The organism is Saccharopolyspora hirsuta (assembly GCF_008630535.1).
Classification (GTDB): Bacteria; Actinomycetota; Actinomycetes; order Mycobacteriales; family Pseudonocardiaceae; genus Saccharopolyspora; species Saccharopolyspora hirsuta.
On the sequence record NZ_VWPH01000003.1, the window covers coordinates 338,054 to 566,952 of the forward strand.

Consider the following 228,899-nt stretch of genomic DNA (forward strand, 5'->3'; position numbering starts at 1 on the left):
GGCGATCACCCTGCTGGTCGGCAACAGCGGCTCGAAGACGGAGCCGGTGCCGAACCTGGTGGGCATGATGAAGATCCGCGCGCAGGAGGAGGCGCAGAAGCTGGGCTGGCGGGTCAAGGTCAATCCGTGCCCCTCCAAACCGGAGGAGATCGACAAGATCGTCAGCCAGCGGCCCGAGTACCCGGCGCAGCTCAACAAGGAGACCTCCGAGATCGTGCTGTGCTCCGGCACCGGCCCGGAGAGCGTGCAGGTCCCGGACCTCGAGGGCCTGACGATGTCCCAGGCGCAGCAGAAGCTGGACTCGCTCGGCCTCAAGCTGGGCCTCTCGCCGGAGCGCCGGGAGACCTCCGACCCCAAGATGGTCCAGAAGATCATGGACTGGGACAGCCGGGGCAGCTCCGTCGCCAAGGGCACCACGATCAACGTCGTGATCGGCGTGGAGATCGAGACGGTCGAGGTCCGCGACGTCCGCGGCATGCCCTTCGACACGGCCAAGGCCTACCTGGAGGGCGCCGGGTTCTCCGTCAAGAAGCAGACCCGGGACTCCGACCAGCCGACGGACACGGTGATCGACCAGACCCCGTCGGGCGGCTCCAAGGTCCGCCCGAAGTCCGAGGTGGTGCTGGTGGTCTCCAACGGCCAGCAGATGACGGTACCGTCGCTGACCGGCATGTCCCCGAGCGAGGCCAGGGCGGCGCTGCAGGCCCAGGGCTGGACCGGTGAGATCAACGAGGTCAGCCAGGAGACCGCGGACAAGGACATGGACGGCAAGGTGGTCAGCTCCTCGCCGGGAGCGGGCCAGAAGATCAGCCGGAACCAGACGGTGACGATCTACGTCGGCGAGTACACCAGCTCACCGACCACCAGCCCGGGCAACGGCGGCGGCCTCTTCCCGCCGTTCGACTGACCCGAAGACCGCGAAGGGCCACCTCCCGCCGGGGAGGTGGCCCTTCGTCGTTCGCGGTCAGCGCTGGGCGGCTGCGGCGACTTCGCGCATGCCCCGCTCGAGGTCGGCGACCAGGTGCTCGTCCACCGGGTGGCCCGCGGTGGCCATCCAGTTCGCCAGCATGCGGTGGCCGCCGTCGGTGAGCACCGACTCGGGGTGGAACTGGACGCCCTCGACCGGCAGCTCGCGGTGGCGCATGCCCATCACGATGCCCGAGGCGGTGCGGGCGGTGATCTCGAAGTCGTCCGGGATGGTGTCCGCGCGGACGATCAGCGAGTGGTAGCGGGTCGCGATGAACGGCTCCGGCAGCCCGGCGAACACCCCGGCGCCGGAGTGGTGGATCTCGCTGACCTTGCCGTGCAGCAGCTCGGGCGCCCGCTCGACGACCCCGCCCCACACCGCGCCGATGGCCTGGTGCCCGAGGCACACGCCCAGCACCGGCTTGCGCTCCGCCGCGCAGCGCTGGATGAGCTCCATCGTGCGCCCGGCGCGGTCCGGCGTGCCCGGACCGGGGCTGAGCAGCACGCCGTCGGCGGTCGCCACGTCGTCGTCGGTGACGACGTCGTTGCGGCGCACGACGCAGTCCGCGCCCAGCTGCGCGAGGTACTGCACGAGGTTGTAGACGAAGCTGTCGTAGTTGTCGACGACGAGTACGCGCACGCCGCCAGCGTACGCGCGCCCGCCAGGTCCCGTCCTTCCGGTTTTGAACCTGTTCCTGTCCTTGTCTTTGAAGCGGCGAAGCCGCTTAGCCCACCTACGCAGCTTGCACCGCCGCGGGTTCTCAGCGTTCGCCTGGCGAGGACGGCCCAACTGCCGTGTATTCGCATACATAAAGTTGGGCACCCGGAGTCCAGGCGGGCGCTGAGGTTCCGCCACCCGCACCGCCACGCAAGACGAGTTCGCCAGAGTGCTTCTAGTGAGTGGTCACCTCGTTGAACGGGAGCAGCGGGTCCAGCCACGGGAACACCACGAACAGCAGCAGTGCGACGGCCAGCGCTACCAGCAGCACCGCCTGCACCGCCTTCGCGCCGGTGCCGCCGGGGAGGTGGCGCCAGATCCACCCGTACATCAGCGTTCCTCCAGCTCAGCGGGCCGCAGCTCCGGGTGCGCCGGGTCCTTCGGGTACTCCGTGGTGAGCACGCCGTGCACGATCAGCCGCTGCTCCGCGGAGAACTCCGGGTGGCAGGTGGTCAGCGTGATGAGCCTGGTCTGCGCGTCCGGGGGCAGCAGGTCGACCGGCTGGCCGGGCACCGGGTGGATCACCTCGCCCTGCGAGGGCAGCACGATGCGGCGGCCGTGCGCCTGCTCGTACGGCCCGCCGATCGGCGCCACGCCCGCGCAGCGCGGGTCCCCGCCGTGCCCGTCCCAACCGGCTACCTCGTCGGCCATCGGCAGCACGCGGTAGACGTACCAGCGCGTCCCGGTCTCCACGACCAGCGGGTCGCAGGAGTTCAGCTGGTCCAGGTCGTTGAACGGCGCACCCTTGCCGATCCGGTGCCCGGCCACCGCGAAGTTGCCGCGCTCACCGGGCCAGGCGGTGCCGGTGTAGTGGCCCGGGCCCGCGGACAGGGTCCTGCTGTCGGTGCCCTCCAGGACGGCGAACCGGAAGTCCGGCCCGAACTTCGGCAGGTACAGCTGCGCGAAGCCCTCCCCGGTGCTCGGCGGAGGTGGCGGCGCGGCCGGCGGCGGCTGCTGCCACCGGGTCAGCAGCTGGTCGGTGGCCGCGGCCTGCTCGCGCGCGGTGGACCAGTCCGTCACGTAGACCGCGTAGAACACGAACAGCAGCAGCACCAGGCCAGCGGTGATCAGCAGCTCGCCGAGCACCCGCAGCGCGGAGCGGACGCGTCGGCGTTCCGGCGGCGGGGCCTCGGGGTGCTCCACGGCATGTTCTCCGTCACAGCTCGGACCGGATCGTCTCCGGGCGAAATGACCACAGGCGGGCTCTAGATCAGCTCTGTGATTACGTTAACGTGGTACCTGGAACAACGAACCGATCCGCAGCTGGTTTCGCGGGTCGGCGACCGCCCGAGCACGCGGCACCCGCGGCCGCACCACCTGGCGAGGACACCATGCCGAAGTCCAAGGTCCGCAAGAAGGACTCACCCACCCCGGTGACTGATCGCCGCACGCCGGTGAAGGCGAAGGCGGTCGGTCCGTCGCACCCCATCTACGTCGCAGTGATGCTGGGGATGATGATCATCGGGCTGCTGTGGCTGGTGATCAACTACATCGCGGGCGAGAAGATCTCGTTCATGGCCGACCTCGGCGGCTGGAACTTCGCCGTCGGGTTCGCCTTCATGATCGTCGGCCTGCTGATGACGATGCGTTGGCGCTGACCGCACCGCAGCGATGCGTGGTCGAGGCCCGGAGGGCGCAATCCCTTCGGGCCTCACTCATCTCGTCGGGGGATTGACGCACGGTCAGCGAACAACACGGGTGTAAGTCATCCCCAGTGGGGATAACTCCTGTGGATAACTCATCGGTAGCGGGTGGATAACGGTGGACGAGCCCAACGGATCGCAGCAGTGGTCGACCCCGATCGGGTTGGTGGCCACCGGCTGGGTGCTGACCGCAGCAGCTGTCATCTGGTGGTTCGCCGCCGAGGCCGCGGTGGACCGGCTGTTCGTCGGGGTCCTGGTGCTCGCCTTCGCCGCCGCCTCGGCGCACGCCACCATCTGCCGCCCGCGGCTGAGCGCGAACCGCAGCGGGATCACCGTCCGCAGCTTGGGCGGCCGACGGCACTGGCCCTGGTCGGCGGTGTCGATCCGGGTCCTCCGCCAGCGCCGCTTCGGCCGCGAGGTGCATTCCCTGGAGCTCGACGCGGACGTCCTGGTCATCCTCACCCGCCTGGACCTCGGCGCGGACCCGCAGGACGTCGCCGACGCCCTGCGCAGCTGGCGGGGCTGAACCGCCTTACGAGCCGAGCACGCCGCAGCGCGTCTCGGCCCCGGAGCCGAAGCAGACCACGTTGCCGAACTGCGCGTCGCGCGTGATCACCACCGCGAGCAGCACCACCAGGAGCACGCCGAGCGCACCGGCCTGGATCAGCACCTGCCGGTTGCGGGGCGCGTAGACCAGGGCGCCGGTCGCGAGCACGCCGAGCACCAGGCCGCCGAGGTGACCGAGCAGCGAGATCCCCGGGATCACCACGCTGGCCACGATGTTCAGCCCGATGACCACCAGCACCGGCCGCAAGCTGACCTTCAGCCGCAGCGCGGCGATGGCGATCCCGCCCATCAGCCCGTACACGGCGCCGGACGCACCGGCCACCGGCCTCAGCTCGTCGCCGAACAGGAAGACCGCGGCGCTGCCGCCGAGCAGCGACAGGACGTACACCGCGGCGAACCGCACCCGGCCGAGCAGCAGCTCCAGGTCACGACCGATCACCCACAGGGCGATCATGTTCATCGCCAGGTGCAGCAACCCGATGTGCAGGAACCCGGCGCTGAGCAGCCGCCACCACTGACCACCGGCGACCAGGATCGGCCACAGCGCGAAGTCGTCGAACAGCGGCGCGGTGAAGTTCGAGCCGATGCTGCCCGCCTGGACCGCGGTGAGCGCGAAGACGATCACGTTCACGGCGATCAGCACCGGCACCAGGATCGGCTTGTCGGACAGCCGAGCCCCGGCGACCGTCACCGCCTGCCGGGTGCTGCGCGCGCCCTGCGCGACGCAGTCGACGCACTGCTGCCCGACGGAGGCGTCGCGCAGGCACTCCGGGCACGCCGGGCGCTCGCACCGGGTGCAGCGCAGCCCGGTCGGGCGGTCGGGGTGCCGGACGCAGGTAGGCAGCTGCGGCGGCGCCCCGTCCGCCCCCGGTTGAGATCCGGGCGGAACAGTCACGTGTCGGACCCTGCCCTTTGCTCGGGTTGGCGGTGGTCAGCCGCGTTCGATCGAGACCTTCTCGATGATGATGTCGTTCACCGGGCGGTCACCCGCGCCGGTCGCGGTCTGCGCGATCGAGTCGACGACGTTGCGGGACTCCTGGTCCGCGACCTCGCCGAAGATGGTGTGCTTGTAGTTCAGCCAGGTGGTCGCGGCCACCGTGATGAAGAACTGCGAGCCGTTGGTGTTCGGCCCGGCGTTGGCCATGGCCAGCAGGTACGGCTTGGTGAACTGCAGTTCCGGGTGGAACTCGTCGCCGAACTGGTAGCCCGGGCCGCCCCGGCCGGTGCCGGTCGGGTCGCCGGTCTGGATCATGAATCCGTCGATGACGCGGTGGAAGATCACCCCGTCGTAGAACGGGCCGGACTTCTCGCCCTTCGCGTTCGGGGCTGCGTAGTCCTTGGTGCCTTCGGCGAGACCCACGAAGTTCTTGACGGTCTTGGGCGCCTGGTCGGGGAACAGGTTGATCCGGATGTCCCCCTGCGAGGTGTGCAGGGTGGCGGTCACCGTCGTCCCAACGAGCGATCCGTTGTCTTCAGCCACCCGACCATCCTGCCATCGAACAGGCCGATCGCGGTCTCTGGGTGCAGTATGGGCCTCGACGCGGCCAGCACGTCGACCGGTGGACGCCGGGCTCGAGGGGGTTTCAGGGGTGGTTCGCACAGCGGTACCGCTAGCGCCCCGGGCTGCGGGATCCCTTCCCGACGCGCGTCCGACCGGCGTCGGGCTGTCCTCGCCGGACGAACGCCGAGAACCCGACGGTGCGAGCGGCGCGAGCCGCTCGATCGAACAGGGCCCCGAGGAGGCACAGGATGGATGAGGTGAAGGCGATGGCCCGAGCTGGCGAGAGCGTGGGCAAGGCGGTGGGGACCGGCATCAAGTCCGCCCGCCGCGGTGCGAAGCGCGCGAGCGAGGTCGGCGTGGCGTTCTCCAAGCACGCCGCCGCGCTGGCCGAGCAGGAACTCGCCAACCGGGGCATCTCGACCGACGAGCTGCAGGAGAAGATCGCGCAGCGCGCCACCGGGATGTCCCGCAAGGAACTCGCCAAGCGCAGCCGCAAGGCGCGCAAGCAGTGGGAGAAGAAGGCCGCGGAGTCCCGCAAGCAGCTGGCCAAGAACACCACGGCCGCCCGCAAGGAGCTGGCCGCGCGGATCAACCCGAGCAAGCCGAAGCGCCGCAAGTGGCCGTGGGTGCTGCTGGTGCTGGCCGGGTTGGCGGCGGCCGCCGCGGTGGCGTTCTCCCGCCGCCCGGAGGAGCTCCCGGTCGCTTCCGCGGACAACGACCTCACCCGGCGCGACACCCCGGCCCGCCACCGCGCGGACCGCCCCGAGGTCCCGGCCCAGACCGACGGCCAGCACCACCCCACCTCGGAACGCTCCCACTAGCGCCCGACCGGTGAAGGGCACCTCCGCCGGAGGTGCCCTTCACCGCGTGTCCTGGATCACAGATCGGGAGCGGGCGCGCGGGGCCAGGATGCAGGCATGGCGGAAACGACGAGTTTCGATCTGCACGCGACCGTCGAGGTGGCCGCGACCGCCGAGGCGGTGTACCGGGTGGCCAGCGACATCACGCGGATGGGCGAGTGGAGCCCGGAGTGCGTAGGCGGGGAGTGGACCTCCGGCGAGCCCGGCGCGGTCGGCGCCCGGTTCGAGGGGCACAACCGCTTCCGCGACCAGACCTGGACCACCGAGTGCGAGGTGGTCGCGGCCGAGCCCAGGCGCCGCTTCGCCTGGGCGGTGCTCAGCTACTCCCCGACCTCGGACAACTCGGTGTGGTCCTTCGAGATCGAGCCGACCAGCGGCGGCTGCGCGCTGACCCAGCGCTACCGGATGAAGTCCCCGCCGACCCGGCTGCTGGCGATCCGGGACAGCCTCCCGCCGGAGAAGGCGGCGACGTTCATCGAGTTCCGCCGCGGCCGCCTCCAGGAGGCCATGCAGCAGACGGTGGAGCGGATCAAGGCGGCCGCCGAGCGCTGATCGCGCGATCGCCGTCAGGCGTGCTGGGACGCCGTGCTCTCCTGCGCCTGCGGGACCTCGGGGCGCCGGACGAACGCGGCTCCGACAGCTCCCAGCGCGCCGACCGCGGCGAAGGCGTAGAAGCCCCACGGGTAGGCGATGCCCGCCGTGAGCATCGCACCGCCGAGCAGCGGGCCGCAGATCGCGCCGATGCGCCCGATCCCGGCCGACCAGCCGAGCCCGGTCGCCCGGTTCGCCGCCGGGTAGACGCGACCGATGTAGGCGTACACGAGCACCTGCGAGCTGAACACGAAGCAACCGGCGATCAGCACCGCGACGTACACGCCGATGCCGGGCAGCTTGATGCTCAACGCTGCCAGGAACACCGCCGACGCCGCGAACCAGCCGATGGTGGACAGCCGCGGCCCGACCCGGTCGGCCACCGCCCCGGCGACCAGCAGCCCGATCACCGCGCCGATGTTCAGCGTCAGCAGCAACCCCAGCGCCGCGCCGAGCGGGTAACCGGCGGACTTCATGATCTGCGGCAACCAGGTGTTGAGCCCGTAGACCAGCAGCAGCCCCATGAACGACGTGACCCAGAAGGCGATGGTGGCGCGGGCGAACCCGCCGCGGAACAGCGAGGCGACAGCCTCCGCCCCGCCGCTGATCCCGTGCTCCGGCTTGGCGCGCTGGAAGGACTCCGACTCGGGCAGGTGGCGCAGCATGAGCGGCACGAGCACCAGCGCCGGAGCCGCCCCGATGACGAACATCGCGCGCCACCCCAAGCTGGGCAGGACCGCGATCCCGAGCAGCGCGGTGAGCACCGCCCCGACGTGGTAGCCGGTCATGATCGTCGTGGTGGCGCTCCCGCTCTTGCCCGCGCGAGCGTGCTCGGTGACCAGGGCGATCGCGGTCGGCAGGCAACCGCCGAGGCCGAGCCCGGCGAGGAACCGCAGCAGGCCGAACACGAACACCGAGGGCGCGACCGCGCACAGCGCGGTGAGCAGCGAGAAGCTGGTCACCGCGAAGATCAGCGCCTTGCGCCGACCGATGACGTCGGTGACCGTCCCGATGGCGAGCGCACCGATGGTCATCCCGACCAACCCGGCGGTCGACACCACGGAAGCGCTGGCGGCGGTCAGCCCCCACTGCTGCGACTCCAGCAGCACCGGCAGCACGCTGCCGAGCACGACGAGGTCGAACCCGTCCAGCAGCACGGCGGTCCAGCACAGCGGCAGCACCCACCCGCTCCGCCCCGTGAAACTTCGCCCGGCCATCGCCCAACCTCCCTGCTGCGCTGCAGAAATCCCGGTGCAGGGATGTTGCACGCTCAACCACCCCGCTCGGCACACCGCCTTCCGCTAGCCGGAAGGGAAAGCCGCCCGATCTCCAGCCGCTTGCCGCCCGAAGAAGGTGAATGTACAGTCACTCACCATGAGCGGTTCGAGGTCGACGGCCGAGGAGCGCCGACGCGCGGTCATCCGGAGCGCGGTGACCGTGTTCGCGCGCTCCGGCTACACCACCAGCCCGGTCACCAAGGTGGCCGAGCACGCGGGGATCTCCTCCGCGTACGTCATGAAGCTCTTCCCGCGCAAGGTCGACCTCTTCGTGGCCGCCATCGAGGACTGCTACGACCGGATCACCGAAGCGCTGGAAGAAGCAGCGGACCAGGCCGGAGCAGCGGAGCCCGCTGAAACCCTCGGCCGCATGGGCGCCCGCTACGCCGAGCTGATCGCGGACCGCGACCTGCTCCTGGTCCAGGTCCAAGCCCTGGCCGCGACCCAGGTCCCGGAAATCGCGGCAGCAGTCCGCACCGGCTACGCCCGAATCACCGACCTGGCGATGTCCAGAGCCCGAGCGACGGCAGAGCAGGCCCAGGAGTTCATCGCCCGAGGCCAGCTCTGCCACCTGCTGACCGCGATCGACGCGTTCAGCACGGACGAGACCTGGGCGAAGACCCTCACCACGGGCATCCGCCACACCCCGACCCCCTGACCCCACCCCGCAGCGCGGAAACGCCTCGCGCTGCCTTCAAAAGTAAATGAACAGTCACTCACGATTGCGAGGAGAGATGACCTCAGATCTGCACGTGGTGCTCGGCGCTGGCCCAGCAGGCACAACAACGGTGGACGAACTGCTCACCCGCGGCCTCCGAGTCCGCCACGTGAACCGAAGCCCGATCAAGAACGCCCCGGCCGGAGTCGAGGTGGTCCAGGCAGACGTCGCCAACCCGGACCAAGCGATAGCGGCAACCGAAGGGGCCGCAACGATCTACCACGCGGTCAACGTCCCGTACCACCTGCAACTCGACCTGATGCCGGGCATAGCCAACAGCGTCCTGGCAGCTGCAACGCACCACGAAGCCCGCCTGGTCGTCCTCGACACCCTCTACCCCTACGGCGAAGCGGACGGAGAAGCGATCACGGAGAACACCCCCTGGGCGGCGACGAGCCGGAAGGGCCGAATGCGAGCGGCCCTGGACAAGACCTACCTGGAAGCCCACCGCGCAGGCGAAACCCAGGTGGTACTGGGCCGCTCAGCGGACTTCTACGGCCCCAGGGTCCTGCTCTCCACCCTGGGAGCCACCTTCTTCCCAGCAGCCCTCGCAGGAGAACCAGCGCTCGCCTTCGGCGACATCACCCTGCCCCACAGCTACACCTACCTGCCGGACGTAGCCCGAGCCCTGGTCGACCTCGGCACCGCAACCGAAGAAGCAACGGGCCGAGCATGGCACCTGCCAACGGTCCCAGCGACCAGCACGAAGCAGATCCACGAACTGGTCGAGCACCTAACGGGCAAGCCCCTGACCACGAAGGTCCTCCAAGGACCAACCCCAACAGGCCCGTTCGACGCCCAGTTCATGAACGAGTACGCAGAACTCTTCTACCAGCACGAAATCCCCCAGAACATGGTCTCGAAGAACTTCGAAACCCACTTCAACCGCCACCCAACCCCCCTAAAAGAAGGCCTCCAAACCACCCTCAACTGGTACAAAACCCACCTACGCAACCAGTGACCACCACGCCAGAACCGACTCTGAAGGCTGGAGGAGGGCTCAGGGACTGGAGGGCTGGAGACTGGAGGACTGGAGCGAAAGTCACAACCCCGCCCAAGCCCGAACGGCAGAGCGGTCCGGAGAGAGCTGGTCCATGAGCAGGCCGGGAACGCTGCTTAGGCAAGGAGCCGACGAGAAGCAACCCCCGCACCGTGGGGGTCTACGGGGGCTCGGCCCCCGTACAGAAATGAAGAAAAACGGGAAAGGGCCGACAAAGTCGGCCCTGAACAGGACATTCGGTGGAGACGAGGGGAATCGAACCCCTAACCCCCGCCTTGCAAAGGCGGTGCTCTGCCAATTGAGCTACGTCCCCTGGCCGTCGCCGCGCGACCGGATCGGTGGTGCTGGCGACGAGAACAGCCCGGCTCGGCGGACCGGACCGGGCTGGTTCAGGTGGTTCGCCGGGCGATCAGGCCTCGGCGGTGGCCTCGCGCCAGAGGTCGGCCTCGGCCTTGGCAGCGCGGTTGCGCCGGACGACGAACAGCACGACTCCAGCAACTGCGGCGAGTGCGAGCAGCTTCTTCACTTCCGGTCGCCTCCTTGCACGCGGCGCGCGGCCCGTGACGTCTCGGGATGTTGAAAGGGTTTGCAGTGGGCCTAGAAGGACTTGAACCTTCGACCTCTTCGTTATCAGCGAAGCGCTCTAACCGCCTGAGCTATAGGCCCTTGTTGTTGTGGTTCAAAGACTACATGACGCCTCGCGCCCCTTCGAACGGGGGGTCGCTTCGCGCCCGCCGGGGCGTGGCGATTCCGGCCCGGTGGACCGGAATCGCCACGTCAGCGGCTCATTCCCGCTCGGACAGGGTGATCTCGACGCCACCGGCGAAGTCGGCCGCCACGTTGTAGATGAACGCGGCCACCGTCGCCAGCGCGGTCACCAGCACGATGTTGATCGCGCCGATGATCGAGGCGACCCCGAACACCCGGGCGGCGCTGATCAGCGGCTCGGCCGCCGCGTCGTCCGGCTGGGTCAGCTCGCTGAAGGTGCCGTTGAGCTGGTCCCACACGCCCATGCCGTCGAGGACGCCGTAGAGCACCGCGACCGCGATCATCCAGACGAAGAACAGCGCCACGCTGAGCACCAGCGCGAGCTTCAGCACCGACCACGGGTCCACCCGCTTGACCTGCAGGCTGGCCCGCCGCGGCCCCCGGCTGGGGCGTCGCGCCGACGGCGTCGACGCGTTGCGCGCGGCCCCCGCGGCACCAGTGCCGGCCCCGGTGAAGGACACCGTGGTCCGGGCGGACTGCGGCACCTTGGTGCGCACGGTCTCCTGGTCCGCGAACTGCTTGGGGATGGTCTGCGTGTCGTCGACGTCCGGCGCCGAAGCCGCCTCCGGGGCGGCCTCGGTGGCGTCCGCCCCGGTCGACGACGCCGACGCGCGCTGCCACGGCGGCGGCGTTTCCGTGCCGTTCAGCTCCTCACCGCTGGCGCTGGCGGCCTCGGCGGCCGCCGAGTCGGACCCGGTGTCCGACCCGGCGGTGCTGTCGACTGTCTGCGTGCTGACCGAAGCCTGGTCCGCGTCCTGCTGCGGGCCCGAGGACTCCGGCTTCTCGGAAGATGTCACGAGCGATCCTTCGGTGATCGTCGGCGGTGTGCGGCGTGGTCTCCCACAGGTTTACTTCTGCTGCTCCGGCCCCGCAGCGTCCGGGTCGGCGGCCTCGTCGGCGTTGCGGGCGATGGCCACCAGCGTGGAACCTTCGTCGAGGTTCATCAGACGAACCCCCTTCGTCTGCCTGCCGGCCTTGCGGACCTCCTTGGCGGTGGTCCGGATGACCCCACCGCTCGAGGTGATCGCGTAGAGCTCGTCGTCGATCTCGACGATGAGCGCCCCCACAAGCCTGCCACGCTTGTTGTCGTGCTGGAGAGTCAGCACACCCTTTCCACCGCGACCCTGCACCGGGTAGTCGTCGATCGGAGTGCGCTTGGCGTAGCCGCCGTCGGTGGCGACCAGCACGTACCGGTCGGCGCGCACGACGCCCATGGCCAGCAGCTCGTCTCCGTCGTTGAACCGCATGCCCAGCACGCCCGAGGTGGCGCGCCCCATCGGCCGCAGCGCCTCGTCGGTGGCGTGGAACCGGATCGACTGGCCCTCGGCGGACACCAGCAGCAGGTCGTCCTCGGCGGAGCAGAGCACCGCGCCGACCAGCTCGTCGTCCTCCTTGAGGTTGACGCCGATAAGACCACCCGATCGGTTGGAATCGAAGTCGGTCAACCGGGACTTCTTGACCAACCCCTTCTTGGTGGCCAGCACCAGGTACGGGGCGGCGGTGTAGTCCTTGATCTGCATGACCTGGGCGATCTGCTCGTCCGGCTGGAACGCCAGCAGGTTCGCCACGTGCTGGCCGCGCGCGGTGCGGTTGGCCTCCGGCAGCTCGTAGGCCTTCGCGCGGTAGACCCGGCCCTTGTTGGTGAAGAACAGGATCCAGTCGTGGGTCGAGCAGACGAAGAAGTGCGACACGATGTCGTCCTGCTTCAGCTGCGCGCCCTGCACGCCCTTGCCGCCGCGCTTCTGCGCCCGGTACAGGTCGGTGCGGGTCCGCTTGGCGTAGCCGGTGCGGGTGATGGTGACGACGACGTCCTCTTCGGCGATGAGGTCCTCCATGGAGACCTCGCCCTCGAACGGGACGATCTTGGTGCGGCGGTCGTCGCCGTACTTGTCGACGATCTCCATCAGCTCGTCGCGGATGATCTGCCGCTGCCGCTCCGGCTTGGCGAGGATGTCCTTGAGGTCCTCGATCTCGCGCTCGATCTCGGCCAGCTGGTCGATGATCTTCTGCCGCTCCAGGGCGGCCAGGCGGCGCAGCTGCATCTCCAGGATCGCGTTGGCCTGGATCTCGTCCACGTCGAGCAGCTCGATCAGGCCGGTGCGCGCGTCGTCCACCGTGGGCGAGCGCCGGATCAGGGCGATGACCTCGTCCAGCATGTCCAGCGCCTTGACCAGGCCGCGCAGGATGTGGGCGCGCTCCTCGGCCTTCTTCAGCCGGAACTTGGTGCGCCGGACGATGACCTCGACCTGGTGCTTGACGTAGTACCGGATCACCTGGTCCAGCCGCAGCGTGCGCGGCACGCCGTCGACCAGGGCCAGCATGTTGACGCCGAAGGTGGTCTGCAGCTGGGTGTGCTTGTAGAGGTTGTTCAGCACGACCTTCGGGATCGCGTCGCGCTTGAGCGTGATGACGATCCGCATGCCGCGGCGGCTGTTGGACTCGTCGGCGATGTCCGAGATGCCGGTGATCTTGCCTTCCCGGTGCATCGAGGCGATGTTCTCGATGAGGTTGTCCGGGTTGACCTGGTAGGGCAGCTCGGTGACGACCAGCGTGGTGCGCCCCTTGCTGTCCTCCTCCACGTCCACGACGGCCCGCATCTTGATGGAGCCGCGGCCGGTGCGGTAGGCGTCGGCGATCGCGTTGGTGCCGAGGATCAGGCCGTGGGTCGGGAAGTCCGGGCCCTTGATCCGCTGCATCAGCGCTTCGAGCAGCTGCTCGTCGTCGGCGTCCGGGTTCTCCAGCGCCCAGACGACGCCGTCGGCGACCTCGCGCAGGTTGTGCGGCGGGATGTTGGTCGCCATCCCGACCGCGATGCCGCCACCACCGTTGACCAGCAGGTTCGGGAACCGCGACGGCAGCACGTCGGGTTCCTGGGTGCGCCCGTCGTAGTTGTCCGAGAAGTCGACGGTGTCCTCTTCGATGTCGGCGAGCATGTGCATCGCCAACGGGGCCAGCCGCGACTCGGTGTACCGCATGGCGGCGGCCGGGTCGTTGCCGGGCGAGCCGAAGTTGCCCTGGCCGTCGATCAGCGGGTGGCGCATCGACCACGGCTGGGCCAGGCGGACCAGGGTGTCGTAGATCGCCGAGTCGCCGTGCGGGTGGTAGTTGCCCATCACGTCGCCGACGACGCGGGAGCACTTCACGTAACCGCGGTCCGGGCGGAAGCCCGAGTCGTACATCGCGTACAGCACGCGCCGGTGCACCGGCTTGAGCCCGTCGCGCACGTCCGGCAGGGCGCGCGCGACGATGACGCTCATCGCGTAGTTGATGTAGGAGTTCTGCATCTCCTGCTGGAGTTCGACCGGTTCGATCCGGCCGTGTTCCGGCGGCAGGATTTCCGTCATGCTCGTCCCTTGCTATTCGAGGAGTTCGGTGGTGTGCCTGCGCGTCGGCGTCACACGTCGAGGAAGCCGGCGTCCTTGGCGTTGCGGGTGATGAACGAGCGCCGGGCCTCGACGTCCTCGCCCATGAGCACGCTGAACAGCTCGTCCGCGGTCGCCGCGTCGTCCAGCGAGACCTGCAGCAGCAGGCGGGTCTCCGGGTTCATCGTGGTGTCCCACAGCTCGTCGGCGTTCATCTCGCCGAGACCCTTGTAGCGCTGGATGCCGTCGTCCTTCGGCAGCTTGCGACCGGCGGCGGCGCCCGCCTCCAGCAGCGCGTCGCGCTCGCGGTCGCTGTAGGCGTACTCCGGCTCCGAGCGCGGCCACTTGATCTTGTACAGCGGCGGCTGCGCGAGGAACACGTGGCCGTTCTCGATCAGCGGGCGCATGAAGCGGAACAGCAGGGTGAGCAGCAGGGTGCGGATGTGCTGGCCGTCGACGTCGGCGTCGGCCATCAGCACGATCTTGTGGTACCGCAGCTTGGCCAGGTCGAACTCGTCGTGGATGCCGGTGCCCAGCGCGGTGATGATCGCCTGGACCTCGTTGTTCTTGAGGACCTTGTCGATCCGCGACTTCTCCACGTTGATGATCTTGCCGCGCAGCGGCAGGATCGCCTGGAACCGCGACTCGCGGCCCTCCTTGGCCGAGCCGCCCGCGGAGTCGCCCTCCACGATGTAGAGCTCGCACTCCTCCGGGTTGTTGGACTGGCAGTCCTTCAGCTTGCCCGGCAGGCCGCCGATGTCCATCGCGCTCTTGCGGCGCACCAGCTCCTTGGCCTTGCGCGCGGCCATCCGCGCCTGCGCCGAGGAGGCCGCCTTGTTGACGATCACCTTGGCCTCGGCCGGGTTGCGCTCGAACCAGTCGGTCAGCCACTCGAACGCGGTGGTCTGCACGAAGGACTTGACCTCGGTGTTGCCCAGCTTGGTCTTGGTCTGGCCCTCGAACTGCGGCTCGCGGACCTTCACCGACACGATCGCGGCCAGGCCCTCGCGGACGTCGTCACCGGTGAGGTTGCCGTCCTTCTCCTTGATGAGCTTCTTGTCCCGCGCGTAGGCGTTGACCACGCGGGTCAGCGCGGAGCGGAAGCCCTCCTCGTGGGTGCCGCCCTCGTGGGTGTTGATGGTGTTCGCGAAGGTGTAGACCGACTGGTTGTAGCCGGAGTTCCACTGCATCGCGATCTCCAGCTCCTGCCCGTCGCCGGACGCGCTGAAGGACACCACCTTCTTGTGGATGGGCTCCTTGGTGGCGTTGATGTGCCGGACGAAGTCCTCCAGACCGCCCGGGTAGTGGAAGACGCGCTCCTTGGCGCGGGCGGTGGTGCCGCTGGCGTCCTCGCCCGCCGCGTCCTCCTCCTCGACCCGCTCGTCGCGCAGGATCATGGTCAGGCCCTTGTTCAGGAAGGCCATCTCCTGCAGGCGGCGCGCGATCGTCTCGGCGTTGTACCGGGTGGTCTCGAAGATCGTCGGATCGGCCCAGAAGGTGATGCTGGTGCCGGTCTTGTCGGTCTTCTCGCCGCGCTCGACCTCGGCCACGGGCTTGGAGTCCTCGTAGCGCTGCCGCCACACGTAACCGCCGGTGTGGATCTCAGCCTCCAGCGCCGTGGACAGCGCGTTGACCACCGAGACGCCGACGCCGTGCAGACCACCTGAGACCGCGTACGCGTCGCTGTCGAACTTGCCGCCCGCGTGCAGGACGGTCAGCACGACCTCGAGGGTGGGCTTCTTCTCCACCGGGTGGATGTCCACCGGAATGCCGCGGCCGTCGTCGACCACGCGCACGCCGCCGTCGGGGAGCAGGGTCACCTCGACGGTCGTCGCGTACCCGGCCATCGCCTCGTCGACCGAGTTGTCCACGACCTCCTGCACCAAGTGGTGCAGACCGCGCTCACCGGTCGAACCGATGTACATGCCCGGACGCTTGCGGACGGCCTCAAGGCCCTCAAGAACGGTGATGGATGAAGCGTTGTAATCGCTCTTCTTCGGTGCCACGGGCCTCGATTTCTCCTTGAGCCGACTGTGCTGTCAGGGTGATCGGTCGATGCCGGTTCGAACGCGCCCCGTCCCGCACCGCTGACCACTTCGGGGCGACTCTCGTCTGCTGGCGCCGCTACCGGCCTGCTCGACCGGTGCCGCGCACCACGCCGATGCGCTTCCTGGCGTGCGCCTCGGCCACACCCGGTTTGATTCTACTGGTCTCCCCGGACAGAAGTGGGGCAAGGACACCCCTGACTTGCTCACAGAGCGAAGAACTCGAATCAACCCACCATCCGAGAGCCGCGAGAGACAGCCGGGGGATCTCGGCGGCGATCGGCCGCCCGCCCGGCTGCCCCGGCGCGGACGGCCTAACCGTAGGTGTCGCGCGGGCCGCGCCCCGAGATGTGCCGGGGGCCGTGCCGCCAGCTGGGCGCCGCCGGGCCCTGCACCTTGATGCGGCGGACCACGTCGCGGCCGACGCCGTCGCTGATCCGCTTGAGGATCTGCCGCTGCAGCAGGCGCAGCTGGGTGGCCCAGGCGGTGGACTGCGCCTGGACGGTGAGCTCGCCGTCCTTGAGCGTCACCGGCTTGGTGTGCTCGGCGACGTCGGCGCCGACCAGCGCGGGCCACTTGGCGAACACCTGGCCGCCGGAGAGGTGCTCGGTCCAGCCCCGCTCCGCCGCGATGCGGGCCGCCAGCCGACCCAGCGGCTGCGGGTCCCTGTCGTCCGGACCGGGCCCCGACCAGCCACGACGGCGGCGGGGGCGGATCTTGCCGCCCTTCTTCTTGGCGCCCTGGCGGCGAGCGGCGGACTGCTCGCGAGCCGCCTGCAGGGCGGCACGGGCCAGGTCCGGACCGCTCAGCGGGGCACCGTCGGCGCCGTTCGGTGGCGTCGAGTTATCCACACCATCCACAGAGTTATCCCCAGCTGTGGGTGGATCAGTGGACTGAGCGACCCCTTTCGTCACGCTCGGTGAAACGGACGGCTGCGTGCGGTCACTGGACACGTCGCACCTCGCCTTCGCGGACGTCGAATCGCGCACCGGTGAGCTCGGGCGGCACGTCCTCGGCCACCGCCGCGGTCACCAGCACCTGCTCGGCCCCGGCGACCAGGTCGGCCAGCCGGGCCCGCCGGCGCCGGTCCAGCTCGGCGAAGACGTCGTCCAGGATCAGCACCGGTTCCGCGCCATCTTCGGTGAGCAGGTGGTAGGAAGCCAGCCGCAACGCCAGCACGAAGGACCACGATTCGCCGTGGCTGGCGTAGCCCTTGGCGGGCAGCTCGCCGAGCAGCAGCTCCAGGTCGTCGCGGTGCGGCCCGACCAGCGACACGCCGCGCTCGATCTCCTGCGGTCGGACCCGCTCCAGCTCGGCGAGCAGCGCCGCTTCCAGCTCGCCGACGTCGGCGGCCTTGCCCATCGGCTCGCCACAGCCCTCGGGCAGCGAAGCGCCGAGGCTGCTGCGGTAGCGCACGTCGGCGACCCGGCCGGACGGCGCGCTGGCCTCGTCGGTGGCGGCGACATTGGCATAAGAGCTGGTCACGTGGGGTGCGATGGCGGCGACGAGATCGAGCCGACCGGCCAGCAGCTCCGCGCCGAAGCGGGCCAGGTGCCCGTCCCAGACCTCCAGCGTCCGCAGATCCGCCTTGCCCCCACCGCGCCGCGCGGCACCGGCGGACTTCAGCAGCGCGCTCCGCTGCTTGAGCACCCGCTCGTAGTCGGAGCGCACGCCCGCGTACCGGGGTGAGCGGGCGACCAGCAGCTCGTCGAGGAAGCGGCGGCGCTCGCCCGGATCGCCGCGGACGATCGCCAGGTCCTCGGGCGCGAACAGCACGGTGCGCAAGATGCCCAGCACGTCGCGGGGCTTGCCCGCCGCGCCGCGGTTGATCCGCGCCCGGTTGGCCTTGCCCGGGGTGATCTCCAGCTCGACCAGCAGCTCACGACCGCTGTTGACCACGGCGGCCCGCACCACCGCGCGCGGCGCACCGTCGCGGACCAGCGGCGCATCGCTGGCGACGCGGTGCGATCCGAGCGTGGCGACGTAGCCGATCGCCTCGACCAGGTTCGTCTTGCCCTGCCCGTTCGACCCGACGAGCACGGTGATCCCCGGCTCCAGCGCGAGGTCGGCGTGCGGCCAGGACCGGAAGTCGGTCACCTGCAAATGACGGACGTACACGACGATCCAACTTACTTCGCTGAAGCTCGGGAGATGTGCGTGGCGGTGCAAGTGGCGAGCGTGGGCTGTGCGCATGCGACCCTCACCGACCGGTGCCGGTCGCCCGTGGCGGTAGCTGTTTACCGCTGAAAGCGGCGTGCGCCGCTTGCCCGTCGTCGGCTTGTGGCCTACCGGGCGCTCCTTGGCGTTTTGTCGACAAGTTGCCTCGGTGCCGTCCGTCCGCGCAGGCCGGGTGGATTTGTCGACAAATCGACCCGGCCTGCGCAGGAGCGGTCAGCTCTCCGAGCCGTTCTTCTGGACCGCGTGGCCGCCGAACTGGTTGCGGAGGGCCGCAACCGCCTTCATGGCGGGCGAGTCCTCCTGGCGGGAGGCGAAGCGGGCGAACAGCGACGCGGTGATCACCGGGGTCGGCACCGCGTTGTTGATCGACTCCTCGACCGTCCAGCGGCCCTCGCCCGAGTCGTTGACGTAGCCGCGCAGCTCGGTCAGCTCCGGGTCCTCGTCCAGCGCCCGGACCAGCAGGTCCAGCAGCCAGGAGCGGACCACGGTGCCCCGGCTCCACGCCTTGATCGTCTCCGGCACGTTGGTGACCACGTCCGAGGCGGACAGCAGCTCGAAGCCCTCGGCGTAGGCCTGCATCAGGCCGTACTCGATGCCGTTGTGCACCATCTTCGCGTAGTGCCCGGCACCGACCGGACCGGCGTGCGCGAAGCCCTCCTCGCGCGGGCCCTCCGGGCGCAGCGCGTCGAAGATCGGCATGGCGCGCTCGATGTCCTCCGCGTCGCCACCGGCCATCAGGCCGTAGCCGTTCTTCGCGCCCCACACGCCGCCGGAGACGCCGACGTCGACGTACTTGATCCCGTTCTCGGCGAGCAGCGCGGCGTTGGCCTGGTCGTCGGTGAACTTCGAGTTGCCGCCCTCGATCACCAGGTCACCGGCGGACAGCAGCCCGGCCAGCTCCTCGACGGTCTGCCGGGTCGGGTCGCCGTGCGGCACCATGATCCACACGATCCGCGGGCCGGTCAGCTTCTGCACCAGCTCCGCGACCGAGGCGACGTCACTGACGTCCGGGTTGCGGTCGTAACCGACGACGTCGTGACCAGCGGCGCGCAGCCGCTCACGCATGTTGAAACCCATTCGGCCGAGACCGACAAGTCCGAGTTGCACCGGATCTCCTCTGCGAGCTGTGTTTCCACTGGGTTGGTCGGCGCGCGTGGGTGGACCGCACCAGCTGAATCGATCTGACCGGAGCCTAACCACCGCCGGTGGCGACCCCGGTCGGGCCGGGCACCGGATGTGACCCAGCCCCGGCTTCGATTCTGCTTTTCAAAGCCACCCACGCCACTTGCACCGCCGCGGGTTCTCAGACGTCGTCTGGCGAGGACAGCCCCAGCGCTGTGTATTGGTCGTGAGTCGGGGATCCCGGGGTCCAGACGGCGCCTGAGGTTCCGCTACCGGCACCGCTGCGCAAGCCGCGCAGCCGTTGAAATGGATCAGCCCGGCAGGCGGACCGGCATCAGCAGGTACAGGTAGCCCTCCGCCACGTTGCCATCCTCGTCGACCGGCTTGATGAGCGCCGGGCGGTTGGCGGTGGTGAACTGCAGCTGGGCGCGATCGGTCTTCATCGCACCGAGGCCGTCGAGCAGGTAGGCCGGGTTGAACGCGATGGTCAGCGGCTCGCCGGAGAGCTCGACCGCGAGCTCCTCCTCCGCGCTGCCCTCGTCGTCGCCACCGGCGGTCAGCCGCAGCACGCGGTCGGAGAACTCGAGGCGCACCTGGGTGCCGCGCTCGGCGACCAGCGACACGCGCTTGATCGCCTCGACCAGCGGGCCGACGTCGACGTTGGCCGTCACCGCGCTCTCCGCGGGCAGCAGCTGGCGGTACTTCGGGAACTCCGCGTCCAGCAGCCGGGTGGTGTTCCGGCGGGCGGTGCCGGACAGGCCGAGCAGGCCGTCGCCGGAGGCCAGCGAGATCTCCACCTTGCTCGCCCCGGCGCCGAGGGTCTTCGCCGAGTCGGCGAGCGTCTTGGCCGGGACCAGGACCGCGGTGTCGGCGATCGTGGTGCCCGGCTCCCAGGTGATCTCGCGCATCGCCAGCCGGAACCGGTCGGTGGCGACCATGGTCAGCTTGTCGGCGTTGATCTCCATCCGGATGCCGGTGAGCATCGGCAGCGTGTCGTCCTTGCCCGCCGCGACCGCGACCTGGCCGACGGCCTCGCTGAAGAGGTCGGTGGGCACCGAGCCGACGTGCTCGGGCATCGCGGGCAGCTCGGGGTAGTCCTCGACCGGCATGGTCGGCAGGCTGAACTTGGAGCTGCCGCAGGTGATGGTGACGCGCGAGCCGTCGACGGTGAGCTCCACCGGGCGCGCGGGCAGCGCCTTGGTGATATCGGCCAGCAGCCGCCCGGAGACCAGCGTCTTGCCGCTGGCGTCGATCGAGGCGTCGATGGTGACCTGTGCGGAGACCTCGTAGTCGAAGCCGGAGATGGTCAGCGCCTCTCCGGAACTCGCATCGAGCAGCACCCCGCCGAGCACCGGAACCGGTGGCCGCGACGGAAGGCTGCGCGCGACCCAAGCGACGGCGTCGGCGAGACCGTCACGTTCCACGCGGATCTTCATGGGTGTCCTTTCGGTTTCAGCCGTGAGCCGGCTGCCGAGAACTGCTTCCGAGCTCCAAGGCTCTTGCCGTGTCGTGGTGCTCCGGCCCCGCACGGGGTGGAGCGGTCCCCGCACGGACGCCCCGAGGCACCGACCGGCCCGAGCATCAGGACTGCGGCGCGAAGTTCGTCGGGGCTGCCTCCGCGGGAGTTCCACCGTAGAGCGTGCGCCGCGATCTCCGCATCCGGGTCCGAGCAGTTCGCCGGTCCGTCCCGGCCCGCTGAGCGGAGTTGTCCACTTATCCACCGGCCCTTACTTCTGTTCTCTTTTTTCTTTCAAGAGAAGAAATGACCGCAGTAGTAGTAAGGGCTGTGAGTTGTGGGGACAAGTGGTGTTTGGGCTGGTCGGGTGGCGTGGCCAGGTGTGGATGAGCACGGGATGTAACCGGGGACTGCGACAACCGGGTGGTGGACAACTTCGACCCTCCCCCGGACAGTCCACAGCTATCCCCAGTTGTCCACAGTCCCATCCACAGTTGGACCCCCTGGTTGTACCCAGCCCCTGTGGTTTTCGGCGGTTCCACCGGTCAGGTTGTGGGCAAACCTGTGAGAGGTCTGTGGTCAACCCCCGTCGAGGTTGTGGGCAGACCGCCACCACCTGTGCACAGCTTGTGGATGGATTGGGGAAAACTCCAGGTCAGCCCTGGGGATGCAGAAAATGTGGACAGCTCCCCCTCCGGCGGACTTTTCTGCTGCCGGGGTGAGGCGAAGGCCACCCCGCTTCCCAGAAAAGTTCGAGCCCGCAACGCCTTCCGCGTGCGCGCAGCGCGCTCGACCAACCCCGGAACGTGGTCGTCCACGCCTGGTACGACGCCCGAACCCCCTCGCCGGGTTGGCGCCGAGGCCCACGGAGCCGCCGTTCGGCGGCAGAACTTTTCTGCTGGAGGGGGTGTCTCGGGGCAGAGGGGGTCAGCAGAAAGATGTGCGCGGTCGCGGGGCGGACCTTCCCCCGCGGTCGGCGAAGCCCCGACCCACCCCCTGGGCCCGCCGCATCCGCGCGGAACCTTTCTGCTGGAGCAGGTGCGTCGCGCGGGGGTGGTCGGGCAGAAAAGATTCGCGTCGGCCCCGGGTGTCGTCGCACCGGCCGACCGGAGATCGCCCGGCAGCGGCCGACCGCCCGTCCGGACGCGTTCAACCGCCGCGCGTCGAATGCCGCGTTGAGCGAGGCAGGAGCCGCAGCGGTCGGAAATCGCTCAACGCGCGCCGTCAGGGGCGCGGCGGTGAGGAGAGGTGAACGATCTGCTCGCACCGGCATCGGCGGAGAGATCTGGGGTGCGCCGTCGCGAGCGCTCAGCTAGGCCCAGCGGCGCACCTCGGGAGAAGAGAACAGCGGACCGGCCACCGAGCAGCCAAGGACTACCGGGACTGCTGCTTGATCCTGGCCGTGAGCTCCTGGACGTGCTCGTAGACGCGGCGTCGCTCGGCCATCTCCTTGCGGATCTTCTTGTCCGCGTACATCACCGTGGTGTGGTCGCGGCCGCCGAAGTACTGGCCGATCTTGGGCAGCGAGGAGTCGGTCAGCTCGCGGCACAGGTACATCGCGATCTGCCGCGCCTGGGCCAGCGCCTTGGTCTTGCCCGGGCCGCAGAGGTCGTCGATGGTCACGCCGAAGTAGTCCGCGGTGACCGCCATGATCGTCGGCGGGGTGATCTCCGGGGTCTGCGAGTCCGGGATCAGGTCGCGCAGCACGATCTCGGCGAGCTGCAGGTCCACCGGCTGCCGGTTCAGCGACGCGAACGCGGTGACCCGGATCAGCGCGCCCTCCAGCTCGCGGATGTTGCGCTCGATGCGGGAGGCGATGAACTCCAGCACGTCGGCGGGCGCGTTCATCCGGTCCTGGGCGGCCTTCTTCCGCAGGATCGCGATCCGGGTCTCCAGCTCCGGCGGCTGGATGTCGGTGATCAACCCCCACTCGAAGCGGGTGCGCAGCCGGTCCTCCAGGGTGCGCAGGCCCTTCGGCGGCCGGTCGGAGGACACCACGATCTGCTTGTTCGAGTTGTGCAGCGTGTTGAAGGTGTGGAAGAACTCCTCCTGGGTCCCTTCCTTGCCCTCCAGGAACTGGATGTCGTCCACCAGCAGCACGTCGACGTCGCGGTACCGGCGCTGGAACGCGACCTGGCGGTCGTCGCGCAGCGAGTTGATGAAGTCGTTGGTGAACTCCTCGGTGGAGACGTAGCGCACCCGCATCCCGGGGAACAGGCGCTGCGTGTAGTGCCCCACCGCGTGCAGCAGGTGCGTCTTGCCGAGGCCGGACTCGCCCCAGATGAACAGCGGGTTGTACGCGCGGGCGGGCGCCTCTGCGGCGGCCACCGCGGCAGCGTGCGCGAACCGGTTCGACGAGCCGATGACGAAGGTGTCGAAGGTGTACTTCGCGTTCAGCCTGGTCTGCGAGGTGGGCGAGGGGTTCTTCGGCGCGGTGAACGGCTGGCCCGGCTGGGGCTCGGCCAGCGCCTGCCCGGCGCGGCCGAAGGTCGGCCAGTTCTCCCCGCTGCTGGCTTCCTCGGGCTCGGTCTCCTCGGTCTCCGGCTCGGGTTCCTCGGCCTCGCCGCCGGACTCCAGCGGCTGCGGGACCTCCCCGTTGGGCCACTTGAACTCGGCGGTCGGGAAGTCGATCTCCGGCTTCGGCTCGGGCGCGGCGTGCCGACCCTCCCCGCTGGGGATCGAGCCGGTGTGCGCGGTGTTCCCGAAGTTCTCCGGCGACCGGAAGCTCTCGGCGGCGCTGAAGTTCTCCGGTGCGCGCCCGAGACCGGTGGTGGTGAAGTAGGGCGTGGCGGGCTGCTCACCGGTGGGCACCCGGCCGGTCCACTGCTCGGTCGGCGCGGGCGCGGCGACGGGCCTGGTCGGTGCCGGGACCGCGGTGTCCACCTTCACCGCCAGCGACACGTCCCGGCCGAGGCGGCGGGACAGGGCGTCGGTGATGGGGTCGCGCAGCGCGCGCTCGATGGCTTCCTTGGCGAAGTCGCTCGGCGCGGCGAGCAGTGCAGTACCGTCCAGCAGTCCGATCGGACGGGTGACGCGCATCCAGGCGCGCTGCTGGGGTGAGAGCGTGCCGGAGGACAGCTCCTGCACCACCTCGCCCCAAACTCGAACGAGATCGGCCTGGTGGTCGGACACCGCCTTGCTCCCCTCCCCTCGCTCGCGCAGCCCCCGACCGCGGTCCCGAGGGCCTGGCTCCCACAGTGCTCGGGTGCGGCGGCGACGTCACGGGACGGTGGGGCCGAACTCCGGGGATCATCTGTTCGCCGAAGATCTCCACAGAGTTGTCCACAACTTGTGTATGAAGGTACGGCAGGCCGCCGAAGTGTCGCCCCCTGGGGCCGTCGTACCGCTGCGACCGAGGTCAGAGCTCCCCCAGCGACCGGTGCTCCCACCCACCAGCCGCGCATCGCAGAGGGGCACGCTAACAAGGTCGCGCGGCGCTCACAAGCAAGTCCCGCCGATGTCGGCAAGATCGGGATGTGGCAGCCTGGTCGGGCCGGTCCGGCCTTATCCCGACCCCGGTAGTGCGCCCTCCGAGGGCACTGCGTACCCTCGTACAGTCCCCCGCTTTCCTGAGCGGGCATGTCGCTGCGCCGTGATTCCGGCGTCGTGCGCCGCTCGGTACCGCCGATCTTCGCACGGGTTGGCGAGGCGCGGCTCGGGAAGGAACAGGGACACCTTGACCGAACCGTGGTTCACCGTGGCCATCGGTGCCTGTAGTAACCGGGAGATCCGACCGTGAGCAAGGGCAAGCGCACTTTCCAGCCGAACAACCGCCGTCGTGCCAGGAAGCACGGCTTCCGGCTGCGCATGCGCACTCGCGCCGGCCGGGCCATCGTGGCCTCGCGCCGTCGCCAGGGCCGCGCGCGCCTGACTGCCTGATCGCGTCCGGCCGTGCTTCCCGCGGCAGCCCGGCTGACCAGGAGCCAGGAGTTCCGCCTGGTGGTCCGTCGTGGTCGCCGGTCCGGGCGCTCCCGCCTGGTCGTGCACGCGTTGCGTCCGGACCAGGCGCCGGAGCCCGGGCGGTACCGCGGCGAGGCCTTACCGGAAGCCGAGGCGAATACGGCACCCACCCGGAAATCGACTGGATCGACCCGGGTGGGTTTTGTCGTGAGCAAGGCCGTGGGCACGGCGGTGATCCGGCACCGGGTCACGCGCCGCCTGCGGCACCTGATGCGTGACCGCCTGGCGGCGCTGCCCGCTGGCACACTGGTGGTGGTCCGAGCCCTACCAGCGGCGGCCGAGGCGTCCAGCCGCGAACTCGGCGCGGACCTGGACGCGGCTCTCCGGAAGCTCCGCGTCCTGTCCCCCGATGGTCCGGCGACAGGTTCCAGGTGATGGCTCAGGACCAGCAGCACGATGAACGGCTCCGCGCGCCCGCTCGGCGCCCGAGCCCGTTCGCCTGGGTGCTGCTCGGCCCGGTGCACGCCTACCGCAAGGTGATCTCCCCGCTGCTGCCGCCGATGTGCCGGTTCTACCCGAGCTGCAGCACGTACGCGGTCGAGGCGCTGACCGTGCACGGCCTGTTCCGCGGCGGTTGGCTCACCCTGCGCAGACTGCTGCGCTGCGGTCCCTGGCACCCTGGGGGGATCGACCCGGTGCCGCCACCTCGTGAGCGCGCCGCGGCGCGAACCCCTGCCCGAGCACCCGAGAAATCTGCCGAGGAGTAGCCCGCGTGCTGGACTTCATCTACTACCCGGTGTCGGCCATCCTGTGGTTCTGGCACAAGGTCTTCGGCTTCGTGCTCGACCCGGCCAGCGGTTACGCCTGGGCGCTGTCGGTCATCTTCCTCGTCTTCACGCTGCGCGCGCTGCTGTTCAAGCCGTTCGTGCACCAGGTGCGGTCGATGAAGAAGATGCAGGAGTTCGCCCCGCAGATCCGCGAGCTGCAGGCCAAGTACGGCGACGACCGGCAGAAGCTCGCGATGGAGATGCAGAAGCTGCAGTCCGAGCAGGGCTTCAACCCGCTCAGCGGCTGCCTGCCGATCCTGGTGCAGGTGCCGGTGTTCTTCGGCCTGTTCCACGTGCTCAACGGGTTCAAGCCGGGGGCGCCGTCGAACTACATCTTCGACGCCAACGACGTGGCGTCCTTCGTGGCCGCGGACTTCTTCGGCGCGAAGCTGTCCAACACCATCAGCCAGTCCCCCGAGGTGCTCGAGGCCTTCGGCACCGACCGCATCGAGATGATGCTGGTGGGCGTGCCGCTGATGATCGCCGCCGCGATCGCCACGCACTTCACCGCGCGCCACTCCGTGCAGCGCCAGACGGCGGACGCGGCGGCCCAGCCGCAGGCCGCGGTGATGAACCGGATGACGCTGTGGGTCTTCCCGATGTTCGCCCTCATCGGCGGCCCGTTCCTGCCGCTGGCGATCCTGATCTACTGGCTGGCCAACAACTTCTGGACGCTGGCCCAGCAGCGCGTGGTGTACAGCCGGATCGACCGCGAGGAGGCGGCGCAGGCCAGCGCGCCCGCGGTCGTCGAGTCCACCGCCGTGGACGTCACCCCCGCGCAGGATGCCGACACCGCCGCGGACGCGGCCAAGGACCAACCCGGTGAGATCCCCGGGGTGATCGAAGACCGTTCTCGCGACACGGACAAGCCGGGCGAGTCCCGGTGAGTGCGGCGCGAACCCTGGAGAGGAGACACCCAGTGTCCGAAACCGTGCAGGAGTCGAGCCCGGCAGCGACCGAGACCGAAGCCGCCGAGGCCCCCTCCAACACCGAAACCCTGCTGGTGCAGGAGGGCGACATCGCGGGTGACTACCTGGAGCGGCTGCTCGACCTGCTGGACTACGACGGGGACATCGACCTCGACGTGGAGGCCGGTCGGGCGGTGGTGAGCATCGACGGCGGCGACGACCTGGAGAAGCTCGTCGGTGGCCGCGGCCAGGTGCTGGAGGCGCTGCAGGAGCTCACCCGCCTCGCGGTGCAGCAGGAGACCGGCGTGCGCAGCCGACTGATGCTGGACGTGGCGGGCTGGCGCGCGGGTCGCCGCCAGGAGCTCAGCGAGCTCGGCCGCACCACCGCCGAGGAGGTCCTGGCGAGCGGCAAGGAGGCCCGCCTCCGCCCGATGACCCCGTTCGAGCGCAAGATCATCCACGACGCGGTCGCGGCGATCGACGGCGTCCACAGCGAGAGCGAGGGTGAAGAGCCCAACCGCAAGGTGGTCGTCTTCAAGAGCTAGTCAGAGTTCCAGTGGCTGGTTTGCGCGGCGGTGCCGGCTGCGAGGGTGCATGCGCCTGCGGCGCATGCACCCTTCTCGGTTGTTGGCCAGGTGAGCAGCGCGGCTGCGGTTGGTTCAAACGAAGATCGACGAGCAGGAAGCCCCCCGTTCAATGCCCCCGTCCTCGCCGGACGGGGGCATTGTTGTTTTCGCGTCCTGTTTCACGTGAAACGTCGCCGACGCACTAACGTCACCGTGACATTAGTCCTCGGTGTGACGGGTTGGGGCGATCTCACCGGATATGAAGCCCTCTCCCCTGCCGGTCGGTACGGGGGCGTGTGACGGCGTCGCTCGCGCCGGTGGAGAAGCGCCCTCGGACGCGCCGGAAGGGGTTGATGGTGATTGCGGAGTGCTATCCGGCAGGCTTGGTCGGAGAATCCTTGGTTCCACGTGAAACATCGGGGTGAATGCTTTGACCGAGCCTGCGGCGGCGCGGGTCGTGTTCGGTGATCGGCTGGACCTGGCCGAGCGGTTCCACGAGATGCTCCAGGAGCACGGGATCCGCCGCGGACTCATCGGTCCGCGCGAGTTGGACCGACTCTGGGAAAGACATCTGCTGAACTCTGCTGTGATTGCGGAGTTGCTGCCACCGAATTGCCGGGTGTTGGACGTAGGCTCTGGGGCAGGGTTGCCGGGCATCCCGCTGGCGATCGCCCGCCCGGATCTCAACCTGACCCTGTTGGAGCCGATGGCTCGACGGGTGGCGTGGTTGCAGGAAGTCATCACCGAGTTGGAGCTCACCGTCGAGGTGGTGCGCGGACGTGCCGAGGAGGGCCCGGTGCGCGAACGACTGGCCGATCAGGACGTCGTGACCGCGCGCGCCGTCGCCCCGATGGAACGGCTCGCGAAGTGGTGCCTCCCCCTGCTGCGGCAGGGCGGCCGCCTGCTCGCCATGAAGGGCGAGAGCGCGACGGAGGAGCTGGAGCGGGATGCGGCGGCGATCGCCGCGGCCGGTGGCGGTCGTGGCGAAGTGGTTTCGTGCGGCGTCGGTGCGCTCGAAGTGCCGACGACCGTCGTCGTGGTGGAACGGGTCGCGGCGACCCGAAAAGCGTCCGGTCGGCGTCGTGACGGTGTGCGTCGAACGAGAAAGGATCGTGGACGGTGAATCCGGAGTCAAACGGAGCGGGTCGTGTTTCACGTGAAACGAGGGGCCGTGCGGTCGGCGGCATGCGGTTCCCTTCCGGGCCGACGAGCGGGGATCCCGCGATGAGCTTCGGGAAGGACGACATCGGCTGGACTCCGATCATGGAGGAGGCCCAGCGGGCGACCCGGGTGCTGCACCCGGAGACGCTGGAACTCCCCCGCCCCACCCATCGGCGCATCATCACCGTCGCGAACCAGAAGGGCGGCGTCGGCAAGACGACGAGCACGGTGAACCTCGCGGCCGGTCTGGCGCTGCACGGCCTGAACGTGCTCGTGATCGACCTCGACCCGCAGGGCAACGCCAGCACCGCGCTCGGTGTCGAGCACCGCTCCGGCACCCCGTCGGTCTACGAGGTCCTGCTCGGCGAGATCAGCGTGGCCGACGCGGCGGCGCAGAGCACCCAGTCGAAGAACCTCTGGTGCGTCCCGGCGACCATCGACCTGGCCGGTTCGGAGATCGAACTGGTCACCATGGTGGCCCGGGAGGGGCGGCTGAAGGAGGCGCTGAACTCCGAGGCGGTCAACCAGCTCGCGCCCGACTACGTCTTCATCGACTGCCCGCCGTCGCTCGGCCTGCTCACGGTGAACGCGTTGGTGGCCGCGCACGAGGTGCTGATCCCGATCCAGTGCGAGTACTACGCGCTGGAGGGGCTCGGTCAGCTGCTGCGCAACATCGAGCTGGTGCAGTCGCACCTGAACCCCTCGCTGTGGGTGTCGACCATCCTGCTGACCATGTACGACGGGCGCACCAAGCTGGCCGACCAGGTCACCGCCGAGGTGCGCGGTCACTTCGGGGACCTGGCGCTGCGGACCGTGATCCCGCGCAGCGTGAAGATCTCCGAGGCGCCGGGCTTCGGCCAGACGGTGCTGACCTACGACCCGGGCTCGCGCGGCTCGATGAGCTACCTGGACGCGGCGCGGGAGATCGCTGAACGGGGTGTCGAGAGGACAACGGCATGAGCGAGCGCAGAGGCGGTCTGGGGCGCGGCATCGCCGCCCTGATTCCCAGCGGTCCCCCGGCGGGGGCGGACGGTGCCGCGCTGCGCGGCGCTCCGGTGCGCGGCGGACCGGCCTTCGAGCGGCCGGAGCCCCCCACCCCCGAGGTTTCACGTGAAACCAGCGGCGGCGAGGTCGCCGGTGCGGTCTACCGCGAGATCGCCATCTCCGCCATCACGCCGAACCCGAAGCAGCCGCGGCAGGTGTTCGACGAGGAGGCGCTGCACGAGCTCCAGCACTCCATCCGCGAGTTCGGCCTCATGCAGCCGATCGTGGTGCGGGAGCTGGAGGCCGACCGGTTCGAGCTCATCATGGGCGAGCGCCGGTGGCGGGCCTCCCAGCTGGCCGGGTTGGAGTTCATCCCGGCGATCGTCCGCAAGACGCAGGACGACGCGATGCTGCGGGACGCCCTGCTGGAGAACATCCACCGCGTCCAGCTCAATCCGCTGGAGGAGGCGGCGGCGTACCAGCAGCTGCTGGACGAGTTCGGCGTGACGCACGACGAGCTGGCGGACCGGATCGGCCGCAGCCGCCCGGTCATCACCAACACCATCCGGTTGCTGAAGCTGCCGCTGGAGGTCCAGCGGCGGGTGGCCGTCGGGGTGCTGTCGGCCGGGCACGCCCGCGCGCTGCTCAGCCTGGAGGACGTCGGGCAGCAGGAGGAGCTGGCGAAGCGGATCGTCGCGGAGGGACTCTCCGTCCGCGCGACCGAGGAGCAGGTGACGCTCGCCAAGCGGGAGGCGCCGAAGAAGAAGGCGGAGGCGAAGAAGCCGATCCAGGCCCCCGGCTTCGACCGGCTCGCCGATCGGCTGTCCGACCACTTCGACACCCGGGTCAAGGTCGAGCGCGGGCGCCGGAAGGGGCGGATCATCGTGGAGTTCGGCTCCGTGGACGACCTGGAGCGGGTCGCGGAGTTGATCTTGGGTGAACAGGCTCGTGGACTCCGCGAGGAATGACACCGAGGCCTTTCGTCACGGTGACGATGACTGTCGGTGACTGATTTCCCGCGACTTCAATGGAAATCAGACGTCCAACTTCAATGGAAATCGCACCAACGACGAGGGCCGGTCTCCCGCGGGAGACCGGCCCTCGTTTCACGTGAAACATCGCATCAGCGCGCTCGCGAGATCGCCCGCTCGACGAGCCCGGCGAAGACCTCCCCCAGCGACCGGTCGGCGGCCTCGACCGCCATCGGCAGCAGCGAGGTCTCGGTCAGCCCGGGCGACACGTTGACCTCCAGGAAGTGCGGCGTGCCGTCGCGGTCGATGATCGCGTCGGTCCGAGAGACGTCGCGGAGGCCGAGCAGGCGGTGCGCGGCGATCGCGAGCTCCCCCGCCGCCGCAGCCGCTTCCGCCGGGATCTCGGCGGGCGTGCGGTAGCTCGTGAGCCCGGCGGTGTAGCGGGCGGTGTAGTCGTAGACGCCGTCGGCCGGTTCGATCTGGACCGCGGGCAGCGCCTCCGGTCCGTCCGGCCCGTCGATGACGGTGATCGCCACCTCGGTCCCCTCGACGAACCGCTCCACGAGCACCGTGTCGCCGTACGACAGCGCACCCACCATCGCCGACGGCAGCTCGGCGGCATCGCGCACCACGTGCGCGCCCAGCGCCGAACCGCCCTGGTCCGGCTTGAGCATCAGCGGCAGGCCGAGCTTGGCCACCAGCGCGTCCAGGACGGCCTGCGCACCCAGCTCGCGGAAGGTCGCGTGCGGCAGCGCGACCCAGTCCGGGGTGGTCAGCCCGGCGCGGGCGAGCTCCGCCTTCGCTGTCGGCTTGTCCCACGCCCGGCGGCACGCGTGCGGGCCGGTGCCGACGTAGGGGATGTCGAGCATCTCCAGCACGGCCTGCACCGCGCCGTTCTCGCCCTCGCCGCCGTGCAGCGCGACCACGACCGCGTCGGGCCGCTCCTGCTCGATGCGGGACAGCAGCCGGGCGTCGGCATCCCACTCCGCCACGGTCGTGCCCACCGAGCGCAGCGCCGCCGACAGCCGGCGCCCGGAGCGCAGCGACACCTCGCGCTCGTGCGAAAGCCCACCTGCGAGCACGGCGACCCAGCGATCAGACACTCAACAACACCCCTGAAAAGTAGCGGTCCACTGTGCACCGAGGACATCCCGTGCACAGTGGACCCATTCGGAAACCGGGAAAACTCTACGCCGTGTCGGGGGACGGGGCCTGCGGTCCCGGCACGCTGCGCTGCGGCACGGTGCCGAACGTGCGGACCAGCTCCATCTCCTCGGTCAGCGTGTTGGCCAGCCGGCGCACGCCTTCGCGGATCCGCTCCGGCGTCGGGTAGCAGTAGGACAGCCGCATCTGGCGGCTGCCGAACCCGCCGCGGTAGAAGCCGGTGCCGGAGACGTAGGCGACCCGCTGGGTCACCGCGCGCGGCAGCATCGCCTTGGTGTCCACGCCCTCCGGCACGGTCAGCCAGACGAAGAACCCGCCGTCCGGTCGCGTCCACGTGCAACCCGGCGGCATGTACTGCTCCAGGGCGCTGAGCATCGCGTCGCGGCGCTCGCGGTACTGCTCCTGGAAGATCTTGATCTGCCCCTGCCAGTCGTGCGTGCTCAGGTAGCGCGACACGATCATCTGGTTCAGCGTGGGCGGGCACAGGGTGGCCGACTCGGCGGTCAGCACCAGCTTCTCGCGGATCGCGTGCGGCGCGAGGACCCAGCCGACCCGCAGGCCGGAGGCGAAGGTCTTGGAGAACGAGCCGAGGTAGACCACGTTGTCGGCGTCCATGCTGCGCAGCGCGGGCAGCGCCTCGCCGTCGAAGCCGAGCAGGCCGTACGGGTTGTCCTCCACCACGAGGATGCCGTGCTGGGCGCAGATCTCCAGGACCTCAGCGCGCCGCGGCAGGGCCAGCGTGATGCCGCCCGGGTTGTGGAAGTTCGGGATGGTGTAGAGGAACTTGATCCGCTTGCCCTGCGCGGTCACGTCCGCGATGGCCTGGCGCAGCGCGGCCGGGTCGAGGCCGTCGTCGTCCATCGCCACGTGGACCACCTCGGCCTGGTACGCGGCGAAGGAGCCGAGCGCGCCGACGTAGGAGGGGCCCTCGGCGAGGATGACGTCACCGGGGTCGCAGAAGATCCGGGTGACCATGTCCAGGGCCATCTGGGAGCCCGCGGTGACCATCACGTCGTCCGGGTGCGCGGAGATGCCCTCCAGCGCCATGACGTCGCAGATCTGCTCGCGCAGCTCCGGCAGGCCGTGGGCGGAGCCGTACTGCAGCGCCACCTGGCCGTCCTCGGCGACCAGGCGCGCCACCTCGGCGGCCAGCGAGTCCAGCGGGAGCGCCGCCAGGTTCGGCATGCCGCCGGCCAGCGAGACCACCTCGGGGCGGCTGGCGACGGCGAAGAGAGCTCGGATCTCGGAAGCGGTCATCCCTGCGGTCCGCTCGGCGTAGTGCGCCCGGTACGCGTCCAGGTTGCGTGCGGGCTTCTCCGGCGGGTTCGGCTGACTTCCGTGATCCGTCATATCGCGCTCCGGTTTCGGTTGTGCGCACTGCTCGTCCCCGGCCGGGCCGCGAACGATTCCGGCGATTCTATAGGTCCTATCGTCCGGGACCCGCTCAGATGTAACGAGCGCCTCGTACAAACTGACCCGTCGGTAACCCATCTCACCCCATCGGGTCGCTGTCGGTGCTCGGCGGAGCTTCCGGTGCCGGGGCGCGGGCGCTTATCCTGGCCACATTCCCGCCTGCGGTGCGGGTTCGTGCGGGTTCTTCCAGGAGGTCAGGTGTCGCGACGCGTCGTCGGCGTCACGCTGGACAACCTCGACCACCTGCCCAAGCGGTGTCGTCGGTGCGTGTTCTGGGAGCTCGCGCCGCACATCCGGGAGCAGGCCGAGGAGTTCGGCGAGACCGAACTGGAGAAGGAGGCCTGGGTCTCCAGCGTGCTGCTGGAGTGGGGTTCCTGCGGCCGCGTCATCTACGTCGACGGCATCCCGGCCGGTTATGCGATGTACGCCCCGCCCGCCGCGGTGCCGCGCGCAGCGGCCTTCCCGACCGCGCCGGTCAGCGCGGACGCGGTGCTGCTGACCGCGCTGCGGGTGCTGCCGGAGTTCGAGCACGGCGGTCTCGGCCGGGTGCTGGTGCAGAACGTGGCGAAGGACCTGACGCGCCGCGGGGTGAAGGCCGTCGAGGCCTTCGGCGACCTGCAGGGCACCGCGGAGAGCTGCGTGATCCCGGCCGGGTTCCTGCAGCAGGTCGGGTTCAAGACCGTCCGCCAGCACCCCGAGTGGCCGCGGATGCGCCTGGAGCTGCGCACGGCGATCTCCTGGAAGGAAGACGTCGAAGCGGCCCTGGAGCGCCTGCTCAGCTCGGTGACGATCAAGACGGCCGAGCCCGTCATCGGTGGGGCCTGAGTCGCCAGATCACCAAGTCGACAAATCGACCTCGGATGCGATTTCAGTGAGGTTTTCCAGCCTCGTTCTGCGTGGCGGTGCCGGTGGCGGAACCTCAGCGCCCGCCTGGCTGTGGGTGCCCTGACTGATGTATGCCAATACACGGCGTCAGGGCCGTCCTCGCCAGGCGAACGCTGAGAACCCGCGGCGGTGCGAGTTGCGAGGGTGGGTTATGCGCCTGGCGGCGCATGCGACACCTGCCGAGCGGTGCAGTTCGCCCTTCGCGCCTGCGGTCCACGGGCAGGATGAACAAGTTCAATGGAAATCGGACCTTCGATTTCCATTGAAATCGCGCAGGTCAGGCGCCCTCGGCTCGGGCGAGCTCGTGGCGGAGGAGGTCGTCGAAGGTGAAGGTGCCGGTCGGCTGGTCGTCCTTGCCCAGCAGGTAGAGCCGCTTCACCGCGACCAGCAGGCCCTCCGCGATGACGTCCCGGAACGCCGGGTCCAGCAGGCGGGAGCGGTCCCGGGCGTTGGTCAGGTAGCCCAGCTCCATGCGCACCGCGGGCATCCGGGTCAGGCGCAGCACGTCCCAGGTCTTGGCCTGGGTGTGGCAGTCCTTCAGCCCGGTCCGCGCGACGATCTCGCGCTGCAGGAAGCCCGCCAGCGCCTCCCCCACGGTCGACGTGGTGCCGTTGCCGGTGCCGAAGTGGAAGCTCGCCACGCCCTCGGCCAGCGGCGAGGCGTTGGCGTCGATGTGCAGGGACAGGAACATGTCCGCGCCCGCCTCGTTGGCGAACGCGGCGCGGTCGGCGTCCGGCGGGCAGGCGTTGGGCCCGCGGGTGATCAGCGCCTCCATGCCGGTGGCCACCATCCGGCCCTCCAGGCGCCGGGCCAGGTCCCAGGTCAGGTCGGCCTCGCAGACGTCGCCGATGCAGGCGCCGCGGTCCGCGCCGCCGTGGCCCGGGTCGATCACGATGCGCTTGCCGCGCAGCCGCGGCCCGGCGCGCCGCACCTTCTCCTGCTCGCGCAGGTACACCGGCCGACCGCCGCGGACCTTCGGCGCGAGCTGCCGCAGCGCGCGCAGCGTGCTCGGCCCGCAGATGCCGTCCGGGTTCAGGCCGTACTCGCGCTGGAAGCTGCGCAGGGCCTGCTCGGTCTCGCGGCCGAAGATGCCGTCCGGGCGGCCCGCGTCGAAGCCCAGCTCCAGCAGCCGCTCCTGCAGCGCGAACACGTCGTCGCCGCTGATCGGCTTGGACACCAGGAAGGCCAGCGAGCGGTCGCCGAGCCGCCAGCGGGCCTCGGTGAGCGCGCGGTAGGTCGCCGGGCCCACCACGCCGTCGGTGATCAGCCCGCGTTGTTGCTGGAAGACCCGGACCGCCTGTTCCACCGCGTGGTCGAACAGCGCCGGATCCGTTCGGCCGTTGGCCGCCAGCAGACCCAGCGCTGCAAGGGTGTTCCTGATCTCGGCAACGGCCGGACCGACGTCACCGCGGTGGAGCAGCTGCATGCACTCCTCGCTCGATTCAGGCGCCGGGTGGACCGGCGCGGAGGATGGTCGGGTACGTCCCGATGTCCCGTTCGCGTGACGGGCCCGGGAAGACGAACCCGTCGGGTAATTGTGCCTTGTGCGCCCGGACTCGGCGCTGCGGCCCAGGACCAGCAGGCGGACGTGCGACAACGGTGCGTGGGTGCGCGATCTCTCCTGGTGCGCAAAAACACGGTCCCGCCGTCACTGTCATATCGACTGGACGGCGGGACCGCGTTATTCGGTTGCCTCGGATGGAGTCCGATTTCACAGCCCCCGACGGGCCGACTCGGCGAGCGAGCTCACAGGTAGTCGGCGAGGTCGTTCAGCAGCGCGGCCTTCGGCTTGGCGCCGACGATCTGCTTGACCGGCTGGCCGTCCTTGAACAGCAGCAGGGTCGGGACGGACATCACCTGGTAGTCGCGGGACACGCTGGGGTTCTGGTCGATGTCCAGCTTGGCGATGGTGATCTTGTCGCCGTGCTCCGCGGCGATCTCCTCGAGGACCGGGGCGACCATCTTGCACGGGCCGCACCAGGTGGCCCAGAAGTCCACCAGGACGGGCTTGTCGCTCTTCAGGACCGCGCTCTCGAAGCTGTCCTTGTCGACGGTCACGGTGTTGCCGGCCATGTCATCTCCCTCTCGGTTGTCAGCTCAGTTCGCCGCGCCGTAGCCGCCGCCGACGAGCTCGGAGGCGACCTCAGCGGCCGGCGTGTCGTGTTCGGCGAGCCAGCGCTCGGCGTCGATGGCCGCGGCGCAGCCCGATCCGGCGGCGGTGATGGCCTGCCGGTAGGTGTGGTCCACCAGGTCGCCCGCGGCGAACACGCCGGGCACGCCGGTGTGCGTGGTGGGCTGCTGGACCTGCACGTAGCCCTCGCCGTCGACGGTGACCTGGTCGCGCACCAGCTGGCTGCGCGGGTCGTGGCCGATCGCCACGAACATGCCGGTCACGTCCAGCTCGGAGGTCTCGCCGGTGACCGTGTCGCGCAGCTTGAGCCCGCTGACGCTGCCGTCGCCGACGACCTCGGTGACCGCCTTGTTGGTCAGCCACTTGATCTTGTCGTTGGCGCGGGCGCGCTCCAGCATGATCTTGGAGGCGCGGAACTCCTCGCGGCGGTGGATGATCGTCACCGACCGCGCGAAGCGGGTCAGGAAGGTGGCCTCCTCCATCGCCGAGTCGCCGCCGCCGATCACCGCGATGTCCTGGTCGCGGAAGAAGAAGCCGTCGCAGGTCGCGCAGGCCGACACGCCGTGGCCGAGCAGCCGCTCCTCGCCGGGGACGCCCAGGTAGCGGGCAGCCGCGCCCATGGCCAGGATGACCGCCTTGGCGCGGTACTCCACGCCGTTGGCCAGGACGGTCTTGATCTCGCCCTCGAGGTCGAGGCGCTCCACGTCCTCGGCGCGCAGCTCGGCGCCGAAGCGCTCGGCCTGGGAACGCATCTGCTCCATCAGGTCGGGACCCATGATCCCGTCCTTGAAGCCGGGGTAGTTCTCCACGTCGGTGGTGGTCATCAGCGCACCACCGAACTGGGTCCCCTCGAAGACCAGTGGTTCGAGCTCCGCCCGCGCGGCGTACACCGCTGCGGTGTACCCGGCCGGGCCCGAGCCCACGATGATCACGTTGCGGACGTCGCCAGTCACCGCGCCCCTTCCGTCGTAGCGTCCCCGCCGCGCTCGGCGCGCGACCGTATCCGGCTCAACGCGATCCTATTCGGCTCTGTTCCCGATCACGGGAAGCCGGTGCTCCAGGGCACAGCGGAGCCAGCTCGCGTCCCGGGGAGCGGGAACCGGACGTCCGCTGACGTGCGCCGGTGGGGGCCGCGGTTTCAATTGAAACCGCGGCCCCCACCCGTGAAGATTCACAGTTTCAACTGAAACTGCGCGGGGCCGCGATCAGCCGCCGAAGGTGCTGTCGGAGATCTTGGCCGGGTTGTTCGGACCGCAGTCCGGGGCGACCGCTAAGAGGCGGAACTGGCCCGTCTCGCCGGTGGGCAGGACCATCAGCTGCGCGGGCTTGCCGTCCAGCGTGATCTCCCGGGCGCCGAGCGGCTTGCCGCTGCTGACGCCGTTCGCCTGCAGGCAGCCGAGGAGCTGCTGCGGGTCGCTCAGCGCCCCGAGGTAGTCCTGGCGCGTGAGCGTTTCGGCGAACTGCGCGCCGCTGAGGTTGACCTCGCCGCCCTGCAGCGCCAGCGGCGGTTTCCCGCCGGGCGCCGGGGACGGCGGTTGTGCTTGCGGCACTCCGCTCTCGGTGTTGGTGGGCAGCACCGAGAACACGACGGCGGCTGCTGCGGCGGCCACGCCGACGAGCCCGGCGCCGAGGGTGAAGCGCCGCCTGCGGCGCTGCTTGGCCGCCGCGAAGTCGATCACCTGTCCGCCCTGCTCAGCGGGCGGTGCCGCCGGTGCGGCGGCCTGCTGCTGCTCGGCCCAGGCCCGGACCTCGTTCTCGAGCGCGGCGTCGATGCGTGCCGAAACGTCTTCGGGGATCGTCAGCGGCGGCAGCTCGGCGAGCTCCGCGCTGGTGGCGTCCAGCGCCGCCAGGATCTCCCTGGCCTCCGGGTCGTCCTGGACCTGGCTGCGGAGCTCCTCGGCCGTCTGCTCGTCGAGCACCCCGGCGTGGAGATCGGCCAGCAGGTCCAGGGACCACGGTGGCCCCTGCGGCGCCCCCGTGCGCCGGTGTTCGCCACTCATCGTCCCTCCCGTCGACGCATGGCCATCGCGTCATCTGGGACGTTCGCATCTGCACTTGGGTTCCGCAGGTGTCCCAGAAGTTTGGCGAGCTTGGCGCGCCCCCGTGCGCACCGGCTCTTCACGGTGCCGTCGGCGATGCCGAGGATCGAGGCGGTCTCGGCCACCGAGTAGCCCTCGACGTCGACCAGCACGATGGCGGACCGCTGGTCCTCGGGCAGCTCGGCCAGCGCGTCCTGGACGGCCATCCGGGTGTCCTGCTCGGCGATGGCGTCGCGGGGCACCGCGGGCTCGGCCGGACCGGTCTCCGGCAGCGGCACGGTCGGGCGGGCCTGCCTGCGCCGGATCCGGTCCAGGCAGGCGTTCACCACGATCCGGTGCAGCCAGGTGGTCACCTGGGATTCGGCGCGGAACGACGAGGCGTTTCGGAAGGCGGAAATCATCGCGTCCTGAAGAGCGTCGGCGGCGTCTTCGTGGTCGCGCATGGTGCGCAGCGCAACAGCCCACAGCCGATCCCGATGCCGGCGGAAGAGCTCGGAGAACGCGTGCGGATCTCCGCTGGTATGCGCCGCGATGAGTTCGGCGTCCGATCTCACGGGGACAGACACGGTTCAGCACTTTACTGATCGTGAGTTCGAACCGGGGCCGGAGCCCGTGTTCGCGCTCACGATCAGGCCGCGCTGCCGGTGACCTTCACCTCGTTGATCTGGGCGACGAACCCACCGCCGCTGGACGGCAGCTGGGTGATCAGGACCAGGATCTCCTGGGACGCCGAGTCGGGGTTCAGCTTGATCGTGGTCTCGCCCGCGTTCAGCTGCCCCTCGCCGATCACCTTGGTGTCGTTCAGGTTCTGCGTCCCGTTGACCTGCCGGACCTCCACCTTGGCACCAGCGCTCGGCGAGTTGATGACGAGTTCCTGCAGCACCGACGGGTGGGCGAGCGTGAGCACCGCCCCGGTGCCGTCGCTGATGCCGCCCGGGCCAAGCTGCTGCCGGTAGTTCGAGGTCGCCCAGTAGGTCCCGGGATCGCCGTCGTACAGGTACGGGATGCGTCCCGGGGTGTCCGGACGGCCGTTGGTGTTGTACGGCTCCGCGCCGGTGATCTGCACCGGGCTCGCCGGGGGCGGGGGCGGGGGCTGCTGCTCGCCGCCCGGGTGGTTGCCCGACTCGCCGATCACCTGGCCCGTACCGCTGTTGCGGTTGGACTCGGTGAACACGCCGATCAGCGAGGTGGCGATCCAGGCGATCACCAGCAGGGTGGCCACCGCCAGCACGCCGACGCTGATCATCAGCTTCTTGCGCTTGGCCTCGTCCGGCTTGGGGTCCTCGCGCCGCCAGACCTCGTTGCTCTCGCTCGACGAGCTCTGCCCGGCGGTGCTGGGCGTCTCGAAGGTGGCGTGCTGCTCCAGGACTCGCAGCACCGCCGCACCGGTCCGCACACCGCCGGTGGTGCCGGTGGAGTCCGGGTTGCCCAGGGCGCGCACCGCCACGGTGGACAGCTCCAGCGGCACGGTCGGCCGCAGCGTGCGCGGCGCGACCAGGGCGCCGTCCGGGCCGGTCGGCGCGACCGGCAGTCCTTCCGGCGCGTCGCCGAGCGCCCACCGGCCGGTGAGCAGCAGGTACAGCGCGGCGCCCAGGCCGCGCACGTCGTCGCTGGAGGTGGCCTGGGCCATCGGGCCGGGGAAGGCCATCCGGATCTCGCCCTCCGGCGTCACCCGGATCCGCTGCGGGTGGTCGGCGCCGAGCACCAGACCGGCGTGGTGCGCCGCCTCGACCGCCGCGGCCAGCGGCTGCAGCAGCCGCGCCGCGGTGCCGGGCGGCAGCGGCCCCTCGGCGACCAGGTCGAGCAGGTCCGTGCCGTGCGTCCACTCGGCGATCACGATGCCGAGGACGCCGTCCGGGTCGTTCGAGGACTGCGTGACGACGTCGAGGACGCGGGCCACGCCGATGTGGTTGAACGTGCTCGCGTGCATCGCGCGTTCCAGGGTGCGCCGCGCGTTGGACGCCGCCTCGGCGTCCGAGCGGTCGCCGACCAGGATGGTCAGCGCGACGTCCCGCCCCAGCACGCCGTCCTTGGCGCGCCAGAGCTGCGCGTTGCAGCGGTTGTCCGCGCCGACCTGGGAAAGGAGCCGGTACCGGCCGTGGTCCAACACCCGGCCAGGGGTCAGCGCCTGCTCGGCCGAACCCTCGTCGCCGGAATCGTCGCGGTCCGCAGCGATCTGCTCGGTGGGTTTGCTGGTCACCTTCCCTCTCCCGCTCCTCCCGGTCCGCAAGGGGATGCGTACCACCCCTCTTCCCCGCACGGGAGGAGACTTCGACACCGAGGGTACGTGACGCGAAAGTCAGCGACGACGCAGCAAACCGGTGAGCCGCCCGATGGCGGGCTGCAGTTCGGCCACCCGCAGCACCGACATCAGCCCGAAGATCGCCCCGAAACCGACTGCGGTGCCCACGAGGAGCTGCAGCCACCCGGTCCCGGCGCCCGCCGGTCCGGGGATCAGCGCGTCCACCCCGACCACGCTCCCCCAGCACAGCAGTCCACCTGCGACGGAAGCCACCAGGGTCTTCGCCAGGGTCTTGAGGAATCGGCGGCTGCCCAGCGGGCCGAGCCGGTTGCGCAGCCAGATCTCGCCGACCAGCCAACCGATGATGAAGGTGAACGAGTTCACGAAGGTAAGCCCGAACACGATCTGCTCCGGCTCCAGCACCGCGGGCAGCGCGACGGCCATCAGCACCTTGGCCGCGGTCATCACGACCATGATCAGCGTCGGGGTGCGCGCGTCGTTCAGCGCGTTGAACGTGCGCATCTGCATCATCGTCAGCGCGTACGGCAGCACGCCGAACGCGGAGACCGCCAGCGCCAGGCCGAGCGTGGTGGCCTGACCGGACATGTCGGACTTCACCGCGAACAGCGCCAGCGACAGCGGCACGCCGAGCGCGGTCATCACCGCGCTGACCGGCAGCAGGGTCACAGTGGACAGTCGGTTGCCCAGCGAGAGGTCGTCGATGACGCGCTGGTGGTCGCCGTCCGCGGCGGCCGCGCTCATCCGCGGCAGGATCGCGGTCATGATCGAGAAGCCGATGACCCCGTACGGCAGCTGCAGCAGCATCCACACGTAGCTGTAGGTCGACCAGGCGCCCTGGGCGTTCGCGGTGGCCACCCGGCTGAGCGCGACCAGGCCGAGCTGGCTGATCGCGACGTAGCCGAGCATCCACAGCGCGAGGCCGCCGAACTCCGAGAGCCGCCGGTCCCAACCCCACCGCCAGCGCATCCGGAACCCGGTCTTGCGCAGCGCGGGCAGCTGCACCACCGCCTGGCAGACCACGCCGAGGGTGACGCCGATGCCGAGCACGAGCAGCTGCGGATCGGTCATCGAGACCGGGTCCAGCGAGATCTCGCCGGGCATCAGCGCGAGCACGCCGATGGTCGCGATCACCACCAGGTTGTTCACCACCGGCGCCCAGGCCGGCGGGCTGAAGATCTGCTTGGCCTGCAGGACCGCCCCGACCAGCGCGCTGATCCCGTAGAAGAAGATCTGCGGCAGCAGCAGGTACGCGAACGCGGTGACCAGGTCGCGGTTCGAGGCGTCGGAGTCGGAGACCAGCGCCACGGTCAGCAGCGGGGCGGCGATCATCGCCAGCAGCGTTCCCACGGCCAGCACCACGGCGGCCAGCGTCATCAGCTGCTGCACGAACCGCTCGCCGCCGTCGGCGTCGCCCTTCCGGGCGCGCACCAGCACCGGCACCACGACGCTGGTCAGCACGCCGCCGATGAGCAGCTCGAAGAGCATGTTCGGCAGCGTGTTGGCCACGTTGAACGAGTCGTTGACGACCCCGAAGCCGACCACCGCGGCCAGCATCAGCTTCCACAGGAAGCCGGTGATCCGGCTGGTCAGGGTCGCGACGGCCATCGAGCCGCTGGCCTTGAGCAGGGACGGCTTGCCCTTGCCCGGCGAGACCGGGCGGATCACCTGGGTCTGCTCGGTGGCCTGCTCCGCGGCCTGGCTCATCCCGGGCTCCGGCGGCACCGCGGGGATCGGCTGGGTCTCCGCGACGTGCCAGCCGCCCTGCGCCGCCCGCGGCGGGGCAGGGCGCGGCGGGGCGGTGTCCGGTCGGCGGATCGGCATGGTGGGGCGCGTCCCCGGCTGCGGCGCGCGACCGCCCGGCCGCCCGGCATCCCTGTCTCGGTTCACTGCCTCAATCCTTCGCCCGCGCGGGAGCTGCCCGCCCGGTCCTGTCGACTCCGCGGCGCGCCGCCCCGAAAGGGTGACGGGACGGCACTCCGCCCAGGATCTCAGCTCGGGTTTCGATCACCTTCGGTGGTGGCGATCTGCGCGGTCTCGGGCGGGTCCGCCGAGGGGGTCTCGTCGGTCTCGCCGGACTGCTCCGCGGCCCGGCGCCGCTGCCTGGCCCGCAGCCGCTTGAAGATCCGCCGCGCGGACATCAGCACCAGCAGCGCGGCGGCGCTCAGCGTGATGATCAGGATCAGCGGCCCGTAGTTGCCGGACTGGTACGACAGCCGCTTGGTGCTGCCGAACTGGGTGCCGTGCTCGGTGGTCATCGTGACGTCGAGGGTGAACGTGCCGGCCCGCTGCGCGGTGGTCTGCAGCCAGAACCCCCGCCGCCCGTTCGCCGGGATGGTGGCCACCCCGCCGAAGTCGTCCTGCACCTGCACGCCCGGCACCTGCGGGATGCGGAACACCACGGCGACCGTGATCGGCAGCTCGTTGACCACGACCAGCGGGGTCGGGCTGTCCGGCGAGGCGCCGACCAGCGGGGTCTGGGACTCCTCGATGCGGACCTTGTCGAGGATCTCCTCGATGGTGCCCCGGCCCAGGTCCACCCAGTGGGCGGCCGCGTTCGGCTTCCCGCGCCACGCGCTGGACGCGCCGCGCAGCAGGCCGTTGACCAGCGGGGTGGTGATCCGGCCCGGCTCCACGTCGGTGGACGGGTCCCGCCGGGAGGACCGGTACAGGTCGCCGACCTTGAAGTTCTGCTCGGCGAGCTGCTTCAGCACCGGCTGGGCGACCTCCGCCGCACCGGCTTCCACCGGGTAGTTGAGGTCGGCTTCGGGCAGCGTCGCCGGGGACGGCTCGGGCAGCGCCCGGGGGCGGATCAGCCCGGCGTCGGTGAGGTGCTGCATGCCGTCGAGCAGGGTGCGGAGGTCGTCGCCGCGGAGGTTCCAGCGGCGCGGCGGGACCAGCACCGAGGTGGCGTCGCCGACCGAGCCCCGGGTCGCCCGGAAGGTGAGCGCGCCGAGCGCGTTCTGCGCCGACTCCAGCTGCCCGCCCGGCGGCGAGAGGTCGGTGGTCTTCCGCGGCGTGTCGCGCAGCGGGTCGAGCGCGCTGGTCAGCAGCGGGTCGATCGGCACCGCGGTCATGTCCCGGCCGCGGATGCGCACCGGGTCCAGCGAACCGGCCGGGATGTTCAACGCCTGCGGTTCCACCAGCACGGTGCGGGGCAGGTCGCCGCTGGCCGGATCGGCCAGCGCCCCCTCGACCGGCCACAGCACGCTGCGCGGCTCGACGCCCAGCAGGGACTTGTCCTTGAGCAGGTCGGCGCCGTCCATCGCGATGTTGACCAGGTCGGGCAGCCCGGCGCGGGCCAGCGCCGCCACGTCGGCGTCGGCGTAGGGCAGCGCGATCACGCAGCGGCCCGAGGTGGCCTCCCGCAGCTTGCTCAACCACAGGTTCGCGGCGCCGGTGCCGATCCCCTCGGCCAGCGTGTTGTTCGGCTGCTGCACCTGGTACGGCCCCTGCATCGCGCGGACGGTGATCAGCAGGTCCGGGTCGATGGCGAAGCACAGCGCGCTGCCCAGCGGCGAACCCGCGGGCGCGCTGTCGGTCACCGCCTGCAGCAGCTCGTACAGCCGACCGCCGGGGGCCAGCGAGGTGGACAGCGTGTCGTCGACCAGCACCGGGCGCATGCCGGGCAGCGCCTCGCGCACCAGCCGCGGGTAGTCGACGATCGGCACCAGCATGCTGACGTCGGTGGGGTGCTGGGGCGGCGGCGCCGGGTTGCCCGGCGTGCTGAGCACCGGCAGCAGGAAGCGGGACTCGGCGATCCGCGCCCGGCCGCCCACGGCCTGCACGCCGTTGACGTTGACCAGCAGCGGGTAGACGCCGGGCTGGGTGAGCTGCAGCGAGTTCGGGCCGGTCAGCGGGATGCGCAGCTCGACGGGGATCTGCTGCCCCGGGGCCAGGCCGTCGGCGACCGGGCTGAAGGCCGGTTCGGTGACCGTCGACGTCGCGCTGCGCATGGCGCGCTGCACGGCCGGTTCGGAGCTGGTCGGGTCGCCGCGCTGCACGCGCGCCTCGATGTCGTCGATCCGGTTGCCGCTGGTGTTGGTCAACCGCCCGGAGATGACGACCTCGCCGGGCCCGCCGTCCGCGACCACCGAAGGTGTGACATTGGTCACGTCAAGTTGGACCGGGTTGTCGCCCTGCGCCGCGGCCCGCGGCGCCTGGGCCACCGGAAGCCCCGCCAAAACCAGCACCGCGACCACCGCGGCCAGCAGAAACCTCACCCCGGCTCCGTCCCGCTCCCTCGCACCGGACGGGCCCCGAGCCGATCGCTCGTCCCGCCCGCACCGTCGCCGCGCAGGCTCAGCGCGCGGCGCACCAGCCGACGCTCGTCGGCGTAGGCCAGCACCTCGTCCAGTTCACCAAGCGGCACCCACGCCACCTCGGTGACCTCCACGTCCTCGTCGGAAAGCTCACCGCCCACCGCATCCAGCAGGAAGTGGTGCACGGTCTTGTGTATGCGCCGGTTGCCCGCGACGAACCAGTAGTCGATGGTGCCGATCGCGGTCACGACCCGACCGATGATCCCGGTCTCCTCGGCGACCTCGCGCACCGCGGTCTGCTCCGGGGTCTCACCGGCCTCGATGTGCCCCTTCGGCAGCGACCACAGCAGTCGTCCCTTGCGGTCCAGCCTCCCGATGATCGCAGCGCGCCCCTCGCGGCCGTTCACCACCAGCCCACCGGCGGACGTCTCGTCGACGGTCCGCAGCCTGCGCCGCCGGCGTCGGTTCCGACGCCCCGGCTGAGCACCGCCGGAGCGGCCGGGCGACGGGGGCATGCAGCCGATGGTAGTGCGATCAGGGTCTTCGGGTGGAGCTGGTCGGCTTGCGCAGCGGTGCAAGTGGCGGAACCTCAGCTCCCGCCTGGACTGCGGATGCCCTGACTTATGTATGCCCAATACACGGCGTCAGGGCCGTCCTCGCCAGGCGAACGCTGAGAACCCGCGGCGGTGCAAGTTGCGAGGGTGGGTTATGCGCCTGCGGCGCATGCGACGACCTGGTCATCGGTGCCGGTCGTGCTTCGCGGTCGCTGTTTACCGCTGGAAGCGGCTTCGCCGCTTGCCTGACGGTGGCTGATCTGCGGAGTCGCCTCGCCGCTATTGCTGGCCTTCGGCTGCCGGGTCAGGCGTTGGCTGGTTTGAGAGGTCGTCTCGCTTTCTTGTGGGTTTGTGGCTTGCTCTCTTGTGGTTTGTGGTTTGTTGTCCGGTTCTGGGTGTGGTTGCGGAGGGGTGCTGGGGCGGGGGTCGCGGTCGATATCCTGGTAAATCGTGTCCTCTCCTTCGCACCACGACTCCGCCACGTCCGCCGAGCTGCAGGCGCGCGAACGCCAAGCGCAGCGCAACGCCGTGGTCGAGCTCGTCCGGGTCGCGCCCGTCGCGGAGGAGCTGGCCGAGCGGTTCGCCGCCGCCGGGCACCGGCTGTTCCTGGTCGGCGGCAGCGTGCGGGACGCGCTGCTCGGGCGGTTGGGCACCGACCTGGACTTCACCACCGAGGCGCGGCCGGAGCAGGTCCGCGAGCTGCTGAGCGGGTGGGCCGAGACGATCTGGGACACCGGGATCGAGTTCGGCACGCTCGGCGCGTACCGGCACGGGACGACGGTGGAGATCACCACCTTCCGCGCCGACACCTACGACCGGGTGGGCCGCAACCCCGAGGTGGCCTTCGGCGACACCATCGAGGGCGACCTGGTGCGCCGCGACTTCACCGTGAACGCGATGGCCATCGAGCTGCCGGGCCGGTCGTTCGTCGACCTGCACGGCGGGATGGCCGACCTGGCCGCGCGGCGGCTGGACACCCCGGCCGCCCCCGAGGACTCCTTCGCCGACGACCCGCTGCGCATGCTGCGCGCCGCCCGGTTCGTCTCCCAGCTCGGGTTCACCGCCAGCGACCGGGTGGTCCGGGCGATGACCGACATGGCCGCCGAGATCGTCCGGATCACCCCGGAGCGGGTCCAGGTCGAGCTGTCCAAGCTGCTGTGCGGCGAGTTCCCGCGGCGCGGCGTCGAGCTGCTGGTGGACACCGGGCTGGCCGACCACGTGCTGCCCGAGGTCCCGGCGATGAAGCTGGAGATCGACGAGCACCACCAGCACAAGGACGTCTACCGGCACTCGCTGACGGTGCTGGACCAGGCGATCGACCTGGAGCGGGCGGCCGACCCGGACGGCGAGCCGGACCTGGTGCTGCGGCTGGCCGCGCTGCTGCACGACATCGGCAAGCCGGGCACCCGGCGCTTCGAGTCCGGCGGCGGGGTCAGCTTCCACCACCACGAGGTGGTCGGCGCGAAGATGGCCCGCAAGCGGCTGCGCGCGCTGCGCTACCCCAAGGACGTGATCAACCAGGTCGCCGACCTGGTGTTCCTGCACCTGCGGTTCCACGGCTACAGCGACGGCCAGTGGACCGACTCGGCGGTGCGCCGCTACGTCAACGACGCGGGCCCGCTGCTCCCCCGGCTGCACAAGCTGGTGCGCGCGGACTGCACGACCCGCAACAAGCGCAAGGCGGCGGCGCTGCAGCGCGCGTACGACGACCTGGAGGAGCGCATCGACCGGATCGCGGCCGAGGAGGACCTGGCGAAGGTCCGGCCCGATCTGGACGGCAACGAGATCATGCGGCTGCTCGGCGTCGACCCCGGACCGGTGGTCGGGAAGGCCTGGAAGCACCTGAAGGAGCTGCGCCTGGACCGCGGACCGATGTCCCGCGAGGAGGCCGTCGCGGAGCTCTACGCGTGGGCCCGCGAGCAGGGCATCGACGTTCCCAGTTCCTGAAACCGCAGGTCAGAGGGTTGGTAATAATACTGGGCAGTACTTCTCGCTGTTGCGCGTGAGTGTTGAACAGTGAGTGCTACTGGATCGAGCGGTTCGCGGGGCGATGTTCGGTCCAGGTGGGTCCGTGCTCGGGCAACCAGTGAGATCATGCGATGGTGGGATCAGACGCGGACGTGGAACCGGGGACGCTGCTCGTCGCCGCCCCACAGCTGCTGGACCGGAACTTCCGGCGAACCGTCGTGTACGTCATTCACCACCGCGCCGAGGGCACCCTCGGCGTCGTGCTGAACCGGCCGAGCGAGGTCACCGTGGGCGAGGTGCTGCCGAAGTGGGCGCAGCACGCGAGCGAGCCGCAGGCGCTGTTCGTCGGCGGGCCGGTCGAGCAGCGCACCGCGATCTGCCTGGCCGCCCTGCGCGCCGGTGAGGACACCGGGACGGTCGCGGGCATGGTCGGCGTCCGCGGCCCGGTCGGGCTGGTCGACCTCGACGGCGACCCCGACGACCTGGTGCCGAAGGCGCGCGGGCTGCGCTTCTTCGCCGGCTACGCGGGCTGGGAGCCGGGGCAGCTGGCGGGCGAGATCGAGCGCGGCGACTGGATCGTGGTCCCGGCGCTGCCGGACGACGTGATCGCCGACCCCGGCGCCGAGCTGTGGGGCCGGGTGCTGCGCCGCCAGGGACCGCCGCTGGCGTTCCTCGCCACCCACCCCGGCGACGTCCGCCTCAACTGAACCGCTGGACGGGTGATCGTCGGCGGTTGCAGAATGCCCGCATGGATGTGCGGGGAGTGACGGTGGGGTTCCCGGTCAGCGACCTGCGTCGCGCGGTGGAGTGGTACCAGCGGGTGTTCGACCTCGGCGGTCCGGACCTCGAACCGGCGGACGGGGTGGTGGAGTTCCAGCTGGGCTCGATCTGGCTGCAGCTCGGTGAGGAAGCGACCGACCGCTCCGGCGCCGAGGTCGTGACCCGCTTCAGCGTCGCCGACGCCGCCGCGGAGCGGGACCGCTTGGCCGGGCTCGGGGTCGAGGTCGGCCCGCTCGAGCACGTCCCCGGCGCGGTGGACTACTTCGACTTCCGCGACCCCGACGGCAACCTGCTCAGCTGCTACGCCGAGCTGTAGCCGCGAGGTTGTCCCCAGGTATCCACAGTTGTCCACAACCTTGTGGACAACTCCCTGTGGACAACTCAGAGCCAGCGGTTGTGGCGGAGCGCGGCGTAGAGGCAGCCGCAGACGGCGAGGATCACCGCGATCGCCAGCGGGTACCCGAACGCCCAGTGCAGCTCGGGCATGTGCTCGAAGTTCATCCCGTAGACCCCGCCCACGATGGTGGGCACCAGCGCGATGGCCGCCCAGGCCGAGATCTTGCGCATGTCCTCGTTCTGCCAGAGCCCGGCCCGGGAGAACTGGGCGTCCAGCGCCGAGGTCAGCAGCTCGTCGCAGGACCGCAGGTCGCGACCGGCCCGGAGCACGTGGTGGGCCACGTCGCGGAAGTGCTGGCCGAGCAGGCCCGGCTCGCCGTTGTCCGGCTGGACCAGCCGGTGCGCCACCGGCAGCAGCGGCTCCACGGCGTCGCGGGCCGTCAGCACCTCCCGCTTCAGCGCGTACAGGTCCTCGGTCACGTCGTCCCGGCCGGGGGCGAACACGCGCTGCTCCAGCCGGGTCAGGTCGGCGCGGAGCTCCGCCGAGGCGGTCAGGTAGGCGTCGACGACGGTGTCGGCGAGCAGGTAGGCCGCCGCGCGCGGTCCGGAGTCGAACAGCTCCGGGTGGTCGGCGGCCCGGCGGTGCGCCCCGGCGGTCGGGTCCTCGGGGCCGTGCACGACGGTGATCAGGACTTTCGAGGTCAGGAACATGATCAGCTCACCGGTGCCGACGGCCGAGGTCGCCTCGGTGTAGCTGAGCACCTTGAGGATCACGTGGTCGCAGTCCGGGTAGTGCTCGACCCGCGCGTGCTGGTGCGGGTGCGCCGCGTTCGCGACGGCCAGGCGCGGGAGGTCCAGCACGCGGGCCGCGTCGCGCAGCACGTCCGACCGGGTCGGCGGCACCTCCAGCCACACGAAGCCGTCCTCCGGCGGGTTCCGCAGGGAGTCGAGCACGTCGTCCTCGGCGATCGCCGACGATCCGCCGGAGTGGAAGCGGGTGCACCTCAGCATGCGGGTCACGGTGCCACGCGGGCGGCGGCCCGGTCGGCATTGCCGGGCCGTGTCCTGCTCAGTCGCGCGGGAGGGCGCTGCAGCCGCCGCAGGCGCAGCCGCTGCACCCACCGGCGGCGGGCGCCGGGGCGGGCATCGCCTCGGCCGCGCGGTTGCCGACCACGCCGCCCGCGGTCATCAGCGCGAACGCGCCGACCAGACCGAGCACCGAGATCATCACCACGGAGAACGTCGAGGCCAGCATCGGCACCGACACCCCGGCCAGCACGGCCGCCGCGCCACCGGCCAGCATCGCGGGCGCGGCCGCCCGGTTGGCCAGCTCGAAGGCCTCGTCGCTGCTCATCGCGGCGGGGGTGCGGACACCGACGTAGCGGTTGCGGGGCAGCTGTCCCCGCAGCCCCCGGAAGCCGAGCAGCAGCAGCGCCGCTCCGCCGAGGACCAAGATCGCGCAGAGGATCACCTGAACAGCGAGCACCACATCAGACTAGGAGAACACCCGACTTGACCTGCATCACGGTGCGGCAACCGGTGTCCCGGACCGCAGTTTCAGTTGAAACTGCAGGAGGACCGGCGGGCCGAGGCGCAACGTGATCGCCACCTGCCGGACACCCTGATCGGGTGTGCTGGCGCGCATGGCGAAGACAACTGTGCTGAGCGGGCTGCTGGCCACCGCGCTGCTGGTCGCGGCGGCGGCCCCGGCAGCGGCCGGGCCCGACCGGGTCGAGCTGGTCGGCGAGACCGCCCTGCCGCACGCGATGCAGTTCGACGGCACCACCGTCGGCGGGCTGTCCGGGCTGGACCACGACCCGCGCACCGGGCAGTGGGTGCTGATCAGCGACGACCGCTCCGACAAGCAACCGGCCCGGATCTACACCGGCCGCTTCGAGGGCGGCGGTTTCCGGCTGACCGGCACAGCGCCGCTGCTGCGCCCGGACGGCACCACCTACCCGAAGGGCTCCGTGGACCCGGAGGACGTGCGCTGGGACCCGCGGACCGGCGGGATCTGGTGGACCAGCGAGGGCGAGCGCGCCCAGCAGCTGATCGACCCGGCGATCCGCCGCGCCAGCGCGGACGGCACCTTCACCGGCGACCTGCCGATCGCGGACAACCTGCGGATGCGGCCGGAGACCGGGCCGAAGCAGAACGAGGTGCTGGAGGGGCTGACCCTGGCCAACGGCGGTTCCCTGGTGGTCAGCGCGATGGAGGGCCCGCTGATCGAGGACGGCGAGTCGCCGACCGCCGAGCACGGCGCGCTGTCCCGGATCACCGTGCAGACCCGCAGCGGCCACGTCCTCGGCCAGTACGCCTACCCGCTGGACCCGGTGTTCGCCGAGTCGCCGACCGGCGGCTTCGCCAACAACGGCGTCACCGCGATCCTGGCCGACCGGGGCGGCCGGTACCTGGTCCTGGAGCGCTCGTTCGTGACCGGCGTCGGCAACTCGGTCCGGCTCTACCAGGTCGACCTGCGCGGCGCCACGAACGTGCGCGACGTCGACTCGCTGGTCGGCGCGCAGGTCCGCCCGGTCCGCAAGGAGCTGGTGGCCGACCTGGCCGACCTGGGCCTGAGCACGGTGGACAACGTCGAGGGCATGAGCTGGGGCCCGCGGCTGCCGGACGGCCGCCGCAGCCTGGTGCTGGTCAGCGACGACAACTTCTCCCCCGCCCAGACCACCCAGCTGATCACCCTCGCCCTCCGCTGAGCCGCGGTGGGGAAGGTGCTTGGGGACCTCGGCTACCCTGGGTGGCATGTGCGCGAGGCTGCTCCTTGCGAGGCCGCGTTGACGCTCGGTTAGACGACGTCAGCGCGGCGACCCCTCATGCCCGGCAGGGCCTGGGGGGTTTTCCATTTTCCGCAGGCGGCACACTAGGAGCGCACGACTCGCGCGATCGAGGGCGATGGGCAGGGAAGGACATGAACCGATGAGTGGCCAGGCAGAGACCTCGACCGAAGAGGTTCCGCAGTACCGCTACACCGCGGAGACGGCGGTCGAGATCGAGCAGCGGTGGCAGCAGCGGTGGGAGGAGCGCGGCACCTTCCACGCGCCCAACCCGGCCGGGTCGCTCAAGGGTGACGTGCCCGAGGACAAGCTGTTCGTGCAGGACATGTTCCCGTACCCCTCGGGCGCCGGGCTGCACGTCGGCCACCCGCTGGGCTTCATCGGCACCGACGTCTACGCCCGCTACCACCGGATGCTGGGCCGCAACGTGCTGCATACGATGGGCTTCGACTCGTTCGGCCTGCCCGCCGAGCAGTACGCGGTGCAGACCGGCACCCACCCGCGGACCACCACCGAGCAGAACATCGAGCGGTACCTGCGGCAGATCCGCCGCCTGGGCCTGGGGCACGACGAGCGCCGCCGGATCGCCACCACCGACGTCGAGTTCTACCGCTGGACGCAGTGGATCTTCCTGCAGATCTTCAACGCCTGGTACGACACCGAGGCGCGCCGGGCGCGGCCGATCGCCGAGCTGGAGGAGCAGTTCGCCAGCGGTGCGCGGGCCACCCCGGACGGCCGCCCGTGGGCCGAGCTGACCCGGGCCGAGCAGCGCGAGATCATCGACTCGTACCGGCTGGCCTACGTGTCCGAGGCGCCGGTCAACTGGGCGCCGGGCCTGGGCACCGTGGTGGCCAACGAGGAGGTCACCGCCGACGGGCTGACCGAGCGCGGCAACTTCCCGGTGTTCCGCCGCAACCTGAAGCAGTGGATGATGCGGATCACCGCCTACGCGGACCGCCTGGTCGACGACCTGGACCGGCTGGACTGGCCGGAGAAGGTCAAGACCATGCAGCGGAACTGGATCGGCCGCTCGCAGGGCGCGAACGTGGTGTTCCCGCTGGACGGCTCCGCGCACCACGTCGAGGTCTTCACCACCCGCCCGGACACCCTGTTCGGCGTGACCTACCTGGTGCTGGCCCCGGAGCACGGGCTGGTCGACGAGCTGACCGCGGACGCCTGGCCCGCCGGGGTGGACGACCGCTGGACCGGTGGCGCGGCCACCCCGGCGGAGGCCGTCGCGCAGTACCGGCGCGCCGCGTCGATGAAGTCCGACCTGGACCGCCAGGAGAACAAGGAGAAGACCGGCGTCTTCACCGGTGCCTGGGCCACCAACCCGGTCAACGGCCAGCAGATCCCGGTGTTCATCGCCGACTACGTGCTGATGGGCTACGGCACCGGCGCGATCATGGCGGTGCCCGGCGAGGACACCCGCGACCACGAGTTCGCCGAGGTCTTCGGGCTGCCGATCGTGCGCACCGTGCAGCCGCCCGCCGACTTCGAGGGCGGTGCCTACACCGGCGCCGGGCCGCGGATCAACTCGGCGAACCCGGAGATCGGGCTGGACCTGAACGGCCTGGATCTGGACGACGCCAAGAAGGCGATCATCAGCTGGCTGGAGGAGCAGGGCCACGGCCGCGGCACTGTCCAGTACAAGCTGCGCGACTGGCTGTTCGCCCGGCAGCGCTACTGGGGCGAGCCGTTCCCGATCGTCTACGGCGAGGACGGCGTGCCGCTGGGCCTGCCGGAGGACCAGCTGCCGGTGGTGCTGCCCGAGGTCGAGGACTACTCGCCGCGCACCTTCGACCCGGAGGACGCCGACAGCAAGCCGGAGCCGCCGCTGGCCAAGGCCACCGCGTGGGCGAACGTCGAGCTGGACCTGGGCGACGGGCTGAAGCACTACGAGCGGGACACCAACGTGATGCCGCAGTGGGCCGGTTCCTGCTGGTACCAGCTGCGCTACATCGACCCGGACAACACCGAGCGGTTCGTCGACCCGGCCAACGAGCAGTACTGGATGGGCAAGCGCCCGGCCGAGCACGGCCCGAGCGACCCGGGCGGCGTGGACCTGTACGTCGGCGGCGTCGAGCACGCGGTGCTGCACCTGCTGTACTCGCGGTTCTGGCAGAAGGTCCTGTTCGACCTGGGCCACCTGTCGGCCGAGGAGCCGTACCGGCGGCTGTACAACCAGGGCTACATCCAGGCCTACGCCTACACCGACTCGCGGGGCGTGTACGTCCCGGCCGAGGAGGTCACCGAAGAAAGCACAGAGCGCGGCGTCCGATATCTCTACCAGGGCCAGGAGGTCCGGCGGGAGTACGGGAAGATGGGCAAGAGCCTGAAGAACTCCGTCTCCCCGGACGAGATGGCCGACGCCTACGGCGCGGACACGCTGCGGCTGTACGAGATGGCGATGGGCCCGCTGGACTCCTCGCGGCCGTGGGCGACCAAGGACGTCGTCGGCTCGCACCGGTTCCTGCAGCGGCTGTGGCGCAACGTCGTCGACGAGAACACCGGTGAGCTGCGGGTGACCGACGAGCAGCCGGACGTCGAGATGCTGCGCGCGCTGCACAAGACCATCGCCGGGGTCCGGGAGGACTACGCGGAGCTGCGGTTCAACACCGCGGTGGCGAAGCTCATCGAGTTCAACAACCGGATCACCAAGGCGTACTCGGCCGCTGCGGGCACCCCGCGCGCGGTGGTGGAGCCGCTGGTGCTGATGGTCGCGCCGCTGACCCCGCACCTGGCCGAGGAGCTGTGGTCCCGGCTGGGCCACGAGGAGAGCCTGGCGCACGGCCCGTTCCCGGTGGCCGACGAGGAGTACCTGGTCGAGGACACCGCGGAGTACCCGATCCAGGTCAACGGCAAGGTCCGCTCCCGCGTCGTGGTGCCCGCCTCGGCGGCCCAGGACGCGGTGAAGGCGGCGGCGCTGGCGGACGAGAAGATCGTCGCCGCCCTGAACGGCAAGGAACCGCGCAAGGTCATCGTGGTCCCGGGCCGCCTGGTCAACGTCGTGGCCTGACGACCCCCGGAAGCCGCCCCGCCATCGCAGCGGGGCGGCTTCTGCATGTGCCGGGACCCCCGCTCAGCCGCGCGCCACGGCGTCGACGACCACGCAGGAGGCGTTGTCCGGGGCTCCGGCGTCGTGGACCTGGCGGACGAAGCGGTCGACCGCTTCCTGCGGCGCTGCCGCGGAGTCGAGGACGTCGTGCAGGTCCTGCTCGCTCAGCACCGCGTGCAGGCCGTCCGAGCAGAGCAGGTAGCGGTCGCCGACGTGCGCCTCGCGCAGATGCAGGTCCGGTTCCACCGCGCCGCCGCGGACCAGCGCGCGCAGCAGCTGGGCGCGCATCGGGTGGGTTGCGGCTTCCTCCGGGGCCAGCCGACCTTCGTCCACCAGCGACTGCACGAAGGTCTGGTCGTGGGTGATCTGCGTCAGCTCGCCGCCGCGCAGCAGGTACGCGCGCGAGTCGCCGGTGTGCGCCAGGGCGAATCCCGTCCCCGACCACAGCATGGCCGTCAGGGTGGTGCCGCCGTGGTCCGGCGCCGACTCGTCGACGGCTCGCTGCGCGTCCTTCGTCGCGTCGCCCAGCACGCGCAGCAGGTCACCGGCTTCTCCGGCGTCGAGCGGTTCGAGCGCGGTGAGCGCGGCGGTGCTCGCGGCCGACCCCTGCTCGCCGAACCCGTCGGCGACCGCGAACAGCCGCGTGCCCGCGAACACCGCGTCCTCGTTGGTCTCCCGCACCAGTCCGCGGTCTGCGCGGGCGGCGCAGTGCAGTTCCCACTCCGGCATCTCGGCCATGTCAGCGTCCTTCCGGGACAGTTCCTCGACGAGGGCGGCGGCCAGCTCGCCGCGGGCCGCGGTCTCGGCCTCGATCTGGCGCCAGTACGAGGAGATCTCCGCGGCCGCGGCCAGCGGCGGGAGGTCGAGGACCACCCGGATCCTGGCCAGCGGCATGCCGAGCGCGCGCAGCCGCGCGACCAGCTGGGCCGTCGCCAGCTGGGCCGGGACGTAGGTCCGGTAGCCCGTGCGCGCGTCGACGTGCGCGGGTGGCAGGAGCGCGAGTTCGTCGTAGAGCCGCAGCGCCTTGGGGGTGAGTCCCGACGCCTGCGCGAACTCGCCGATGCTCAGTTCGTCCACGGTTCCCTCCTCGTGCCGGGTGCCCCAGACCCTGCAGCTTTCCCCGGGGTGAAGGTCAAACCTCGTCGGCGAGGTAGCTCACATGGCGGGGTTACTCGTCGGTAACTACGCTTGGAGCAGTCGGTACCGACGAGTGGAGGCCGCGATGGGATTCGACGCAGGCGAGCTCACGACGCTGCTGGACGGGCGCTGGAAGCACGTCCGCGACCAGGTCCGGGAGGCGCTGGCCGACGTCGACCTGGCACCGGCCGACGACCTCGACACCGAGAGCCACCGCGCGCACACCCTCGAGCAGCTGCGCCAGCTGGCCAAGACCGGCATCCCCGCCCTCGGGTTCCCGGCCGCGCACGGCGGCAGCGGTGACACCGGCGGTTCGGTGGTGTCCCTGGAGATGCTGCCCGGCAACCTGTCGCTGATGGTCAAGTCCGGTGTCCAGTGGGGACTGTTCGGCGGGGCGGTCGTCGCGCTGGGCACCGAGCGCCACCACGAGCGCTACCTGCCGGACATCATGAGCCTGGAGCTGCCGGGCTGCTTCGCGATGACCGAGACCGGCCACGGCTCGGACGTCCAGAACCTGCGCACCACCGCCACCTACGACCCGGAGGCGCAGGAGTTCGTGGTGCACACGCCGCACGAGGCGGCGCGCAAGGAGTACATCGGCAACGCCGCCCGCGACGGCCGGATGGCGGTCGTCTTCGCGCAGCTGATCACCGGCGGGGAGAGCCACGGCGTGCACGCGCTGCTGGTGCCGATCCGGGACCGGGCCGGGAACCCGCTGCCCGGCGTGCAGATCACCGACTGCGGCCGCAAGGCCGGGCTCAACGGCGTGGACAACGGCCGGATCGTCTTCGACCAGGTCCGGGTGCCGCGCGAGGCGCTGCTCAACCGCTACGGCGACGTCGCCCCGGACGGCACCTACAGCAGCCCGATCGCCAGCAAGGGCAAGCGGTTCTTCACCATGCTCGGCACCCTGATCCGCGGCCGGGTCTCGGTGGCGGGCACCGCGGGCAGCGCCACCAAGCTGGCGCTGGAGATCGCGCTGCGCTACGGCGACGCGCGCCGCCAGTTCGGGCGCCCCGGCACCGAGGACGAGGTCGTGGTGCTGGACTACCTGGCGCACCAGCGGAAGCTGCTGCCCGCGCTGGCCAAGACCTTCGCCCTGCACTTCGCGCAGGAGGAGCTGGTCGCCAGCCTGCACGACGTGCCCGGTGACGAGCGGGCGCAGCGCGAGCTGGAGTCCCGCGCGGCCGGGCTGAAGGCCATCACCACCTGGCACGCCACCAGCACCATCCAGACCTGCCGCGAGGCGTGCGGCGGTGCGGGCTACCTGGCGGAGAACCAGCTGGCGCAGCTGAAGGCCGACACCGACGTCTTCACCACCTTCGAGGGCGACAACACGGTCCTGCTGCAGCTGGTCGCCAAGGGCCTGCTGACCAACTACAAGGACCAGTTCGAGGACCTCGGCACGCTCGGCATGGCCAAGTTCCTCGCCGACCAGTTCGTCGGCGCGGTCGTCGAGCGGACCGCGGCCCGCTCGCTGGTGCAGCGGATCATCGACGGCTCGGGCAAGGACGACATCCTCGACCGCGGTTGGCAGCTCAAGATGTTCGACGACCGCGAGCGCCACGTCCTGGACGGTCTCGGCCGCCGGTTGCGGAAGGCCAACCGCAGCAACGCCTTCGAGGTGTTCAACAACGCGCAGGACCACGTGCTGCGCGCGGGCCGGGTGCACGTGGACCGCCTGGTGCTGGAGGCGTTCGTCGGTGCGATCGAGCGCTGCCGCGACCGGGAGACCGCCGCGCTGCTGAACAAGGTGTGCGACCTCTACGTGCTGTCCACGATCGAGGAGGACCGCGGCTGGTTCCTCGAGCACGAGCGGATCTCGCCGCGCCGCTCGAAGGCGATCACCGAGGCGGTCAACGAGCTGTGCCGCCAGCTCCGCCCGCACGCGGTGGACCTGGTCGCGGCCTTCGGCATCCCGCGCCAGTGGCTCACCGCCCCGATCGCCACCGGCGCCGAAGCCGACCGCCAGGACGCCCAACGAGCCCACGACCGCTCCCAGCGCTGACCTGATCCGCGATTTCAATGGAAATCGGACCTCTGATTTCCATTGAAATCGCGGAAGTTCTCCAGGTGATCTGTCCACAAAGTCCGGTGTGCCCGGGCGCCCGGCGCACCGTGAAACCGCGGTTTCCGCTGAGACTGCGGATCACACCGGTCGTCCGATCGGAGAAATGTGGGTTCTCCCGGGAACCAAATCGGCTCGGCTGCGTCTCACCGGGGACCAGGCGATGCCGAGACGGTTGCGAGGCACGATGAAACACCTGCTCCGGAAGGTCACCATCACCGCGGTGAGCGGTGCGCTCCTGCTGAGCGCCGCTGCGACGAGCACGGCCGCCGCGGACGGTGCCGTCGACAAGAGCATCGAGTGCGAGTCGGCGGCCAGCGGTGACGGTCCGTTCTACCCCGGTCCGTCGGCGTCGAAGGTCTACGACAAGGCGTTCGGCAAGGGACCGGCGGTGCCGGCGCTGGACAAGTCCACCCCGCAGGGCCTCGCCGCGTGGAACGGCTGGGACGGCGCGGGCAACGACCTCCTGCTGGTCACCTCCTACGGGAAGTCCGGCCAGGACGCGCTGATCATCGGCATCGACCCGAAGAGCGGCAAGCACGTCGGCACGGTCGCCATCGCCGAATCGCACGTCGGCGGCATCGCGGTCAGCAAGGGCTGGGCCTTCGTGCAGGGCCGCAACTCCGGCAGCGAGCACACGATCCGCAAGTACAAGCTCTCCGAGCTGCGGGACGCGATGAAGAAGGGCGGGACCCCGTACCTCAAGCAGGTCGGCGAGGCCCGCAAGGTGCCCGCGGCGTCGTTCCTGGCCGCGGACGGCGGCACGGTCTACGCGGGCAAGTTCAACGAGACCGGCCGCGGCACGATGCAGTCGTACCAGGTCGGCGACGACGGTTCGCTGACCGAGCAGAAGACCTACGAGGTGCCGAAGAAGACGCAGGGCCTCATGGTCACCAAGGACCACTTCGTGTTCAGCACGTCCTACGGCCGCGACAACCGCAGCAACCTCTACGTGGTGGACAAGGGCGCGACCGACATCGACCGCCCGTCCACCAAGTGCTACCGCGCGCCGAGCATGGTCGAGGGCATCACCCAGCACGGCGACGAGGCCTACCTGCTCTTCGAGTCGGGCTCGTACAAGTACCCCGACGCCCTCAACGTCATCAAGAACCTGCACAAGGGCAAGGTCTCGGCGGTGACGAACCCCTGACGGGAACGGCGGCCCGAGCACCCCACGGGCCGCCGTTCTCTTTCCCCAGCAGCGGAAACGGGCTGTGCCAACGCACGGCCCGTTTCCGCTGCGTGCCCAGCACACCCGAGTCATCGACCACCACCCGCACCTGTGAGGCGGTGGCCTCCCGCTCCGCCTGCCTCGGTCTGACTACTTCTTGACCGAGTTCACGAAGTCGGCCCAGCGGCGGCGCGGGAACAGCAGCGTTCCGCCGTCGCGGTCCTTGGTATCCCGAACCCCGACGACCTCCGGTGCCATCGCGACCTCGACGCATGCCTGAGCGTTCGTCGTGTAGCTGGAGGTGAACCACGGCTCGCCCTGCAGCCTGGCCTCTAAGCTCGTCACCGTTTCAGGTTAGCTTTCCCAAGCGCTCGCGGATCAGCTCGCCCGTGGCATGTCGATCCAGCGCGAACGTTCCTGCTTCGTCGAACGTGGCGCTGTACTGAGCGACCATCGCTTGGTCGGCGATGAGGTCCGTGGAGACAGCGGTTTCCTGCCAGGCCAGTCGTGGTAGGCGAGGACTGGGGAAGGTGAGAACGTGGAACGTCGAGCTTCCCAAGGCCCCGAAGCTGCCCGCGGTGAACGGGATGACCCGGAGGTCCAGGGTATCCGGACACCTGTCGATCAGATCAAGCAGGTGCCGGAGTTGTTCTTCCAGGATCGCAGTGCCGCCTACTTGCTGATGCAGCGCAGCTTCGCTCATGACGATCGTTGCCCGGAGTGGGTCGTCGCCGAGCAGTCGGTCTTTCCGGCGCATCCGCACGGCCACCCGTCGTTCCACTTCGGACATTCGCAGGTTTGCCCCGTCGCCGCGGTGAACCGCGCGGGCGTAGCTTTCGGTCTGGAGCAGGCCCGAGACGATTGAGTGCTCGTAGGTGCGGATCTCTTCAGCGCCGTGCTCGTACCCGAAGAACCGGAGCAGCTCTGCTGAGTAGATGCCGCTGTAGCGCGCCCACCAGCCCCGCCCTTCGCAGGTTCGGCGAAGCGCGATCAGCTCGCGCTGTTCCTCGTCGGGCAGTCCGTACACGTCCATCAGCTGTGTCAGCTTGTCTTCGGAGATCGTTCGTCGTCCGTGTTCGACGTTGCTGATGTAGTTCTGCGTGATGCCGTGCCTACCTGGAGGAACGGACGCGCCGGAAGCTCGCCGCCGTGCCGCCGCCCTACGTGGGCAAGCACCGGCTCGCCGTCGAGGACCTGGTCGAGGAGTTCCACCCGAAGGTCGACGTCACCCTCGATCACCACGTCCTGCAACACGGCGTCTGGTGCTGACGCGTCAGGCCAGGCCGGTTTCGTGGGTGAGCTCTCGGAGCATCGCTTCGAAGAGGCGGTCGGCGTGCTTGAGGTCGAAGGGGAAGCGGCCGAAGACCTCCAGGGCCACGTGGCCGTACAGGCGGACCCACCAGCGCAGCAGGAAGTGCACCACGTCCGGGCGGAGGGCTTCCGGCGGCAGCTCGACGCCCGCGGTGGAGAACGCCGCCGCCAGCGACTCCTGGTGGGCGGTCAGGTCCGGCAGCTCGAACGGCAGCGCCGCCGGGTCGGCCAGCACCGCTCCCTCGGCCAGGAACGGGCCGACGATGCCGAGGAAGACGTCGCCGAACTGGTCCGGGCGCCGCTGCTCCGCCTCCGCCTGCGGGGTGGCGAAGACCAGCGCGAACTCCTCCGGGTGCGCCAGCGCCCAGCAGCGGAACGCGCGGCAGACCGCGAAGATCTTGTCCAGGAACTCCTCGCCCGCCCCGGCGGACACCGCGTGCAGCTCGGTCGCCAGGTCGGTGCAGATGTCGTCGCACAGCTGGCGGAGCAGGTCCTCGCGGGACTCGTAGTACCGGTACAGCGCCGGGGCGGTGATGCCCAGCTCCCGCGCGATGGCCCGCAGGGTGACCGCGTCGCTGCCGCGCTCGACCAGCAGCGCCCGCGCGTGCTGGCGGATCTCCAGTTCGGTGGCGGCGCGGAGTCGCTCGCGCCGGGTCACCCCGGTCATGTGGCACTCCTCCTGTGGACGCCGGTGGGGCCGCAGTGATTGTGTCCCATCCGGCGCGCGGATCGGGTGCGCCGCGTCGATCATCCTTCGCATTCGCACCGGATGCGAGCGCGCCGCGAATGATCCCGGCGCCCGCCGCGTTGCAGCGCGTGGGCAGACTGATCGAGCCCGAAGCAACCGACCTGGAGGCACCATGACCGCCGGAGTGCAGGAAGTCGTCGTCTACACCCGCCCGGGCTGCCCCTTCTGCACCTCGCTGCGCGCCGGGCTGCGCCGGCAGGGGCTGGAGTTCACCGAGGTGAACATCTGGGAGGACGCCGAGGCTGCGGCGACCGTGCGCGGCATCGCCGACGGCAACGAGACCGTGCCGACGGTGGTCGTCGGCGAGTGGCAGGCGGTGAACCCCTCGGCGGGCAGCGTGCTGGACGCGGTCGGCGAGCACGCCCCGCACCTGCTGCCCGAGCAGAAGCCCGGTCTGGTCGACGGGGCGCTGAAGGCGATGGGCCTGCGCAAGGAGAACTGACCCGGAACGCACCGGGGGCCGACCGCACGGGGGGCTTTGCGGTCGGCCCTCGGGTGGTTGCGATCGTCGGTGGCGCGATACCGGCGAGCAGCAACCCGTTCAGTCTGACGCCGGGCAATGCGGAAAAGATCCGCATCCGGTGGCAAGTTAGCTCGAACGGTGGACCCCCAGAAGCTCCACAGTGGCCCGCCGGAACGACGAACGGCCCGTTCTCCTCGGCGGAGGGGAACGGGCCGTTCGGGTTCTGATCGGCGTTGTTTCGCGGGCATCGTGCGTCGGTCAGTCCGCCGTCCCGGTCGAGGCGACCGGGGTGCGCTCCGGGGCGGCCTGGCTGGTGTCGACGGTCTCCCCCGCGGCGGGAGGTGCCCAGTCGCGCCACTCGTCCGTCGGCGGCGGGAGCATGCGGTCGGCGGTGTCGGGGGTCTCGGTGCCGTCCGGGAGCTGGGCCGAGAAGAAGCTGAGGAGCGCGGCCAGCGGGTCGGCGAACCAGTCGGTGGTCGGGGCCACTTCGGTGATCTGAGTGCTCATTGCCATGCCCCACAGCCTGGTGTTCCGGGGGTATTGCCGGGATCCGTACCTCTACTCAGTTGTTACTCATCGGTAATCAATGTGCTGCGACGTTCGGGTGACGTAAGAACCACTGAGCTCACCGCGCGTGGGTGCGCCCGGTCTCGCGTCGCGCCGAACGGTGTATCGGTGCCTACGATCGCCGCAGAGGTCGATCTGACGCGCCGTGTCGGGTGGGGGTCCCCGCCTCGCGTCGGAGCGGCTTATGCAGAAGGCCTCGGAAAGGTATGGTCTAGACCATGTCGCGTTTGACTGGTGTCGGAGTCAGCTCCGGCCGCGCCTCGGGACCGGTCGCCCGGGTCGCCGATCCACTGCCCGAACCGCCCGCCACCCCCGCGCCGACCGACCCGACCGCCGAGGCCGCGCGCATCCGACCCGCCGCCGACGCCGTGGCCGAGCAGCTGTTCCAGCGCGCCGCCCGCGTCGAGGGCGACGCCAAGGCCGTCCTCGAGACCACCGCCGCGATGGCCATGGACCCGGCGCTGATATCGCAGGCCGAGCAGCAGGTCACCACCCGCTCGCTGCCCGCGCCGCGCGCGGTCTTCGAAGCGGCCAACGGGTTCGCCGAAGCGCTGCGCGCGGCCGGCGGCTACATGGCCGAACGAGTCCGCGACGTGCAGGACGTGCGGGACCGGATCATCGCCTCGCTGCACGGCGTGACCCCGCCCGGGGTCCCCGAGCTGGAGCGGCCGAGCGTGCTGCTGGCCCGCGACCTCGCCCCCGCCGACACCGCGGACCTCGACCCCGGGCTGGTGCTCGCGCTGGTCACCGAGGAAGGCGGTCCGACCAGCCACACCGCGATCCTGGCGCGGGCGCTGGGCATCCCGGCCGTGGTCGCGGTCCGCGGCGTGCTCGACGCGCCCGCCGTAGGAGCTGTCGTCGACGGCGACAGCGGCGAGGTCGAGCTCAGCGACCAGGACGTGCCGGTGCAGGCCGCGGAGCGGGCCGAAGCCGCCGAGTGGGACGGCGTCGGCGCCACCGCGGACGGCGAGCCGGTCAAGGTCGTCGCCAACGTCGGGTCGAGCGCCGACGCGACCGCGGCGGCAGCGGCCGGGGCGCAGGGCGTCGGGCTGTTCCGCACCGAGTTCTGCTACCTCGCGGCCGACGACGAACCGTCCGTCGAGACCCAGCGCTCGGCCTACCGCGAGGTGCTCGCGCCGTTCGCGGGCAAGCCGGTCATCGTGCGCACCCTCGACGCCGGGGCGGACAAGCCGCTGGCGTTCCTGGACATGGGCGTGGAGCCGAACCCGGCGCTCGGCGTGCGCGGTCTGCGGGTCGCCTTCGACCGGCCGGACGTGCTGGACCGGCAGCTGGCCGCGATCGCCGGGGCGGCCGCCGACTCCGGCGCCGAGGTCTCGGTGATGGCGCCGATGGTCGCCACCGCGGCGGAAGCCGCCTGGTTCGCCGACCGGGTCCGCGCGGCGGGCCTGCCCCGCGCCGGGGTGATGATCGAGGTCCCGGCCGCCGCGCTGAGCGCCCCGGAGATCCTGTCCGCCGTCGACTTCGTCAGCATCGGCACCAACGACCTGGCCCAGTACGTGTTCGCCGCGGACCGGATGGCCGGGGCGCTCGCAGAGCTCAACGACCCGTGGCAGCCCGCGCTGCTGCGGCTGATCGCGAAGGTCGGCGAGGCCGGGCGCGAGCTGGGCAAACCGGTCGGCGTGTGCGGCGAAGCGGCGTCCGACCCGCTGCTGGCGGGCGTGCTGGCCGGACTCGGCGCGACCAGCCTGTCGATGGCCGGGGCGGCGGTCCCGGCGGTCGGCGCAGCCCTCGCCAAGCACCCCATGCCGACCTTCCGCAAAGCCGCCGAAGCAGCCCTCGCCGCGGCCACCCCGGCTCAGGCCCGCGAGGCGGTCAGGTCCGTCCTCGCCACCTGACTCCGGTGCCCGCGATTTCAATGGAAATCGGACCTCCGATTTCCATTGAAATCGGGCACGGTCGGCGTGTCGCACCCCGACACGCCACGGCTGTGGAGAACCCGCCGCGATTTCAATGGAGATCAGGTATTCGATTTCCATTGAACTTGTTCATCTTGGCCGTGGACCGCAGCTGCGGAGGGCGACCGGCACCGGCCGTCAGGTGTCGCATGCGCCGCCAGGCGCATAACCCACCCTCGCAACTCGCACCGCCGCGGGTTCTCAGCGTTCGCCTGGCGAGGACGGCCCTGACGCCGTGTATTGGACATACATAAGGCTGGGCACCCACAGCCAGGCGGGCGCTGAGGTTCCGCCACCGGCACCGCCACTCAGAACGAGGTTGGAAAAACCTCATTGAAATCGCGTGCCGTCAGGTGGTGCTGAGGACCGGGCGGACCAGGTCGCGTAGGTGGTCCGAGGGGCGGATGCCCAGCTCCCGGTCCAGCAGGCTCTCGTAGCGGCGGTAGTGGCGGACCGCTTGCGCCGGGTTGGCCTGCTGCAGCAGGACCTTCACCACCGCGCAGTGCGCCGTCTCGCGGAACGGCTCCACCTGGGTCGCCGCCTGCGCGATCTCCAGGGCGCTGGCCAGGTGCCGGGACTGCACCAGCCGCTCGGCCGCGACCTCCAGCGCGTGCACCTGGAGCTGCTGCAGGCGCTCCCGCTCGGTGAGCACCCAGTCGTCGTACCAGCCGGGCAGCAGCGGCTCGTGGCCCGCCAGGGCGCGCCCGATCTCCGCGCAGTCGGCCGGTGAATCGCCCGAGCCGTCCTCCAGCAGGTAGCGGCCCGCGGCCACCAGGCCGTCGATGTCCAGCGAGACCAGCGGTGCCAGCTCGATCTCGTGCTGCGTGCTGATCACCGCGCCCCGGGCCCGCTGGCGCACCCGCCACAGCGTGGTCCGCAGGTTGGCCAGCGCGCTCTGGTCGTCGCTCTCCGGCCACAGGATGCCCGCGGCGTAGTCCCGCTGGGTGCGCCCGCGCAGCGCGAGCAGGGCCAGCAGGCGCTGTCCGCTGCTGGACATCGCCACCGCCTCGCCGCCCGCCTGCAACTCCCAGCCACCCAGCAGCGTCAGCCGGAACGGCTGATCGGGCTGCGCTGGCGTGCGCGTCCGTCGCCGTTCCACCGGCTGCACCGTGCCACCGCTCATCGTTCCCCCCTCGACCGGACTGAAGCGGGCCCTCCCCGCCCGATCACCGGCTTCGCGCACCGGGACCGGGGAGCCCACACCCGCTCCCATCGGGTGGTTCCGGTCGGCTGTTACGGCGCTACCCAACGTGACTTCCGACCCTGTTTCCGCTGGCCGCTGACTGCTCCGGACCACGCGAAAAGGCGAACCCCGGTCCCGCTCGCGCGGTACCGGAGCTCGCCCTCCCCCCTTTTTTCGGAACCGGACTCACGCCGCCTTCGGCGGGCGCCACCGTCCGGAGTGCTTGCGGTGCCGGGCCGCCGGGCGGGTCCGCCGCCGGGCCCGCGACCTGCGCACCGCCCGGGTGATCCGCCGACCCGTCCGGATCGCGAACGCGGTGCCGCCGACCCACGGCACCAGCAGGATCAGCATCGACAGGATCGCCAGCAGCAGGATCCCGACGTGCCCCTGGCCGCCCGCGCTCAGCGCGACCTCCCCGTACTGGACGGCCTTGGTCGTCCCGGTCGCCAGGTAGAACGGCAGCCGGATCAGCAGCAGCGTCAACCCGATGAGCAGCAGCGGGACCACGATCAGCACCCAGGCCGTGACCAGGATCTGCACCCGGGGCCGCAGCGCCCGGTGCATCGCCGCGCTGTCGTCCACCGGCTTCCCGCGCATCCGGCGCCACACCGGGCCCACGAACGCGAACAGGTTCGGCACCCCGACCAGGTCGCCGAGGATCAGGTAGCCGTCCAGCCGCAGCAGCGGCAGCAGCTGCTGGAGGATCTGCAGGTGGTTGAGCACCATGAACACCACCAGCGCCGGGATCCCGGTCAGCTGGTAGAGCCCGAACACGGCCACGATGAAGATCGCGTTGAAGTAGATCCCGCCCAGGTCGGTGCGCAGCCGCCCGCGCCGGTCGAGCCGGTAGGCGTCGGTGACGTTGGTGTAGAAGGCCGGGTAGAGGATCAGGATGCCCACGCCGATCCCGCCCGGTCTCGCACCGCCGTAGTGGCACCCGGCGGCGTGGCCGAACTCGTGGAACAGGGTCGCGACGACCCACAGCGCCATCAGCGTCAGCATCAGGACCGGGTCGCCGACCGACCGGTGGAACGCGGCGTCGATGCCGCCGGACATCACCAGCCACACGTCGACGCCGACGAACATGGCCAGCATCAGCGCGATCACGACCGGCCGGTAGAACGGCGCGAAGATCGCCGCCATGACGCGGACCACCCGGGGCGGCAGCAGCTGGGTGTTGAACACCAGCGACAGCAGCGGGTCCGAGCGGGGCGGGTCCGGCAGCGGCTCGGACGTGGTGGCGATGCCCATCGGGTACAGCTTCTCGTCGACGAGGAACGCCACGTCCGCCGCGGTGAGCTCCGCGCCCAGGTCCTGGTTCACCCGGTCGGCGACCTCGCGGAGGTTCCGCTCCCCGTCGAACCGGCTCGCCACCTCGTGCAGCAGCGGGGAGACCAGCACCATCTGCCCGTCGGCCCGCGACACCAGGTAGCGCGGCTCCTCGTACCCGCCGCCCTCGTACTCGCCCAGCAGCGCCACGCCGTCGACGAGCCGGGGGACCGCGCTCTCATCCGTCGAGTCCACGGCCTCGACGTCGGAAACTTCTGACATGACACCCTCCTGAGCCCGCCCGGGGGCGGGCTCCCGGCGCGCGGGCGGTCAGCGCGCGCACCGGCGTGCGGTTCAGGGCGAGCAGCCGGCCGGGAACGGGTCGCTCCGCTCCCGGCCTGGCGGCTCGTCAGTGGTTGAAGTCGATGTCGGCCACGTTGCTGGCCTCGATGTCCTGTGCGATGTCACCGCCGAAGTTGACCGCGACGATGATGTTGAACTGGTTGACGATGGCGATGTCGCCGACACCGAAGTTGCCGCCGCCGCTGAGCGCCTCGCGCGCGGGCAGGAGCTCCACCGACTGGCTCGACAGCTCGAGTTCGTGCATGTCCTTCTCCTCCGTGGACGTGGACCCAGGCCGCTCACCGCGCGCAGCAGCAGTGAGCGGCCGGGAACTCATCAGCTACTGGCAAGTCAGTGGGCGCTCTGGTCCACGTTGGCGTTGTTGAACGCCGTCACGTTGACGTCACCGGCGAAGGAGTTGTTGTCGACGTCCACGTCGACGTTCTGGTCAACGGTCAGGTCCTGGTCGATGTCGCCCAGGTTGTCCCACCAGCAGCCGCCGAGGGCCTTGCGCTCGGGCAGCAGTTCAGCGAACTCGTGGGTCTCGAACATGGCTTGCTCCTGTTCGTTCGACGGAATTTCGACTGCGGCTCAGCCGCTGGGGACGAGTACGCCAGAGGCCCGTCACCAGGCCGTCACCAGCGCGTCACGCGGTGTCGCCGTCCCGCCGCCCGATCCGGCGATGACACTGCGTGTACCGCGCCCGACCAGGGGAAACCCGTGCTCGACAAGAGCTTTCCTAGATGGATCGGGTGAATCCGGAAAATCCTGCACGGACTACCCCTCACCCAACGAAAAGCCCCGCACGCCGACGACCGGCTGCGGGGCTCCTGAACAGCGGAAACGCGCTCAGGCCTCCTGGTCGAGGCCGTGCTCGATGGCGTAGCGCGCCAGCTCGACCCGGTTGTGCAGCTGCAGCTTGCGCAGCGTGGACTGCACGTGGTTCTCCACCGTCCGGTGCGAGATGACCAGCTTCTTCGCGATCTGCCGGGCCGTCATGCCCTTCGCGACCAGCCGCAGCACCTCGGTCTCCCGGTCGGTCAGCTGCGGGGCCTGCGTCTCCGAGTCCGGGGTGATCGCCATCCGCCGGTACTCCCCGAGCACCAGCCCGGCCAACCCGGCGGTGAACACGGCGTCCCCGGCCGCCGTGCGTTGCACCGCGTCCACCAGCTCCTCGGCCGAGGCCGACTTGACCAGGTACCCGGACGCGCCCGCCTTGACCGCCTCCAGCACGTCGCTGTGCTCACCGCTGGCCGAGAGCACCAGCACGCGGGTGCCGGGGATCTCCTGGGTGATCTGCAGCGTCGCCGTCACCCCGGAGGTGTCGCCCAGGTTGAGGTCCATCAGCACCACGTCGGGCTTGACCGTCCGCGCGATGCGCAGCGCGGACGCGGCGTCGCTGGCGGTGGCCAGCACCTCGAAGCCGCGCTCGGTCAGGTCGCGGGCAACCCCGTCGCGCCACATCGGGTGGTCGTCGACGACCATCACGGACACGGGCGGCTCGCTCATCGCTCTCCTCCTCTGCGGCGCTTGGCCGGTTTCGCAACGGGCAGGGGAACCCGGATCTCCCACTCGGTCCCCTCGCCGGGCTCGGTGTCCAGGGTGATCGTGCCACCTAGACCGGCCACGCGGCCGCGGATCGACTTGGCCACCCCGAGCCGCCCCTCGGCGGCCGCCTCGTCGAGCCGACCTTCGGGGATGCCCGGCCCGTCGTCGCGGACGCTGAGCACGACCTCGTCCGGCAGCTCCTCCAGCAGCACCCAGGCCTGGGCGTCCGGACCGGCGTGCTTGTCGACGTTGGCCAGCGACTCGCGGACCACGGCGAACAGCTCCGAGCTCAGCGGTTCCTCCAGGAGCACCGGGTTGCCCGGGACCGACACGTGGATCCGCCCGGTGCGCAGCACCTGGAGCCGCGCGGCCAGGTCCGTCTCGCCGTTCTCGGTGGGTTCCTGCGGGGTGGTGGCGACCAGCGCGCGCAGCGCGATCTCCTGCTCCCCGGCCAGCTTCGCCAGCTCGGCGGCCTCGCCGCCCAGCTCCGCGCCGCGGCGGCGCACCCGCGCCAGCACCTGCAGCACGCTGTCGTGGATGTCGCGGGCCAGCCGCTCGCGCTCCGCGGTCGCGGCCTCCGCGCGCAGCGCGCGGGCCAGGCGCGCGGTGGTGCTGCGGGCGCTGTTGGCGGCGATGCCGATCACCGCGCCGACGCCGATCAGCAGCACCGTGTCCAGCGCCATGTCCGGGCTGGTCTTCCAGCGGAGCAGGAAGTTACAGCCCGCCGCGAAGATCCCGGTGGCCAGCCCGCCGGGCATGCCCCACTGCGCGGCGGCCGCGGTGATCATCGTCGGGTGCCAGGCGGTGACCACCGTCGGGTCGCTGGCCGCCATCTGCTCCTCGGTGAGGATGAACTCGTTGCTCATGAACAGCGCGGTCACCACGACCTGGTCCAGCGCGACGAGCAGGTTGGTGCGGCCCGTCGGCTTCGAGTAGCGCCAGACGGTGAACGCGGTCCACAGGCCCATCAGCACGATGACCACGACGGCGAGCCAGGACCGCTCGTACTCGTGGTACTGGACGCCGACCCACGCGCACGCGTACAGGAACATCACGACGCGGAAGACGTTGTGCCCGCGCCAGAGCGGCGAGCGCCCGTCGGTCACCCGCGGTTCGTTCGACGGCGGACTGGTCAAGTTCGCTCCTTCCCAGCGGACCATCCTGCCGTACCGCGCGGTTCGCGGAGACCGCCGGATCGACCACCCTGCGTGTTTGTGATCACCACGGACGTCTACCCGAAGAGTCCGGGTGGCGGGCACCGCGGTGACCACGCGCTGTGCAAGGCTGCGCACGGGAGGTGATCGAATGGGCGGCTGGCTGCTGTGGCGACTCCGGCCCGCGGCGATCGCCCACGTGCTGTGCGTCCAGGCGGTCGCGCTGGTCCTGATCGCGCTGGTGGTCGCCACCAGCCGCGACCCGCGGCCGCAGGACCTGCTGAGCTTCGTGATGCTGGCCGCCACCTCGGGCACGGTCATCGTGGTCACCTCGGTGTCGATCAACGTCAAGCGCCAGATCCGGCGCAACCCGTGGACGCTGCACATCGCCTACCTGGCCACCGGGATCCTCGTCCTGCCGCCCAACCTGCTGGTGCTCCTGCTGCTCGGGCCGACCCTGCACGGGGTGCTCGACGGCCGCCCGGAGCTGCACCGCTGGCTGTTCACCACGGCGGCGACCACGATCGCGACGCTGTCCGCGCGGTTCGCCATCGGCTGGGCGGAACCCTCGTGGGGCGCGGTGCAGTTCGTGCTGGCCGGGGCCGTCCTGCTGCTGGTGCGCGCGTTCCTGGTCGCCATCGGCATCCGCCTGCGCAACCCGGAGGCGCCGCGGCAGCACGTGCTCGGCGAACCGATCGACGTGCTGCTGGGCATCGTCGCGGCGAGCCTCGGCGGGCTGCTGGCGGTGGCGATGAGCTACGAGCCGACCAGCGCGCTGCTCGCCGGTCCGCCGATGGTGCTGCTGGACCTGGCCGGGCAGCTGCCGCAGTGGCGGCGCTCGGCGCAGCACGACCCCAAGACCGGGCTGGCCAACGTGGCCCACTGGGAGCGGCTGGCGCGCACCGAGCTGACCCGGGCGCAGACCCGCGGCCAGGCGGTCTCGCTGCTGGTGCTCGACCTGGACCACTTCAAGCGGGTCAACGACGAGATCGGCCACCTGGCCGGGGACACCGTGCTGGCCGCGGTCGCGATGATGCTGCGCAGCAGCGTGCGGCGGGAGGACGTGGTCGGCCGGTTCGGCGGCGAGGAGTTCGTGGTGCTGCTCCCGGCCACCGGCGCGGACCTGGCCTGCGCGGTGGCCGACCGGATCCGGCGCTCGACGGCGGCCCTGTCGGTGCCCGCCCGGGACACCGGCGGGGAGCTGCGCGAGATCGACGACCTGACGGTGAGCATCGGCGTGGCCACCACGACCCGCTTCGGCTACCAGCTCACCGACCTGCTGATCGCGGCCGACGCGGCCCTCCTCGCGGCCAAGTCGGCAGGCCGCAACGCCGTCACCCTGGCCTGAGCCGGACCGCAGTTTCAACGAGGTTCCAGCCTCGTTCTGCGCAGCGGTGCCGGTGGCGGAACCTCAGCGCCCGCCTGGACTCCGGGTGCCCTGACTGATGTATGACCCGATACACGGCGTCAGGGCCGTCCTCGCCGGAAGGAACCCCGGAGGGGTGGGCACCGTGAACCCGCGGCGGTGCGAGTTGCGAGGGTGGGTTATGCGCCTGCGGCGCATGCGACACCTTGCGATCGGTGCCGATCTCCCTTCGCAGCTGCTGTTCGCAGACAGCGATGAAAACGGCTCAACTGAAACTGCGATTCGCCGGACGTCAGCGGTCGGCGGTGGGGGCGGGTTCGGGTTCCTCGTCGTCCTTCGGGCGTTCGGCCGCGTCCTCGTCCGCCGGTTCCGGAGGGGATTCCGGCTCCTCGTCGTCCTCGCCGACCAGGGAGCGGATCGAGGCGTTCAGGACCGCCACCAGCGGGACCGCCAGCAGCGCGCCGACGATGCCGGAGACCACGGCGCCGATGCTGATCGCCAGCACCACGGCCAGCGCGTGCAGCTGCACCGCGCGCCCCAGCAGCAGCGGCTGCAGGACGTTGCCCTCCAGCTGCTGCACCAGGAGCACCACGCCGACCACGATCAGCGCGGTCACCCAGCCCTTGGTCACCAGCGCGACCAGCACCGCGACCGCGCCCGAGGCCACCGCGCCGACGATCGGCACGAAGCCGCCGAGGAACACCAGCGCGGCCAGCGGGATCGCCAGCGGCACCCCGAGGACCACCAGCCCCAGCCCGATGCCCAGCGCGTCGACCACCGCCACCATCGCGGTCGCCCGCACGTAGCCGACCAGCGACTCGAAGCCGCGGCAGCCCGCCACGTCCACCTTGTGCCGGACGTGCTTCGGGGCCAGCTTGGTCACGAACAGCCACACCCGGCGGCCGTCGTGCAGGAAGTAGATCAGCGTGAACAGCGCCAGCACCAGGCCGGTCAGGAAGTTGCCGAAGGTGCCCGCGGTGGACAGCGCGCCGCTGGTCAGCATCGCCTGGTTGGCCTGCAACCACTCCTGCGCCTGCCGCAGGTAGTTGTCGATCTGGGCGTCGTTGATGTGCAGCGGGCCCTCGGCCAGCTGGATCTTGAGCGCGGTGAGCGAGGCGATGACCTGCTGCTGCAGGTCCGGGAAGCCCTCGATGAACGCGTTGATCACGAAGGTGAGCACGCCGCCGACGACGGCCAGGCCGCCGACCAGCACCAGCGCGGTCGCCAGCGCCCGCGGCACGCCGCGCCGCGCCAGCCCGGACACCACCGGGGCCAGCAGCGCGGACAGCAGCATCGCGATGGCCACCGGGATCACGACGACGTAGATCCGCCCGAGGATCAGGCCGACCACGTACACGGCGCCGAGGATGACCAGCGCCCGCCAGCTCAGCGCGGCCGAAACCCGCAGCACGCGCGGCAGCGATCTGGCCGCGTCGTCCCGTTCGGCGATCTTGAAGTCGTTCACCCTGTCACCGTAGCGCCGACCGGGAGGTCGGGTCGGCATATGACCACAGCCCGCAACGTCGTCCGGACGCCAGTAACACGATGTAGCGAAGCTGTCGCCCAGCGCTTACGCCTGCGGCGGTTGTTTTGAAAGAGTGCGCGACGGCAAGCAGGAGATCGAGTCCTGTGGGGAGTCACCGCTGAGCCGAGGAGGTTCTGGCCCCGAGATGTCCCGCCGCGACCGCACGACGGGAGCCGCCCGACCGTGGCGGCTGCTCGGTCGTGCGCTGGTGGTGGCGGGCGCGACGGTCGCCGGAACCTCCGCGGCTTGGCTGCTCGACCACGGTCCCGCCGACGCGGCGGAGCAGCCCGCGGCCGAGACCGAGGCCGACCGCGCCGCGGCCGACTCCCCGGAGACCGGCCGGTCCGGTCCGGAGGCGTTCTCGCTCACCCGGCTCGACCCGCTCCGGCTGGTCAGCTCCGGCCCGGCCGGGAAGCTGCTCGACGCGGCCGAACCGGTCACCGAGGTGCTGCAGCAGCCCGCCGCCGAGGTCGGGCAGGTCGCCAGCGACGCGCTCGCGGTCACCGGCACCCAGACCAGCACCCCGGACCCAGCCACCGACAGCGGACCGGCGGTGCCACCGCCGCCACCGGCGGAAACCGTCCGGCCAGCGCTCGCCGCGCCACCGGTCGCCGCCGCCGCGACCCCGGCGCCGGAGATCGCCGAGCCCACCCCCGCGCCGCGCCCGGCCGAACCGCAGCGGCTGGCGCCGCCCGCACCGGAGGAGCCCCCGGCGCAGCCGGGCGTCCCGGTCCGCTCCGCGCCCTTCGTGCTGCCCTCGACCCCGGGCGCGCCCGGCCTCGGGGGCAGCGCCGACGGGCCGCACCACAACACCACCGCGCTCGGCTGGTACCCGGCCGCGCCGGTCCGCGTCCCGGCCTTCGCCGGAACGCCCGCCTGCGACCTCGCGGGAACGCTGGTCAGCGTCCCCGAGCCGCAGCCGGGAACCACCCCCGACTGAGCGCGCGGCCCCAGCCGGTGCGGCGGACCCCGCCGCGACCCGGCCGCGCGAACCCGAAGGCAATTCCCGCAAATGCCCGCCGCCGTGCTGCACGCACCCGGTCGGCGGCGTGGCGCACGCAATCCCTCCCCGCAGGGGAAACCTCGTGAAGGAGCAATCCATGCAGACTTGGGCGAAGCGCGGTGTGCAGGCCGCGCTGGTCACCGGTGGGATGCTGGCCGTCGGCAGCGGCGTCGCATCCGCCGATCAGGCCTGCCCGGAGCGTCCGAGCTCGCCGCTGGGCGAGGCGGCGAACGCGCTGGGCGCGGACGGGCGCTGCCTGTCCGGCGACCTGTTCCCCGAGCACGCGCAGCTGAACGCGCCGCTCGTCGAGTCCCGCGACGCGCACCAGGTGACCGCGCTGGCCGGCACCCTGGACCCGGTGCGGGACCTGCTGCCCGCCGTCGAGAACGACATGACCCAGGAGATGCCTGCGCTGCGCGACTGGCACACCGCGCCGCAGGTCGCCCCGCTGCACCTGGCGGGCTGGGTCGCCGACCCGGCGGACGCCCGCCCGCTGGAGCAGGCGGGCCTGCCGCCGTTCGACGGCAACCGGCCGGTCACCCCGGCCGAGGGCTTCCACCGCTCGCTGAGCTGGGCCGGGCCCATCGGCGAGGTGATCCGAGGAGGTGCGGCCGCCCTCGATGAGGGGACGTTTCGGCCTGGTGCGGTCCTGGATGTCCCTGCAGATCTCCTGACCCCGCACGACGACCTGGTCTACTTCGACGGCTTCGGCCCGGCGAACGGCATCGTCGAGCTGTGGGAGGGCGTGCTCACCCCGCCGTCGGGCGGCCTGCTCGCCCCGGACCAGGTGGACCTGACCTCCGCCGAGCTGCCGGGGCTGCGCAACGAGCTGCACACCGTCCCGGGCGAGGTGCTGGCGCGCGCGCTGGCCGCGGTGGCCGCCCAGCCCGCCCCGCGCGCCGACTTCGTGCCGCTGGAGGTGCCGGGCGAGCTGCAGGCCAAGGCGAACGAGCTGCCCGACCTCAGCGGGCTCTCGCTGGTCGAGCTGAGCCGGACGCCGGGCACCGCGCAGCGCAGCGAGTCCCCGGGCGTGCAGGCCCCGCTGCCGGTGGTCGGCAACCTCAACGCGCTCGGCGGCGGGCAGACCTCGGTGCCCACCGTGAACCGGATCGCCGCCGCGCTGGACGACCCGGCCCCGCGCTTCAGCGACGCGCCGCTGCAGTCCCCGGTCGCGGTGGAGGTCGTCGACGAGCTGCAGGCCGCGACGCCGGAGCACAAGCTCGTCACCCAGAGCCCGCTGCGCCCGGACCCGGCGCCGCGCGGCGGTGAGATGGCCCTGCCGGTGCTCGGCGGCGGTCTGCCGAACATCACCGCGGTGCAGGACCAGACGCTGCCGCTGCCCGGCCTGACCCAGGAGGGTTCGCCGCGCGGCTTCGACAACGCGGACACGATCGTCTTCAGCCGCATCTGATCCGCAGAACCGGAAACCGGGGCGGGAGCAGCGAGCTCCCGCCCCGGTTTTTTCGTGCCTCAGCTGCTTCGGTGCTGGGGACTGCTTCGGCAGCTCACGGGCGGCCCTGACATCAGTGCCGGGCTCAGCGGGCCTGGGCGGTGAGCGGGGGTTCGGGCGCGGGGGCGTCCCCGACGGGGGAGCGGCGGGCGCGCCACCACAGGATCGCGTTGTAGAGCAGGAAGGCCAGCCCGAAGTAGACGTAGGCGTTGCCGATCAGGTTCTGCGGGAGGTTCCAGGTCAGCTCCAGGCCCTTGCCCTGCGGCACCTTCCAGTGCGGGCCCATCATGAAGAACCCGGTGATCAGCGCGGTCGCCAGCAGCAGCGCCCAGTCCCGCCGCGCCCAGGCCGCGCCGAACAGCAGCACCAGCCCCGGGATCGCCCAGACCCAGTGGTGCGACCACGAGATCGGCGACAGCAGCAGCCCGAGCACGCCGTTGATCACCACCGCGGTCGGCAGGTCCCGCTGCCGGATCGCGTGCCGCATCCCCAGCACCGCCAGCACCAGCGCGATCACCGCCAGCGCGACGAACACCAGGGTCAGGTGCGGGACGCCGATCTTGGTCAGCAGCGACCGCAGCGACTGGTTGCCCGCGTAGATCGAGGCGTCCCCGGTGAACTTCGGGCCGAACGAGACGTTGCTGCTGGCGAACATCTCCTGCAGCCAGAAGCGCCGGGCGTTGTCGAAGGTCAGCGCGAAGCCCAGCAGCGCGGTGCCGAGGAAGGTCAGCAGCGCGGTGGCGATCGTCCGCAGGTCCCGGCGCAGCAGCGGCAGCAGCAGGAACACCAGCGGGGTGAGCTTGATCCCGGCGGCCAGCCCGATCAGCAGCCCGCGCGGGTAGGGCAGCTTCTTCGACCCGTCCACCCGCCACAGGCAGTCCACCGCGACCAGCGCCATCAGCACGATGTTGATCTGCGCGTAGGTGATGGTCTCCAGCACCGGCTCGCTGATCGTGGCCAGCGGCAGCACCGCCGCGGTGACCAGCAGCACCCGCTCGCTGTGCGCCCGCAGGAACGGCGCCGCCTTGAGCACCGCGTACAGGGCGGCCAGCAGCGCGAGGTGGCTGACCAGCATGATCACCGCCGTCGAGACGGCCTTGGGGACCAGCGCCAGCGGGGCGAACACGATCGCCGCGAACGGCGGGTAGATGAACGGCAGCATCAGCCCGGACTCGGTCGCGGGCAGGTTGTTGTAGAGGTCGCGACCGCCCAGCAGCGCCTGCGCGCCGAGCCGGTACACCTCGCCGTCGATGTGGTCGTGGGTGTTGACGGTCGACACGACCACGATCGCGATCAGCTCGGCGACCGCGATGACCGCCAGCAGCGCCCGGTGCTCGCGCAACCGTTCCGCCAGCGGTGTTCGCGCGCTCCCGGTCACCGGCATTCGTCGTCCTCCTCGGCTGAACCTCGCCCCCGACAAGCGTAGAGATCCGGGGGTTGCGGAGGGGCGTCGCGGGGCCGGTTTGGGATCGGCACCACTGCGAATGTTTCACCTGCTCGAATCATCAAGTGCCGATCGGCGAGGTGAACCCTCCGGAAATGGATCGTGAAGAACTGACTCAGCGTTATCTGTCCAGCGTGAATACCACCATTACGGGTGGCCGCCGTGCTCTTGAAAACGGCATCGGTGGAGGGGGAGGCTCAGACGGACTGCTCCGTTTGGTGGGGAGGAGGGGGCCGAATGAGTGTCGTCGAAGTGGCCGCGTCAGCTCAGCTGGCGTCGGTGTGGGACGACTACATCAGCGGGCTCAACGTCGGGGTGCTGCTGACCGACGACCGCGGACAGGTGCTGGCCACCAACGACGTCGCCGCCGAACTCATGCAGCTGGCCAAGGCCGACCTGCTCACCGGCGCCCGGCCCGCGGGCTGGCACCTGCGCGACGACACCGGCGCGGCGATGCCGGACTGGGCGGAGCTGGCCGGGCAGGTGCTGCGCGCCGGTTCCCCGCTGTCCATCCCGATGGTGATCGCCCGCAGCGGCCAGCCGCTGAGCCGCATCTGGGCGGACTACCACGCGGTGCAGGTGCAGGGCCGCAGCCGCGTGCTGATCCTGCTGCAGTCGGTGCACACCGACGTCCCGCACAGCCGCGGCCTGCTGGACCCGCTGACCGGGCTGCCCGGTCGTGTGCTGCTGCTGGACCGCCTGGAGCAGTCCCTGGTGCGGGCGCGCAGCCGCGGCACGCTGTCCACGCTGGTGCTGATCGACGTGCAGCGGCTGGCGGACTTCAACGCCGAGCACGGCTTCGACCGCGGCGACGACCTGCTGACCACGCTGGCCGGACGGCTCCGGGAGGGGCTCAGCGACGAGCACACCGTGGCCCGCTACGGCGGTGACGAGTTCGCGGTGGTCGCCGAGCACCCGAGCGGCACCGGCGAGGCGATCGCCGAGCAGGCCCGCGAGGTGGCGGGCTGGCCGATGCGCGTCGGCCGCAAGCGCGTCCGCCCGGGCCTCCGGGTCTCCTGGGTCACCACCGACGGCCACGCCCCGGTCCACTCGGTCCTGGCCAGGGCCGAGCAGCAGCTGCAGCACTGAAAACTGAATTTCCAGTGGCTGGTTTGCGTGGCGGTGCGGGTGGCGGAACCTCAGCGCCCGCCTGGCTGCGGGGTCCCTGACTTATGTATGTCCAATACACGGCGTCAGGGCCGTCCTCGCCATGCGAGCGCTGAGAACCCGCGGCGATGCCGGTTGCGAGGGTGGGCCAAGCGGCTTCGCCGCTTCAAAGACAGAAGATCAGAACAAGGTTCGGAGACCTGAACGTCGGAGAAGGGAGGTACCGCGTGGGTCTGGAGACCCCGATGAGAACAGGGGCACCCGCGCGGCGCGGGTGCCCCTTCCGGTCTCAGCGCTCGACCTTGCCCTCGATGAAGTCCTCGACCGCCTGGTAGGCGGCGGAGTCGGAGTACTGCTCCGGCGGGGACTTCATGAAGTAGGAGGAGGCCGACAGGATCGGGCCGCCGATGCCGCGGTCCTTGGCGATCTTGGCCGCGCGGATCGCGTCGATGATGATGCCCGCCGAGTTCGGCGAGTCCCACACCTCGAGCTTGTACTCCAGGTTCAGCGGCACGTCGCCGAAGGCGCGGCCCTCCAGCCGGATGTAGGCCCACTTCCGGTCGTCCAGCCACGGCACGTAGTCCGACGGACCGATGTGCACGTTGCGCTTGCCCAGGTCGCGGTCCACCTGCGAGGTCACCGACTGCGTCTTGGAGGTCTTCTTCGACTCCAGCCGCTCCAGCTCCTTCATGTTCAGGAAGTCCATGTTGCCGCCGACGTTGAGCTGCATCGTGCGGTCCAGGTGCACCCCGCGGTCCTCGAACAGCTTGGCCAGCACCCGGTGCGTGATGGTCGCCCCGACCTGCGACTTGATGTCGTCGCCGACGATCGGCACGCCCGCGTCGGTGAACTTCTGCGCCCACTCCGGGTCGGAGGCGATGAACACCGGCAGCGCGTTGACGAAGGCCACCCCGGCGTCGATCGCGCACTGCGCGTAGTACTTGTCGGCCTCCTCCGAACCCACCGGCAGGTAGGACACCAGCACGTCGACCTCGGCGTCCTTGAGCGCCTGCACGACGTCCACCGGCTGCTCGTCGGACTCCTCGATGGTCTCCCGGTAGAACCGGCCCAGGCCGTCGAGGGTGTGGCCGCGCTGCACGGTGACGCCCAGCGGCGGCACGTCGGCGATCTTGATCGTGTTGTTCTCGCTCGCGACGATGGCCTCGGAGAGGTCCCGGCCGACCTTCTTCGCGTCCACGTCGAAGGCCGCCACGAACTTGACGTCCCGCACGTGGTACTCGCCGAACTCGACGTGCATCAGGCCGGGCACCCGGCTGTTCGGGTCGGCGTCGGCGTAGTAGTGGACGCCCTGCACCAGCGATGCCGCGCAGTTCCCGACGCCGACGATCGCCACTCGCACCGTTCGACCGGCTCCGCCCATGGCAGGGCCCTCCTTCTTGGTCATCTGTCGTGTCCTTGCAGTTCTTGCTCGCGCGCCGCAGCGGTCTGCTCGGCGCGTTCGTGTTCGATGATTTCGTCGAGCCAGCGAACCTCGCGTTCGCTGTGGTCGAGTCGGAGCCGGTGCAGCTCCCGCGTGTAGCGGTCGAACCGGTCGTCCTGCGCCAGCGCGCTGCGCAGGCCCTCCCGGCGTTCCTCGACGCGGCGGCGCCTGCCCTCCAGGATCCGCAGCCGGACCTCGGCCGGGGTGCGGGAGAAGAACACCATGTGCACGCCGAACGCGGTGTCGTCGCACGCCTGCGGTCCGCAGTCGCCGACCAGCTCGGTGAAGCGGAACTCGCCGGCCGGGGTGATCCGGTACACGCGACGTGCCCGCCGCCCCCAGCTGCGCGCGTCGGACTCCTCGGGTTGTTCCTCGATCAGTCCGGCGCGCAGGAGCCTGCGCAACGTCGGGTACAAAGTTCCGCAGGACAGCGCGCGGAAGGCACCGGGTGTGTCGTGCAACCGCTTCCGCAGCTCGTAGCCGTGCATCGGGGCCTCGTGCAGGAGTCCGAGCACGGCGAGTTCGAGCATCCGCACCTCCTCGGCCGAAATCACCGGCGGCCTCGTGCGGAACCGGACTGCGCGCGCCGTGCGCACCTCCCGCTAGGCCACCCGGCGGATTGTATCGCGCCGATATATCGGCGACCACGATCGAGCGGTCCTCAGGTGGCCGTCGTCACTGCACGTGGCGGGCGGTGGGCGCGCCTGCCCTGAACGGCGCATGGAGTAGTCGTCACCGCCACGTACCCTGTGGGCGTGCGGACCCAACGGCAAGTGGTCGACTACGCGTTGCAGCGCAGGGCGCTGCTCGCGCAGGTCCACGCTGGCCGCGTCGGGGTGATGGAGGTCTGCGACGCCGACCCGTACCTGCTGCGGGCGGCGAAATTCCACGGTGAGCCGAGCGGGGTGACCTGCCCGGTCTGTCGGAAGGAGCCGTTGACCCTGGTCTCCTGGGTCTTCGGCGACGCCCTCAAGCACGCGTCGGGTTCGGCGCGGGCGCCCGAGGAGCTGGACCGGATGGCCGCCGTGTTCGAGGAGTTCACCGTCCACGTCGTAGAGGTATGCCGCACATGTAATTGGAACCACCTGGTGCAGTCCTACGTCCTGGGAACCGGCGGCTTGAACGAGCGGCGTTCCCGGCGCAAGACTGCAGCGGAGTGAATGCGGTCGTGCCCCCGAACACGGCCGCGCGCCCGGTGCGGCGCAACCCCGACGTGAACGCATCACCCGGCGTCGCCCGACGCCAAGTCCTGGAGGCCCACTCGTGAACGACGAGCGTGACGACCACTCCCGAGGCCGCCACTCAAGGCAACCCCAGCCCGACGGTCGTGGCACGCCACCCCCGCCCCAGCGCCCCGGTCCGCCGCGCCCCGGCGACCAGGCGCGCCCCCCGCAGCGCCCCGGCCCGCCGCCGGGCCCGGGCGGTCCGGCGTGGCCGAGCGAGGAACCGCGGCCCGGCCCGCGGCAGGGCCCACCGCCGCCCCCGCCCCCGCAGCGCCCGCCGAACCAGCAGTGGCCGAGCGGCAACCCGGACGCGCAGGAGACCCAGCAGCAGCCCGCGGTGCCCGCGAAGTGGCCCGAGGAGGAGTCGGCGCAGGAGCGCACCGGCGCGTGGACGCCCTCGTTCGACGACGATGACGACGACTCCGCGCTGTCCAAGCGGCTGAGCGGGGATTCGGACGATTCGGCCGACGGCGGGCGCAAGCTCGACCTGCCGACCGCGTACTCCCCGGTGCCGCCCCCGCCGAACGGCGGCCAGGGCGGACCGCCGCAGAACGCCGGGCGGGAGGGGCCGCCGCCCCCGGGTGGCGGGCGGCAGGGGCCGCCGCCTCCGCCGGGCGCGCAGCCGACCCGCCAGGGCCCGCCGCCCGGTCGGCCGCCGCAGCCGCCGAGCGCGGAGCAGCCGACGCAGAACATCCCGCAGGCGTCGGGTCGCGAGGACGACCGCCGTCGCGCGGGCGGCGCTGCCGCCGCGGGCGCGGCGGGCGCTGCTGCGGCAGCGGGCATGGCCGCGGGTGCCGGTGCGGCCGGTGCAGCAGCCGGTGGTGCGGGCGGTGCCGCAGGTGCTGCTGGCGCGGCCGGTGGCGCTGCTGCCGGTGCTGCGACGGGTGCGAACGGCGGTGGTGCGGGGAACCCCCGCGAGCCGCAGCTGCTCACGCACCAGGAGCAGGGCACCTACAACTACTACGCCGACGATTACCAGGACGACGACGACCCGTACGACAACTACGACGACGGGCGCGGCGACGCCCGCTACGGGGATGATCGCGATGGCGACGACGGATTCGACGACTTCGGCCCGGCCGACGACGACCCGGACGACGAGATGAGCGCCCAGCGAGCCAAGCGCAGCCGCCTCTGGCTGCGGGTGCGGCGAGCCTGCTACGTCGCCGCCGCGCTGTTCGTCCTGACGCCGGTCGCGGTGTTCCTCTACGGCTACATGGCGTGGGAAGCGCCGGACCAGGCCAAGGTGATGGACTCGGAGCGGCCGATCGACCTGCTGTACGCCAACGGTGAACCGATGGCGCGCGTCACCAACAACGACACCCGCGAGGTGGTGAACAACATCGGGGAGATCTCCCCGGCGATGCGCAACGCGACCATCGCCGCGGAGGACGCCTCCTTCTACGACAACCCCGGGTTCGACTTCATGGGCATCATGCGGTCGGCCTACTTCATGGTGACCGGCTCCGGCGTCGGCGGTGGCTCGACGGTCACCCAGCAGTTCCTCAAGCTGGACCAGGACCTGAAGAAGGACCCGACCTACGTCCGCAAGATCAAAGAGGTCGTGCTGGCGTACAAGCTGACGAACCAGAAGTCCAAGGACGAGATCCTGCTGGCGTACATGAACACGGCCACCTACGGCCGCGGTACGAACGGGATCAAGGCCGCGGCGAAGGCGTACTTCGGCAAGGAGCCGAGCCAGCTGAACAACGCCGAGGCCGCCGTCCTGGCCGGTGTGGTGCAGGCGCCCTACGGCAAGAACAGCAACGACCCCGGCCTGAACCCGGAGAAGGCCAAGCAGCGCTGGGACTACGTCGTCGGGCAGATGGAGGCGAACGGCTTCCTCCAGCCCGGTGAGCGGGAGTCCATGCAGTACCCCGAAGCCCTCCCCCGCTTCGAGTGGCGGAAGGACACCCAGCTCACCCCCGAGCAGGACGCCATCTGGAAGGCCGTCAAGACCGAGCTGGCCGACCAGGGGCTGAACGAGGACGAGCTGTCCCGCGGCGGCTACCGGATCAAGACCACCATCGACCCGGACGCGCAGAAGAAGGCCGAGGAGGCCGTCCACTCGGTGATGGACGAGCAGCCGGATTCGCTGCGGACCTCGCTGGTCGCGGTCGACCCGAAGAGCGGCGGGGTGCTCGCCTACTACGGTTCGAAGGAGCAACGCGGCGACCTGGACTGGGCCAGCCAACCGCAGGAACCCGGCTCGTCGTTCAAGCCGTTCGTGGTGGCGGCGGGCCTGGAGGAGGGCCTGGGCATCGGCGAGTACTACGACGGCAGCGACAACCAGATCATCGCGGGCAGCCCCTTCCGGAACTCCGAAGGCGTGGCCTGCGACGTCCCGACGCACTGCGGGATCCGCGAGGCGATGACCAAGTCGGTCAACACCGTGTTCGTCCACCTGGCGAACAAGGTCGGGACCCCCAAGGTCGCCGAGGTCGCGCACCAGGCGGGCATCTCGGACTCGACGCAGCTGTCCAACAACGGCGTGGTCGAGGCCGGTATCGCGCTGGGCATGTACCCGGTGCTCCCGACGGACATGGCCGCGGCGTACGGCTCGTTCGTCAACGGCGGCCAGAAGGTCAAGCCGCACTTCGTGGCCGAGGCGTTCAGCTCGGTGACCGGAGCGCGCGAGCTGGACATCCCGAAGCCGGAGCCGGCGTTCAGCAGCGACGCCGACGAGAGCAAGGACATCGCCTACAACGTCGCCGAGTCGATGAAGGACGTGGCCTCGCACTCCAAGGTGCCGCTCAACGGGAACCGGCCGGTGTGGGCCAAGACCGGTACCCACCAGTGGGGTCGCACGGACCTGAACCGCAACGCCTGGATGATCGGCGCGACGCCGCAGATCTCCACGGCGGTGGCGATGCTCAACAACGACGGCGATCCGAAGCCGCTGAAGGACTCCAGCGGCAAGACCTTCTACGGCAGCAAGTACCCGTCCCTGGTGTGGCAGAAGTTCATGAACTCCTACCTGCAGGGCAAGAAGGTGGAGAAGATCCCGGAGGGCGAGAAGATCGGGCAGTTCGCGGACGTCCCGCCGCCGCCCCCGCCGACGCAGTCGAGCGAGCCGCCGAGCTCGTCGCAGAACCCGAGCGAGTCGCAGAACCCGAGCGAGTCCCAGGACCCGAGCGAGTCCCAGGACCCGACCTCGAGCAACGGCCGACCGAGCCGCGACTGCGGCGGCATCTTCAGCCCGCCGTGCCCGCCCGGCCAGGACAACGGTGACGGCGACAGCGGCGACGGGCCGAACAACGTCGCTCCGACGGACAGGCCGAGGAACTACGGCTGACGATCCGGTACGCGCACGAGGGGCATCCGCTGCGGCGGGTGCCCCTCGTGCGTCTTCCGCGCCAAGTAGCATCCGGACGTGTCCACCTCGACCGAGCCCGCCAGCACTGATCCGCCGATCCCCGGTCGGCGTCCGGATTCGGCGGTGGACGGCGACTCGCTCGGCCCCGCCGACCGCGTCGCGCCGACCTGGTCGGAGCCGCTGGCGCAGCGGATCAGCCGCCCGTTCGGCGGTCGGCTGGGGCGGCACGCGCAGGTCGGCAGGCAGTGGTTCTGGACGCCGCTGCGGGTGATCCTGCTGTTCGCGGTGCTGGTGCTGGCCGCGGCGTGGCTGTTCAAGGCGCCCTGCCAGCTGACCTACGAGACCGGCAGCGGCCCGCAGCTGGACTGGCGGAACAACAAGCAGTACACCGCCATGTGCTACACCGACATCATCCCGCGCTACGGCATGGGCGACCTGGCGCGCGACGACGCGTTCCCGTACAAGACGCCGTGGCTGGAGAACCGGGGGACCCCGCAGGAGAAGGTCCGGTACATGGAGTACCCGGTGCTGACCGGGCTGTTCCAGTGGGTCAACGCGCGGGCCGCCGACGGGTGGGCGACGCTGGCCGGGCTCGGCCTGCTGCCCGGCGGCCTGACCAGCGTGCTGTACTTCAACCTCTCCGCGTTCTGGCTGGCCGCGGCCTGGCTGGTGACCATCTGGGCGCTGGTGGCGCTGTGCCGCAGGCGGATGTGGGACGTGGCGCTCGCCGCGCTCTCGCCGCTGGTCTTCGTGCACGTCTTCACCAACTTCGACGCGCTGGCCACCGCGCTGGGCACCGCTGGCCTGCTCGCGTGGGCGCGGCGCAGGCCGGTGCTGGCCGGGGTGCTGATCGGCCTGGGCGGAGCGGCCAAGCTCTACCCGCTGTTCTTCCTCGGCCCGCTGCTGGTGCTGGCCTGGCGGGCGGGCAAGGTGCCGGATGCGGTGCGCGCGGTGCTGGCCGCGGCGCTGGCCTGGCTGGCGGTGAACGTGCCGGTCCTGGTGCTCTACCCGGACGGCTGGGGCGAGTTCTTCCGGCTGAACAACGAGCGCCCGGCCGACCCGGACTCGCTGTACAACGTGCTGATGCACTTCACCGGCTGGGCCGGTTTCGACGGCGAGCTGCCGAACGGCGCGATCCCGACCGTGCTCAACTCGGTGAGCCTCGCGCTGTTCCTGCTGGCCTGCGCGGGCATCGCGTGGCTGGCGCTGGCGGCCCCGACCCGCCCGCGGCTGGCGCAGCTGTGCTTCCTGGTGGTGGCGGCGTTCCTGCTGACCAACAAGGTCTGGAGCCCGCAGTACTCGCTGTGGCTGGTGCCGCTGGCGGTCCTGGCGATCCCGCGCTGGCGCCTGCTGCTGACCTGGATGCTCGTCGACGCGGCGGTCTGGGCCCCGCGCATGTACTACTACCTCGGCACGGCCAACAAGGGCCTGCCCGAGGGCTGGTTCCTGGGCGCGGTCGTCATCCGGGACGCGGTGGTGGTGGCGCTCTGCGTCCTGATCGTCCGGGAGATCCTCGACCCGGCCCGGGACAAGGTCCGCGCCACCCTCGCGGTCCGCCCGGAACGCGTCCCGGACGCCCTGGACGACCCGTGCGGCGGTGTCCTCGACGGAGCCCCGGACCGCTTCGTCCTCCCCGCGCCGAGGACCCCGGAGCGCCGGGCCAAGACCCCGACCCCGACCGGCTGAGCGCGGGTCGGGGACAACTCCGGGTCCACCCTGACGCGCGACCGCCCCTCGGAGGGGAGCCTGGAGGCATGACGACCTACCGAATGCCCCTGGCCCGCCCGCGGGACAACGCGATGATCGCCGGGGTGTGCGCCGGACTCGCCCAGCGGTTCGGCATGAAGCCGTCCACGGTCCGGATCCTCTTCCTGCTGTCCTGCCTGCTCCCCGGCCCGCAGTTCGTGGTCTACCTGGTCCTCTGGATCCTCATCCCGAAGCGCTAGCCGCGGCGGACCACCCAGGCGGCGACCAGGACCGTGCTGGCGGCGAGCAGTCCTGCGGCGGTGAGGGTGGACTGGATCAGCAGGGCCGGTGGCGCCGACGCCGAGCTCAGCCCGAGCAGGAGCGGGTGGGCGAGCGGGAGCCGCTCGGCCAGCAGCGTGATCGCCAGCAGCGCCGCTGCGGCGATCGCGGTGTAGCCGATCCGGCGGACCACCAGTCCCGAGCACGGCAGCGCGACCGCGATGCCGAACGCCGCGCACACGACGTGCGCGAGCAGCCCGATCGCGAGATCCGCTGCCGGGTGGGCGAATCCCGACGAGACCTGGGACCAGGCGGTGGTCAGCACCGCCAGCCCGCCCGCGCAGCACAGCACGGTCAGCACGGTGCCGACGAGCATCCGGTGCACCGAGCCGACGTGCGCGCGGGTGACCGTGCGCTGCACGACGTCCTCCACGTCGACCAGCGCGATCGTCAGCCACGCCGCCACCACCAGCAGCGCGGCGGCGGTCACCGCGTAGCTGGGCAGCGCCGGACCGGCGTTGTCGCTGTGGAGTACCGCGAGCAGTCCGATGTAGAGCAACACCGGCGGCAGGTAGCGCTGGGAGTGCCCGAGCTCGGCGAGCCGGTAGCGGATCAGCGCGATCATCGTCGCCCCGCGCGGGAATCCACCGCGATCACCGCGCAGCCGCGCCGGATCGCTTCGAGCAGCAGCGATTCCCGCTCCGCCACCGCCACTTCCAGCTCGACGTCGCCGTCGCGCCGCGCCGCCACCACGCCCGGCCGCCCGGCCCAGTCCGCGTCCTCCCCACCGCGCAACAGGATTCGGCAGGTCGACACCTCGGCATCGAGCAGCTGGAGCCGACCGTCGACGAGCCGGTGCGACCGGGTGGCCGTGCTCTGCACGAAGTCCGGGCGGTGGTCGGTGAACACCACGGCGGTGCCCGCGGCGGCGGCCTCGCCGACGACCTCGGTCAGCACCGCGCGGGTCGCCGCGTCCAGCCCGGACCACGGTTCGTCCAGCACCAGCAGATCCGGCTCCGGCAGCAGCGCCTGCACCAGCCCGACCTTCTGCGCGTTGCCCTTCGACAGGTCCCGCAGCGGCGTGTCCGGGCCACCGGCCAGCGCGAAGCGCTCCAGCCACGCCCCGGCGCGCCGCCGGGCTTCGGCCGCGGGCAGCCCGCTGATCCGGCCGAGGTGGCAGAGGTAGGCGAGGGCGCTCATCCGCTGCCGCGCGGGGAACCGGTCGGGCACGTAGCCGGTGCGCGGTCGTCCGGAGGTGGTTCCGGAGGACGGTCGGGAGATCCCGGCGAGGATGCGCAGCAGCGTGGACTTCCCGGAACCGTTGGTGCCCAGGACACCGACCACCTCACCGGCCGCCACCGCGAGGTCCACGCCCCGCAGCACCGGTCGCGACCCGTACTCCTTGACCACCCCGACCAGTTCTCGCACCACCCCGAAACCCCCTGTCCACCAGCGGAAACCGCGGGGGCATCCGCTCCCGCGCCCCGCCGCGCGTTCCACCTCGTGCCGAGCGGTCGGTCCGCCCGGTCCCCCGGGTGGCGCGCTCGGAACTGCGCCACCCGGGGGAAACGTCAGCGGTTGGCGTGCGCGTCCAGGACGTAGGCGATCGCCGAGGTGATCTTCGCGGCGAACGGCAGGTTCAGCGATTCGTCCGGCACGTGCGCGTTGCTGTCCGGGCCGAGCGCACCGGTCACCACGAACTGCGCCGCCGGGTAGGCGTCCTGCAGCAGGCCCATGAACGGGATCGAGCCGCCGAGGCCCATCGTCCGCCACTCCGCGCCGAACACCTCGTCGGAGGCCTGGTCGAGCGCGGTCTCCAGCCACGGCGCGAGATCGGGCGCGTTCCAGCCCAGCCCGGCCTCGGTGTGCCCGAAGGTCACCTTCGCGCCGTAGGGCACGTCGGTGGTCAGCTTCTCCCGCACGGCGCGCAGCGCGGCTTCCGGGTCCGCGGTCGGCGGCAGCCGGAAGCTCAGCAGGACGGTCGTGTAAGGCCGGAGCACGTTGCCCGCGTCGCCCGGTCCCGGCAGGCCCTCGGCGCCGATGATCGACAGCGTCGGCCGCCAGGAGTTGTTCAGCGCCAGCTCGACCTCGTCCTCGGCGACCGGTCGCAGGCCGTCCAGCCACGGCACCGAGTTGCGCACCAGGCCCGGCGCGGCCGCGATCGACGAGCGCGTCTCGGCGATCCGGTTCTCCGGGATCGCCACGTTCAGCTCGGGCACCAGGATCTCGCCGGTGGCGGAGTCCTCCAGCCGGTCCAGCAGCTGCCGCAGCACGCGGAACGAGCTGGGCACGATGCCGCTGGCGATGCCGGAGTGCAGGCCGCTCTCCAGCACCTGCACGGTCACCTCCAGCGAGACCATGCCGCGCAGCGAGGTGGTCAGCCACATCCGGTCGTAGTCACCGGCCCCGGAGTCCAGGCACACCACCAGCGACACGTCGCCGAGCCGCTCGGACAGGTGCTCCAGGTAGGCCGGCAGGTCCGGGCTGCCGGACTCCTCGCCGGTCTCGAGCAGCACCACGCAGCGCGCGTGCGCACCGCCGTGCGCGCGGACCGCCTCGATCGCGGTGACCGCCGCGTACCCCGCGTACCCGTCGTCGGCCGCGCCGCGGCCGTACAGCCGGTCGTCGCGGACCACCGGCGTCCACGGGCCCAAGCCCTCGGACCAGCCGCCCATCGGCGGCTGCTTGTCGAGGTGCCCGTAGAGCAGCACGGTCCCCTCGGCGGCGCCCTCGGTGGCCGGGACGTCCACGAGCAGCAGCGGCGTGCGCTCGGGCAGCCGCACCACCTCGACCTCGGCGCCCTCGATCCCGCGCGCGGTGATCCACCGGCGCACGTGCTCGACGGCGGCGTCGAGGTGCCCGGACTCGGCCCAGCCGGCGTCGAAGGCGGGGGAGACTGCTGGGATCTCCACTAGCTCCGAGAGGCTCGGCAGGACGGATTCGTCCCACACCCGATCAACGGTCTTCGCAACGGCAACACGATCCACGCCGCGATCCTATGCCCGCGGAACCCCGGCCCCCGGTCCTGGCCGGAACTGCCCAGCAGGTCAGGAACTGGTGACGATCACCGTGGCCGCCACCGCCGCGGTGTTGGACCGCGCGAGCACCTCCTGGACCGCCCTGCCGAGCGGTTCGCGCTCGCCGAAGTGGGCGAGGGCGGCGCGGTGGTCGGCGAACGGGATGAGCTCCGTCCCCAGGGCGGCGCCGTGCACGATCCCGGCGAGCGCGACCGTGCGCGGGTCCGGTGCCGCCGCGCCGGTCAGCATGTTCTGCAGCCGGAGCAGCACGGCGTTGCGGAGGTTCGGTTCCGGCACGTAGCGGTGCCGGGCGAACACGCTCCCCCGCGCTTCGGCCCGGACGAGACCGGTGCTGACCAGGTGGTTCATCTTCGCCGGGTAGCAGTTCGCCCGGTCCACCAGCAGGGTGCCCAGCCGCATCGGGCTGCGGCGGTGCACCAGCTGGCCGAGGACCTGGTCCGGCACCGGGTGCCCCGTCGGCGTCGGATCGCGCACCAGCAGGAACCGGCCGTCCGGCACCAGCCGTTGCTGGAGCAGCAGCTCGCCGACCTCCCCGGCGGCGATCGCGACGCGGGGCGCCCCGCCGTAGCGGGCTCCTTCCGGGGTGTGCCCGATCAGGGCCAGCTCGTCGGAGAGGATCACGCTCAGCTCCCGCCGGTGACCGCTGCCGAGCTCGCCGCGATGGCGCTGGTGGTGATCGCCACGGTTGCCGCCGCGACCACCTGCTCGACGGCCTTGCCCAGCGCCTCGCCCTTGCTGATCTCCTTCAGCCGCTTGCGCTCCGCGCGCTCGAAGCCGAGGTGCCGGACCAGACCGGTCGCGTGCGTCAGCGCCGCGAGCAGCGCCAACCGGTTGTCCAGCTCTTGCTCGCCGCGGGCGGCGGAGCGGATCTCCTCGACCAGCGAGGTGCGGGCCGTCTGGTCCGGGAAGTACTTGTCGTACGGGATGAACAGCGCGGACCGCTGCTCGTGCCGCATCAGACCGCGTTGCACCAGGGCGGCGCAGTGCCGCTTGCGCGCGCCGCGGCGGCTCTGGATGAAGGTCGTCGCGGCCACCGGCTTGTGCCGCGGCCCGGCCTTCCGCTGCAGGTAGCCGATCGATTCGCCGATCCAGCCGACGCCGCTGGGGCTCGGGTCGTCGACCTGGATCTTCTTGCCGGTGAACGACACCCGGCGCTGCAGCACCAGTTCACCGAGCTCGGCCGCACCGGTGTGGTCCGCCGACGAGTGGTGGGAGCCGTTGTCCCGCTGCAGCAGCAGGACGAACTCCTCCGGCAGGGTGAGCGAGGTCATCGGCCCAGTCTGGCAGCGCGCGCCGCCCCCGGGGCCGCAGTTTCAGTTGAAACTGCGAATCGCCGTGGCCGGGAATCTGGCATACATCAGTCAGGGACCCCACAGCCAGGCGGGCGCTGAGGTTCCGCCACTTGCACCGCCACGCAGAACGAGGTTGGAAAAACCTCACTGAAACCGTGGTTCCCAGCCGCTCACGACGGCAGTGCGGTCGCGGTGGGGATCGCCGTCAGGGCCAGCAGGGTCGCCGTCACCTCCGGGCCCACGTGGTCGCCGAGGTCCTCGCGGTCGGCGAGCGCCCGCAGGCGGCTGCGCTCCGCGCGGTGGAAGTCCAGCGCGTGGACCAGACCGCTGCGGTGCACCAGCGTCCCCAGCAGCGCCAACCGCCCGTCGACCAGCACTTCCTCGCGCGCCAGGGCGTGCAGCTCGGTCAGCAGCGCGGTCCGGATCGCGCGGTCGGGGTGGTAGCGGTCGTCGGGCAGCACGCCGAGGAACTTCCGCCGCTCCACCCGCAGCACCCCGCGCTCGACCAGCACCGACCGGTGCGCGGCGAACGCGGTGGAGCGCAGCGCGAGCCACCAGCCCAGCTCGACCGGGTGGTTCTCGCGCCCGGCCGCCCGCTGGAACTCCGCCAGCAGCCGGTCCATCCACGGCTGCCCGCTGGACGCGGTGTCGCGCAGCTGGACCGCGGTGCCGTGCGGCACCATCCGGCCGCGCAGCACCAGCTCGCCGATCTCGGCGGCCGCGGTGGCGGCGTTCGGGCTCGCGCTGACGTAGCAGGACCCGTTGGGCTTGTGCAGCAGCAGCGCGAACTCGTCCGGCAGCGTCAGCAGGTTCGCGTACTCGGCCACCCGTCCAGTTTGTCGCAGTCCGGTCGGGTCAGCGCCTCGCCGAGGGCGCGGATGATGCGGGAGAGCTCGACCAGGTCACCGGCGCTGGCCGCGCTGCCGACCGGGGGTGCCTCGGGACTGCCCACGGTGCTGGCCCTTCCTGGACGGGAGCAGGTGCCGATCAAGGTAACAAAACGGACAAAGAACCTGAAGGTGTTTCCGATGCATCCTCCCAATATCGGCACTGCGATGGTCCAGAAAGCGTTAGTCGGACCTCCATTACTTCGATGACCTGCGGATTTGCCCAGATCGGCGGCGAACTACGGTGATCGGGCGGGAGCTGGCCGATCGCGCCGCGGTCGGACCGGGCCCCTGTGGCAGGGCTCACGATGTGGGCCGGTTTCGTGCCAGGATGGCGGGGAGCGATCCAACTGCCCCGGCCGCGCAACCGGGTGACCCACCAGGTCACCGGAGGTCGCGGCCAGGGCTGTCGGTCACGTCGCCACAAGCGGCGTGGTCGGCGCGAGACGAGGAGATCACGCATGTCCCCCGAGCAATGGACGCGACCGGAAACCGAAGGCACCACCGGCCCCCCTGCCGCCACCGCAGCGAAACCCACACGGGAGCAGGTGATCGCCGGTTTGCGCGCCACGAGCGAAGGCGGAGCTGATCTGGTTCAGCTCCTCACCCCCGAAGGTCAGCGGGTCGAGCACCCGGACTTCGAACTGGACATCTCCACCGCGCAGCTGCGCGACCTGTACCGGGACATGGTGCTGGTGCGCCGCGCCGACCGCGAGGGCAACGCGCTGCAGCGGCAGGGTCAGCTGGGCATCTGGGTCCCGCTGCTCGGCCAGGAAGCCGCCCAGATCGGGGCGGGCCGGGCGCTGCAGCCGCAGGACATGGCGTTCCCCAGCTACCGCGAGCACGGCGTCGCCTGGTGCCGCGGCATCGACCCGACCCAGCTGCTCGGCATCTTCCGCGGCTCCGACCACGGCAGCTGGGACCCGATCAGCACCCGGTTCCACCTCTACACCATCGTGATCGGCAACCAGTGCCTGAACGCCACCGGCTACGCGATGGGCCAGCGCTTCGAGGGCAAGGTCGGCGACCGCAACGGCGAGGCCACGATGGCCTTCTTCGGCGACGGCGCCACCAGCCAGGGCGATGTGCACGAGGCGATGGTGTGGTCGGCGGTCTACGACGCCCCGGTGGTGTTCTTCTGCCAGAACAACCAGTGGGCGATCTCCGAGCCGCTGGAGCGGCAGACCCGCGTCCCGCTCTACCAGCGCGCCAGCGGCTACGGGTTCCCCGGCATCCGGGTGGACGGCAACGACGTGCTCGCCAGCCTCGCGGTCAGCCGCTGGGCGCTGGACGAGTGCCGCCAGGGCAACGGCCCGGTGCTGATCGAGGCGTTCACCTACCGCATGGACGCGCACACCACCTCCGACGACCCGACCCGCTACCGGCTCGCCGACGAGCACGAGGCGTGGAAGCTCAAGGACCCGATCGAGCGGCTGCGCGTGCACCTGGTCCGCGACCACGGCGTCGACCAGGACTTCTTCGACGGCGTGGAGGCCGAGGCCGACGAGCTCGCCGCGCGGTTCCGCGACTTCTGCTTCAACATCCCCGAACCACCACCGGAACGGATGTTCTCCGAGGTCTACGCCGAGGAGACCCCGCAGGTGGCCGCCCAGCGCGAGGCCTACCTGCAGTACCTGGCCGGATTCGCCGACGAAGCGATGGCAGGAGGTGTGCGCTGATGGCCGCGCCCGCATTGGAACGCCCGACCGCTGCGGCGGGCACCCAGACCGTCACCATCGCCAAGGCCCTGAACATGGGCCTGCGCGCCGCGCTCGAGCGCGACCCGAAGGTGCTGGTCATGGGTGAGGACGTGGGCAAGCTCGGTGGCGTCTTCCGGATCACCGACGGCCTGCAGAAGGACTTCGGCGAGCACCGCGTGCTGGACACGCCGCTGGCCGAGTCCGGGATCATCGGCACCGCCGTCGGGCTGGCCATCCGCGGCTTCCGCCCGGTGTGCGAGATCCAGTTCGACGGGTTCATCTTCCCCGGCTTCGACCAGATCGTCTCCCAGCTGGCCAAGCTGCACTACCGCAGCCAGGGCAAGGTGAAGGTGCCGGTCGTGGTGCGGGTGCCCTTCGGCGGCGGCATCGGCGCCGTCGAGCACCACTCGGAGTCGCCGGAGTCGCTGTTCGCGCACGTCGGCGGGCTGAAGGTGGTGTCCTGCTCGAACCCGGTGGACGCCTACTGGATGCTGCAGCAGGCCATCGAGTGCGACGACCCGGTGCTGTTCTTCGAGCCGAAGCGCCGCTACTACGAGAAGGCCGAGCTCGACCCGAGCACGCCGCCAGCACCGCTGTTCAGCTCGCAGGTGGTGCGGCCGGGGTCCGCGGTCACCGTGGTCGGCTACGGACCGGTGGTGCGCACCTGCGTGGACGCGGCGACCGCCGCCGCCGAGGACGGCACCGAGCTGGAGGTCGTCGACCTGCGCTCGCTGTCCCCGCTGGACCTGGGGCCGGTGTTCGACTCGGTCCGCCGCACCGGCCGGTTGGTGCTGGTCAGCGAGGCCCCCGCGGAGTCGTCGATCACCTCGGAGATCGCCGCCCGGGTGCAGCAGGAGTGCTTCTACTCGCTGGAGGCCCCGGTGCTGCGGGTGACCGGGTTCGACACCCCGTACCCGCCGAGCAAGCTGGAGGAGGGCTACCTGCCCGACCTGGACCGGGTGCTCGACGCAGTAGACCGCTCGCTGGCGTACTGAGGGTTTTGCAGAGGGGCTCGCTTTGCGCGAGTGGTCCCGTAGCGGAACCTCAGACGCCGTCTGGCTGCGGGATCCCGTTCTGATGTATGTCCATATACACGGCGAACGGGCTGTCCTCGCCAGACGACGTCTGAGAACCCGCCGGTGGTCGCTCTGCGGAGGTGGGCCAAGCGGCTTCGCCGCTTCAAAGACAAGGGGAGTCGTTTCGATGGCCATCAAGCAATTCCCGCTGCCCGACGTCGGTGAGGGGCTGACCGAGGCGGAGATCCTGGGCTGGCGCGTCCAGCCGGGGGACGCGGTCACCGTGAACCAGGTGATCGTGGAGATCGAGACCGCGAAGGCGTCGGTCGAGCTGCCGTGCCCGTGGGCGGGCACGGTCCGCGAACTGCTCGCCGAGCCGGGGCAGACCGTGGAGGTCGGCTCGCCGATCATCGCGATCGACATGGGCGGCGCCGAGCCCGCTGGCGAGGACGGCGGCAAGATCGGCGAGGAGTCCAACGGCCGGATCGCCACGCTCGTCGGCTACGGCCCGCGCACGACCAGCGCCAAGCGCCGTCCCCGCAAGGGGCAGCGGCCCGCGGCGGCGGTCGTCGAGGCCCCGCCGAAGCCCGAGCCGCAGCCCGCGGCCCCCGCAGGCGGTTACGTGCCGCTGGCCAAGCCGCCGGTGCGCAAGCTGGCCAAGGACCTCGGCGTGGACCTGCACGGCCTGACCGGTTCCGGTTCGGGCGGCGTGATCACCCGCGAGGACGTGCAGTCCGCCGCGGGCGCCGCGCCGGTCGCGCCGGTCGCCGAGCCGGGCGCGCGCGAGCGGCGGGTGCCGATCAAGGGCGTCCGCAAGGCGACCGCGCAGGCGATGGTGAACAGCGCGTTCACCGCCCCGCACGTCACCGAGTTCCTGACCGTCGACGTCACGCCGATGATGGAGCTGCGCGAGCAGCTCAAGTCGCACCCGGAGTTCCGCGACGTCAAGGTCACCCCGCTGGCCTTCGCGGCGAAGGCCGTCTGCCTGGCGGCCCGCCGGACCCCGGACGTCAACGCGACCTGGGACGAGGCGGCCGGGGAGATCGTCTACAAGGACTACGTGCACCTGGGCATCGCGGCGGCCACGCCGCGCGGCCTGGTGGTGCCGAAGGTCCGCGACGCCGACCAGAAGTCGCTGAAGGAGCTGGCCCAGGCGCTGGAGCAGCTGACCAGCACCGCGCGGGAGGGCAGGACGACTCCGGCGGACATGCTGGGCGGCACGTTCACGATCACCAACGTGGGCGTCTTCGGCGTGGACACCGGAACGCCGATCCTCAACCCGGGCGAATCGGCGATCCTCGCCCTCGGCGCGGTCCGCGACATGCCGTGGGTGGTGGACGGCCAGGTGGTGCCGCGCAAGGTCTGCCAGCTGGCGCTGAGCTTCGACCACCGGGTGGTGGACGGCCAGCAGGGCTCCCAGTTCCTCGCGGACGTGGGCGCCCTCCTGGCGAACCCCGCCATGGCGATCACCTACTGATCGCGGGGAGCGCCGGTTTCGCGCGAGATCGGCGCTCCTCCCCGGTCAGGTGCGCTTGAAGGTCTGGACGCCGCCAGCCGGGGTCCAGCGGGTGATGGCCAGGTGCGTCTGGTCCTCGCTGACGCCGGTCGTGGTGACCTCGGTGAGCTCCAGGCGGAACAGGTGCGAGTCCGGTGACGGCGGCTTGACCTCCTCGATCCAGGCCCGGTGCTCGTCCCCGGTGACCTCCACCGCGCGCCCGGCCAGCTTCACGTCCACCCCGCCCATGATGTCCTCCGGCGCGCCGGGGTTGGCGTGCAGCGCGAACCGCGCATCGCGCAGCAGGTCCGCGGCCTTGCGCGAACCCGGCATCGAACCGAACGTCAGGTCTGGCCCGCGCCAGGCGACCTCCGTGCCGCTCACCCGCGGCGAACCGTCGCGCCGCAACGTGGCCAGCACGTGGTGCTGGAACGACTCCAACCGCGCCCGAACCCGGGCGGCCATCTCCGGTGCTTGCTCGGCGAACTCCTGCCATGTCGACATGCGCGACATGGTGACACCGGTCACCGACAACGAACGGCCTGCTCACCTCGCCCAGCGGGGTGAGCAGGCCGTTCCGGGGTCTCGGGGGTGGGTCAGTCGCCCTTGCGGCGGCGGCCACCGCGGCGGGAGCTGGAGCCGGAGCCCGACGTGGCGGCGACCGGTTCGGCCGGCTCGTCGGTCTTCTCCTCCGCGGCCTTCGCGTCGTACTCGCGGAGGAAGTCGAACGCGTGCTCGTCGAAGTCGTGGACGTCGATCTCCGGCAGCGCGCCGAGTTCTTCGTTCAGTTCCCGGAAGATGGGTGTCTCCAGGTCAGGGGTGGTCTTCTTCACCGCTTCGCCCTCCCGTTCACTCTCGAAGCTGTGGCCGGGCCGCCAGCAGCTCCGCTGCCCGCTGCCCGTTGGCGAGCCCTCCCCGCGGAGCTCGTCGGTGCAGCCCGGTGCCCACTTCCGGCTCCGCGCTGCGCCGATGTGACGCGCACCGACCTCGTTGGTGATGCGGTCCGCGCCCACATTCATCCATTCGGACTAGCGTCATGGTGCACCTGCCCAGTTTCGACCTGGGCAAGGGCCCACGAAATGGTGCCTCGCAGCACTTCAACCCGCGCACACTTTGTGCAATTCCGCACCGTGGCGAGCGCCACTCCACCGGGTGGGGCCTGGTCCGGCCGTCGCCCGATCGTCCGGTTCGGCCGCGTTTTCGGGCGCGAGCACCACCCGGTGCCACTTCGGTCGTCCGCCGCCGGGCGATTGCGCGACGGCTAATCCCGCCTCATCGGCTGGTCCTGCTTCCCGGTCCGGCACGGTCCGGCGCGTCCTGCGCCGCGGCGGGGCTCCCGAGCGTGGGTAACCCGCCCGGCCGGACTAATCGCCCAGCAGTGCGCGGGCGCTGGTGTTGACCATCGAAGTGCCGGGGCACCCCGTCCCGGTATCCCCCGAAGGGAGACGGTGATCATGGGCAACCGCGTCAAGAAGGCTGTCGTCGCTTCCAGCTTCGGCCTCGGAATGCTGCTGGCCACGGCCGCACCCGCCCTCGCGGATTCGTGGGGCGTCACCGCGTCCGACTGCCTCTGGGCCGGTGGATCCGTCGTCCAGTTCGAGTACGGCACCCACGCGTGCATCGGCGGCTGGTACGACGGCGAGTACGTGACCGACTGGAGCTGACCCGAGGACAGCCGCAGGCCGCAACCCCTCCCTCGGCCTGCGGCGCCCCGAAGACCCACGACGGCCCCGACCACCCGGTCGGGGCCGCGTCGCGTCAGGCGATGTGCTTGCCGGAGATGGCTCGGGCGACCACCAGCTGCTGGATCTGCTCGGTGCCCTCGAAGATGTCGTAGATCTTGGCGTCGCGGTGCATGCGCTCCACCGGGAACTCGCGGGTGTAGCCGTTGCCGCCGAGGATCTGGATCGCCCGTTCCGTCGCCCAGGTGGCCACCCGGCCCGCCTTGAGCTTGGACATCGAGCCCTCGCCCGCGGTGAAGCCGCCGTTGCGGCCCAGCCAGGCCGCGCGCCACACCAGCAGGCGGGCCGCGTCGATCTCCATCCGCATGTCGGCCAGGGTGAAGGCGATCGACTGGTTCTCGATGATCGGCCGACCGAAGGTCTCGCGCTGCTGCGCGTACTCCAGCGCCGTCTCGTAGGCCGCCCGCGCGATGCCGACCGCCTGCGCGCCGACCGCCGGGCGGGAGAGCTCGAAGGTCTTCATCGCCGCCTGCGAGCTGGCCTTGGTGCCCTCGCGGGACCGGGCCAGGCGCTCGTCCAGCTTCTCCTTGCCGCCCAGCAGGCAGCTGCCGGGCACGCGGACGTCGTCCAGGAACACGTCGGCGGTGTGCGAGGCGCGCAGCCCGTGCTTCTTGATCTTGCTGGGCGACTCCAGGCCCTTCGTGCCCGGCGGGACCACGAACGCGGCCTGGCCGCGGGAACCCAGCTCGGGGTCCACCACCGCCTGCACCACGTGCACGTTGGCGATGCCGCCGTTGGTCGCCCACGCCTTCTGGCCGTTGAGCACCCACTCGTCCTTGGCCTCGTCGTAGACCGCGCGGGTGCGCATCGCCGAGACGTCGGAACCGGCGCCCGGCTCCGACGAGCAGAACGCCGCCACCTTCGGGTCGTCCACGTCGCCGTAGCACTGCGGGACCCATTCGGCGAGCTGGTCGGGGGTGCCCGCGGCGAAGATCCCGGCCACCGCGAGGGTCGTGCCGAAGATCGCCATGCCGATGCCGCCGTCGCCCCAGAACAGCTCCTCGTTCGCGATCGGCAGCGACAGGCCGGTGTCGTCGGCCCAGAAGGTGGCCAGCGTCTCGAAGCCGTAGAGCCCGATCTTGGCCGCCTCCTGGATGATCGGCCAGGGCGTCTCCTCGCGCTCGTCCCACTCCCGCGCGGCCGGGCGGATGGTCTGCTCGGCGAAGCCGTGCACCCAGTCCCGCAGCTCCTGCTGCTCCTCGCTGAGTTCCAGGGAAAAAGTCATCGTCTTCCGCTCCTCGGGAAGTCGTTGCCGGGCTTATGCCTTGGGGATCTGGAAGAGCTTGGTGAGTCCGGCGGCGAAGCCGAGGTCCCCGGCGACCTTGAGCTTGCCCTTCATGAACAGCATCGGGGCGGATGCGTTGCCGGAGGCCAGCTTCAGGAACTCGGTCGGCGTGACCGTGATGGTGACCCGCGGTTCGCGCTGCGGGTCCTTGCTGACCTCGCACCTGCCGTCGGCCAGCACGCACTCGTAGCGCAGCAGGTCGTCGTCGGTGCCGATCCGCCAGCGCACCACGGCCTCGGTCTTGCCCGCCTTGTCCGACTTGTAGTGCTCGCCCATCCGGCGGAACACCTCGTCGAGGATGCGCTCGCGCAGTTCCGGGCGGGCCATCACGGCTTCGACCTGGTCGTCCGAGGCGCGCGAGATCAGCCGCGCGAACTGCTCCGGGCGCAGCGCGCTGAGGTCGACCTCGGTGTCGCTGCCGGCGATCTCGGAGGCGGCCTCCAGCAGCATGACGAACTCGTCCTTGCCGATCTTCTTCGGATCGACCTCGCCGAGCGCGGCGATCGGATCGGTCTCGGGCATCTTCGCCACCTCTCAATGCCTGTCTGCGGTCGTTCTGCTCGGGTGGTCGCTCAGCGGAACCTGAGTGCTCCCCCGGGCTGCGGGTGTCCCTCCTGATGTATGTCCCGTACAACGGCGGAGGGACCGTCCTCGCCGGGAAACCACTCAGAGCCCGGTCCCTTCGGGCACGAGCTCCAAGCGGCTGGCGCCGCTTGCCCGAGCGCGGACGGCTTCGCCGACAGTGTCTCAGGCTTACCTACTCGCGAGTAAGACTACGTTCGAGTAGGTTCGAAGGCAAGCGACCAGCGGGGACCGGTTTTGATCTAGCCTGAGCTGGAGCAGACCAGCGTGCGAGGTGAGATGGTTCAGGACAACGGCCGCCCCCGGTCGCGGCGCCTGCCGCGGGCGGTCCGCGAGCGGCAGATCCTGGACGCCGCGGTGGAGGTGTTCGCCGCGCACGGCTTCCACGCCGCGTCGATGGACGAGATCTCCGAGGTCGCGGGCATCTCCAAGCCGATGCTCTACGCCTACCTCGGGACCAAGGACGAACTGTTCGTCGCCTGCATCCGGCGCGAAGCGGCGCGGCTGATCGAGGCCATCGGCACCGCGGTGGAAGCCGGGCTGAACCCGGCCGAGCAGCTGTGGCGCGGCCTGCGGGTGTTCTTCGAGTACGTGCAGGAGAACCAGGCGGGCTGGTCGGTGCTGCACCGGCAGGCCAACGTGCAGGGCGACCCGTTCGTCAGCGAGCTCTCCGAGTGGCGGGAGCGGGCGACCAGCCTGATCGCGGCGCTGCTGGCGCGGGCGACGGAGGGCTCGGCGCAGCCGATGCAGGCGGAGCAGACGGAACCGTTCGCGGCGGCCCTGGTCGGCGCGGGCGAGGCGCTGGTGGAGTGGTGGTTCGAGCACCCCGAGCACGCGGCCGACGGCATGGCGATGCGCCTGATGAACATGGTCTGGATGGGCTTCAGCGACCTCGTCGAGGGCCGCTCCTGGACCCCGAAGTCCTGACCCGGCGCACCTTCCGCTGAAATCGCACGTCCGAGTGCGGCGGAACTCGCGCTCGTCGGCGTGCCGGAACCCGTGGACGTCGTCCGGTCCGGGGCGAACTCCCGCGATTTCAATGGAAATCGGAGGTCCGATTTCCATTGAAATCGCATCGGACTAGCGGATCGAGCCGAGCAGGTGCGGCTTGCCGGAGCGGGAGCGGAGGGCGAAGGCCCAGCCGGACTCCTCTCGGCGGGCCGCGAAGTCCACAGTGGAGGGCAGGAGCAGCGGTTTGCGGAACTCGACGTCCACTGTGCACTGACCGGGGAGGCGTTCCGCGAAGGCCGCCAGGCAGCGCGCCTCCGACCACATGCCGTGCGCGATCGCGCGGCGGAAGCCGAAGGCCTTGGCCGCCAAGGAGTTCAGGTGGATCGGGTTGCGGTCGCCGGACACCGCCGCGTACCGGCGTCCGATGTCGCCGGGAACCCGCCACGTCGCCGTCGGCTCCCCCGCCAGGTCGGCCGCGCGCTGCCCGGCGGCGTCCTCGGACCTCCCGCCGCGGCGCAGGTAGGTGCTGGTCTCCCGCCACACCACCTCGCCGCCCACCTCGGTCTCGGTGATCACGTCGAACTGCTTGCCCTTCGGGTGCGGGCGCAGGTCCGCCAGCCGCACCCGCTGGGTCAGCGCGTCGGTCACCAGCAGCGGCCGCTCCTGGCGGATGCTGTTGGCCACGTGCACCAGCCCGACCAGCGGGAACGGGAAACCGGGGTCGGTCATCAGCCGCACCGACAGGCCGAACGACAGCACGTGCGGGTAGGTGATCGGCAGCTCGTCGCGCAGTCCGAACCCGCACACCCGGTCGTACTCGGCGAGGTGGTCGCGGTCGATCGCGACGTCCCGCCGCACGTACTCGGTGTCCGGCAGCCGGTCGCCGCGCCGCGCGGGGCCGGTCGCGACGGCCTTCGCGTACAGCGCGGTCAGCGAAGGCGCGGTGCTCACTTCAGGCATGGGCAGCTCCGTTCCGTTGACGAGGTCGTGAGTGCGAGAACCGGCTCCAACCGGCTTTCGCACTCACGACCGCTCAGGCGCCGAGCAGGCTCTGGCCGCAGACGCGGACGACGTTGCCGTTCACCCCGGCCGACGCGGGGTTCGCGTACCAGGCGATGGTCTCCGCCACGTCCACCGGCTGGCCGCCCTGCGACATGCTGTTCATCCGGCGCCCCGCCTCGCGCACGAACAGCGGGATCGCCGCCGTCATCCGGGTTTCGATGAACCCGGGCGCGACCGCGTTGATGGTGGCGCCGCGTTCGGCCGCCAGCGGGGCGAAGGCCTGCACGTGCCCGATCACCCCGGCCTTGGACGCCGAGTAGTTGCCCTGGCCGACGTTGCCCGCGATGCCGCTCATCGAGGACACGCCGATGATCCGCCCGCCCGGCCGCAGCGGGGAGCCGTCCGCGAGCAGGACCTCGTCGATCCGCTCCTGCGAGGTCAGGTTCACCGCGAGCACCGCGTCCCACTGCTGCCGGGACATCCGGCCGATCGTCTTGTCGCGGGTGATGCCCGCGTTGTGCACCACGACGTCCAGGCCGTCGTGCCGCTGCGCGAAGTGCTCGGCGATCCGCCGGGGCGCGTCGTCGGCGGTGATGTCCAGCTGGAGCGTCGAGCCGTCGATGCGGTTGGCGACCGCGGCCAGCTCACCGCCCTGCGCGGGCACGTCCAGGCAGACCACGTGCGCGCCGTCGCGCGCCAGGGTTTCCGCGATGGCCTCGCCGATGCCCCGCGAGGCGCCGGTGACCAGCGCGACCTTGCCCTGCAGCGGCTTCTCCCAGTCCACGTCCGGGATCTCGGCCGGGCCGATCCGCACCACCTGCGCGGAGACGTAGGCGGACTTGGCCGACAGCAGGAAGCGCAGCGTGGACGCCAGCGCGCCCTCGGCGCCTTCGGCGACGTAGACCAGCTGCGCGGTCGCGCCGCGCTTGAGCTCCTTGCCCGCGGAGCGGACGAAACCCTCGAGCGCGCGCTGCGCAGCGGATTCCCGCCGGTCGGCGATGTTCTCCGGCGGCGTGCCGAGCACGATCACCCGGCCGCAGCGGTCGGTCTGCCGGATCGTCGGGCCGAAGAACTCGAACAGCTCGTGCAGCTGCTCGCTGCTGCGGATGCCGGTCGCGTCGAAGACCAGCGCCGCGTAGCGCTCGCCCTCGGCGGGGGTGCGGTGGACCTGGGCCTGGACGTCCTTGGTGACGGCCTCGATCGCGTCGCCGAGGCGGGAGCCGGGGGCGCCGCCGAGCAGCACGGGACCGGCGACCACCGGGTCGCCCGGCCGGTGGCGGCGGAGCGGGGTCGGTGCGGGCAGCCCGAGTCGCTTGACGACCTGCCGCCCGAGCGCGGACGAGGTGAACTGCTGGTACCGGTCGGCCATTGCCACTCCCACGGATGTCGGTAGCTCGACGTCTAACCTACCCGCGGGTAGGTTAGATTGACCAGGGAACGACGCAGCAACCAGGGAGTCAGGCATGGCCACCGCTCGACGAGTCGCGATCATCGGCGGCAACCGGATCCCGTTCGCCCGCTCCGGCGGCCCTTACGCCCGCGCCAGCAACCAGGACATGCTCACCGCGGCGCTGGACGGCCTGGTCGCGCGCTTCGGGCTGCAGGGCGAGCAGATCGGCGAGTTCGTGGCCGGTGCGGTGCTCAAGCACAGCCGCGACTTCAACCTCGCCCGCGAGACCGTGCTCGGCTCCAAGCTGGACCCGCGCACCCCCGCGCACGACGTGCAGATGGCCTGCGCGACCGGGCTGGAAGCCGTCGTGTCGGTGGCCAACAAGATCGCCCTCGGCCAGCTGGAGGTCGGCATCGCCGGTGGCGTCGACTCGGCCAGCGACGCGCCGATCGCGGTCAACGACGACCTGCGCCGCGTCCTGCTGCGGGCCAACCACGCCAAGACCGCGGCCGGTCGGCTCAAGGCGCTGGCCGGGGTCCGCCCGCAGCACGTCGTGCCGGAGATCCCGCGCAACGCCGAACCGCGCACCGGCCTGTCCATGGGCGAGCACGCCGCGAAGACCGCGCTGGCCTGGGAGATCAGCCGCGAGGCGCAGGACGAGCTGGCCGCGCGCAGCCACCAGCGGCTCGCCGCCGCCTACGAGCGCGGCTTCTTCGACGACCTGCTGACCTCCTACCAGGGCGTGGCCCGCGACCAGAACCTGCGCCCGGACAGCTCGGTCGAGAAGCTCGCCAAGCTCAAGCCGGTGTTCGGCCGCGGCGAGGGTGCGACCATGACGGCGGGCAACTCGACGCCGCTGACCGACGGTGCCGCCACGGTGCTGCTGGCCAGCGAGGAGTGGGCCGCGCAGCGGCGGCTCCCGGTGCTGGCGTACCTGGGCGACGTGGTGTCGGCGGCGGTGGACCACGTCAGCGGTGACGAGGGGCTGCTGATGGCCCCGGCGTACGCGGTGCCGCAGCTGCTCGACCGCGCGGGACTGGGACTCGGCGACTTCGACTTCTACGAGGTGCACGAGGCGTTCGCCTCGCAGGTCCTGGCCACCCTGAAGGCCTGGCAGGACCCGGAGTTCTGCGAGGACCGCCTCGGCCGCTCCGCGCCGCTGGGCGAGATCGACCCGGCGAAGCTGAACGTGGTCGGCTCGTCCCTGGCGGCGGGGCACCCCTTCGCCGCGACGGGCGGTCGCATCGTGGCCACCCTGGCGAAGCTCCTCGCCGAGAAGGGCTCCGGCCGCGGCCTGATCTCCGTCTGCGCGGCGGGCGGCCAGGGCATGACCGCGATCCTGGAACGCCCCTGACGCTCGACCGGTCGTGAGCGGCGGTGGTCGTCCTTGCCGCCATCGCCGCTCACGAGGCGGGTTTGCGTGCCTCGACGAGGGTGCGGGTGGAGTGCGCGACGAAGGCGCCGTCGCGCTGGATCTGCTCGTGCAGGTCGCGCAGCCGGTCGAGGTGGGCGGCGACGGTGAAGCCGGGGACCGTCCAGATCACCTTGCGCAGGAAGTAGATCACCGCGCCGACGTCGAAGAACTCCGCGCGCAGCCGCTCGCAGCGCACGTCCACCACGTCCAGCCCGGCGGCGCGGGCGTCCGCGGCTTCCAGCTCCGGGTCGCGCTTGCGGCGGGCCTCGGGCTGCGGGCCGAGGAAGTGCTCCACCAGCTCCCACATGGTCCCCGGCCCCACGTGCTGGGCGAAGTAGGTCCCGCCCGGCCGCAGGACCCGCGCGATCTCCGACCACCACACGGTGGCCGGGTGCCGACTCGTCACCAGGTCGAACGCGGCGTCGGCGAACGGCAGCGGCGGCTCGTCGGGATCCGCGACGACGACCGCGCCCAGCGGGTGCAGCAGCCGCGTGGCCTTGGCGACGTTCGGCGGCCAGGACTCGGTGGCCACCACGACCGGCGGGAAGCTCGGCACCCCGGCCAGCACCTCCCCGCCCCCGGTCTGGACGTCGAGGGCCGCCGACGCCTGCGCCAAGCGCTGGCCCAGCAACCGCTGGTAGCCCCACGAAGGCCGCTGCTCGGTCGCCCGACCGTCCAACCAGGAGAAGTCCCAGCCCTCGACCGGCGCGGCCTCGCCCTCGGCCACCAGCTCCTCGAACGAACCCATGCCCCCATCGTCCAACCCCGCGCCACCGGTTTTCGGGCGGTCTCCACCTGCGGAGGAAGGCCCGATGGCCGGGGTCACCAGCTGGGTTCGGCCGCGCCGTAGGGCTGGAGGAACGGCCAGGTGAGGGTGCGGCCGTCGATCCGGCCAGGAGGTGCGACGGCGGCGATCCGGCCGTCCGGGGTGTCCAGAGTCGTCAGCCAGGGCTCGATGTCCGTCGGTGTCGTCGGGCGTTCAGCGCGGGGCTGGTCGAGGAGCCAGTGCGCGGTGCGGGCCAGGGAGAGCTCCCGCAGCCAGGTCCCGCCGAGCTCGGACTGGCGGCGGAGGCCGTCGAGGACCGCTGCCGCGCAGAGGTACCCGGTGCCGTGGTCCAGGAGCTGGCACGGCAGCGCACCCGGTCCGTCCGAAGTGGACTCGACCGTCGCGATGCCGGAGGCCGCCTGCACGATGCTGTCGAACCCGCGCCGATCACCCCACGGTCCCGAACTCCCCCAGGCGGACAGGGAAACCACCACGAGTCCGGGATGCCGCTCGGCCAGCGACTCGAACCCCAACCCGAACCGCTCGAGCGCGCCGGGCCGGTACCCGTGCACCAGGACGTCCGCTCCGCCGAGCAGTTCGTGCAGCCGCGCAAGGCCTTCCGGCGTTCGGGCGTCGAGGACCGCGCTGCGCTTGCCGAGCAGCGTGTCGTAGCTCCCGGGGCGTTCCGGGCGGTGCGGCGGGTCGATGCGCAGGACGTCCGCGCCGAGCGCCGCGAGAAACCGGGTGCACACCGGCCCGGCGATCACCCTGGTCAGGTCCAGCACCCGGAACCGGCCGCGCCGGGGCGCCGCATCGCCGGACCGCTGGGCGCTGACGAGCGGTTGCGCGTCCACCGCCCGTCCCGGCGCTTCGGCGCGCCACTGCTCCGGGCTCCGCACCGCGGCGGCGATGCCGCCTGCGCCGACCACGCGGGACTCCACCTCGCGCGCCGGTAGGCCCGCGATCGCCGACTCCACCGCGGCGACGCCGTCGGAGGTGCCGAGCGCGCGCAGCAGCGCTCCGCGGTGCCACGGGTAGTTGCCGTGCGTTCGGACCCAGCCGTCGGACGCCCGCCAGAACCGGGACATCGGGGCGAAGCCGTCCTGCGGCGACCGGCCGTTCAGGCGCAGGTGCGCTTCGCTGCGCACTGCGGCGGCGACGTGCTCGGAGGCGAGTTCCACCGGCCCGCGATCAGCGGCGAGCAGCGCAGCTCCGATGCACGCGATCGCGGTGTCCTCGACCGGGAGCCGGGATGCCAGGTGGCCGAGCTCGCCGGTCACCACCAGCTCGTCCGGGCTGCGGCCGATCCCCAGCGCGTCCAGTGCTTCCCCGAGTGCCTGCCGCCATCCCATGCCCAGATCCTCGACCCGAGCCCACCGGACCGCAGCAGCCGACGCGGAAGATCACAGCCCGCCTCGGATTTTCTCGGGATCTCTAGGTTCTGCGCTAGACAGTCGGATATTTCGCGCGACGGGTGTGGATTTGTCGACTTGTCGGTGGATCGGCAACACGCCGATGGGGATTTCTCGCCGAATATCGGGGCAGCACTAGACGGCTGGATACAGTCCGAGGGCTATGGACCCGGTTCGCAACCCCTTCGCCCCCGGTGCCGGGCAGCGGCCGCCCGAGCTGGCCGGACGCGATCGCGAGCTCGACGCCTTCGAGGTCGTGCTCGAACGCGTCGCCCGCGGTCGCCCCGAGCGCAGCCTGGTGCTCACCGGCCTGCGCGGCGTCGGCAAGACGGTGCTGCTCGGCGAGCTGCGGTCGATGGCGCTGCGGCGCGGTTGGGGCGCGGGCAAGGTCGAGGCGCGCCCGGAGGCCGGGCTGCGGCGCCCGCTGTCCGCGGCGTTGCACCGCGCGATCCGCGACCTGGCGGTCCGCCACCGCGCGCCGGACCGCGTCGAGCAGGTCCTCGCCGTGCTCAAGGCCTTCGCGCTCAAGGCCAATCCCGACGGGGCCAAGCTCCGCGACCGGTGGCAGCCGGGCATCGACGTGCCCGCCGCGCAGGGCCGCGCCGACTCCGGCGACATCGAGATCGACCTGGTGGAGCTGTTCACCGAGGTCGCGGAACTTGCGGCGGACGTCGGCGCCGGGATCGCGCTGCTGATCGACGAGATGCAGGACGTGCCGACCGAGGACGTCTCCGCGCTGTGCGCGGCCTGCCACGAGCTGTCCCAGTCGGGGGCGCCGCTGGTGGTCGTCGGTGCGGGCCTGCCGCACCTGCCCGCGGTGCTGTCGGCGAGCAAGTCCTACTCCGAGCGGTTGTTCCGGTACGTGCGGATCGACCGGCTGGACCGCTCGGACGCCGACCGCGCGGTCCTCGCGCCCATCGAGCGCGAGGAGGCCGAGATCACCCCGGACGCCCTGGATGCGCTGTTCACGATCTCCGGCGGCTACCCGTACTTCGTGCAGTCGTACGGGAAGGCGACCTGGGACGCGGCGGTGCGCAGCGAGATCAGCGCCGAGGACGTGCGGCTGGCCGCGCCGGAGGCCGAGTCGGAGCTGGCCGTCGGGTTCTTCGGCTCCCGCTACGAGCGGGCCACCCCGGCGGAGCGGGAGTACCTGCGGGCGATGGCGGAGCTGGTGGAGGGCCGCGACGAACCGGCCCCGACCGCGTCCATCGCGCAGTACCTGGAGCGCCGCCCGTCGTCGTTGTCCCCGGCGCGGGACAGCCTGATCAAGAAGGGCCTGGTCTACTCCGGCGAGCGCGGCCTGATCGCCTTCACCGTCCCGCACTTCGGCCGCTACCTGCTCACCCAGGACTGACCGGAACACCGCGCCGACCGCGTGCGCGACGAGCAGCGCTCCGCCGACCCGGGGCGCGCAGTCGGCATATCCGCAGTTCACAGGGTCGAACACCGGATCTCTCCGGTAGCGCATCCAGCTTTATAAGCAAATCTAGAGATCTTGCTAGACGTCAAGATAGAGGCCGATGAGGCCCACCGGATCGGGCGCATTAGCGTGACGTAGGACACATGTGAGTAAGGGTGTAACGAGCGGCGGCCGGGCGTCGATATGCAGGATGACCCCGCGGTGCTGTCGGACCCCCGACCTGGCAGCATCGCGGGGCTTTCCAATTCCGGCACCTCTGCCACCACCACTGATGAACCCGTCGAAACCGGGCGTTGTTCCCGGGGATCCGTGCACGAAGGGAGTCGACAATGGAAATCGTGATCATCCTGCTCGGCGCCCTGGTCCCGGCCCTGGCCGCCGCGCCCTTCTACATCAAGGACCGCAACGGCCGCTGATGTCGGAGCTGCCGGGCGCAGTGGTCACCCCCGGCGTCGTGATCGAACGCCCGCGCGAGTTCACCCGCCTCCGCGGCGAGTGCGAACTCCTCCGCGCCCGAGTCCTCGACAAGCTCCAGCCCGCCTGACCGTCCACCTGGTGGGACAGCGGGCCCCTCGGAACAGCTCCCGGGGGGCGTGTTGTTGACTCCGGGCGTGAGTGTTGAGCAGCAGAAACCGCGTGCCCGTGTCCGCGCCCCCGAGCTGGTCGGGCGCGGGTGGTTGAACACCGGCGGGGAGGAGCTACGGCTCAAGGACTTCCGGGGCAAGGTCCTGGTACTCGACTTCTGGACGTTCTGCTGCATCAACTGCTTGCACGTGCTGGACGAGCTCCGGCCGCTGGAGGCCGAGTTCGCCGCCGAGGTCGTCACCGTCGGGGTGCACTCGCCGAAGTTCGAGCACGAGGCCGATCCCGCCGCGCTGGCCGCCGCCGTCGAGCGGTACGCCGTGCACCACCCGGTGCTCGACGACCCCGAGCTGACCACCTGGCAGAACTACGCCGTCAAGGCCTGGCCGACGCTGGTCGTGGTGGACCCCGAGGGCTACGTCGTGCACGTCGCCGCTGGTGAGGGGCACGTCGAGGCGCTGCGCAGCGTCATCACCGAGGTGATCGCCGAGCACGAGGCCAAGGGCACGCTGCACCGCGGCGACGGTCCTTACGTGCCGCCCGAAGCTCCCGAGACCACGCTGCGGTTCCCGGGCAAGGTCATCGCGCTGCCGAGCGGGAACCTGCTGGTGTCGGACTCGGCGAACCACTCGCTGGTGGAGTTCGCCGCCGACGGCGAGACCGTCGTGCGGCGCATCGGCACCGGACAGCGCGGTCGGGCCGACGGCGCTGCGCCCGAGTTCTCCGAACCGGGCGGGCTCGCGCTGCTGCCGCCGCAGGTCGCCGAGCAGGTCGGCTACGACGTGGTCGTCGCCGACACCGTCAACCACCTGCTGCGCGGCGTGCGGCTCGCGGACGGGCACGTCACCACCCTGGCCGGGACCGGCGAGCAGTGGCGCGACGGCAGCGACTCCGGGCCGGGCCCGGAGACACCGCTGACCAGCCCCTGGGACGTCGCCTGGTGGGAGCCCGCCGGGGGCGTGGTGATCGCGATGGCCGGGAACCACACGCTCGGGCTGTTCGACCCGGTGTCCGGCGCGGTGCGGCGGTTCGCCGGGACCACCGTGGAGGGGCTGCGCGACGGGGCCGCCGAGGAGGCGTTCTTCGCCCAGACGTCCGGGCTGGCCGACGGCGGCGACCGGCTGTGGCTGGCCGACTCGGAGACCTCCGCGCTGCGCTGGGTCGAGGCCGACGGCGACGGGTTCGCGGTGCGGACCGCCGTCGGCACCGGGCTGTTCGACTTCGGGCACGCCGACGGCCCCGCCGAGCAGGCGCTCCTCCAGCACCCGCTGGGCGTGGCGGTGCTGCCGGACGGATCGGTCGCGATCTGCGACACCTACAACGGTGCCGTCCGGCGCTACGAACCGGCGACCGGCGAGGTCTCCACGCTGGCCACCGACGTGGCCGAGCCGTCCGGGGCCGCGGTGGTGGACGGCGAGCTGGTGGTGGTCGCCTCCGCCGCGCACCGGCTGGAGCGGCCCGTCCCGCCCGGCGTCGCCGCGCGGCTGGTGGAAGGGGCGTCGCAGCAGGTCAAGCGGCCCGCCACGGAGATCGCCCCGGGCGAGGTGGAGCTCGCGGTGGTGTTCACCCCGCCGCCGGGCACCAAGCTCGACGAGCGGTACGGGCCGTCGACCCGGTTGGAGATCAGCTCCTCGCCGGAGGGCCTGCTGCTGGAGGGCGCGGGCGCGGGCACCGACCTGACCCGGCGCCTGGTGCTGGCCGACGGCATCGAGCAGGGCGTGCTGCACGTGGTGGCGCAGGCCGCCAGCTGCGACGACGACCCCTCCGTCGAGCACCCGGCCTGCCGCCTGACCAGGCAGGACTGGGGCGTGCCGATCAAGATCTCGGCGACCGGGCCGAAGCGGCTCCCGCTGGTGATGGGCGGGCTCGACACCGAGAGCTGAACGGTCCGCGCGCCCGCGGCCGTGTGCTGGTCGGGCGGGCCGCTCGTTTCAGGAGGGGACGCGAGCGGTCCGCCCGCCCGAGCTTTCTTCGGATCCGGCGGGCTGCGCTCGGTCCGGGTGAGTGTTCGCCCTGCGCGGACAGCGGCCGTTTCCTTCGTCAGATCGGGTGAAGCGGAGTTCCGCCGGGCACGGCGCGTACCCGGCAGAACTCCGCGTCACCGTCTGTTCCGAGGCGTTCGGAGCCCGCCAGAAGCAAGGCCGTGAACAGCGGAAACGGCGGTTTCGGCGGGGTCGTTCGGGGGTGGTGGCGGGAGGAGGCGCATAACACCCGCCCTGGCCGGTCGGTCATCCGGTGGCGGCAAGTAAACTTTTCGGGTGACCGATGCCAAGCTCGAAATCCAGATGCTGCACGACCGGGTCATGGTGCGCATCTCCCCGGAGTCCGGGGAGCGCCGCAGCTCCGGCGGCATCGTGATCCCGGCGACGGCCCAGGTGGCCAAGCGGCTCGTCTGGGGCGAGGTCTTCGGCGTGGGCAGCCACGTGCGCACCGTCAAGGTCGGTGACCAGGTGCTGTTCAACCCCGAGGAGCAGTTCGAGGTCGAGATCCAGGGCCAGGCCTACCTCGTGATGCGCGAGCGCGATCTGCACGCGGTGGCCACCGAGCAGACCGAGCAGGGCACCGGGCTGTACCTGTAAACGCCCAACCCCGGTCGGTCGGCGAAATGCAGGAGCCGACGACTCCCAGGCGCCCCCACCGCAGGACCGACAGGAGAAGGGGAATCGGTGCCGGAAAACCACGACCACCCCAGCGGTGCGGACCCGTCCACCGAACGGCTCCGCACCGGTTCGGACCAGCCCCCGGCCCAGCCGGAGAGCGAGGTCGAGCAGACCACCCGGATCCCCCCGGTGCCCGCAGCGGACGAGAGCACCCAGCGCATCCAGCCCGAGTCGGACGCCGAGCGCACCGCGCAGATCGCCGCGGTGCCCGCCGACTTCACCAGCTTCCCGATCGGCGAGACCCAGGCGATCCCGCAGGTCGACGCCGGGGCCGGTGGCTGGACCGCGGTCGTCCCGCCGCAACCGGCGGCCGAGCGCAAGAAGCGCGGCCTGATCCGCGCCGGGATCGCGGCCGGTGCCGCGGTCGGCGCGCTGGCCCTGCTCTACGTCGGTGACCTGGCCCTGACCAGCGGAACCGTGCCGCGCGGCACGGTGGTGGCCGGGGTCGACATCGGCGGCATGGAACCCGCCGCGGCCGAGAGCGCGCTCCGCTCCGAGCTCGGGCCGGGCCTCGACGAGCCGGTGCAGCTGCAGGTCGGGGACCGCTCGGCGACCATCAACCCGGCCGACGCCGGGCTGCAGATGGACTGGGCGGCGACCGTGCAGGAGGCCGGGGAGCAGCCGCTGAACCCGTTCACCCGGCTGTCCTCGCTGTTCACCACCCGCGAGGTCGCGCCGGTCAGCCACGGCGACCGGGAGCAGCTGGTGGCGGCGCTGGAGCAGACCCGGCCGCAGCTGGACCGGGAGCCCGCCGAGGGCACCATCCGCTTCGAGGGCGCGAAGCCGGTGCCGGTCTCGCCGGTGACCGGCCAGTTCGTCGACGTGCAGCGGGCCACCGACGAGGTGCTGGTGCACTGGGCCGAGGACGGTCCGGTGCGGCTGCCGTTCACCGAGAAGCCGGTCAGCACCACCGAGGAAGGCGTGCAGCGGGCGCTGCGCGAGATCGCCGAGCCCGCGGTGAAGTCGCCGGTCACGGTGCGCGGCGAGGGCAGGGACGCGACCCTGGCGCCCGAAGCGATCGCCGCCGCGCTGCGGTTCGAGCCGGGCGACGAGGGCGGCCTGAAGGCGAACATCGACCTGCCGACCGTGATCGGCGCCGTCGAACCGCAGCTGGCCGGCACCATCAAGCCCGGCAAGGACGCCGAGATCGTGCTGGAGGGCGGCCAGCCCGTGGTCAAGCCGTCCACCGACGGCATCGGGGTGAACTGGGACAAGAGCTTCGAGCGGCTGATGGACGTGCTGCGCGCGCCGCAGAACCGCTCGGTGCAGGCCGTCTACGAGCACCAGCCCGCGAAGTTCACCACCGACCAGGCCAACCAGCTCGGCATCAAGGAGGTGGTCGGCGAGTTCACCACCGGGGGCTTCGAACCCGCTTCCGGCGTGAACATCCGCCGCACCGCCGAGCAGGTCAACGGCGCGATCATCAAGCCGGGCGAGACGTTCAGCCTCAACGGCCACACCGGCCCGCGCGGCACCGCGCAGGGCTACGTGGAGTCCGGGATCATCCAGGACGGCCGACCCGGGCGCGCGGTCGGCGGCGGCATCTCGCAGTTCGCCACCACCCTGTACAACGCCTCGTACTTCGCGGGCATGCAGGACGTCGAGCACAAGGCGCACAGCTACTACATCAGCCGCTACCCGGCGGGCCGCGAGGCCACGGTGTTCCAGAGCCCCAGCGGCGCGAGCATCATCGACGTGAAGTTCAAGAACGTGTCCAAGAGCGGCATCATGATCACCACGCACTGGACGCCGTCGTCGATCACGGTGAAGCTGTGGGGCACCAAGCAGTTCGACGTGTCCTCGCAGACCGGTGAGCGGACCAACCCCACGGAACCGCACGAGAAGGTCGTGCCCCCGGGCGAGCCGTGCAGCCCGAGCAAGGGCACGCCCGGCTTCACGGTGACCGACACCCGGACCATCCGGGACCTGAGCACCGGTCAGACGCGCAGCGAGACCCAGCGCACGCGCTACGAACCGCAGCCGATCATCCACTGCGGGGCCCCGCCGCCGCCCCCGTGATCGCCGACCCGAAGGCCCCCGCCGACCGGTGGGGGCCTTCGTCGTCTCAGCGGGTGGTCTGCACGAGCAGGCCGGGGTGGTCGGTGCCCTCGATCGGCAGGGTCTCCGCACGTTCGAAGTGGAAGGTGTCCATCGCGAACACGTGCTGGACGCTGCCGTCGTCCTTGCGGTACCAGCCCTCCGGCACGCAGGTCTGCACGTCGGGGGCGCCACCGGCGACCAGGCTCAGGTCCCCGCCCAGCACCGCCTGCGCGCCCAGCGCGGTCGCGACCCCGGCCAGCTCGTGGCACTGGTCCGCCGCCACCTGGCCGTCGGTCTCGGACAGGTGCGCGGTGCACGCGGAGACCTGCGAGTACGGCACGCACAGCAGCACGCGCTGCACGCCGCTGGTGTCCTGCGCGGCGAACTGCTGCTCGACCGGCTTGCCCGGGGCGCCCACGTCGGGGTGCGCCAGGATCGCCACGCCGAAGTCGCCGCGGCCGTCCCGGCACCGGGCCGGGTCACCGGTGCCCGCGTCGCCGACCGGGGTGAACTCCCAGCGGTAGCCGGTCTCGGCGGTCATCCGGGTGATGTCGGAGGCGCAGACCTCGTTGAGCGTGACCACGTCCGGTCGCCGCTGGTGGATGGCCTGGATCGCGGCGTCGACCGCCTTGCCCGCGGAGAAGCAGGCCTCGTCGCCGCTGTTGCAGAGGTTGAGCTGGAGCACGTCGAAGGATCGGGCGGCCGGGGCCTGCGCGTGCGCCGCGGGCAGCACCGCGGCAACGGCTGCCGCGAGCGCGGCCACCAACCAGAGCACGGTCGAACGACGCAACATCGTGACCTCCTTCGGGGGTTTCGCGCCGAACGGCTCGACACCCGTTGCAGTCTGCTCACCAGCGGATATCCCCTCGACCGCTGGATGGACTAGTTGGCAACTTCTCGACACCGGACCCGGTTTCACCCGTGCCGTTGATCTGTGCACGGAGAGTGATCATGATTTCGGGCGCGCGGGGCGCTCGACCGGGCCGGAATCCCCGGTTGACCAGTGGCGCGCGCCACATGAGACTGAGGGCCACTCGGTCGAGGTGGGCAAATGACCCACGGGCAGGTGGGAGGTTCGGCGGAATTCCTCTCGTCGTCCCGGCGCCGGACCGCCAGGTTTGTCGGTCCTGGCGGTCGGAGGTGGTCGGGGCGGCCGGAAAATTTGATGGCTTCGCAACATTCGGCATTGGGATTACGCCCGATCGGGTGGCACCATTCGATAACTCAGGTCCTCACCTACTAGGAGTGACATCGTGGCGCGTCGCAGAACACTTCGAGCGATGGCTCTGCTGCCCGCTCTCGCCCTCGCCACCGCAGCCGCGGCGGGTTGTGCCGAGTCCACCACCGCCGGTGGCGGCACCGCGGACGGCGGGGTGGAGGTGATCAAGGCCGGGTTCCTCACCACCTGCACGCACATGGACTACAAGCCCTTCCAGTTCCACGACCAGGGCAAGATCGTCGGCTTCGACGTCGACCTGGTCGACGCGATCGCCAAGGACATGGGCCTCAAGCAGGAGATCGTGGACACCCCCTTCGAGGGCATCCAGTCCGGCGAGGACCTGAACACCCGGCGCTGCGACGTCGCCGCCGCGGCCATGAGCATCACGCCCGCCCGCGAGGAGAACTTCGACTTCTCCGACCCGTACTTCGAGGCCACCCAGGCGCTGCTGGTCAAGAAGGGCGCGAACATCCACGGCCTGCAGGACCTGCGCGGCAAGAAGCTCGGCGTGCAGCTGTCCACCACCGGCGAGACCTACGCCAACGACAACAAGGCCGCCAACGGCTACGAGGTCGTGCAGTTCGAGGACCTGCCGCTGTCGGTGACCGCGGTGCAGACCGGCCAGGTCGACGCGGCGATCAACGACAACAGCGTGCTGGCCGACTTCGTCAAGAACAACCCGGAGGTGGAGATCACCACCGAGTTCACCACCGGTGACCAGTACGGCATCGGCATGGCGACCGGCAACACCGCGCTGAAGGAGCGCGTCAACGCCGCCCTGAAGAAGCTCAAGGACACCGGCGAGTACGACAAGATCTACGAGAAGTGGTTCGGCAAGAAGCCGGAGTGAGCTCGGCGCTCTTCGAGTTCTCAGCAGCGGGGTCGGCGGATGCTCCAACCGCCGACCCCGAACACTGATCAGGAGACTTCATGACAACCGACACCGAGCGACCCAGGTCGGGACTGGGGCGGCGGCAGCGGGCGAGGCTGAACCGGGGCATCCAGTACGCGGTGCTGGCCGTGGTCCTCGTCGTGGTGGCCGTGATCGCGGACTGGGGTTCGATCGCGCGGGCGTTCTTCAACGTCGACGTGGCGATCGCGCAGTTCCCGGCGGTGATCACCACCGCCCTGGTGAACACCATCATCTACACCGCGCTCGGCTTCGCCTTCGGCCTCGCGCTGGGCATCGTGCTGGCGCTGATGAAGATGTCGCCGGTCGGCCCCTACCGCTGGATCGCCACCGGCTACATCGAGCTGTTCCGCGGGCTGCCCGCGCTGCTGGTGTTCATCGCGCTGGGCTTCGGCGTGCCGATCGCCTTCCAGCTGCGGTTCGACATCTACTCCACCGCGATGCTGGCCCTCGGCCTGGTCGGCGCCGCCTACATGGCCGAGACCATCCGGGCGGGCATCCAGGCGGTGCCGAAGGGGCAGGTCGAGGCGGCGCGCTCGCTCGGCATGTCGCCGACCCGGACCATGATCACCGTGGTGATGCCGCAGGCGTTCCGGATCATCCTGCCGCCGCTGACCAACGAGCTGATCCTGCTGACCAAGGACTCCTCGCTGATCTACCTGCTCGGCCTGGCCAGCAACGAGTACGAGCTGGCCAAGTACGGCCGGGCGGCGCTCAACGAGTACGCGTCGCTGACGCCGCTGCTGATCGCCGGGCTCTGCTACCTGATCATCACCATCCCGCTCTCCCGGGTGTCGAACCTGCTGGAGCGCAAGTACGGCAGCGGGGTGCGGACCAAGGGCGGCCACGGAGGTGCCGGGGCATGAGCGACGTGGTTATCGAGCTCTCGGGACTGGGCAAGTCCTTCGGCTCGCTGGAGGTGCTGCGCGGCATCGACCTGCAGGTCGAGCGCGGTGAGGTGGTGTGCATCATCGGGCCGTCCGGGTCCGGCAAGTCCACCCTGCTGCGCTGCGTGAACCTGCTGGAGGAGCCGACCGCGGGCAAGGTCGTGGTGGACGGCACCGAGCTCACCGACCCGGACACCGACCTGGACGGCGCGCGGCGGCACGTCGGCATGGTGTTCCAGCAGTTCAACCTGTTCTCGCACCTGCACGTGCTGGACAACCTGACGATCGCGCAGCGCAAGGTGCTGGGGCGGGACAAGAAGACCGCCGAGAAGGTCGCGCGGGAGAACCTGGACCGGGTCGGGTTGGCGGAGAAGGCCGACGCGATGCCCGCGCAGCTCTCCGGCGGCCAGCAGCAGCGGGTCGCGATCGCGCGGGCGCTGTCGATGAACCCGCGGGTGATGCTGTTCGACGAGCCGACCTCGGCGCTGGACCCGGAGCTGGTCGGCGACGTGCTCGGCGTGATGCGCCAGCTCGCCGACGAGGGCATGACGATGCTGGTGGTGACCCACGAGATGCAGTTCGCCCGCGAGGTCGCCGACCGGGTGCTGTTCATGGACGGCGGCGTGATCGTCGAGCAGGGCCCGCCGTCCGAGGTCATCGGAAACCCGAAGGAGGAGCGCACCCGCACCTTCCTGGCCCGGGTCCTCGACCCCACCCACACCCACCCCGAGGCTCCCGCGGAGTGATGCGATTTCAATTGAGGTTTTTCCAACCTCGTTCTGCGTGGCGGTGCGGGTGGCGCGGCTGCGGTCCACGGACAGGATGAACAAGTTCAATGGAAATCGGACATCCGATTTCCATTGAAATCGCGGAGTTGTCCCCAGCCCCCGGCATGTCGGATGCCCGACGCGCCGGGGGCTGCGGCGTTCGGGGCCGTCGCGGTTTCACGTGGAACGTCCGGTTAGGCCATCCGGCTGCACTGCTGGTCCGTTCGCAACCTCCGGCCGAGATCGCACGTCGGAGTTATCGAGGTAGTTGATCGACTACCTTTCGTGTGGAGCAACGGAACGGGACACGGTCGGGGGAACACGTGGCGGTGGTCAAGCCGTGGGAGAGCAACGGTCCGCTGACCGCTGCCGAGCAGCGGTTCGAGGAGCTGCTGCGGCAGAGCAGAGGTGACCGCGCTCTCCCGGACACCGGTCCGCCGCTGGACGTGCACGCCGTCAACCACGACCCGGAGCGGGTGATCCGCGGCGAGTACCTCAGCCGCCGTCTGGTGGAGTCGCTGGAGGAGACCGGCTGGCGGCCGTTCTCCCGCCGCACCGGGCAGCAGCCGGTCATCGCCGTCGAGAACGCGGTGATCACCGGGCGCGTCGACCTGCGCGCCACCGACCTGCCGTACCTGCTGGAGTTCGTGCGCTGCCGGTTCGAGCTCGTCCCCGACCTCCGGCAGGCCTCCATCGCCGGGCTGGTGCTCTGGCACTGCCGACTGCCCGGCCTGAACGCCCGGAACCTCAGCACCAGCAACGACACCGTGCTGCGCAACTGCACCAGCACCGGTGGCATCGACCTCGCGGACGCGCAGCTCGGCGGGTCCCTGCTGTTCAACGACAGCGAGCTGCGCAACCCCGGCGGCCGGGCCATCTACGGCGACCGGCTGGCGGTGTCCGGCGCGCTGATCGGGCTGCGGTTGCAGACCTCCGGGGAGATCCGCATCCCCGGCGCGAAGGTCGGCGGCAACCTCACCCTCTCCGGCGGCGCGCTGCGCAACCGCGGCCGGGTCGCCCTGAACGCCAACGGGATCCAGATCGGCGGCAGCCTGCGCCTCGACGTCGACCCGTCGAGCCAGCGGCCGTTCACCGTGGCCGGGGTGCTGTTCCTGCCCAGCGCGCACATCGCGGGCGACGTCCGGCTGCGCGACGCGGTGCTGGAACCCGGGGTGATGCCGCCGCGGCGCGGCGAGTCCAAGCACGACGACCCGACCAGCACGCTGATCTTCGACCGCGGCGACATCCGCGGGGACGTGCAGATCGACCAGGGGTTCCGCAGCGGCGGCACGATCCGGATGGTCAGCGCGCGGATCGGCGGCGACCTGCGGATGGCCGGGGCGAACATCGACCTGGGCTGGTCGCGGTCGGCGAAGGCCGCGGTGGAGCAGCCGCTGCGCGCGCTGCACATCGACGGCACCGAGGTGCTCGGCAACGTGGACGCCTCCCGCGCCGACCTGCACGGCCAGGTGCGGATGGTCGACGTCCGGGTGGCCGGGAGCTTCCAGCTGAACCGGGCGCGGCTGCGCGGTCCGCGCACCGACGTGCTGCAGGCCAGCCGGATCAGCGTGGGCAGCAACCTGGACTGCCGGGAGACCGACATCTCGGGGTCGCTGCAGCTGCAGGGCGCCCGGATCGGCGCCAACGTCGACCTGCGCTCGGCGCAGCTGACCAAACCCGCGTGGCACCGGCACAAGATGGCCTACAAGCCGTCGGTGGACCTGCGCGCCGCGCAGATCGCGCGCGACCTGGTGTGCGCGGCGGGCAGCAGGCCGTTCCTGGCCGAGGGCGAGGTGCAGCTGCGGCGCGCGGAGATCGGGCGGCAGGCCAACTTCTTCGGCTGCCGCCTCGGCGACGGCTCCAGCCGCAACGCGATCAACGCGTTCGGCCTGGTCGTGCAGGAGTTCACGCTGCTGCCGGAGATCGCGCCGCAGGGCCGGATCATGCTGCGGCAGGCGCAGTGCGAGCTGCTCGCGGACAACGCGGCGCTGTGGGCGGCCTCCGGCGGGGTGGACGTCGAGGACTTCAGCTACGACAACTTCACCGAGACCATCGAGCCCACCGACCGCGCGACCGTGCTGGAGCGGCTGAGCTGGCTGCGCGCCAACTCCGGCGGCCGGTACCAGCCGGGGCCGTACGACCAGCTGGCGAAGGTGTTCCGCGGCAACGGGAACGAGGAGCACGCGGTCACCGTGCTGATCGAGAAGCAGCGGCGGCGCTACCAGGCGATCGCGGCGGCGACCCGGCCGGTGTTCCGGTTGCCGGTGCGGCTGTGGAGCATGCTGCAGCTGGTCACGGTGAGCTACGGCTTCCGGCCGCTGCGCGCGCTGATCTGGCTGGTGCTGCTGACCGCGGCGGGCACCAGCTGGTTCAGCTTCCACGAGCTGGTGCCGATCAACGAGGAGGACCACCCGGTGTGGAACCCCTTCCTGTACACGGTGGACCAGCTGGTGCCGATCATCAACCTCGGCCACGACGTGATGTGGCGGGCCGAGGGCAACTCGGAGTGGATCACGGTGGTGCTGATCGCCGCGGGCTGGATCCTGGCCACCACGGTCGCCGCGGGCATCACCCGAGCCCTCCGCCGCGACCCGTGACGGGGCGTTGCGCCAGCTTCGTCCGAGATCGACACCTCTGCGCGGGCCGGAAGTAGCGGTGTCACCTGGGGGTCTGCGACCGGGACGACGTGCCACCCGATCTTCGGGTGAAATCTCGGGCCGGGATGGGTCTTCCGTGCTAGATCAGGTGCGGCCCAGTTCCCGCCACGGCACGGAGGTTCGCGTGGTCCGATTCCGTCGTCTCCCCCAGCTCGGGTTCGCCCTGGCCGCCGCGGCGGCCCTGCTCGCGCCGACCGCGCACGCGGCCGACGGCTACGAGTACGTCGCGATGGGCGATTCCGCCGCCGCCGGCCCGCTCATCCCGAACCAGGACCCGAACCTGCTCTGCTTCCGCTCCGAGATGAACTACCCGCAGGTCGCCGCGGCGCTGCTCGGCGCCGAGCTGACCGACGTGACCTGCTCCGGCGCGAAGATCGACGACTTCTCGGGGCGCCAGCACGGCATCCTGCCGCCGCAGTACGACGCGCTCAGCCGCCGCACCGACCTGGTCACGGTCACCATCGGCGGCAACGACGTGGAGCTGGTGCAGGCGGCGGTGTCCTGCCTGAACCTGCTGCCGGAACCGGTCGGCGAGTCCTGCGCGGACCGCTTCACCGCTGGCGGCCGCGACGAGCTGGCGGAGCGGATCGACGCGCTGGTCCCGAAGGTCGACGGGATGCTGGCGGAGATCCGGGACCGGGCGCCGAACGCCGAGGTGGTGGTCGTCGGCTACGGCACCTACCTGCGGCCCGGCGGCTGCTACCCGATGCAGCCGCTGTGGGCCAGGGACGCCGACTACGTCCAGTCCAGTGTGGACAAGCTGAGCGCGGTGCTGCGGGAGCGGGCGGAGGCGAACGGCGCCGAGTTCGTCGACCTGGGTCCGGTCAGCGAGGGGCACGACATCTGCGCGGCCCCGCAGGACAAGTACTTCGAAGGCATCGTCCCGACCTCGGAAGCCGCTCCGCTGCACCCGAACGCCCGCGGCATGGCCGCCTTCGGCCGCGTCGTCGCGGACCGCGTGTCGAACCCCGGGGCCTGATTCCCGCGCCTGCACCGCAACTTCCATTGAGGTTTTTCCAACCTCGTTCTGCGTGGCGGTGCCGGTGGCGGAACCTCAGCGCCCGCCTGGCTGTGGGTGCCCTGACTTATGTATGACCGATACACGGCGTCAGGGCCGTCCTCGCCAGGCGAACGCTGAGAACCCGCGGCGGTGCAAGCTGCGAGGGTGGGTTATGCGCCTGCGGCGCCTGCCGGTCGGTGCAGTTCGCCCTTCGCGGCTGCGGTCCACGGGCAGGATGAAAAAGGCTCAATGGAAGTTGCGGTTTTTCACGAGGCGAGGTCCTCGCAGAGGTGCGCGGAGAAGATCGCTTGCGCTCGGGCGTCGCCCAGATCGCGGGCGATGCCCAGGCCGCGGCGGGAGAGCTCGGTCTGGGCCGCGCGGTCGCCGAGGCGGTGGTGGAAGCGCTCCAGGGACAGGGCCAGGTGGCACGCCTGCTCGTGCTCGCCGCGCGAGATCGCCGCTTCGAGCACCTGGTGGAGGTTCGTCTCCTCCGCCCGGAACCAGGTCAGGGCGGCTTGCGCGGTCCGGACTTCGGGAAGCTCGGTGGGCGTCGGCGTCACCCAGCGGTGCCACGGCGAGTCCACGACGTACCGCAGGCCGCGGTCCGCGATGTGCATGTAGTGCTCGAGGAGCCGGGTGAACGCGGCGTTGCGCTCCGCCACCGGCTCCTCCTCGGCGACCTCGGCGGCGTAGAGCCGGACCAGGTCGGACCACCGGTAGCGGCCCTGGTCGGTCTCGTGCAGCAGGTGGATCGAGGCCAGCCGCTCCAACCGGGAGAAGGTCTCGTGCGCCGGGGTGCCCGCGAGCGCTGCGGCGGCGAAGCAGTCGACGCTGTCGCCGGGGTGCTCGCCCAGCAGCCGGAACAGCCGGGCCGACGCGGGGTCGAGCCAGCAGTAGCTCCCGGCCAGCGCGGCGCGGATGCCCTCGCCGGAGTCCGGCAGCGAGAGCGCGGCCAGCCGGTGGCGCCCGGCGGCCGCGGTGACCAGCGAGCGGATCGTGCGGTGCGCGGGGCGGGCGGCGGCGATGCGCAGCGCCAGCGGGAGCCGGTCGCACAGCTCCGCCAGCTCGACGGCGGCCTCCGGCTCGGCGTCGACCCGCGCGTCGCCGAGCACGAGCCGCAGGACGTCGACCGCCGCTTCGCGGCTCAGCGGCGGCACCGGGATCTGCACCGCGCCCGCGGTGGCGGACAGGCCGTCCAATCTGCTCCGGCTGGTCACCAGCACCGAGCACCCGGCCCCGGGCAGCAGCGGCCGGACCTGCGCGGCCGAGCGCGCGTTGTCCAGGACCACCAGCACCCGGCGGCCCGCCAGCACCGAGCGGTACAGCGCGGCGCGCTCGTCGGTGTTGTCCGGGATGCGCGTCTCCGGGACGCCGAGCGCGCGGAGGAAGGCGCTCAGCACGCGGCGGGGCTCCACCGGGGCGCCCCCGTCGAACCCCCGGAGGTCGGCGAACAGGCAGCCGTCCGGGAACTTCCCGGCCGACCGGTGCGCCCAGCGCAGCGCGAGCGCGGTCTTGCCGACCCCGGCCGGTCCGGTGAGGATCCGCACCGCGCTGTCGTCGCGGGTCCGGTCCAGCTCCGCGAGCTCCGCGCCGCGCCCGACGAACCCGGTGCTCTCCCTGGGCAGCTGCGCCGGGACGGCGGCCGGTTCCGACTCGTCCGCGGAGCCGAGCACCTGGTGGAAGGCGGCCTGCAGGCCGGGGCCGGGGGTGACGCCGAGCTCCTCGGCCAGCCGGGCCCGCGTCTCGTGGTAGACGTCGAGCGCCTCGGCTTGGCGGCCCGCCTGGTGCAGGCTCAGCACCAGCAGCTCCACCAGGGGTTCGCGCAGCGGCCGCATCGCCACCGCCTCGCGCAGCGGGTTGATCCCCTCGACCGCGCGGCCGATCCGGTGCAGCCGCCAGGCCAGCTCGTGCACCGCGTTGATCATCGACTCGTCCAGCCGGTCCACGACCTCCCGGCGCAGCCGCTCGGCCGCGACGTCGGCCAGCGGCGCGCCGCGGTGCAGGGACAGCGCCGCGTCCAGCAGCTCGACCGCTTCGGCGTCGGGCGCGGTGCGGGCCGCGGCGACCAGGTCCTCGAACTGCGTGATGTCCACCGCGGAGCGCGGCGCGATCAGCTGGTAGCCGGGCGCTCGGGTGACGAGTTCCACATCGCTGCCGAGGTCCTTGCGCAGCTTCGCGACGTGGCCCTGCAGCGCGGCTTTGGCCGTGGGCGGTGGGTCGCCCTCCCACGCGATGTCCATCAACCGGTCCGCGGAGACGACGCGGTTCAGGTCGATGGCCAGCGCGGCGAGGACGCTGCGCCGCTTGGCGGCGCCGATCGGGACCGCGCTGCCGTCGGCCCGCAGCATCTCCACGGGCCCCAGCAGGCGAATCCGCAGCTGTGGTGTTGATCTCGGAGAAGACATCCGCTCTCGTTCGGGTGTTGCGTCGGACCTGCTGCCCCATCGCGTTGGCGAGACGTTGGGCCGGCGTTGGCGACACCTGTGATCATAGTGCGGTGATGTTGTGTCCGGGGGAGTCATGAGCGAAGCCGAAGAGGTCCGGGCGACTCGCACGCTGGCCCGTTCCGCCGCGAGCATCAAGGAATTGCGCCGAGCGGTGGAGTCGAACGACCTGCGCTTGGACCCGGCCGCGGGTGAGCAGATCCGCACCGCCCTGGAAGACCAGATGTCCACAGTGGATGGTTGGCTGTCCCGCGCGAGCGGCCTCACCGCGAACGCGCCGCTGGGGCAGAACCCGGTCGGCCAGGCGATGGCGGCGAAGTTCGCCTCCCGCGCCGAGGGCGGCGAGAACTCCTTCAGCGACGTGCTGACGAAGTACCGCGCGGTCCTCGAGGAAGCGCGCGACGCCATCAACGCCGCCATGCGCACCTACGAGCAGGCCGACGAGCGCGCCGCGGACGACTTCCGGAAGATCGCCGACGACGCGTTCCGGAACCGCGCGTGATGGGTCGGGCGTCGCTGGGGTGCGACCGCCGCGGTCGAGGGGATGAAGGGCGGAGATGACCCAGCCGATGAGCAGTCCGGAACAACCGGACATCGTGCTGACCGAAACGCAGAACTGGGCCTCGCGCAGCCACGAAGAGCTCTACGCGGCGGTGCACACCGACAACGATCCCGGTCGGGTGGGGCAGCTGTCCGACGAGTGGAACCTGCTGAGCCGCGACATCGGCGAAGCCGCGCAGCGCATGGCCGAGAAGGTGCGCGGCACCGAGAGCGGTTGGCAGGGCCAGGCCGCGGACGCGGCGCGCGCCGCGATCCAGGAGCTGGCCGACTGGAACCTCGAGGCCGGTGACACGGCCGGTGCTCTGGCGGCTCGGATCTCCGCGCAGGGCCGGGTGATGGAGGTCGCCAAGGCGGAGATGCCCGAGCCCGTCAAGGGCGGCGAGGTGCTGACCGCCGCGCTGATGAGCAGCTACGCCAGCAACGACCTGGAGAGCTTCGCCAGGGCCACCAACGACCTGCAGGCCCACCAGGCGAAGGCCACCTCCGCGCACGAGCTCGCGGTGCAGGTCATGACCAACATGGAGGCCCAGTCCCGCACCATCGACGCGGAGACGCCCCGCTTCACGCCGCCGCCGAACCCGGTGGAGGAGCAGCGGATGCTGCAGGCCCGGGTCGCGCCGGAGAGCCTCACCCCGCAGCAGCAGGGGACGCCGGTGGCGGACGCGGCGCCCGCCGGAGCGCCCGGTGCGCCGGACGGGGAGACGCCGGGCGGCATGCCGCCGGGGGCCACGAACCCGGCTGCTGCCGGTGTCCCGGACGCGCCGGTGCAGGGCGGACCTGGCGGTCCCGGTGCTCCCGGCGGACCTGGTGGGATCGACGGGCCGACGAAGGCGATGCCGATGCCCAAGCTGGACGGCGGTCCCGGTGGTGTCGGCGGGTCCGGTGGTCCCGGTGGGATCGACGGGCCGACCAAGGCGATGCCGATGCCGAAGATCTCCCCGGCGCAGAACGTGCCGCCGCTCGGTGATTACAACCCCAGCAGCACCAACCCGCAGAGCACGAGTCCCCAGGGCACGAGCCCGCAGAGCTTCAAGCCGCCGCCCCTCCCGGGCGGCCCGGGTGGTGGCGATCACCTGTACCAGCCGCGGCCGTTCCAGGGCCCGGACGGCATGCCCTACGGCGGACCCGGTCCGCGGCAGCCCGGCAACAACCGTCCCGGCAACGGCGACCGCAACGGCTGGCAGGGCCAGATCCCGCCGATCCCCGGCGGTGGCCCCGTCGGCGGCGGTCCCGGCCCGACCGGCCCCGGTGGCGGCGGCGCCGGCGGGTTCCGCGGTGGTCCGGGTGCGGTTCCCGGCCTGGGCGCCGGTGGTGGCGTCGGCGGTGGTGCCGGTGGCAGCTCGTCCAACCTCGCCCCCGGTGGCACCTCGGGTACCGGGCGTCCGGGTGAAGCCGGGTTCGGCCCCCGGGGCGCGGGCGGTGCGCCCGGCCAGCCCGGTGCCGCCGGTGCGGCCGGGATGGGTGCCGGGCCGATGGGTGCCCAGCGCGGCCGCGGCGAGGACGACCGGGAGCGCAACGTGAAGTACGTCCAGGGCGGTCCCGTCGTGGAGGTGCCCGGCGCCGACCTGCCGCCGCCGGTGATCGGTGAGGGCAAGCGGAAGAAGCGGCAGGACCAGGGATGATGACGACGACAGCGCCGAACTTCGTGCTGACCGCCGCCGAGTTCGACCTCGTCACCGGAGCTCTCGGCCTCGGGCGCCCGCAGTTCCCGCTGCAGGTGCCCAGCCTGGGCCGGACGATGGAGGAGCGCGCCGACCTGGCCGCCGACGCGTTCCGCGCGCTGGCCGGGCGGGGCCTGGCGAAGGGCGACGAGCTCGACGAGGACCTCGCGGCGATGCTCCGGCTGCTGGTGGACCACGTCACCTCGGTGGACGTGGTCGGCTACGTCGGGCAGCCGGTGCAGGCCCTGGCGGCGGCCACCCGCCGCTCCGGGGTGCTGGCCCAGCTGTCCGGGGACCAGCTGACGCTGACCGAGATCCGCCCCACCGCGCTGGCGCTGTCCGCGGTGAGCGTGCTGCCGCCCGGCGAACCCGGCACCAAGCGCTCGCTGTCGCTGCCCAAGGAGCAGCTGACCAGCGCGCTCGAAGAGGACGAGGACGACCCGTTCGGCGGGGACTACGACGACGAGACCGCGCTGGTCCGGGCGGGGCTGTCCGGACCGGACGCCGCGGCGCTGGCCGAGCTGGCCGAAACCCGCGTCGGCGGCGGGCAGTTCGGCGTGACGCACCGGTCGGTGCGGTCCTCGACGCTGGTCACCTGGTTCGACACCAACGAGGGCCGGTACCTGATGGTCAGCGAGGACTCCTGGCTGAGCATCGCCCCGGCCGACAACCGCCGCATCGAGCACCGCCTGGCCGAAGTCCTGGCGAAGCTCGACTGACGAGCCGGAGGGGAACCACCATGACGTTCCAGGTCGAAGCCGAGGACCTGACCGCGCACGCCAGCCACCTGGAAGCCCTGACCGACCGGGTGGACACCGCGATCTCCGCCGCTGAGCAGGCGATGTCGGACGACGCCTACGGCCTCTTGTGCTCCTTCCTCCCGCCCATCATCAGCCCGATGGAGCAGGAGGGGATGGACGCGCTCAAGGCCGTCAAGGAGGGCATCACCACCACGGCGGAGAACGTGCGCCAGACGGCCAAGGAGTACCAGGAGACCGACCAGGCGGGTGCGGACAACTTCAGCCAGTTCGACGACGCCGTCCGGGTCAAGGAGTCGGCCGTCGCGCTGCGCGGTGTGGTCCCCGCTGCGGGCCCGGCCGGGGGGACTGCCCCGGTGGGCTTCTCGTCCGGTTCGGATGCGCCGACTGGGTTCAGCGCGCCGTCCGGCCGGATCGCCCCAGAGGGGCCGGAGATGACCGACACGGTGCGCACCTCGGTGTCGGGCTCTCCGGCGCAGCAGGGGACTCCGATGTACAGCGAGCCGATGCGGCCGACACAGCAGGGCACGCCCGCTTACAGCGAGCCGGTGGAGCCGCTGCGTCCCGCGAGTTACCGCGACGACACGTCGGTCTAGGAGCGGCGCGAGCCGCTGGTGGTGCACCGCCGTCCGGAGTCCGGGGCGGATCGCAGACGAAGAGTTCTTGGGAGGTTGTGCAATGCCGGGCGAGAGCCGAGGCGGGTTCGCTGCGATCGGGGCCGACCCGGAGGAGGCGGAGCGGCGGATCCAGGAGTGGGCGAAGAGCTTCGAGGAGAAGGCCCAGCGCTACCAGGCGATGCAGGCCGAGACCGAGCAGCTGCGGCTCACCGCGGCCAGCCCGGACGGCCGCATCAAGGTGACGGTCCGCGCCGACGGCAGCGTGACGGACCTGGAGTTCACCGACAAGGTCCGCTCGATGCAGCCGAGCGAGCTGGCCGCGCAGATCCTGTCCACGATGCACCGCGCGCAGTCCGACATCGCGAACAAGGTCGGCGAGACGATGTCCGCCCACCTCGGCGACGAGGACCTGGAAACCCGCACGATGATGCTGGACAACCTCCGCCAGCGCTTCCCCGAGCAGCCCGCGGACGAACCGGCCGAACCCGAGGTCTCCTCCACGTGGGACGGACCGGCCGACGACGAGGAGCCGACCCCGCCCCCGCCGCCGCCCGCCCCGCCGGTCGCGGGCCCGAACCCGCCCGCGGCACCGAAGAAGCGCCCGGCCTTCGAGGACGAGGACGACGACGACTTCGGCCCCGACTTCGACCCGTTGCGCGACTGATTCCCGACCCCCAGGAGCTCTGAAGTGACGAACCCGCTGGTCGCCGAGCGGAAGGATTCGACGCAGTCGTTCAGCGGCGTGCCGATCCTGGAATCGGTCAACGACACCAAGCAGGCCATCGAGTCCGGCGACTGGGCATCCGGGGTGATGGGTGCGGTGGGCACCGGCCTGGATGCGCTGACCATGGCGATGGACCCGTTCGGGTCCATCATCGCCGCGGGCGTCGGCTGGTTGATGGAGCACGTGGGGCCGCTGTCGGACGCGCTGGACGCGCTGACCGGCGACGCCGACCAGATCAAGGCGCACTCGGAGACGTGGAGCAACGTCGCCAAGGAGCTGGGCGAGGTCAACACCGAGATGGCCAACCTGGTCAGCGGCGACGTCGCCGGGTGGACCGGGGAAGCCGCGGACGCCTACCGGCGGCGCAGCGAGGACACCGGGAAGCTCATCGAGGCCGCCCAGAAGGCCGCTGAGGGCGCCTCGAACGGCATCAGCACCGCGGGCGAGGTCGTCGCCGCGGTCCGCACGCTGGTCCGCGACATCATCGCCGAACTCGTCGGCCGGTTGATCTCGTGGGCGCTGCAGGTCCTGGCGACGCTGGGCATCGCGATGGCCTGGGTGGTCCCGCAGGTGGTGGCGGCGGTGGCCAAGACGGTGGCCAAGATCGCCGACCTGACCACCAAGCTGGTCAAGGCGATGAAGGCGCTCTCGCCGCTGGTGAAGAAGCTGGGCGATTCGTTCGGCGACGCGAAGAAGGCCCTGGACAAGATCAAGAACGACAAGGGCGGCAGCGCGCCGAAGCCGGACAGCCCGGCCCCGACCCGCTCGGCGGGCAACGACGGTCCGGGCCACACGGGCGGCTCCGGTGATGTCCCCGCCCCGACCCGCTCGGCGGGCAACGACGGTCCGGGCCACACGGGCGGCTCCGGTGATGTCCCCGCCCCGACCCGCTCGCAGGGCAATGACGGTCCGGCTTCGACGTCGTCGACGTCCCACGACGGCCCCAACGCCAAGCCCGACGGCCCCAACGCCAAGTCCCCCGACGGCGGTCCGACGCCGGGCAGCGGTCCCGCGACGACCACGCCGTCCGGCAACACGCCGAGCTCCAGCAACAAGCCGGGCAACCCCAGGGACCGCTCGATCCCGGCGGACGGCCTGTGCACCGGCGGCACGGAGCCGGTGGACCTGGCCACCGGCCACGTGGTGATGACCGAGACGGACCTGGAGATCCTCGGACCGCTGAACCTGGTCCTGGAGCGGATGCACGTCTCCTCGTACCGGGCCGGGCGGTGGTTCGGCCCGACCTGGAGCTCGACGCTCGACCAGCGGCTGGAGATCGACGACGAGCACGTCTGCTACTTCTCCGCGGACGGGATGATCCTGGTCTACCCGCTGCCGACGACGGACTCCCCGGTGCTGCCGATCGACGGCCCGCGCTGGCCGTTGACCCTGGGCGAGGACGGCTACACCCTCGCCGAACCGACCCAGCAGCTGCACTTCGGCAAGCCGTCCAAGCGGCACAGCGTTCTCCCGCTGCTGCGGATCGAGGACGGTGATGGCCGCCGGATCGACATCGAGCACACCCCCTACGGCCCGCCGAAGGAGTTGCGCCACTCCGACGGCTACCACGTGGCGATCGACAGCGAACAGGGCAAGCCCACTGCGGTCCGGGTGCTGGACGACCAGCGCGGGCTCGACGTGCTGGTCGTGCGGTACGGCTACGACGCGCGCGGGCGGTTGACCGAGGTCGTCAACTCCTCCGGCATCCCGCTGCGGTTCGACTACGACGACGCGGACCGGCTGACCGGGTGGCAGGACCGCAACGGGTCCTGGTTCCGCTACATCTACGACGAGCACGGCCGCTGCATCCGCACCGTGGGCGACAAGGGCTTCTTCGACGCCACGATCTCCTACGACGGGAGGACGACCCGGCACACCAACTCGCTCGGCGGGGTCGCCGAGTACACGTTCAACGACGCCAAGCAGCTCGTGCGCGAGGTCGATCAGCTGGGCGGCGTCACGGTTTCGGAGTGGGACCGCTACGACCGGTTGCTGTCCCGCACCGACCCGCTCGGCCGCACCACCAGCTACGAGTACGACGTGCACGAGCGCCCCAGCGCGATCACCCGGCCGGACGGCAGCGTCGTCGAGCTGTTCTGGGACGGGGGCTCGATCGGGTCGATCGCGGTGCACGACGGCGAGCGGACCTGGACCCGCAGCTACGCGCCGGGAGAGCGACCGGACCCGTTCGGCGGGAAGGTCGGCGCGGCGCCGGACTTCAGCCTCGACGTGCTGGGGTCCGGACCCGTCGGCGGTGCTGGTGCCGCGGCACCGGATTCCGCACCGGAACCACCTCGCGATCTGTTCGGGCGGGTGACGGAGCGGACCACTGCTGGTGGCGCGCGGATCCGGCACGGCTGGACGATCGAGGGCCTGCCGTCCTGGCAGGTGGACGCGCGGGGCGGCAGGCAGCAGTGGCGCTACGACCCCGAGGGCAACCAGATCGCCCGCACCGACGAGCTGGGCGGCGTTTCGACCAGCGAGTACGGGCCGTTCGAGGTGGTGACCGCCGAGGTCGATCCGACCGGGGCGCGCACGGTGCGCGATTTCGACACCGAGCGGAACCTGCTGTCGGTCACCAACCCGCAGGGGCAGACCTGGCACTACACCTACGACCTCGCGGGACGCGTGGTCGAGGAGCGCGACTTCGACGGTCGCGTGCTGCAGTACGCCTACGACGCGGCGGGGCAGCTGGTGCGCTCGGTCAACGGGGTCGGTGAGGTGACCGAGTACGTCCACGACCTGCTCGGGAACCTGGTCGAGTGGCGGGCGCCGTCGGGTGTCACCAGCTACGCCTACTCCCCGGTCGGCAACTTGGTCCGTGCGGAGACCGCAGACGCGGTGCTCACGCGGGAATGGGACGACCAGGGCCGGATCACCGCCGAGACCACCAACGGCCGCACGGTCACCTTCACCTACGACGACGAGAACGGCACGCGCTCCCGCACCACACCGTCCGGTGTGGACAGCGTGTGGGCCTTCGACGACAGCGGTGCCGCTCGCGCCCTGTCCATCGACGCGCACGCGATGAGCTTCGAGTACGACGAAGCAGGCCGCGAAGTCCGGCGATCGGTGGACGGCTCGGTGTCGTTGGACCAGTCCTACGAGGGCGAGCTGCTCGTTTCGCAAACCGTCACCGGAGGGGCGGGGCACCGCGTCGTCCAGCGCCGGTTCGAGCACCGCGCGGACGGCCACCTGGTCGGCGCGGCGGACAACATCTTCGGACAAGCCCGATTCCAGCTCGACCCGGCGGGCCGGGTCGTCGAGGTGATCACTCCGGACCGGCGGGAGCGCTACCGGTACGACGGGATGGGCAACGTCATCGCCTCCGAAGGGCTTCCCCACGCCGAGGCCGGGCCGCGCCGCTACCGCGGCAACACGCTGGTCGCGGCCGGGTCGGTCGGCTACGAGTACGATCCGCAGGGGCGGTTGGTGCTCCGGTCCGTCCAGCCGGGCCGGAGCTGGCGCTACGAATGGGATTCCTACGACCGGCTGATCGGGATCACGACTCCGGACGGCGCGGTCTGGCGCTACCGGTACGACCCGCTCGGCCGTCGGATCGCCAAGCAGCGGGTGGCTCCGGGACCGAACGGTCCCGCGGTGGCGGAGCAGGTCGACTTCGTCTGGGACGGCGGCGCGCTGATCGAGCAGATCCACACCGATGCCCGGGGGAATCGGTCGGTGACCACGTGGGAGCACCACCCCGACGCCGATGCCGTGGTGGCGCAGCTCGAACGCAGCGGTGCGGCGGAGCGGTTCCACTCGGTCGTCACCGACGCGGTCGGCAAGCCGACGGACCTGGTCGCCGCGGACGGCACGCTCGCCTGGCGCGACCGCACCAGCCTGTGGGGCGGCGTGCTGCCCGGCCCGACGCCGACGGCCACGATCCCGCTGCGCTTCCCCGGTCAGTACGCGGACGCGGAAACCGGTCTGAACTACAACGTCTACCGGTACTACGACCCGGCAACCGGCCGTTACCTCAGCCAGGACCCGCTCGGCCTCGCCCCGGCGCCGAACCCGGTGGCCTACGTCGGGAACCCGCACCGGGAGGCCGACCCGCTCGGCCTGACGACCGGGCGCAAGCACGGCGGCGGCTCGGACGCGCCCGCGCCGACGGGCTCGACCGGCAGCCAGGCGTCGAACGTCAAGGACGGGGAATCCGGCAAGCCCGCGCAGGACAAGCCCGACGACAAGGGGAAGGCCGAACCCCCGAAGCAGGAGCCCTACAAGCCGCCGGCCGCCGACAAGCCGACGGACAAGCCGCTCGACTACTCCGGCACGCCGGCGAAGGACCCCGGGAAGGCACCGGAGCACAAGCCGGACGGGCCTCCCGACGACCGCAGGCGCGGCGCCCACGTGGAGACGCTGTCGGAAGATCGGGTCACGCGCAACGAGAAGGGGCTCATCACCCACGTCAAGGACTCGGAGGGCAAGCCCGTCCCCGTCAAGGAGTACGTCCAGAAGCTCTCGGAGCAGCGCGCAGAAGCGATCGCACCCGGTACCGGGAGGCGGGAAGGACCGTGCTCGGCGGTCGCGATCGACCTGCGCACCGGAACGATCATCGAAGGCGTCAACGGGCGTCCCAACGACGTGCTGAAGCCGGAGGACATCCACCCGGTCCTGCGCAAGAACTTCGAGGACCTCGGCCACTGGCAGTACCCGGTGAAGGAATCCGACACCACCATCGCCAAGGGGCGCGACGGGAAGGACGCCGTCTTCGACGGGCGAGCGCACCACGACACGCCGCAGCGCCATGCCGAGGTCAAGGCCACCAACGAGTTGCTCTGGGAGCGCGAACGCCTGGCACGTGAGACGGGTGGGGCGCCGCCGACCAGGGAATCCCTCGAGGAGATGCGGTTCGATCCGCGCTGGATCAGGGACGGCGGCAACATGGCCATCGGCAAGGAGGCGCCTGCCTGCGCGAACTGCGACACCGTGCTGCGCGGCGTGCCCAGCTACACGGGTCGCTTCTCCTACAACCCGAACGACTACCGATACCCTGACAGCAAGCATTCGGTCGAAACAGACAGCGGCCTGTGAGAGCGACGACGAGGGCACTGGTGAACGAGACACGCGTCAACAGGGCGGACACCTCGATGGACGATCGGATGATCACGTCCTACCGGGGAGTCCCTTTTACCGGCGAGGTCGTCGACTACGCGGCCGACGGGACCATGATCGAGCTGACCAGCTACCAGGACGGGATCGAGCACGGACCGCAGTTCGAGTGGTTCCCCGACGGGAGCAAGCAGTCGGAGGGGCAGTGCGATCACGGCCAAGCGGTCGGCGAGTGGCGCGAGTGGTACCCGTCCGGGCAGCTCGCGCGGTACGACCAGTTCAACGAGTTCGGGGATGTGCTGAAGACCCAGCGGTGGAATGAGTCGGGTGAGCTGATCGAGGACTACACGAGCACGCCGCCCCGGCGCGACCAGGACTAGGACGGATCCGACCCCGACCCCAGCAGCGTTGCCAGGCGGGGTGAGTAGGCGTGGTCGAGCACCAGCGAGGCCGCGCCCACCGCTCCGGCGTCCTCGCCGATCAGCGCCGGGGACACCTGGACCGGGCGGACCTCGGGTGCCCAGACCTGCTTGGACAGGACCTTCGACACCTGCGTGCGCACCAGGTCCGACACGTGGCGCAGCGCCGGGCCGCCGAGCACGACGCGGTCCACGTCGAGGACGCTGACCACCGCCGCCAGCGCTTGGCCGAGCCTGGTCGCCGCCGCGCGCAGGACCTTCACCGCCACGGCGTCGCCGTCCGCGGCGCGGCGGCACAACTCCTCGTAGGACTGCGCGATCGCCGTCCCGGTCGGTTCGCCGCCCGCCGCCCGCCAGTCCGCGACGATGGCGCGCATCGAGCAGTGCGTCTCCAGGCATCCCCTTCTGCCGCAATGGCATCCGCGTCCGCCGCCGCTGTTCAGGTGGCCGATCTCGCCCGCGTTGTTGCTGACCCCGCGGTGCACCTGGTCGTCGAGCACCACGCCGACGCCCACCCCGGATCCCCAGTAGACGTAGACGAACGAGCCCGACCGGTGCTCGCCACCGGCCCAGCGCTCGCCGATCGCCGCCGCCGTCGCGTCGTTGTCCATCACCACCGGCAGACCCGCGCGTTCCGCGACGATGTCGGCCAGCGGCACCGCGCCCCACCTGGCCAGGTTCGGCGGTGAGAGCACCTGGCGGTGCGCCGAGTCCAGCGGTCCCGGCACCGCGAGCCCGACGCCGAGCACCCGGCTCTCGTCGATGCCGGACCGGCGCACGAGCTGCTGCAACGTCCGCGCCAACGCCGCCGCGACAGTTTCCGGTGCGGCGTCGTCGGGAAGTCGGCGGGTGCTGCGCAGCCGCACCCCGCCCGCCAGGTCCAGCAGGACTCCGGTGATCCGCTCCGGGTCGAGGTGCAGGCCCACCGACGAGTAGGCGTCCGCCACGACCTTCAGCAGCACCCGGCGCTTCCCCCCGGTGGACGGCGCGTGGCCGTTCTCGGTGACCAGCCCGTCGGCCATCAGCGCCCGGACGATGTTGGACATCGTCTGCGCCGTCAGGCCGGTGCGCTGGGCGAGCTCCACCCGGCTGATCTCGCCGCGGCGGCGGATCGTGTCGAGCACGACGGCCCGGTTGAATCCGCCCACGCGGGGAAGGTTGGTGCCCTGCCAGGACGCTTTCGCCATGGACGCTCCTCGTCGGGGGCGGGGAGATCGTTGACTTGTTCCATCGAATGGAATTAACTACCCAGAGTGTGATCCGGATCTCAAGCCGCGCGCAACCACTGCTGGCAGGAGGCTCGCGATGCAACGGCGCACAGCGATGTCCGTGCTCATCACCGCGACGTTGGGTTTGTCGCTGGCCGCCTGCGGGGGCGGCGCCGCCGACGACCCGAACACGATCAGCGTCGCCTACCACCGCTACGGCAACACGCTGCAGGTCGACCAGTGGATGCAGCGGGTCAAGCAGCAGTACGAGCAGGCCCACCCGGGCAAGACGGTGAAGCTGGACCCGGTGGTCGCCCCGGAGGGCGAGTACCTGTCCAAGCTCCAGCTGCGGATGCGGTCCCCGTCCACCGCGCCCGACGTGCTCTACGAGGACAGCTTCAACGTCAACTCCGACGTCGCGGCCGGGTACCTGGAACCGCTGGACGACCGGCTCGCGCAGTGGCCGGACTGGAACTCCTACATCGACACCACCAAGCAGGCGGGCAAGGCCCAGGACGGCAAGACCTACGGCGTTCCGCTGGACACCGACACCCGCGGCCTCTGGTACAACCGCGAGCTGTTCGCCGAGGTCGGCCTGCCCGCCGACTGGAAGCCGCGCACCTGGGACGACGTGCTCGCGGCCGCCCGGCAGGTCAAGCGGCAGCGCCCGGACGTGATCGCGATGGACCTCGCGCTGGGCAAGGCCGAGGGCGAGTCGGTGAGCATGCAGACGGTGGCGATGCTGTTGTACGGCACCGAGACCGGCACCCTCTACGACGAGCAGCAGCGGAAGTGGATCGCGCCGAACCGCGGTTTCGCCGACGCGATGCGCTTCCTGTCCACCGCGCTGGCCGAGGACCTGACGCAGAGCAAGGCGCAGATCGCCGACGCGCAGTACGACAAGGTGCAGCGCGACGAGCTGATCCGGGACGGCAAGGTCGCGATCCGGCTGGACGGCAGCTTCGCCTCCGGCAACTGGCAGGACTCCGGGTGGCAGGACTGGGCCCGGACGATGGCCGCCGCGCCGATGCCCACCCAGCACGGCCAGGCGCCGGGCACCGTGACGCTCTCCGGCGGCTGGACGCTGGCGATCAGCTCGTCCAGCGAGAAGAAGGACGACGCGTTCGAGTTCATCAAGCAGGCCATGGCCAAGGACAACGTGGTCGAGTACGCCGCCGCCAGCGGCAACCTCCCGGCCCGCGAGGACGCCGCGGCCGACCCGCGGGTGCTCGGCGCGAACCCGCTGAACGCGTTCTGGATCGGTCTGCTGGACAACACGCACTACCGGCCCGCGCTGCCGGAGTACCCGAAGGTTTCGCAGCAGATCCAGCAGTCGGTGCTCGACGTGGTGGCGGGCAAGCCGCCGGACGAGGTCGCCGACCAGTGGGCGCAGCAGGTCGCGCGCATCGTGCAGCCGACGAGCACCAGGGCGGGCTGATGGCGGTGCGGGCGCGGCAGTGGCTGGTGCCGATGGCACCCGCCCTGCTGCTGCTCGGGTTGTTCGTGGCCGGGCCGGTCCTGTGGAGCTTCTACGTCTCGTTCACCAACGCGGCGCTGACCGGTGCCGCGGCGACCGATCCGGAGTTCGTCGGGCTGGAGAACTTCCGCCGCCTGTTCAGCGATCCGGCGCTGTGGCACTCGGCCTGGCTGACCGTGGTGTTCACCGTCGGCTCGGCGGTGATCGGGCAGAACTGCCTGGGCATGCTGATCGCGGTGCTCACCCAGCACCGGAACCGCTGGCTGCGCGCAGGCGTCGGCACCGTGGTGGTGTCGGCGTGGGTGCTGCCGGAGCTCGTGGCGGCGTTCGCGGTCTACGCGTTCCTCAACTCCGAGGGGACGCTGAACAACCTGCTGGTCGCGGTGGGTCTCGAACCGCGCGACTGGCTCTACAGCGTGCCGATGCTGGCGGTGATCCTCGGCAACGTCTGGCGCGGCACCGCGTTCTCGATGCTGGTCTACCAGGCGTCGCTGTCCGAGGTGCCGAGCGATCTGGTGGAGGCGGCGGAGATGGACGGCGCGGGTCCGTTCCGCCGGTTCTGGCACGTCACGCTGCCGATCATCCGCCGCTCGGTGCTGACCAACCTGATGCTGATCACCCTGCAGACCATCGGGCTGTTCACGCTGATCTACGTGCTGACCGCGGGCGGCCCGAACGCGGCGACGCAGACCCTGCCGCTGCTGATGTACGACTCGGCGTTCGAGTTCCACGAGATCGGCTACGGCGCGACGATATCGCTGGTGCTGCTGCTGATCGGCGGGCTTTTCGCCGCGGTGTACGCCAAGAGCCTGGGAGATCCGGATTCCCGGGGGGACGGAGCCTGATGGTTGCGGTGACGGTGACGGTGGCGCGGCGGCGTTCGGTGTCGGTGGTGGTGCACCTGGTCCTCGCGGTGGTCGCGCTGGCGTTCCTGGCGCCGCTGCTGTGGCTGCTCACGGCCGCTTTCGACGCAGACGCGGCGCTGACGGCGAAGGTGCCCGAGAACTTCACGCTGGACAACTTCGCGCAGGTGCTCACCTGGGAGCAGAGCGGACGTCCACTGTGGAACGGACTGCTGATGTGCGGCGGCGCCGCGCTGATCTCGGTGGTGGCCGCGGTGCTGTGCGCGTACCCGCTGTCGCGCTACCAGCTGCGCTTCCGGCGGCCGTTCCTGTACGTCGTGCTGTTCGCCTCCGGCCTGCCGATCACCGCGGTGATGGTCCCGGTGTACAGCATGTTCGTGCAGCTGGAGCTGATCGACTCGATGTTCGGCACCACGCTGTTCCTGGCGGCCACCTCGCTGCCGATCGCGATCTGGATGACGAAGAACTTCATGGACGGCGTGCCGATCAGCCTGGAGGAGGCGGCCTGGGTGGACGGGGCCTCGGCGATGCAGGCGCTGCGCACGATAGTCCTCCCGCTGATCGTCCCGGGCACGAGCGTGGTAGCGATCTTCACCTTCATCACGGCGTGGGGAAACTTCTTCGTCCCCTTCGTCCTCCTCCTGGACCCAACAGCACAACCGGCCTCGGTAGGGGTGTTCACCTTCTTCGGCCAAGGAGGCCTGATCGCCTACGGCCAACTAGCGGCCTACTCGATCCTCTACACAACCCCGGTAATAGTCCTCTACCTCCTGGTCTCCAGAGCCCTCGGAGGAGCCTTCAACCTCGCCGGAGCCATCAAGCACTGACCTCCAGCTCGGTGGTGACGTCGCAGTTCGGACGGCCGTCCGAGGGGTGGTGACGTCCGCAATTTCGATTGAAATTGCCTCACCTCGCCACTGGAGGTTCCGTCGAGAACGGTGGCAATTTCGATTGAAATTGCAACACCACGCAACGCAACCCCCCACCGCTTTGAACCCAAACCCAACCCCCTACCCAACCGCACCCCTCATCGCCAGGCCAACCCCGGTATCACCACCGATCCCCCGGCATCACCACACCTCACCCCAGAGCTCCAAGCCGCACCCCACCCCGACCTGACATTTGTCACGGGAAGTGGTGTTGAACAGTAGTACCCGGGCGCACGTTCCCTTGATTGAGTGATCTTCGAACCACCGTTGGTCACTGCAGGAGGGGACTGCATGCGAAGCGCAACACGTGCGTTAGGGGCCACCGCCGTGCTGGGGGCGTTGCTCGCGACCGGCCAACCAGCGCTGGCGCAGCCGACCGCGCCGACGTTCGAGGTTCCGGCGAAGTTCGCCGAGCAGCGCATCCAGTGGGCGCCCTGCTTCGACGGCGAGCTGCCGCCGGAACTTCCACCCGGGTCCGAGCGGCTCCAGTGCGGCACGTTCACCGCGCCGATGGACTGGCACGACCCCGACAACGGCAAGGAGATCAGCATCGCGGTCAGCCGGTTGTCCCCCGAGAGCGGGCCAGCCGGGCGGGCGCTGTTCACCAACCCCGGCGGGCCGGGTGGAGCCGGGTTGAACATGCCGCTGGCGATGCTGGCGAACGGACGTCCGGAACTGCCCGCCAACTTCGACATCTACGGCATCGACGTGCGCGGCACCGGCGCCAGCAGCACCGTCTCATGTGGACCGGCCGAGGACGTTCCGGTGCCGCAGCCGGATCCGCACGACCGCGACCCGCAGAACATCGCGGTGATGCTGGGGATGTCCCGCGACACCGCCGAGGCCTGCCAGCGGCACAGCGGCGAGCTCGGCCGCCACGTCACCACCGAGCAGACCGTCGCCGACCTCGACCTGCTGCGCCAGGTCGAGGGGCACGACAAGATCAACTGGTACGGTGTCTCCGGCGGCACCTGGCTCGGCGCCTACCTCGCCACCTACTTCCCGGGCTCGGTGGACAAGCTGGTGCTGGACTCCAACACCGAGTTCACCGGCAGCTGGCAGGACGTGTTCTCCTGGCAGCCGATGGCCTTCGAGCGCCGCTGGCGCGAAGACCTCCGGCCGTGGCTGGCCGCGCACGACGCCACCTACCACCTCGGCGCCACGCCCGAGCAGGTTCAGGCCACTGTGGACGAACTGCGCGCGGAGCTGAAGGCGAACCCGCTGCCGGTGCCGGGTGGTGCGCCGGTCGACCACGGCGTGCTGGACGCCATGCTGCTGCAGAGCATGTACTCCAAGTTCGCCTTCCCGGTGGTCGGCGACGCCCTGGTCCAGCTGCGCGAGGGCCGCGCGACCGACCCGGCGGTGGCCGCGGTCCGCGAGCGGAGCACGCCGATGCTGGCCGATCCGCAGGACAGCATGATCGCCACGCTGTACTCGATCCGCTGCAACGACACCGCGTTCCGCGGCAGCCCCGGCTCGGTGGTGGCGCACTCCGGCGTCGAGGGCAGGAAGTACCCGTTCTACGGCTACTACACGATCTTCCAGCCGTGCGTGTTCTGGGACCGCCCGCAGGTCGACCTGCCGCAGCCGACCGGTGAAGGCCTGCCGCCGGTGCTCATGCTGCAGTCCGAGAACGACCCGGCCACGGCGCTGGAGGGCGCCGAGATCGCGCACCGGAAGTTCGCGGGTTCGCGGATGATCACCGTTCGCGACGAGGGCGACCACGGCGTCTACGGCGCGGGCAACGCGTGCGTGGACGACGCGGTGGAGGCCTACCTGGTCGACGGCCAGGTGCCCGAGGACATGACCTGCGACGGCGTGCCGCTGCCGGAACCGGGCCCGAGCACGTTCGCCGCGACGAGCGGCGGCACCGTGCTGGACCGGCTGGACGCGGTGAACCGCGCGGTCAGCTGATCCGAGAACACCGCGGGCGGCCCGGGAATCCCGGCGCCGCCCGCGGTTTTGTGCTCTGGAGGCGGCTTGCCACCGCCGCCTGCGCCTGAGCGCAGACCGTGCAGGTCATGGCGTATGTGCTCGTTTCGCCATCGCGACCTGGTCCCGGCGAATCCGGTCGATCTCGCCGGCTTCGGACTTCTCGCCGGACTCGTCGTCCTCGGTGCGCAGCGCGAGGAACACCGCAGCGACCGCGATCAGGGACAACGCCAGCATGGCCAAGTGGACCATGACACACCCCCTCGGTTCGGCGCCCTTTTTCTCGGCGGTAATCACTGGGACGCGTCCAGTGTCCGTCGGGTTGCTGATCGTTTGGGATTCCCCGATTTACTCCACCGGGCTGCGTAGATCCACCTGGGCGGCGCGCAAAAACGGCGTTTCCCCGAAAGAACTTCACGTTCTTTGGGGAAACGCCGCACGATTGCGCACGCTTAGCCGAACTTACGGGCCGGACGGGTGGCGGCGGGGCTTCCCACGTTGCCCCGCCAAAACCACCCGTCCGGGGGTCGCTCGGTCAGTTACCGAGACGCTGTTTGAGCGCTTCCAGCTCGTCGCGCATCGAGCTCGGCAGCGCGTCGCCGATGGTGTCGAACCACTCCTCGATGAGCGGCAGCTCCGCCTTCCACTCCTCGACGTCGACCTTCAGCGCCTCGTCGACGTCGGAGGCCGGGGTGTCCAGCCCGGTCAGCTCCAGCTCGGCGGCCGACGGGACCCGGCCGATCGCGGTGTCGGTGGCGGCCGCCTTGCCCTCCAGGCGGTCGATGATCCACTTCAGCACGCGGGAGTTCTCCCCGAAGCCCGGCCACAGGAAGCGGCCGTCCTCGCCCCGGCGGAACCAGTTCACGTAGAAGATCTTCGGCAGCTTGCTGGCGTCGGCCTCCTTGCCGATGTTCACCCAGTGCTGGAAGTAGTCGCCGACGTTGTAGCCGATGAACGGCAGCATGGCCATCGGGTCGCGGCGCACCTCGCCGACCTTGCCCGCCGCGGCGGCGGTCTTCTCCGAGGACAGGGTGGCGCCCATGAACACGCCGTGCTGCCAGTCGAAGGACTCGTTGACCAGCGGGATGGTCGTCTTGCGGCGACCGCCGAACAGGATCGCCGAGATCGGCACGCCCTTCGGGTCGTCCCACTCCGGCGCCAGGATCGGGCACTGCGACATCGGCGTGCAGTAGCGGGAGTTCGGGTGAGCGGCCTTGGTGTCGCTCTCCGGCGTCCAGTCGTTGCCCTTCCAGTCGGTGAGGTGCTGGGGGTCGCCCTCCATCTCCTCCCACCACACGTCGCCGTCGTCGGTGAGCGCGACGTTGGTGAACAGCGAGTTGCCCTGCTCGATGGTGGTCATCGCGTGCGGGTTGGTCTTGCGGTTGGTGCCCGGCGCGACGCCGAAGAAACCGGCCTCCGGGTTCACCGCGTACAGGCGGCCGTCCTCGCCGAAGCGCATCCAGGCGATGTCGTCGCCGAGGGTCTCGACCTTCCAGCCCGGGATGGTCGGGCGCAGCATCGCCAGGTTGGTCTTGCCGCAGGCCGATGGGAACGCGGCCGCGACGTAGTAGACCTTGTCCTCGGGCGAGATCAGCTTGAGGATCAGCATGTGCTCGGCCAGCCAGCCCTCGTCGCGGGCCATCGCCGAGGCGATCCGCAGCGAATAGCACTTCTTGCCCAGCAGCGCGTTGCCGCCGTAGCCGGAGCCGAAGCTCCAGATCATCCGCTCCTCGGGGAAGTGGGTGATGTACTTGATGTCGTTGCACGGCCACGGCACGTCCTGCTGGCCGGGCTCCAGCGGCGCGCCCACCGAGTGCAGCGCGGGTACGAAGTCACCCTCGGTGCCCAGGCGCTCCAGGACCTTCGCGCCCATCCGGGTCATGATGTGCATCGACACCACGACGTACTCGGAGTCGGTGATCTCCACGCCCAGCCGCGGCGGGTCGGCGTCCAGCGGGCCCATGCAGAACGGGATGACGTACATCGTCCGACCACGCATGCAGCCCCGGTAGAGCTCGGTCATGATGGCCTTCATCTCGTTGGGGTCCATCCAGTTGTTGGTGACCCCGGCGTCCTTCTCCTCGACCGAGCAGATGAACGTCCGCTCCTCGACGCGCGCCACGTCCGACGGGTCCGACGCCGCGTAGAACGAGTTCGGCTTCTTCTCCAAGCGGGTGAACGTGCCGGCCTCGACCAGCTGGTCGGTCAGCCGCTGCCACTCCTCCGGCGAGCCGTCGCACCACACCACGCGGTCGGGCGTGGTCAGCTCGGCGACCTCGCGCACCCACGACAGCAGGCGCTCGTGTTTGGTCGGTGCCTGGTCGAGACCGGGGATGGTCAATGCGGTCATCGCGTCGTGTCTCCTGACTGGGCGCCACAGCCCGGACTTGTCGCCGACGGGGTCCGTCGGCGTTTGCAGGGAATGCTTCGCCCGTCCCGCAGGCCGGGCGAGGTTGAAAAGGGATGCATCGAGGCTAGCGGGGACAGCGCCGTGCGATGGAGATCAGCCCTGTTCGTTCTCTCACAAGAACGATAAGGGAATCGATTCAGTTGGGATCTTTCGAGTGGCGCGAGCGGAGATCCCGTTGTCGTCGAGCCCTGTGAACAGAGAATTTCCGGCGAATCGGACGCGTTCGCGAACGCGGGGTGAACCGGGGGCGTCGGCCGGATGGCGGTCGGTGGGGTGCCGCGAAAACGGCAGAACCCGCCCGGGGTGGCGTCCGGGCGGGTTCTGGGTCGTGAGTGGTTTGGGGTGTTATAGCGCCACGAAACGCTCACGGGGCGTTACCTGCGGAAACGTCCCGAAGGTCCGGAGGGCGCGGATTCTGCGGGAGGCTCAGCCCCAGAGGTCGTCGGAGTCGGCGCGGGCGCCCTTGGCGCCGGACGCACCAGCGCCCGTAGCACCGGCACCGGCCTGCTCGTGCGCGACGGGCTGGGCGTCGAGGTTCCAGGTCGCGTCGTCGGTGGCGCCGGTCGCCGGGCTCGGCGCGTACTGGCCGTCGCCGGTCACCTGGCCCTGCTCGACCACGGTCCACTGCCCGTCGCCGGTGTGGTGCGAGATGGTCACCTCGCCGGTCCCGCTGATCTCCACCACCTGGTCGGCCGAGCCGTCGCCGTCCACGTCGGTGACCAGCATGGTGCCGCCGGACTCGGTCTCCACCACGGCGGTGTCCGCGATGCCGTCGGAGTTGGTGTCCTCGGTGGCCGGGCCGACCGCCACGTCGCCCTGCGGGGTGTCGATGACCATCGCGCGGCCCTGGTCCTGCTGCGGGTCCATCCCGCCGGGGTGCTGCTGCGGCGCCTCGCCGGTCCACTTGCCGGTCCCGGCGTCGTAGCGGGCCTGCTCGACGACGACCCCGTCGGCGTTGATGGTCTGCATGACGTCGGCCTGGCCGTCACCGGTCTCGTCGATGTAGGCGACGTAGCCGTCGTCGGTCATGACGGCGACGGTGTCGTCCACCCCGTCGCCGTTGAGGTCGTAGTTGGCCTCGGCGGTGTACTCCTCGCCTTCGACGGTGACCTTGATGTCGCCGTCGCCCGCCCCCTGCTCCTCGATGTACACGTCGCCACCCCTCAGCCACGGATCACTGCAGAACCTACGACGCAGGGTAGAGGTCCCAGGTTCCGCAGGAGAAGCACCTGGGCCTTTCCGCACCCGCGACCGCCGCGCCCAGGTCAGATGCGGTCGTGAGTGCGCAACAGTGTTCGAACACCGTTACGCGCTCACGACCACCGCGAGCTGATCCGCCGCCAGAAGTCGGGTCGAAGATGCCCTTCATCGCACACCCCGTCGAGGCGGGTGCGGACAAGATGCGGCGTGCGGCGGCCTCCTCGCAGCGCTCACCGGACCCCGACCAGCGGTGGCCATCGCCCGTCCCGACGCGATTTCAATGGAAATCGGACATCTGATTTCCATTGAAATCGCGGAAGACCGGCGCGGAACCGCCGGTCGCCCTCCCGGACCAGGGAAGTAGCGGGCGCCGCAGCGGGGTTGAGGGGTGGCCGGGCGCCGGGTCGGGGGCGCGGAGCGCCCGGCCACCGTCTGATCCGGCGCGGGGAGGGACGGCCGGACCAGGTCTGCGCAGCGGAGCCGCGGGGTCCTCACGGCTCCGCCGGGATCATGTCTGGAGACGGGCGAGCGTTTCGGGCGCGAGGTGGTGCCGCCCGGTCGGGACGGCCTGCCGTTGTCGCTCGGTCTCGACCTGCTCGATCAACTGCCAGACGTTGAGCGCCCCATCACCCGAACCGCTGTGCTGCGCCCGAGGCGGGCGGATGAGCAGCATGCTCGCGATGAGGACGTTGACGAGCACGAGCGTGGTCACCTGAAGCCAGAACATCCGTCGTCACCCCTTGTTCGCTGAAGGTTGTGTTTCTGCAGGTCAGGTGTCGTGAGTGCGTAAACCGGCTGGAGCCGGTTTTTGCACTCACGACCACCGGGCGCTGATCCGCCGCCAGCAGTCCATGCAGGTGTCCTCGCGGATCCACTCCGACTCCGGCGGAAGCCGCTGCGCCTGCCACGCCTCCACCTCGACCCCGCAGAACGACGTGACGGGGTCGTGCGGCTCGCCCCGCTTCGCGGCGACGTCGAACGCGTGCCGCCCAACCCCCACGGGCCGCCAGAACCAATCCACCCCAGCCGCTTCGAGCATCTCGCCCTCCTTCTTGATCGCTTGTATCTACGCTACTTTTTAGCGATCAAGTTTTGTATCGCACAGTTGAGTGATCAGGCATCGTGACTAGGCTTCGGATATGTCCAGTCCGACGATGCGGCGCAAGACTCTCGGCGCCGAGCTGCGGAAGATGCGAAACGCCCACGGCCTCCCGGCTGAAGAGATCGCCAGCTTGTTGGGTTGTTCCGTGGCCAAGGTCCGGCACATGGAGAACGGACGGACAGTCCCGTCGAAGGCCGAGCTGAAGGTCTTGATGGACCACTACGGGGTGGTCGAAGACCGGCGGGCGAGCATGGAAGAAACCCGAGAAGCAGCCCGCAAGCGCGGTTGGTGGTCGTCCTATCGCCTGCAGAGCTGGTTTCAGGAGTACGTCGGGCTGGAGTCCGACGCCGTTGGAATCCGCACCTTCGAGATCGAGATCTTGCCCGGCCTGTTGCAGACCAGCGAGTACATCCGCGAGATCCACCGGCTGGGCAACCATGTGACGGCGCCTGAGGACTTGGAGATTCAGGTCGCGTTGAGACTCAAACGTCAGGAGAGGCTGACGATCGAGCCGGTCGTCGAGTACGCCTGCGTGATTTCGGAGGCAGCTCTTGCCCGATGCGCGAGCCAGGTGGACGTCGCAGGTGAGCAGTTTTCTCATCTGATCGAGATGGCGAAGCGCCCCAACATCTCGATACAGGTGCTTCCGTTCAGCGCGGGCTTGCACAGGTCCATGACCGGTGCCTTCGTGCTGCTCGACTTTCCGCCTGGTACTTGGGAACCAGCGGTCTACCAGGAGCACGCTGTTGGTGGTCACCTGAGCCACGACCGCGAGCTAGCCTCCGGGCTCAGCGGGGTCTTCGACGACCTGAGCGACCGCGCTCTGACGGAGACCGAAAGCATCAAGGTGATCACCGAGTACTCGCGGAAGTGAAGATCCGGATGGAAGTTTGGCGGAAGTCCAGCCACAGCGGCCCAAGCAGCAACTGCGTCGAAGTGGGTTGGCGGAAGTCCAGCCACAGCGGGACGCAAACTGAATGCGTCGAGGTCGGCCTGGGGGCTGATGAGGTCGGGGTGCGGGACACCAAGGACCGCGACGGCGGCCTGTTAGCCCTGGACCAGCGGCAGTGGCGGGCTTTCCTCGCCGCCGTTCGCTCCGACCGGTTCGACGCGTCGGAGTTCTGAGGTGAACGGCACCTTCGAGCCAGCCGTCGGCTCGGAGGTGCCTCCACATGACTTGGGGGTAAGTGGTCGTGGATCGGTACGTACTGGAGCGGGTTCAGCTGTACGCCCAGAACAAGCCCAAGCGTTACGCGGCGGTGAGCTGCGCGATCGGTGGGCTGCTGGTCGGGGTCTTCACGGTCTTCGCGCCGAGCGGTCGCTCCGGTGCTCTGCCCTGGCCCGTCGCCGTTCTCGCCGTCGTCATCGTCGGAGGCCTGTGGGGCGGCGTCATGTCGGTGTTCGTGGTCCGCCTCCTGCGCCGGATGAAGCCGCTGCCGCCGGACACCGACCCGGCCCGGATGCACGCTGCGCGGCGGCTGGTGCGCAAAGGCGCGCTGGGCACCGATCCGGAGACGAATGCTCTCGCCGTCCAGCTCGCTGAGCAGGTGCAATCCGTTCCCCGGCGGAAGAAGTCGAGTACCGTCCTCTTCCTGTGCCTCACCGCACTGAGCGTTCTCCTCGTGGCGCAGGAGATCCGCGACGGCAACGTGGGAGCAGCCGTGTTCTACGGCGCCGTCGCGCTCCTCTTCCTGCTGGGGCTGACCGCAGGTCAGGCCTGGGCGGATCGCCGGTACCGCAACGCCGCCAAGCTCCGGAACTCCTGATCAGGCTGCGGTGTCGCGGAGGTTTCGGATGTTGGCGAGGAGGGATTCCGCTCGTTCGCGGCCGGTGGTGGCTTCCGCGAGGCGGCGGTTGACCGTTTGGAGCTGACGGCTGCGCTCCGCGGCGTCCATCTTCAGCGCCTTGTCCACCTCGCGGAGCTCTGCCTCGATCGCTTCGATGCGCCTGGTCAGCGCGTCGTCCAGGGCCAGCGAGAGCTGCTGCTCCGCTTCGATGAGCTGCTCGGCGACCAGCTGGTCGAGGGCGGATCGGGCGTCGGCGATCGCCTCGGTCAGCCACTGCTTCATGTGCTGCTTGTCCGCCGCGTGCTTGCGGGTCCGGGCCATCCACCAGCCCGCGCCGAGGCCGAGCACGATCGTCACCGGCAGCACCACCGGGTTCAGCGCCGCGATGCCCAGCCCGGCCAGCGGCATCGCCGCCGCGCGCCCCACGCCGAGGCCACCGGACACGCCCATGAAGACCAGCAGCTTGTCCTCGGCCGTCGGCGGGCGCTTGTCCGGCGGGCGCAGCGCGATCGGCGCCTGCGCGCCGCGGGCGAACTGCGAGCGGATCACGTCGAGCTCTTCGGCCGAGAACAGCTCCTTCAGCGACTGCTCGGCGACCCCGGCCAGCCGCGCGGACAGCGCCGCGGCGACGCGCGTGGACGCCATCTGCAGCGCCACGTCCACCTGGCGCGGCAGCTCGGCGAGCTGCTGGCGGTCGGCGCTGTCGATGGCGCGGCGGAACCAGTTCTGCACCTCGCGGACCTGGCGGGTCACCTCGTGGCTGGTCTCCACCCGGGTGCGCTGGACCTCGCCGCGCAGCTTGACCTGCCAACCGCGGGTCGACGACCGCCGGGACGCGGTGAGCTCGTCGCGGCGGGCGCGCAGCGACTCCGCCTCGTCCTCGCCCACGGTCAGCGCGCGCTTCTCGGCCTCCAGCTTCACCACCTGCTCACCGAGCACAGTGGACAGCGCGCGCATCGTGTTGGCCTCGCCGAGCATGTTGGACCGGCCGCCGATCAGCCGCTCCAGCTCGCTGCGCAGCTCCGCGATGCCGGACTTCTCCCGCAGCATCTCCGCCGCCTGCTCGCTCGGCGCCTTCGCGGCCATCTCCTGCAGCCGCGCCGACACCGGGAAGATCGGCACCTCGGCGAACCGCGGCGCGTGCTCGACCAGCAGCTTCCGGTCCTCCTCCAGCACCTGCCGCCAGCCGCGGTACTGGTCGGTCTTGGCCAGCGCGAAGACCACGGTCTCCACCCGCTCGCCGGCCTTCTGCAGGAACTCCAGCTCACCGCGGGTGAACGGGGCCGAGGCGTCGACGACGAACAGCAGCGCCGTGGCCGAGGCGGCGGCCTCCATCGCCAGCTCGCCGTGCACCTCGTCCAGCCCGCCGACACCCGGCGTGTCCACCACGGCGACCTTCGCCAGCGCGTCGAGCGGCGCGGTGATCCGCACGTACCGCGGCGGCAGCTGGCCGTCCGGCAGGTCGCGGCCCGCGCTGGTCCAGTTCGGCAGCTCGGCCAGGTCGAACGGCACCGGGTCCTGCTGGCCGGGGTAGCAGGCGTGCGCCGCCCACCGCTCGCCGTGCTCGAACTGCAGGTAGGTGGCGGTGGCCACGTCGGCGTCCACCGGGGACAGCCCCGGGTGCGCCAGCATCGCGTTGACCAGCGAGCTCTTGCCGCGGTTGGTCTCGCCGACCACGACCACGCTGGGCGTTGCGGGACGGCGGCGGCGGACCTGCTCGACCCACTCGGCGCCGTCCGGGGCGATCTCCCGGAGCAGCCCGATGAGCTTGTCCCTGGTCTGCTTGACCTGCTGCGGAAGCGCCGCAGCCACCGCAACGCCGGGTGCCGTCATCCGCGCCCAGCTCCTTTCCCGCGATCCGGTCGAACCAGCGAATTCTCCCCGACCCGACCCGCCCCCGGAAACCACTTCCGCGAACCCACCCGGAGCGCGGACCGGCGATTTCGCGCGAAACCGGCGTTCGGCACGCGTGCGAAGCGGCGATTTCGCGCGAGATCGCCACCTGCACCGACGGCCGTCGAACCCCGGCGACCACCAGGTGGAGCGCGGGTGGTTACTGCCTGCGCAGCTGGTAGACGGTGACGATCGGGGGCCGCAGGATGCGGTCGCGGTCGGCGAAGCCGAGGACCTCGGTCTCCGCGATCACGCCGTCGAGCGCCGGGTCGTCGGTGGGCAGGGTGCCGCCCGCCTCGTGCAGCGCGGGGTCGAAGCGGGTGCCGTCGGGGCGCAGCGGGGACACGCCGATACCGCTCAGCCCTTCGGCCAGCCGCTCGACCACGCCCGTGCTGCGGGCCCGGTCCAGCGCGTACATGCAGAGCTGGATGAGCGTCGCGCGCTCGGCCAGCGCCTGGCCGAGCGGATCCGCGGTCACGGCGGTCATGTCTGTCCCCAACTCCACGTCCGAAGTGCCCTCGTCGGTGTCGGACGCGTCGGTGACCTCGTCGGTTCCACTTTCCGGTGAATTCTTCCGCCGCCAGTTCCACACCGCGATCACCCCGACCGGAGCTGCTGCCAGAGCAGGAAGTACGCCCGGTGCACCACGTGCGCGATGCGGCCTTGAGCCGGGGTGGCGCCGAAGGACGAGAACGAGCGCCACCAGTTCGCCCGCTCCAGCGCGTAGTCGGTCAGCTCCTTGCGGTGCCGCCCGGGCAGGCCCAGCTGCTCGGCCGCGTCGGTGCTGCTGCCGACCCGCATCACCTCCTCGGCCAGGTCCGGCGGCATCGTCACCGCACCGGCCGCGACCAGCGTCAACGCCTCCAGCACGCGCAGCTGGTGGGCTTCCGGCTTGGCCAGCAGCACCTCGATCGCGTCGTGCACCCGCTGCCGCTCGCCCGGATCGCCGGAGGCGTGCGAGAGCGCGGTCACCGACGCCAGCCCGGCCGCGGCCTTGATCCCGTCGGCGCGAGCGCGGAACACGGTGTCCAGCCGCTGCAGCACCGAGGCCAGCCCGGAGGAGTCCAGCAACCGGCGGCGCAGCGCGCCCGCGGTGATCTCCGGGTCCGCGTCGATGGCCTCCAGCGCGCAGCGGATCCCGTAGAGGTCCATCCGCTCCAGGATGCGGCTGCGGGTCCCGGCCGGGACGTCGCACTCCCAGCTGGTGAACAGGTCCGCCGACATCAGCAGCGTCTCGCGGGTCGCCTCGTCGAGCTTGGCCAGCTCGCGCAGGGCTTCGGCGTCGGCGGCGGTGAACCCGCCGGACTCCGCGGTCTCGGCGAGCAGGCCGATCACCGGCAGCACGTCGGCGACCTTGGGCTTGAGCAGCTCGGCCTGCTTCTCGGCGAGCAGCGTCGCGGCCTTCCACACGTCGTCGCCGGCGCCGTCCACGGTGCTCGCCTCGATGGTGTCGGCCTTGTTCAGCACCGCGATCGCGTTCACCGGTCCGGCTTCGCGGCTGGCCGTGGCGGCGGTGAACGACGCCAGCGCGTGCTCGTCGTCCGCGCGGACGCCCTGGGTGACCACGTACAGCACGGCCTCGGCCCCGGCGACGGCGTTGCGCGACACCGGGTCCAGCTCGCCGTCCTCGTCCTTGCCCGCGCCCAGCAGCTCCTCGGTGCGCGCCACGGACGCGGCGTCCATCGAACCGAGGCCGGGGGTGTCGATCACCGTCAGGTCGCGCAGGACCGCGTTGGTCAGGTAGGCCTCCAGGTGCGAGACCTGGTCGATGTCCACGCCCAGGTCGGCGGGGATGCCGCCGTCGGCGTCGAAGGGCACCGCCTGCTTGCTGCCGTCGCGGAAGACCACCTCGACTCGGTCCACCGTGCCGTACTGGAAGCGGGTCACCAGCCGGGTGCACTCGCCCACGTCGGTCGGCGCCACCCGGCGCCCGATCAGCGCGTTGACCAGCGTCGACTTGCCGGACTTGATGCGCCCCGCGACGGCAACCTGCAGCGGCGCGGACAACCGGCGCAGCACCTCCGCGAACCCCGCCGCGGTCTGCTCGGACACCTGCGGCTGCAGCCCGGTGCACAACCGGGCGACCGCAGCGGACAGCGGGCCGGGCCAGTGCTGCTCGGATGCCGTGCTCAACGCGGACCTCTCGATGCCGATGCGAACTGCGCGCTCTGCGCCGCTACATCCTGCCACGCAGCGGTCCCCCGACGGGGGCGCACGTACGACCACAGGTGGATGCGAATCGAGCCGCTGGCATGACGTCACCGCAGGTCGGACCGTTCTAGGCTCGGGCGCGTGCGGAAACTGAGCCTGTGGCTGCAGGCGCATCCGGTGGTGGGCGACGGCGCGATCGCCGCCTTCATGCTGCTGTTGCAGGTGGCCGACTCGAGCACCACGGACAACCGCGGCTACGGCTTGGTGTTCTGGCTGCTGCTCCCGGTGCACGCGCTGGTGACCGTCCCGATCGCGGTCCGGCGCATCTGGCCGATCCGGTCGGCCTACGTGGTGCTGCTCGCGTCGGCGCTCCTCGTGGCCGTGCAGGACGATTCGCCCGTGGGCGCGCTGGTCCAGTGCATGATGATCTACACGCTGGTCGCCTGCACCACGCGGCGCGTCGCGGCGCTGTACACCGTGCTGGTCGGCGCGTTGTTCCTGGCCGAGCTGCTGACCGGCCTGGACGCGACCGAGAACCCGATGCAGCTGGTCATCGTCCAGGTCGTGTTCTTCACGATGCTGGCCGGTTTCTGCTGGGCGATGGGCGCGTTCATCGGCGCCCGCCGCGCGTACCTCGCCGAGGTGGAGAAGCGGGTTCGCGACCTGGAGATCGAGCGCGACCAGCAGGCCCGCATCGCCGTCGCCGAGGAGCGCAACCGCATCGCGCGGGAGATCCACGACGTCCTGGCGCACTCGGTGAGCGTGATGGTGACGCAGGCCGACGGCGCCAGCTACGCCCTGCGCCAGAAGCCGGAGCTCGCCGAGCAGGCCATGCGCACGATCAGCAGCACCGGCCGGGAAGCGCTCAACGAGCTGCGCGGACTGCTCGGCGTACTGCGCAACCCGGACGAGCAGGAACCGGACCGCATCCCGCAGCCCACGGCGGGCAACCTGCACGACCTGGTCGACCGGGTGCGCGCGCTCGGCGTCACCACCTCGCTGGAGCTGACCGGCGACTTCACCGGCCTGCCCGCGGGCATCGGGCTCAGCGTGTACCGCATCGTGCAGGAGTCGCTGACCAACGTGGTCAAGCACGGCGGAATCGGCGCGAAGGCCGAGGTCCGGGCGGTCAACGACGGACGCCGCATCGAGATCGAGGTGGTCAGCACCGGCAAGGCGTCGCTGCCCAGCGGTCTGGCCTCGGGCGGCAACGGCCTGATCGGCATGCGCGAGCGCGCGGTGGTCTACGGCGGAACCCTGGAGGCGGGCCCCCGCCCGGAGGGCGGCTGGCGCGTCCACGCCCTGCTCCCCCTCGAACCCCCGAACCGCGACTGACCGCGATTTCAAGGCAAGTCGGACCTCCGATCTCCGTTGAAATCGTGCAGTTCGGACGGCCTGTCCACACCCCCCCCGGCGTGTCCGGCGCCCGACGCGCCGCGGGACCGCAGTTTCAATTGAGCCTTTTTCATCCTGCCCGTGGACCGCAGCTGCGAAGGGCGACCGGCACCGGTCGGGGAGGGTCGCATGCGCCGCTAGGCGCATAGCCCACCCTCGCAGCTTGCACCGCCGCGGGTTCTCGGTGCCCACCCCTCTGGGGTTCCTTCCGGCGAGGACGGCCCAACTGCCGTGTATTGGCATACATAAAGTTGGGCACCCGGAGTCCAGGCGGGCGCTGAGGTTCCGCCACCGGCACCGCCACTCAGAACGAGGTTGGAAAAACCTCATTGAAACTGCATTTCTCCGGGTGGCGACGAACCGGTGCGGGTCGGGCCGCCGGGCCGGACCGGCACAGCTACGGTCTGGGGCATGACTCGGGTTTTGCTGGTGGACGACCAGGAGCTCATGCGCATGGGGTTCCGGATGGTGCTCGACGCGCAGGAGGACCTGGAGGTCGTCGGCGAGGCGGGCAACGGGGAGGACGCCGTCAAGCTCGCCGAGGAGCTGCGCCCGGACGTGGTGCTGATGGACGTCCGGATGCCGGTGCTCGACGGCGTCGAGGCGACCCGCCGGATCGTCGCCGCCGACGCGGCGAAGGTGCTGGTGATGACCACCTTCGACCTGGACGAGTACGCGCTGTCGGCGCTGCGCAGCGGGGCCAGCGGGTTCCTGCTCAAGGACACCCCGCCGGAGAACCTGGTCAGCGCGGTGCGCTCGGTCGCCAGCGGGGACGCCGTGGTGTCGCCGAGCGTCACCAAGCGGTTGCTGGACCGGTTCCTCGGCGACGGCGGCGGTGAGCTGCGCGACGCGGCGGTGCTCGACGCGCTGACCGAGCGGGAGCGCGAGGTGCTCGTGCTGGTCGCGAAGGGCCTGTCGAACACCGAGATCGCGGGCAAGCTGTTCCTGTCCGAGGCCACCGTGAAGACCCACCTCGGCCGCATCCTGTCCAAACTGGACCTCCGCGACCGCGTGCAGGCGGTGGTGCTCGCCTACGAGACGGGTCTGGTCAAACCCGGCGAAGCGTGAACTTCGCGTGCGCGGGTAGCGGAACCCCAGCGCCGCCTGGCTGCGACCAATGCACGGCGTCCGGGCTGTCCTCGCCGGAAGGAACCCCGGAGGGGTGGGCACCGTGAACCCGCAGCGGTGCCGGTTGTGAACGTACTCACCAAAAGAGAAGGCCAGCTCACGCGGCTCGAGGAAGAGGGCCTAGCCTGCCGGGGTGACCGACGCCGCGTGGAAACCCCGACTCATCGCCCTCGACGTCGACGGAACCCTCCTGGACCCGGAAACCGGGCTGATCTCGGCCGCTGTGAAGGCCGCCGTGCACCGCGCCATCGCCGACGGCGGCCGGGTCGTCGTCTCGACCGGCCGGACCGTGCTCGGCGTCGCACCCGTCCTCGACGAACTGGAGCTGACCAGCGGTTTCGCCCTGTGCTCGAACGGCGCGGTGCTGCTGGACGTGGCCAGCCGGGAACCGGTGTCGGTGGAGACCTTCGAGCTGGCCCCGGTGCTGGCCGAGCTGGCGGACCGGCTGCCGGGCGTGATCTTCGCCGCCGAGGACCTCGGCGTCGGCAACCGGGTGACCGCCGAGTTCCCGCCGCACCAGCTGGAGGGCGCGCAGCAACTGGCCACAGTGGACGAACTGGCCGCCGTCCCGGTGCCCCGGCTGATCGCCAGCTGGCCCGGTCACCAGCCCGACGAGCTCGTCGAACACCTCTCCGGCGTCGAACTGCCGTCGTGCACCTACACCCTGGACCACTACGAGCCCTGGGTGACCGTGACGCCCGAGGGCGTCTCCAAGGGCTCGGCGCTCGAAAAGCTGCGCACCGAGCTGGGCGTGCTCAGCTCGGACACCTTCGCGGCGGGTGACGGGGACAACGACGTCGAGATGCTGCGGTGGGCCGCGCACGGCGTCGCGATGGGCCAGGGCCCGGCGGCCGTGCACGCCGCCGCCGACGAGGTGACCCTCCCGGTCGCCGAGGACGGCCTGGCCAAGGCCCTCGGCCGCTGGTTCCGCTAGGTCTTCGCCCGAATTCGCTCCGTTGCGGGTCATCCTCCGGTCAGGGGCGTCTACGACCTGGGTCTGACCCCAGGTCGATACACCGGTCCGATGCCCGCGCACCCGCTGAGCGGGCATCGTTGCTGTCGTGGCCCGGTCCGGGCCGCCAGCGTTGTCCTCGGCAACAGGAGTGATCATGATCGAGGCGATCGGCCTCACCAAGCGATACGGCCCGAAAGTCGCGGTGAACGACCTGTCGTTCACGGTGAAGCCCGGCCAGGTCACGGGCTTCCTGGGTCCGAACGGCGCCGGGAAGTCCACCACCATGCGCATGATTCTCGGCTTGGACCGCCCGACCGCGGGTGAGGTCCGCATCGACGGGAAGCACTACCAGGACCTGAAGCACCCGCTGCGCACGGTCGGTGCGCTGCTCGACGCGAAGTGGGTGCACCCGAACCGCTCGGCGCGCAGCCACCTGAAGTGGCTGGCCAAGTCCAACGGGATTCCGCTGCGCCGCGTCGACGAGGTGCTCGGCATGGTCGGCCTGGAGGAGGCCGCGAACCGCCGCGCCGGGGGCTTCTCCCTCGGCATGTCGCAGCGGCTCGGGATCGCCGGTGCGCTGCTCGGCGACCCCAAGATCCTGCTGTTCGACGAGCCGGTGAACGGCCTGGACCCGGAGGGCATCCACTGGATCCGCCGGTTCATGCAGGGCCTGGCCGCGGAGGGCCGCACCGTCTTCGTCTCCAGCCACCTGCTGTCCGAGATGTCGCTGACCGCCCAGGAACTCGTGGTGATCGGCCGCGGCGAGCTGATCGCGCAGTGCAGCACCCAGCAGTTCGTGGACAACGCCGGTTCGCAGAGCGTGCTCGTGCGTTCACCGCGCGCCTCCGAGCTGCAGCAGCTGATCGCTGCGCAGGGCTTGAGCGCCCGCGCCACCGCCAACGACACGCTGGTGATCGACGGCGCGGAGACCGAGCAGGTCGGCGAACTCGCCGCTCAGCACCAGATCGTGCTGCACGAGCTGACCGCGCAGCGCGGTTCGCTCGAGGACGCCTTCATGCAGCTGACCAGCGACTCCGTGGAATACCAGACGAATCTCGGCGCGCCCGCGCCGACCGCTCCGGGGGTGGCCCGATGACCCTGCTCGCCGTGGAACGGATCAAGCTCTTCTCCACCCGCTCGGCGTGGTGGTGCTCCGCCCTCGCGCTGGCGCTGACCATCGGGTTCGCGGGCCTGTTCGCGTCCCAGATGGACGACATGACGCTGAAGATGACGCAGGCCGGGTACCAGTTCGGCCTGATGGTGGTGCTGGTGCTGGCCGCGCTGTCGATCACCACCGAGTACCGCTTCGGCACGATCCGCTCGACCTTCCTCGCGGTGCCGAACCGCACTGCCGCGCTGACCGCCAAGACGGTGCTCGTCGCGCTGGTGGCGCTGGTGATCGGCGAGATCGCCGCGTTCGGTTCGTGGGGCGTGTCGACGGTGCTGGCGTCCCAGGCGGACCTGGCGCTGCGCACCGCGGACGACTGGCGGATGGTCGCGGGCGTCGGGCTGGTGTTCGCGCTCGGCGCGGTGCTGGCGGTCGCGGTCGGCGCGCTGCTGCGGCAGACCGCCGGTGCGGTGACGCTGCTGCTGATCTGGTCGCTGCTGGTGGAGGGCCTGGTCGGCCTGATCCCGCAGATCGGCGAGACCGTCCAGGAGTGGATGCCGTTCATGCACGCCAGCAACTTCCTGACCGGGACGCCCGACTCCGGCATGCCGCTCGGACCGTGGGGTTCGCTGGGCTACTTCGCGGCGGTCGTGCTCGCGGTCTGGGTGATCGCCCTCGTGGTGGTGCGGCGTCGGGACGCCTGACCAGCGCGGATCGATCTTGCTGGAACCCACCATGATCAACTGTGGAAATGCCCAGTTGGGCGGCGGATAGCAAAACGTTACCCGGCCCGGCCGAGAGTCTGATCACGTCAACCGATAGGATCGACGGCAAGATCGAGCCGCAGCCGTCGCCCACTCGACGCGCATGATCGTTGCGGCACGGAATGTCCTCAGTGGACATCGTGCGGAGCTGGCGATGGCACGGCTGGCTGGCACAAGTGAAATCGACCGACTGCAGCAGCGCTCGGGGGCGCCGGCGGTCGGGACGGGGGAGGGCCCGGGCTGTCATTCGGGGGATGGCCCGGGCCCTGTGCTTTCCGCGATCGGCCGAGGACGGGCGAAACCGCTTCGGCTAGACGTTCGGCCGGACTACCAGCACCGGGCACGCCGCGTGGCGGACGCACTGCTCGGCGACCGAACCGAGCATCAGCCCGGCGAACCCGCCGCGCCCGCGATGGCCCACCACCAGCAGGTCCGCGCCCTTCGACGCGGACAGCAGCGCCTGCGGCGACGGCGAGTGGACGATGTGGAACTCCACCGGCAGTCCCTCGTGCTCGCCGAGCTTGCTGGCCACGATCCGCTCGGTGTCCGCCCGCACCTCCTGCTGGAACTCGTCCATGCTCGGGACCGCGTTCGGCGGGCAGTCCGCTGGCCTCGGCGCGGTCCGCAGGCTCCACGCGCGCACCACGTGCAGCGTGGTGTTGCGCCGCCTGGCCTCCTCGGCGGCCACCACGAGCGCCCGCGCCGACGACGCGGAGCTGTCCACCCCGACGACGACGCCGCCGTCGATCTCGACCCGCTGGATCATCTGATCGGCCATCTCGCCACTCCATCGGTCTCGGGGGCGGGTCGGGGAGGCGATCCGCCGCGGTCTGGAATGTGTGAATTCGGACACAATTGACTACATGTTGTCATTGATCGCATCCGTTGTGGTAAGGCATTGAGTGAGGGATGTCCCGAACCAGCGTCGCTTGGGGGCATGAGCTGGTCTAGGGCGAGTTGGCGGCTCGCAACTTTCTCAACAGCAGAGGGGTGGGCCCATGGTGCAACCGCAGGAAGGCTCGGTCATCCAGACGGGGCAGGAACGGTCGGCGGACGACGTCCAGCTGGAACCGGTCCCCCGACTGGAGTGGTCCCTGGCGACGGAAGCGCACCCACCAGCGCTCGAAGCGGCCAAACCCGCGTCGCTGCGCCGCAGCTGGATCCACACCGCGCCGGAGCGGCAGGTGCTCGAGCTGTTCCGCAAGCTGCACGGCGCCAAGCGCCAGCTGCCCGCGCCGTGGTGGCTGCGGGCGCTGGACCGCGGCGAACTGCCGTCGCGCGAGGCGGCGTTCGAGATCGAGGACGAGGTGCACGCGGTCCTGCGGTCCCGCCCCGGCTGGGTGTTCGTGCCCTGGGCGGGCACGGGCGAGGCCGGGTACTGGGAGTACGCGCCGTCGGACCGGGCGCCGATGCAGATGCCGACCACCGTGGCGCTCACCGACGAGCACAACGGCTGGCTGAACGTGGTGCCCGCGCACCAGGACCCCGAGCCCGTCGCGATCCCGATCAAGGGCGTCGCCGGGCTGGTCGCGATGCTGCCGCAGATCGAATCCTGGTGACCGGCACCGCGCTGCTCACCGCGGGTGGCCGGTTTGCGATACTGAGTCCCCGTGAATGCGTCTGACCAGCAGGTTCCCTTCCGTCGTACCGTCGTCAGCTACGTCCAGCGGGGCGAGCGGATGACGGTGGGCCAGCAGCGGGCCTGGGACCGCCACTGGGCCGACCTGGGGTCGGAGGTGACCGCGCTGCCGGAAGGGCCGCTGGACCTGGCGTCCTGGTTCGGCCGCACGGCGCCGGTGGTGCTGGAGATCGGCTCCGGCATGGGCGAGACGACCGCGCAGCTGGTGGCCGCCCAGCCGGAGGTCAACTACCTGGCGGTCGAGGTCTACAAGCCCGGCCTGGCCCAGCTCATGCTGCGCGCGGAGAAGCTCGAGGTCAGCAACCTCCGGCTGTTGCGCGGCGATGCGATCGTCCTGCTGCGCGACCACCTCGAACCGGGCTCGCTGGACGAGGTCCGCATCTACTTCCCCGACCCGTGGCCGAAGAAGCGCCACCACAAGCGGCGGCTGGTCCAGCCCGAGTCGGTGGCGCTGATCGCCTCCCGGCTCAAGCCGGGCGGCGTGCTGCACCTGGCCACCGACTGGGAGAACTACGCCGAGCAGATGATGGAGGTCTGCTCGGGCGAGTCGCAGCTGCGCAACCGCTACGCCGACGAACCCGGCGGCTGGGCGCCGCGGCCGGAGTGGCGGCCGGTCACGAAGTTCGAGAACCGCGCGCACGAGGAAGGCCGGGAGATCCGCGACCTGATCTTCGAGCGGATCTGAACGCCTCTGGACCGGGCGTTCGGCTGATCCCGCCGCGTACTGTCGCGGCGTGACGGACACCGCACCGCGCGGCGACTTCCGGCCGCCGAGCATCAACTCCGACGAGAAGACGGCCCTGCTGGCCTTCCTCGACTACCTGCGGGAGGCCGTCGTCGCCAAGGCGATCGGCCTCCCCGACCAGCAGGCCCGCACCCCCGGCGTTCCCTCCGGGACCAGCCTCCTCGGGCTGATCAAGCACCTGACCGCGGTCGAGGCCAACTGGTTCGAATGGGCCTACCTCGGTGCGGACGTCCCGTTCCGGGACGACGAAGCGCCGCCCACCGCGGACGAGACCGCTGACCAGCTGATCGGCGCGTACCGGGACGCGATCCGGCGGAGCAACGAGATCATCGCGGCGTGCGCGGACCTGGACGCGCCCGGTGCCCGCTCGCTGCGCGAGACCCCGCCGCCGTCGATGCGCTGGGTGCTGGTGCACATGGTCGAGGAGACCGCGCGGCACGCCGGTCACGCGGACATCCTCCGCGAGCACATCGACGGCTCCGTCGGCCGCTAGGCCGGTCGGCTTCGACGGGCGAAGTAGTGTTGGCGCCCGTGGTGAGCTGGGACGTTCGAGCGGCTTCGGAGGCCGATGTCGAGGCGGTGGCCGAGCTGCGCGCCGTGGTGCTGCGGGCGGATCTGGAGCGGCTCGGGCGGTACGACGAACGGCGCGTCCGGCAGCGGCTGCGCGACGGGTTCGAGCCGGCGTGCACCCAGGTGATCGAGGTGGACGGCGCGTTCGCAGGCTGCGTGGCGCTGCGGCCCGCCGAGGACGCCCACTGGCTGGAGCACTTCTACCTGGCCCCGCGCTTGCAGGGCAGCGGGATCGGTTCGGGGGTGCTGCGGCGGCTGCTGGAGCGGTGCGACCGCGACGGCACGCTGGTCCGGTTGAACGTGCTGCAGGGCAGCCCGGCCCGGCGGCTGTACGAGCGGCACGGGTTCGCCGTCGAGTCCGAGGACCCGGTGGACGTGTTCATGGTGCGCGCGCCCGCGTGACGGTTTTGGTGCCCGGGTCTCCGCTCGGTCAGCTCCTGCGGGGGCTGGTCGGCTCCGGTGTGCAGGCCTCGGCGACCGCTGCGGTGTCCCAGTAGAACGGGCGGATCTCGGTGATCCGTCCGTCCTGGACGGTGATGGTCTGCAGGATCGGGAACGTGAGCTCGCGACCGGTGGCGCGGGAACGCGCCCGCACCTGGGTGAGCACCACCGCCGTCCGCTCGTCGGCGGCGACGAACTCCTGCTCGGCGAACTCGAACACCTCCCAGGTCCGGCTCATCGCGATGAAGAAGAGCTCCATGCCCGCGTGGCCGCGCCAGGTTCCGCCGTAGGGCAGCGCTTCGGCCTGGTGCAGCACGACGTCCGGCGAGAAGTGGTCGGCGAGCAGCGCGAAGTCGGCTCGGCCGGGCCCGCCCGCCGACAGGTACTCGGCCTCGGCCGCGTACATGCGCTGCAAGATCGTTCTGGTGCTGCTCTGGTCGGTCATGCCACCAGCCTCGCCGTTCCGCGGGCGGGTGGCTGGCGCTTTCCGGACCTCGCGATCCGCCCCGCGGCGCGCGCATCCGGATCGCCGGAACTGAAGATCAACAGATAACAATTCGCTTGATTGAGCGATCAAGTTTGGGTGCCGATCGGTCGAAGCCGTTTACGCCCAGTGGTTCCAGCTGTCATCGTGGCCGGGAAGTTCACCAGAAAGAAGAGTGCTGCTGGAGTGACGAGTAAGCACCGATCGCGACTACGTTTCCGGCCCGTGACGGTTACCCGTGATGAAGTGATCCCGATCCAGCAACGCCCGCCCGAGCCGGAACTCGACGGTGCGCGCGAGGTCGGCGAGTCCGGTGGCAGCTCATCGAGTGCGCTCGTCCGGATGGACTCGACCACGGACGTCTCGGCCGCCGAGGAGTTCCTGCGCGCCTTCCACGACGCGCACCCGAAGGCCGGATCGCTGGCCGAACGGCTGGTCGAGGTGCGCCGCTCGATCGCCGAGACCGGCACCTACCGGCACACCGGGCCGGAACTCGCCTACGGCGCGCGGGTCGCGCTCCGCGACAGCGGCTGGTGCACCAGCGGCGTTCCGTGGCGCCGGCTGAAGGTCCGCGACCTGCGCGGGCTGCGCAACGCCTCGGCCATCGCCAGCGAGTGCTTCGAACACCTGCGGCTGGCCACCAACGCCGGGCGGATCCAGCCGCTGATCACCGTCTTCGCCCCGGACGCCCCGGGCAGCCCCGGGCCGCGCATCTGGAACGAGCAGGTGGTGCGCTACGCGGGCTACGCGATGTCCGGCGGCGGGGTGCTCGGCGACGCCCGCTACAGCGGCTTCACCGCGGAGGTCCAGCGGATGGGCTGGAAACCGCCGAACCAGCGCGGTCGCTTCGACCACCTGCCGCTGGTGGTGGAGACCGCCCACGAGGGCGTCAAGCTCGTCACCGTGCCCCGCGACGTGGTGCAGGAGGTTCCGCTGGAACACCCGGAGCACCCGTGGTTCGTGGAACTGGGACTGCGGTGGCACACCGTTCCGCTGATCAGCAACATGCAGCTGGACATCGGCGGCATCCGGTACCCGGCCGCGCCGTTCAACACCTGGTTCGTGGGGACCGAGATCGGCACCCGCGGCCTGGCCGACGAGAACGCCTACGGCATCACCCGGCACGTCGCCGAACGGCTGGGCATGGACACCTCGACCGAACGAACCCTGTGGCGGGACCGGGCGATCGTCGAGATCAACCGGGCGGTGCTGTACTCGTTCGACTCCGCGCGGGTCACGATCACCGATCACCACAGCGAGGCCCTGCACCGCCTGGCCTGGTTGCGCTCCGGACCGCGCACCAGCGCCTCCCGGCCGATGTTCAGCGTCACCAAGGAAGCGGCCCGGCGTGCCCGGCAGGGAGCACCGAGTGGCTTCCAGTCCCCCGCGCCGAAGCGGCCGCGCTACGACGAACTGTCCCGGTTGAACCGGCGCTGCCTCGGGACAGATCCGTCCGGCGAGTGACCGCCTCGTCCGAGCTGCGGCGCGCGAAGCGCTCCAGCAGCTCCGGCAGGACCGAGCTGATCGACATGAGCAGCAGCACGGCCACTGCGAGGACGGCTCCGATGACGGAAAAGATGGTGGTGACCATGTCGACCCCGACCTTCCTGGCTCCTGGCGCTCGCTGACCGCGCCTCTTCCGCGTTGACACCACAAGCGTCTCCTCTGCCGGGGGTCCGGCGGATCGGTCAGGTGGTCGGTCCGGGTGGCCGATCGGCCAGTCCCGAGAGGTGGCGGACCGGCCGATCGGCTGGCCGCCGAGACGCGTGTGCGGGCACGGCCGTCCCCGACCGCGCCCGCACACCGACCTGCTGCTGGGCTACTCCTCGCTGATGCGCTCCGCGCCGATCCGGCGCAGCATCGGCCCGCTGCTGGAGGCCGCGATCACCGCGACGACCATCCCGATCACCACCGGCGCGAGCAGCCAGCCGGAGAGCACCACCGGGGTGTCCCCGCTGAACAGGGTGAAGATCCCGGCGGCGACCGCGGTCCCGGCCGCCCCCGCCCCGATCGTCGCGACCATCGCGGGGAGCGCCGCCTCGGTGCGCAGCGCCCGTCCGAGCATCCGGACCGGGGTGCCCGCGGCGATCAGCGCGCTGAAGGTGCGCCGCCGGTCGACCACGGACGACGCCGCCGTGATCGCGGCGCTGGCCCCGGCCAGCAGGGCGGTCAGCCCGAGCCCGATCGCGGTGATCCGCTTGAGGTCGCCCAGCATCGTCTGCTGCTCGTGGAGCCGCAGCTCACGGCTGTGGAAGCTCTCCCCGGGCAGGGCTGTCGCGAGCGCCGTGCGCACCTTCTCCCGGTCCGCTTCGTTCACCGGGTTGATCGCCAGGGTGCTCTCCCCGTGCTCGGTGAACGCGGGCACGAGCGCCGGATCGATGAGCACCGAGCCGCCGAGCTCCGGGTCCTGGCTGCCCAGCGGGCGCACCGGGACCCCGTCCGGCAACGAGATCTCCTGCACCTGCGGGTCGGTGGCCTCCACCGGCGGGCTGGACTTGACCTTCAGGCCGGTGTTCGGCAGCTGCTGACCGGCGTCCGCCCGGATCGCGGGCGGCCCGGCGCAGGCCCCGACGCCGAACCGGGTGGTGGCGGCCGCGTCCTGGCAGCTCATCACCAGGCCGCTCGCGCTGGAGCCGTCCGGTGCCTCCAGCACGACCTTCTCGGCGCGCACCACCGTCGCGGCGGAACCGCTGCTCGCCAGCTGGTCCTTGACGCGCTGCTCCAGCTCGGCCGCGCTCGCGGTCGGGACGTCCACGAAGAGCACCGAGTCCTTGAACGAGCGGCCACCACCGGCGAACGTCTCGAAGCTCGGCAGCAGGGTGAGCGCCATCGAGCCGACGAACACCGCCAGGACGATGCCCGACACCGAGCGGTAGGCCGCCTGCGGGTCGCTGCGCAGCCGCCTGCCGGCCAGCAGCACCGACGGCTTCCGCCACATCGACGCGAACAGCGAACCGAGCATGCCGGTCAGCCACGGGCCGACGATGGACGCCGACAGCAGCACCGCGGCCAGCGAGGCGAGCAGCACGCCGAGCCCGCCGGTCTCCCTGGCGGTGTACAGCCCGAAGAGGAAGAACCCGGCCACGGCCACCAGCGACAGGAGGCGCCAGGCCTTCGGCCGCTTCCGCGCGTGGCTCATCGCCGCGCCGAGCGGCGCCCGGACCACCCGCCGCAACCCCAGCACCGCGGCCAGCACGACCATCGTCGGGATCAGCAGCCCGACCAGCGCGACGGTGACCGGGGACGGGGTGAAGTCGCTGATCAGCCAGGTGCCGCCGCCCCACGGGACCATCACGCCGAGGTAGCGCAGCGGCCAGCTCAGCAGCAGCCCGGCGACGGTGCCCACCACGGCGGCGACCGCCGTCTCGGCGGTGACCACGCCGATCACCTGGCCCGGTGTCGCACCGGCCAACCGCAGCGCCGCCAGGCGGCGTTCGCGACGGGCCGCGGTCAGGCGGGCCGCCGAGGCGACCAGCACCATGCTGGGGATCGCCAGCAGCACGATGCCGACCCCGGCCATGAACCGCAGGAGGAAGTCGCTGGTGTCGGCCGCGTAGCCGGAGTACCTCGCCTCCTCCGGGTCCAGCGTCCCCGGCGGGTGCCCGACGACGGCGACCAGCTGCTCGGGGAACTTCAGCCACTGCTCGTCGATCGTGCCGATCACCTCGCCCTGGAACCGGTCGGCGAGATCGTGGCTCGGGTTCCGCTCTGCCAGGTCGGCCAACCGCGGCGACAGCAGCACCTGCCCGGGGCCGGGGTATTTCGGCGCGGGGTTCGCCGGGTCGGCGGCGCCGGTGACGTCCAGCCGCATGACGGTCTCGTTCTGGAAGAAGTCCCGGGTGACCATCGTCACGCCGTGCGGCTCCGCCGCGCCCTCCTGCCACGCCGACCGCTTCAGCCGGGCGTCCGTCGCGTTCGGCAGCGTCGCCAGGAACAGGATCAGCGCGGTGGCCACCGCGACCCCCGCTGCGGTGAGCACGGCGGACAGGCGGCTGCGCGAGTCCACGCGCAGCACCCGCAGCGCCAACTGCACCGGATTCATGCGGCCATCACCCCACCGGCGATCAGCCCGTCGCGGATCTCCACCACGCGGCCCGCCTTGGCCGCCAGGTCGCGGTCGTGCGTCACGATCACCACCGCCGCGTTGGTGGCGGCTGCGGCGTCGAACAGCGCCCGGGTGGTCTCCTCGCCGGTGCGCGTGTCCAGCGCGCCGGTGGGTTCGTCCGCGAAGATCACCTTCGGCCGGTGGGCCAGCGCCCGCGCGATCGCGACCCGCTGCGCCTGACCGCCGGAGAGCTCACCGGGCAGCCGGTCCTCCATCCCGCCGAGGCCGAGCTTCGCCAGCCAGTCCCGCGCACCGGCCATCGCCTGCTTGCGGTTGGCCCCGGCCAGCAGCAGCGGCAGCGCCGTGTTCTCGGCCGCGGTCAGCTCGCCGACCAGCATGCCCTGCTGGAACACGAACCCGAACTCGTGCCGGCGCAGCGCGCTGCGCTTGGCCTCGCCGAGCTGGTCGATGCGGTGCCCGTCGAGCAGGACCTCCCCGCCGTCCGGGCGGAGGATGCCCGCCAGCACGTGCAGCAGCGTGGTCTTGCCGGACCCGGACGGCCCCACGATCGCGGCCACCTCGCCGGCGCGGAGCGAGATGTCCACCCCGGCCAGCGCGCGGTGCGCGCCGTAGTTCTTCACCAGCCCCCGTCCCACCAGGAACGGGTCTCCGGGCCGCTGGGCGGCCATGGGAGCCGACATGTCTTCCTCCTGCTCGTGTATGCACTGCTCGGATGAGAGGGGCGCCGCTGAGGCGGGCTGCCGCGTTGAATCCAAGAGTGGTCTTCGGCAGCGGTTTCCGGATCGGCCTGCGGGCCGCTGATCCACGAGCGGAGGTCGGCCGATCGGCCAGGTTGTTCGGACCGATCGGCCAAGGTGCCCGGGCGGGCGCACCGACTACCGTTTCAGCGTGAGCAGTTTCGTGACGGCTACCGGATCAGGACCGGACGCCCCCTGGTGGCGCCGGTTCGGCAGCCTGCTGCGCGATCAGTGGATGTTCGCGGCGTTGCTCGGCCTGGTCTGGGCGGGCGATTCCCTGGTGCTGATCAGCGCCACCGGCAACCAGCGGGACGCGCTGGTGATCCCGGGCATCACCGCGATGGCGCTGCTGGCCGTCCTCGGTCGGCGGTACCCGGTCCGCTGTGGACTGCTCGCGGCGGTGGTCCTGCTCGGCGACACCGCGGTGCTCATGGCGAACCGCTCGCACATCCACTCGCTCGGGCTGGACGAAATCCTGCCGACGGAGAACGCGGCGGGCCTGCTGCTGGTGCTCTACAACTTCAAGTCCAGCCCGCTGCGCAAAGCCGTCCCGGTCACCGCCGTGCTCGTGCTGACCTGCCTGACCTCGGCCGTGCTCCGGTTGCGGGCGTCGAACTACGGCGGCGGCGACTTCGAGCAGACGCTGGCCTTCGGGTTCCTGCAGCTGCTCCTGGTCACCGGCACCGGTCTCTACCTGCGCGGGAACTGGCCCGGTCAGCGCCGCTTCCAGGGCTCGCCGATGCAGGAGCTGACGCGTCGCCAGTGGCCGGTGATGGCCGCGCTGAGCATCCTGCTGTTCCTGGAGTTCACCAAGAACGGCGAGCTGAGCTTCCTGTCGAACCTGGTGGTGCTGCTCAGCGGTCTGGTCATGGCGGTGCTCGCCGCGTTCGCCCCGCTGCGGCCCGTCGAGTCCGCCTACCTGGGGGCGGCGACGATGGTGCTGACGGTCCTGGTGATGCGGGTGCTGGGGCTGACCGGCAGCAGCGGGAACCTGCTGGGACCGGTGTCCCTGGCGGCGACCGGCGCGGGGATGCTGCTGGTGACCTACGTGGTCCGCCACGCGGAGATCCAACGCGCGATCCGGGCCACCGGCACGCTGGTCGTGGTGACGCTGTTCGCCGTGTTCATGACCCCGGCGTACCGGGGCAGCAGCGCCTTCTTCAACGAAAGCGTCTCGCGCAACGCGCTGACCGCGGTGTTCATGGGCGGTCTGCTGCTGGTGATCTCGGTCGGCACCGGGATGTACTTCCGGGCCAGGGACGAGGAGCGCGCCCGGTCGGTGAGCTCCGCCGTGGAGAGCGCGCAGCAGGCGGAGCGGATGGCGCTGGCGCGCGAGCTGCACGACGTGGTGGCGCACCACGTCACCGGCATCGTGGTGCAGGCGCAGGCGGCGCAGATGGTGGCGGAGAAGAACCCGAAGGCGGCGACCGACGCGCTCGCCAAGATCTCGGAGAGCGGCACCGAGGCGCTGACCGCGATGCGGCGGCTGGTGGCGAGCATGCGCAGCACCGAACCGGCCGGGGCTTCGGCCGCGACGGAGCAGGCCACCACCGACCTCGAGGCCGACCTGCGGGCGCTGGTGGAGTCGGCCCAGCGCCAGCCCACGGAGCACACCCGCCCGCCGCGGGTGGACCTGAAGGTCGACCTGGTGGACCGCCAGATCCCGCAGGAGGTGGCGCGCTCCGCGCTGCGCGTGGTGCAGGAATCCCTGACGAACTCGGAGAAGCACGCGCTGGGCGCGAGCCTGGTCCAGGTCAAGGTGTGGGCCGACCACGCGAACCTGTACACGTTGATCACCGACGACGGCTCCGGGGTGCGCGGCCAACCCGTCGGCGGCTCGGGGGGATACGGTCTGGTCGGGATGCGGGAGCGGATCGAGTTGCTCGGCGGCAGGTTCCACGCCGGACCGGGCGAGCACGTCGGTTGGCGGGTCGAGGCCGTGCTGCCGCTGGACGAGCAGAGCGGAGAAGAGGGGCAGCGATGATCCGGGTGCTGATCGCCGACGACCAGGAGCTGGTGCGCGCCGGGTTCCGAATGATCCTGGAGTCCCAGGACGACATCGAGGTGGTGGCCGATGTCGCCAACGGCGTGGACGCGGTGCGGGTGGCGCGGGAGAAGCGCCCGGACGTGTGCCTGATGGACATCCGCATGCCGGGCATCGACGGGCTGGAGGCGACCAAGCAGCTGGCCGGTCCCGACGTGGCCGAGCCGATCAAGGTCGTGGTCGTGACCACCTTCGACCTCGACGAGTACGTCGACCGCGCCCTGCGCAACGGGGCGAGCGGCTTCCTGCTCAAGGACGCCGGTCCGACGCTGCTGCTGGAGGCGATCCGCGCCGCCCAGCGCGGGGACGCGCTGGTCTCGCCGCAGATCACGGTGCGGCTGCTCAAGCACTTCGCCCAGCCGCAGCAGCAGGCGCAGCGCCGGGCGCAGCCGGAGGTGGATCTCACCGAGCGCGAGCTCGACGTGGTCCGGGCGACGGCGCGCGGCCTGACCAACGGCGAGATCGGCCAGGAGCTGTTCATGTCGCTGTCGACGGTGAAGACCCACCTCGCCTCCGCGCAGAGCAAGATCAAGGCCCGGAACCGGGTGGAGACGGCGGCGTGGGCCTGGCGCAGCGGCTTGATGGACGGTGAATGAGCGCCGCGTCGGCGGCCGGAAAATGAGTCCGCGTCCCGGGGCGGCAGCTGTTAGGCTCCCGGGCTGCGAGTGACCGCGAACCGAGGAGTGCCAGTGGCAGGCGTGGGGGACGACGACATCTCCGGGTGATCCCCGGCGGTGATCGGCCACGAGCGGGCGCGCCCAGCGCGCTGCGGTGGCTGTTCTCGTCGTGCCATTGAATCCTGTCCCCCTGCGGGCTGTTTCAGCGCGCCCGCTCGCATCCGAGGGCTCTCGCATGTCCGAAGCATTCATCACCTGCTCGAACCTCTCCTTCTCATGGCCGGACGACACCCCCGTGTTCGAGGAGCTGTCGTTCACGGTGGGCGGCGGCCGGACCGGCCTCGTCGCGCCCAACGGGGCGGGCAAGTCCACCCTGCTCAAGCTCATCGCCGGTGAATACCGACCCAGTCGCGGAACCGCGTCCGCGCGGGGAGTCCTGGGCTACCTGCCGCAGAACCTCCCGCTCGTCGGCGATCTGACCGTCGCCGAGGTCCTCGGGGTGTCCGCGGTGCTGGAGGCCTTGCACGCGGTCGAGTCCGGAGACGTCGACGAGGCGCACTTCACCACCATCGGCAACGACTGGGACATCGAGGAGCGCACGCGGGTTCAGCTGGACAAGCTCGGCCTCGCCGACGTCCAGCTGGACCGTCAGCTGCACACGCTCAGCGGTGGCCAGGTGGTTTCGCTCGGCCTCGCCGCGCAGCTGCTCAAGCGGCCCGACGTGCTGCTGCTGGACGAACCGACCAACAACCTCGACCGCGATGCGCGGCGCAAGCTCGCCGGTGTGCTCGAGGAGTTCAACGGCTGCTTGCTGCTGGTCAGCCACGACCGGTCGCTGCTCGACCGGATGGATCGCATCGCCGAGCTCGGCCGCGGCGAAATCCGCTTCTACGGCGGGAACTTCACCGAGTACGAGGAGGCGGTGCGCGCCGAGCAGGAGGTCGCGGAGAAGAACGTCCGCAACGCCGAGCAGGAGCTCAAGCGGGAGAAGCGGGAGATGCAGCAGGCCCGCGAACGAGCCGCGCGGCGGGCCAGCAACGCGGCCCGCAACATCGGCAGCGCCGGTCTGCCGAAGATCGTCGCGGGCGGTCTGAAGCGGCGCGCCCAGGAGACCGCGGGCAAGGCGAACGAGGTGCACGCCAGCCGGGTCGACGAGGCCAAGGCCCGCCTCGACGAGGCGAGCCGAACCCTGCGGGACGAGCAGAAGATCGCGCTCGACCTGCCGGGCACCCGCGTTCCGGCCGGGCGCGTGGTGTTCCTCGGCGAGGGGATGCAGGTCAGCCGCGGCGGGCGGGAGCTCTTCGCCGGGGCGGGCGTCGACCTGTCGATCAGGGGGCCGGAGCGGATCGCGCTGACCGGCCCGAACGGGGCCGGGAAGTCCACCCTGCTGCGCCTGATCGAAGGCCGGTTGGAGCCGGAGCTCGGGCAGATCAAGCGGACCGACGGCCGGATCGCCTACCTGTCCCAGCGGCTCGACCTGCTGGACCTCGACCGCACGGTGCTGGAGTGCCTGGCGGAGTTCGCGCCGGAGATGCCGGAGTCGCGGCGGATGCACCTGCTGGCCCGGTTCCTGTTCCGCGGCTCCCGCGTGCACCTGCCGGTGGGTGCGCTGTCGGGCGGCGAGCGGCTGCGCGCGACGCTGGCCTGCGTCCTGAGCGCGGAACCGGCGCCGCAGCTCCTGCTGCTCGACGAGCCGACCAACAATCTGGACTTGGTGAGCGTGGGCCAGCTGGTGAGTGCGCTGAACGCTTATGAGGGCGCGTTCGCGGTGGTCAGCCACGACGAGCGGTTCCTCGCGGAGATCGCGGTGGGGCGCTGGCTGCGGCTGGACGGCGGTCGGCTGATCGAGACCGGGGCACCCGACGGGACATGACGGCCCTCACCCTGCCGGGGTCGGCCAGTCGGTGTTCGGGACGGTCGTGGCAATGGCCGATCGAAGGAGGGCGGCTGGCCGATCAGCCGAGGTCACGCGGCGCGGACTTCGCGACTCTGGAGTCATGACGAAGCGAACCCAGGACACCGTTCTCGTGGCAGTGCTGACCGGAATCGCGGCTTTGGCGGGGGTGATCATGATGCAGCTCATGAGCGGCTTAGGCGCCGGGTAGATGTCCGGCAGAATGCGGGCATGCCGATCGCACTACGCCTGCACGCGCCCATGGTCCTGCCCTGCGACCCGGGATGCTCGGTCATCCGGGATGCGGTGGTGGACGTGGACGACACCGGCCGCATCGCGTACTGCGGCCCGCGCACCGGTGCGCCGGAGCGGCCGAACGACGCGGATGTCCGGGAGTGCAGCGGGATCCTGCTGCCGGGTCTGATCAACGCGCACGCGCACAGCCCCATGACGCTGCTTCGGGGGATGGGGGGCGAGCTTCCGCTGCTGCGCTGGCTGCGCGAGGTGATCTGGCCCGCGGAGGCGAGGCTGCGGCCGTCGGACATCCGGGCCGGTATGGAGCTCGGGTGCGTCGAGATGCTGCGGGCGGGTGTCACGACCAGCGCCGAGATGTACTTCGACGGGGAGTCGGTGGTCAACGCGACCCTCGCGGTCGGGTCGCGCGTCGTGTTCGCCTCGGCGGTGATCGCCACTCCCGAGCTGGACAAGCTCGGTGGCTGGCAGGGCATGGTGGACGGCATCAACCGGTGGATCGACGCCGACGGGCTGCGGTTCGGGCCGGGCGACCGGGTCGAGCTGGCCTACGGGCCGCACTCGGCGTACACGCTGCCGCCGGAGGCGCTGCAGACGATCGGTGAGCAGGCGCAGCAGCGCGGGGCGTTGGTGCACACGCACGTGGCGGAGACCCTCGCCGAGGACGTCGAGCAGCGGCAGCAGTTCGGTTCGGTGCCCGCACTGCTGGAGAAGCTCGGTGTGCTCGACGGCCGGGTGCTCGCCGCGCACGGCGTGCATCTGTCCAATGAGGACATCGCGTTGTTCGCGCGCCGCGGGGTCGGGGTGGCGCATTGCCCCGGCTCCAACGCGAAGCTCGCTTCGGGGACGGCGCGGCTGGTCGACCTGCTGGCCGCGGGTGTCCCGGTCGGCCTGGGCACCGACGGGCCGTCCAGCAACGATGACCTGGATCTGTGGGAGGAGGTGCAGTTGGCAGGACTCTTCGCGCGCACCCTGACCGGTGACGCGACCGCGCTGAGCGCTCGCACGGCGCTGCTCGCCGCGACCCGGGGTGGGGCTGAGGCGCTGCACCGGGACGACATCGGCTCGTTGGAGCCGGGCCGGTGGGCCGACATCGTGCACCTCAACGTCGACAACCCGGCGTTCGCCACCGGGCTGGACGTGCCGGACGACCAGATCCTGGCGAACGTGGTGTGGGCTGCGGGCTCGCGTTGCGTCCGGGACGTCTGGGTCGCCGGGGAGCGAGTGCTGCGCGACCGGGAACCCACGCAGGTGGACCGCCGAGCGGTGCAGGCGGCCGCCCGCACCGCGGCGCAGCACATCCGGGGCTGAGCGCACTGGAGTCGGAGCCGCGCCAGGGCCGGGGCTGTACCGGGGCGGGCCGCGCGAGGTCAGGGCCGCAGCTGGGCTGAACCGGCAGCTGAGGGCTGAACCGTACGGGGTTAGGGCCGCGCAGGAGCGGGCCGCAGCCGGACAGGGCCGAATCGAAGGCTGAGACTCAGCCGGACAGAGCGGTACCGGGGGCCGAGCCGCAGCCGGGCGGTGCTGCGGGCGTCGGCGTTCGGCACGGCGGGCCTCAGCGCCGCCGACCTTCGCCGGGCCGGAGCTGAGGCCCTGCCACCGCAGGTGTCGGCGCGGTCAGGACGGCCGGATGACGATCTCGGTGAGGTGGGCGTCGGCGCTGGCGCGCACCGCGGACACGATCGGCCCGGCCACCGACTCGGGGCGCAGGTAGTGGTCCGGCTGGAACTCGGCCTGCTCCTGCTCCCGGACGCTGCGCTGCATGTCGGTGGCGGTGCGACCGGGGAACACCGAGGTGACCCGCACGCCGTTGGCGGCTTCCTCGGCGCGGAGCACGTCGGCGAAGGCGCGCAGCGCGAACTTGCTCGCGGCGTAGGAGCCCCAGTTCGGCTTCGCGGACAGCCCGGCGCCGGAGTTGACCAGCACGACGTGGCCCTTGCTCGCCCGCAGCGCGGGCAGCAGGAGCCGGGTCAGCTCGGTGACCGCGAACAGGTTCAGCTCGAACGTGCGCCGCCAGGAGTCGCTGGTGGCGTCGGCGACCGTGGCCAGCTCGACCAGACCGGCGCTGTGCACCACGACGTCGAGCCGGTCGATGTCGGCGACCGCGTCGGCGACGGCCTGGTGGTCGGTGAGCTCGACCGGCCACGGCTTGGCGCCGGGGAGCTCGTCGACGAGTGCTTGCAGCGCGTCGGCGTCGCGCCCGCCCAACAGCAGATCGTGCGTGTCGGAGAGCGAGCGGGCGACGGCGGCACCGATGCCTCGTGAGGCACCGGTGACCAGGGCAATTGGGCGTTCGGGCATGCCTCAACGGTAGCGTCGGCGGGTTGTGGCGCAGTCACCGGCCGTCCCAACCAGCGGGCAGCCCCTTGACCCGAAGGGGGGATGGGGCTTAGGTCACTCGCGTGAGCGGAGTCGAGGCTGCCCCTGCCGCCGTGCAGAACCGGATCCTGCGCAAGGTCGCGGTGCGGCTGATGCCGTTCCTGTGCCTGCTGTACTTCGTCAACTACCTGGACCGGGTCAACATCGGCTTCGCCGGCCCGAACGGGATGAACGACGAGCTCGGCCTGACCGCGACGGTCTTCGGCTTCGCCTCGGGCATCTTCTTCATCGGCTACCTGGTGCTGGAGGTGCCGAGCAACCTCGCGCTGCACCGCTTCGGGGCGCGCAAGTGGCTCGCCCGCATCATGATCACCTGGGGCGCGGTGGCGACCGCGATGGCGTTCGTGCCCAACGCCACGACCCTGGTCGTGCTGCGCTTCCTGCTCGGCGTGGCCGAGGCCGGGTTCTTCCCGGGCATCATCCTGTACCTGACGTACTGGTTCCCGGCCGCGCAGCGGGCGAAGGCGGTCGCGCTGTTCATGACCGCGGTGCCGGTGTCCAGCGCGATCGGCGCCACCGTGTCGAGCGTGCTGATCAGCAGCGGCCACGGGATCTTCGGCCTGTCCGGCTGGCGGTTCATGTTCCTGGTCGAGGGCGTTCCGGCGATCCTGCTGGCGTTCGTCACCTGGTTCTACCTGACCGACCGCCCGTCGGAGGCGAAGTGGCTGACCGCCGAGGAACGCACCTGGCTGGGTGAGCAGCTGGCGGCGGAGCGCGCGCAGACCGAGGCCGAGCACAGCTGGCCGCTGCGCAAGGCCCTCACCCACCCGCGGATCCTGGCCCTGGCGTTCGTGTACTTCGGCATCGCCTACGGCCTGTACGCGCTCGGGTTCTTCCTGCCCACCATCATCAAGGGCTTCGAACAGCAGTACGGCACCGAGCTGTCCACCATGGAAACCGGTTTGATCACGGCGGTCCCCTACGTGATCGGCGCGGTGGCGATGGTGGTCTGGAGCGCGCACGGCGACCGCAAGCGGGAACGCGTGTGGCACGTCGCGCTGCCGCTGCTGCTCGGCGGCGTGAGCATCCCGATCGCGCTGTACCTGGGCAACCCGTTCCTGGCGATGGTCGCGGTGACGGTGTGCGCGGTCGGCGTCTGCTCGGCGCTCCCGACGTTCTGGGCGCTGCCCAGCAACTTCCTGGCCGGTGCGGCGGCTGCGGGCGGCATCGCGCTGATCAACTCCCTGGGAAACATCAGCGGTTTCGCCGCGCCCTACATCACCGGCGCCCTCAAGGACGCGACCGGCTCCCAGCGCACCGGCCTGTGGGTGGTCGGCATCGTGATGATCGCAGCGGCCATCACCGTGGTCGCCCTCAAAGCCGCCCCGCGCACGGACTCCCCGGACCGCACCTGACCCGCTCAGGGCGTGAGGACGATCTTCCCGAACTTCCCCGGACCGGACAGGCGGGTGTACGCGTCTTCGTAACCCTGGAGGGGGTAGGTCGCTTCGAGCGGCACCTGGATGCGCCCCTGCGCCAGGAGCGGGACGACGTGGGTGCGGAGGCGGTGCGCCAGCAGCGCCTTCTCCGCGGGGCTGCGGCCGCGGATGGTCGTCCCGATGAGGCGGGCGCGTTTGAGCATGAGGTCGAACATCTTCAGCGGAGCGGTCATGCCGCCCTGGACGCCCACGACGAGGACCCGCCCGCCGGTCCGCAGCAGCTGCACGCGGTCCAGGCAGTCGTCGCCACCCACGAGTTCGACGATGACGTCGAACGGCCCGCAGTCGGCTTCGCCGTCGGGCGTGACGACCGCGAGGCGGTCGTTCTCCGGCACGAGCGATGCGACCTTGTCGTGGAGCTCGGTGCGCCGCACGCTCGCGACCACATCGGCACCGGAGATCGCGGCGATCTGGATCATCGCGGTGCCGATCCCGCCAGCCGCACCGGTGATCAGCACCCGTTCTCCGGCGGTGGTGCAGGCCTGGGTGACGAGCGCGTCCCACGCGGTGCTGAAGGCCTCCGGGAACCCACCGGCCTGCGACCAGGAGAGGGTGTCCGGCACCGGGAGGAGCAGGTCTGCGGGGACGGCGATGCGCTCCGCGTGCGCACCGCCACCGACCAGCGCCATCACGCGCTCGCCCGCGCGGACGTCTCGCACCGCCGAGCCCACTTCGAGGATCTCGCCGGAGACCTCCAACCCCGGGATGTCGGCGGGCCAGCCGACGGGCGCCGGGTAGTCCCCGCGCGCTTGCTGCAGGTCCGCGGCGTTGAGCCCGGCGCCGCGGACACCGATGAGTACCTGGTCCGGTTGGAGCACGGGTTCCGGGCGCTGTCGGAGCTCGAACCGACCATCGACGATGGTGACTGCGCGCATGACGCGATGCTAGGACGGAGCGACAACCGACATCGGCGCACCAACCCAGGCGGCACCCCCGCTGCTGCGGGGTTCAGCGGAGTTCGGCCGCCAAACCGACGATCTCCCGGCTGAGCTCGGTGAGACCGGGGTCGCGCTCGGCCACCGCTCGCACGAGCTCAGCGAACCGGTCGTGCCAGTCGCCACCGGGATCTGGGGCGCCGATGCGCTGAAAACCGCGTGACAGCAATCCATCCGCATTTTCGAACTGACCGCGCAGCACGGACTTGCACGCGCCGATCGCGTTCATCGCAGCGCTTTCCGGAAGCGACCACTCCGTCCCGCGCGCGTCCGGGTTGTCGACGTCGGCAGTCTCGTCGAAGGCCCGGGATGCCGCCCAGATTGCCAGGTCCAGCCGCCAGAACAGCGGAACTCCGCGGAACCGCGCGAAGATCAACCGACGCACGGTGGACCGCTGGAACTCCGGCGACGACCGCACCGATGCGACCTCGGCCACGCTCCCGAGCAGCCCGGGCAACCGCTCGACGCACTGCGCCACCGTCCCGTCCGGAACGACCCAGGCGAGGTCGATGTCGCTGTGCTCGTCGGCGGTGCCCGCCCCCAGCGACCCGATCAACGACACGCGCGAGCCGGGAACCGCGTCGGTGAGCGAACGGCGAACAGCGGCGGCGAACGCGAGTTGATCCCGGAACACGGGCCGACACTAGCCGCCGCGCACAGCGCTGGCGGTGATCCGGCGGCGGAAAAATGCCGCGACCGGGCCTGGCCGGTCTTGATAGCCTCGGTGCCATGTCCGGAGCTTCTGCCGCAGCCGCTGCTGCTGTGACCCGCACGCCCCGCTCCTAGCGGCGGCGCGGTCCTCCTGAACGTTCCGTCGCTTCGCGTCCAGACCGAAGCGGCTCTTTCGTGCTGCTCGGATTCACCTCGAGCAACGGAGTTCTCCTTGCAAACGGACATCCCCGTCCAGCGCCGGTCCACCGGCGCGCGGCCATGGCTCGTCCTCGGATCCCTGGCCATGCTCCAGTTCCTGATCGCCGTCGACGTCACGGTGGTCAACATCGCGCTGCCCTCGATCGGCGCCGAGTTCGGCGTGGACGAACGCGTCCTGACCTGGGTGGTCGTCGGCTACGCCGTCACCGGCGGCGGGTTGCTCATGCTCGGCGGCCGCTTGGGCGACGTGCTCGGCCGACGCCGGGTGCTGCTGGTCGGCACCGCGGTGTTCGGCGGGGCCTCCCTCCTGGCCGGGCTGACGCAGACGTTCCCGCTGCTGGTGGTCGCGCGACTGCTGCAGGGCGCGGGCGAGGCGATCGCGCTCCCGGCGGCGATGGCGATGATCGTGCTGACCTTCCCCGAAGGAGCGCGCCGAACGCGTGCGCTGAGCGTGTGGGCGGTCGTCGCGAGCGCCGGTCTCGTCCTGGGATTCGTGCTGTCGGGCGTCATCACCGAACTGCTCGGCTGGCGGTGGATCTTCCTGGTCGCCGTCCCGTTCACGGTGTACGTGGTCTGCGCGGCGCTGGTCCTCGTCCCGGCGGACCCACCGGGCGAGCGCAAGCCGCTCGACCTGCCCGGGTCGTTCCTGCTCACGGCGGCTCCCCTGCTCTTCGTGCTCGGAGTCGTCGAGGCGGGTGAGAGCGGGCTGGCGCCGCTGGCCCTGATCGGCGCGGTGCTCGCAGGCGTCCTGTTCGTCGTCGTGGAGCGCAAAGCGCCGAACCCGCTGATCCCGATGTCGTTCTTCCGCAACCGCACACGAGTCCGCGCGAACCTCGCGACTGCGCTGCTCAGCGCCGCGCTGTCCACGTCGTTCCTGCTGTTCACCTTCCAACTCCAGCAGCGCGCGGGCCTGACGCCGTTCGCCGCGGGAGTGGCGCTGCTCCCCTTGGCGGTGGCGCTGGTCGCGGCGGCGACCTTCGTGCCCCGCATCGTCGGGCGCTGGGGTTCGCGCACCTGCGCGGTCGTCGGCATCGCGTCGACCGCGGCGGGCATGGTCGCCATCGCCGCGGGAGCCCAGCTCGGCGCGGGCGCGATCGAGACGATCCCGGCGATGGTCCTGATCGCCGCGGGCATGGGCTTCGGCCTGGTCGGCCTCCAGCACGCGGCGGTCACCGGCGTCACCGACGACGACGCGGGCGTCGCCTCGGGCGTCCAGCGCGCCGCTGATCAGCTCGGCGGCTCGGCGGGCGTCACGCTCTACATCGGAATCGGGTTCGCACCCGCGGTGTCCGACGTCCACTCCTTCGCCGTCAGCTGCGCGCTGGCACTGGCAGGGCTCCTCGCCGCCGCGCTGATCGCGTGGCGCATCGCCTGAGCCGGGCCGGGCAGGCGACCTGCCGCCTGCCCGGCTTCACGAGGAGGTCCGGCTCCGCGCCCAGGCGCGCAGCTGCGGCTGGATCTCGTTCAGGAAGTCGGACTTCGCGCGTGTGTAGTCGTCGTAGTCCGGAGCGTCCGCGTGCTGCTCGGCCAGGGCGCGCTTGATCTGCTCGTAGCGGCGCGCTTGGTCGGGGTGGTGGCGCAGCCAGTCGCGGAACTCGACGACGAATTCCGCGAAGGGGGAATCGGTCCGGCGGATGTGCAGGATGGCGGCTTCGGCGGGAGCGTGGAAGAGCCGCTTCTCGTAGCGCGCGGCATCAGCGCGATCACCGGGCCTGGGAGTGTCGCGGTGAACCCCCGGGGAATCCGGTCGCGCGCCGTGAGCGGGGACGAAAGGCGTCGGTGCGAGGACATCGGCGAGCTCGGCCAGACCCGGCAGGGACGGCATCCGCACCTGCAGGTCCACGATCGGCTTCGCGGCGAGGCCCGGCACCGCGGTGGAGCCGATGTGCTCGTAGACGAAGCGGTCGGCCTCGTCGAGCGGCGCGAACGCGGCGCGCACTTCGCCGAGCAGCTGCTGCGCTCGTGCTGGCCACGCTGGATCGTGGGCGACGATGACGGCCGGTGGCATGCGGCGGACGCTACCAAGGTCGTGAGTGCTTTCTGGTGTTCTGGCACCAGAAAGCACTCACGGGCGACCACCTGCGGAAGGCGGCCTCCCTGGGAGGGGTGCCAATTTCGAGGATTCCCGGGGAATTGGTGCTCGGTGGTGGTACCCGGGTGGGGTTGGGGTGGGGGGTGGCGTTTCGGACGTGGCCGGGTTTGGGTTCGAAGCGGTGGGTGGTCGGCTTGGGGAGGCTGCAATTTCAATGAGGTTTTTCCAACCTCGTTCTGAGTGGCGGTGCGGGTGGCGGAACCTCAGCGCCCGCCTGGCTGTGGGTGCCCAACTTGATGTATGCCAATACACGGCAGTTGGGCCGTCCTCGCCAGGCGAACGCTGAGAACCCGCGGCGGTGCAAGCTGCGAGGGTGGGCTATGCGCCTAGCGGCGCATGCGGCACCTGCCGACCGGTGCCGGTCGCCCTTCGCGGCTGCGGTCCACGGCCAGGATGAAAAAGGCTCAATCGAAATTGCGTCGTTCTCGACGGAGGCTGCGGTGGCGACGTGGGCGATTTCAATCGAAATTGCAGTCGTCACCACTCCTCGGACGGCCGCGATAGCGGTCGACGGGCGGAGCCCAGGACGCTGATCGCACGGCCGTCGTCCTGGTGGTGACGTCGGAGGGCTGCGTCGCCAACCGCGGGTTTCGATGCCTACGGTGCCGGTTTCGCGGGAAATCGCGCCCGACAGGCAGGACGACCACAAGGTGGATCCGCCTCCGCAGGGAACCTAGGTTCCCAAGGACAAGCCCCGCTCACCAGCCCCACCGCATCCTTCGGCACGCCAGGGCGACCGATTCCTACCGCCGAAGCACAAGCCCCGGCGCACCTGCGAACACGACGCAAGAGCGCGAGATCGCGCCCGTTCGGCACCTCTCCGAAGGCGGTGATACCGGGCCCGGACCGGTCGGCGGGGGCAACGATCGCGCTGCCGAAGTCCGGGTGGCGACGTCATCACAAGAGCCCCGAAACGCAACGAGGGCCCCCGGTCGGTGCCGGGGACCCCCGCGCTCGCAAGGTGCGATCAGCGTCGGCCGATCTCACCGCCGTCCTTGCGCCACACCGCCACGACCGACGGGCGCGGCTGGGAGTTGCCGCCGTCCGGCCAGTGCGATGCCGGGTTGTCCGCGCTGGCGCCGTCGAGCTCGCCCGGGTGCTGCACGCACACCGTCACCAGGGTGTCCCGGACCACCGGGCCGCAGGTCTCCGCGCCGTTCGGCACGGTCAGGAACTGCTTGACGAAGCCGCGCTCCGGGCCGTCCACCGGCACCGCGAACAGGCCGTCGTTGCTCTTCAGCGCGTTGCCGTCGGTGGAGATCCACAGGTTGCCGTGCCGGTCGAACGCCACGTTGTCCGGGCAGGAGATGGGGCTGACCCGCGACTTGTCGAAGCCGCCGAAGAAGGTGCTCGGGTCGTTCGGGTCGCCGCACACCAGCAGCAGGTTCCAGCGCAGCTTGGTGCCGGTGGCGTCGTCGTCGATCTCCAGCACGTGGCCGTGCTTGTTGCCGACCCGCGGGTTGGCCTCGTCCGGCGCGGCGTTGCCGGTCGAGCCGCGGTTGGAGTTGTTGGTCAGGGCGCAGTAGATGCGGCCGTTGACCGGGTTCGGCTGGATGTCCTCCGGGCGGTCCATCTTGGTCGCGCCCACCGCGTCGGCGGCGAGGCGGGTGAAGATGTAGACCTCTTCGGCGGTGAAGCCGGGCACGAACGACTTGTCGCCGCTGGCCAGCGGGATCCACTCGCCGGTGCCGTCGAAGGCGCCGTCGGAGGGCAGCTTGCCGGTGCCGTCGATCTCGCTCGCCGGGCTGTTGCCGGTGAACTTCGCGACGTAGAGCGTGCCGTCGTCGAGCAGCGTCATGTTGTGCCGACGGGCGTGGGCGCTCTTGCCCGACTTCATCTTGCCGTTGGAGACGAACTTGTAGATGTAGTCGAAGCGCTCGTCGTCACCGGAGTAGGCGACCACGCGGCCGTCCTCGGCGACCTTGACCGCCGCGCCCTCGTGCTTGAAGCGGCCGAGCGCGGTGTGCTTGACCGGGGTGGAGTTCGGGTCGTGCGGGTCGATCTCGACGATCCAGCCGAAGCGGTTGGCCTCGTTCGGCTCCTGCGCGAGGTCCCAGCGCTTGTCGAACTTCTCCCACTTGCGGGTGCTCGTCGCGCCCTTGAGGCCGTAGCGGGCGAGGCGCTTCTTGGCGGTCGGGTCGGTGATCGAGTCGGCGTTGGCGAAGTACTGGTTGAAGTTCTCCTCGCCGGACAGGATCGTGCCCCACGGAGTCAAGCTGCCCGCGCAGTTGTTCTGCGTGCCGAGCACCTTGGTGCCGGTCGGGTCGGCGGAGGTCTTGAGGTGGTCGCTGCCCGCGGCCGGTCCGCGCAGCTCGAACGGCGTGTTCAGGGTGATGCGGCGGTTGTACCGGCTCGGCTGCACCTTGAGGCCGCCGTTGTTCTCCCGCTCGACGTAGACGACCGACAGGCCGTGCGCCGCCCACGCGATGCGCACCTGCTCCTCGGTCGGGTTGTTCTCGTCGTACCCGGCGAACATGTGGGTCTCGGTGGTGTACTCGTGGTTGACCACCAGCAGGTTGCTCCGGCCGCTGCCGTCCAGCGGGACCAGCTCGGCGAAGTCGTTGTTGTAGCCGAACTGCTGCTCCTGCGCGGCAGCGGTCTGGTTGTTGAAGTCGAACTCGGGGGCGCCGGGCACCACCGGGTCGCCCCAGCGGATCACGATGCCCTGCTCGTAGCCCTCCGCGGTGACCACGGCGTCTTCGGTGTTCGGGGCGACCGGGGTGAAGTCGGTGCCCGGGATGCTCCCGCTGCCGGGTCCGCGCAGCGGCGCGGGCGCAGCGGCGGCCGCGGTGCCGGACAGCGCGGCCGCGCCGCCGACGGCCAGCGCGAAGGCACCGCTGGCCTTCAGCGCGTTGCGCCGGCTGAGCACGCCTTCGACGATGTCGCCGAAGTAGGAGTTGTCCGAGGTGTTGGGCGCTTCGTGCGCGCAGGCGTTGCCGCACCGGTACTTGCAGGTCACCGAGGCGCGGTTCGCGGAGTGGTGGGGAAGCAGCGGAAGCGGGATGACCCGCCCGTTGTCCGGTCGGGGAGACAAGCGGACCTCCAAATGCTCATCGGGAACAACCGGACGTTAGGTCGATCAGGCGATGGTTCCAGTACGCGAAGGTGAACAGCGGCCGAACTTGCGACGCAGAGTTATCGAAACCGGCCGCTGATCTGCCGAAAGGGGCGACATCGGGTAGTCGGTCGATCACCGAACTAGAGCGCGCTGGCCACGTTCAACCACACCCGGAACTGCCGGTACACGTCGTCCACCGGACCGCTGATCGTGACGGTGCGGTCGTCGCGGCCGGTGACGCCGGGCAGGTTCCGCAGCACGTCGGCCACCGCGGCGGACTGCCAGCGCACGACGAGCGTCGTGGTGCTCGGTGCGGACGGCGTCGGGAGCTCGCCGGTCAGGCAGGCGGTGACGGCGGATTCGATGGCCTCGCGGGCTTCCGCGAGCGGCCGGAGCTCGGCCGCGAAGCGCCCGCGCGCGTACTTCACCGGCACGGTCCGCACGCGCGGGTCCCACTCGGCCATCTCCGCGCAGGCGGTGTCGTCGCCGGAGAGCAGCACCACGGGAACGCCGAGGGCGGCGGCGGTGGCGTGCGAGAACCCGATCTCACCGGCGGGGCGGTCGTCGAGCCAGATGTCCTCGATCGCGCCCGTGAAGCTGTGGCTGAGCACGCCCGAAGTGCCTGCCCGCGAGTGGTAGCCGATGCACAGCGCGGCGTCGAAGGTGTTGTCCAGGCCTTCGAGCATGCCCATGGCCTTGGGCTTTCCGCGGATCAGCCGGGCAGCGGGGTGCAGCATGTCCGAGCGGAGGTTGCGCATCGGGCCGTGCGCGTCGTTCACGGTGACCTCGGTGGCCCCGGCGGCGAGCGCACCTCGGACGGCCGCGTTGACGTCTTCGGCCATCATCAGCCTGCCGTGCTCGTAGTCCCGGCCGGTCGGCTGGACGTCTTGGGCGTCGACCAGCCCGGTGATGCCTTCCATGTCGACGCTGAGGTAGATCCGCACGCGCACCTCCGAGGTCGGGGCTTCTGAGATGTTGGCACGGCGCCGGGCGGAAAAATCGGTATCGGCCGAAGTGCGCGCGTTGCTACTTTCCACCGCATGGCCAGTCCTGCCGCTTGCGCCTTCACGCGGCTGCGCTCCGCTTAGGCGGCGCAGCAACCGCTTTTCGCGCCGCCGTCCGCGTCCGGGCTCCCGCTCCGACGCGCGGTTCGCCGTGCCTTGAACCACCACGCCGACCTGCGCTCGCGGGGCCCGGTTCCCACCGGTCCGCGAAGCGCAGGAGAAGCTCACCATGCCCACCCGCCGCAGGTCGGCGCGCGATCGCGCGCGCCGCGAACTCGGCCAGAACTTCCTGATCGACGAGGGCGTCGTCCGCCGCCTGGTCGACCTCCTGGAACCAACCCCGATCCCGGTCGTGGAACTCGGCGCCGGAAGCGGCGCGATCACCCGCGACCTGGTCCGCAGTGGACGCGAAGTGACCGCGGTGGAACTCGATCCGCACTGGGCGGACCGCCTCCGCGACGCCTTCCCGGACGTCCGCGTGGTCCGCTGCGACATGCTCGACTACCGCTTCCCGACCGCGGAGCACGCGGTGGTCGGCAACCTGCCGTTCGGCCTCACGACGTCGATGACCCGCCGCTTGCTGACCGAGAAGTCCTGGTCGGAAGCGGTGCTGCTGGTGCAGTGGGACGTCGCCCGCAAGCGCGCGAAGGGCGCCAACCAGCTGAACGCCCAGTGGGCCCCCTGGTACGAGTTCCAGCTCCGAGGCAGGGTCCCGGCACGCTCGTTCCGCCCGATGCCCGCGGTAGACGGCGGAATCCTGAAAGTGCGCCGCAGGCTCCAACCCCTGCTGCCGCGAGGCGAACAGCGGCGCTACCAACGATTCGTCGAAGCCGTGTTCACGGGCCGAGGCCGAGGCACGACCGAGATCGTCCGCAACGTCACCGGCCACCGAGTCCGCAACCTCCCCGCCCTCCCGAGAGACCTCCAGGCAGAGGACTGGGCCCGCCTCTACGCCGAAACCACCTGACCGCTGGCCACACCACCCCTCGCACCTGCCGAGGGGTGGTGACGGCGGCAATCTCGATTGAGGTTTTTCCAGCCTCGTTCTGAGTGGCGGTGCCGGTGGCGGAACCTCAGCGTCCGCCTGGACTGCGGGTGCCCTGACTGATGTATGACCGATACACGGCGTCAGGGCCGTCCTCGCCAGGCGAAATTGCATCACCCCAAGCCGACCACCTACCGCTTTGAACCCCAACCCGACCACGTCCGCAACGACACCCCTCCCACCCCGGTATCACCGCCGATCACCCGGCCGCGCCGCAGGTCCAGGCGGCACCCGCATAGTGAACGTTGCGTTCTCAATTACTCCGGGCTACCGTTCATAGTGAACGGGCCGTCTTCTAGTTGGCGCGGTTCGGGCGCCGGGATCGGGGGTCGTCGTGGAGCTGGTCCTTCCGCTGCGGGAGTTCGGCCGCGGCGACCTGGCCGCTGCCGAGGGCAAGGGGGCGAACCTCGGCGAGCTGGTCAACGCCGGGTTCGCCGTCCCCGACGGGTTCGTGATCACCACCGAGGCGTACGCCGAGGTCGTGAAGTCGGCGGACCTGACCGCGGTCGGCGACGCGGCCGCGCTGCGGGCCGAGTTCGAAGCGGTGACCGTGCCGGACGAGCTGGCCGGGGCGATCGTCGCCGCGTACGGCGAGCTGGGTGGCGGGCCGGTCGCGGTGCGGTCGAGCGCCACCGCCGAGGACCTGCCCGGGGCCGCGTTCGCCGGGCAGCAGGACACCTACCTCAACGTCGTCGGTGAGGCGGCGCTGCTCGATGCCGTGCGCCGCTGCTGGGGTTCGCTGTGGACGGACCGCGCGATCGCCTACCGCGCCAAGCGCGGCATCTCGCCCGCCGAGGTGCGCATCGCCGTGGTAGTGCAGCGGATGGTCGACGCCGAGTTCGCCGGGGTCATGTTCACCGCCAACCCGGTCACCGGGGATCGGCAGCAGCTCGTGGTCGACGCGAGCAGCGGACTCGGCGAAGCGGTGGTCTCCGGCCTGGTCACGCCGGACCACTACGTCCTGAGCCCGGAAGGGCAGGTCCACGAGTGGTCGGCGGGTCGCCGCGAGGTGGTGATCAGGAGCGCGGCGACTGGCGGCGTCACCGAGCAGACCGGTGCCGCCGCTGAACGGCTGCCCGACGCGGTCCTCGCGGAGCTCGCGCGGCTCGGCACCCGGGTCGCCGCGCACTTCGGGCGTCCGCAGGACATCGAGTGGGCATGCGCCGCCGGTCGGGTGCTGTTGTTGCAGGCCAGGCCGATGACGGCGCTGCCACCGCCGCCGCTGGAGCTGAACTGGCGGCAGCGCAAGCTCGGCTCGATCCTGCTCGAGTACATTCCGCACCGGCCGTACCCGATCGACATGTCGACATGGGTACCGCGCGGCCCCGCCGGGCTGATGGCCCGAGTGACCAACGCCTACGGGATCCGGGGCGCGTTCGAGGACTTCCTGCCGGAGGTCGACGGCGTGGTGGACCGGTTGATCCCGCCGTCGCCGCGCCCTTCGCTGGGGGTGCTGGCAGCGCCGTTCAAGCTGCTCTCCCGCGCCCGCCGCTACGACCCGGCGCGCTGGACGGCGGACCCGCGGTTCATCCGGTTCCGGGCCGACGTCCGCGAGCTCGCCGCCCTCGACCTGGCCGCGATGCCGTGGTCGGAGCTGGTCCGCGTGCCCAGGAGGGCGCTCGACGCGGTGGAACCGGTCGCCGACCTGCGCATCGACTACCTCCCGGCCACCGGGTTGTCGCTGGCGCGGCTGCTGGTGGCGCTCAAGGTGATCGGTCGTTCGGAGCTGATGGGCGAGCTGATCGCGGGTGCGCGCACCCGCACCTCCGACGCCAACCGCGCGCTGGAATCCCTGGCCGCGCAGGTGCGGGAGAACCCGCAGCTGAAGGCGGCGGTCGACGGTCTCGACCCGGCGAAGCTGGCCGACTTCCCCGAGTTCCACGCGGATTTCGCGGCGTTCCTGGCCGAGTACGGCCACCGCGAGACCGAGACCCCGGTGCTGGTCACGCCGCCGACCTGGGGTGAATCGCCGGAAACGGTGCTGGGGCTGGTCAAGGTGCTGGCCGCCGCGGATCCCAAGCCCGCCGAGCACGCGGACCGCGAGCTGCGCAGTCCGCTCCTCCGCCGGTGGGTGCAACGCGCCCGCGACGGCGTTGCCTTCCGCGAGGACAGCCACTTCTACTTCACGATGCCGCAGCCGATCCTGCGCCGGTCGCTGCTGGAGATCGGCCGCCGACTGGTCGGCGCTGGCGTGCTCGACGAGCCGGAGCAGGTCTTCCACCTGCGGTTGGAGGAGTTGGAGGCGACCGACGACCCGGCCCGGGCGGAGCGGCTGCGCGGACTCGTCGCGGCCCGGTCGGCCCGCCGCGAGGAGCTGGCGGGGGTGCGGCTCATCGACCCGGGCCTGATCTTCCCGCACGAGGACCGCGGTGACGCGCTGGTGACCGGGACCCCGGCCAGCGGCGGTCGGGCCACCGGTCCGGCCCGGGTCATCCGCGAACCCGCCGAGTTCTCCCGGCTGAACAGCGGAGACGTGCTGGTCTGCCGGTACACGAACCCGTCGTGGACACCGCTGTTCCAGCGCGCCGCGGCGGTGGTCGTGGACTCCGGCGGTCCCGCCTCGCACGCCGCCATCGTGGCCCGCGAGTACGGCATCCCGGCGGTGATGGGCACGGCGACCGGCACCAGCGAGATCACCGACGGGCAGGTCGTCACCGTCGACGGCGGCACCGGGCGAGTCGTCCCGGCGAACTCCGAGGAGTCCGCGGCATGACCAGCACCGACCACCGCAAGCTCCCCCGCCGCCGCGGCGACGAGCTCACCGCCGCGATCTTCGCGGCGACCCTGGCCGAACTGGCGGAGGTCGGCTACGCGGGCCTGACCATGGAACGCGTCGCGGAACGCGCCAGGACCGGCAAGGCATCGCTGTACCGGAGGTGGTCGAGCCGCATGGAGCTGGTGCTCGCCGCGGTCTACAGCACCTGGCCGGAACCGGCGGAGGTGGTGGACACCGGCACCCTGCGCGGCGACCTGCTCGCGATGATGCGGCACAACGCCGAGGTGCTGGCGGGTCCGGCGGGCGAGGCGATGCGCGGGCTGCTCGGGGACGTGCTGGCGGACGAGGACCGGATGGTGCGGCTGCGCCAGCTCTCCCGAGCGCGCGGTCGGCGGACGGTGGAGGAGATCGTCCGCCGGGCGGCCGAGCGCGGCGAGGTGGCGGCGGAGATCCCGCCTCGCCGCCTGGAGGTCGGCCAGGCGATGATCCGCCAGCAGTTCCTCTTCGGCGGGACCCCGATCCCGGACGAGGTGATCGTGGAGATCGTGGACGACGTGCTGATCCCGCTGTTCGCGAAGTAGCGGGTGGCGGTTCTGCCGATTTCGCGCGAAATCGGCGGGTGCCCGAGCACGTCTGAGGGGCGCCTTCCGCCGGGTTGGCGGGAGGCGCCCCTCAGCTCGGGTTTCAGCGGCGGAGGGCGAAGGCTCCGGGGCCGAAGGCCGCGAGGAGGAGGAAGGTCCAGGAGTACAGGGCCGCCAGCTCGCCCATGTTGTGCAGGGGGAGCAGCCCGGTCGGGGCGTGGTAGACGAAGTAGGCGTAGGCCATCACGCCGGAGAGCACGAAGGCCGCGGTGCGGGTGCCGAAACCGGCGATGACGCACAGGGCGCCGACCACCTCGATCAGGCTGCCCCACCAGCCCGGCCACTGGCCGAAGGGCACCGCCGTGCCCGCGCCGTCGATGCCGCCGAAGAAGCCGAATCCCTGCAGGCCGTGGCAGAGGAAGAGGAAGCCCACCACGACCCGGAACAGCGCGAGCACGAACGGGCGGACGCGGTCCGCGGTGGCGGCGACGGCGGCGGTCTTGGTGGTGGCGGTGGTCTCGGTCTGAACGCTCATGGCTGGTGTCCTCTCAGGCTCTTCGGGGTGCCTTCACCCATGCGTCGAACGAGCCAGCCCCGGATCGACACGTGCCGCCAACTTTTTCCGGAAGAAGTTACGGCCGCTGTTTCGCCTGGTAGAGCCGCTGGCTCCTCAGAGCGCCCGCCACCAGGGGTGGGCTTCGGTGGTCGGGAACATCCCGTCGCCGAGGACCACGCGGAACGGGTTCGCGCCGATCACCGCCCAGGCGTGCTCGGCGTGCTCGGCCGGGAAGTCCTGGCTCGTGACCAGTGGGAAGAGGTCGTCGAAGGCGTCCGAGAACAGTTCGCTCAGGGGCTCGCCGAGCCGGTCGTACGCACCGTCGCGCAGGTGCGCGGCCAGCTCGTCCAGGCCCATCCGGGACGTCGCCGGGTCGTCGTCGTGCAGGTGGTCGGCCGCTTCGAGGCAGAGTTCGCGCAGGTCCTCGGGGACCTCGACGACGGACGGCAGGGTGCTGAACGCCGCCATCAGGTCGCCCGGGTCCTGGTGCGGGAAGCCCTTGGCCTTGCCGAGGCAGTACGGCACGAACTGCGGGAACTCCACGGCGTGCGCGGCCTGCGCCACGCGCACCCAGAACTCGGTCGGCAGCTCGTCGGCCCGGCCGACCTCGTCCGCCCAGTGCCCGATGAGGTGCAGCGCGTTCATCCAGAAGTGGTGGTACCCGTCGGCGATGCAGTCGGCCAGCTCGGCGGCCTGCCCGCTGTCGTTGCGCAGCGCCTCCGGGACGAGCTCGGTGGCCGCGGTCAGGTGCTCCACCAGGCCGCCGTCCGGGAAGGTCAGGCCAGCGGTCAACCAGTCGGGATACATTCCTCGCCCTCCTCTCGGGCCGACCACCGGGCGGGTCGACGCACCGAGCGGTGGGACGGGAGGGCGGCATCGGCAGTTCCGGGGCGGCCGCTGGTATCGAGATCAGTTCGCGCGCGAAAACCGGTCGCCCCGCTGCGGTCCGCGCTGACAACCTCCTCGCATGACCCCAGCGGAAGTGCTGCTCATCGGGGGCCGGGCGGGTGTCGGCAAGACGACGGTGGCGTGGGAGGTCTCCGCGCTGCTGCGCGAGGCGGCGGTGGCGCACGCGGTCGTCGACGGCGATTTCATGGGTGAGGTCCACCCGGCCCCGCCCGGCGACCCGGACCGCTCGGAGATCACCGAGCGGAACCTGGCGGCAGTGTGGGCGAACTTCGCGCGGCTCGGCTACCGCCGCCTCGTCTACACGAACACCGCATCCGTGCTGCCCTCGGAAGCCGGGCTGTTCGCACGAGCCCTGGGCCCGGACGTCCGGACCACCCGGGTGCTCCTCACCGCCACCGACGCCACGACCCGAGAACGCCTGATGCGCCGGGAAATCGGCTCGGGGCTGGAACGAGAGCTGGCGGGAAGCGCTCGCAGCGCACGCCACCTGGACGAGCACACGTCCGCGGAAGTCATCCGGATCCCGACGGACGGGCGGTCGGTGGCGAGCATCGCGCGCGACGTGGTGACCGGCTGGATCCCAGGACTGACCTATGTGGATGGTTGAGGGGCACCTCCGGGCAGGTGCCCCTCAACCGGTCAGCGCCAGACGGCAACCACCGACGGGCGGGGCTGGGAGTTGCCGCCGTCGGGCCAGTGGGAGGCCGGGTTGTCCGCGCTCGCCCCGTCGATCTCGCCCGGGTGCTGGGCGGAGACCATGACCAGGTCGTCCTGGACGATCGGGCCGCAGGCCTCCGCGCCGCGCGGGACGGACAGGAACTGCATCACGTGGCCCCGGTGCGGGCCTTCCAGCGGGACCGCGTAGAGGCCGTCGTTGGCGCCGAGGGCCTCCGAGGAGTCCGTGCTGATCCAGAGGTTGCCGTGGCTGTCGAAGGTCACGTTGTCCGGGCAGGAGATCGGGCTGACCTGGGACTTGTCGAAACCGCCGAAGTAGGTGCCGGGGTCGTTCGGATCGCCGCAGACCAGCAGCAGGCGCCAGGTGAAGCGGGTGCCCGCCGGGTCGTCGTCGAGCTCCAGGACCTGGCCGTGCTTGTTGGCCGTGCGCGGGTTCGGCTCGTCGGCGGGCGCCTTGCCGTCCGGGCCGCGGTCGGAGTTGTTGGTCAGCGCGGCGTAGACGCGGCCGGTCTTCGGGTGCGGTTCGACGTCCTCCGGGCGGTCCATCTTCGTCGCGCCGACCTGGTCGGCGGCCAGCCGGGTGAAGACGTAGACCTCCTCGGCGGTCATGCCTTCCACGAAGCTGGTGTCGTTGTGCGCCAGCGGGATCCACTCGCCGGTGCCGTCGAACTCGCCGTCGGCCGGGAGCTTTCCGGTGCCGTCGATCTCGCCCGGGCTGTCGCCGGTGAGCTTCGCGACGTAGAGGGTGCCCGAGTCCAGCAGGGACATGTTGTGCCGCCGGGCGTGCGCGCTGCTGCCGCGCTTCACCTTGCCGTCGGAGACGAAGCGGTACAGGTACTCGAACTTCTCGTCGTCGCCCATGTACGCCACCGCGCGGCCGTCGTCGGCGATGCGGATGTTGGCGCCCTCGTGCTTGAAGCGGCCGAGCGCGGTGTGCTTGACCGGCGTCGACCCCGGGTCGTACGGGTCGAGCTCGATGATCCAGCCGAACCGGTTCGGCTCGTTGACCTGCTGGGCGAGGTCCCAGCGGGAGTCGAAGCGCTCCCACTTGCGCTCGGTGGCGGCGCCCTTGATGCCGTAGCGGGCCAGCCGTTCCCGCGTCTTCGGGTCGGTGACCTGGTCGGCGTTGGCGAAGTACTGGTGGATGTTCTCCTCGCCGGAGAGGATCGTGCCCCACGGGGTCACGCCGCCGGAGCAGTTGTTCATGGTGCCGAAGGAGCGCGTTCCGGTCGGGTCGGCCGGGGTCTTCAGCAGGTCGCTGCCCGCGGCCGGGCCGCGCAGCTCGAACGGGGTGTTCAGGGTGATCCGGCGGTTGCGCCGGTCCAGCACGGGTTTCGGCGCGCCGTCGCCGGTTTCGAGCACCACCACGGACAGCCCGTGCGCCGCCCACGCGATGCGGACCTGCTGCTCGGTCGGGTTCTCCGGGTCGTAGCCGCGGAACAGGAACTCCTCGGTGGTGTACTCGTGGTTGTTCACCATCAGCCGCCGGTCGCCGTCGAGCGGCAGCAGCGCGCAGAAGTCGTTGTTGTAGCCGAACTGGGCTTCCTGCGCCTCGGGCGTCTGGTTGTCGAAGTCGAACTCCGGCGCACCGGGCAGGATCGGGTCGCCCCAGCGGATCACCACGTCGTGCTGGTAGCCGTCCGGGACGACCACCGCGTCCGCGCTGTTCGGCTGCACCGGGGTGAAGTCCAGGCCCGGCGGCGGACCGGGGGCGGCCGCGGCGGGCCGGGTGCTGAGACCGGGGAGCACCGCGGCGGATGCCGCGACCACCGCGCCCGCCCGCAGGAACCCGCGCCGGTTCAGCGCGGCGGTCAGCAGATCGCCGAAGTACGGGTTGTCCGTGGGGTTCGGCGGGTGCTCGGAGCACTGGTCGCCGCAGCGGTACCGGCAGGTCAGGCGCGCCCGACCGGTGGAGAGCAGGGGCAGGAGTCGGCGTTCGTCCGGCTGTGGTGGCACCGGTACCTCCAAGCAGATCGGGAAACGGCTTGGAGCGTATGCCAAGGCGAACGAACGGCAAGAGCTTTGCGGAAAACAGGTGAATTCCCGACGAATGCTTGCCAACGGCGAACGGGCCGCCCACACCTCGGTGGACGGCCCGTTCGGTCGAAGTGGGCTCAGAACTCCTCGCCGACCAGCGCGGCCTCGGCGGGAACCTGGTGGGCGTTGCCCCTGGTGCGCAGCTCCAGGGAGAGCAGACCGGCCGCGATCACGCACAGCACCGCGCCGACGGCGAACGGGGCGTGGTTCGAGCCGAACCAGGTGGCGACGTGCCCGACCAAGGTGGCCGCGACCGCGCCGCCGAGCCAGCGGAGGAAGTTGTAACCGGCGCTGGCGACCGGGCGCGGCGCATTGCTGATGCTCATCGCGGTACCGGTGAACAGGGTGTTCAGCAGGCCGGAGGCCAGGCCGCTGAGGATGACCGCGACGACCACCACGGGCTTGGAGCCGACGGCCATCACGCCGAGCAGGACCGCGAAGATCAGCACCGCGATGATGGTGCCGCCGACCTCGCCGAAGCGGGCCGCGAGCCGCGGGGCCAGGAACACACCGGCGACGGCGACGCACAGGCCCCAGCCGAAGAACACCAGGCCGACCGCGATCGCACCGAACTCCAGCACGAACGGTGCCCAGGCCAGCACGATGAAGAACGCGGCGGTGTAGAAGGCCGAGCCCAGCGCGGTCCGCAGCAGTCCGCCGTGGCCGAGCGCGCGGAGCGGGTCGAGCAGCCGGACCTCGGCGCGCTCGGAGCGGTCCCCGTCCTTCGGCAGGAAACCGGCGGACAGGATCAGCGCGATCGCCATCAGCACCGCGGTCCCGGCGAACGGCCCGCGCCAGGAGATGTTGCCCAGCAGCGCACCCAGCAGCGGCCCGGTGGACAGGCCGATGCCGAGCGCCGCCTCGTAGAGCATGATGGCGGCGCCCTGGCCGCCGCTGGCGGCGCCGACGATCACCGACAGCGCGGTGGCGATGAAGAACGCGTTGCCCAGGCCCCACACCGCGCGCAGCGCGACGAGCTGGCCGATCGAGCTGGCCATCGCGCACAGCAGCGTGGCGACGACGATCAGCACCAGCCCGGTGACCACCGTCCGCTTCGCGCCGAAGCGGGCGCTGAACGCGCCGGTGATGAGCATCGCCACGACCTGCACGCCCAGGTAGGACGAGAACAGCAGCGTGACCTGCTCGGGCCCGGCACGCAGTGCCTCGGCGATGGAAAGCAGGATCGGGTCGACGAGACCGATGCCCATGAAGGCGATCACGGCGGCGAAGGCGGTGATCCACACCGCTTTCGGCTGCCCCTTGAACACGTCGAGAAACCGAACGTCATGCCCGGCGCTCATCGGCCGACACCCCTCGCAGCAGGAAATGATTTCATTTGCAATGCTAACAATTTTTACTTAGCATCCCAAACGAACATGAGCGAGCTCACCGCGCAAGCGGCCGACCAGCTGAAACTCCGGCCGGGCCGGTTCGCCCGATCGGCCGGTCCGCACCCGGATCAGCTGCTCAAACCGGCGCGAGCCGCGGTGGCGATCACCTCCTCCGGGTGGTGCTCGGCGATGACGGCGAGCACCTCGGCCGCGCTGGCGTGCTGGCTCCCGGCGATCTCGGTGATCAAGGACAGCTGGTCGGACGTCGGGTGCCGGTCGAACTCGGTCAGGAACAGCTCGGTGTCCTCGTCCAGCGCGGCCGCCATGCCGTCCAGCGCGCACAGCAGCTCGTCGCCCGGGCGGAGCACGCCGGCGTTCGACGGCCCGGCCTGCAGCCACACCCGCACCGCCGGGCCCGCCACCGGATCCTCGACCAGCTCGCGGGCGGCCGCGACGCCCTCCGCGCCGGTGTGCTCCAGGACCGCCAGCGCGGACAGCCGGACCGTCGGGTCGTCCACCCGGCGCAGCAGCGCCGCCAGCTCACCGCTCGCCTGCCGGGCACCGCGCTGCTCGATCCACCGCGAGATCAGCACCTGCTGCGCGTCGGCGGGGGTGTCCGTGATGGCGAGGGCGAGCAGCTCCGCGGGCGCGGTCACCAGGTCGTCCACGGAGGGGACGCGGAAACCGAAGGCGCGCAACGACTCCCGAGCCGCCCACAGCCCTGCGGGCAGCAGCTCGACCACGGTGCGGTCGTCCTCGGTGCTGACGTGCGTGCGGACCGCCTGCATCGACTCCCACTGGGCGAGCACCCGGCGAACGACGTCGCGGACCGCCTCGTGCGCCTCGGGCTCCGCCTCGTCGAGCAGTTCGCAGGTCATCGTCACGATCAGCTCCAGCGGCACCGCGTCGGTCCGCGCGTACAGCACGCTCAACGCCGCCTGCACGATCTCCGGCAGCGCATCGGCGTCGGCCAGCACGTCCAGCTGCTCCCGGAAGACGTCGTCCACCAGCACGAACCGCTGCCACAGCCGGGTCCACAGCAGTTCCGGCCGGGTCAGCAGCGGATCGGCGACCAGGGTGCGCACCAGCAGATCGCCGGACGGGCGGACCAGACCGGCGCGCTCGGCCCACTCCAGCAGCAGGTCGGCGTCCTCCGCGCGGCCGTCCAGCGCGGCCACCAGGTCGTCCACATCGGACGGATCGCGGCCGTCGCCGATCCAGTCCAGCACGGTCCGGATCCGCTGCACGATCGGCGATCCCGCCGCGATCGCCCGGTGCGGTTCGAGGACCGCGAGCTCGACCGGGGGCAGCCACAGCGCGGGCTGGTCGCCCGGCTCCAGCGCCTCGCGGCGCTCGATCTCCTCCAGCACGTCGTGGTCCACGTCGACCTCGTCGGCCTCCACCGCGGTGAAGAACTCCGCCACCGCCCGCGGGTCCTCGGTGTCCACGCCGAGCTCCCGCATCGCGACCGCCCAGAACTTCTCCGAGCCCCACTCGGACGGTTCGGCCATCGCCGCCAGGTAGTCCGGGGTGGCGCGCTCGACCGCCTCGTGCAGGTCGGACACCGGGTCCGGGCCGGTCAGCAGGTCGTGCTCGGCGAGGAAGCCGATCCACTGGTGCAGGAAGTCCGGTGCGAGCGACCAGTCCGCCAGCACGACCCGGCGCGGTACCACCTCCACCAGGAACCTGGCCAGCTCCTCCTCGGACCACCAGGCCAGCAAGCCGTCCCGGCGGAACTTGTCGGTCAGCAGCTGGTCCAGCAGCTGCTCGGCGCCCAGCTCGGGGCGGCTGCGGGTGAACCGGGCGATCAGCTCGGCCCGGGCGGCCTCGAACCGGTCGACCTCGCCGTGGATGAAGACGGTGCGCATGGTGCGCTCCTTTCGCTCAGGTGTGCGGATCACGTCGAGGGTAGGGAGTGAGCACGGCGATCCCGGGTAGCGCAAGCAAGGTTCTGCACCTGTGTCGGGACCCCCTAACGGGTGAAGTCGCGCGGGCCTAGGTATGCCCGTGGGTACTTGTCCCGCTTCGAGCACCAGTGCCGCTGGTCCATGCTTTCGCTGCGCCCGACACGGGCGCCGCGCCGCTGACCAGCGGCGCACCAACGCGAAGGACCTGCAGGGCAGCCCGGAAACCCGCCGCCCCGGTCCTGGCCCACCCGGCCGGGGTGACGACGCGGGCTGTCGGCGAAGCCGCAACAGGGAGGAGGTCCCGGCGACCGGGCGACAGCACCTGCCCCAGCTGGCTGCCGCCCGGCCTCCCGTCAGCGAGGTGGGTGCCACCCGTCCGACCAGGCGGCAACGGAGCCGCCGCCACCCACCTCGCTGAACCCCGAACTTCGCGTTCTCCCGTCCCCCGATCCGCAGAAGGCCCGCGAAACCACCGACATGTCCAGCCATTCCGAGTACCACGCAGCCGGATGGCGGGTCGAGCACGACCCGCGCACCCACCGCACCACGCTCCTCGTCGGCGACCGCGTCAGCGCGCTGCGCGCGCCCGTCGACTTCGCCGCCCACGTGCACCACGTGCTGGCCGTGCACCTGCAGGCCGGTCCGGTGCTCGCCGACGGTCCGGACTGGGTGCTGTTCACCCAGCCCGACCCGCACGCCGAGATCCCGGCCGACCTGCCCGAGCTCACCGCCGTCCCGGTCGGCACCCGTCTCGCGCTGCCACCGGTCCACGACCCGCGCTGGATCAGCCCGCCGCGCCTCGGCCTGTCGGCGCCCGCGCACCAGGTGGTCTGCTCCGCGTCCCGGCGCGCCCGTCTGATCGCGCCCCGCGCAGCCGCCTGAGCGTCACGGCTGCTCGGCGACCCACACTGCGATCTGCGCGCGCGACGTGACACCGAGCTTGGCCATGATGTGCTCGATGTGGCTGGCCGAGGTCCGCTTCGAGATCACCAGCTGCTCGGCGATCTGCCGGTTCGACAGGCCCTGCGCCACCAGCCGCGCCACCTCGCGCTCCCGCGGCGTCAGCCGCACCGGCGCGTCCGCCGTCGGTGCCGGGTTGCGCTCGCCCAGCGCGAACTGGATCAGCTCGTCCACCGTGCACTCCGAGCCCCGCCGCCGCGCGGCGCGCAGCTCACCGGTGGGCAGCATGTTCCGGACCCGCGCCTCGGTCTCCGCGTGCCAGGCCAGGTAGGGGCGGATGCCGAACAGGTGGCTGCCCATCGGCTGCCACGACCGGCTCACCGCGGCGCTCAGCTGCGCGGACCGCGCCGCCCGGCCCTGCGCCGCGGCCACCCACGACTCGATCTCGATCGCCAGCAGCGCGCCCAGCACGTCGCCGAACTGGTGCTTGATCCGCAGGCATTCGTGCAGGTGGGACACGGCAGCGTCGAGATCGCCCAGCCGCCAGCGGGCCAGCCCGAGCACCAGCTCGCACCACGACCGGGCCCACTTCTCGCCGTGCTCCTCGCAGATCTCCCGGCAGCGCTGGCACAGCTCGAGCGCGTGCTGCAGCTCGCCCTCGAAGACCTGCAGCACCGCCAGGGCGGCCATGCTGACCATCGCCAGCCCGTCGTGGTGCAGGACCTCCTCCTGCTCCAGCGCCTCGGTGAACCGCGCCCGCGCGGTGTCGTGGTGGTTGCGGACCAGGTCGATGATCCCGGCGGTGTGCGGGACCAGGGCCAGCACCGCGTCGGCCCGCACCTGGCTGGCCATCCCCTGCGCCTCGGCCAGCAGGTCCAGCGCCGCGTCGGAATCCCCCTGCCAGCCGCTGACCAGCGCGTCCACCAGCAGCGCGCGGGCCCGCTGCGGGCCCGGTCCGGGGGAGACCTGCAGGGCCTCGCCCAGCCAGGCGGTGCCCTCCCGCAGGGAGGCACCGGCGATCCAGAAGAACCGCAGCGCCGCTGCCATGCGCAGGGCCTCGTCGGCTTCGCCGGGCTCGGTGCAGCAGAACTTCAGCGCGGCGCGCAGGTTCTCCCGGTCCTGCCGCAGCCGGGCCAGCCACTCCACCTGGTCCGGCCCGAGCCACTCCGCGTCGACCTGCTCGGCCAGCAGCAGGAAGTGGTCGCGGTGGCGGCGGCGCAGCACCAGCTCCTTGGTGCCGCCGCCGAGCCGCTCCCGGCCGTACTCCTGGATCGTCCGCAGCAGCCGGTAGCGGGTGCGCGAGTCCTGCCGGTCCTCCTTGACCAGCACGGACTTCTCGACAAGTCCGGCCACCCCGACGAACACGTCCTCCACGGTCACGCCGTCGCCGACGCACACCGCCTCGGCCGCCTCCAGCTCGAAACCGTCGGCGAACACCGACAGCCGCGCCCACACCGACTGCTCCACCGGGGAGCACAGGTCGTAGCTCCACTCGATCGCCGCCCGCAGCGACTGGTGGTGCGGCGCCGCGCTGCGATCGCCCGAGGTCAGCAGCCGGTAGCGGTCGGTGAGCCGGGAGAGGATCTCGGGCACCGACAACGACCGCATCCACACCGCGGCCAGCTCGATCGCCAGCGGCAACCCGTCCAGCTGCTGGCACAGCCGGACCACGTCGGCCTCGTTGTCCGGCCCGACGGTGAAGTTCGGCAGCACCGCCGAGGCGCGGTCGGCGAACAGCTCCAGCGCCTCGTGCCCGACGGCCCGCTGCACCACCCGGCCCTCCTGGTCCAGCCGCGGCATCAGCAGCGGCGGCACCGACCACACCTGCTCCCCGGCGATGGCCAGCGGCGCCCGCGAGGTGACCAGCACGCGGAGCTCGGGGGCGGACGCCAGCAGCTCGCCGACCAGCGGACCGCACTCCTCCAGCAGGTGCTCGCAGCCGTCCAGCAGGATCAGCATCCGCTTGTCCGCCAGCTGCTCGGCCAGCACGTCCTCGGCGGAGGCGGTCTGGTCGCCGCGCAGGCCGAGGCCGCTGACCAGCACTTGGGCGAGGTCGCCGCGCGGGGGGACCTCGGCCAGCTCCACCAGCCAGATCCCGTCCGGGAAGGCGCGGCGCAGATCGCGCGCGACGCGGGTGGCCAGGCGGGACTTGCCGACCCCGGCCACGCCGGTGAGGGTCACCAGCCGGGAGGTCGACAGCAGTCGTTTGACCTGCGTGATCGCTCCGCGCCGACCGACGAAGCTCGTCAGGTCGTCGGGAAGCCTGCCCGCCCGCCGGGTTGTCATCGCGACCACCCGCAACTCACCGGAAGTTCGTGTGTCGAGTGTAGGCCTGGTTCAGCCGAACGGGGCGGCCGGGAGCGGCCGCAGCCGACGCCGCTGAACAGCAGGAACACCGAGGCGGAGAAGCCCACCAAGGGCGGCGCGACCGCGAGGAGCCAGCTGGAGTCCGGATCACCCGGGGGTCCGGGCGAGGTCAGCGGTCGGAGGCGAGGGGGAGGTCGGCCTGGTGGGCGGCGGTGAAGTCCTCGTCGATGAACACCACTTCGCGCCCTTCGCGGGCCAGCAGCGATGCCGCCGCGGCGGCCCGGTAGCCCGCGCTGCAGTGCACCCACACCACGCCGTCGGGCAGTTCGCGGGAACGGTCGCGGAGCTCGAACAGCGGGATGTGCGCGGCGCCGAGCAGGTGGCAGGTGCGCCACTCGCGGCGCATCCGCACGTCCAGCACCACCGTGCCCGGCCCCGCCTCGGCGAGGTCGTCGAAGGTCGCCGACGGCAGGCCGCGCACCAGGTTCGGGTCCGGGGCCAGCTCGTCCGGGGCACCGACCGCCGCGGTCGTGCGGTCGAGGCCGATGCGCACCAGCTCCCGCTGGGCGGCGGCGACCTGCTCGGACGTCGTGCCCACCAGGGTCACCGGGTCGGCCCAGTCGATCAACCAGCCCAGCCAGTGCGCCAGCGGTCCGTCCAGGCCCAGGCAGATCGCGCCCGCCAGGTGCGCCCGGGAGAACTCGCGGCGGGGGCGCAGGTCGACCACCCAGTCCCCGGTGCGCAGCTGCCGCGCCAGCTCGGCGGGCCGCAGCCGGGCCGGTTCGCGCAGGTCGACCGGGTCCGGTCCGGCCCGGTTCCGCAGCCCCAGCTGGGCGTAGTAGTCCGGGAACGGGTCCAGCCCGGTGAGGGCGTGCTCGACGAAGGCGTCCTCGTCGAGGTGGAACGCGGTGTTGACCTTCAGCTGCTGGCCGATCGTCGCGCTGCTCCCGGAACCGTGCGCGGGCCAGACCTGCGCCTCCTCCGGCAGGAGCTCGGCGAGCTTGCGCACCGAGGCGTGCTGCAGCCGGGCGAGGTCCTCGCTGTGCTGCTGGCCGAGCAGATCGGTGCGCCCGGTGGAGCCGAACAGCAGCGACCCACCGGTGAACACCCCGACCGCGCCGTCGGCGTTCTCCAGCACGTAGGACAGGTGGTGGAAGGTGTGCCCGGGCGTGGCCACCACCCGCAGCCGCACCTGCGGCGACACCTCCAGCACGTCGCCCTCCGCCAGCGGCCGCGCGAAGGCCACCTGCTCGTCCGCCGCGACCCCGTACTCCGCGCCGGTCAACCGGCACAGCTCCAGGCCGCCGGAGAGGTGGTCGTGGTGCAGGTGGGTGTCCAGCACGTGCGTGATGCGCACCCCGCGCCGACCCGCGGCGGCGAGGTACCGGTCGACGTCGCGCTGCGGGTCGATCACCGCCGCCCGCCCGCCGTCGCAGACCAGGTAGCTGCGATCGCCCAGCGATGCGGTGGCGACGGTCTCGACCTCGACCATCAGGCGGGCTTCTCGTCCCGGCCGTGGACCTGCGCAGGTGGGTGCGTGGCCTCCACGGCGGTGAACTCCTCCAGGATCTTGTAGTGGTGCTCGGCGCCCTTCGGGATGATCCACGAGTCCCCGGGCTGCAGCAGCACGATCTGGCCCTCGCTGTGCAGCTCCGCGCGGCCGCTGATCACGTAGCCGACGGTCTCGTAGTCCCGGGCGGCCGGTTCCTTCTCCAGGCCGGGCGGTTCCCCGCGCCACAGCCGCATCGCCAGGCCGACGCCCTCGGCGAGGTAGTACTGGCCCTGGGAGCCGCGCGGCGAGTGCGCACCGTCCACCTTGATGATCGTGGTGTCGCTCATCGGATCCACCTCCCCGCGTGTGCCCCGATTCTCCCGCCGCCCGCGCGCCGGGGCAGCGCGATCAGGCCAGGACCGCGGCGACCAGCACCACGCCGAGCACCCCGGAACCGATGCCCGCCAGCACCGTCCCGAGCACGTTGAGCACCGCGTACAGCCGCGCGCCGTCGGCCAGCAGCCGCACGCTCTCGTAGCCGAAGGTGCTGAAGGTGGTCAGCGCCCCGCAGAACCCGACGCCCAGAAGCGCTTGCAGCTCCGGTGCCCGGACGCCGAACAGCGCCACACCGGTGAGGACCCCGATGATCAGCGAACCGACCGCGTTGACCGTCAAGGTGCCCCACGGGAACCCGGTGTCGTGGCGGGCCTGGACCCAGCGGTCGGTGAGGAAGCGCAGGCAGGCGCCCAGCGCGCCACCGATCGCGACGAGCACGAAGGTCACCGCTGCTCCCGTCCCGCGTAGCGGATCACCTCGACCTCGTCGAGCAGCACCAGCCCCTCGGCGACCAGCTCGTCGAGCTCGGGCAGGAAGTCCCGCACCCGCTGCTCGTCGTCGACGATCACCACCGCGACCGGCATGTCCTCGCTCAGCGACAGCAGCCGCGCGGTGTGGATCGCCGAGGACGCCCCGAAGCCCTCCACGCCGCGGAACACCGAAGCCCCCGCCAGCCCGGCCTGCCTGGCCCGCCGCACGATCTCGTGGTAGAGCGGTTTGTGCTGGTAGGTGTCGGTTTCGCCGACGATCGCGGTGAGCCGGACGGCTTGGCCCCGCAGTCGCATCACCGGTTCCCCCTCCCGAACGCGCGGGCCACCGACCGGGCGGCGAGCAGTCCGGCGGCCACCGCCAGCAAGCAGGCCAGCACGGTCCCGGCCAGGTAGACCAGGGCGAGCGCGGGCCGACCGTCGAGCACCAGGTGCACCGCGTCGGCCACGTAGGTGGAGAACGTGGTGAACCCGCCCAGCACCCCGACGCCGAGGAACGGCCGGACCAGCCGGTGCGCGGTGACCAGGTCGGTGATCACGAACATCAGCACGCCGATGGCCACGCAGCCGAGCACGTTGACCAGCAGCGTCGACAGCGGGCCGGGCCAGGTGAGGTACGCGCCGTAGCGCAGCAGCGAGCCGATGGTGCCACCTGCGGCGACCACCGCGAGGACGTCCCGCGGTGGTCGCGTCCGGGGCTTGCGAGCCGGGCGCAGCTCCGCGGGGAAAGCGGACCCCATGACCCCTCCCGCACGTGCTCGACCTGTCCCCGAACAGTACCCGGACCGACCTGTCCCGCTCGTGAGCGGCGATGGCCGCAAGGACGACCATCGCCGCTCACGACAGCAGGAACTGTGGTCGTGAGCGCTGACGGTCGTAAGGACGGCCATCGCCGCTCACGAGCCGCTACGCCTCCGCCCGGTCGGCGTTGGCGTGGATCGCCGTGCGGATGTAGGCCGCAAGGCCCGGTTCGAGCTGCTCGTAGGTCGCGGTGAAGCGCTCGTCGGCCACGTACATGTCGCCGAGACCGCGGTGGATCTCGTACGTGCAGTCGTAGCACCACCGCGTGATGTGCTGCCGGTGCTGCTCCGCCAGGTCCATCGCCCGCTCGCTGTCCGGGGCCGCGCCGGACCGCTTGGCCTCCGCCAGCTGCTGCCCGACCTCCTGCTGCTCGGCCATGAAGCGCTGCCAGTCCTGCTTGGTGAAGCGGCTCATCCGCTCCTGGGACTGGCGGTACGCCTCGCTGCCGCCCCAGCGCTGCTCGGCCTCCTCCGCGCAGTCGTCCGGGTCGAAGTCGCCGAACAGCTCGAACTTCTCCTCCTGCGTCAGGTCGACGCCCATCGTGCTCGCCTCCAGTTCGCGGTCCACTGCCGCGACCATCCGCTGCAGCCGTTCGATGCGCTCCAGCAGCAGCTCCCGCTGCCGCTCCAGGTGCGCGCGAGCGGTGCCTTCGTCCAGGACGGTCGCGATCTCGTCGAGGCCGAGGTCCATCGCCCGGTACCCGAGGATCCGGCGCAGCCGGTCCAGGTCCGCGTCGGAGTAGCTGCGGTAGCCCGCGGCCGTCCGGGCGCTCGGGGTGAGCAGTCCGATCTCGTCGTAGTGGTGCAGGGTTCGCACGGTCACGCCGGAGATCCGAGCTGCTTCGCCGACCGAGTAGGGCACGGTCCTCACCTCCTCGGGGACGAGCCTGCGGCCTCACGCGACGTGAGGGTCAAGCCGGAATTGTGCCGCGTCCGCCCGGGTGAAGCCGAGATCACCGGGAACCGGCGCTTGGCAGCACCGGTCCCGCGATCTAGAGTGAAGTTAAGTAAGGCTTGCCTAAGTCAGGAGTGCCGATGGTGGCCATCCCGGTCCGCAGCGACTTCGCTCAGCGGCTGCGCTTGGAGACCCGGATCGAGCACGAGCGGGCGCACGCCCAGCCCTTCGTCCGGGCTCTGCTGGCCGGTGAGCTCGGGGGCGAGGACTTCGCGATGCTGCTCGCCCAGCACTACTTCGCCTACGAGGTGCTGGAGGAGGCCGCCGAGCGCATGCGAAGCGACCTGGTCGCCGGTCCCTTCGTCAGCGACCGCCTGCGGCGGCTGCCCGCGCTGGAGGCCGACCTGCAGCACTACTTCGGCCGCGGTTGGCGGCGCAAGATCGCGCCCAGCGCCGCCACCGAGCAGTACCGGGCCCGGATGCGCGAGATCTGCTTCGACTGGCCGGGCGGCTTCGTCGCGCACCACTACACCCGCTACCTCGCCGACCTCTCCGGCGGGCAGGCGATCCGGGGGATCATGCGCCGCCGCCTGGGCCGGTCGGACGACGCCGGTCTTGCGTTCCTGACCTTCGAACGGATCCCGGACGGCCCGCGGTTCAAGGACGCCTATCGCACCCTTCTGGACACTGCGGGCTGGGGCGCGGCGGAGGAGGATCGGATCGTGGCCGAGGTCAAGCGCGCCTACGCGCACAACACGCGGGTCCTCGCCGAGCTCAGCTACCTGCTGATCCCGCGACAGCGGTGAACGGCCAGCTCAACTGGCCCGCCCGGGTGGTGTAGCGAAGACCCGCTTGGCAGAAGTTACCGCCAGGTAATACCCTCTTGTTACCGACGAGTAAGGGCTCGAGCCGGGCCCACCCGCAGCAGCGTGCAAGAGGGAGCCTTTCCATGGGCCACTACAAGAGCAACGTACGAGACCTCGAGTTCAACCTGTTCGAGCTGTTCAAGGTGCAGGAACGGCTGGGCAAGGGCGCTTTCGAGCAGTCCGACGAGGACACCGTGCGCGGCGTGCTCACCGAACTCAACGAGCTCGCCACCGGGCCCCTGGCCGACTCCTTCGTGGAAGGCGACCGCAACCCGGCCCAGTTCGACCCGGCCACCCACTCGGTGACCCTGCCCGAGGGCTTCAAGAAGTCCTACCAGGCGGTCATCGACGGCGAGTGGTGGCGGCTGAGCCTGCCGGACGAGCTCGGCGGCTACGGCACCCCGCCGAGCGTGATCTGGTCGGCCGCCGAGCTCATCCTCGGCGCCAACCCGGCGATCTACATGTACATGGCGGGCCCGAACTTCGCGACGATCCTGTGGCGCAACGGCACCGAGGAGCAGCGCCGCTGGGCCGAGCTGATGATCGAGCGCGGCTGGGGCGCCACCATGGTGCTCACCGAGCCCGACGCGGGCTCCGACGTCGGCGCCGGCCGCACCAAGGCGGTCAAGCAGGAGGACGGCTCCTGGCACATCGAGGGCGTCAAGCGGTTCATCACCTCCGCCGACCAGGACATGACCGAGAACATCATGCACCTGGTGCTGGCCCGCCCCGAGGGCCCCGGCATCGAGGCCAAGCCCGGCACCAAGGGCCTGAGCCTGTTCCTGGTGCCCAAGTTCCACTTCGACGGCACCACCGGTGAGCCCGGCGAGCGCAACGGCGCCTTCGTCACCAACGTCGAGCACAAGATGGGCCTGAACGCCTCGGCCACCTGCGAGCTGACCTTCGGCCAGCACGGCGTCCCGGCCAAGGGCTGGCTGCTCGGCGAGGTGCACGACGGCATCGCGCAGATGTTCCAGGTCATCGAGTACGCCCGGATGATGGTCGGCACCAAGGCCATCGGCACCCTGTCCACCGGCTACCTCAACGCGCTGGAATACGCCAAGGAGCGCGTGCAGGGCGCGGACCTGACCCGGGCCGCGGACAAGACCGCCCCGCGCGTCACCATCACCAACCACCCCGACGTGCGGCGCATCCTGATGCTGCAGAAGGCCTACGCGGAAGGTCTGCGGTCGGTGTACCTCTACACCGCCTCCTTCCAGGACCAGGTCTTCCAGGGCCAGCACGAGGGCACCGACTTCAGCACCGCCGAGCAGGTCAACGACCTGCTGCTGCCGATCGTCAAGGGCGTCGGCTCGGAGCGGGCCTACGAGATGCTGTCCCTGTCGCTGCAGACCCTGGGCGGCTCCGGCTTCCTGCAGGACTACCCGATCGAGCAGTACATCCGCGACTCCAAGATCGACAGCCTGTACGAGGGCACCACCGCGATCCAGGCGCAGGACTTCTTCTTCCGCAAGATCGTCCGCAACAACGGCGCCGCGATCGGCCACGTCGCCGCCGAGATCCAGGCGACCCTGGAGGCCGAGAACGCCGACGAGCGGCTCAAGGAGGAGCGCGCGCTGGTCGGCCGGGCGCTGCAGGACGCCCAGGGCATGCTCGGCACGATGATCGAGTTCTTGACCTCCTCGCAGGAGGACGTCAAGAACATCTACAAGGTCGGCCAGCACGCCGTGTCGTTCCTGATGAGCATGGGCGACCTGCTCATCGGCTGGCTGCTGCTGCGCCAGGCCGAGATCGCGCTGGCCGCGCTGGACGCGGGCGCCTCCGCCAAGGACGAGCCCTTCTACCAGGGCAAGGTCGCGGTGGCCCGGTTCTTCGCCAAGAACGTGCTGCCGGAGCTGACCGGTCGCCGCAAGATCATCGAGGCGGCCGACAACTCGCTGATGGAGCTCGACGAGTCCGCCTTCTGATCCACCGGTGAACCCCCGCTGACCTCGGGCGCAGCTCCTCCCCGGAGCTGCGCCCGAAGTCGTTCCCGGCTCCGTCTGCGCTGGTCGGTTTCTGGGGCTAAAACACTCACGTGCCCCCCACCTGCACGAGGTGAGCCGACGACGGCGCTCAGCCCAGCTCGTAGTCGAAGGTGAAGGGCACCGCGGGCACCCCGTGCTCGGCGGTGTACTCGCCGGTGCCGCGCAGCCCGGCCAGCTCGTCGGTGCCCGAACCCGGCACCACCTCGAAGGTGCTGCGGATCTTGCCGTCCGCGCCGAAGTGGCCGCGCTCCTGGACGGCGAACGACCCCTTCCGCCCGTCGAGGGCGCCGCGCACCAGCTGCATCCCGGTGAACGCGCCGGTCAGGTCGCCGCTGTAGACGAGGGTGTACTCGCAGGCGACGTCGGTCGCCTCGATGCCGCCGGTGAAGGTGTTGGTGATCGAGGCGTGCGCGAGCTTCGGGTGCTCGTCCGCGCCGATGATGCGCTCGTCCCAGCGGGCGACGGTGAAGTGGCCGGTGGTCTGCATGGAAATCCTCCCGATCAGTGCTGCCACCAGCATCGACGCCGTACCTGACACCTCCTGTCAGGTAGCCGCGGCAGGATTCCCGGCATGCGCGCCGACCGCCTGCTCACCCTCCTCCTGCTGCTGCAGAACCGCGGCCGGATGACCGCGACCGAGCTCGCCGCCGAGCTGGAGGTGTCGGTCCGCACCGTCTACCGCGACGTCGAAGCCCTCGGCGCGGCGGGCGTGCCGGTCTGCGCCGACCGCGGCCCCGACGGCGGCTACCGCCTGCTCGACGGCTACCGCACCCGCCTCACCGGGCTCACCGACGCCGAAGCCGGTTCCCTGTTCCTGTCCGGCGCGCCCGGCCCGGCGCACGACCTCGGCCTCGGCGCCGTGCTGGCCACCGCGCAGCTGAAGGTGCAGGCCGCGCTGCCCGCGGAGCTGGCCGAGCGGGCCCGCCGCATCCAGGACCGCTTCCACCTCGACGCCCCGGGCTGGTTCCGGGACGCCGACGAAGTGCCGCACCTGGCCGAGATCGCCCGCGCGGTCTGGGAACAGCGCGTCCTGCACGCGCACTACCGCCGCTGGAACGGCGAAGTGCACCGCGAACTCCACCCGCTGGGCATCGTGCTCAAGGGCGGCATCTGGTACCTGGTGGCCCGCACCGGCGAGGCCGTCCGCACCTACCGCATCTCGCGCTTCCTCGACGTGCGGACCGGGCCCGGGACCTTCACCCGCCCAACGGGTTTCGACCTCGCCGCGAGCTGGGCGGAATCGTCCCGGCGGATGGAGGCCTCGATGGTGCGCGGAACGGCCCGGCTGCGGATCTCACCGACCGCGCAACGCCTCCTGCCCGCGCAGTTCGGCGCGAAGGGCACCCGCGCCCTGGCCGAAGCCGGTCCCCCGGACGAGCAGGGCTGGGTGGAGGTCGACCTGCCGGTCGAGAAGACCGCCGTCGCCGTCCACGACGTCCTCCGCCTCGGCGCGGAAGCCGAAGTCCTCGACCCGCCCGAACTCCGCGCGGCCGTCGCGGAAACCGTCACCGCCCTCGCGACCCGCTACGCCTCCTGAGCCCGCGACGGAACCTCGGGAGCCGCGCGACCAGGCAGAACGCGCCGCGCGCCCGGTGAATCCACAGTGGACCGCGCGGACAGGAACGCGATGAACAGGCCGACCAGCAGCGCCGCCCGGCCCCACACCCCGATCATCAGCGCCTGCGCGGTGAAACCGTCGTGGATGCCGCTCGCCTCACCGGTCATGTTCAGGTACAGCCAGCGGAAGATGCTGATCCCCATCGCCACGTCCGCCACCAGGTACGCCGCGATCCACCCCCAGCGCACGTTCACCAGCACGAAGAACGGCAGCAGCCACAACGTGTACTGCGGCGAGTGCACCTTGTGCAGCAGCAGGAACCCGCACAGCATCGCCGCCGACACCGGCACCCACGGGTAGGTCCCGCACCGCTCGAACCGCAGCCACCCCACCGCGCACGCGATCGCGAACGACAGCAGAACCAGCAGCGGAGAAACCACGCCCATCGCCGACTGGAAGTCCGCCGAATCCGTCCAGTGCCGGAAACCCCAGTACCAGATCGAGTTCGTGCTGATGTCCACCTGCCGCCGCGACTGGAACTCGAACGACGCCGCCCACCCGCCGAACCCGGCGATCATGAACGGCACGTTCACCACCACCGCGGTGGCCACCGAAGCCCCCACCACCTGCAGCGCCCCGCGCACGTCCCAGCGCTCGCGCCCGCTGGTCAGCACGTGCAACGCCAGCGGCAGCACGAACAGCGCCGGGTAGATCTTCAGCGCGAACCCGAGACCGAGGATCACCGCGGCCACCGTCGCGCGCCGCCGCAACGACACCGACGTCCACCGGTGGACCACGAACACCGCCGCGACCGCGCACGCCACGACCGGCAGATCCCAGTTGTGGAACGCGTAAAGCACCAGCGGCGGCGACAACGCCCACAACAGCGCGCGCCACCCGCTCAACCGGCCCAGCCACCACGCGGTCGCGAGCCCGAACGGGGCCATCAACAGCGCCGACGCCGCGAGGAAACCCGCATCGGTGTCGACGAAGAACGCCCCCGCCCACATCAGCACCCCGGACAGCACCGGGTACTCGACCACCCCGCCGTACAGCGAACCGTCCGGCTCGATCCCGCCGTGCACGTACGGGAACACGTGCCGGTCGATGTCCCGGCCGATCCACAGGTTCTGGATGTCGGAGTAGCAGACGTCGCCGTACGCCCGCTCCTGGTACGCGGGCTCCGAACGCCCCCACTCGTCGAACTCCGGACCGGTGCAGCGCGCCTTGTTCGCGTACCCCAGCGCCAACGACAGCGCGGTCAGCACGCACAGCGCCACCAGACCGGAGATGGTCAGCCCGCGAGCCGTCCTGCTGATGCCGATCCCTCCGCCCGTCCGCTACCTCGAGAAGATCACTGCACCTTGCCGCGCAGGAAGGCGATGTCGTCGGCCTGGCCCGCGTCCGGGGTCTCCACCACCACCGGGGCGCCCGCGCTCGCGCAGACCGCCACCAGCAGGTCCGGGTCGATGGTGCCCGCGCCGATGTTGGCGTGCCGGTCCCGCGACGAACCGAACTCGTCCCGCGAGTCGTTCAGGTGCACCAGGTCGATCCGGCCGGTGATCGCCTTGACCCGGTCCACGACGTCCAGCAGCTCCTCGCCCGCCGCGTGCGCGTGGCAGGTGTCCAGGCAGAACCCCGCGCCGAACTCGCCGACCGCGTCCCACAACCGGGCCAGCGCGTCGAACTTCCGCGCCATCGCGTTCGCCCCGCCCGCGGTGTTCTCGATCAGCACCGGCACCTCGAACCCGCCGTCCGCGGCCTGCCGCTCGAACAGCTTGCGCCAGTTCGCCACGCCCTCGCCCGGCTCGTCGTCCTTGGTCACGTGCCCGCCGTGCACGATCAACCCCTGCGCGCCGACCTCGGCCGCCGCCTTCGCCTGCTGGCCCACCGCCTTGCGCGACGGGATCCGGATCCGGTTGTTCAACGACGCCACGTTGATCACGTACGGTGCGTGGATGAACACCGCCAGGTCGCTGCTGCGCAGCTGCTCGGCCTGCGGGTGCGGCTTCGGGGCCTTCCAGCCCTGCGGGTCGGAGAGGAAGAACTGCACGACCTCCGCACCGCGCTCGGCGGCGGCGGTCAACGGGTCGTCATCGCGGACGTGGGCGCCGATACGCATGCCCGAAGTCTAGGCGTCCCGCCGACACGGCCCGCATCCCACGAGGTGGAAACGGAACCGGCCCGTCACCAATGGCGGTGTTCAACCGTTGTACAGATCTGAGAGGTTCACGTCTGAGACAGTGATCACCGAATCGCGCATCCTGGGGAGGCGAGCCATGGGTGGACGGGGGCCCAACCCGCTGATCAAGCCGAAGGTCCGCAGCCGGGGCCTGTCGGCCGGACTCGTCGGCCTCGCCCTCACCGCGAGCACCTTCCTCGGCGCCGGGACCGCGCACGCCGTCGAACCGCTGATCGTCGACAAGCCCCTGGCCATCGTCGACGCGGTGCCCGGCCAGCAGGTCGCGGTCAAGCCCAGCACCCTGGACTTCAAGGTCCGCGAAGCGGTGCTGCTGGCCATGCCGCTGGCCTTCGGCCAGGCCAAGGACGCCAGCGAGCGCTTCGCGGCGCTGAGCCCGATCACGCTCGGCACCGCTCCCGAGGGCCGCACCTTCTACTCGGGCAAGGACATCGCCGAGGCGGCCGGACCGCGGCTCGCCGAGATCGGCCTGCCGGAGGACAAGGTCGACGCGGTGCGCTGGCACTTCACCAACCTCGTCGCCCTCGGCAACGCGGTGACCGTGCACGCCCAAGCGCCCGAGCAGGAAGAACCGCCGCCCCCGCCGCCGCCGTCCTCGGAGCAGCCACCTCCGCCGCCACCCCCGTCGTCGGAGCAGCCGCCGCCTCCGCCCGCGCCGAGCCCGGAGCTGCTCCCGCCGGACCCGAGGTCCTTCGTCCCGCAGCCCGGCGGAGCGCCGTCGGCGATGAGCGTCCTGCCGCCCGAACTGCGGGGCTCGGCGCTGACCTGGGCGCAGGGCCACTACGGCCAAGCACCCGGCATGACGCCCAACATCGGGGACCTGGTCAAGCAGAACGCCGAGCAGCAGAAGGCCCGCGAGCAGCAGGACGAGGTCCTCGCCGCAGGCCGGGCCGAAGCGCTGCCCACCGAGGTGACCGAGCGCGTCGCGGTCCCGGTGCTGCTCGCCTCCATCGCCCTCGCGGTGGCCACCGCGGCCCTGGTCCGCAGCTGGGTCCTCCGCCGCCAGTGACCACAGTTTCACTGAGGTTTTTCCAGCCTCGTTCTGCGTGGCGGTGCCGGTGGCGGAACCTCAGCGCCCGCCTGGCTGTGGGTGCCCTGACTTATGTATGCCAATACACGGCGTCAGGGCCGTCCTCGCCGGAAGGAACCCCGGAGGGGTGGGCACCGTGAACCTGCGGCGGTGCGATGCGAGGGTGGGTTATGCGCCTGGCGGCGCATGCGACACCTGCCGGTCGGTGCCGTTCGCCCTTCGCGGCTGCGGTCCACGGGCAGGATGAAAAAGGCTCAATGGAAACTGCAATCCGCCCCCACGCCGGACCACAGTTTCAATTGAAACTGCGACCCCTCTGTGCGCGGTGAGCAAGCCGCACTTCTGGCGCGTCGCCCCGTCCGCTCGGGCGTCGGCGGGCCTTGCTAGCCTTGTCCAGTTCGTCGACGCGAACGACCCTCCTGCCATGGAGAGCCCATGGCCGTGAGCCCACAGGAGGTGAATGGTCTTCATGCGTCATTACGAGCTCATGGTCATCCTGGACCCGAGCCTGGACGAGCGCACCGTCGCTCCGTCCATGGAGAACTTCCTCAACGTCGTCCGCAACGACGGTGGCACCGTCGAGAAGGTCGACGTCTGGGGCCGCCGTCGGCTGTCCTACGAGATCGACAAGAACTCCGAGGGCATCTACGTCGTCCTGGACCTCAACAGCGAGCCGGCCACCATCAAGGAGCTGGACCGGCAGCTGAACCTCAACGAGTCGATCCTGCGGACCAAGGTCCTGCGCAAGGTCGTCGAGCCCCGCAAGGCCGCGCGCGCCGCCAAGGCCCGCGCTGCTCAGGCCAACGCCTGATCCGGCCCGAACCGCTAACGACCAGACTGGAGTCCCCAGGTCATGGCTGGTGAAACGGTAATCACGGTGGTCGGCAACCTGACCGCCGACCCGGAGCTGCGCTTCACCCCGTCCGGTGCCGCGGTCGCGAACTTCACGGTCGCCTCCACGCCCCGGACCTTCGACCGCCAGACCGGCGAGTGGAAGGACGGCGAAGCCCTCTTCCTGCGCTGCAACATCTGGCGGCAGGCAGCGGAGAACGTGGCCGAGTCGCTGACCCGCGGCATGCGGGTGGTCGTGCAGGGCAGGCTGCGCCAGCGCTCCTTCGAGACGAAGGAGGGCGAGAAGCGCACCGTCGTCGAGCTCGAGGTCGACGAGATCGGTCCGTCCCTGCGCTACGCGACCGCCAAGGTCAACAAGGTCAGCCGGGGCGGCAGCGGTTTCAGCGGCGGTGGCGGCCCGGCCGGTCCGCCGGCCGACGACCCGTGGGGTTCCGCACCACCTGCCGGTTCCGGCGGTGGGTTCAGCGACGAGCCGCCGTTCTAAGCGCGGCGACAACGCTCTCGAAGTTTTCGTTCAGGAGGAAGACCGATGGCCAAGGCGCCCGTGCGCAAGCCGAAGAAGAAGGTCTGCGTTTTCTGCAAGGACAAGGCGGCGCAGATCGACTACAAGGACACGACCCTGCTGCGGAAGTACATCTCCGACCGCGGCAAGATCCGTGCCCGTCGCGTGACCGGCAACTGCAGCCAGCACCAGCGCGACGTCGCGATCGCGGTGAAGAACGCCCGCGAGATGGCGCTGCTGCCCTACACCTCGACCGCTCGCTGATCAGGAAAGGAGCCACGTCGTGAAGATCATCCTCACCGCTGACGTCTCCAACCTCGGCGAGTCCGGCGACATCGTCGAGGTCAAGGACGGCTACGCGCGCAACTACCTGCTGCCCAAGGGCCTGGCCATCGTGGCCACCAAGGGCGCGCAGAAGCAGATCGAGACGATCCGCCGCGTCCAGGAGAACCGCCGGGTGCGGAACCTGGAGCACGCCCACGAGCTCAAGCAGCAGCTGCAGAACCTGGGCGGGGTCACGCTGACCGCCAAGGTCTCGCCGCAGGGCAAGCTGTTCGGCTCGATCACCACCGGCGACGTCGTCGCCGCGGTCCGCAAGGCGGGCGGCCCGAACCTGGACAAGCGTTCGGTCAGCCTGCGCGGCCACATCAAGTCGCTGGGCAAGCACGTCGTCGACGTGCAGCTGCACCCGGACGTGGCGGCCAACGTCAGCGTCCAGGTCACCAAGGAGCAGTGACCCGGTAGCACCGGTTCGACCCTCGGCACCGCCCACTCCGACCTCCGGGTGACGGGTGGGCGGTGCCGAGGTCGGCGCGCGCACCGGCGGTCACGGTGACGACGGAGTTCCACCGGTCCCGACACGCCGAGCAGCGCGACACGCCCACACTTTTCCACGGATTTCTTCCACAGCCTACGCACAGCCTCTGACCTGGGGATTCTTGTCACTTCTGACGAGTTGTCCCCAAGTTGTCCCCAGCTGCGCGGAAGGCTGCGGCGAGTTATCCCCAGGTCGATTCGATCTATCCACAGGTTGTCCCGAGCTTTGTCCACAGCTTGATTTGCCTGCTCCGAGCGGGCGATCTAGCTTCGCGCGCGTGCCCGCGCGCCCACCGCGCGCGATGGTCTTCCGGAGGAGGTGACCGGGTCAGGTGGCGGTGCCCGAGGAACCCGAAGACCCCTACTTCGACGACGACGACGGCGGCAGCAGCAGCGGCCCCGCCGGCGGCACCTTCGAGCGGCAACCCCCGCAGGACCTGGCGGCCGAGCAGTCCGTGCTCGGCGGCATGATGCTGAGCAAGGACGCGATCGCCGACGTGGTCGAGGCGCTCAGCCCGAACGACTTCTACCGCCCGGCGCACCAGGCGATCTACGACTGCATCCTGGACCTCTACGGCCGCGGCGAACCGGCGGACGCGATCACGGTGTCCGCGGAGCTGGAGCGCCGCCAGGAGCTGCTCAAGGTCGGCGGCGCCCCCTACCTGCACACGCTGATCGCCACGGTCCCGACCGCGGCGAACGCGGGCTACTACGCGGAGATCGTCGCGGAGAAGGCGGTCCTGCGCCGCCTGGTGGAGGCGGGCACCCGCATCGTCCAGCTCGGCTACCACGGCTCCGAGGGCGCCCCGATCGAAGAGGTCGTGGACCGCGCCCAGGCGGCGATCTACGACGTCACGGAACGCCGGGCGAGCGAGGACTACCACGCCCTCGAAGAACTCCTCCAGCCGACGATGGACGAGATCGACGCGATCGCGTCCCGAGGTGGCGAATCCCAAGGGGTCCCCACCGGCTTCGCGGACCTCGACGCCCTCACCAACGGCCTCCACGCAGGCCAGATGATCATCGTCGCGGCCCGTCCCGGTGTGGGCAAATCCACCCTGGGACTGGATTTTGCCAGGTCAGCGTCGGTGAAGCACGGGATGGCGAGCGTCATCTTCTCGCTGGAGATGGGGCGCACCGAGATCGTCATGCGCATGCTCTCCGCCGAGGCGCGGATCCGGCTGGGCGACATGCGCGGTGGTCGGATGACCGACGACGACTGGACCAGGTTGGCCCGGCGGATGAGCGAGATCAGCGAGGCACCGATCTACATCGACGACTCGCCGAACCTGACCATGATGGAGATCCGCGCCAAGGCCCGGCGGCTCAAGCAGCGCCACGACATCCAGCTCATCGTGGTGGACTACATGCAGCTGATGACCTCGGGCAAGCGCGTCGAGTCCCGTCAGCAGGAGGTCTCGGAGTTCTCCCGGAACCTCAAGCTGCTGGCCAAGGAGCTCGAGGTCCCGCTGGTCGCGATCTCCCAGCTCAACCGAGGCCCGGAACAAAGAACGGACAAAAAGCCGCAACTGTCCGATCTTCGCGAATCGGGCAGCCTGGAGCAGGACGCGGACATGGTGATCCTGATCCACCGGCCGGACGCGTTCGAGCGCGACGACCCGCGCATGGGCGAGGCCGACCTGATCCTGGCCAAGCACCGCGCCGGTCCGACGGCCACGGTCACCGTGGCCCACCAGCTCCACTACAGCCGCTTCGTCGACATGGCCCAGGAGTAGCGCACTCGTCGGGTAGCTGCTCGAAGCTGACTTCGCTTTCTCATTCAGGACGAGGAGCTGCGCGGCATGTCGCGCTTGCGCCGGGCCGAACTCGACCAGCGCACAGCTCACCGCGGCTTAGAACGCGCTGACGGGGAACTCCGTGCCGCTGCCGTGGGACGTCATGCATTCGGCGCGGACAGCGGCGAGTGCCCGGTCGCTGAGCCGTTTGAGCTCATCGAGGCCGCCATGGCCGTCACCGCTGGAGCCAGATGGCGGTGGCGGTCACAAGCGGCCCGAGGGCGCGGGCCGTTGACCCGACCGCGCCGCCGGAGAAGTGCTACGAAACCTATCTGACCGTCAGTCCGCCGTCGACTTGCAGCACTGTGCCGGTCACCCAGCGGGCGTCGTCTGAGGCGAGGTAGACGGCGGCTTCGGCCACGTCCTCGGGTTCGCCGATCCGCTGGGCCGGATACGCGTCGTGGACGTAGTGCTCGTAATCCGCGCGCTGTTCCGAGGTCATCTGCGCGAGGTAGGTGCGTTCGAACGTCGGCGTGCGGATCGAGCCGGGTGCGATGGCGTTGACCCGGACATGCGGACCGAGTTCGTTGGCCAGTGCCTTGGTGAGCGAGTTGAGCGCGCCGCGGGTGGCCGAATAGACCGAGGAGGGGCGCCCGGCGACCATTTTGTCCGCCCAGTAGCTGGAGATGTTCACGATCGCGCTCAGCCGCTCGCGCAGCAACTGGGTCAGCAGCACCGGTACGCGCAGGTTGAGGTGCACCATCGCGTCGAACTGGGGCTTGGTGAGCTCGGACAGCGGCGGCATGTGCGAGACGCCGACGTTGTTCACGAGCACGTCGACGTCCAGGGATCCGACAGCGGCGACGAGTGCGTCCTCGTCGTTGAGGTCAACGGCAACGGTGCGCGTGTTCGGCAACGTCACGGCGTCGAGCTTCCGGCTGTCGCGCGCGAGGAGCACGAGGTTCGCCCCTTCCCGCGCGAACGCCGTGGCGATGGCAAGGCCAATTCCCTCGCTGCCGCCGGTGATCAACGCGGTCTTGCCGGTCAGGCGATCCATCGGGTCTCCAACTCAGCCAGCTGGCGGGTCCGGGCGGCGCGGATTCCGGCAGCGGCATCGCTGCCGACGACGAGCCGCAACGGCGGTTCCGGCAGGTCGACCAGCGCGATGATCGCGGCCGCCACTTCCTCCGGCTCGGTCGGCCGCCGAGCGTCGCGCCCGATGTGGTCGAGCCGGGCGGCGAGATCGTCGTAGTTGGCGATCGTCCCGGGACGCTCGCGTTCGGCCCAGCTCCGGCGAAAGCCCGTGTTGATGGCGCCCGGTTCGACGATGCTGACGCGGATGCCGAACGGAGCCAACTCCTCGGCGAGCGATACCGACAACCCTTCGAGCGCGTGTTTGCTCGCCGTGTACGCGCTCATCCCAGGGGCGCCGATCTGACCGGCCAGCGAGCTGATCTGCACGATATGACCCGAGCGAGCGGCCCGCAGGTACGGCAACGTCGCACGCAGGACGTCGGCGGCCGCGAAGAAGTTGACCTCGAACTGTTCGCGCAGCGCCGAGGCGGACAGCTCCTCGAAGGCGCCGGCCGCCGCATACCCGGCGTTGTTCACCACGACGTCGATCCGGCCGAGAGCAGCGACGGCCTCGGCCACAGCCCGCCGAACCTGCTCGGGGTCGTTGATGTCCACGGATTTGCGGCTGATCGCGAATACCTCGTCCCCGCCCGCGGATGCCGCACGCGCCAGCGCCGAGCCCAGTCCGCCGGACGCGCCGGTGAGCAGCCACATTCGTCTGGTCATTCCCCAACGCTAGACGGAGAGGGCTTCTCCGTCTAGCGTTGGGTGCATGGGAAGACTGCGGGCGGACGCCCGGCGAAGTGAGGCGGCGCTGGTCGCGGCGGCGCGAAAGGCCGTCGCGGAAGTCGGGCTCGAGGTGTCGACCAACGAGATCGTCAAGCGGGCCGGTGTCGGACCGGGCACGTTCTACCGGCGCTTCCCGTCTCGACAGGCGTTGCTCGAGACGATCCTGCTGGAGGTTGTCGAAGAACTGGAGGACAAGGCGCGAGCCGCGCTCGAGGATCCCGATCCGGGCCAGGGTTTCGCCCGGCTGTTGCGGGCGTTCACGCTGTCCCAGGTGGAGAACAAGGGTCTGTCGGACGCGCTGGCCGCGCAGGGCGGAAGTCCCGAGGCCGACAAGGCGCGCGAACGTTTGCGCGATCTCATCCGCCGGGTGACCGAACGGGCACAGCGGGCTGGCGCCGTGCGCCCGGACCTGTCGTGGGCCGACGTACCGTTCCTCGCCGCCGCTGCGGCGGGGATGACGCAGAACTGTCTGGACCTCCACGCCGGTGCCGTGCAACGAGACCGGGTGCTCGCCGTGCTGCTTGCCGGAACTGCAAATTCCGGCCCTGAACTACCCGGGGAACCCGCCGCCCTCTGATCGGGCCGTCAGCGGATCTTCTGGACCTGGGTGTTCTCCGCGTTGAGCGGGGTGCCGTCGGCGCTGGTCGGTGCGATCTCCGGTACCGGGGTGCCGTGCTGGTCGACGAGGGCGGAGCGGGGTTCGCCGGGTTCGAAGGCGTGGCGCTCGCCCCACTGCCGGAGGGTGAGGACGACCGGGAAGAGGTCGCGGCCGGTGTCGGTGAGCACGTACTCCCGGCGGCGGCCCGAGGGGGCGGTGCGCTGGTCGAGGAGTCCGTGGGCGGTCAGCTTGCGGAGGCGGTCGGTGAGGATGTTGCGGGCGATGCCGGTGCGCCGCTGGAACTCGGTGAACGAGCGCGCCCCGTCCATCGCGTCGCGGATGACGAGCAGGCTCCACCGGTCGCCGACGAGGTCGAGCGCGCGGGCGACGGGGCAGTCCGGGTCGGTCCAGTTCGGCGGCACGGCACCTCCCGATGAGTTGCAGATTGAAACCATTGTGCCGTACGGTCTCGATCGGTTGCGAATTGCTACTGATTGGGGTTGGACGTGGGGCGTCGGTTGCTGCTCGCGGTGGTGTGCGGTGTCGCCGTGGCGAGCATCTACGCAGCACAGCCGGTTCTGGAGCCGATGGGGCGCGAGCTCGGGGTACCGGCGGAGCTCGCCGGGTGGATCGTCGCGACCGGTCAGATCGGCTACCTGGTCGGGCTGGTGCTGCTGGTGCCGCTGGGCGATGTCGTCGACCGGCGTCGGCTCATCGCCGGGCACCTGGCGCTCACCGCGGTGGGCATGGTCCTGGCGGCTTCGGCGTCGGTCGCGTGGGTGGCGTTCGCGGGGCTCGCGGTGGCCGGGGTGTTCGCGGTCGTGGTGCAGACCGCGGTGGCCTACGCCGCGTCGATCTCGGCACCTGCTGAGCGCGGGCGGAACATCGGCGTCGTGACCTCGGGCGTCGTGGTCGGCATCCTGGGCGCGCGGGTCGTCACCGGCGCGCTCGCCGAGGTGTGGGGTTGGCGGAGCGTCTACGCCGTGCTCGCGGTGCTGGCGCTCGCGCTGGCGGTTCTCGTCCTCGTCGTGCTGCCCCCGGAAGCCAGCCGGGCCGCGGGGTACGGGCGGGCCGTCGCCTCGCTCGGCGGGTTGTTCGGGCAGCGTCTCTTCCTGACGCGCGGGCTCATCGCGTTCTTCCTGTTCGCGTCGTTCGGGACGCTGTGGAGCGGGCTGTCCCTGCCGCTGGCGGGCGTGCTCGGCGAGAGCCAGATCGGGCTGCTCGGCCTGGCCGGTCTCGCCGGTGCGCTCGGCGCGGCGCGGGCCGGACGGTGGGCGGATTCCGGGCGGGCGGTCACCGGGCTCGCGCTCGTCCTGCTCGTCCTGTCGTGGGCGTCGATCGCGCAGCTGCCGTGGTCGTTGTGGCTGCTCGTCGCGGGGATCGTCGTGCTCGACTTCGCGGTCCAGGCCGTGCACGTGAGCAACCAGCACCTGCTCACAGCCGCGCACCCGGACCGCACGAGCAGCGTCATCGGCGGCTACATGGTCTTCTACTCGCTCGGTTCCGCGCTCGGCGCGGCCACGACCACCGCCGTCTTCGCCGCTTGCGGGTGGGGCGGATCCAGTCTGCTCGGGGCCGGGTTCGCGGTGTGCGCGCTGGTGGTTTGGGCAGTCGACAGGCGCAGCGCGGCTCAGCCGGTGCCGAGCATGGTGAGGTAGGCGTCGAGCTGGGCCGCCCCGGCGAGGAGGTTGCGGCTGCGCGTGGTCAGCCGCTCCTGCCAGGCGTCGAGGAAGGCGGCCAGCGCGTCGGCCCCGCCCGCTTCGCGCAGCGACGCAATGAACTGCGCGACCTTGGGCAGCGGGTAGCCGCCGCGGCGCAGTTGCCGCGCGATCTCGGCGTCGCGCACGGAGTCCGGCCCGTATTCGCGGTAGCCCGTCGCCCGGTCGCGTTCGGGGTGCAGGATCCCCTGGGCTTCCCAGGAGCGCAGCGTGGCCGGGTGCACGTCGAGCCGGTGCGCGAGTTCGCCCACGGTCAGCGGGCGGACCGGGGCCGGGGGTGTGGTGGACAGGGCGCCCAGGGCCGCGGCGACCTCGGTGCGGGTGTCGCGTTCGGCGAGCAGCTCGACGTGCGCGGAATCGATGAGCCGGTAGGCGGATTCGGTGTCGCCGCGGTGGGTCGCGCGCATGATCTCGATCGCCTGCTGGTGCCCGTGGCCGCGGCGCAGCGCGATGAAGGCGCGCAGGGCTTGCGCGTGCAGGGGCGTGTAGCGGCGGTAGCCGGTCTCGCTGCGCTCGGTCGGCGGGAGGACGCCCGCCTCGTCGTAGTTGCGGACCGCTTGTGCGGACAACCCGTGCTCGCGGGCTAGGTCGATGGGGCGCAACCGGCACCTCCGATTGAGGCTTCGAGCGTCGATGGCCAGGTGGAACTTGCCCGAGTTTCACTCGGATCTTCAACGATACGGTCGAAGGTGGTGTTGTTCCGGAAAGGGGTGCTCATGGTGCTGGAGATCGGCCGCCAGCTCGACGATTCGGCGAGCCTGGGGCGCGCCGTGGACGATCTGCTCGGCTCGCCGACCCTGCTGGCGCTGGGCGAGCCGGCGCACGGGATCGAGGCGTTTCCGCTGCTGCGCAACGAACTCCTCGCCCAGCTCGTGGCGCGGGGTTACCGGTCGATCGCGCTGGAGACCGACTACTTCGCGGCATCCACAGTGGACGACTACGTGTCCGGTGCCGGGATGGACCTCGACGAGGTGCTCGCGACCGGGTTCAGCCACGGATTCGGTGCTGTGCCGGGAAACCGCGAACTCCTCGAATGGCTCCGCGCGCACAACGCCGACCGCGCGCCGCAGGACAGGGTCCGCTTCTACGGCTTCGACGCGCCCGTGGAGTTCTCCGGTGCGCCGAGCCCGCGGCAGGCGCTGTGCTCGGTCGTCGAGTACCTGCCCGCCGCGCTGCGGCCGGAGTCGGTCCGCGACTTGGACGCGCTGCTCGGTGACGACGCGGACTGGACGAACGAGGCGGCGATGTACGACCCGGCGGCGTCCATCGGCAACTCCGACCGCGCTCGCGCCCTGCGCAGCATCGCCGACGACCTCGCCAGCGCGCTGCGCACCCTGCGCCCCACTGCCGACGTCGCCGCGCACGCGCGCACCGCCCAGGGCCTGCTGCGCTACCACGCGGCCATGGCCAGCTCCGGGCCCGATCGCATCGCGACCTTGCTCGGCGTGCGCGCCGAGATGATGGCCGAGAACCTGCTGGCGATCGTCGCCCAAGAGCAGCACCGCGGGCCGAGCCTGGTGTTCGCGCACAACGCGCACCTCCAGCGCGCGGGCGGCAGCGCCGGTGCGCTCGTCGCGCGCACCCTCGGCGACCGCTACGCGTTCGTGGCCACCGACGCCAACCCCCGCAGCGTCCCGGGCACCCTCCAAGGTGCGTTGGCCGAAGCGACCGAGCGCCGCGCCCTGTTCCCGGCAGCGGCCCTGCGCGCTGCGCTTCCCCCGTCGATCGCTGCGGGGGAACCGATCGTGCGCGGCCACCTCCCGCTGCAACCGGCGGAGCTCGACGGCGCGGACGCCGTCGTCTTCATCGCCGACACCGACGGGCGGCAGCGATGGCCGGATGTGACAGGAGATCGTCATTGAGGACACCGGGCGGGGCGGTGAGGATGGGTTCATGTCCGTTCCGCACCGCGTCGTCATCGCGGTCTTCCCGGATGTCGACCTGCTCGACGTCACCGGCCCGGCCGAGGTCTTCGCGCTGGCCAACCGGGAGGCCGGGGCCGGGTACCAGGTGCGCCTCGCCGCGCCGGTCGCCGGGGAGGTCCGCACGTCGGCCGGGGTGCGGATCGTCGCCGACGCGGCGTTCGCCGACGTCGGCGCGGAGGTGGACACGCTCCTGGTGCCGGGCGCGGTCGACATGACCGACGACGGCCCGGTCGCCCGCATCGACGACGAGGTGGTGGCGTGGGTGCGGGAGACCGCCGCGCACGCCCAGCGGGTCGCGTCGGTGTGCGTGGGAGCGCACGTGCTGGCCGCGGCCGGGCTGCTGGACGGGAAGACGGCGACCACCCACTGGTCGACCGCCGCCCAGCTCGCCGCCGAGCACCCGGACGTCGCGGTCGACCCCGACCCGATCTTCGTGCGCACCGACTGCGGTCGGCTGTGGACCGGGGCGGGGATCAGCGCCTGCCTGGACCTGGCGCTGGCCCTGGTGGCCGAGGACCTGGGCGAGCAGACCGCGCTGGCGGTGGCCCGGCACCTGGTGATGTACCTGAAGCGGCAGGGCGGGCAGAGCCAGTTCTCCGTGCCGCTGAGCCGACCGGCCGGTCGCCGGGACATCGACGAGCTGCGGGTGTGGATCGCCGACCACCTCGACGCGGACCTGTCCGCGCGGGCGCTGGCCGACCGGATGTGCCTGAGCGAGCGGCACTTCGCCCGCGTCTTCAAGCAGGAGACCGGCACCAGCCCGGCCAGCTACGTCGAAGCGGCCCGCGTCGAGCTGGCGCGCCGCCTGCTGGAGACCACCGACCTGCCGCTGGACCAGGTCGCGGCGGCCGCCGGGCTCGGGTCGGCGGAGACCCTGCACCGGGCGTTCCGCCGCCAGCTGGCCACCACCCCGGCGGCCTACCGCAGGCGCTTCCGCACCCCAGCCGCCTGACCTCGCCGAGCATCCCCCGGCACCCGGGGACTACTTCGCATGCCCATTTCACGAGAGGACGTTCCATGACATCCAAGACCCTGCGCGACGTGATCGGCCTGGACCCCCGGCCGCCGCGGCTGAGCGAGTCCGCGCTGATCCTGATCGACGTCCAGAACACCTACCGCACCGGGGTCATGGCCCTGGACGGCGCGGAGGAAGCGCTGGCCGCGGCAGCTCGCCTGCTGGAGCGCGCGAGAGAGGCGGGGACGCCGGTTGTCCACGTCATCAACGACGGCGGCGAGGGTTCGCCCTACGACATCCGCGCGCACATCGGTGCCATCAGCGACGAGGTCGCGCCGATCGGCGGGGAGCCGGTGGTGGTCAAGCAGTTCCCCAACTCCTTCCACGCCACCGACCTGGAGAAGACGCTGCAGGACCTCGACGTCGGCGGCGACCTGGTGCTGGCGGGCTTCATGACGCACATGTGCGTCACCTTCACCGCCCAGGGTGCCTTCAACCTCGGCTACCGGCCCACGGTCGTCGCCGAGGCGACGGCCACCCGCGCCCTCCCGGCCCCGGACGGCACCCCCGTGCCCTCCGCGGCCCTCCAGACCGCGGCCCTGACCACGATCAACGACCTGTTCGGCCTGGTCGTCCCCACCGTCGAAACCCTCCGCGACTGAACCGCAGGCGGGGCGCGGCACTCCTGCCGCGCCCCGAGCGTCCGATGTGGACCGTTCCGGTGGGGTCGACACTGGCGGACATGCCCGCGTCGCCGAACGAGCTGGCAGACCTCACCGAGGCCAGCCCGGTATCACGGCCGTCCGAGGAGTGGTGACGACTGCAATTTCGATTGAAATCGCAGCCTCCCCAAGCCGACCACCCACCGCTTCGAACCCGAAACCAGCCCCCTCCACAACCGCACCTCGTCTCCTCGGCGTTGCCCGGGTATCACCACGATCCCCGAGGTGCCAGCCCAAGAGCGCCGCACCTGCAAAAACCCGTCGCAGCCCGCCGAGGGGCTCTGCTAACGTCGTCGTCGTGAAGCGCGCTGGTCTGACTACGACGCCGGACGACGTCCCGGCGCGCTGACTGCTGTTTTCCGAAGCTCCGGGGCGGGTGCCCCGGAGCTTCGTCGTGTGGTCACCCGCCTCATCCCGGTGAGGAGACCACCATGCACGACCACCGCAAGCTCGGCCGCGAGCTGGGGCTGTTCGACACCGACCCGCTGATCGGCGCCGGGCTGCCGTACTGGTTGCCCGACGGCGCCGTCGTCCGGCACGCCCTGGAGGAGTACGTCCGCGAAGTCGAGCGGCGGGCGGGGTACCGGCACGTCAGCTCCCCGGTGCTGGGCAAGCGCGAGCTGTACGAGATCTCCGGCCATTGGGCGCACTACCGCGACGACATGTTCCCGCCGATGGACCTCGGCGGCGAGCAGGTCGTGCTGCGCCCGAGCCTGTGCCCGCACCACGCGGTCATCTACCGGTCCCGCTCGCACAGCTACCGGGAGCTGCCGCTGCGGATGGCCGAACTCGGCGGCATGTACCGCTCGGAGCTGTCCGGGGTGCTCGGCGGCCTGACCCGCGTGCGGGCGATCCAGCTCAACGACGCGCACATCTTCTGCACCCTGGACCAGGTCGCCGACGAGGCCTCCGCCGCGCTGGAGATGATCGGCAACGCCTACGCCGCGATGGGCATCCGCCCGGCCCGGTACCGGCTCTCGCTGGCGGGCGAGGGCGGGAAGTACGTTGCCGCGCCGGAGAACTGGAGCCGCGCCGCCGCGCTGCTGACCGAGGTCCTGGAGCGCAGCGGGCTGGAGTACGAAGCCGTCGAGGGCGAGGCGGCGTTCTACGGCCCGAAGATCGACGTGCAGGTGGCCGACAGCGCGGGCCGCGAGTCGACCCTGTCCACCGTGCAGGTCGACTTCCACCAGCCCGAGCAGTTCGACCTGCACTACACCGGCGCGGACGGCGCCAAGCACCGCCCGGTCATGGTGCACCGCAGCATCATCGGCAGCGTGGAGCGGGCTGTCGCCCACCTCGTCGAGAGGCACGGCGGTGCCTTCCCGGCCTGGCTGGCCCCGACCCAGCTCGCGGTGCTGCCCGTCTCCGACGCCGAACTGCCGCACGCGCAGCGCTTCGCCCAGCAGTGCCTGGAAAGAGGCCTCCGCGCGGAGGTTTCGGCCCCCGGCCGGGGAAGTCTCGGCGCTCGCGTCCGAGAAGCGCGCCTGGTGCCGTACCAGCTGGTGATCGGCGCGAAGGAGGCCGCCGACGGCCTGGTCTCCGCCCGCCTCCGCGACGGCCGCCGCCTGGATCCCCAGCCAGCCGCCGAATTCCTGGCCCGCATCACCGACCTCATCACCAGCCGCAGCACCGACCTCTGGCGTTAGTCCAAAGTGGATGGACCGTCAGCTGCGGCGGGCCAGGACGTGCGCCTGCGGGGTGCGCTCGGTCGGATCGGCCTCGCGCTCCAGCGGGCCGTCACGGTGAACCCGGCCTGCCGCAGCAGGTCGGCCAAGCGAACGGTCGTCCAGCGGTGGCCGAGCGCCTCGGACAGGTGCAAGGGCGGCTCGTCGCCGACCTGGAACGCCTTCGGTGACGGCCGGGCACGGTAGCGCGCCCCTTTTCCGGGAGGGGTGGCAACCGCAAGCGCCGTGGGACGTCTGGACGGGTATGAACACCCAACGCATGCGGAACGACTGGGGCGCACCGCCACCGGCTCACGTCCGGGGGCCCGCACCGCGTCGGCGGCGGGGCCGCAAGGGCCTGGTGCTGCTGGTGCTGGTCCTCCTCCCGCTGGTGTTCGGCGGATGGCTCTGGTTCCACGTCGATTCGTCGATCAACCGGATCAGCGCCTTCCCGGACTACTCGGGCCGCCCGGCCGCGGGCGCGGGCACGAACTGGCTCGTCGTCGGCTCCGACAGCCGCGACGGCCTCGACCCGGAAACGGCCGAGACGCTGCACGTCGGCGAGGCCGAAGGCCAGCGCACGGACACGATCATGATCGCGCACGTGCCGGACAACGGCACCCCGCCGACGCTGATCAGCATCCCGCGCGACTCCCAGGTCCCGGTGCCCGGCCACGGCCGGACCATGATCAACGCGGCGTTCGCCCTCGGCGGCCCGGAGCTGCTGGCGCAGACCGTGGAGCAGGCGACCGGGCTGCGGATCGACCACTACGCGGAGATCGGCTTCGGCGGCTTCGCCGGGCTGGTCGACGCGGTGGGCGGTGTGGAGCTGTGCCTGGACCGGGAGATGCACGACACCAAGACCGGCCAGACGCTGCAGGCCGGTTGCCAGACCCTGGACGGCGAGAAGGCGCTGACGTTCGTCCGCATGCGCTACAGCGACGCGACGCCGCGCTCGGACCTCGACCGCGTCGCCAACCAGCGCAAGTTCATCGGCGCGCTGGTCGAGGAGGCGTCGAGCTTCGGCACCCTGATCAACCCGTTCCGGACCTACGCCCTCGCCGACCGCGGCGCGGGAGCGCTGACCATGCTCGAACCGGACGGCCCCGGCGACCTGCTGTCGCTGGCGTGGGCGATGCGCGGCATCTCCTCGGGCGGGGTGGTGACCACGACGGTCCCGGTCACCGACGCCTCCGCGCACCGCTGGGACAAGCAGAAGGCCGGTGAGCTGTTCGAAGCGGTCAACAACGACCAGCCGATCCGCGAGGACCTGATCGTCGAGTGAGTCGTGAGTGGGAAAACCGGCTGGAGGCGGCTTTCCCACTCACGACCGCTCACCGGCGCGGCGGCTTCATCTCCAGCGGGACCCCGATCAGGTTCAGCGCGTTGATCAGCGAGACCTGCGCGACCAGGTGCCCGAGCTCGGCCTCGTCCGGGAAGGCCTTGCGCAGCGAGTCCCACAGCTCGTCGGTGACGTGCTCGCGGCGGGTCACCGCCTCGGCGTAGGCGAGCGCGGCCCGCTCCCGCTCGTCGAACAGCTCCGACTCCTGCCACACCGGCAGCTGCAGCAGCCGGTCCTGGTCCTCACCGGTGCGCAGCGCTTCCCGGCTGTGCATGTCGACGCAGAACACGCAGCCGTTGATCTGCGACACCCGGATCTTGACCAGCTCGCGCACGGTCTCGTCCAGCGGTCCCTTCCGCAGCGCCGCGTCGGCCTGCTTGAACCCCGCGTACGGCTCGGGGGCGGTCTTGCCGAGATCCAGTCGTGCCATGGTTTCCTCTCCCATCAAGCGTTCACCAGGGAGACGATTCGGACCGCGCGAACGTGACCGCGCGCAGCTTCCGCGGGTTGAGCTGGCGCCGGAACGCGCTGATCCGGCCGTCGGCGACGGAGATGGTGTCGACGCTGTGGACGCGGCCGTCCCGGTAGGCGACCAGCGCGGGCTCGCCGCCGACCTCGACGATGTCGACCCGGTTCAGCGACCACTGCCGACCCACCCGCAACACCACCCCGAACACGGCAGGCCGGTGCTCCGGCCACTCCTCGGTCAACCGCACGCGTCCCCCTGAAATTCGATTGCCCTCCCGCGCCGACGCGCGGAAACTGTCCGGCGACCGGTCGTCCAGCGGCGGAGGAACCCATGCGCCGACTCCTCGAAATGCCCCGACTTCCCCAGCGGAACGAGCACTTCGAGGACCATGCGCATCCTGAACATCGGAATCCTGGCACACGTCGACGCGGGTAAGACGAGCCTGACCGAGCGCCTGCTGTTCGACACCGGCGTCACCGACCGCCTGGGCAGCGTCGACGCGGGCAGCACCCGGACGGACACGGCAGCGGTCGAGCGGCAGCGCGGCATCACCGTCCGATCGGCGGTGGTGTCCTTCGCCGTCGGCGGCACCCAGGTCAACGTCGTCGACACCCCCGGTCATTCCGACTTCGCCGGGGAGGTGGAGCGCGCGCTCGGCGTGCTCGACGGCGCGGTCCTGGTGCTGTCCGCAGTGGAGGGAGTGCAGGCCAGGACCCGGGTCCTGCTGCGCGTCCTGCGCGAGCTCCGGCTGCCGACCCTCGTGTTCGTCAACAAGATCGACCGGCCGGGTGCCCGCGCGGCCGAGCTGCTGGCGGAGGTGGCTCGCCACGCGCCGGTGGTCGCGATGAGCGAGGTGCACGACATCGGCACGCCCGACGCCCGCGCGGTTCCAACACCGCTGGACGCGGAAGTGCTCGCAGAGCAGGACGACGAACTGCTCGCGCGCGTGGTGGACGGCCCGCCGCCGACGCCCGCCGAACTGCGCGCCGCGCTCGCCGACCAGACCGCGCGCGGTGCGGTGCACCCGGTGTTCTTCGGATCGGCCCTCTCCGGACAAGGCGTCCCCGCGCTGATCGGCGGCATCGCCGAACTGCTGCCGCCCGCGCACGATCCGGGCACGACCCCGCAGGGCACGATCTTCGCGATCGAGCGCCGGTCCGGCCGCAAGACCGCCTACCTGCGGCTGTTCGCCGGTGAGCTGACCGCGCGCCAGCGGGTGACCTTCCGCCGGGACCCCGGCACCGAACTCACCGGTCAGCTCACCGGGCTGGAGGTGGTGGGGCGCGCGGCGGACCGCATGGTGGCGGGCGACATCGGCCGCATCACCGGGTTCCCCGGCATCCGCATCGGCGACCGGCTCGGCGACCGCGACGTGCCGAGCCCCCGGTTCACCCGCCCGACCCTGCGCACCGTGGTCCGCGCGCGAACCCGGTGAAGGTCCGAGGCTGCACGCCGCGCTGCAGCAGCTGGCCGAGCAGGACCCGCTGATCGAGGCGAGGTCGTTGCCCGGCGGGGCGACCGAAGTCCTGCTGCACGGCGAGGTGCAGAAGGAGATCATCGCGTCCGCGCTGGCCGACGACTTCGGCGTGGCGGCGGTCTTCGAACCGAGCCGGGTGGTGCTCCTGGAACGACCGGTCGGCGTCGGCGAAGCGGTCGAGGAGATGGGCCACCGCGCGCCCGGCCCGAGCGGTTTCTGGGCGACGATCGGACTCCGCGTGGCGCCCACCGGACGGCCGACCGGGGTGGTCTTCGACCACGAGACCGAGCTGGGCGCACTGCCCCTCGCGTTCCACCGCGCGGTCGAGGAGTCGGTGCACGCCGCGATGGCGCGCGGCCCGCAAGGCTGGGCGGTGACGGATTGCGCCGTGACCATGACCCGCTCCGGCTTCGTCGGCCCGGTGAGCACGGCCGCCGACTTCCGCGGCCTGGTGCCGCTGGTGCTGCGCCGCGCGCTGGAGCAGGCGGGCACGCGGGTTTACGAGCCGTGCCACGAGTTCGAGCTGGAGGTCCCGCTGGACGTGCTGGCCGAGACCACAGCGCGGCTGAGCACCCACCGCGCGGAGATCGCGGAGGTGGTCCAGGCGGGAGCGGCGTGGTCGATCCGGGGCTCGGTCCCGGCGCGCGAGGTGCCCGAGATCCAGCTCTGGCTGCCGGATCTGTCACGCGGTGAAGGCACCTGGTGGTCCCGTCCGGATGGCGACCGACCAACGTGATCGCCCTGTTGGGCTAACCGAAATTACGCCAGGTAGTCCATTAGCGTCGCACCCGTTTCACCCGGAAATGTCAGCGGAAACGGGTGCTTTCCGCGTCCCCGACGAGCGAAGGAACAGTCTTGCTGAAGCAGATCCGCCGAGTGCTGCTGGCCGCCACCCTGATCGCCGGAGCCGCGGTGGCCTCCGCGACGACGGCCCCGGCGCAGGGTGAACTCCCCAGCGTGCTCCACCTCTCGCTGAACACCGAGGGTTCCTCGGTGCAGCGCACGACGATCCTGGAGTGCCACCCGGCGGGCGGTGCGCACAAGTTCGCGCAGAAGGCCTGCAGCGACCTCGAACTGGTCCAGGGCGACTTCCGCCGGATGAACGTGAACCTGGCCCGCGCCTGCACCCTGGAGTACCTGCCGGTGACGGCGAAGCTCGAGGGCAAGTGGCGCGGCAACGTGGTCAGCTACACCAAGAGCTACCCCAACGCCTGCGCCATGAAGAACGAGACGGGCGTGGTCTTCGACCTCTGACCCGGACGTCCGACCGGCGGCGAAGAACCGCGAACTCGCGGCTTCTCGCCGCCGCGTAGGCTGCGCGCAGCGAGGAGATCCGAGCGGGAGGTGCCCGGTGCCGGAGATCGAGTGGTCCGACTTCGAGAAGGTCGAGCTGCGCGTCGGAACGATCGTCGAAGCGGAACCCAACGAGAAGGCCCGCAAACCGGCCTACGTCCTGAAGGTCGACCTCGGCGACCTCGGCGTGAAGACCTCCAGCGCCCAGATCACGGACCACTACGCCCCGGAAGACCTGCGAGGCCGCCAGGTCCTGTGCGTCTGCAACTTCGCCCCGAAGCGAATCGCGGGCGTGAAGTCGGAGGTCCTGGTGACGGGGGCCCACGACGAGAACGGCAGCGTGGTCCTGGCGGGCTTCACCCACCCGGTCCCCAACGGAACCCGCCTCCTGTGAGCCCCCTCCCGTTCCCGGAGCCGACGAACCCCGCGAACTCCCGCGCCGAGGTCTTCATCGGCTACCTGGACTTCTTCCGCTCCCGAGTGATCGACAAGATCCGCTCCCTGCCGGAGCACGAACTCCGCACCAGCCGAGTCCCCTCCGGCTGGACGCCCCTGGAACTGGTCAAGCACCTGACCTACGTGGAATTCCGCTGGATCGAGTGGGGCTTCCAAGGCAGGAGGACCGAAAACCCCTGGGGAGACCGGAAAGACGACCGCTGGTACGTAGACCCCTCGGAAACCGCCGAAGAACTCCTGCAAAACCTCCAAGCCCAAGGCCACCACACGACAACGGTCATCACGACGACGGATCTGTCGGAGCGCGGCCAACCGGGCCCCCGCTGGCGAGGAGCAGAACCGGCAACCCTGGAGAGAATCCTCTTCCACCTCCTCCAGGAGTACGCCCGCCACCTAGGCCACCTCGACATCGTCACAGAACAAGCCCACGCACAAACCGGCGAGTGACAAGGACCGGACCAGCCCTGTGGGGTCGTGCCCACCTTGAAAGTTTCACTCTACTGGACGGCGTTTGATTTTCCTGTGAGCAATACGATCCAAGTGTGTCGCTGTGGGGAAATTTAAGGGACAAGGTAAGTAAGTTTCAAGAGGGTCGTCCTCTGGCCAAGCTTGCTCGGCTCTCTGATTCGGACAGCACCTCGTGGAACTTGGATCATATCAAAAGTAGGATAATTGACGCGGAAGAGCTTCTTGATTTGAAGCTGCTCTGGCGCAAGATATCCATACTGTGGTTGATCATCGCGAGCGTCGCGATGCTGGCATTCCTGTTTATGGGAATGATCTGGAAGCCAGCTTGGATTCAAGGCTGGGAAAATCTGCTGGCTGTCCTTGTTGTGGCGTCGTTGGCGGTTTCGCCGGTGCTGATCTATCGGCAGTACAGAACCATTAGGAAGATTCGTGTAACGATACGCAAGATACACATAGTGTATAGGCGAGTTAAAAGCGAAAGGGGTTATCCGGGTTCGAGTAGCGACGACGTCGACAAGGTCCTGGCAGAACAGAAGCGCTACAGGGACGAGCTGCCAGAAGTGATCTCGCAGTACAGGGACGAGGCGAACAAGTACAGGAAGGTGCACAATCGCCTACAGAGTGTGATCATCATCGGCTCTGTGCTTACTTCCGCAGTGACAACTGCTTCGGTTTCGTTTGCGGAGGTTCGATGGGTTGCGGTTGGAATCAGTGCGGTAGTCGGGCTAGCGGCGGGGTTCACTGGTTACTTTAAGTATAGGGAGCGTAGTTTCAACCTGCAGCAGACTGCGGACGCCATCGAGCGCGAGGTTGAGTCCGTGGAGTTGCGTGTCGGCAAGTATGCCAATATGGACGAGCGGAAAGCTTATATGAACTTCGCATCCACGGTTGAATCCCTTCGTGACGAGCAGAATAAGCGCCAGCAACAACTTGATCAGCCGGTCGAGGTGAAACGCGACGAGTACGCGTGACTCTTGGAATTTTGGTTATGGTCTGCTGGTTTGGTGCTTCTCAGGAGTTCGCCAGGCGAAGGTGGTGAGACGTACCGCGGATTCCACTCGTGCGCGATTCGTTCCCAAAGCTGTAGGGGTTGTTCTGGATAGATAAAATTCCTGGCGGGTGCCAAGGTTAAGGCAAGGCGCTGATCACGGGAGTTCTGGTGGCGTGGTGGCGTAGCTTCCACGTCAGGCCGCGCCGCGGCTGTCCCGGTGCCTCGTGAGTGCTGGTCAATAAGCAAGGTGGGTACAGCACTCGCCGCAAAGAACTCACCGGGAGACGGCCCGTGCCACGCCCCAGCTACTCCGCGCTGCTGCTTCGGCAGAAGGCTGGTCGGCAGCCCAGGCCGGGTACGGCACTCATCGCAGGGAGCACTCGGGAGGCGACCCCCGCGCCGTGGGGGGTTTGGGGGGTTCGAACCCCCCAATGAAATGGCGAGGAGCCCCGGTCCGCGCTCTCCGTGGACACGGGGCTCCCAGCTCCGAGCGGATGACGGGAATCGAACCCGCGTTCTCAGCTTGGGAAGCTGATGTTCTACCATTGAACTACATCCGCGTTACCTCTTGTTCGAGGCGATGACAGCCTAACACGGTGGGGCGCGAAGATCGTAACCGGGCTCCCGATACGCTGTGGGCGTGTTGCTGAGTGACCGGGACCTGCGCAAAGAGCTCGACGAGGGGCGCCTCGAACTCGATCCGTTCGACGCCGCCATGATCCAGCCGTCGAGCATCGACGTGCGGTTGGACCGCTTCTTCCGGGTCTTCGACAACACCCGGTACACGCACATCGATCCGTCGCAGCAGCAGGACGAGCTCACCTCGCTGGTGGAGACGCCGGACGACGATCCGTTCGTGCTGCACCCGGGCGAGTTCGTGCTCGGGGCGACGTTCGAGTCCGTGCGGTTGCCGGACGACCTGGCCGGTCGGCTGGAGGGCAAGTCGTCGCTGGGGCGGCTCGGTCTGCTGACGCACTCCACCGCGGGGTTCATCGACCCCGGGTTCACCGGGCACATCACCCTGGAGCTGTCGAACGTGGCGAACCTGCCGATCACGTTGTGGCCGGGGATGAAGATCGGGCAGCTGTGCCTGTTCCGGCTGTCGAGCCCCGCCGACTTCCCGTACGGGTCGAAGGAGGCCGGGTCGCGGTACCAGGGGCAGCGGGGGCCGACGCCGTCGCGGGCGTACCTGAACTTCAAGCGCTCCGAGACCAAGCGGTGACGCTGCGCGGTCGTTGTTGATCTTGTTTTACCTGGTGGTGTCATAGCCACCTGGCACTTCCTGCGCTTTCGGTGACGGTGAGCTACTTCACCCTGAATCGAATAAGCAAGATGGGGGTTCAGAACTTAGGATCCCCTCCGCCCGACGTTCTGGAACGATTCGCAACGGAGCGGTCGACGTGCGGGCAGCAGGAGTACTCGATGTCCGCAATGCAGTCGCGTGCCTCGGGCGCTGCCACCGAGCACCTCGGGCACGTGGTGATGATCGCCGGGGCAGCTGCGCTCGGCGGATTCCTCTTCGGCTACGACACGTCGGTGATCAACGGCGGTGTCGACGCCATCCAGAAGCACTTCAACGTCGGTTCCGCGCTGACCGGCCTGACCGTGTCCTCCGCGCTGCTGGGCTCGGCGGTCGGGGCCGGGATCGCCGGCGGGCTGGCCGACCGGATCGGGCGGATCCGGGTCATGCAGCTGGCCGCCGTCCTGTTCATCATCAGCGCCGTCGGTTCGGCCGTGCCGTTCGCGATCTGGGACCTGGCGATCTGGCGGGTGGTCGGCGGCGTCGCCATCGGCATCGCCTCGGTGATCGCACCGGCCTACATCGCGGAGGTGGCGCCCGCCGCTTACCGCGGGCGGTTGGGGTCGTTGCAGCAGTTGGCGATCGTGCTCGGGATCGCGGTGTCGCAGCTGGTCAACTACGCGTTGGCGCAGGCCGCGGGCGGTAGCGCGTCCGGGATGCTCGGGCCGCTGCAGGCCTGGCAGTGGATGCTCGGGGCCGCCGCGGTGCCCGCGGTGGTCTACCTGGTGGTCGCCTCGACCATTCCCGAGTCGCCGCGCTACCTGGTGGCCGTCGGCAAGCTCGACCGGGCCCGCGAGGTGCTGGCGCAGGTCGAGTCCGGTGACCCGGACGAGAAGGTCGCCGAGATCAAGGCCGCCCTCGGCGGGGAGCGCAAGCCGCGGTTGAGCGATCTGCGCGGGCGGCTCGGACTGCTGCCGATCGTGTGGGTCGGCATGGCCATCGCCGCGCTGCAGCAGTTCGTCGGCATCAACGTGATCTTCTACTACTCGTCGTCGCTGTGGCACTCGGTCGGCATCGACGAGAGCAGCTCGCTGCTGCTGAGCCTGTTCACGTCGATCGTGAACATCGTCGGCACCTTCGTGGCCATCGCGCTGGTGGACAAGATCGGCCGCAAGCCGCTGCTGGTGATCGGTTCGGTCGGCATGGCCGTGTCGCTGGCGGTGACCGGCTGGGCGTTCAGCTTCGCCGAGGTCGTCGGCGAGGAGGCGCAGCTGCCGTTCCAGTGGGGTGCGGTGGCGCTGGTCTCGGCGAGCGCGTTCGTGCTGTTCTTCGCCGCGTCGTGGGGCGTGGTGATGTGGGTGCTGCTGGGCGAGATGTTCCCGGTCCGCATCCGCGCCGCCGCGCTGGCCCTCGGCACCGCGACGAACTGGATCGCGAACTGGCTGGTGACGGTGAGCTTCCCGAGCATGCGGGACTGGAACCTGCCGGTCACCTACTTCATCTACGCCGCGTTCGCGCTGATCTCGGTGGTGTTCGTGGTGAAGTACCTGAAGGAGACCAAGGGCCGCTCCCTGGAGGAGATGGGCAGCTGACCCAGGTCCTGGAGCGAGGGCGGTCCCCGGTCGGGGGCCGCCCTCGTCGTTTGTCGGCGACCTGTGGCAGCCGCACCGCGACGGGGCGCCTGACCTGCGGTTGAAGATTTTTTCCGGGTTCCGGGAACAACGCGGCCCGGTTGTGCGTATTAGTTACCGTACACAGTACGGAAGGAAGTGCGCATGGCGATCACCCCGTTCCGCCTCGACGTCCCGCAGCGCGACCTCGACGACCTGCGGGAGCGCCTGGCCCGCACCCGCTGGGCCGACGAGGTCCCCGGACCGGGCTGGAGCTACGGCCCGCCGCTGGGCTACCTGCGGGAGCTGGCGGAGTACTGGCGCGACGACTACGACTGGCGAGCGCAGGAGGCGCGGCTGAACGAATTCCCGCAGCACACCACCGAGATCGACGGCGCGAACATCCACTTCCTGCACGTCCGCTCGCCGCGGCCGGACGCGCTGCCGCTGCTCATCACGCACGGCTGGCCGAGCTCCGTCGCGGAGTACCTGGACGTGATCGCGCCGCTCACCGAGGCCGGGTTCCACCTGGTCGTCCCGTCGTTGCCGGGGTACGGGCTGTCGGGGCCGACGTCCGACACCGGGTGGGGCGCCGAGCGCGTCGCGCGGGCCTGGGCGGAGCTGATGCGCCGCCTCGGCTACGAGCGGTACGGCCTGCAGGGCGGCGACTGGGGCACGTGGATCTCCCGCACGCTGGCGATCAACGAGCCGGAGCGGGTGGTCGGACTGCACACCAACGGCATGATCACCTTCCCGTCCGGCGACCCCGACGAGTTCGCGAAGCTGACCGACGCCGACCGCGCGCGGATGGCCCGGTGGCAGCGCTACACCGACGAGCTGTACGGCTACAAGCTGATCCAGTCGACCAAGCCGCAGTCCCTGGCGTACTCGCTGGCGGACTCCCCGGCGGGGCTGCTGGGCTGGATCGTCGGGGTGCTCAAGGAGTGGACCGACTGCGAGGACACCCCGGAGGACGCGATCGACCGCGACCGCATCCTCACCACGGTGATGCTCTACTGGCTCACCAACACGGCGGGCTCGGCGGCGCGGTCGTTCGTGGAGACCCCGGACAACTCGGGGAAGGCGGAGGCGGAAGGCGTCATCGAGCAGCTGACCGGCGGCACGGTCCCGCACGGCGTGGCGGTGTTCCCGAAGGACGTCCTCGCCCCGGTGCGGCCGTTCGCGGAGCGCATCAACAACGTCGTGCGCTGGACGG

208 protein-coding genes, 3 tRNA genes and 1 pseudogene (2 of these 212 running past the window's edge) are annotated in these 228,899 nt (G+C 70.9%); 109 read left to right on the forward strand and 103 right to left on the reverse strand.

The window, feature by feature from the left end; genetic code table 11:
• A protein-coding gene (gene pknB / locus F1721_RS07740) for a Stk1 family PASTA domain-containing Ser/Thr kinase (protein ID WP_150065863.1) crosses the window boundary here: on the forward strand, window positions 1-907 show its 3' portion. The gene continues 1,055 nt to the left of window position 1, outside the view; only the last 907 of its 1,962 coding nucleotides appear in the window; its start codon lies off the left edge, out of view; its stop codon occupies window positions 905-907.
• Between the two features lie 57 nt (window positions 908-964).
• Here pknB and F1721_RS07745 read toward each other — a convergent pair whose 3' ends face one another.
• The 3 genes from F1721_RS07745 to F1721_RS07750 all read right to left on the reverse strand — a co-directional run bounded on the left by F1721_RS07745 (window position 965) and on the right by F1721_RS07750 (window position 2,827).
• On the reverse strand, window positions 965-1,606 hold the full coding sequence (locus F1721_RS07745; protein WP_150065864.1) for an aminodeoxychorismate/anthranilate synthase component II: 642 nt from the start codon (window positions 1,604-1,606) through the stop codon (window positions 965-967).
• Between the two features lie 253 nt (window positions 1,607-1,859).
• Window positions 1,860-2,015 (reverse strand): hypothetical protein, encoded by a 156-nt coding sequence (locus F1721_RS34345; protein WP_170301392.1) that lies wholly within the window; start codon window positions 2,013-2,015, stop codon window positions 1,860-1,862.
• Window positions 2,015-2,827, reverse strand: a complete 813-nt coding sequence (locus tag F1721_RS07750) for a class E sortase (RefSeq protein ID WP_150065865.1) — start codon at window positions 2,825-2,827, stop codon at window positions 2,015-2,017. The genes F1721_RS34345 and F1721_RS07750 overlap by 1 nt, the downstream gene beginning before the upstream one ends.
• Before the next feature lie 188 nt (window positions 2,828-3,015).
• Between F1721_RS07750 and crgA the strand changes: the two genes are divergently transcribed.
• Together crgA and F1721_RS07760 are read left to right on the forward strand one after the other, a co-directional pair.
• Window positions 3,016-3,282, forward strand: a complete 267-nt coding sequence (gene crgA / locus F1721_RS07755; protein WP_150065866.1) for a cell division protein CrgA — start codon at window positions 3,016-3,018, stop codon at window positions 3,280-3,282.
• 163 nt (window positions 3,283-3,445) lie between these two features.
• The gene (locus F1721_RS07760; protein ID WP_150065867.1) at window positions 3,446-3,853 is read left to right on the forward strand and encodes a PH domain-containing protein; all 408 of its coding nucleotides are present in this window, start codon (window positions 3,446-3,448) and stop codon (window positions 3,851-3,853) included.
• A gap of 6 nt (window positions 3,854-3,859) precedes the next feature.
• Here the strand turns inward: F1721_RS07760 and F1721_RS07765 are convergent, their stop codons facing one another.
• Both F1721_RS07765 and F1721_RS07770 read right to left on the reverse strand, forming a co-directional pair.
• Complete coding sequence (locus tag F1721_RS07765) at window positions 3,860-4,789, reverse strand: rhomboid family intramembrane serine protease (RefSeq protein WP_246154466.1); 930 nt, start codon at window positions 4,787-4,789, stop codon at window positions 3,860-3,862.
• A gap of 36 nt (window positions 4,790-4,825) precedes the next feature.
• Complete coding sequence (locus F1721_RS07770; protein ID WP_170301393.1) at window positions 4,826-5,374, reverse strand: peptidylprolyl isomerase; 549 nt, start codon at window positions 5,372-5,374, stop codon at window positions 4,826-4,828.
• A gap of 269 nt (window positions 5,375-5,643) precedes the next feature.
• On the opposite strand from F1721_RS07770, the gene F1721_RS07775 reads away from it, so the two are divergent.
• Both F1721_RS07775 and F1721_RS07780 read left to right on the forward strand, forming a co-directional pair.
• On the forward strand, window positions 5,644-6,216 hold the full coding sequence (locus F1721_RS07775; RefSeq protein WP_150065868.1) for a hypothetical protein: 573 nt from the start codon (window positions 5,644-5,646) through the stop codon (window positions 6,214-6,216).
• 96 nt (window positions 6,217-6,312) lie between these two features.
• Window positions 6,313-6,807: an SRPBCC family protein gene (locus F1721_RS07780; RefSeq protein ID WP_150065869.1), complete on the forward strand. Its 495-nt coding sequence runs from the start codon at window positions 6,313-6,315 to the stop codon at window positions 6,805-6,807.
• A 14-nt stretch (window positions 6,808-6,821) separates the two neighbouring features.
• Here the strand turns inward: F1721_RS07780 and F1721_RS07785 are convergent, their stop codons facing one another.
• On the reverse strand, window positions 6,822-8,063 hold the full coding sequence (locus tag F1721_RS07785; RefSeq protein WP_150065870.1) for an MFS transporter: 1,242 nt from the start codon (window positions 8,061-8,063) through the stop codon (window positions 6,822-6,824).
• Between the two features lie 157 nt (window positions 8,064-8,220).
• Here F1721_RS07785 and F1721_RS07790 point away from each other — a divergent pair, with 157 nt between their 5' ends.
• Both F1721_RS07790 and F1721_RS07795 read left to right on the forward strand, forming a co-directional pair.
• The gene (locus F1721_RS07790; protein WP_150065871.1) at window positions 8,221-8,781 is read left to right on the forward strand and encodes a TetR/AcrR family transcriptional regulator; all 561 of its coding nucleotides are present in this window, start codon (window positions 8,221-8,223) and stop codon (window positions 8,779-8,781) included.
• Between the two features lie 76 nt (window positions 8,782-8,857).
• On the forward strand, window positions 8,858-9,802 hold the full coding sequence (locus F1721_RS07795) for an NAD-dependent epimerase/dehydratase family protein (RefSeq protein WP_150065872.1): 945 nt from the start codon (window positions 8,858-8,860) through the stop codon (window positions 9,800-9,802).
• Window positions 9,803-10,081: 279 nt separating this feature from the next.
• Here the strand turns inward: F1721_RS07795 and F1721_RS07800 are convergent.
• The 11 genes and pseudogenes from F1721_RS07800 to dnaA all read right to left on the reverse strand — a co-directional run bounded on the left by F1721_RS07800 (window position 10,082) and on the right by dnaA (window position 23,904).
• Window positions 10,082-10,154: transfer RNA gene (locus F1721_RS07800), tRNA-Ala, on the reverse strand.
• 105 nt (window positions 10,155-10,259) lie between these two features.
• A pseudogene (locus F1721_RS34720) lies at window positions 10,260-10,367 on the reverse strand (DLW-39 family protein); the annotation flags it as partial.
• Between the two features lie 66 nt (window positions 10,368-10,433).
• Window positions 10,434-10,507, reverse strand: a tRNA-Ile gene (locus tag F1721_RS07805).
• Window positions 10,508-10,626: 119 nt separating this feature from the next.
• Window positions 10,627-11,406: a DUF3566 domain-containing protein gene (locus tag F1721_RS07810; RefSeq protein ID WP_150065873.1), complete on the reverse strand. Its 780-nt coding sequence runs from the start codon at window positions 11,404-11,406 to the stop codon at window positions 10,627-10,629.
• A gap of 51 nt (window positions 11,407-11,457) precedes the next feature.
• Entirely contained in the window at window positions 11,458-13,953 is a 2,496-nt protein-coding gene (gene gyrA / locus F1721_RS07815; RefSeq protein ID WP_150065874.1) for a DNA gyrase subunit A, read from the reverse strand.
• Window positions 13,954-14,003: 50 nt separating this feature from the next.
• Window positions 14,004-15,977 (reverse strand): DNA topoisomerase (ATP-hydrolyzing) subunit B, encoded by a 1,974-nt coding sequence (gene gyrB, locus F1721_RS07820; protein WP_150065875.1) that lies wholly within the window; start codon window positions 15,975-15,977, stop codon window positions 14,004-14,006.
• 353 nt (window positions 15,978-16,330) lie between these two features.
• On the reverse strand, window positions 16,331-16,876 hold the full coding sequence (locus F1721_RS07825) for a DciA family protein (RefSeq protein ID WP_387510520.1): 546 nt from the start codon (window positions 16,874-16,876) through the stop codon (window positions 16,331-16,333).
• An 82-nt stretch (window positions 16,877-16,958) separates the two neighbouring features.
• Window positions 16,959-18,134 (reverse strand): DNA replication/repair protein RecF, encoded by a 1,176-nt coding sequence (gene recF, locus F1721_RS07830; RefSeq protein ID WP_150065876.1) that lies wholly within the window; start codon window positions 18,132-18,134, stop codon window positions 16,959-16,961.
• Between the two features lie 273 nt (window positions 18,135-18,407).
• Window positions 18,408-19,301, reverse strand: coding sequence for a phosphogluconate dehydrogenase (NAD(+)-dependent, decarboxylating) (gene gnd / locus F1721_RS07835; protein ID WP_150065877.1), 894 nt, complete (start codon window positions 19,299-19,301; stop codon window positions 18,408-18,410).
• A 326-nt stretch (window positions 19,302-19,627) separates the two neighbouring features.
• Window positions 19,628-20,752, reverse strand: a complete 1,125-nt coding sequence (gene dnaN, locus F1721_RS07840) for a DNA polymerase III subunit beta (protein WP_150065878.1) — start codon at window positions 20,750-20,752, stop codon at window positions 19,628-19,630.
• Between the two features lie 1,394 nt (window positions 20,753-22,146).
• Window positions 22,147-23,904 carry a chromosomal replication initiator protein DnaA gene (gene dnaA, locus F1721_RS07845; protein WP_150065879.1) on the reverse strand — a complete coding sequence of 586 codons (1,758 nt, stop codon included), beginning with the start codon at window positions 23,902-23,904 and terminating at the stop codon, window positions 22,147-22,149.
• 603 nt (window positions 23,905-24,507) lie between these two features.
• Here dnaA and rpmH point away from each other — a divergent pair.
• The 8 genes from rpmH to F1721_RS07885 all read left to right on the forward strand — a co-directional run bounded on the left by rpmH (window position 24,508) and on the right by F1721_RS07885 (window position 30,086).
• Entirely contained in the window at window positions 24,508-24,651 is a 144-nt protein-coding gene (rpmH, locus tag F1721_RS07850; protein ID WP_093150693.1) for a 50S ribosomal protein L34, read from the forward strand.
• Between the two features lie 12 nt (window positions 24,652-24,663).
• Window positions 24,664-25,107, forward strand: coding sequence for a ribonuclease P protein component (gene rnpA / locus F1721_RS07855; protein WP_150065880.1), 444 nt, complete (start codon window positions 24,664-24,666; stop codon window positions 25,105-25,107).
• Window positions 25,107-25,439, forward strand: coding sequence for a membrane protein insertion efficiency factor YidD (gene yidD / locus F1721_RS07860; RefSeq protein ID WP_150065881.1), 333 nt, complete (start codon window positions 25,107-25,109; stop codon window positions 25,437-25,439). Before rnpA ends, yidD begins: the two co-directional genes overlap by 1 nt.
• A gap of 5 nt (window positions 25,440-25,444) precedes the next feature.
• Entirely contained in the window at window positions 25,445-26,386 is a 942-nt protein-coding gene (gene yidC / locus F1721_RS07865) for a membrane protein insertase YidC (RefSeq protein WP_150065882.1), read from the forward strand.
• Window positions 26,387-26,418: 32 nt separating this feature from the next.
• Window positions 26,419-26,952 carry a Jag family protein gene (locus F1721_RS07870; protein ID WP_150065883.1) on the forward strand — a complete coding sequence of 178 codons (534 nt, stop codon included), beginning with the start codon at window positions 26,419-26,421 and terminating at the stop codon, window positions 26,950-26,952.
• A 451-nt stretch (window positions 26,953-27,403) separates the two neighbouring features.
• Window positions 27,404-28,096 carry a 16S rRNA (guanine(527)-N(7))-methyltransferase RsmG gene (rsmG, locus tag F1721_RS07875; protein WP_150065884.1) on the forward strand — a complete coding sequence of 231 codons (693 nt, stop codon included), beginning with the start codon at window positions 27,404-27,406 and terminating at the stop codon, window positions 28,094-28,096.
• Window positions 28,097-28,197: 101 nt separating this feature from the next.
• A complete protein-coding gene (locus tag F1721_RS07880; protein WP_150065885.1) occupies window positions 28,198-29,094 on the forward strand; it encodes a ParA family protein in 897 nt (298 codons plus the stop codon).
• Entirely contained in the window at window positions 29,091-30,086 is a 996-nt protein-coding gene (locus F1721_RS07885; RefSeq protein ID WP_150065886.1) for a ParB/RepB/Spo0J family partition protein, read from the forward strand. The genes F1721_RS07880 and F1721_RS07885 overlap by 4 nt, the downstream gene beginning before the upstream one ends.
• Before the next feature lie 155 nt (window positions 30,087-30,241).
• Here F1721_RS07885 and F1721_RS07890 read toward each other — a convergent pair whose 3' ends face one another.
• Complete coding sequence (locus tag F1721_RS07890) at window positions 30,242-31,192, reverse strand: D-alanine--D-alanine ligase family protein (RefSeq protein WP_150065887.1); 951 nt, start codon at window positions 31,190-31,192, stop codon at window positions 30,242-30,244.
• Between the two features lie 85 nt (window positions 31,193-31,277).
• Window positions 31,278-32,603 carry an aminotransferase-like domain-containing protein gene (locus F1721_RS07895; protein WP_150065888.1) on the reverse strand — a complete coding sequence of 442 codons (1,326 nt, stop codon included), beginning with the start codon at window positions 32,601-32,603 and terminating at the stop codon, window positions 31,278-31,280.
• 261 nt (window positions 32,604-32,864) lie between these two features.
• On the opposite strand from F1721_RS07895, the gene F1721_RS07900 reads away from it, so the two are divergent.
• On the forward strand, window positions 32,865-33,491 hold the full coding sequence (locus F1721_RS07900; RefSeq protein WP_150065889.1) for a GNAT family N-acetyltransferase: 627 nt from the start codon (window positions 32,865-32,867) through the stop codon (window positions 33,489-33,491).
• Between the two features lie 337 nt (window positions 33,492-33,828).
• On the opposite strand, the gene F1721_RS07905 is transcribed toward F1721_RS07900, so the two are convergent.
• From F1721_RS07905 to F1721_RS07945, 9 genes are all read right to left on the reverse strand, one after another.
• Entirely contained in the window at window positions 33,829-34,977 is a 1,149-nt protein-coding gene (locus F1721_RS07905; protein WP_150065890.1) for an N-acetylmuramoyl-L-alanine amidase, read from the reverse strand.
• A gap of 320 nt (window positions 34,978-35,297) precedes the next feature.
• Complete coding sequence (trxA, locus tag F1721_RS07910) at window positions 35,298-35,624, reverse strand: thioredoxin (RefSeq protein ID WP_150065891.1); 327 nt, start codon at window positions 35,622-35,624, stop codon at window positions 35,298-35,300.
• A 24-nt stretch (window positions 35,625-35,648) separates the two neighbouring features.
• Window positions 35,649-36,635: a thioredoxin-disulfide reductase gene (trxB, locus tag F1721_RS07915; protein ID WP_150065892.1), complete on the reverse strand. Its 987-nt coding sequence runs from the start codon at window positions 36,633-36,635 to the stop codon at window positions 35,649-35,651.
• A gap of 252 nt (window positions 36,636-36,887) precedes the next feature.
• Window positions 36,888-37,682, reverse strand: coding sequence for an anti-sigma factor family protein (locus F1721_RS07920; protein ID WP_211840366.1), 795 nt, complete (start codon window positions 37,680-37,682; stop codon window positions 36,888-36,890).
• Window positions 37,679-38,287, reverse strand: coding sequence for an RNA polymerase sigma factor SigM (gene sigM, locus F1721_RS07925; RefSeq protein WP_150065893.1), 609 nt, complete (start codon window positions 38,285-38,287; stop codon window positions 37,679-37,681). The genes F1721_RS07920 and sigM overlap by 4 nt, the downstream gene beginning before the upstream one ends.
• Before the next feature lie 62 nt (window positions 38,288-38,349).
• Window positions 38,350-39,921, reverse strand: a complete 1,572-nt coding sequence (locus F1721_RS07930; protein WP_150065894.1) for a protein kinase family protein — start codon at window positions 39,919-39,921, stop codon at window positions 38,350-38,352.
• 99 nt (window positions 39,922-40,020) lie between these two features.
• Entirely contained in the window at window positions 40,021-41,871 is a 1,851-nt protein-coding gene (gene murJ, locus F1721_RS07935; RefSeq protein WP_246154470.1) for a murein biosynthesis integral membrane protein MurJ, read from the reverse strand.
• 101 nt (window positions 41,872-41,972) lie between these two features.
• Window positions 41,973-44,204 carry a DUF6049 family protein gene (locus tag F1721_RS07940; RefSeq protein ID WP_211840367.1) on the reverse strand — a complete coding sequence of 744 codons (2,232 nt, stop codon included), beginning with the start codon at window positions 44,202-44,204 and terminating at the stop codon, window positions 41,973-41,975.
• Window positions 44,201-44,758: an NUDIX hydrolase gene (locus F1721_RS07945; protein WP_150065895.1), complete on the reverse strand. Its 558-nt coding sequence runs from the start codon at window positions 44,756-44,758 to the stop codon at window positions 44,201-44,203. Before F1721_RS07945 ends, F1721_RS07940 begins: the two co-directional genes overlap by 4 nt.
• Window positions 44,759-45,247: 489 nt before the next feature.
• Here F1721_RS07945 and F1721_RS07950 point away from each other — a divergent pair, with 489 nt between their 5' ends.
• From F1721_RS07950 to F1721_RS07960, 3 genes are all read left to right on the forward strand, one after another.
• Window positions 45,248-46,744 (forward strand): CCA tRNA nucleotidyltransferase, encoded by a 1,497-nt coding sequence (locus F1721_RS07950; protein WP_150065896.1) that lies wholly within the window; start codon window positions 45,248-45,250, stop codon window positions 46,742-46,744.
• A gap of 152 nt (window positions 46,745-46,896) precedes the next feature.
• Window positions 46,897-47,472: a YqgE/AlgH family protein gene (locus F1721_RS07955; RefSeq protein ID WP_170301394.1), complete on the forward strand. Its 576-nt coding sequence runs from the start codon at window positions 46,897-46,899 to the stop codon at window positions 47,470-47,472.
• A gap of 41 nt (window positions 47,473-47,513) precedes the next feature.
• Window positions 47,514-47,861, forward strand: a complete 348-nt coding sequence (locus tag F1721_RS07960) for a VOC family protein (protein ID WP_150065897.1) — start codon at window positions 47,514-47,516, stop codon at window positions 47,859-47,861.
• Between the two features lie 65 nt (window positions 47,862-47,926).
• On the opposite strand, the gene F1721_RS07965 is transcribed toward F1721_RS07960, so the two are convergent.
• Entirely contained in the window at window positions 47,927-48,892 is a 966-nt protein-coding gene (locus F1721_RS07965) for a magnesium and cobalt transport protein CorA (protein WP_150065898.1), read from the reverse strand.
• Between the two features lie 58 nt (window positions 48,893-48,950).
• Entirely contained in the window at window positions 48,951-49,367 is a 417-nt protein-coding gene (locus F1721_RS07970) for an SdpI family protein (protein ID WP_150065899.1), read from the reverse strand.
• Between the two features lie 157 nt (window positions 49,368-49,524).
• Here F1721_RS07970 and F1721_RS07975 point away from each other — a divergent pair, with 157 nt between their 5' ends.
• Entirely contained in the window at window positions 49,525-50,592 is a 1,068-nt protein-coding gene (locus F1721_RS07975; protein WP_150065900.1) for an esterase-like activity of phytase family protein, read from the forward strand.
• Between the two features lie 220 nt (window positions 50,593-50,812).
• Window positions 50,813-53,689 carry a leucine--tRNA ligase gene (gene leuS / locus F1721_RS07980; protein WP_150065901.1) on the forward strand — a complete coding sequence of 959 codons (2,877 nt, stop codon included), beginning with the start codon at window positions 50,813-50,815 and terminating at the stop codon, window positions 53,687-53,689.
• Window positions 53,690-53,752: 63 nt separating this feature from the next.
• Here the strand turns inward: leuS and F1721_RS07985 are convergent, their stop codons facing one another.
• A complete protein-coding gene (locus F1721_RS07985) occupies window positions 53,753-54,805 on the reverse strand; it encodes a MerR family transcriptional regulator (protein ID WP_150065902.1) in 1,053 nt (350 codons plus the stop codon).
• Between the two features lie 145 nt (window positions 54,806-54,950).
• Between F1721_RS07985 and F1721_RS07990 the strand changes: the two genes are divergently transcribed.
• Both F1721_RS07990 and F1721_RS07995 read left to right on the forward strand, forming a co-directional pair.
• Window positions 54,951-56,873 (forward strand): acyl-CoA dehydrogenase family protein, encoded by a 1,923-nt coding sequence (locus tag F1721_RS07990; RefSeq protein WP_150065903.1) that lies wholly within the window; start codon window positions 54,951-54,953, stop codon window positions 56,871-56,873.
• Between the two features lie 283 nt (window positions 56,874-57,156).
• A complete protein-coding gene (locus F1721_RS07995) occupies window positions 57,157-58,083 on the forward strand; it encodes a hypothetical protein (RefSeq protein ID WP_246154471.1) in 927 nt (308 codons plus the stop codon).
• A 171-nt stretch (window positions 58,084-58,254) separates the two neighbouring features.
• Here F1721_RS07995 and F1721_RS08000 read toward each other — a convergent pair whose 3' ends face one another.
• The 3 genes from F1721_RS08000 to F1721_RS08010 all read right to left on the reverse strand — a co-directional run bounded on the left by F1721_RS08000 (window position 58,255) and on the right by F1721_RS08010 (window position 60,082).
• Window positions 58,255-58,449 carry a DUF397 domain-containing protein gene (locus F1721_RS08000; protein WP_387510495.1) on the reverse strand — a complete coding sequence of 65 codons (195 nt, stop codon included), beginning with the start codon at window positions 58,447-58,449 and terminating at the stop codon, window positions 58,255-58,257.
• A gap of 4 nt (window positions 58,450-58,453) precedes the next feature.
• Entirely contained in the window at window positions 58,454-59,209 is a 756-nt protein-coding gene (locus F1721_RS08005; protein WP_150065905.1) for a helix-turn-helix domain-containing protein, read from the reverse strand.
• A 168-nt stretch (window positions 59,210-59,377) separates the two neighbouring features.
• Complete coding sequence (locus tag F1721_RS08010; protein WP_150065906.1) at window positions 59,378-60,082, reverse strand: TetR/AcrR family transcriptional regulator; 705 nt, start codon at window positions 60,080-60,082, stop codon at window positions 59,378-59,380.
• 193 nt (window positions 60,083-60,275) lie between these two features.
• On the opposite strand from F1721_RS08010, the gene F1721_RS08015 reads away from it, so the two are divergent.
• Entirely contained in the window at window positions 60,276-60,605 is a 330-nt protein-coding gene (locus F1721_RS08015; protein WP_150065907.1) for a glutaredoxin family protein, read from the forward strand.
• Between the two features lie 279 nt (window positions 60,606-60,884).
• Here F1721_RS08015 and F1721_RS08020 read toward each other — a convergent pair whose 3' ends face one another.
• Window positions 60,885-61,139, reverse strand: a complete 255-nt coding sequence (locus tag F1721_RS08020) for a hypothetical protein (protein WP_150065908.1) — start codon at window positions 61,137-61,139, stop codon at window positions 60,885-60,887.
• Window positions 61,140-61,411: 272 nt separating this feature from the next.
• Here F1721_RS08020 and F1721_RS08025 point away from each other — a divergent pair, with 272 nt between their 5' ends.
• Complete coding sequence (locus F1721_RS08025) at window positions 61,412-63,049, forward strand: putative PEP-binding protein (RefSeq protein WP_150065909.1); 1,638 nt, start codon at window positions 61,412-61,414, stop codon at window positions 63,047-63,049.
• A 409-nt stretch (window positions 63,050-63,458) separates the two neighbouring features.
• On the opposite strand, the gene F1721_RS08030 is transcribed toward F1721_RS08025, so the two are convergent.
• The 6 genes from F1721_RS08030 to macS all read right to left on the reverse strand — a co-directional run bounded on the left by F1721_RS08030 (window position 63,459) and on the right by macS (window position 68,587).
• Entirely contained in the window at window positions 63,459-64,232 is a 774-nt protein-coding gene (locus F1721_RS08030; RefSeq protein WP_170301395.1) for an AfsR/SARP family transcriptional regulator, read from the reverse strand.
• Between the two features lie 246 nt (window positions 64,233-64,478).
• A complete protein-coding gene (locus F1721_RS08035; RefSeq protein ID WP_150065911.1) occupies window positions 64,479-65,843 on the reverse strand; it encodes a hypothetical protein in 1,365 nt (454 codons plus the stop codon).
• Window positions 65,844-65,970: 127 nt separating this feature from the next.
• Window positions 65,971-66,168 carry a hypothetical protein gene (locus F1721_RS08040; protein WP_150065912.1) on the reverse strand — a complete coding sequence of 66 codons (198 nt, stop codon included), beginning with the start codon at window positions 66,166-66,168 and terminating at the stop codon, window positions 65,971-65,973.
• A gap of 86 nt (window positions 66,169-66,254) precedes the next feature.
• The gene (locus tag F1721_RS08045; protein WP_150065913.1) at window positions 66,255-66,455 is read right to left on the reverse strand and encodes a hypothetical protein; all 201 of its coding nucleotides are present in this window, start codon (window positions 66,453-66,455) and stop codon (window positions 66,255-66,257) included.
• Between the two features lie 297 nt (window positions 66,456-66,752).
• Window positions 66,753-67,412, reverse strand: a complete 660-nt coding sequence (locus F1721_RS08050; protein WP_150065914.1) for a response regulator — start codon at window positions 67,410-67,412, stop codon at window positions 66,753-66,755.
• Entirely contained in the window at window positions 67,409-68,587 is a 1,179-nt protein-coding gene (macS, locus tag F1721_RS08055) for a MacS family sensor histidine kinase (RefSeq protein ID WP_246154474.1), read from the reverse strand. Before macS ends, F1721_RS08050 begins: the two co-directional genes overlap by 4 nt.
• A 169-nt stretch (window positions 68,588-68,756) precedes the next feature.
• Here macS and F1721_RS08060 point away from each other — a divergent pair, with 169 nt between their 5' ends.
• Window positions 68,757-69,953, forward strand: coding sequence for a GGDEF domain-containing protein (locus tag F1721_RS08060; RefSeq protein WP_150065916.1), 1,197 nt, complete (start codon window positions 68,757-68,759; stop codon window positions 69,951-69,953).
• Between the two features lie 310 nt (window positions 69,954-70,263).
• Here F1721_RS08060 and F1721_RS08065 read toward each other — a convergent pair whose 3' ends face one another.
• Window positions 70,264-71,436 (reverse strand): AI-2E family transporter, encoded by a 1,173-nt coding sequence (locus F1721_RS08065; RefSeq protein ID WP_150065917.1) that lies wholly within the window; start codon window positions 71,434-71,436, stop codon window positions 70,264-70,266.
• A 205-nt stretch (window positions 71,437-71,641) separates the two neighbouring features.
• On the opposite strand from F1721_RS08065, the gene F1721_RS08070 reads away from it, so the two are divergent.
• Window positions 71,642-72,436, forward strand: a complete 795-nt coding sequence (locus tag F1721_RS08070; RefSeq protein ID WP_150065918.1) for a hypothetical protein — start codon at window positions 71,642-71,644, stop codon at window positions 72,434-72,436.
• A 160-nt stretch (window positions 72,437-72,596) separates the two neighbouring features.
• Window positions 72,597-73,910 (forward strand): hypothetical protein, encoded by a 1,314-nt coding sequence (locus F1721_RS08075; RefSeq protein WP_211840368.1) that lies wholly within the window; start codon window positions 72,597-72,599, stop codon window positions 73,908-73,910.
• A 124-nt stretch (window positions 73,911-74,034) separates the two neighbouring features.
• Here F1721_RS08075 and F1721_RS08080 read toward each other — a convergent pair whose 3' ends face one another.
• Window positions 74,035-75,333 (reverse strand): glycosyltransferase 87 family protein, encoded by a 1,299-nt coding sequence (locus F1721_RS08080; RefSeq protein WP_150065919.1) that lies wholly within the window; start codon window positions 75,331-75,333, stop codon window positions 74,035-74,037.
• Window positions 75,334-75,630: 297 nt separating this feature from the next.
• On the opposite strand from F1721_RS08080, the gene F1721_RS08085 reads away from it, so the two are divergent.
• Window positions 75,631-76,482: a GGDEF domain-containing protein gene (locus F1721_RS08085; protein WP_150065920.1), complete on the forward strand. Its 852-nt coding sequence runs from the start codon at window positions 75,631-75,633 to the stop codon at window positions 76,480-76,482.
• 307 nt (window positions 76,483-76,789) lie between these two features.
• Here the strand turns inward: F1721_RS08085 and F1721_RS08090 are convergent, their stop codons facing one another.
• Both F1721_RS08090 and F1721_RS08095 read right to left on the reverse strand, forming a co-directional pair.
• Window positions 76,790-77,881: an inositol-3-phosphate synthase gene (locus tag F1721_RS08090; protein ID WP_150066079.1), complete on the reverse strand. Its 1,092-nt coding sequence runs from the start codon at window positions 77,879-77,881 to the stop codon at window positions 76,790-76,792.
• Window positions 77,882-77,901: 20 nt separating this feature from the next.
• Window positions 77,902-78,471, reverse strand: coding sequence for a PadR family transcriptional regulator (locus F1721_RS08095; protein ID WP_150065921.1), 570 nt, complete (start codon window positions 78,469-78,471; stop codon window positions 77,902-77,904).
• Between the two features lie 225 nt (window positions 78,472-78,696).
• Between F1721_RS08095 and F1721_RS08100 the strand changes: the two genes are divergently transcribed.
• From F1721_RS08100 to F1721_RS08115, 4 genes are all read left to right on the forward strand, one after another.
• Window positions 78,697-79,101, forward strand: a complete 405-nt coding sequence (locus tag F1721_RS08100) for a DUF5318 domain-containing protein (RefSeq protein WP_211840369.1) — start codon at window positions 78,697-78,699, stop codon at window positions 79,099-79,101.
• A gap of 103 nt (window positions 79,102-79,204) precedes the next feature.
• A complete protein-coding gene (locus F1721_RS08105; protein WP_150065923.1) occupies window positions 79,205-82,459 on the forward strand; it encodes a transglycosylase domain-containing protein in 3,255 nt (1,084 codons plus the stop codon).
• A 78-nt stretch (window positions 82,460-82,537) separates the two neighbouring features.
• Complete coding sequence (locus F1721_RS08110; protein ID WP_387510480.1) at window positions 82,538-84,166, forward strand: glycosyltransferase family 87 protein; 1,629 nt, start codon at window positions 82,538-82,540, stop codon at window positions 84,164-84,166.
• A gap of 68 nt (window positions 84,167-84,234) precedes the next feature.
• On the forward strand, window positions 84,235-84,426 hold the full coding sequence (locus F1721_RS08115) for a PspC domain-containing protein (RefSeq protein WP_170301396.1): 192 nt from the start codon (window positions 84,235-84,237) through the stop codon (window positions 84,424-84,426).
• Here the strand turns inward: F1721_RS08115 and F1721_RS08120 are convergent.
• From F1721_RS08120 to F1721_RS34350, 7 genes are all read right to left on the reverse strand, one after another.
• Window positions 84,423-85,070: a hypothetical protein gene (locus tag F1721_RS08120; protein ID WP_150065924.1), complete on the reverse strand. Its 648-nt coding sequence runs from the start codon at window positions 85,068-85,070 to the stop codon at window positions 84,423-84,425. The two genes, F1721_RS08115 and F1721_RS08120, sit on opposite strands and share 4 nt — an antisense overlap.
• The gene (locus F1721_RS08125) at window positions 85,067-85,873 is read right to left on the reverse strand and encodes an ABC transporter ATP-binding protein (RefSeq protein ID WP_150066082.1); all 807 of its coding nucleotides are present in this window, start codon (window positions 85,871-85,873) and stop codon (window positions 85,067-85,069) included. The genes F1721_RS08120 and F1721_RS08125 overlap by 4 nt, the downstream gene beginning before the upstream one ends.
• Before the next feature lie 143 nt (window positions 85,874-86,016).
• The gene (locus tag F1721_RS08130; RefSeq protein WP_150065925.1) at window positions 86,017-87,432 is read right to left on the reverse strand and encodes a M20/M25/M40 family metallo-hydrolase; all 1,416 of its coding nucleotides are present in this window, start codon (window positions 87,430-87,432) and stop codon (window positions 86,017-86,019) included.
• Window positions 87,433-87,492: 60 nt separating this feature from the next.
• On the reverse strand, window positions 87,493-88,104 hold the full coding sequence (locus F1721_RS08135) for a GOLPH3/VPS74 family protein (RefSeq protein ID WP_170301397.1): 612 nt from the start codon (window positions 88,102-88,104) through the stop codon (window positions 87,493-87,495).
• A 2-nt stretch (window positions 88,105-88,106) separates the two neighbouring features.
• On the reverse strand, window positions 88,107-88,754 hold the full coding sequence (locus tag F1721_RS08140) for a GOLPH3/VPS74 family protein (protein WP_150065927.1): 648 nt from the start codon (window positions 88,752-88,754) through the stop codon (window positions 88,107-88,109).
• Window positions 88,755-88,945: 191 nt separating this feature from the next.
• Window positions 88,946-89,602: a GOLPH3/VPS74 family protein gene (locus F1721_RS08145; protein WP_170301398.1), complete on the reverse strand. Its 657-nt coding sequence runs from the start codon at window positions 89,600-89,602 to the stop codon at window positions 88,946-88,948.
• Complete coding sequence (locus F1721_RS34350; RefSeq protein WP_170301399.1) at window positions 89,578-89,727, reverse strand: hypothetical protein; 150 nt, start codon at window positions 89,725-89,727, stop codon at window positions 89,578-89,580. Before F1721_RS34350 ends, F1721_RS08145 begins: the two co-directional genes overlap by 25 nt.
• Window positions 89,728-90,123: 396 nt before the next feature.
• Here F1721_RS34350 and pdhA point away from each other — a divergent pair, with 396 nt between their 5' ends.
• From pdhA to F1721_RS08160, 3 genes are all read left to right on the forward strand, one after another.
• Window positions 90,124-91,341, forward strand: coding sequence for a pyruvate dehydrogenase (acetyl-transferring) E1 component subunit alpha (gene pdhA / locus F1721_RS08150; protein ID WP_170301400.1), 1,218 nt, complete (start codon window positions 90,124-90,126; stop codon window positions 91,339-91,341).
• The gene (locus tag F1721_RS08155; RefSeq protein ID WP_150065929.1) at window positions 91,341-92,357 is read left to right on the forward strand and encodes an alpha-ketoacid dehydrogenase subunit beta; all 1,017 of its coding nucleotides are present in this window, start codon (window positions 91,341-91,343) and stop codon (window positions 92,355-92,357) included. Before pdhA ends, F1721_RS08155 begins: the two co-directional genes overlap by 1 nt.
• A 208-nt stretch (window positions 92,358-92,565) precedes the next feature.
• The gene (locus tag F1721_RS08160; RefSeq protein ID WP_150065930.1) at window positions 92,566-93,855 is read left to right on the forward strand and encodes a dihydrolipoamide acetyltransferase family protein; all 1,290 of its coding nucleotides are present in this window, start codon (window positions 92,566-92,568) and stop codon (window positions 93,853-93,855) included.
• Window positions 93,856-93,900: 45 nt separating this feature from the next.
• On the opposite strand, the gene F1721_RS08165 is transcribed toward F1721_RS08160, so the two are convergent.
• Both F1721_RS08165 and F1721_RS34930 read right to left on the reverse strand, forming a co-directional pair.
• A complete protein-coding gene (locus F1721_RS08165; RefSeq protein ID WP_150065931.1) occupies window positions 93,901-94,377 on the reverse strand; it encodes a pyridoxamine 5'-phosphate oxidase family protein in 477 nt (158 codons plus the stop codon).
• 92 nt (window positions 94,378-94,469) lie between these two features.
• On the reverse strand, window positions 94,470-94,892 hold the full coding sequence (locus F1721_RS34930) for a hypothetical protein (protein WP_246154476.1): 423 nt from the start codon (window positions 94,890-94,892) through the stop codon (window positions 94,470-94,472).
• A gap of 435 nt (window positions 94,893-95,327) precedes the next feature.
• Here F1721_RS34930 and F1721_RS08175 point away from each other — a divergent pair, with 435 nt between their 5' ends.
• The gene (locus F1721_RS08175; RefSeq protein ID WP_150065932.1) at window positions 95,328-95,537 is read left to right on the forward strand and encodes a hypothetical protein; all 210 of its coding nucleotides are present in this window, start codon (window positions 95,328-95,330) and stop codon (window positions 95,535-95,537) included.
• Between the two features lie 94 nt (window positions 95,538-95,631).
• On the opposite strand, the gene F1721_RS08180 is transcribed toward F1721_RS08175, so the two are convergent.
• Window positions 95,632-96,840 carry an acyl-CoA dehydrogenase family protein gene (locus F1721_RS08180; protein ID WP_150065933.1) on the reverse strand — a complete coding sequence of 403 codons (1,209 nt, stop codon included), beginning with the start codon at window positions 96,838-96,840 and terminating at the stop codon, window positions 95,632-95,634.
• Between the two features lie 33 nt (window positions 96,841-96,873).
• Window positions 96,874-97,422, reverse strand: a complete 549-nt coding sequence (locus F1721_RS08185) for an SCP2 sterol-binding domain-containing protein (RefSeq protein ID WP_150065934.1) — start codon at window positions 97,420-97,422, stop codon at window positions 96,874-96,876.
• Window positions 97,423-97,761: 339 nt separating this feature from the next.
• Between F1721_RS08185 and F1721_RS08190 the strand changes: the two genes are divergently transcribed.
• Window positions 97,762-98,409 carry a TetR/AcrR family transcriptional regulator gene (locus F1721_RS08190; RefSeq protein WP_150065935.1) on the forward strand — a complete coding sequence of 216 codons (648 nt, stop codon included), beginning with the start codon at window positions 97,762-97,764 and terminating at the stop codon, window positions 98,407-98,409.
• Between the two features lie 153 nt (window positions 98,410-98,562).
• On the opposite strand, the gene F1721_RS08195 is transcribed toward F1721_RS08190, so the two are convergent.
• Both F1721_RS08195 and F1721_RS08200 read right to left on the reverse strand, forming a co-directional pair.
• Entirely contained in the window at window positions 98,563-99,393 is an 831-nt protein-coding gene (locus F1721_RS08195; RefSeq protein ID WP_150065936.1) for a MaoC family dehydratase, read from the reverse strand.
• 73 nt (window positions 99,394-99,466) lie between these two features.
• Window positions 99,467-100,804 carry a 3-oxoacyl-ACP reductase gene (locus F1721_RS08200; protein WP_150065937.1) on the reverse strand — a complete coding sequence of 446 codons (1,338 nt, stop codon included), beginning with the start codon at window positions 100,802-100,804 and terminating at the stop codon, window positions 99,467-99,469.
• A gap of 94 nt (window positions 100,805-100,898) precedes the next feature.
• Here F1721_RS08200 and F1721_RS08205 point away from each other — a divergent pair, with 94 nt between their 5' ends.
• Window positions 100,899-102,179: an acetyl-CoA C-acetyltransferase gene (locus F1721_RS08205; protein WP_150065938.1), complete on the forward strand. Its 1,281-nt coding sequence runs from the start codon at window positions 100,899-100,901 to the stop codon at window positions 102,177-102,179.
• 49 nt (window positions 102,180-102,228) lie between these two features.
• Here F1721_RS08205 and F1721_RS08210 read toward each other — a convergent pair whose 3' ends face one another.
• Together F1721_RS08210 and F1721_RS08215 are read right to left on the reverse strand one after the other, a co-directional pair.
• Window positions 102,229-102,987, reverse strand: a complete 759-nt coding sequence (locus tag F1721_RS08210; protein WP_150065939.1) for a class I SAM-dependent methyltransferase — start codon at window positions 102,985-102,987, stop codon at window positions 102,229-102,231.
• Window positions 102,988-103,061: 74 nt separating this feature from the next.
• Window positions 103,062-104,357, reverse strand: coding sequence for a CoA transferase (locus F1721_RS08215; RefSeq protein ID WP_150065940.1), 1,296 nt, complete (start codon window positions 104,355-104,357; stop codon window positions 103,062-103,064).
• Window positions 104,358-104,580: 223 nt separating this feature from the next.
• On the opposite strand from F1721_RS08215, the gene F1721_RS08220 reads away from it, so the two are divergent.
• From F1721_RS08220 to F1721_RS08235, 5 genes are all read left to right on the forward strand, one after another.
• Entirely contained in the window at window positions 104,581-105,771 is a 1,191-nt protein-coding gene (locus tag F1721_RS08220) for an ATP-binding protein (protein ID WP_150065941.1), read from the forward strand.
• Window positions 105,772-106,252: 481 nt separating this feature from the next.
• Entirely contained in the window at window positions 106,253-106,381 is a 129-nt protein-coding gene (locus F1721_RS35300) for a hypothetical protein (protein WP_281288746.1), read from the forward strand.
• Between the two features lie 67 nt (window positions 106,382-106,448).
• Window positions 106,449-108,302 carry an NHL domain-containing thioredoxin family protein gene (locus F1721_RS08225; protein WP_150065942.1) on the forward strand — a complete coding sequence of 618 codons (1,854 nt, stop codon included), beginning with the start codon at window positions 106,449-106,451 and terminating at the stop codon, window positions 108,300-108,302.
• A gap of 375 nt (window positions 108,303-108,677) precedes the next feature.
• Entirely contained in the window at window positions 108,678-108,998 is a 321-nt protein-coding gene (locus F1721_RS08230; protein WP_150065943.1) for a GroES family chaperonin, read from the forward strand.
• Window positions 108,999-109,085: 87 nt separating this feature from the next.
• Entirely contained in the window at window positions 109,086-111,098 is a 2,013-nt protein-coding gene (locus F1721_RS08235) for a VanW family protein (protein WP_150065944.1), read from the forward strand.
• Window positions 111,099-111,144: 46 nt separating this feature from the next.
• Here F1721_RS08235 and F1721_RS08240 read toward each other — a convergent pair whose 3' ends face one another.
• Window positions 111,145-111,912, reverse strand: a complete 768-nt coding sequence (locus F1721_RS08240) for an endonuclease/exonuclease/phosphatase family protein (protein WP_150065945.1) — start codon at window positions 111,910-111,912, stop codon at window positions 111,145-111,147.
• A 487-nt stretch (window positions 111,913-112,399) separates the two neighbouring features.
• Between F1721_RS08240 and F1721_RS08245 the strand changes: the two genes are divergently transcribed.
• From F1721_RS08245 to F1721_RS08265, 5 genes are all read left to right on the forward strand, one after another.
• Entirely contained in the window at window positions 112,400-113,188 is a 789-nt protein-coding gene (locus tag F1721_RS08245; protein ID WP_170301401.1) for a basic amino acid ABC transporter substrate-binding protein, read from the forward strand.
• 80 nt (window positions 113,189-113,268) lie between these two features.
• Complete coding sequence (locus F1721_RS08250; RefSeq protein WP_150065946.1) at window positions 113,269-114,114, forward strand: amino acid ABC transporter permease; 846 nt, start codon at window positions 113,269-113,271, stop codon at window positions 114,112-114,114.
• Window positions 114,111-114,881 carry an amino acid ABC transporter ATP-binding protein gene (locus F1721_RS08255; RefSeq protein WP_150065947.1) on the forward strand — a complete coding sequence of 257 codons (771 nt, stop codon included), beginning with the start codon at window positions 114,111-114,113 and terminating at the stop codon, window positions 114,879-114,881. Before F1721_RS08250 ends, F1721_RS08255 begins: the two co-directional genes overlap by 4 nt.
• 344 nt (window positions 114,882-115,225) lie before the next feature.
• On the forward strand, window positions 115,226-117,499 hold the full coding sequence (locus F1721_RS08260) for an oxidoreductase (protein WP_150065948.1): 2,274 nt from the start codon (window positions 115,226-115,228) through the stop codon (window positions 117,497-117,499).
• A 184-nt stretch (window positions 117,500-117,683) separates the two neighbouring features.
• The gene (locus F1721_RS08265; protein ID WP_246154479.1) at window positions 117,684-118,538 is read left to right on the forward strand and encodes an SGNH/GDSL hydrolase family protein; all 855 of its coding nucleotides are present in this window, start codon (window positions 117,684-117,686) and stop codon (window positions 118,536-118,538) included.
• Window positions 118,539-118,825: 287 nt separating this feature from the next.
• Here F1721_RS08265 and F1721_RS08270 read toward each other — a convergent pair whose 3' ends face one another.
• Window positions 118,826-120,964 (reverse strand): AfsR/SARP family transcriptional regulator, encoded by a 2,139-nt coding sequence (locus F1721_RS08270; RefSeq protein ID WP_246154482.1) that lies wholly within the window; start codon window positions 120,962-120,964, stop codon window positions 118,826-118,828.
• Between the two features lie 115 nt (window positions 120,965-121,079).
• On the opposite strand from F1721_RS08270, the gene F1721_RS08275 reads away from it, so the two are divergent.
• The 7 genes from F1721_RS08275 to F1721_RS08305 all read left to right on the forward strand — a co-directional run bounded on the left by F1721_RS08275 (window position 121,080) and on the right by F1721_RS08305 (window position 130,762).
• Window positions 121,080-121,505 (forward strand): hypothetical protein, encoded by a 426-nt coding sequence (locus tag F1721_RS08275; RefSeq protein ID WP_150065949.1) that lies wholly within the window; start codon window positions 121,080-121,082, stop codon window positions 121,503-121,505.
• Window positions 121,506-121,572: 67 nt separating this feature from the next.
• Window positions 121,573-123,186 carry a PPE domain-containing protein gene (locus tag F1721_RS08280; RefSeq protein WP_246154485.1) on the forward strand — a complete coding sequence of 538 codons (1,614 nt, stop codon included), beginning with the start codon at window positions 121,573-121,575 and terminating at the stop codon, window positions 123,184-123,186.
• Window positions 123,186-123,944, forward strand: a complete 759-nt coding sequence (locus F1721_RS08285; RefSeq protein WP_246154488.1) for an ESX secretion-associated protein EspG — start codon at window positions 123,186-123,188, stop codon at window positions 123,942-123,944. The genes F1721_RS08280 and F1721_RS08285 overlap by 1 nt, the downstream gene beginning before the upstream one ends.
• Before the next feature lie 20 nt (window positions 123,945-123,964).
• Window positions 123,965-124,579, forward strand: coding sequence for a type VII secretion target (locus F1721_RS08290; RefSeq protein WP_150065952.1), 615 nt, complete (start codon window positions 123,965-123,967; stop codon window positions 124,577-124,579).
• A gap of 82 nt (window positions 124,580-124,661) precedes the next feature.
• Window positions 124,662-125,264: a YbaB/EbfC family nucleoid-associated protein gene (locus tag F1721_RS08295; protein ID WP_150065953.1), complete on the forward strand. Its 603-nt coding sequence runs from the start codon at window positions 124,662-124,664 to the stop codon at window positions 125,262-125,264.
• A 24-nt stretch (window positions 125,265-125,288) separates the two neighbouring features.
• Window positions 125,289-130,364: a DUF6531 domain-containing protein gene (locus F1721_RS08300; RefSeq protein ID WP_150065954.1), complete on the forward strand. Its 5,076-nt coding sequence runs from the start codon at window positions 125,289-125,291 to the stop codon at window positions 130,362-130,364.
• A 20-nt stretch (window positions 130,365-130,384) separates the two neighbouring features.
• Window positions 130,385-130,762 carry a toxin-antitoxin system YwqK family antitoxin gene (locus F1721_RS08305; protein ID WP_150065955.1) on the forward strand — a complete coding sequence of 126 codons (378 nt, stop codon included), beginning with the start codon at window positions 130,385-130,387 and terminating at the stop codon, window positions 130,760-130,762.
• On the opposite strand, the gene F1721_RS08310 is transcribed toward F1721_RS08305, so the two are convergent.
• Window positions 130,759-131,988 (reverse strand): ROK family transcriptional regulator, encoded by a 1,230-nt coding sequence (locus F1721_RS08310; protein WP_150065956.1) that lies wholly within the window; start codon window positions 131,986-131,988, stop codon window positions 130,759-130,761. The genes F1721_RS08305 and F1721_RS08310 overlap by 4 nt on opposite strands.
• 118 nt (window positions 131,989-132,106) lie before the next feature.
• Here F1721_RS08310 and F1721_RS08315 point away from each other — a divergent pair, with 118 nt between their 5' ends.
• From F1721_RS08315 to F1721_RS08330, 4 genes are all read left to right on the forward strand, one after another.
• Entirely contained in the window at window positions 132,107-133,447 is a 1,341-nt protein-coding gene (locus tag F1721_RS08315; RefSeq protein ID WP_246154505.1) for an extracellular solute-binding protein, read from the forward strand.
• Window positions 133,393-134,331 (forward strand): carbohydrate ABC transporter permease, encoded by a 939-nt coding sequence (locus F1721_RS08320; RefSeq protein ID WP_246154507.1) that lies wholly within the window; start codon window positions 133,393-133,395, stop codon window positions 134,329-134,331. The genes F1721_RS08315 and F1721_RS08320 overlap by 55 nt, the downstream gene beginning before the upstream one ends.
• On the forward strand, window positions 134,331-135,176 hold the full coding sequence (locus F1721_RS08325; RefSeq protein ID WP_150065957.1) for a carbohydrate ABC transporter permease: 846 nt from the start codon (window positions 134,331-134,333) through the stop codon (window positions 135,174-135,176). The genes F1721_RS08320 and F1721_RS08325 overlap by 1 nt, the downstream gene beginning before the upstream one ends.
• A gap of 393 nt (window positions 135,177-135,569) precedes the next feature.
• Window positions 135,570-137,192 carry an alpha/beta hydrolase gene (locus F1721_RS08330; RefSeq protein ID WP_150065958.1) on the forward strand — a complete coding sequence of 541 codons (1,623 nt, stop codon included), beginning with the start codon at window positions 135,570-135,572 and terminating at the stop codon, window positions 137,190-137,192.
• 105 nt (window positions 137,193-137,297) lie between these two features.
• Here F1721_RS08330 and F1721_RS34355 read toward each other — a convergent pair whose 3' ends face one another.
• The 5 genes from F1721_RS34355 to F1721_RS08350 all read right to left on the reverse strand — a co-directional run bounded on the left by F1721_RS34355 (window position 137,298) and on the right by F1721_RS08350 (window position 141,859).
• Window positions 137,298-137,453: a hypothetical protein gene (locus F1721_RS34355; RefSeq protein ID WP_170301377.1), complete on the reverse strand. Its 156-nt coding sequence runs from the start codon at window positions 137,451-137,453 to the stop codon at window positions 137,298-137,300.
• A gap of 292 nt (window positions 137,454-137,745) precedes the next feature.
• Window positions 137,746-139,560, reverse strand: coding sequence for a phosphoenolpyruvate carboxykinase (GTP) (locus tag F1721_RS08335; RefSeq protein ID WP_150065959.1), 1,815 nt, complete (start codon window positions 139,558-139,560; stop codon window positions 137,746-137,748).
• Window positions 139,561-140,046: 486 nt separating this feature from the next.
• Window positions 140,047-140,772, reverse strand: a complete 726-nt coding sequence (locus F1721_RS08340) for a DUF6802 family protein (RefSeq protein ID WP_150065960.1) — start codon at window positions 140,770-140,772, stop codon at window positions 140,047-140,049.
• A gap of 556 nt (window positions 140,773-141,328) precedes the next feature.
• A complete protein-coding gene (locus F1721_RS08345; RefSeq protein ID WP_150065961.1) occupies window positions 141,329-141,547 on the reverse strand; it encodes a hypothetical protein in 219 nt (72 codons plus the stop codon).
• A gap of 87 nt (window positions 141,548-141,634) precedes the next feature.
• Window positions 141,635-141,859 (reverse strand): HC3 family zinc finger protein, encoded by a 225-nt coding sequence (locus F1721_RS08350; RefSeq protein WP_150065962.1) that lies wholly within the window; start codon window positions 141,857-141,859, stop codon window positions 141,635-141,637.
• 100 nt (window positions 141,860-141,959) lie between these two features.
• On the opposite strand from F1721_RS08350, the gene F1721_RS08355 reads away from it, so the two are divergent.
• The 3 genes from F1721_RS08355 (at window position 141,960) to F1721_RS08365 (ending at window position 143,688) form a co-directional block, all read left to right on the forward strand.
• Window positions 141,960-142,796: a helix-turn-helix domain-containing protein gene (locus F1721_RS08355; RefSeq protein ID WP_150065963.1), complete on the forward strand. Its 837-nt coding sequence runs from the start codon at window positions 141,960-141,962 to the stop codon at window positions 142,794-142,796.
• 8 nt (window positions 142,797-142,804) lie between these two features.
• On the forward strand, window positions 142,805-143,047 hold the full coding sequence (locus F1721_RS08360) for a DUF397 domain-containing protein (protein WP_150065964.1): 243 nt from the start codon (window positions 142,805-142,807) through the stop codon (window positions 143,045-143,047).
• A gap of 68 nt (window positions 143,048-143,115) precedes the next feature.
• Complete coding sequence (locus tag F1721_RS08365; protein WP_150065965.1) at window positions 143,116-143,688, forward strand: hypothetical protein; 573 nt, start codon at window positions 143,116-143,118, stop codon at window positions 143,686-143,688.
• On the opposite strand, the gene F1721_RS08370 is transcribed toward F1721_RS08365, so the two are convergent.
• The 3 genes from F1721_RS08370 to F1721_RS08380 all read right to left on the reverse strand — a co-directional run bounded on the left by F1721_RS08370 (window position 143,689) and on the right by F1721_RS08380 (window position 147,735).
• Window positions 143,689-145,542 carry a dynamin family protein gene (locus F1721_RS08370; RefSeq protein ID WP_150065966.1) on the reverse strand — a complete coding sequence of 618 codons (1,854 nt, stop codon included), beginning with the start codon at window positions 145,540-145,542 and terminating at the stop codon, window positions 143,689-143,691. It abuts the gene before it with no gap.
• A gap of 220 nt (window positions 145,543-145,762) precedes the next feature.
• Window positions 145,763-146,203, reverse strand: a complete 441-nt coding sequence (locus tag F1721_RS08375; protein ID WP_387511107.1) for a nucleotide exchange factor GrpE — start codon at window positions 146,201-146,203, stop codon at window positions 145,763-145,765.
• Window positions 146,200-147,735, reverse strand: coding sequence for a dynamin family protein (locus F1721_RS08380; protein WP_150065968.1), 1,536 nt, complete (start codon window positions 147,733-147,735; stop codon window positions 146,200-146,202). The genes F1721_RS08375 and F1721_RS08380 overlap by 4 nt, the downstream gene beginning before the upstream one ends.
• Window positions 147,736-147,894: 159 nt before the next feature.
• Here F1721_RS08380 and F1721_RS08385 point away from each other — a divergent pair, with 159 nt between their 5' ends.
• The 5 genes from F1721_RS08385 to F1721_RS08405 all read left to right on the forward strand — a co-directional run bounded on the left by F1721_RS08385 (window position 147,895) and on the right by F1721_RS08405 (window position 153,043).
• The gene (locus F1721_RS08385; RefSeq protein ID WP_150065969.1) at window positions 147,895-149,088 is read left to right on the forward strand and encodes a sensor histidine kinase; all 1,194 of its coding nucleotides are present in this window, start codon (window positions 147,895-147,897) and stop codon (window positions 149,086-149,088) included.
• 471 nt (window positions 149,089-149,559) lie between these two features.
• Window positions 149,560-150,216 carry a response regulator gene (locus F1721_RS08390; protein WP_150065970.1) on the forward strand — a complete coding sequence of 219 codons (657 nt, stop codon included), beginning with the start codon at window positions 149,560-149,562 and terminating at the stop codon, window positions 150,214-150,216.
• Between the two features lie 193 nt (window positions 150,217-150,409).
• Window positions 150,410-151,210: an HAD hydrolase family protein gene (locus F1721_RS08395; RefSeq protein WP_150065971.1), complete on the forward strand. Its 801-nt coding sequence runs from the start codon at window positions 150,410-150,412 to the stop codon at window positions 151,208-151,210.
• A 175-nt stretch (window positions 151,211-151,385) separates the two neighbouring features.
• Window positions 151,386-152,327 (forward strand): ABC transporter ATP-binding protein, encoded by a 942-nt coding sequence (locus tag F1721_RS08400; protein WP_150065972.1) that lies wholly within the window; start codon window positions 151,386-151,388, stop codon window positions 152,325-152,327.
• Window positions 152,324-153,043: a hypothetical protein gene (locus tag F1721_RS08405; protein ID WP_150065973.1), complete on the forward strand. Its 720-nt coding sequence runs from the start codon at window positions 152,324-152,326 to the stop codon at window positions 153,041-153,043. Before F1721_RS08400 ends, F1721_RS08405 begins: the two co-directional genes overlap by 4 nt.
• Window positions 153,044-153,413: 370 nt before the next feature.
• Here the strand turns inward: F1721_RS08405 and F1721_RS08410 are convergent, their stop codons facing one another.
• A complete protein-coding gene (locus tag F1721_RS08410) occupies window positions 153,414-153,881 on the reverse strand; it encodes a universal stress protein (protein ID WP_246154509.1) in 468 nt (155 codons plus the stop codon).
• A gap of 220 nt (window positions 153,882-154,101) precedes the next feature.
• Between F1721_RS08410 and F1721_RS08415 the strand changes: the two genes are divergently transcribed.
• From F1721_RS08415 to F1721_RS08430, 4 genes are all read left to right on the forward strand, one after another.
• On the forward strand, window positions 154,102-154,662 hold the full coding sequence (locus tag F1721_RS08415; RefSeq protein ID WP_150065974.1) for a hypothetical protein: 561 nt from the start codon (window positions 154,102-154,104) through the stop codon (window positions 154,660-154,662).
• A 120-nt stretch (window positions 154,663-154,782) separates the two neighbouring features.
• On the forward strand, window positions 154,783-155,427 hold the full coding sequence (gene trmB, locus F1721_RS08420; protein WP_246154564.1) for a tRNA (guanosine(46)-N7)-methyltransferase TrmB: 645 nt from the start codon (window positions 154,783-154,785) through the stop codon (window positions 155,425-155,427).
• A gap of 49 nt (window positions 155,428-155,476) precedes the next feature.
• Complete coding sequence (locus tag F1721_RS08425) at window positions 155,477-155,980, forward strand: DinB family protein (protein WP_246154512.1); 504 nt, start codon at window positions 155,477-155,479, stop codon at window positions 155,978-155,980.
• 38 nt (window positions 155,981-156,018) lie between these two features.
• Window positions 156,019-156,459 carry a GNAT family N-acetyltransferase gene (locus tag F1721_RS08430; RefSeq protein WP_150065976.1) on the forward strand — a complete coding sequence of 147 codons (441 nt, stop codon included), beginning with the start codon at window positions 156,019-156,021 and terminating at the stop codon, window positions 156,457-156,459.
• 28 nt (window positions 156,460-156,487) lie between these two features.
• On the opposite strand, the gene F1721_RS08435 is transcribed toward F1721_RS08430, so the two are convergent.
• On the reverse strand, window positions 156,488-156,943 hold the full coding sequence (locus F1721_RS08435; RefSeq protein ID WP_150065977.1) for a nuclear transport factor 2 family protein: 456 nt from the start codon (window positions 156,941-156,943) through the stop codon (window positions 156,488-156,490).
• A 381-nt stretch (window positions 156,944-157,324) separates the two neighbouring features.
• On the opposite strand from F1721_RS08435, the gene F1721_RS08440 reads away from it, so the two are divergent.
• On the forward strand, window positions 157,325-158,446 hold the full coding sequence (locus tag F1721_RS08440; protein WP_150065978.1) for a nitric oxide synthase oxygenase: 1,122 nt from the start codon (window positions 157,325-157,327) through the stop codon (window positions 158,444-158,446).
• Window positions 158,447-158,801: 355 nt separating this feature from the next.
• Here F1721_RS08440 and F1721_RS08445 read toward each other — a convergent pair whose 3' ends face one another.
• Both F1721_RS08445 and F1721_RS08450 read right to left on the reverse strand, forming a co-directional pair.
• Complete coding sequence (locus F1721_RS08445) at window positions 158,802-161,024, reverse strand: FtsX-like permease family protein (RefSeq protein WP_246154515.1); 2,223 nt, start codon at window positions 161,022-161,024, stop codon at window positions 158,802-158,804.
• Window positions 161,021-161,728: an ABC transporter ATP-binding protein gene (locus F1721_RS08450; RefSeq protein WP_150065979.1), complete on the reverse strand. Its 708-nt coding sequence runs from the start codon at window positions 161,726-161,728 to the stop codon at window positions 161,021-161,023. Before F1721_RS08450 ends, F1721_RS08445 begins: the two co-directional genes overlap by 4 nt.
• A gap of 208 nt (window positions 161,729-161,936) precedes the next feature.
• On the opposite strand from F1721_RS08450, the gene F1721_RS08455 reads away from it, so the two are divergent.
• The 4 genes from F1721_RS08455 (at window position 161,937) to F1721_RS08470 (ending at window position 167,903) form a co-directional block, all read left to right on the forward strand.
• Entirely contained in the window at window positions 161,937-163,769 is a 1,833-nt protein-coding gene (locus F1721_RS08455) for a sensor histidine kinase (RefSeq protein WP_246154519.1), read from the forward strand.
• On the forward strand, window positions 163,766-164,425 hold the full coding sequence (locus F1721_RS08460) for a response regulator transcription factor (RefSeq protein ID WP_150065980.1): 660 nt from the start codon (window positions 163,766-163,768) through the stop codon (window positions 164,423-164,425). The genes F1721_RS08455 and F1721_RS08460 overlap by 4 nt, the downstream gene beginning before the upstream one ends.
• 256 nt (window positions 164,426-164,681) lie before the next feature.
• On the forward strand, window positions 164,682-166,319 hold the full coding sequence (gene abc-f, locus F1721_RS08465) for a ribosomal protection-like ABC-F family protein (RefSeq protein ID WP_150065981.1): 1,638 nt from the start codon (window positions 164,682-164,684) through the stop codon (window positions 166,317-166,319).
• 252 nt (window positions 166,320-166,571) lie between these two features.
• Window positions 166,572-167,903 (forward strand): amidohydrolase family protein, encoded by a 1,332-nt coding sequence (locus F1721_RS08470; RefSeq protein ID WP_211840371.1) that lies wholly within the window; start codon window positions 166,572-166,574, stop codon window positions 167,901-167,903.
• A 306-nt stretch (window positions 167,904-168,209) separates the two neighbouring features.
• Here F1721_RS08470 and F1721_RS08475 read toward each other — a convergent pair whose 3' ends face one another.
• Window positions 168,210-168,893: an SDR family oxidoreductase gene (locus F1721_RS08475; RefSeq protein ID WP_150065982.1), complete on the reverse strand. Its 684-nt coding sequence runs from the start codon at window positions 168,891-168,893 to the stop codon at window positions 168,210-168,212.
• Window positions 168,894-168,994: 101 nt separating this feature from the next.
• On the opposite strand from F1721_RS08475, the gene F1721_RS08480 reads away from it, so the two are divergent.
• A complete protein-coding gene (locus F1721_RS08480; RefSeq protein WP_150065983.1) occupies window positions 168,995-170,326 on the forward strand; it encodes an MFS transporter in 1,332 nt (443 codons plus the stop codon).
• Window positions 170,327-170,331: 5 nt separating this feature from the next.
• Here F1721_RS08480 and F1721_RS08485 read toward each other — a convergent pair whose 3' ends face one another.
• Window positions 170,332-171,285, reverse strand: a complete 954-nt coding sequence (locus F1721_RS08485) for an alcohol dehydrogenase catalytic domain-containing protein (protein WP_150065984.1) — start codon at window positions 171,283-171,285, stop codon at window positions 170,332-170,334.
• Between the two features lie 73 nt (window positions 171,286-171,358).
• Window positions 171,359-171,979, reverse strand: a complete 621-nt coding sequence (locus F1721_RS08490; RefSeq protein WP_211840372.1) for a hypothetical protein — start codon at window positions 171,977-171,979, stop codon at window positions 171,359-171,361.
• A gap of 249 nt (window positions 171,980-172,228) precedes the next feature.
• On the opposite strand from F1721_RS08490, the gene F1721_RS08495 reads away from it, so the two are divergent.
• Window positions 172,229-173,590, forward strand: coding sequence for an MFS transporter (locus F1721_RS08495; RefSeq protein WP_246154522.1), 1,362 nt, complete (start codon window positions 172,229-172,231; stop codon window positions 173,588-173,590).
• Window positions 173,591-173,626: 36 nt separating this feature from the next.
• On the opposite strand, the gene F1721_RS08500 is transcribed toward F1721_RS08495, so the two are convergent.
• The 3 genes from F1721_RS08500 to F1721_RS08510 form a co-directional block, all read right to left on the reverse strand.
• Window positions 173,627-174,223 (reverse strand): GrpB family protein, encoded by a 597-nt coding sequence (locus F1721_RS08500; protein WP_150065985.1) that lies wholly within the window; start codon window positions 174,221-174,223, stop codon window positions 173,627-173,629.
• Between the two features lie 1,051 nt (window positions 174,224-175,274).
• Window positions 175,275-177,341, reverse strand: a complete 2,067-nt coding sequence (locus F1721_RS08505; protein ID WP_211840373.1) for a PhoX family protein — start codon at window positions 177,339-177,341, stop codon at window positions 175,275-175,277.
• A 164-nt stretch (window positions 177,342-177,505) separates the two neighbouring features.
• On the reverse strand, window positions 177,506-178,309 hold the full coding sequence (locus F1721_RS08510; RefSeq protein WP_150065986.1) for a M55 family metallopeptidase: 804 nt from the start codon (window positions 178,307-178,309) through the stop codon (window positions 177,506-177,508).
• Between the two features lie 289 nt (window positions 178,310-178,598).
• Between F1721_RS08510 and erm the strand changes: the two genes are divergently transcribed.
• From erm to F1721_RS08525, 3 genes are all read left to right on the forward strand, one after another.
• Entirely contained in the window at window positions 178,599-179,336 is a 738-nt protein-coding gene (erm, locus tag F1721_RS08515; RefSeq protein WP_150065987.1) for a 23S ribosomal RNA methyltransferase Erm, read from the forward strand.
• 412 nt (window positions 179,337-179,748) lie between these two features.
• Window positions 179,749-182,127: a PEP/pyruvate-binding domain-containing protein gene (locus tag F1721_RS08520; RefSeq protein ID WP_150065988.1), complete on the forward strand. Its 2,379-nt coding sequence runs from the start codon at window positions 179,749-179,751 to the stop codon at window positions 182,125-182,127.
• The gene (locus F1721_RS08525; protein ID WP_150065989.1) at window positions 182,124-182,711 is read left to right on the forward strand and encodes a TetR/AcrR family transcriptional regulator; all 588 of its coding nucleotides are present in this window, start codon (window positions 182,124-182,126) and stop codon (window positions 182,709-182,711) included. Before F1721_RS08520 ends, F1721_RS08525 begins: the two co-directional genes overlap by 4 nt.
• A 103-nt stretch (window positions 182,712-182,814) precedes the next feature.
• On the opposite strand, the gene F1721_RS08530 is transcribed toward F1721_RS08525, so the two are convergent.
• Both F1721_RS08530 and F1721_RS08535 read right to left on the reverse strand, forming a co-directional pair.
• Entirely contained in the window at window positions 182,815-183,246 is a 432-nt protein-coding gene (locus F1721_RS08530; protein WP_150065990.1) for a DoxX family protein, read from the reverse strand.
• 135 nt (window positions 183,247-183,381) lie between these two features.
• Window positions 183,382-184,074, reverse strand: coding sequence for a hypothetical protein (locus F1721_RS08535; RefSeq protein WP_150065991.1), 693 nt, complete (start codon window positions 184,072-184,074; stop codon window positions 183,382-183,384).
• Window positions 184,075-184,234: 160 nt separating this feature from the next.
• Here F1721_RS08535 and F1721_RS08540 point away from each other — a divergent pair, with 160 nt between their 5' ends.
• On the forward strand, window positions 184,235-184,783 hold the full coding sequence (locus F1721_RS08540; RefSeq protein ID WP_211840374.1) for a nucleoside/nucleotide kinase family protein: 549 nt from the start codon (window positions 184,235-184,237) through the stop codon (window positions 184,781-184,783).
• A 32-nt stretch (window positions 184,784-184,815) separates the two neighbouring features.
• Here F1721_RS08540 and F1721_RS08545 read toward each other — a convergent pair whose 3' ends face one another.
• The 3 genes from F1721_RS08545 to F1721_RS08555 all read right to left on the reverse strand — a co-directional run bounded on the left by F1721_RS08545 (window position 184,816) and on the right by F1721_RS08555 (window position 190,087).
• Window positions 184,816-186,807, reverse strand: coding sequence for a PhoX family protein (locus F1721_RS08545; protein WP_150065992.1), 1,992 nt, complete (start codon window positions 186,805-186,807; stop codon window positions 184,816-184,818).
• 158 nt (window positions 186,808-186,965) lie between these two features.
• Window positions 186,966-188,189, reverse strand: coding sequence for an MFS transporter (locus F1721_RS08550; protein ID WP_150065993.1), 1,224 nt, complete (start codon window positions 188,187-188,189; stop codon window positions 186,966-186,968).
• A 158-nt stretch (window positions 188,190-188,347) separates the two neighbouring features.
• On the reverse strand, window positions 188,348-190,087 hold the full coding sequence (locus F1721_RS08555) for a hypothetical protein (RefSeq protein WP_150065994.1): 1,740 nt from the start codon (window positions 190,085-190,087) through the stop codon (window positions 188,348-188,350).
• A 516-nt stretch (window positions 190,088-190,603) separates the two neighbouring features.
• On the opposite strand from F1721_RS08555, the gene F1721_RS08560 reads away from it, so the two are divergent.
• Window positions 190,604-191,008 carry a hypothetical protein gene (locus F1721_RS08560; RefSeq protein ID WP_150065995.1) on the forward strand — a complete coding sequence of 135 codons (405 nt, stop codon included), beginning with the start codon at window positions 190,604-190,606 and terminating at the stop codon, window positions 191,006-191,008.
• Between the two features lie 3 nt (window positions 191,009-191,011).
• Here F1721_RS08560 and F1721_RS08565 read toward each other — a convergent pair whose 3' ends face one another.
• The 7 genes from F1721_RS08565 to F1721_RS08595 all read right to left on the reverse strand — a co-directional run bounded on the left by F1721_RS08565 (window position 191,012) and on the right by F1721_RS08595 (window position 197,311).
• Window positions 191,012-193,312 carry a LuxR C-terminal-related transcriptional regulator gene (locus tag F1721_RS08565; protein WP_150065996.1) on the reverse strand — a complete coding sequence of 767 codons (2,301 nt, stop codon included), beginning with the start codon at window positions 193,310-193,312 and terminating at the stop codon, window positions 191,012-191,014.
• 190 nt (window positions 193,313-193,502) lie between these two features.
• Window positions 193,503-194,825 carry an MBL fold metallo-hydrolase gene (locus F1721_RS08570; RefSeq protein WP_150065997.1) on the reverse strand — a complete coding sequence of 441 codons (1,323 nt, stop codon included), beginning with the start codon at window positions 194,823-194,825 and terminating at the stop codon, window positions 193,503-193,505.
• Entirely contained in the window at window positions 194,825-195,172 is a 348-nt protein-coding gene (locus tag F1721_RS08575; RefSeq protein WP_150065998.1) for a cupin domain-containing protein, read from the reverse strand. Before F1721_RS08575 ends, F1721_RS08570 begins: the two co-directional genes overlap by 1 nt.
• Before the next feature lie 61 nt (window positions 195,173-195,233).
• Window positions 195,234-195,608, reverse strand: coding sequence for a fluoride efflux transporter CrcB (gene crcB, locus F1721_RS08580; protein ID WP_150065999.1), 375 nt, complete (start codon window positions 195,606-195,608; stop codon window positions 195,234-195,236).
• The gene (locus F1721_RS08585; protein WP_211840387.1) at window positions 195,605-195,946 is read right to left on the reverse strand and encodes a DUF190 domain-containing protein; all 342 of its coding nucleotides are present in this window, start codon (window positions 195,944-195,946) and stop codon (window positions 195,605-195,607) included. The genes crcB and F1721_RS08585 overlap by 4 nt, the downstream gene beginning before the upstream one ends.
• Window positions 195,946-196,389 carry a fluoride efflux transporter FluC gene (locus F1721_RS08590; protein WP_150066001.1) on the reverse strand — a complete coding sequence of 148 codons (444 nt, stop codon included), beginning with the start codon at window positions 196,387-196,389 and terminating at the stop codon, window positions 195,946-195,948. The genes F1721_RS08585 and F1721_RS08590 overlap by 1 nt, the downstream gene beginning before the upstream one ends.
• Before the next feature lie 166 nt (window positions 196,390-196,555).
• Window positions 196,556-197,311 (reverse strand): MerR family transcriptional regulator, encoded by a 756-nt coding sequence (locus tag F1721_RS08595; RefSeq protein ID WP_150066002.1) that lies wholly within the window; start codon window positions 197,309-197,311, stop codon window positions 196,556-196,558.
• Between the two features lie 173 nt (window positions 197,312-197,484).
• Here F1721_RS08595 and F1721_RS08600 point away from each other — a divergent pair, with 173 nt between their 5' ends.
• Both F1721_RS08600 and F1721_RS08605 read left to right on the forward strand, forming a co-directional pair.
• A complete protein-coding gene (locus F1721_RS08600; RefSeq protein ID WP_150066003.1) occupies window positions 197,485-198,150 on the forward strand; it encodes a biliverdin-producing heme oxygenase in 666 nt (221 codons plus the stop codon).
• 143 nt (window positions 198,151-198,293) lie between these two features.
• Entirely contained in the window at window positions 198,294-200,138 is a 1,845-nt protein-coding gene (locus F1721_RS08605) for an acyl-CoA dehydrogenase (protein WP_150066004.1), read from the forward strand.
• Window positions 200,139-200,286: 148 nt separating this feature from the next.
• Here the strand turns inward: F1721_RS08605 and F1721_RS08610 are convergent, their stop codons facing one another.
• Window positions 200,287-200,685: a DUF3224 domain-containing protein gene (locus F1721_RS08610; RefSeq protein WP_150066005.1), complete on the reverse strand. Its 399-nt coding sequence runs from the start codon at window positions 200,683-200,685 to the stop codon at window positions 200,287-200,289.
• A gap of 84 nt (window positions 200,686-200,769) precedes the next feature.
• On the opposite strand from F1721_RS08610, the gene F1721_RS08615 reads away from it, so the two are divergent.
• Window positions 200,770-201,735 carry a helix-turn-helix transcriptional regulator gene (locus F1721_RS08615; RefSeq protein WP_211840375.1) on the forward strand — a complete coding sequence of 322 codons (966 nt, stop codon included), beginning with the start codon at window positions 200,770-200,772 and terminating at the stop codon, window positions 201,733-201,735.
• On the opposite strand, the gene F1721_RS08620 is transcribed toward F1721_RS08615, so the two are convergent.
• Complete coding sequence (locus tag F1721_RS08620) at window positions 201,723-203,036, reverse strand: glycosyltransferase family 87 protein (protein ID WP_246154524.1); 1,314 nt, start codon at window positions 203,034-203,036, stop codon at window positions 201,723-201,725. The two genes, F1721_RS08615 and F1721_RS08620, sit on opposite strands and share 13 nt — an antisense overlap.
• Window positions 203,037-203,110: 74 nt before the next feature.
• Window positions 203,111-203,878, reverse strand: coding sequence for a deoxyribonuclease IV (locus tag F1721_RS08625; protein ID WP_150066008.1), 768 nt, complete (start codon window positions 203,876-203,878; stop codon window positions 203,111-203,113).
• Window positions 203,879-204,035: 157 nt separating this feature from the next.
• On the opposite strand from F1721_RS08625, the gene F1721_RS08630 reads away from it, so the two are divergent.
• The 6 genes from F1721_RS08630 (at window position 204,036) to dnaB (ending at window position 208,892) form a co-directional block, all read left to right on the forward strand.
• Window positions 204,036-204,965 (forward strand): hypothetical protein, encoded by a 930-nt coding sequence (locus F1721_RS08630; protein ID WP_150066009.1) that lies wholly within the window; start codon window positions 204,036-204,038, stop codon window positions 204,963-204,965.
• A gap of 481 nt (window positions 204,966-205,446) precedes the next feature.
• Window positions 205,447-205,797: a 30S ribosomal protein S6 gene (gene rpsF / locus F1721_RS08635; RefSeq protein WP_150066010.1), complete on the forward strand. Its 351-nt coding sequence runs from the start codon at window positions 205,447-205,449 to the stop codon at window positions 205,795-205,797.
• Between the two features lie 42 nt (window positions 205,798-205,839).
• A complete protein-coding gene (locus F1721_RS08640; RefSeq protein ID WP_150066011.1) occupies window positions 205,840-206,322 on the forward strand; it encodes a single-stranded DNA-binding protein in 483 nt (160 codons plus the stop codon).
• A 45-nt stretch (window positions 206,323-206,367) separates the two neighbouring features.
• On the forward strand, window positions 206,368-206,604 hold the full coding sequence (gene rpsR, locus F1721_RS08645) for a 30S ribosomal protein S18 (RefSeq protein WP_093151213.1): 237 nt from the start codon (window positions 206,368-206,370) through the stop codon (window positions 206,602-206,604).
• A 19-nt stretch (window positions 206,605-206,623) separates the two neighbouring features.
• On the forward strand, window positions 206,624-207,076 hold the full coding sequence (gene rplI, locus F1721_RS08650; RefSeq protein WP_150066012.1) for a 50S ribosomal protein L9: 453 nt from the start codon (window positions 206,624-206,626) through the stop codon (window positions 207,074-207,076).
• Between the two features lie 418 nt (window positions 207,077-207,494).
• Window positions 207,495-208,892, forward strand: coding sequence for a replicative DNA helicase (dnaB, locus tag F1721_RS08655; protein ID WP_150066099.1), 1,398 nt, complete (start codon window positions 207,495-207,497; stop codon window positions 208,890-208,892).
• Between the two features lie 328 nt (window positions 208,893-209,220).
• Here the strand turns inward: dnaB and F1721_RS08660 are convergent, their stop codons facing one another.
• Window positions 209,221-209,949 carry an SDR family NAD(P)-dependent oxidoreductase gene (locus F1721_RS08660; RefSeq protein ID WP_150066013.1) on the reverse strand — a complete coding sequence of 243 codons (729 nt, stop codon included), beginning with the start codon at window positions 209,947-209,949 and terminating at the stop codon, window positions 209,221-209,223.
• Window positions 209,937-210,692, reverse strand: coding sequence for an SDR family NAD(P)-dependent oxidoreductase (locus tag F1721_RS08665; RefSeq protein WP_150066014.1), 756 nt, complete (start codon window positions 210,690-210,692; stop codon window positions 209,937-209,939). Before F1721_RS08665 ends, F1721_RS08660 begins: the two co-directional genes overlap by 13 nt.
• A gap of 46 nt (window positions 210,693-210,738) precedes the next feature.
• On the opposite strand from F1721_RS08665, the gene F1721_RS08670 reads away from it, so the two are divergent.
• Window positions 210,739-211,332, forward strand: coding sequence for a TetR/AcrR family transcriptional regulator (locus F1721_RS08670; protein WP_150066015.1), 594 nt, complete (start codon window positions 210,739-210,741; stop codon window positions 211,330-211,332).
• 8 nt (window positions 211,333-211,340) lie between these two features.
• Here F1721_RS08670 and F1721_RS08675 read toward each other — a convergent pair whose 3' ends face one another.
• Window positions 211,341-211,775, reverse strand: a complete 435-nt coding sequence (locus F1721_RS08675) for a winged helix-turn-helix transcriptional regulator (protein WP_246154527.1) — start codon at window positions 211,773-211,775, stop codon at window positions 211,341-211,343.
• A gap of 78 nt (window positions 211,776-211,853) precedes the next feature.
• Between F1721_RS08675 and F1721_RS08680 the strand changes: the two genes are divergently transcribed.
• Window positions 211,854-213,011: an MFS transporter gene (locus F1721_RS08680; protein WP_150066017.1), complete on the forward strand. Its 1,158-nt coding sequence runs from the start codon at window positions 211,854-211,856 to the stop codon at window positions 213,009-213,011.
• Here F1721_RS08680 and F1721_RS08685 read toward each other — a convergent pair.
• Window positions 212,984-213,673 carry a MerR family transcriptional regulator gene (locus F1721_RS08685; RefSeq protein WP_150066018.1) on the reverse strand — a complete coding sequence of 230 codons (690 nt, stop codon included), beginning with the start codon at window positions 213,671-213,673 and terminating at the stop codon, window positions 212,984-212,986. The two genes, F1721_RS08680 and F1721_RS08685, sit on opposite strands and share 28 nt — an antisense overlap.
• A 90-nt stretch (window positions 213,674-213,763) precedes the next feature.
• Between F1721_RS08685 and F1721_RS08690 the strand changes: the two genes are divergently transcribed.
• The 5 genes from F1721_RS08690 to F1721_RS08710 all read left to right on the forward strand — a co-directional run bounded on the left by F1721_RS08690 (window position 213,764) and on the right by F1721_RS08710 (window position 219,622).
• Window positions 213,764-214,933: an erythromycin esterase family protein gene (locus F1721_RS08690; protein WP_246154529.1), complete on the forward strand. Its 1,170-nt coding sequence runs from the start codon at window positions 213,764-213,766 to the stop codon at window positions 214,931-214,933.
• A gap of 31 nt (window positions 214,934-214,964) precedes the next feature.
• Window positions 214,965-215,948 (forward strand): GlxA family transcriptional regulator, encoded by a 984-nt coding sequence (locus F1721_RS08695; RefSeq protein WP_150066019.1) that lies wholly within the window; start codon window positions 214,965-214,967, stop codon window positions 215,946-215,948.
• 65 nt (window positions 215,949-216,013) lie between these two features.
• A complete protein-coding gene (locus F1721_RS08700) occupies window positions 216,014-216,613 on the forward strand; it encodes an isochorismatase family protein (RefSeq protein WP_150066020.1) in 600 nt (199 codons plus the stop codon).
• Window positions 216,614-217,104: 491 nt separating this feature from the next.
• A complete protein-coding gene (thrS, locus tag F1721_RS08705; RefSeq protein ID WP_150066021.1) occupies window positions 217,105-218,319 on the forward strand; it encodes a threonine--tRNA ligase in 1,215 nt (404 codons plus the stop codon).
• A 298-nt stretch (window positions 218,320-218,617) separates the two neighbouring features.
• Window positions 218,618-219,622, forward strand: coding sequence for an LCP family protein (locus tag F1721_RS08710; RefSeq protein WP_246154531.1), 1,005 nt, complete (start codon window positions 218,618-218,620; stop codon window positions 219,620-219,622).
• 49 nt (window positions 219,623-219,671) lie between these two features.
• Here the strand turns inward: F1721_RS08710 and F1721_RS08715 are convergent, their stop codons facing one another.
• Entirely contained in the window at window positions 219,672-220,109 is a 438-nt protein-coding gene (locus F1721_RS08715; RefSeq protein WP_150066023.1) for a carboxymuconolactone decarboxylase family protein, read from the reverse strand.
• 22 nt (window positions 220,110-220,131) lie between these two features.
• A complete protein-coding gene (locus tag F1721_RS08720) occupies window positions 220,132-220,395 on the reverse strand; it encodes a hypothetical protein (RefSeq protein ID WP_150066024.1) in 264 nt (87 codons plus the stop codon).
• 141 nt (window positions 220,396-220,536) lie between these two features.
• Between F1721_RS08720 and F1721_RS34935 the strand changes: the two genes are divergently transcribed.
• From F1721_RS34935 to F1721_RS08745, 6 genes are all read left to right on the forward strand, one after another.
• Entirely contained in the window at window positions 220,537-221,583 is a 1,047-nt protein-coding gene (locus tag F1721_RS34935) for a GTP-binding protein (protein WP_246154540.1), read from the forward strand.
• A gap of 67 nt (window positions 221,584-221,650) precedes the next feature.
• Window positions 221,651-222,361, forward strand: a complete 711-nt coding sequence (locus F1721_RS34940; RefSeq protein ID WP_246154541.1) for a hypothetical protein — start codon at window positions 221,651-221,653, stop codon at window positions 222,359-222,361.
• 119 nt (window positions 222,362-222,480) lie between these two features.
• A complete protein-coding gene (locus F1721_RS08730) occupies window positions 222,481-222,879 on the forward strand; it encodes an SSI family serine proteinase inhibitor (protein WP_170301402.1) in 399 nt (132 codons plus the stop codon).
• A gap of 97 nt (window positions 222,880-222,976) precedes the next feature.
• The gene (locus tag F1721_RS08735; RefSeq protein ID WP_150066026.1) at window positions 222,977-223,312 is read left to right on the forward strand and encodes a tRNA-binding protein; all 336 of its coding nucleotides are present in this window, start codon (window positions 222,977-222,979) and stop codon (window positions 223,310-223,312) included.
• Window positions 223,309-223,821, forward strand: a complete 513-nt coding sequence (locus F1721_RS08740) for a mycothiol transferase (protein ID WP_150066027.1) — start codon at window positions 223,309-223,311, stop codon at window positions 223,819-223,821. Before F1721_RS08735 ends, F1721_RS08740 begins: the two co-directional genes overlap by 4 nt.
• A 95-nt stretch (window positions 223,822-223,916) precedes the next feature.
• A complete protein-coding gene (locus F1721_RS08745; protein ID WP_246154542.1) occupies window positions 223,917-224,813 on the forward strand; it encodes a DUF4231 domain-containing protein in 897 nt (298 codons plus the stop codon).
• 509 nt (window positions 224,814-225,322) lie between these two features.
• Here the strand turns inward: F1721_RS08745 and F1721_RS08750 are convergent.
• Window positions 225,323-225,393, reverse strand: a tRNA-Gly gene (locus F1721_RS08750).
• Window positions 225,394-225,473: 80 nt separating this feature from the next.
• Here F1721_RS08750 and dcd point away from each other — a divergent pair.
• The 3 genes from dcd to F1721_RS08765 all read left to right on the forward strand — a co-directional run.
• Entirely contained in the window at window positions 225,474-226,055 is a 582-nt protein-coding gene (dcd, locus tag F1721_RS08755; protein ID WP_150066028.1) for a dCTP deaminase, read from the forward strand.
• 200 nt (window positions 226,056-226,255) lie between these two features.
• The gene (locus F1721_RS08760; protein ID WP_150066029.1) at window positions 226,256-227,665 is read left to right on the forward strand and encodes a sugar porter family MFS transporter; all 1,410 of its coding nucleotides are present in this window, start codon (window positions 226,256-226,258) and stop codon (window positions 227,663-227,665) included.
• A gap of 183 nt (window positions 227,666-227,848) precedes the next feature.
• On the forward strand, window positions 227,849-228,899 hold the 5' portion of the coding sequence (locus F1721_RS08765) for an epoxide hydrolase family protein (RefSeq protein WP_150066030.1). Its footprint extends 89 nt past the window's final position; the window shows 1,051 of its 1,140 coding nt (coding positions 1-1,051); it begins with the start codon at window positions 227,849-227,851; the stop codon falls past the right edge of the window.

Coding starts and splice junctions, on each gene's coding strand:
- F1721_RS34345 (WP_170301392.1), bottom strand. CDS start 2,015: ATGTACGGGTGGATCTGGCGCCACCTCCCCGGCGGCACCGGCGCGAAG.
- crgA (WP_150065866.1), top strand. CDS start 3,016: ATGCCGAAGTCCAAGGTCCGCAAGAAGGACTCACCCACCCCGGTGACT.
- F1721_RS07775 (WP_150065868.1), top strand. CDS start 5,644: ATGGATGAGGTGAAGGCGATGGCCCGAGCTGGCGAGAGCGTGGGCAAG.
- F1721_RS07780 (WP_150065869.1), top strand. CDS start 6,313: ATGGCGGAAACGACGAGTTTCGATCTGCACGCGACCGTCGAGGTGGCC.
- F1721_RS07785 (WP_150065870.1), bottom strand. CDS start 8,063: ATGGCCGGGCGAAGTTTCACGGGGCGGAGCGGGTGGGTGCTGCCGCTG.
- F1721_RS07790 (WP_150065871.1), top strand. CDS start 8,221: ATGAGCGGTTCGAGGTCGACGGCCGAGGAGCGCCGACGCGCGGTCATC.
- F1721_RS07795 (WP_150065872.1), top strand. CDS start 8,858: ATGACCTCAGATCTGCACGTGGTGCTCGGCGCTGGCCCAGCAGGCACA.
- gyrA (WP_150065874.1), bottom strand. CDS start 13,953: ATGACGGAAATCCTGCCGCCGGAACACGGCCGGATCGAACCGGTCGAA.
- dnaN (WP_150065878.1), bottom strand. CDS start 20,752: ATGAAGATCCGCGTGGAACGTGACGGTCTCGCCGACGCCGTCGCTTGG.
- yidD (WP_150065881.1), top strand. CDS start 25,107: ATGGCTCAGGACCAGCAGCACGATGAACGGCTCCGCGCGCCCGCTCGG.
- F1721_RS07880 (WP_150065885.1), top strand. CDS start 28,198: ATGAGCTTCGGGAAGGACGACATCGGCTGGACTCCGATCATGGAGGAG.
- F1721_RS07885 (WP_150065886.1), top strand. CDS start 29,091: ATGAGCGAGCGCAGAGGCGGTCTGGGGCGCGGCATCGCCGCCCTGATT.
- F1721_RS07895 (WP_150065888.1), bottom strand. CDS start 32,603: ATGACGGATCACGGAAGTCAGCCGAACCCGCCGGAGAAGCCCGCACGC.
- F1721_RS07905 (WP_150065890.1), bottom strand. CDS start 34,977: ATGCAGCTGCTCCACCGCGGTGACGTCGGTCCGGCCGTTGCCGAGATC.
- trxA (WP_150065891.1), bottom strand. CDS start 35,624: ATGGCCGGCAACACCGTGACCGTCGACAAGGACAGCTTCGAGAGCGCG.
- F1721_RS07920 (WP_211840366.1), bottom strand. CDS start 37,682: ATGAGTGGCGAACACCGGCGCACGGGGGCGCCGCAGGGGCCACCGTGG.
- F1721_RS07945 (WP_150065895.1), bottom strand. CDS start 44,758: ATGCCCCCGTCGCCCGGCCGCTCCGGCGGTGCTCAGCCGGGGCGTCGG.
- F1721_RS07955 (WP_170301394.1), top strand. CDS start 46,897: ATGGTGGGATCAGACGCGGACGTGGAACCGGGGACGCTGCTCGTCGCC.
- F1721_RS07960 (WP_150065897.1), top strand. CDS start 47,514: ATGGATGTGCGGGGAGTGACGGTGGGGTTCCCGGTCAGCGACCTGCGT.
- F1721_RS07965 (WP_150065898.1), bottom strand. CDS start 48,892: ATGCTGAGGTGCACCCGCTTCCACTCCGGCGGATCGTCGGCGATCGCC.
- F1721_RS07975 (WP_150065900.1), top strand. CDS start 49,525: ATGGCGAAGACAACTGTGCTGAGCGGGCTGCTGGCCACCGCGCTGCTG.
- leuS (WP_150065901.1), top strand. CDS start 50,813: ATGAGTGGCCAGGCAGAGACCTCGACCGAAGAGGTTCCGCAGTACCGC.
- F1721_RS07990 (WP_150065903.1), top strand. CDS start 54,951: ATGGGATTCGACGCAGGCGAGCTCACGACGCTGCTGGACGGGCGCTGG.
- F1721_RS08010 (WP_150065906.1), bottom strand. CDS start 60,082: ATGACCGGGGTGACCCGGCGCGAGCGACTCCGCGCCGCCACCGAACTG.
- F1721_RS08015 (WP_150065907.1), top strand. CDS start 60,276: ATGACCGCCGGAGTGCAGGAAGTCGTCGTCTACACCCGCCCGGGCTGC.
- F1721_RS08020 (WP_150065908.1), bottom strand. CDS start 61,139: ATGGCAATGAGCACTCAGATCACCGAAGTGGCCCCGACCACCGACTGG.
- F1721_RS08025 (WP_150065909.1), top strand. CDS start 61,412: ATGTCGCGTTTGACTGGTGTCGGAGTCAGCTCCGGCCGCGCCTCGGGA.
- F1721_RS08030 (WP_170301395.1), bottom strand. CDS start 64,232: ATGAGCGGTGGCACGGTGCAGCCGGTGGAACGGCGACGGACGCGCACG.
- F1721_RS08035 (WP_150065911.1), bottom strand. CDS start 65,843: ATGTCAGAAGTTTCCGACGTCGAGGCCGTGGACTCGACGGATGAGAGC.
- F1721_RS08040 (WP_150065912.1), bottom strand. CDS start 66,168: ATGCACGAACTCGAGCTGTCGAGCCAGTCGGTGGAGCTCCTGCCCGCG.
- F1721_RS08045 (WP_150065913.1), bottom strand. CDS start 66,455: ATGTTCGAGACCCACGAGTTCGCTGAACTGCTGCCCGAGCGCAAGGCC.
- F1721_RS08050 (WP_150065914.1), bottom strand. CDS start 67,412: ATGAGCGAGCCGCCCGTGTCCGTGATGGTCGTCGACGACCACCCGATG.
- F1721_RS08060 (WP_150065916.1), top strand. CDS start 68,757: ATGGGCGGCTGGCTGCTGTGGCGACTCCGGCCCGCGGCGATCGCCCAC.
- F1721_RS08070 (WP_150065918.1), top strand. CDS start 71,642: ATGTCCCGCCGCGACCGCACGACGGGAGCCGCCCGACCGTGGCGGCTG.
- F1721_RS08075 (WP_211840368.1), top strand. CDS start 72,597: ATGCAGACTTGGGCGAAGCGCGGTGTGCAGGCCGCGCTGGTCACCGGT.
- F1721_RS08080 (WP_150065919.1), bottom strand. CDS start 75,333: ATGCCGGTGACCGGGAGCGCGCGAACACCGCTGGCGGAACGGTTGCGC.
- F1721_RS08085 (WP_150065920.1), top strand. CDS start 75,631: ATGAGTGTCGTCGAAGTGGCCGCGTCAGCTCAGCTGGCGTCGGTGTGG.
- F1721_RS08090 (WP_150066079.1), bottom strand. CDS start 77,881: ATGGGCGGAGCCGGTCGAACGGTGCGAGTGGCGATCGTCGGCGTCGGG.
- F1721_RS08095 (WP_150065921.1), bottom strand. CDS start 78,471: ATGCTCGAACTCGCCGTGCTCGGACTCCTGCACGAGGCCCCGATGCAC.
- F1721_RS08115 (WP_170301396.1), top strand. CDS start 84,235: ATGACGACCTACCGAATGCCCCTGGCCCGCCCGCGGGACAACGCGATG.
- F1721_RS08120 (WP_150065924.1), bottom strand. CDS start 85,070: ATGATCGCGCTGATCCGCTACCGGCTCGCCGAGCTCGGGCACTCCCAG.
- F1721_RS08140 (WP_150065927.1), bottom strand. CDS start 88,754: ATGACCTCGCTCACCCTGCCGGAGGAGTTCGTCCTGCTGCTGCAGCGG.
- pdhA (WP_170301400.1), top strand. CDS start 90,124: ATGTCCCCCGAGCAATGGACGCGACCGGAAACCGAAGGCACCACCGGC.
- F1721_RS08155 (WP_150065929.1), top strand. CDS start 91,341: ATGGCCGCGCCCGCATTGGAACGCCCGACCGCTGCGGCGGGCACCCAG.
- F1721_RS08160 (WP_150065930.1), top strand. CDS start 92,566: ATGGCCATCAAGCAATTCCCGCTGCCCGACGTCGGTGAGGGGCTGACC.
- F1721_RS08165 (WP_150065931.1), bottom strand. CDS start 94,377: ATGTCGACATGGCAGGAGTTCGCCGAGCAAGCACCGGAGATGGCCGCC.
- F1721_RS34930 (WP_246154476.1), bottom strand. CDS start 94,892: ATGAATGTGGGCGCGGACCGCATCACCAACGAGGTCGGTGCGCGTCAC.
- F1721_RS08175 (WP_150065932.1), top strand. CDS start 95,328: ATGGGCAACCGCGTCAAGAAGGCTGTCGTCGCTTCCAGCTTCGGCCTC.
- F1721_RS08180 (WP_150065933.1), bottom strand. CDS start 96,840: ATGACTTTTTCCCTGGAACTCAGCGAGGAGCAGCAGGAGCTGCGGGAC.
- F1721_RS08185 (WP_150065934.1), bottom strand. CDS start 97,422: ATGCCCGAGACCGATCCGATCGCCGCGCTCGGCGAGGTCGATCCGAAG.
- F1721_RS08190 (WP_150065935.1), top strand. CDS start 97,762: ATGGTTCAGGACAACGGCCGCCCCCGGTCGCGGCGCCTGCCGCGGGCG.
- F1721_RS08195 (WP_150065936.1), bottom strand. CDS start 99,393: ATGCCTGAAGTGAGCACCGCGCCTTCGCTGACCGCGCTGTACGCGAAG.
- F1721_RS08200 (WP_150065937.1), bottom strand. CDS start 100,804: ATGGCCGACCGGTACCAGCAGTTCACCTCGTCCGCGCTCGGGCGGCAG.
- F1721_RS08205 (WP_150065938.1), top strand. CDS start 100,899: ATGGCCACCGCTCGACGAGTCGCGATCATCGGCGGCAACCGGATCCCG.
- F1721_RS08210 (WP_150065939.1), bottom strand. CDS start 102,987: ATGGGTTCGTTCGAGGAGCTGGTGGCCGAGGGCGAGGCCGCGCCGGTC.
- F1721_RS08215 (WP_150065940.1), bottom strand. CDS start 104,357: ATGGGATGGCGGCAGGCACTCGGGGAAGCACTGGACGCGCTGGGGATC.
- F1721_RS08220 (WP_150065941.1), top strand. CDS start 104,581: ATGGACCCGGTTCGCAACCCCTTCGCCCCCGGTGCCGGGCAGCGGCCG.
- F1721_RS35300 (WP_281288746.1), top strand. CDS start 106,253: ATGTCGGAGCTGCCGGGCGCAGTGGTCACCCCCGGCGTCGTGATCGAA.
- F1721_RS08240 (WP_150065945.1), bottom strand. CDS start 111,912: ATGTTGCGTCGTTCGACCGTGCTCTGGTTGGTGGCCGCGCTCGCGGCA.
- F1721_RS08245 (WP_170301401.1), top strand. CDS start 112,400: ATGGCTCTGCTGCCCGCTCTCGCCCTCGCCACCGCAGCCGCGGCGGGT.
- F1721_RS08250 (WP_150065946.1), top strand. CDS start 113,269: ATGACAACCGACACCGAGCGACCCAGGTCGGGACTGGGGCGGCGGCAG.
- F1721_RS08255 (WP_150065947.1), top strand. CDS start 114,111: ATGAGCGACGTGGTTATCGAGCTCTCGGGACTGGGCAAGTCCTTCGGC.
- F1721_RS08270 (WP_246154482.1), bottom strand. CDS start 120,964: ATGTCTTCTCCGAGATCAACACCACAGCTGCGGATTCGCCTGCTGGGG.
- F1721_RS08275 (WP_150065949.1), top strand. CDS start 121,080: ATGAGCGAAGCCGAAGAGGTCCGGGCGACTCGCACGCTGGCCCGTTCC.
- F1721_RS08280 (WP_246154485.1), top strand. CDS start 121,573: ATGAGCAGTCCGGAACAACCGGACATCGTGCTGACCGAAACGCAGAAC.
- F1721_RS08285 (WP_246154488.1), top strand. CDS start 123,186: ATGACGACGACAGCGCCGAACTTCGTGCTGACCGCCGCCGAGTTCGAC.
- F1721_RS08290 (WP_150065952.1), top strand. CDS start 123,965: ATGACGTTCCAGGTCGAAGCCGAGGACCTGACCGCGCACGCCAGCCAC.
- F1721_RS08295 (WP_150065953.1), top strand. CDS start 124,662: ATGCCGGGCGAGAGCCGAGGCGGGTTCGCTGCGATCGGGGCCGACCCG.
- F1721_RS08310 (WP_150065956.1), bottom strand. CDS start 131,988: ATGGCGAAAGCGTCCTGGCAGGGCACCAACCTTCCCCGCGTGGGCGGA.
- F1721_RS08315 (WP_246154505.1), top strand. CDS start 132,107: ATGCAACGGCGCACAGCGATGTCCGTGCTCATCACCGCGACGTTGGGT.
- F1721_RS08325 (WP_150065957.1), top strand. CDS start 134,331: ATGGTTGCGGTGACGGTGACGGTGGCGCGGCGGCGTTCGGTGTCGGTG.
- F1721_RS08330 (WP_150065958.1), top strand. CDS start 135,570: ATGCGAAGCGCAACACGTGCGTTAGGGGCCACCGCCGTGCTGGGGGCG.
- F1721_RS08335 (WP_150065959.1), bottom strand. CDS start 139,560: ATGACCGCATTGACCATCCCCGGTCTCGACCAGGCACCGACCAAACAC.
- F1721_RS08345 (WP_150065961.1), bottom strand. CDS start 141,547: ATGTTCTGGCTTCAGGTGACCACGCTCGTGCTCGTCAACGTCCTCATC.
- F1721_RS08350 (WP_150065962.1), bottom strand. CDS start 141,859: ATGCTCGAAGCGGCTGGGGTGGATTGGTTCTGGCGGCCCGTGGGGGTT.
- F1721_RS08355 (WP_150065963.1), top strand. CDS start 141,960: ATGTCCAGTCCGACGATGCGGCGCAAGACTCTCGGCGCCGAGCTGCGG.
- F1721_RS08360 (WP_150065964.1), top strand. CDS start 142,805: ATGGAAGTTTGGCGGAAGTCCAGCCACAGCGGCCCAAGCAGCAACTGC.
- F1721_RS08370 (WP_150065966.1), bottom strand. CDS start 145,542: ATGACGGCACCCGGCGTTGCGGTGGCTGCGGCGCTTCCGCAGCAGGTC.
- F1721_RS08390 (WP_150065970.1), top strand. CDS start 149,560: ATGACTCGGGTTTTGCTGGTGGACGACCAGGAGCTCATGCGCATGGGG.
- F1721_RS08400 (WP_150065972.1), top strand. CDS start 151,386: ATGATCGAGGCGATCGGCCTCACCAAGCGATACGGCCCGAAAGTCGCG.
- F1721_RS08405 (WP_150065973.1), top strand. CDS start 152,324: ATGACCCTGCTCGCCGTGGAACGGATCAAGCTCTTCTCCACCCGCTCG.
- F1721_RS08410 (WP_246154509.1), bottom strand. CDS start 153,881: ATGGCCGATCAGATGATCCAGCGGGTCGAGATCGACGGCGGCGTCGTC.
- F1721_RS08415 (WP_150065974.1), top strand. CDS start 154,102: ATGGTGCAACCGCAGGAAGGCTCGGTCATCCAGACGGGGCAGGAACGG.
- trmB (WP_246154564.1), top strand. CDS start 154,783: ATGACGGTGGGCCAGCAGCGGGCCTGGGACCGCCACTGGGCCGACCTG.
- F1721_RS08435 (WP_150065977.1), bottom strand. CDS start 156,943: ATGACCGACCAGAGCAGCACCAGAACGATCTTGCAGCGCATGTACGCG.
- F1721_RS08440 (WP_150065978.1), top strand. CDS start 157,325: ATGGACTCGACCACGGACGTCTCGGCCGCCGAGGAGTTCCTGCGCGCC.
- F1721_RS08445 (WP_246154515.1), bottom strand. CDS start 161,024: ATGAATCCGGTGCAGTTGGCGCTGCGGGTGCTGCGCGTGGACTCGCGC.
- F1721_RS08450 (WP_150065979.1), bottom strand. CDS start 161,728: ATGTCGGCTCCCATGGCCGCCCAGCGGCCCGGAGACCCGTTCCTGGTG.
- F1721_RS08460 (WP_150065980.1), top strand. CDS start 163,766: ATGATCCGGGTGCTGATCGCCGACGACCAGGAGCTGGTGCGCGCCGGG.
- abc-f (WP_150065981.1), top strand. CDS start 164,682: ATGTCCGAAGCATTCATCACCTGCTCGAACCTCTCCTTCTCATGGCCG.
- F1721_RS08470 (WP_211840371.1), top strand. CDS start 166,572: ATGCCGATCGCACTACGCCTGCACGCGCCCATGGTCCTGCCCTGCGAC.
- F1721_RS08475 (WP_150065982.1), bottom strand. CDS start 168,893: ATGCCCGAACGCCCAATTGCCCTGGTCACCGGTGCCTCACGAGGCATC.
- F1721_RS08485 (WP_150065984.1), bottom strand. CDS start 171,285: ATGCGCGCAGTCACCATCGTCGATGGTCGGTTCGAGCTCCGACAGCGC.
- F1721_RS08500 (WP_150065985.1), bottom strand. CDS start 174,223: ATGCCACCGGCCGTCATCGTCGCCCACGATCCAGCGTGGCCAGCACGA.
- erm (WP_150065987.1), top strand. CDS start 178,599: ATGCCCACCCGCCGCAGGTCGGCGCGCGATCGCGCGCGCCGCGAACTC.
- F1721_RS08525 (WP_150065989.1), top strand. CDS start 182,124: ATGACCAGCACCGACCACCGCAAGCTCCCCCGCCGCCGCGGCGACGAG.
- F1721_RS08530 (WP_150065990.1), bottom strand. CDS start 183,246: ATGAGCGTTCAGACCGAGACCACCGCCACCACCAAGACCGCCGCCGTC.
- F1721_RS08535 (WP_150065991.1), bottom strand. CDS start 184,074: ATGTATCCCGACTGGTTGACCGCTGGCCTGACCTTCCCGGACGGCGGC.
- F1721_RS08540 (WP_211840374.1), top strand. CDS start 184,235: ATGACCCCAGCGGAAGTGCTGCTCATCGGGGGCCGGGCGGGTGTCGGC.
- F1721_RS08550 (WP_150065993.1), bottom strand. CDS start 188,189: ATGAGCGCCGGGCATGACGTTCGGTTTCTCGACGTGTTCAAGGGGCAG.
- F1721_RS08555 (WP_150065994.1), bottom strand. CDS start 190,087: ATGCGCACCGTCTTCATCCACGGCGAGGTCGACCGGTTCGAGGCCGCC.
- F1721_RS08560 (WP_150065995.1), top strand. CDS start 190,604: ATGTCCAGCCATTCCGAGTACCACGCAGCCGGATGGCGGGTCGAGCAC.
- F1721_RS08565 (WP_150065996.1), bottom strand. CDS start 193,312: ATGACAACCCGGCGGGCGGGCAGGCTTCCCGACGACCTGACGAGCTTC.
- F1721_RS08570 (WP_150065997.1), bottom strand. CDS start 194,825: ATGGTCGAGGTCGAGACCGTCGCCACCGCATCGCTGGGCGATCGCAGC.
- F1721_RS08575 (WP_150065998.1), bottom strand. CDS start 195,172: ATGAGCGACACCACGATCATCAAGGTGGACGGTGCGCACTCGCCGCGC.
- F1721_RS08585 (WP_211840387.1), bottom strand. CDS start 195,946: ATGCGACTGCGGGGCCAAGCCGTCCGGCTCACCGCGATCGTCGGCGAA.
- F1721_RS08590 (WP_150066001.1), bottom strand. CDS start 196,389: ATGGGGTCCGCTTTCCCCGCGGAGCTGCGCCCGGCTCGCAAGCCCCGG.
- F1721_RS08600 (WP_150066003.1), top strand. CDS start 197,485: ATGGTGGCCATCCCGGTCCGCAGCGACTTCGCTCAGCGGCTGCGCTTG.
- F1721_RS08605 (WP_150066004.1), top strand. CDS start 198,294: ATGGGCCACTACAAGAGCAACGTACGAGACCTCGAGTTCAACCTGTTC.
- F1721_RS08610 (WP_150066005.1), bottom strand. CDS start 200,685: ATGCAGACCACCGGCCACTTCACCGTCGCCCGCTGGGACGAGCGCATC.
- F1721_RS08615 (WP_211840375.1), top strand. CDS start 200,770: ATGCGCGCCGACCGCCTGCTCACCCTCCTCCTGCTGCTGCAGAACCGC.
- F1721_RS08625 (WP_150066008.1), bottom strand. CDS start 203,878: ATGCGTATCGGCGCCCACGTCCGCGATGACGACCCGTTGACCGCCGCC.
- F1721_RS08630 (WP_150066009.1), top strand. CDS start 204,036: ATGGGTGGACGGGGGCCCAACCCGCTGATCAAGCCGAAGGTCCGCAGC.
- rpsF (WP_150066010.1), top strand. CDS start 205,447: ATGGTCTTCATGCGTCATTACGAGCTCATGGTCATCCTGGACCCGAGC.
- F1721_RS08640 (WP_150066011.1), top strand. CDS start 205,840: ATGGCTGGTGAAACGGTAATCACGGTGGTCGGCAACCTGACCGCCGAC.
- rpsR (WP_093151213.1), top strand. CDS start 206,368: ATGGCCAAGGCGCCCGTGCGCAAGCCGAAGAAGAAGGTCTGCGTTTTC.
- F1721_RS08660 (WP_150066013.1), bottom strand. CDS start 209,949: ATGGATCGCCTGACCGGCAAGACCGCGTTGATCACCGGCGGCAGCGAG.
- F1721_RS08665 (WP_150066014.1), bottom strand. CDS start 210,692: ATGACCAGACGAATGTGGCTGCTCACCGGCGCGTCCGGCGGACTGGGC.
- F1721_RS08670 (WP_150066015.1), top strand. CDS start 210,739: ATGGGAAGACTGCGGGCGGACGCCCGGCGAAGTGAGGCGGCGCTGGTC.
- F1721_RS08695 (WP_150066019.1), top strand. CDS start 214,965: ATGTCCGTTCCGCACCGCGTCGTCATCGCGGTCTTCCCGGATGTCGAC.
- F1721_RS08700 (WP_150066020.1), top strand. CDS start 216,014: ATGACATCCAAGACCCTGCGCGACGTGATCGGCCTGGACCCCCGGCCG.
- thrS (WP_150066021.1), top strand. CDS start 217,105: ATGCACGACCACCGCAAGCTCGGCCGCGAGCTGGGGCTGTTCGACACC.
- F1721_RS08710 (WP_246154531.1), top strand. CDS start 218,618: ATGCGGAACGACTGGGGCGCACCGCCACCGGCTCACGTCCGGGGGCCC.
- F1721_RS08715 (WP_150066023.1), bottom strand. CDS start 220,109: ATGGCACGACTGGATCTCGGCAAGACCGCCCCCGAGCCGTACGCGGGG.
- F1721_RS34935 (WP_246154540.1), top strand. CDS start 220,537: ATGCGCATCCTGAACATCGGAATCCTGGCACACGTCGACGCGGGTAAG.
- F1721_RS08760 (WP_150066029.1), top strand. CDS start 226,256: ATGTCCGCAATGCAGTCGCGTGCCTCGGGCGCTGCCACCGAGCACCTC.